This is a genomic window from Glycomyces harbinensis (assembly GCF_900101745.1).
GTDB lineage: Bacteria > Actinomycetota > Actinomycetes > Mycobacteriales > Micromonosporaceae > Glycomyces > Glycomyces harbinensis.
In genome coordinates this window covers 173015-367033 of sequence record NZ_FNAD01000004.1, presented here as the reverse complement: position 1 = coordinate 367033, position 194019 = coordinate 173015, and the positions used below count along the sequence as shown (strand labels likewise).

At 70.6% G+C, this 194019-nt stretch carries 178 protein-coding genes, 2 tRNA genes, 1 other RNA gene, 4 pseudogenes and 2 riboswitches (1 of these 187 running past the window's edge); of the genes and pseudogenes, 82 read left to right on the top strand and 103 right to left on the bottom strand.

Annotation, left to right across the window (positions count from 1 at the left end):
• Positions 1-196: 196 nt before the first annotated feature.
• The 3 genes from BLQ63_RS09905 to BLQ63_RS09895 form a co-directional block, all read right to left on the bottom strand.
• Positions 197-802 (bottom strand): hypothetical protein, encoded by a 606-nt coding sequence (locus BLQ63_RS09905; protein WP_091032663.1) that lies wholly within the window; start codon positions 800-802, stop codon positions 197-199.
• A 107-nt stretch (positions 803-909) separates the two neighbouring features.
• Positions 910-2703, bottom strand: a complete 1794-nt coding sequence (locus BLQ63_RS09900) for an ABC transporter ATP-binding protein (RefSeq protein WP_091032659.1) — start codon at positions 2701-2703, stop codon at positions 910-912.
• A gap of 31 nt (positions 2704-2734) precedes the next feature.
• Positions 2735-4564 carry an ABC transporter ATP-binding protein gene (locus tag BLQ63_RS09895; RefSeq protein WP_091032654.1) on the bottom strand — a complete coding sequence of 610 codons (1830 nt, stop codon included), beginning with the start codon at positions 4562-4564 and terminating at the stop codon, positions 2735-2737.
• Between the two features lie 234 nt (positions 4565-4798).
• On the opposite strand from BLQ63_RS09895, the gene BLQ63_RS09890 reads away from it, so the two are divergent.
• From BLQ63_RS09890 to BLQ63_RS09875, 4 genes are all read left to right on the top strand, one after another.
• Positions 4799-6610: an ABC-F family ATP-binding cassette domain-containing protein gene (locus tag BLQ63_RS09890; RefSeq protein ID WP_245680923.1), complete on the top strand. Its 1812-nt coding sequence runs from the start codon at positions 4799-4801 to the stop codon at positions 6608-6610.
• 317 nt (positions 6611-6927) lie between these two features.
• Entirely contained in the window at positions 6928-8484 is a 1557-nt protein-coding gene (locus BLQ63_RS09885; RefSeq protein WP_091032647.1) for a S8 family serine peptidase, read from the top strand.
• 290 nt (positions 8485-8774) lie between these two features.
• Positions 8775-9944, top strand: coding sequence for a S8 family peptidase (locus BLQ63_RS09880; protein ID WP_091032644.1), 1170 nt, complete (start codon positions 8775-8777; stop codon positions 9942-9944).
• A gap of 476 nt (positions 9945-10420) precedes the next feature.
• Complete coding sequence (locus BLQ63_RS09875; RefSeq protein ID WP_245680922.1) at positions 10421-11638, top strand: S8 family peptidase; 1218 nt, start codon at positions 10421-10423, stop codon at positions 11636-11638.
• Between the two features lie 126 nt (positions 11639-11764).
• Here BLQ63_RS09875 and BLQ63_RS09870 read toward each other — a convergent pair whose 3' ends face one another.
• The 3 genes from BLQ63_RS09870 to BLQ63_RS09860 form a co-directional block, all read right to left on the bottom strand.
• Positions 11765-12355: a TIGR03086 family metal-binding protein gene (locus BLQ63_RS09870; protein WP_091032640.1), complete on the bottom strand. Its 591-nt coding sequence runs from the start codon at positions 12353-12355 to the stop codon at positions 11765-11767.
• Between the two features lie 155 nt (positions 12356-12510).
• On the bottom strand, positions 12511-13212 hold the full coding sequence (locus tag BLQ63_RS09865) for an NADPH-dependent F420 reductase (RefSeq protein WP_091032806.1): 702 nt from the start codon (positions 13210-13212) through the stop codon (positions 12511-12513).
• A 166-nt stretch (positions 13213-13378) separates the two neighbouring features.
• Complete coding sequence (locus BLQ63_RS09860) at positions 13379-14269, bottom strand: NmrA family NAD(P)-binding protein (protein WP_091032636.1); 891 nt, start codon at positions 14267-14269, stop codon at positions 13379-13381.
• A 121-nt stretch (positions 14270-14390) separates the two neighbouring features.
• Here BLQ63_RS09860 and BLQ63_RS09855 point away from each other — a divergent pair, with 121 nt between their 5' ends.
• A complete protein-coding gene (locus BLQ63_RS09855; protein ID WP_245680921.1) occupies positions 14391-15161 on the top strand; it encodes a TetR/AcrR family transcriptional regulator in 771 nt (256 codons plus the stop codon).
• 163 nt (positions 15162-15324) lie between these two features.
• Entirely contained in the window at positions 15325-16605 is a 1281-nt protein-coding gene (locus BLQ63_RS09850; protein ID WP_091032624.1) for a M20 metallopeptidase family protein, read from the top strand.
• Between the two features lie 92 nt (positions 16606-16697).
• On the opposite strand, the gene BLQ63_RS09845 is transcribed toward BLQ63_RS09850, so the two are convergent.
• From BLQ63_RS09845 to BLQ63_RS09790, 12 genes are all read right to left on the bottom strand, one after another.
• On the bottom strand, positions 16698-18359 hold the full coding sequence (locus BLQ63_RS09845) for an FG-GAP repeat domain-containing protein (protein ID WP_177154859.1): 1662 nt from the start codon (positions 18357-18359) through the stop codon (positions 16698-16700).
• A gap of 176 nt (positions 18360-18535) precedes the next feature.
• A complete protein-coding gene (locus BLQ63_RS09840) occupies positions 18536-19813 on the bottom strand; it encodes a thymidine phosphorylase (RefSeq protein WP_177154858.1) in 1278 nt (425 codons plus the stop codon).
• Positions 19814-19875: 62 nt separating this feature from the next.
• On the bottom strand, positions 19876-20277 hold the full coding sequence (locus tag BLQ63_RS09835) for a cytidine deaminase (protein ID WP_091032618.1): 402 nt from the start codon (positions 20275-20277) through the stop codon (positions 19876-19878).
• Between the two features lie 2 nt (positions 20278-20279).
• Positions 20280-21548, bottom strand: coding sequence for an ABC transporter permease (locus BLQ63_RS09830; RefSeq protein WP_091032615.1), 1269 nt, complete (start codon positions 21546-21548; stop codon positions 20280-20282).
• A 5-nt stretch (positions 21549-21553) separates the two neighbouring features.
• Positions 21554-22846: an ABC transporter permease gene (locus tag BLQ63_RS09825; RefSeq protein ID WP_091032612.1), complete on the bottom strand. Its 1293-nt coding sequence runs from the start codon at positions 22844-22846 to the stop codon at positions 21554-21556.
• Positions 22843-24450 carry an ABC transporter ATP-binding protein gene (locus BLQ63_RS09820; protein ID WP_091032609.1) on the bottom strand — a complete coding sequence of 536 codons (1608 nt, stop codon included), beginning with the start codon at positions 24448-24450 and terminating at the stop codon, positions 22843-22845. Before BLQ63_RS09820 ends, BLQ63_RS09825 begins: the two co-directional genes overlap by 4 nt.
• A 37-nt stretch (positions 24451-24487) precedes the next feature.
• Positions 24488-25591, bottom strand: a complete 1104-nt coding sequence (locus BLQ63_RS09815) for a BMP family lipoprotein (RefSeq protein WP_091032606.1) — start codon at positions 25589-25591, stop codon at positions 24488-24490.
• A 255-nt stretch (positions 25592-25846) separates the two neighbouring features.
• Positions 25847-26194 carry a hypothetical protein gene (locus BLQ63_RS09810; protein ID WP_091032603.1) on the bottom strand — a complete coding sequence of 116 codons (348 nt, stop codon included), beginning with the start codon at positions 26192-26194 and terminating at the stop codon, positions 25847-25849.
• A gap of 98 nt (positions 26195-26292) precedes the next feature.
• Complete coding sequence (galK, locus tag BLQ63_RS09805; RefSeq protein WP_091032602.1) at positions 26293-27474, bottom strand: galactokinase; 1182 nt, start codon at positions 27472-27474, stop codon at positions 26293-26295.
• Positions 27461-28432, bottom strand: a complete 972-nt coding sequence (gene galE / locus BLQ63_RS09800) for a UDP-glucose 4-epimerase GalE (RefSeq protein WP_091032600.1) — start codon at positions 28430-28432, stop codon at positions 27461-27463. Before galE ends, galK begins: the two co-directional genes overlap by 14 nt.
• The gene (gene galT / locus BLQ63_RS09795) at positions 28429-29523 is read right to left on the bottom strand and encodes a galactose-1-phosphate uridylyltransferase (protein ID WP_091032597.1); all 1095 of its coding nucleotides are present in this window, start codon (positions 29521-29523) and stop codon (positions 28429-28431) included. Before galT ends, galE begins: the two co-directional genes overlap by 4 nt.
• Positions 29520-30332 carry a DeoR/GlpR family DNA-binding transcription regulator gene (locus BLQ63_RS09790; protein WP_091032594.1) on the bottom strand — a complete coding sequence of 271 codons (813 nt, stop codon included), beginning with the start codon at positions 30330-30332 and terminating at the stop codon, positions 29520-29522. Before BLQ63_RS09790 ends, galT begins: the two co-directional genes overlap by 4 nt.
• A gap of 118 nt (positions 30333-30450) precedes the next feature.
• On the opposite strand from BLQ63_RS09790, the gene trpS reads away from it, so the two are divergent.
• Both trpS and BLQ63_RS09780 read left to right on the top strand, forming a co-directional pair.
• On the top strand, positions 30451-31467 hold the full coding sequence (gene trpS, locus BLQ63_RS09785) for a tryptophan--tRNA ligase (protein WP_091032591.1): 1017 nt from the start codon (positions 30451-30453) through the stop codon (positions 31465-31467).
• Positions 31467-32039, top strand: coding sequence for a 2'-5' RNA ligase family protein (locus tag BLQ63_RS09780; protein ID WP_218125177.1), 573 nt, complete (start codon positions 31467-31469; stop codon positions 32037-32039). Before trpS ends, BLQ63_RS09780 begins: the two co-directional genes overlap by 1 nt.
• 171 nt (positions 32040-32210) lie before the next feature.
• Here the strand turns inward: BLQ63_RS09780 and BLQ63_RS09775 are convergent, their stop codons facing one another.
• The 6 genes and pseudogenes from BLQ63_RS09775 to BLQ63_RS09750 form a co-directional block, all read right to left on the bottom strand.
• Positions 32211-32567 carry a TFIIB-type zinc ribbon-containing protein gene (locus tag BLQ63_RS09775; protein ID WP_177154857.1) on the bottom strand — a complete coding sequence of 119 codons (357 nt, stop codon included), beginning with the start codon at positions 32565-32567 and terminating at the stop codon, positions 32211-32213.
• Positions 32568-32706: 139 nt separating this feature from the next.
• On the bottom strand, positions 32707-33150 hold the full coding sequence (locus tag BLQ63_RS09770) for a hypothetical protein (protein ID WP_091032588.1): 444 nt from the start codon (positions 33148-33150) through the stop codon (positions 32707-32709).
• A gap of 127 nt (positions 33151-33277) precedes the next feature.
• Positions 33278-34846: a bifunctional phosphoribosylaminoimidazolecarboxamide formyltransferase/IMP cyclohydrolase gene (purH, locus tag BLQ63_RS09765; RefSeq protein ID WP_091032585.1), complete on the bottom strand. Its 1569-nt coding sequence runs from the start codon at positions 34844-34846 to the stop codon at positions 33278-33280.
• Between the two features lie 26 nt (positions 34847-34872).
• A riboswitch (ZMP/ZTP riboswitch) is annotated at positions 34873-35036 on the bottom strand.
• A gap of 84 nt (positions 35037-35120) precedes the next feature.
• Positions 35121-35609, bottom strand: a pseudogene (locus tag BLQ63_RS09760) (VanZ family protein); the annotation flags it as partial.
• Between the two features lie 10 nt (positions 35610-35619).
• A complete protein-coding gene (gene purN / locus BLQ63_RS09755; RefSeq protein ID WP_091032577.1) occupies positions 35620-36225 on the bottom strand; it encodes a phosphoribosylglycinamide formyltransferase in 606 nt (201 codons plus the stop codon).
• A 4-nt stretch (positions 36226-36229) separates the two neighbouring features.
• A complete protein-coding gene (locus BLQ63_RS09750) occupies positions 36230-37588 on the bottom strand; it encodes a cell division protein PerM (RefSeq protein ID WP_143014830.1) in 1359 nt (452 codons plus the stop codon).
• 113 nt (positions 37589-37701) lie between these two features.
• Between BLQ63_RS09750 and BLQ63_RS09745 the strand changes: the two genes are divergently transcribed.
• Positions 37702-38139: a thermonuclease family protein gene (locus BLQ63_RS09745; RefSeq protein WP_091032569.1), complete on the top strand. Its 438-nt coding sequence runs from the start codon at positions 37702-37704 to the stop codon at positions 38137-38139.
• 52 nt (positions 38140-38191) lie between these two features.
• Here the strand turns inward: BLQ63_RS09745 and BLQ63_RS09740 are convergent, their stop codons facing one another.
• The 3 genes from BLQ63_RS09740 to BLQ63_RS09730 all read right to left on the bottom strand — a co-directional run bounded on the left by BLQ63_RS09740 (position 38192) and on the right by BLQ63_RS09730 (position 40923).
• Positions 38192-38878 (bottom strand): aquaporin, encoded by a 687-nt coding sequence (locus BLQ63_RS09740; protein ID WP_091032564.1) that lies wholly within the window; start codon positions 38876-38878, stop codon positions 38192-38194.
• Between the two features lie 102 nt (positions 38879-38980).
• On the bottom strand, positions 38981-39628 hold the full coding sequence (locus BLQ63_RS09735; RefSeq protein WP_091032560.1) for a response regulator transcription factor: 648 nt from the start codon (positions 39626-39628) through the stop codon (positions 38981-38983).
• The gene (locus tag BLQ63_RS09730; protein ID WP_091032556.1) at positions 39616-40923 is read right to left on the bottom strand and encodes a sensor histidine kinase; all 1308 of its coding nucleotides are present in this window, start codon (positions 40921-40923) and stop codon (positions 39616-39618) included. Before BLQ63_RS09730 ends, BLQ63_RS09735 begins: the two co-directional genes overlap by 13 nt.
• A 191-nt stretch (positions 40924-41114) precedes the next feature.
• On the opposite strand from BLQ63_RS09730, the gene BLQ63_RS09725 reads away from it, so the two are divergent.
• Together BLQ63_RS09725 and BLQ63_RS09720 are read left to right on the top strand one after the other, a co-directional pair.
• Positions 41115-41339: a hypothetical protein gene (locus BLQ63_RS09725; protein WP_091032553.1), complete on the top strand. Its 225-nt coding sequence runs from the start codon at positions 41115-41117 to the stop codon at positions 41337-41339.
• Positions 41336-42103: an ABC transporter ATP-binding protein gene (locus tag BLQ63_RS09720; RefSeq protein ID WP_091032550.1), complete on the top strand. Its 768-nt coding sequence runs from the start codon at positions 41336-41338 to the stop codon at positions 42101-42103. The genes BLQ63_RS09725 and BLQ63_RS09720 overlap by 4 nt, the downstream gene beginning before the upstream one ends.
• 138 nt (positions 42104-42241) lie before the next feature.
• Here BLQ63_RS09720 and BLQ63_RS09715 read toward each other — a convergent pair whose 3' ends face one another.
• Positions 42242-43693 carry an MFS transporter gene (locus BLQ63_RS09715; protein ID WP_091032548.1) on the bottom strand — a complete coding sequence of 484 codons (1452 nt, stop codon included), beginning with the start codon at positions 43691-43693 and terminating at the stop codon, positions 42242-42244.
• 86 nt (positions 43694-43779) lie between these two features.
• Between BLQ63_RS09715 and BLQ63_RS09710 the strand changes: the two genes are divergently transcribed.
• The 6 genes from BLQ63_RS09710 to BLQ63_RS28325 all read left to right on the top strand — a co-directional run bounded on the left by BLQ63_RS09710 (position 43780) and on the right by BLQ63_RS28325 (position 49512).
• Entirely contained in the window at positions 43780-44166 is a 387-nt protein-coding gene (locus tag BLQ63_RS09710) for a MarR family winged helix-turn-helix transcriptional regulator (protein ID WP_091032545.1), read from the top strand.
• Between the two features lie 165 nt (positions 44167-44331).
• Entirely contained in the window at positions 44332-45342 is a 1011-nt protein-coding gene (locus BLQ63_RS09705; RefSeq protein WP_091032542.1) for a hypothetical protein, read from the top strand.
• A 114-nt stretch (positions 45343-45456) separates the two neighbouring features.
• The gene (gene icmB, locus BLQ63_RS09700) at positions 45457-45888 is read left to right on the top strand and encodes a coenzyme B12-dependent isobutyryl CoA mutase small subunit (protein ID WP_091032537.1); all 432 of its coding nucleotides are present in this window, start codon (positions 45457-45459) and stop codon (positions 45886-45888) included.
• A gap of 677 nt (positions 45889-46565) precedes the next feature.
• Positions 46566-47744, top strand: a complete 1179-nt coding sequence (gene sucC, locus BLQ63_RS09695) for an ADP-forming succinate--CoA ligase subunit beta (RefSeq protein ID WP_091032534.1) — start codon at positions 46566-46568, stop codon at positions 47742-47744.
• A gap of 4 nt (positions 47745-47748) precedes the next feature.
• On the top strand, positions 47749-48636 hold the full coding sequence (sucD, locus tag BLQ63_RS09690; protein ID WP_091032530.1) for a succinate--CoA ligase subunit alpha: 888 nt from the start codon (positions 47749-47751) through the stop codon (positions 48634-48636).
• 141 nt (positions 48637-48777) lie between these two features.
• The gene (locus tag BLQ63_RS28325; RefSeq protein WP_091032527.1) at positions 48778-49512 is read left to right on the top strand and encodes a helix-hairpin-helix domain-containing protein; all 735 of its coding nucleotides are present in this window, start codon (positions 48778-48780) and stop codon (positions 49510-49512) included.
• Positions 49513-49515: 3 nt separating this feature from the next.
• Here BLQ63_RS28325 and BLQ63_RS09680 read toward each other — a convergent pair whose 3' ends face one another.
• Complete coding sequence (locus BLQ63_RS09680) at positions 49516-50001, bottom strand: cupin domain-containing protein (RefSeq protein WP_091032523.1); 486 nt, start codon at positions 49999-50001, stop codon at positions 49516-49518.
• 199 nt (positions 50002-50200) lie between these two features.
• On the opposite strand from BLQ63_RS09680, the gene BLQ63_RS09675 reads away from it, so the two are divergent.
• Complete coding sequence (locus tag BLQ63_RS09675) at positions 50201-51436, top strand: metal-dependent hydrolase family protein (protein WP_091032520.1); 1236 nt, start codon at positions 50201-50203, stop codon at positions 51434-51436.
• Between the two features lie 22 nt (positions 51437-51458).
• Here BLQ63_RS09675 and BLQ63_RS09670 read toward each other — a convergent pair whose 3' ends face one another.
• Entirely contained in the window at positions 51459-52004 is a 546-nt protein-coding gene (locus BLQ63_RS09670) for a hypothetical protein (protein WP_091032516.1), read from the bottom strand.
• A 140-nt stretch (positions 52005-52144) separates the two neighbouring features.
• Between BLQ63_RS09670 and BLQ63_RS09665 the strand changes: the two genes are divergently transcribed.
• From BLQ63_RS09665 to BLQ63_RS09630, 8 genes are all read left to right on the top strand, one after another.
• Positions 52145-52576 carry a YbaB/EbfC family nucleoid-associated protein gene (locus BLQ63_RS09665; protein ID WP_091032512.1) on the top strand — a complete coding sequence of 144 codons (432 nt, stop codon included), beginning with the start codon at positions 52145-52147 and terminating at the stop codon, positions 52574-52576.
• Entirely contained in the window at positions 52576-52908 is a 333-nt protein-coding gene (locus tag BLQ63_RS09660) for a hypothetical protein (protein WP_091032508.1), read from the top strand. The genes BLQ63_RS09665 and BLQ63_RS09660 overlap by 1 nt, the downstream gene beginning before the upstream one ends.
• On the top strand, positions 52908-53402 hold the full coding sequence (locus tag BLQ63_RS09655; RefSeq protein ID WP_091032504.1) for a WXG100-like domain-containing protein: 495 nt from the start codon (positions 52908-52910) through the stop codon (positions 53400-53402). Before BLQ63_RS09660 ends, BLQ63_RS09655 begins: the two co-directional genes overlap by 1 nt.
• Positions 53403-53533: 131 nt before the next feature.
• On the top strand, positions 53534-53926 hold the full coding sequence (locus BLQ63_RS09650) for a hypothetical protein (RefSeq protein WP_091032499.1): 393 nt from the start codon (positions 53534-53536) through the stop codon (positions 53924-53926).
• Entirely contained in the window at positions 53923-54246 is a 324-nt protein-coding gene (locus BLQ63_RS09645; protein ID WP_091032495.1) for a hypothetical protein, read from the top strand. Before BLQ63_RS09650 ends, BLQ63_RS09645 begins: the two co-directional genes overlap by 4 nt.
• 1 nt (position 54247) lies before the next feature.
• Complete coding sequence (locus BLQ63_RS09640) at positions 54248-54742, top strand: WXG100-like domain-containing protein (protein ID WP_091032491.1); 495 nt, start codon at positions 54248-54250, stop codon at positions 54740-54742.
• Positions 54742-55272: an EndoU domain-containing protein gene (locus BLQ63_RS09635; protein ID WP_091032487.1), complete on the top strand. Its 531-nt coding sequence runs from the start codon at positions 54742-54744 to the stop codon at positions 55270-55272. Before BLQ63_RS09640 ends, BLQ63_RS09635 begins: the two co-directional genes overlap by 1 nt.
• Positions 55269-55721 (top strand): hypothetical protein, encoded by a 453-nt coding sequence (locus tag BLQ63_RS09630; protein WP_143014829.1) that lies wholly within the window; start codon positions 55269-55271, stop codon positions 55719-55721. Before BLQ63_RS09635 ends, BLQ63_RS09630 begins: the two co-directional genes overlap by 4 nt.
• A 61-nt stretch (positions 55722-55782) precedes the next feature.
• On the opposite strand, the gene BLQ63_RS09625 is transcribed toward BLQ63_RS09630, so the two are convergent.
• The 8 genes and pseudogenes from BLQ63_RS09625 to BLQ63_RS09590 all read right to left on the bottom strand — a co-directional run.
• Positions 55783-56880, bottom strand: a complete 1098-nt coding sequence (locus BLQ63_RS09625; protein ID WP_091032480.1) for an ABC transporter ATP-binding protein — start codon at positions 56878-56880, stop codon at positions 55783-55785.
• Positions 56877-57953, bottom strand: coding sequence for an ABC transporter ATP-binding protein (locus BLQ63_RS09620; RefSeq protein ID WP_091032477.1), 1077 nt, complete (start codon positions 57951-57953; stop codon positions 56877-56879). The genes BLQ63_RS09625 and BLQ63_RS09620 overlap by 4 nt, the downstream gene beginning before the upstream one ends.
• Entirely contained in the window at positions 57953-58915 is a 963-nt protein-coding gene (locus BLQ63_RS09615; protein ID WP_245680920.1) for an ABC transporter permease, read from the bottom strand. The genes BLQ63_RS09620 and BLQ63_RS09615 overlap by 1 nt, the downstream gene beginning before the upstream one ends.
• Positions 58912-59919 carry an ABC transporter permease gene (locus tag BLQ63_RS09610; RefSeq protein ID WP_091032474.1) on the bottom strand — a complete coding sequence of 336 codons (1008 nt, stop codon included), beginning with the start codon at positions 59917-59919 and terminating at the stop codon, positions 58912-58914. Before BLQ63_RS09610 ends, BLQ63_RS09615 begins: the two co-directional genes overlap by 4 nt.
• Before the next feature lie 21 nt (positions 59920-59940).
• Positions 59941-61683 (bottom strand): ABC transporter substrate-binding protein, encoded by a 1743-nt coding sequence (locus BLQ63_RS09605; protein ID WP_419774938.1) that lies wholly within the window; start codon positions 61681-61683, stop codon positions 59941-59943.
• Positions 61684-61932: 249 nt separating this feature from the next.
• Entirely contained in the window at positions 61933-62529 is a 597-nt protein-coding gene (recR, locus tag BLQ63_RS09600) for a recombination mediator RecR (protein ID WP_091032468.1), read from the bottom strand.
• A 75-nt stretch (positions 62530-62604) separates the two neighbouring features.
• On the bottom strand, positions 62605-62943 hold the full coding sequence (locus BLQ63_RS09595) for a YbaB/EbfC family nucleoid-associated protein (RefSeq protein WP_091032464.1): 339 nt from the start codon (positions 62941-62943) through the stop codon (positions 62605-62607).
• Positions 62944-63334: 391 nt separating this feature from the next.
• Positions 63335-65216, bottom strand: a pseudogene (locus BLQ63_RS09590) (DNA polymerase III subunit gamma and tau); the annotation flags it as partial.
• A gap of 267 nt (positions 65217-65483) precedes the next feature.
• Between BLQ63_RS09590 and BLQ63_RS27735 the strand changes: the two are divergent.
• Positions 65484-66974: an RICIN domain-containing protein gene (locus tag BLQ63_RS27735; protein WP_177154856.1), complete on the top strand. Its 1491-nt coding sequence runs from the start codon at positions 65484-65486 to the stop codon at positions 66972-66974.
• Between the two features lie 46 nt (positions 66975-67020).
• Here the strand turns inward: BLQ63_RS27735 and BLQ63_RS09575 are convergent, their stop codons facing one another.
• The 7 genes from BLQ63_RS09575 to BLQ63_RS09545 form a co-directional block, all read right to left on the bottom strand.
• On the bottom strand, positions 67021-67626 hold the full coding sequence (locus BLQ63_RS09575) for a DivIVA domain-containing protein (protein WP_091032457.1): 606 nt from the start codon (positions 67624-67626) through the stop codon (positions 67021-67023).
• A 16-nt stretch (positions 67627-67642) separates the two neighbouring features.
• On the bottom strand, positions 67643-68749 hold the full coding sequence (locus BLQ63_RS09570) for a globin domain-containing protein (protein WP_091032454.1): 1107 nt from the start codon (positions 68747-68749) through the stop codon (positions 67643-67645).
• Between the two features lie 4 nt (positions 68750-68753).
• The gene (locus BLQ63_RS09565; RefSeq protein ID WP_218125175.1) at positions 68754-69137 is read right to left on the bottom strand and encodes a group I truncated hemoglobin; all 384 of its coding nucleotides are present in this window, start codon (positions 69135-69137) and stop codon (positions 68754-68756) included.
• Positions 69138-69407: 270 nt separating this feature from the next.
• Complete coding sequence (locus tag BLQ63_RS09560) at positions 69408-70706, bottom strand: ABC transporter permease (protein WP_245680919.1); 1299 nt, start codon at positions 70704-70706, stop codon at positions 69408-69410.
• Positions 70703-71458: an ABC transporter ATP-binding protein gene (locus BLQ63_RS09555; protein ID WP_091032446.1), complete on the bottom strand. Its 756-nt coding sequence runs from the start codon at positions 71456-71458 to the stop codon at positions 70703-70705. The genes BLQ63_RS09560 and BLQ63_RS09555 overlap by 4 nt, the downstream gene beginning before the upstream one ends.
• Positions 71455-72549: an efflux RND transporter periplasmic adaptor subunit gene (locus BLQ63_RS09550; protein WP_091032441.1), complete on the bottom strand. Its 1095-nt coding sequence runs from the start codon at positions 72547-72549 to the stop codon at positions 71455-71457. Before BLQ63_RS09550 ends, BLQ63_RS09555 begins: the two co-directional genes overlap by 4 nt.
• Positions 72549-73112, bottom strand: a complete 564-nt coding sequence (locus BLQ63_RS09545) for a hypothetical protein (RefSeq protein WP_091032438.1) — start codon at positions 73110-73112, stop codon at positions 72549-72551. The genes BLQ63_RS09550 and BLQ63_RS09545 overlap by 1 nt, the downstream gene beginning before the upstream one ends.
• 126 nt (positions 73113-73238) lie before the next feature.
• Here BLQ63_RS09545 and BLQ63_RS09540 point away from each other — a divergent pair, with 126 nt between their 5' ends.
• Together BLQ63_RS09540 and BLQ63_RS09535 are read left to right on the top strand one after the other, a co-directional pair.
• A complete protein-coding gene (locus tag BLQ63_RS09540; protein WP_091032792.1) occupies positions 73239-73895 on the top strand; it encodes a response regulator transcription factor in 657 nt (218 codons plus the stop codon).
• The gene (locus BLQ63_RS09535) at positions 73892-75058 is read left to right on the top strand and encodes a sensor histidine kinase (RefSeq protein ID WP_091032434.1); all 1167 of its coding nucleotides are present in this window, start codon (positions 73892-73894) and stop codon (positions 75056-75058) included. Before BLQ63_RS09540 ends, BLQ63_RS09535 begins: the two co-directional genes overlap by 4 nt.
• A gap of 3 nt (positions 75059-75061) precedes the next feature.
• On the opposite strand, the gene BLQ63_RS09530 is transcribed toward BLQ63_RS09535, so the two are convergent.
• From BLQ63_RS09530 to ffs, 4 genes are all read right to left on the bottom strand, one after another.
• On the bottom strand, positions 75062-76048 hold the full coding sequence (locus BLQ63_RS09530) for a hypothetical protein (RefSeq protein ID WP_091032429.1): 987 nt from the start codon (positions 76046-76048) through the stop codon (positions 75062-75064).
• 2 nt (positions 76049-76050) lie between these two features.
• Positions 76051-76629 carry a hypothetical protein gene (locus BLQ63_RS09525; RefSeq protein ID WP_091032426.1) on the bottom strand — a complete coding sequence of 193 codons (579 nt, stop codon included), beginning with the start codon at positions 76627-76629 and terminating at the stop codon, positions 76051-76053.
• Between the two features lie 213 nt (positions 76630-76842).
• Positions 76843-76918, bottom strand: a tRNA-Thr gene (locus tag BLQ63_RS09520).
• Positions 76916-77009, bottom strand: an RNA gene (ffs, locus tag BLQ63_RS09515) — signal recognition particle sRNA small type. Before ffs ends, BLQ63_RS09520 begins: the two co-directional genes overlap by 3 nt.
• Positions 77010-77182: 173 nt before the next feature.
• On the opposite strand from ffs, the gene BLQ63_RS09510 reads away from it, so the two are divergent.
• Positions 77183-77270 (top strand) — tRNA-Ser (locus BLQ63_RS09510).
• A gap of 796 nt (positions 77271-78066) precedes the next feature.
• On the opposite strand, the gene BLQ63_RS09505 is transcribed toward BLQ63_RS09510, so the two are convergent.
• Together BLQ63_RS09505 and BLQ63_RS09500 are read right to left on the bottom strand one after the other, a co-directional pair.
• Entirely contained in the window at positions 78067-78954 is an 888-nt protein-coding gene (locus BLQ63_RS09505) for a GNAT family N-acetyltransferase (protein ID WP_091032423.1), read from the bottom strand.
• Positions 78955-78962: 8 nt separating this feature from the next.
• Positions 78963-79739 (bottom strand): GntR family transcriptional regulator, encoded by a 777-nt coding sequence (locus BLQ63_RS09500; protein ID WP_091032420.1) that lies wholly within the window; start codon positions 79737-79739, stop codon positions 78963-78965.
• 177 nt (positions 79740-79916) lie between these two features.
• Between BLQ63_RS09500 and BLQ63_RS09495 the strand changes: the two genes are divergently transcribed.
• The 12 genes from BLQ63_RS09495 (at position 79917) to BLQ63_RS09440 (ending at position 88057) form a co-directional block, all read left to right on the top strand.
• Positions 79917-80282 (top strand): hypothetical protein, encoded by a 366-nt coding sequence (locus BLQ63_RS09495; protein ID WP_091032416.1) that lies wholly within the window; start codon positions 79917-79919, stop codon positions 80280-80282.
• 322 nt (positions 80283-80604) lie between these two features.
• Entirely contained in the window at positions 80605-80967 is a 363-nt protein-coding gene (locus BLQ63_RS09490; RefSeq protein WP_091032411.1) for a hypothetical protein, read from the top strand.
• A 116-nt stretch (positions 80968-81083) separates the two neighbouring features.
• Positions 81084-81317 (top strand): hypothetical protein, encoded by a 234-nt coding sequence (locus BLQ63_RS09485; protein WP_091032407.1) that lies wholly within the window; start codon positions 81084-81086, stop codon positions 81315-81317.
• A gap of 101 nt (positions 81318-81418) precedes the next feature.
• The gene (locus tag BLQ63_RS09480) at positions 81419-81661 is read left to right on the top strand and encodes a hypothetical protein (protein ID WP_091032401.1); all 243 of its coding nucleotides are present in this window, start codon (positions 81419-81421) and stop codon (positions 81659-81661) included.
• Between the two features lie 35 nt (positions 81662-81696).
• The gene (locus BLQ63_RS09475) at positions 81697-82122 is read left to right on the top strand and encodes a hypothetical protein (RefSeq protein ID WP_091032398.1); all 426 of its coding nucleotides are present in this window, start codon (positions 81697-81699) and stop codon (positions 82120-82122) included.
• Between the two features lie 246 nt (positions 82123-82368).
• Entirely contained in the window at positions 82369-82641 is a 273-nt protein-coding gene (locus BLQ63_RS09470) for a hypothetical protein (protein WP_143014827.1), read from the top strand.
• Positions 82641-82853, top strand: coding sequence for a hypothetical protein (locus tag BLQ63_RS09465; protein ID WP_091032392.1), 213 nt, complete (start codon positions 82641-82643; stop codon positions 82851-82853). Before BLQ63_RS09470 ends, BLQ63_RS09465 begins: the two co-directional genes overlap by 1 nt.
• A 125-nt stretch (positions 82854-82978) precedes the next feature.
• Entirely contained in the window at positions 82979-84373 is a 1395-nt protein-coding gene (locus BLQ63_RS09460) for an FtsK/SpoIIIE domain-containing protein (protein ID WP_091032389.1), read from the top strand.
• A 32-nt stretch (positions 84374-84405) separates the two neighbouring features.
• Complete coding sequence (locus tag BLQ63_RS09455) at positions 84406-85320, top strand: hypothetical protein (protein ID WP_143014826.1); 915 nt, start codon at positions 84406-84408, stop codon at positions 85318-85320.
• Between the two features lie 84 nt (positions 85321-85404).
• Complete coding sequence (locus BLQ63_RS09450) at positions 85405-86760, top strand: replication initiator (RefSeq protein WP_091032380.1); 1356 nt, start codon at positions 85405-85407, stop codon at positions 86758-86760.
• An 11-nt stretch (positions 86761-86771) separates the two neighbouring features.
• A complete protein-coding gene (locus tag BLQ63_RS09445; protein WP_218125174.1) occupies positions 86772-86975 on the top strand; it encodes an excisionase family DNA-binding protein in 204 nt (67 codons plus the stop codon).
• Entirely contained in the window at positions 86975-88057 is a 1083-nt protein-coding gene (locus BLQ63_RS09440; protein ID WP_177154855.1) for a tyrosine-type recombinase/integrase, read from the top strand. The genes BLQ63_RS09445 and BLQ63_RS09440 overlap by 1 nt, the downstream gene beginning before the upstream one ends.
• Positions 88058-88230: 173 nt before the next feature.
• Here the strand turns inward: BLQ63_RS09440 and BLQ63_RS09435 are convergent, their stop codons facing one another.
• From BLQ63_RS09435 to BLQ63_RS09400, 8 genes and pseudogenes are all read right to left on the bottom strand, one after another.
• Entirely contained in the window at positions 88231-89112 is an 882-nt protein-coding gene (locus BLQ63_RS09435; RefSeq protein WP_091032368.1) for an alpha/beta fold hydrolase, read from the bottom strand.
• Between the two features lie 296 nt (positions 89113-89408).
• Positions 89409-91919, bottom strand: a pseudogene (locus BLQ63_RS09430) (ATP-dependent Clp protease ATP-binding subunit); the annotation flags it as partial.
• 307 nt (positions 91920-92226) lie between these two features.
• Positions 92227-92583 carry a histone-like nucleoid-structuring protein Lsr2 gene (locus tag BLQ63_RS09425; protein WP_091032362.1) on the bottom strand — a complete coding sequence of 119 codons (357 nt, stop codon included), beginning with the start codon at positions 92581-92583 and terminating at the stop codon, positions 92227-92229.
• Positions 92584-92833: 250 nt separating this feature from the next.
• Complete coding sequence (gene lysS, locus BLQ63_RS09420) at positions 92834-94288, bottom strand: lysine--tRNA ligase (protein WP_091032790.1); 1455 nt, start codon at positions 94286-94288, stop codon at positions 92834-92836.
• A 361-nt stretch (positions 94289-94649) separates the two neighbouring features.
• Entirely contained in the window at positions 94650-95456 is an 807-nt protein-coding gene (gene amrB, locus BLQ63_RS09415; RefSeq protein ID WP_091032355.1) for an AmmeMemoRadiSam system protein B, read from the bottom strand.
• 26 nt (positions 95457-95482) lie between these two features.
• Complete coding sequence (amrS, locus tag BLQ63_RS09410; RefSeq protein WP_091032788.1) at positions 95483-96607, bottom strand: AmmeMemoRadiSam system radical SAM enzyme; 1125 nt, start codon at positions 96605-96607, stop codon at positions 95483-95485.
• Between the two features lie 150 nt (positions 96608-96757).
• Complete coding sequence (locus tag BLQ63_RS09405) at positions 96758-97852, bottom strand: ABC transporter ATP-binding protein (protein ID WP_091032352.1); 1095 nt, start codon at positions 97850-97852, stop codon at positions 96758-96760.
• A gap of 243 nt (positions 97853-98095) precedes the next feature.
• Positions 98096-98842 (bottom strand): hypothetical protein, encoded by a 747-nt coding sequence (locus BLQ63_RS09400; RefSeq protein ID WP_091032344.1) that lies wholly within the window; start codon positions 98840-98842, stop codon positions 98096-98098.
• A 47-nt stretch (positions 98843-98889) separates the two neighbouring features.
• On the opposite strand from BLQ63_RS09400, the gene BLQ63_RS09395 reads away from it, so the two are divergent.
• Positions 98890-99945 carry a UDP-N-acetylmuramate dehydrogenase gene (locus tag BLQ63_RS09395; protein WP_091032341.1) on the top strand — a complete coding sequence of 352 codons (1056 nt, stop codon included), beginning with the start codon at positions 98890-98892 and terminating at the stop codon, positions 99943-99945.
• A 17-nt stretch (positions 99946-99962) separates the two neighbouring features.
• Here BLQ63_RS09395 and BLQ63_RS09390 read toward each other — a convergent pair whose 3' ends face one another.
• Positions 99963-102146, bottom strand: coding sequence for an MMPL family transporter (locus tag BLQ63_RS09390; protein WP_091032338.1), 2184 nt, complete (start codon positions 102144-102146; stop codon positions 99963-99965).
• Positions 102147-102241: 95 nt separating this feature from the next.
• Here BLQ63_RS09390 and BLQ63_RS09385 point away from each other — a divergent pair, with 95 nt between their 5' ends.
• Genes BLQ63_RS09385 through BLQ63_RS28320 form a run of 4 tightly spaced genes read left to right on the top strand, consistent with a single transcriptional unit; the run spans position 102242 to position 103731 of the window.
• Positions 102242-102862: a TetR/AcrR family transcriptional regulator gene (locus BLQ63_RS09385; protein WP_218125173.1), complete on the top strand. Its 621-nt coding sequence runs from the start codon at positions 102242-102244 to the stop codon at positions 102860-102862.
• A gap of 35 nt (positions 102863-102897) precedes the next feature.
• Positions 102898-103134, top strand: coding sequence for a FitA-like ribbon-helix-helix domain-containing protein (locus BLQ63_RS09380; protein WP_091032334.1), 237 nt, complete (start codon positions 102898-102900; stop codon positions 103132-103134).
• Positions 103131-103526 carry a type II toxin-antitoxin system VapC family toxin gene (locus tag BLQ63_RS09375; RefSeq protein WP_091032330.1) on the top strand — a complete coding sequence of 132 codons (396 nt, stop codon included), beginning with the start codon at positions 103131-103133 and terminating at the stop codon, positions 103524-103526. The genes BLQ63_RS09380 and BLQ63_RS09375 overlap by 4 nt, the downstream gene beginning before the upstream one ends.
• A 34-nt stretch (positions 103527-103560) precedes the next feature.
• Entirely contained in the window at positions 103561-103731 is a 171-nt protein-coding gene (locus BLQ63_RS28320; protein ID WP_177154854.1) for a type II toxin-antitoxin system VapB family antitoxin, read from the top strand.
• Here BLQ63_RS28320 and hemB read toward each other — a convergent pair.
• The 6 genes from hemB to BLQ63_RS09345 form a co-directional block, all read right to left on the bottom strand.
• Complete coding sequence (hemB, locus tag BLQ63_RS09370) at positions 103728-104714, bottom strand: porphobilinogen synthase (RefSeq protein WP_091032327.1); 987 nt, start codon at positions 104712-104714, stop codon at positions 103728-103730. The two genes, BLQ63_RS28320 and hemB, sit on opposite strands and share 4 nt — an antisense overlap.
• 22 nt (positions 104715-104736) lie before the next feature.
• Positions 104737-106317, bottom strand: a complete 1581-nt coding sequence (locus tag BLQ63_RS09365) for a uroporphyrinogen-III synthase (protein WP_091032322.1) — start codon at positions 106315-106317, stop codon at positions 104737-104739.
• Between the two features lie 35 nt (positions 106318-106352).
• On the bottom strand, positions 106353-107294 hold the full coding sequence (hemC, locus tag BLQ63_RS09360; protein WP_091032320.1) for a hydroxymethylbilane synthase: 942 nt from the start codon (positions 107292-107294) through the stop codon (positions 106353-106355).
• 39 nt (positions 107295-107333) lie between these two features.
• Entirely contained in the window at positions 107334-108758 is a 1425-nt protein-coding gene (locus tag BLQ63_RS09355; protein ID WP_091032317.1) for a glutamyl-tRNA reductase, read from the bottom strand.
• Positions 108755-109504, bottom strand: a complete 750-nt coding sequence (locus tag BLQ63_RS09350) for a redox-sensing transcriptional repressor Rex (protein ID WP_091032314.1) — start codon at positions 109502-109504, stop codon at positions 108755-108757. Before BLQ63_RS09350 ends, BLQ63_RS09355 begins: the two co-directional genes overlap by 4 nt.
• A 357-nt stretch (positions 109505-109861) precedes the next feature.
• Positions 109862-110104, bottom strand: a complete 243-nt coding sequence (locus BLQ63_RS09345; protein ID WP_091032311.1) for a glutaredoxin family protein — start codon at positions 110102-110104, stop codon at positions 109862-109864.
• A 409-nt stretch (positions 110105-110513) separates the two neighbouring features.
• Between BLQ63_RS09345 and BLQ63_RS09340 the strand changes: the two genes are divergently transcribed.
• From BLQ63_RS09340 to BLQ63_RS09310, 7 genes are all read left to right on the top strand, one after another.
• The gene (locus tag BLQ63_RS09340) at positions 110514-111308 is read left to right on the top strand and encodes an ECF subfamily RNA polymerase sigma factor, BldN family (protein ID WP_419774940.1); all 795 of its coding nucleotides are present in this window, start codon (positions 110514-110516) and stop codon (positions 111306-111308) included.
• Positions 111309-111646: 338 nt separating this feature from the next.
• Entirely contained in the window at positions 111647-112801 is a 1155-nt protein-coding gene (locus BLQ63_RS09335) for a DUF5667 domain-containing protein (protein ID WP_091032307.1), read from the top strand.
• A 241-nt stretch (positions 112802-113042) separates the two neighbouring features.
• The gene (locus BLQ63_RS09330) at positions 113043-113930 is read left to right on the top strand and encodes an HAD family hydrolase (RefSeq protein WP_218125172.1); all 888 of its coding nucleotides are present in this window, start codon (positions 113043-113045) and stop codon (positions 113928-113930) included.
• Positions 113931-113942: 12 nt separating this feature from the next.
• Positions 113943-115031: a hypothetical protein gene (locus tag BLQ63_RS09325; protein ID WP_091032303.1), complete on the top strand. Its 1089-nt coding sequence runs from the start codon at positions 113943-113945 to the stop codon at positions 115029-115031.
• A 41-nt stretch (positions 115032-115072) separates the two neighbouring features.
• On the top strand, positions 115073-115918 hold the full coding sequence (folP, locus tag BLQ63_RS09320) for a dihydropteroate synthase (RefSeq protein WP_245680916.1): 846 nt from the start codon (positions 115073-115075) through the stop codon (positions 115916-115918).
• 175 nt (positions 115919-116093) lie between these two features.
• Positions 116094-116211: riboswitch (SAM riboswitch) on the top strand.
• 14 nt (positions 116212-116225) lie between these two features.
• Entirely contained in the window at positions 116226-117482 is a 1257-nt protein-coding gene (gene thrC / locus BLQ63_RS09315; RefSeq protein ID WP_091032297.1) for a threonine synthase, read from the top strand.
• Positions 117483-117885: 403 nt separating this feature from the next.
• Positions 117886-118911, top strand: a complete 1026-nt coding sequence (locus BLQ63_RS09310; protein WP_091032293.1) for a GNAT family N-acetyltransferase — start codon at positions 117886-117888, stop codon at positions 118909-118911.
• An 83-nt stretch (positions 118912-118994) separates the two neighbouring features.
• On the opposite strand, the gene BLQ63_RS09305 is transcribed toward BLQ63_RS09310, so the two are convergent.
• From BLQ63_RS09305 to BLQ63_RS09280, 6 genes are all read right to left on the bottom strand, one after another.
• Complete coding sequence (locus BLQ63_RS09305) at positions 118995-120029, bottom strand: glycosyltransferase (RefSeq protein WP_091032290.1); 1035 nt, start codon at positions 120027-120029, stop codon at positions 118995-118997.
• A 119-nt stretch (positions 120030-120148) separates the two neighbouring features.
• Positions 120149-122413, bottom strand: a complete 2265-nt coding sequence (locus BLQ63_RS09300) for an AAA family ATPase (protein ID WP_091032772.1) — start codon at positions 122411-122413, stop codon at positions 120149-120151.
• An 85-nt stretch (positions 122414-122498) separates the two neighbouring features.
• Positions 122499-122702: a hypothetical protein gene (locus BLQ63_RS09295; RefSeq protein ID WP_091032285.1), complete on the bottom strand. Its 204-nt coding sequence runs from the start codon at positions 122700-122702 to the stop codon at positions 122499-122501.
• A 24-nt stretch (positions 122703-122726) separates the two neighbouring features.
• Complete coding sequence (locus BLQ63_RS09290; RefSeq protein WP_091032281.1) at positions 122727-124646, bottom strand: right-handed parallel beta-helix repeat-containing protein; 1920 nt, start codon at positions 124644-124646, stop codon at positions 122727-122729.
• 229 nt (positions 124647-124875) lie between these two features.
• Entirely contained in the window at positions 124876-126507 is a 1632-nt protein-coding gene (gene groL, locus BLQ63_RS09285; RefSeq protein ID WP_091032277.1) for a chaperonin GroEL, read from the bottom strand.
• 239 nt (positions 126508-126746) lie between these two features.
• A complete protein-coding gene (locus BLQ63_RS09280; RefSeq protein ID WP_091032273.1) occupies positions 126747-127733 on the bottom strand; it encodes a hypothetical protein in 987 nt (328 codons plus the stop codon).
• 167 nt (positions 127734-127900) lie between these two features.
• Between BLQ63_RS09280 and BLQ63_RS09275 the strand changes: the two genes are divergently transcribed.
• The gene (locus tag BLQ63_RS09275; RefSeq protein ID WP_091032270.1) at positions 127901-129442 is read left to right on the top strand and encodes a peptide MFS transporter; all 1542 of its coding nucleotides are present in this window, start codon (positions 127901-127903) and stop codon (positions 129440-129442) included.
• Here the strand turns inward: BLQ63_RS09275 and BLQ63_RS09270 are convergent.
• The 3 genes from BLQ63_RS09270 to BLQ63_RS09260 are packed head-to-tail and all read right to left on the bottom strand — an operon-like array spanning position 129439 to position 132078.
• Complete coding sequence (locus tag BLQ63_RS09270) at positions 129439-131118, bottom strand: metallophosphoesterase family protein (protein WP_091032267.1); 1680 nt, start codon at positions 131116-131118, stop codon at positions 129439-129441. The two genes, BLQ63_RS09275 and BLQ63_RS09270, sit on opposite strands and share 4 nt — an antisense overlap.
• Positions 131119-131170: 52 nt before the next feature.
• A complete protein-coding gene (locus BLQ63_RS09265) occupies positions 131171-131632 on the bottom strand; it encodes a low temperature requirement protein A (protein WP_091032264.1) in 462 nt (153 codons plus the stop codon).
• 50 nt (positions 131633-131682) lie between these two features.
• Positions 131683-132078, bottom strand: a complete 396-nt coding sequence (locus BLQ63_RS09260; RefSeq protein WP_091032261.1) for a VOC family protein — start codon at positions 132076-132078, stop codon at positions 131683-131685.
• Between the two features lie 238 nt (positions 132079-132316).
• Here BLQ63_RS09260 and BLQ63_RS27730 point away from each other — a divergent pair, with 238 nt between their 5' ends.
• Positions 132317-133921 (top strand): hypothetical protein, encoded by a 1605-nt coding sequence (locus BLQ63_RS27730; RefSeq protein ID WP_143014824.1) that lies wholly within the window; start codon positions 132317-132319, stop codon positions 133919-133921.
• On the opposite strand, the gene BLQ63_RS09255 is transcribed toward BLQ63_RS27730, so the two are convergent.
• From BLQ63_RS09255 to BLQ63_RS09245, 3 genes are all read right to left on the bottom strand, one after another.
• On the bottom strand, positions 133808-135772 hold the full coding sequence (locus BLQ63_RS09255; RefSeq protein ID WP_177154853.1) for a tetratricopeptide repeat protein: 1965 nt from the start codon (positions 135770-135772) through the stop codon (positions 133808-133810). The genes BLQ63_RS27730 and BLQ63_RS09255 overlap by 114 nt on opposite strands.
• Positions 135773-135910: 138 nt before the next feature.
• Positions 135911-136810: an RpnC/YadD family protein gene (locus tag BLQ63_RS09250; protein ID WP_091032253.1), complete on the bottom strand. Its 900-nt coding sequence runs from the start codon at positions 136808-136810 to the stop codon at positions 135911-135913.
• 188 nt (positions 136811-136998) lie between these two features.
• Positions 136999-140466: a putative Ig domain-containing protein gene (locus BLQ63_RS09245; protein WP_091032250.1), complete on the bottom strand. Its 3468-nt coding sequence runs from the start codon at positions 140464-140466 to the stop codon at positions 136999-137001.
• A gap of 371 nt (positions 140467-140837) precedes the next feature.
• Between BLQ63_RS09245 and BLQ63_RS09240 the strand changes: the two genes are divergently transcribed.
• From BLQ63_RS09240 to BLQ63_RS09220, 5 genes are all read left to right on the top strand, one after another.
• Positions 140838-141845, top strand: a complete 1008-nt coding sequence (locus BLQ63_RS09240) for a hydroxyacid dehydrogenase (RefSeq protein ID WP_091032245.1) — start codon at positions 140838-140840, stop codon at positions 141843-141845.
• Between the two features lie 83 nt (positions 141846-141928).
• Positions 141929-143578, top strand: coding sequence for an extracellular solute-binding protein (locus BLQ63_RS09235; RefSeq protein ID WP_091032242.1), 1650 nt, complete (start codon positions 141929-141931; stop codon positions 143576-143578).
• Positions 143575-144558 (top strand): ABC transporter permease, encoded by a 984-nt coding sequence (locus tag BLQ63_RS09230; RefSeq protein ID WP_218125171.1) that lies wholly within the window; start codon positions 143575-143577, stop codon positions 144556-144558. The genes BLQ63_RS09235 and BLQ63_RS09230 overlap by 4 nt, the downstream gene beginning before the upstream one ends.
• 44 nt (positions 144559-144602) lie before the next feature.
• On the top strand, positions 144603-145463 hold the full coding sequence (locus BLQ63_RS09225) for a carbohydrate ABC transporter permease (RefSeq protein ID WP_091032239.1): 861 nt from the start codon (positions 144603-144605) through the stop codon (positions 145461-145463).
• 178 nt (positions 145464-145641) lie between these two features.
• Positions 145642-146304 (top strand): hypothetical protein, encoded by a 663-nt coding sequence (locus BLQ63_RS09220; protein ID WP_143014823.1) that lies wholly within the window; start codon positions 145642-145644, stop codon positions 146302-146304.
• Between the two features lie 74 nt (positions 146305-146378).
• Here BLQ63_RS09220 and BLQ63_RS09215 read toward each other — a convergent pair whose 3' ends face one another.
• The 5 genes from BLQ63_RS09215 to BLQ63_RS09195 all read right to left on the bottom strand — a co-directional run bounded on the left by BLQ63_RS09215 (position 146379) and on the right by BLQ63_RS09195 (position 149917).
• On the bottom strand, positions 146379-146645 hold the full coding sequence (locus tag BLQ63_RS09215) for a DUF6510 family protein (RefSeq protein WP_091032231.1): 267 nt from the start codon (positions 146643-146645) through the stop codon (positions 146379-146381).
• 9 nt (positions 146646-146654) lie between these two features.
• A complete protein-coding gene (locus tag BLQ63_RS09210) occupies positions 146655-147404 on the bottom strand; it encodes a ferredoxin reductase (RefSeq protein WP_419774939.1) in 750 nt (249 codons plus the stop codon).
• Positions 147371-147973, bottom strand: coding sequence for a sulfite oxidase-like oxidoreductase (locus BLQ63_RS09205; protein ID WP_091032228.1), 603 nt, complete (start codon positions 147971-147973; stop codon positions 147371-147373). Before BLQ63_RS09205 ends, BLQ63_RS09210 begins: the two co-directional genes overlap by 34 nt.
• Before the next feature lie 94 nt (positions 147974-148067).
• Positions 148068-148889, bottom strand: a complete 822-nt coding sequence (locus BLQ63_RS09200) for an NADPH-dependent oxidoreductase (protein WP_091032224.1) — start codon at positions 148887-148889, stop codon at positions 148068-148070.
• A 2-nt stretch (positions 148890-148891) separates the two neighbouring features.
• Complete coding sequence (locus BLQ63_RS09195) at positions 148892-149917, bottom strand: aldo/keto reductase (protein WP_091032220.1); 1026 nt, start codon at positions 149915-149917, stop codon at positions 148892-148894.
• Between the two features lie 164 nt (positions 149918-150081).
• On the opposite strand from BLQ63_RS09195, the gene BLQ63_RS09190 reads away from it, so the two are divergent.
• Positions 150082-151158: an LLM class flavin-dependent oxidoreductase gene (locus tag BLQ63_RS09190; protein ID WP_091032216.1), complete on the top strand. Its 1077-nt coding sequence runs from the start codon at positions 150082-150084 to the stop codon at positions 151156-151158.
• 60 nt (positions 151159-151218) lie between these two features.
• Here BLQ63_RS09190 and BLQ63_RS09185 read toward each other — a convergent pair whose 3' ends face one another.
• Positions 151219-152406, bottom strand: a complete 1188-nt coding sequence (locus tag BLQ63_RS09185; protein WP_091032211.1) for an FAD-dependent oxidoreductase — start codon at positions 152404-152406, stop codon at positions 151219-151221.
• Between the two features lie 88 nt (positions 152407-152494).
• Between BLQ63_RS09185 and BLQ63_RS09180 the strand changes: the two genes are divergently transcribed.
• Both BLQ63_RS09180 and BLQ63_RS09175 read left to right on the top strand, forming a co-directional pair.
• On the top strand, positions 152495-153109 hold the full coding sequence (locus BLQ63_RS09180) for a TetR/AcrR family transcriptional regulator (RefSeq protein ID WP_091032206.1): 615 nt from the start codon (positions 152495-152497) through the stop codon (positions 153107-153109).
• Positions 153110-153229: 120 nt separating this feature from the next.
• Positions 153230-153913 (top strand): hypothetical protein, encoded by a 684-nt coding sequence (locus BLQ63_RS09175; RefSeq protein ID WP_091032204.1) that lies wholly within the window; start codon positions 153230-153232, stop codon positions 153911-153913.
• 81 nt (positions 153914-153994) lie between these two features.
• Here BLQ63_RS09175 and BLQ63_RS09170 read toward each other — a convergent pair whose 3' ends face one another.
• Positions 153995-155155 carry a sulfotransferase family protein gene (locus BLQ63_RS09170; RefSeq protein WP_091032199.1) on the bottom strand — a complete coding sequence of 387 codons (1161 nt, stop codon included), beginning with the start codon at positions 155153-155155 and terminating at the stop codon, positions 153995-153997.
• Between the two features lie 281 nt (positions 155156-155436).
• Between BLQ63_RS09170 and BLQ63_RS09165 the strand changes: the two genes are divergently transcribed.
• Entirely contained in the window at positions 155437-156171 is a 735-nt protein-coding gene (locus BLQ63_RS09165) for an SDR family oxidoreductase (RefSeq protein WP_091032193.1), read from the top strand.
• 32 nt (positions 156172-156203) lie between these two features.
• Here the strand turns inward: BLQ63_RS09165 and BLQ63_RS09160 are convergent, their stop codons facing one another.
• The gene (locus BLQ63_RS09160) at positions 156204-157088 is read right to left on the bottom strand and encodes an RNA polymerase sigma-70 factor (protein WP_091032188.1); all 885 of its coding nucleotides are present in this window, start codon (positions 157086-157088) and stop codon (positions 156204-156206) included.
• Between the two features lie 484 nt (positions 157089-157572).
• Between BLQ63_RS09160 and BLQ63_RS09155 the strand changes: the two genes are divergently transcribed.
• Positions 157573-160896 carry a discoidin domain-containing protein gene (locus tag BLQ63_RS09155; protein WP_218125169.1) on the top strand — a complete coding sequence of 1108 codons (3324 nt, stop codon included), beginning with the start codon at positions 157573-157575 and terminating at the stop codon, positions 160894-160896.
• A 60-nt stretch (positions 160897-160956) separates the two neighbouring features.
• On the opposite strand, the gene BLQ63_RS09150 is transcribed toward BLQ63_RS09155, so the two are convergent.
• A complete protein-coding gene (locus BLQ63_RS09150; protein WP_091032179.1) occupies positions 160957-161220 on the bottom strand; it encodes a hypothetical protein in 264 nt (87 codons plus the stop codon).
• A 213-nt stretch (positions 161221-161433) separates the two neighbouring features.
• Here BLQ63_RS09150 and BLQ63_RS09145 point away from each other — a divergent pair, with 213 nt between their 5' ends.
• From BLQ63_RS09145 to BLQ63_RS09115, 7 genes are all read left to right on the top strand, one after another.
• Positions 161434-161880 (top strand): hypothetical protein, encoded by a 447-nt coding sequence (locus BLQ63_RS09145; protein WP_091032176.1) that lies wholly within the window; start codon positions 161434-161436, stop codon positions 161878-161880.
• Between the two features lie 142 nt (positions 161881-162022).
• Positions 162023-162469, top strand: coding sequence for an Asp23/Gls24 family envelope stress response protein (locus BLQ63_RS09140; RefSeq protein ID WP_091032172.1), 447 nt, complete (start codon positions 162023-162025; stop codon positions 162467-162469).
• Between the two features lie 5 nt (positions 162470-162474).
• Entirely contained in the window at positions 162475-162786 is a 312-nt protein-coding gene (locus BLQ63_RS09135; protein WP_218125168.1) for a hypothetical protein, read from the top strand.
• Entirely contained in the window at positions 162783-162962 is a 180-nt protein-coding gene (locus BLQ63_RS09130) for a DUF2273 domain-containing protein (RefSeq protein WP_091032165.1), read from the top strand. The genes BLQ63_RS09135 and BLQ63_RS09130 overlap by 4 nt, the downstream gene beginning before the upstream one ends.
• Entirely contained in the window at positions 162952-163335 is a 384-nt protein-coding gene (locus tag BLQ63_RS09125; protein WP_091032162.1) for a hypothetical protein, read from the top strand. The genes BLQ63_RS09130 and BLQ63_RS09125 overlap by 11 nt, the downstream gene beginning before the upstream one ends.
• A complete protein-coding gene (locus BLQ63_RS28315; protein ID WP_091032159.1) occupies positions 163332-163853 on the top strand; it encodes a DUF6286 domain-containing protein in 522 nt (173 codons plus the stop codon). Before BLQ63_RS09125 ends, BLQ63_RS28315 begins: the two co-directional genes overlap by 4 nt.
• Positions 163850-164413 (top strand): hypothetical protein, encoded by a 564-nt coding sequence (locus BLQ63_RS09115; RefSeq protein ID WP_091032156.1) that lies wholly within the window; start codon positions 163850-163852, stop codon positions 164411-164413. The genes BLQ63_RS28315 and BLQ63_RS09115 overlap by 4 nt, the downstream gene beginning before the upstream one ends.
• Positions 164414-164417: 4 nt before the next feature.
• Here the strand turns inward: BLQ63_RS09115 and BLQ63_RS09110 are convergent, their stop codons facing one another.
• From BLQ63_RS09110 to BLQ63_RS09100, 3 genes are all read right to left on the bottom strand, one after another.
• Positions 164418-164774: a hypothetical protein gene (locus tag BLQ63_RS09110; RefSeq protein ID WP_091032152.1), complete on the bottom strand. Its 357-nt coding sequence runs from the start codon at positions 164772-164774 to the stop codon at positions 164418-164420.
• A gap of 216 nt (positions 164775-164990) precedes the next feature.
• The gene (locus BLQ63_RS09105) at positions 164991-165671 is read right to left on the bottom strand and encodes a hypothetical protein (RefSeq protein ID WP_091032149.1); all 681 of its coding nucleotides are present in this window, start codon (positions 165669-165671) and stop codon (positions 164991-164993) included.
• On the bottom strand, positions 165668-166183 hold the full coding sequence (locus BLQ63_RS09100) for an RNA polymerase sigma factor (RefSeq protein ID WP_218125167.1): 516 nt from the start codon (positions 166181-166183) through the stop codon (positions 165668-165670). Before BLQ63_RS09100 ends, BLQ63_RS09105 begins: the two co-directional genes overlap by 4 nt.
• A gap of 202 nt (positions 166184-166385) precedes the next feature.
• Here BLQ63_RS09100 and BLQ63_RS09095 point away from each other — a divergent pair, with 202 nt between their 5' ends.
• Both BLQ63_RS09095 and BLQ63_RS09085 read left to right on the top strand, forming a co-directional pair.
• Positions 166386-167366: an aldo/keto reductase gene (locus BLQ63_RS09095; RefSeq protein ID WP_091032138.1), complete on the top strand. Its 981-nt coding sequence runs from the start codon at positions 166386-166388 to the stop codon at positions 167364-167366.
• 3333 nt (positions 167367-170699) lie between these two features.
• Positions 170700-171519, top strand: a pseudogene (locus tag BLQ63_RS09085) (IS5 family transposase).
• Here BLQ63_RS09085 and BLQ63_RS09080 read toward each other — a convergent pair.
• The 7 genes from BLQ63_RS09080 to deoC form a co-directional block, all read right to left on the bottom strand.
• Positions 171516-172043, bottom strand: coding sequence for a hypothetical protein (locus tag BLQ63_RS09080; protein WP_091032132.1), 528 nt, complete (start codon positions 172041-172043; stop codon positions 171516-171518). The pseudogene BLQ63_RS09085 and the gene BLQ63_RS09080 overlap by 4 nt on opposite strands.
• A 139-nt stretch (positions 172044-172182) precedes the next feature.
• Positions 172183-172608 (bottom strand): roadblock/LC7 domain-containing protein, encoded by a 426-nt coding sequence (locus BLQ63_RS09075; RefSeq protein ID WP_091032130.1) that lies wholly within the window; start codon positions 172606-172608, stop codon positions 172183-172185.
• Entirely contained in the window at positions 172605-174176 is a 1572-nt protein-coding gene (locus tag BLQ63_RS09070) for a hypothetical protein (RefSeq protein WP_143014822.1), read from the bottom strand. Before BLQ63_RS09070 ends, BLQ63_RS09075 begins: the two co-directional genes overlap by 4 nt.
• Before the next feature lie 314 nt (positions 174177-174490).
• Positions 174491-175333 carry a hypothetical protein gene (locus BLQ63_RS09065; RefSeq protein ID WP_091032124.1) on the bottom strand — a complete coding sequence of 281 codons (843 nt, stop codon included), beginning with the start codon at positions 175331-175333 and terminating at the stop codon, positions 174491-174493.
• 155 nt (positions 175334-175488) lie between these two features.
• On the bottom strand, positions 175489-176379 hold the full coding sequence (locus BLQ63_RS09060; protein WP_091032123.1) for an aldehyde dehydrogenase family protein: 891 nt from the start codon (positions 176377-176379) through the stop codon (positions 175489-175491).
• Positions 176372-177820, bottom strand: a complete 1449-nt coding sequence (locus BLQ63_RS09055; RefSeq protein ID WP_091032119.1) for an aldehyde dehydrogenase family protein — start codon at positions 177818-177820, stop codon at positions 176372-176374. Before BLQ63_RS09055 ends, BLQ63_RS09060 begins: the two co-directional genes overlap by 8 nt.
• A gap of 3 nt (positions 177821-177823) precedes the next feature.
• Positions 177824-178738, bottom strand: a complete 915-nt coding sequence (gene deoC / locus BLQ63_RS09050) for a deoxyribose-phosphate aldolase (RefSeq protein ID WP_091032115.1) — start codon at positions 178736-178738, stop codon at positions 177824-177826.
• Positions 178739-178833: 95 nt separating this feature from the next.
• Here deoC and upp point away from each other — a divergent pair, with 95 nt between their 5' ends.
• Positions 178834-179466: a uracil phosphoribosyltransferase gene (gene upp, locus BLQ63_RS09045; RefSeq protein WP_091032111.1), complete on the top strand. Its 633-nt coding sequence runs from the start codon at positions 178834-178836 to the stop codon at positions 179464-179466.
• A gap of 180 nt (positions 179467-179646) precedes the next feature.
• Positions 179647-180609, top strand: a complete 963-nt coding sequence (locus tag BLQ63_RS09040; protein WP_091032108.1) for an RpnC/YadD family protein — start codon at positions 179647-179649, stop codon at positions 180607-180609.
• Between the two features lie 54 nt (positions 180610-180663).
• Here the strand turns inward: BLQ63_RS09040 and BLQ63_RS09035 are convergent, their stop codons facing one another.
• Together BLQ63_RS09035 and BLQ63_RS28310 are read right to left on the bottom strand one after the other, a co-directional pair.
• Positions 180664-182337, bottom strand: coding sequence for a phospho-sugar mutase (locus tag BLQ63_RS09035; RefSeq protein ID WP_091032105.1), 1674 nt, complete (start codon positions 182335-182337; stop codon positions 180664-180666).
• A 56-nt stretch (positions 182338-182393) separates the two neighbouring features.
• Positions 182394-184364, bottom strand: a complete 1971-nt coding sequence (locus tag BLQ63_RS28310; RefSeq protein ID WP_177154852.1) for a serine/threonine-protein kinase — start codon at positions 184362-184364, stop codon at positions 182394-182396.
• Positions 184365-184544: 180 nt separating this feature from the next.
• Between BLQ63_RS28310 and BLQ63_RS09025 the strand changes: the two genes are divergently transcribed.
• Both BLQ63_RS09025 and BLQ63_RS09020 read left to right on the top strand, forming a co-directional pair.
• Complete coding sequence (locus BLQ63_RS09025; RefSeq protein WP_091032101.1) at positions 184545-186131, top strand: acyl-CoA mutase large subunit family protein; 1587 nt, start codon at positions 184545-184547, stop codon at positions 186129-186131.
• A gap of 490 nt (positions 186132-186621) precedes the next feature.
• On the top strand, positions 186622-187878 hold the full coding sequence (locus BLQ63_RS09020) for an amidohydrolase (RefSeq protein ID WP_245680914.1): 1257 nt from the start codon (positions 186622-186624) through the stop codon (positions 187876-187878).
• Positions 187879-188120: 242 nt separating this feature from the next.
• On the opposite strand, the gene BLQ63_RS09015 is transcribed toward BLQ63_RS09020, so the two are convergent.
• Positions 188121-188564 carry a gamma-glutamylcyclotransferase family protein gene (locus BLQ63_RS09015; protein ID WP_091032093.1) on the bottom strand — a complete coding sequence of 148 codons (444 nt, stop codon included), beginning with the start codon at positions 188562-188564 and terminating at the stop codon, positions 188121-188123.
• Between the two features lie 61 nt (positions 188565-188625).
• Here BLQ63_RS09015 and BLQ63_RS09010 point away from each other — a divergent pair, with 61 nt between their 5' ends.
• Positions 188626-190011, top strand: a complete 1386-nt coding sequence (locus BLQ63_RS09010; RefSeq protein WP_091032088.1) for an NAD(P)H-quinone dehydrogenase — start codon at positions 188626-188628, stop codon at positions 190009-190011.
• Between the two features lie 56 nt (positions 190012-190067).
• Here BLQ63_RS09010 and BLQ63_RS09005 read toward each other — a convergent pair whose 3' ends face one another.
• The 3 genes from BLQ63_RS09005 to BLQ63_RS08995 all read right to left on the bottom strand — a co-directional run bounded on the left by BLQ63_RS09005 (position 190068) and on the right by BLQ63_RS08995 (position 192745).
• Complete coding sequence (locus BLQ63_RS09005) at positions 190068-191072, bottom strand: L-type lectin family protein (RefSeq protein ID WP_143014821.1); 1005 nt, start codon at positions 191070-191072, stop codon at positions 190068-190070.
• Between the two features lie 189 nt (positions 191073-191261).
• Positions 191262-192017, bottom strand: coding sequence for an ABC transporter permease (locus BLQ63_RS09000; RefSeq protein ID WP_091032080.1), 756 nt, complete (start codon positions 192015-192017; stop codon positions 191262-191264).
• Positions 192014-192745, bottom strand: coding sequence for an ABC transporter ATP-binding protein (locus BLQ63_RS08995; protein WP_091032077.1), 732 nt, complete (start codon positions 192743-192745; stop codon positions 192014-192016). The genes BLQ63_RS09000 and BLQ63_RS08995 overlap by 4 nt, the downstream gene beginning before the upstream one ends.
• 118 nt (positions 192746-192863) lie before the next feature.
• On the opposite strand from BLQ63_RS08995, the gene BLQ63_RS08990 reads away from it, so the two are divergent.
• Both BLQ63_RS08990 and BLQ63_RS29610 read left to right on the top strand, forming a co-directional pair.
• Positions 192864-193754 (top strand): sensor histidine kinase, encoded by an 891-nt coding sequence (locus BLQ63_RS08990; protein WP_091032074.1) that lies wholly within the window; start codon positions 192864-192866, stop codon positions 193752-193754.
• Positions 193751-194019, top strand: partial view of a response regulator gene (locus tag BLQ63_RS29610; RefSeq protein WP_091032070.1) — the start only. It continues 373 nt past the right edge of the window; 269 of the gene's 642 nt are visible here — the first part of the coding sequence; the start codon lies at positions 193751-193753; its stop codon lies beyond the right edge, outside the window. Before BLQ63_RS08990 ends, BLQ63_RS29610 begins: the two co-directional genes overlap by 4 nt.

Here is a 194019-nt window from a genome sequence, read left to right as displayed (position 1 = left end):
CCCCACCTCCTCGTCGCCGCCCGCCCGAACACCCACCAAGACGGCGCCCGAATCAGCAATGCACCCCGACCCACCCACCACCACTCCGTCGCCGCCCGCCCGAACACCGACTACGACGGCGCTCCAGGCCGGCAACACTCCCCCGCCCGCTCGGACGTCACCCTTCTCGCAGCGCCTTGGCCGAAGGGCGTCTTCCCTAGTCCGGAAGCGGTTTGAGGAACCTCTCCGCCTGGGGTGGTAGGTCGGGTTCTGCCTCGCAGTCGTTCCGGTCGTCCAGGAGGGTGCGCAGGTACCACAGGAGCGCCGCGATCAGGGCCGACGGAATCGTGAAGGCCGGCGCCCAGTGCCAGTCCATCCACCGTCCCAGCGCCGACGTGCCGAACAGGGTCAAAAGCACGCCTGCGGTACTGAGCCACAGCATCACCGGGTCGGGCCGGTGGGGCCGCTTCCAGGTCAGGTTGACCGCGAAGACGCCGACGGTGGTGAGCATCGCGCCCAGGAGCAGGGCGAGGCCCGCGGTGATCGGGAAGTGCCCGGCGAAGCCCGCGCCGAGCGAGAGGAGGAATCCGCCGATGAACAGCCCGACGATCAGTACGGGCCAGGCGAGGACGAGCGCGAACATCCCGCCCGCGTAGAGCAGCCGGCCGGTGGAGTTGAGGTCGCGCACGCGCACGCGGTGCGGGCACTGCGGGACCGGTTCGGGCTCGGAGGTGGCAGGGGCGGCGTTGGGGCGGGCGTCGAGAAGGGGGTCTCCGGCTTCCACCGTGATGCGGAACTCGTCGCCCGGCACTTCGTGGTCCATTGGGGGCCTTCGGTTGTCAAAAGTGAAGGTCCCGGCCGTGTCCGGCCGGGACGTTCGGAAGTCTAAGCGCTTCGCCGACACCCCATGGACAGGGCCCGGAGAGTGTTTCAGCGGTAGGCGGAGGACTGGAGGGTGTAGAGCTCGGCGTAGGCGCCGCTGAGCGCCATGAGTTCGTCGTGGGTGCCGGTCTCGGCGACGCGGCCCTGATCGAGGACGACGATGAGGTCGGCCATGGAGACCGTCGAGAACCGGTGGGAGACCAGGACGGTGACGGTGCCCCGCTGGCGTCCGGCGTGGACCTCCTCGGCGAAGCGCTCGAAGAGGGCGTGCTCGGTCTGCGGGTCGAGGGCCGCGGTGGGCTCGTCGAAGACGACCAGGAGCGGTTCGGCCCTCATGCGGCCGCGGCCGATCGCGAGTTTCTGCCACTGGCCGCCCGAGAGGTCGGTGCCGTCGTCCCAGCGGGCGCCGAGGCGCGTCTCCAGGCCCGCGGGAAGGTCGTCGAGGACGTCGTCGGCTCCGGCGCGGACCATGGCGGCGCGGACCTTCTCGTCGTCGTAGCCGCCCGCCAGATCACCGATGCCGACGGATTCGCGGGCGGTGAACTCGAACTTCGTGAAGTCCTGGAACGTGGCGCCGATGCGCTCACGCCAGGCGTCGGTGGCGAAATCGGTCAGGACGTGCCGGTCGACGGTGATGCGACCGCTAGTCGGCTGGTAGAAACCCGACAGGAGCTTGACGAGGGTGGTCTTGCCCGCGCCGTTCTCGCCGACGAGCGCGACCACTTTGCCCGCGGGCAGGTGGAGGGTGACGTCGTCGAGGGACCGGCGCTTCGACTCGGGATAGGCGAAGGAGACGCCCTCGAGGGTGACGCCGTCGTCGAGGCGCGCGGGGACGTCGGCGGGTTCGGTTGGGCCGCTGACGGACTCGGCGTAGTCGCGGAGCCAGCCGATGCGGTCGCCGAGTTTGCCCAGGCGCAGCAGCAGCGCGGACTGCATGGCGAGCTGCCCGGCCGAGCCGGCGACCATGCCGATGAGGCCGACGAGGAGGATGACGTCGCCCGCGGTGGCCTGGCCGCGGATGGCGAGGTAGAGGACGACGCCGATGCCGGCGGCCATGCCGAGGGCCGACAGGAGGCCCTCGCCGGTGGAGACGCGGGCGGTCTTCCACTGGCCCCGGTTGCGTTCGGCGACGACGGCCGCGCCGGAGTCGTGGTGGCGGCGGGCGACTTCGGCGGCGGAGCCGAAGAGGCGCAGTTCCTTTCCGGACTCGGCGAGGGTGGCGACCTCGAAGAGGTGGCGGCGCTTGCGTTCGCCGGCGCTGGTCTCCTCGAGGACGCGGTCCTCGATGTCGGTGGCGCGCTTGGCGATGGTCATGGCGGCGAGGGCGATGAGCGGGAAGACCAGGAGCAGCGGGTGGACCTGGACGAGGAGGATGCCGCCCACGACGATGGTCACGAAGGCGCGCAGGCACTGCGCGAGCCAGTTGACGCCGCCGGAGAGGAGCCACCGGTCCTCGCGGATGCGCTGGACCTTGTCGAGGTAGTCGGACCGCTCGTGGTGGTCGAGCCCGGCGGGGTTGCCCATGAGGGCCATGACTTCGCGGTCGGCGGCGCGGTTGGTGTGGTCGAGGACGAGGAAGACGAGTTTGACGTAGGCGAAGACGACCGCCCAGATGATCGCGACGCCGAGGGCGAGGCCGGCCGCCGCGAGGTAGGCGTCGCGGGACTGTCCGTTCTGGACGGCGTCGACGATGACCTTGGTGAGATAGACCGTGAGGGGCATGAGGATCGACTGGACGACGCCGAGGACGAGCAGGCCGGTGACGGCCTTGGGGTTGGACCGGTAGCCGACGGCGAGGGCTTCCCTCATGCCGCGCAGGCGCTTCGCGATGGTGGTGAGCATGGTGCGTCCTTCGAGATGCGGTCATCGGGGGTCAGCGGGCGAGGCGGGCGGCTTGGAGGGAGAACGCTTCGGCGTAGCGCCCGCCCAGGGCCATGAGCCGGTCGTGCGAGCCGTCCTCGACGACGCGGCCGCCGTCGAGCACCACGATGCGGTCGGCGCGGCGCACCGTCGAGAACCGGTGGGAGATCACGATGGTGGTGAGTCCGGCGGTGATGTCGAGGAACTGCTCGTACAGCTCGGCTTCGGCGCGGACGTCGAGGGCGGCGGCGGGCTCGTCGAGGATGAGGATCTTCGCGCCGGCCTGGACGGCGAACAGCGCCCGGGCCAAGGCGATGCGCTGCCACTGGCCGCCGGAGAGGTCGGTGCCGCCTTCGTACTCGCTCGACAGGAGCGTCTCGAGTCCGTCGGGGAGCGATTCGATCAGCGCGCGGATGCCCATGGGCTCGCAGGCCTTCCAGATCCGGTCGGTGTCGGCGGCCAGGTGGGGCGCGCCGAGCGCGATGTTGTCGCGCACGGTGAGCTGGTAGCGCGTGAAGTCCTGGAACAGGGCCGACAGACGCGTGCGCCATGCGGCAGGGTCGACCCCGGCGATGTCGGTGCCGTCCACAGTGATCTTTCCGCCGGTGGGCTCGTAGAGGCCGGCAAGGAGTTTGACGAGGCTGGTCTTGCCGGCGCCGTTGTGGCCGACGATCGCCAGCGAGGTGCCGGCCTCGATGTCGAGGTCGAGCCCGGCGAAGACGGGCCGGTCCGCGCCCGGGTAGGCGAAGGCGACGCCCTCGAAGCGGACGGCGCGCACCGGGGCCTCGGCGGGCAGTTCGGCCGTCGCCGCCCGTTCGCCGGCGGTGAGCTGGGCGTCGAGGGCGAGGACCTTGGGCACCGGGAGGGACCCGAAGGAGACGAACGCGGCCTGGTCGTCGAACGCGGAGAAGCTGAACATGCCCTGGAGGGCCACGATGTAGACCGCCAGCGCCCCGAAGCCGACCATCCCCGCGAGACCGGCCTGGGCCAGCGCCAGGGTGGTGGCGGCGGTGAGCGCCAGGAGGGTGCCGATGACGGCGACGGCGGTGCGGACCCTGATGCGCTGGAAGCGGTCCGACTGCGCCATGCGCTCGGCCCAGGTGCGGTCGTAGCGGTCCAGGAGCCAGCCCATGAGGCCCCACACGCGGATCTCCTTGGCGGGTCCGGCGGTGATGGCGAGGTCGCGCACGTACTCGGTCTCGCGCATCTCGGTGGAGCGCAGGTAGGCGGTCTTGCCGACGCGGGTGTACTCGGCCTGCATGGCGAGGAACACGGCGGGCCAGGCGACGAGCCAGGCGAGGCCGAGCCAGATGTTGAAGAAGGACAGGACGATCGCGGCTCCGGCGGCGGCGAGGAATTCGGGGACGATGCCCGCGAGGCCCTGGACGGCGCGTTCGGGCCGGATGAAGTCGGTGCCGAGCTGGCGGGCGATGCGCAGGAGGGCGAGGACGTCGTCGTCTTCGAGGTGGGCGATGCCGGTGGGGCGGGCGACGGCGGCGACGAGGCGGTCCTGGAGGAGCAGTTCGAGGTCGCGGCCGAGGTTGCGGGCGTTGGCGCGGTGGACGTTGTCGACGAGGCGGCCGAGCAGGAGCGCGGCGACGCCGGCGGCGAGGAGGAGGTAGGCGTCGCGGGCCTGGGGTGAGCCGGGGCCGGCGTCGGCGGCGCCGGGGACGGCGCCGATGAGCAGGCCGGTGGCGATGCCGGTGGCGAGGGGGAACGCGGCGGTGAGGACGCTGGTGGCGGCGAGGAGCGCGGTGCGGGGGCGGCTGATGCGGGGCAGGAGTGCGACGACGGCGAGGACGGCGCGCGCGGCCTCGAACCGCTGGGCCTTCGGGGGTGTCATATACATCCGATCATGACGTCATGATGACTGTTCCTTGACACCATAGCGAAGTCGGCAATGGCTTGCAACCGTCGGTGCGGAGCGGGGACCGGAAGGAGGGCAGGGCGGAGGCGAGCGGGAGCCGGACCGCGGGCCCCCGATACGAGGGTGACACGGGGGTCCGACAACCCGCTCCGCCACTGCCGAGACCGGCTCCCGGCCCGCACGCTGGGGCCGCGGGTAGTGTTGTGCCTCGTGTCAGCGCCCAATCTCGTCAACCTCGAAGCCGTCTCGAAGGCCTACCCCGACCAGGTCGTTCTCGACGCGGTCTCCCTCGGCATCGCCGCAGGCCAGCGCATCGGCGTGGTCGGGCGCAACGGTGACGGGAAGTCGACGCTGCTGCGCCTCATCGCCCGCGCCGACGACCCCGACTCGGGCCGGGTGGTGCACACCGGCGGCACCCGCATCGCCGTGCTGGGCCAGACCGACTCGCTCGACGACGGCGCCACGGTGCGCGACGAGCTGTTCGGCGACGCCGACGCCCACGAGTGGGCCTCCGACCCGCGCGTCCGCGAGATCCTCACGGGCCTGTTCGGCGGCCTCGACGCCCCCAAGCTCCCCGAGGGCCTCGACTCGCGGATCGGCGTGCTCTCCGGCGGCGAGCGCCGCCGCGTCGACCTCGCCCGGGTCCTGTCGGAGGACGCGGACCTGGTGCTCATGGACGAGCCGACCAACCACCTCGACATCGAGGGCATCGCCTGGCTCGCGGCCTACCTGGGCGCCACGAGGGCCGCGCTCATGGTGATCACCCACGACCGGTGGTTCCTCGACGAGGTCTGCGACCGCATCTGGGACGTGCAGCGCGGCAACGTGTACGAGTACGACGGCGGCTACTCGGCCTACGTCCTGGCCCGCGCCGAGCGCGAGCGCCAGGAGAGCGTGGCGGAGGGCAAGCGCCAGAACCTCATGCGCAAGGAGCTGGCGTGGCTGCGGCGCGGCGCGAAGGCCCGCACCTCGAAGTCGAAGTTCCGCATCGACGCCGCCAACGAGCTCATCGCGAACGAGCCGCCGCCGCGCGACACGGCGGAGCTCGTGTCCTTCGCGACGGGGCGGCTGGGCAAGACCGTGTTCGAGGCCGAGGACGTCACCGTCACGGCCGGGGACAAGACGCTGCTGGAGCACCTGGACTGGATCCTGGGTCCGGGCAAGCGGATCGGGCTGCTGGGCGTGAACGGCGCGGGCAAGACTTCGCTGCTGCGCACGCTCGCCCAGGCGCTCGAGGACCGCCAGCCCGCCGCGGGCCGCATCAAGGTCGGGCGCACCGTGAAGCTCGCCTGGCTGACGCAGCACATGGAGGACCTCGACGGGAACTGGCGGGTGCTCGAGGCGATCGAGCTCGTCGCCCAGCGGGTCCAGTTCGGCAAGAAGGAGATCTCGGCCGGGCAGCTGGCCGAGCGCCTCGGCTTCGTCGACGGGAAGCAGCGCACGTTCGTGCGCGACCTCTCGGGCGGGCAGCGCCGCCGCCTCCAGGTGGCGCGGCTGCTCATGGCGGAGCCGAACGTGCTGTTCCTGGACGAGCCGACGAACGACCTGGACATCGAGACGCTGACGCAGCTGGAGGACCTGCTCGACGACTGGGCGGGGACGATGGTCGTGGTCAGCCACGACCGGTACTTCACCGAGCGGGTGGCCGACGAGACGTGGGCGCTGCTGGGCGACCGGCGGTTGCGGATGCTGCCCAGGGGCGTCGAGGAGTACCTGGAGCGGCGCGCGGCGGCGGTGAAGTCGGGTTCGGCGCCGGGGCAGTCGAAGAGCGCGGCGTCGTCGGGCGCCGCGTCGTCGAGCGCGCCGAGAACGCCTGCGGCGGTGGACCGGGCGACGCAGAAGGAGCTGTCCAAGCTGGAGCGGCGCCTGGCGAAGGTCGAGGAGCGGATCGCGGGGGTGCACGGCGAGATGGCCGAGTTCGCGACCGATCCGTCCAGACTGTCCGAACTCCAGGAGCGGTTGTCGGCGCTGGAGACCGAGCGGGACGAGATCGAGGAGCGCTGGATGGAGCTCGCGGACTAGTCTCCGGGTTTCGTTGCGGCCCTGCTGGTTTCGCGGCTCGTGCGGGGCGGGCCGGCGAGGCGCGCCGGGTCGCGGTTCCATAACGGAGCCGACCATTCTACCGCTTTCCTACAGGCTCGTACCGATTGGTAACCGAGTCTTCATTCACTGATTTATGTGCCTCTTGCAGGGTCTTCACAATTCGTTGTGATTTCCCTAACCTCGGTTTGAAAGCCCGAAAGGGCCCGGTTCCACCGAACCGCGCCCTCCGCGCCGGTGCGCCCCCATCTATTCGCATTGCGCACCAGAGCGGATGAACCGAGAGGGAGTACCCCCCTATGACCGTCTCGCACCGTTCCGTTCGACGATTGGCGGCCGCCTCGCTCGCAGGCGCCGCGGCCGTCGGCTCGATCACCTTCGGCGGCCTCGCCGCACACGCCGACCCGGTCGGCCAGATCCAGGGCGCCGCCTCCGCCGAGGCCATCGACGGCGAGTACATCGTCGTCCTGGACGACGCCGCCGCCTACCGCGAGGCCGACGAGATCGCCGGCGACGCAGGCGCCTCGGTCATCGACGACTACGACGAGGTCGAGGCGGTACTGGTCGCGGCGACCGAGGCCGAGGCGCTCGAACTGTCCGTCGCCGACGGCGTGTCCTTCGTGGAGCAGAACGCGGTCGTCTCCATCAGCGACGTCCAGCCCGGCGCCACCTGGGGCCTGGACCGCATCGACCAGCTCGACCTGCCGCTCGACGGGAACTACGAGTACCTCGGCGACGGGGCCGGCGTCCACGCGTACATCGTGGACACCGGCATCAACGCCTCCCACACCGAGTTCACCGGCAGGGTCGGCGCGGGCTACGACTTCATCCAGAACGACGCGACGCCCCAGGACGGCAACGGGCACGGCACGCACGTCGCCGGCACCGTCGGCGGCACCACGTACGGCGTCGCGAAAGAGGCGACCCTCCACGGCGTCAGGGTCCTCGACAACGCCGGCTCCGGCACCACCGCCGGGGTCATCAACGGCATCAACTGGGTGGCCGCCAACGCCATCGAGCCGGCCGTGGCGAACATGAGCCTCGGCGGCGGCTACTCGGCGTCGCTCAACAACGCGGTCGAGGCCGCCGTGGACGCCGGCGTGACCTTCGCCGTCGCCGCGGGCAACGAGGACCAGGACGCGTGCAACGTCTCCCCCGCCTCCGCGCCGTCCGCGATCACCGTGGCCGCCAGCGACAACACCGACACCCGCGCCTACTTCTCCAACTTCGGCTCGTGCGTCGACGTGTTCGCGCCCGGGGTGGGCATCACCTCGGCCTGGCACAGCTCCAACACCGCCACCAACACCATCTCGGGCACCTCGATGGCCTCCCCGCACGTGGCCGGGGCCGTCGCGGTCTACCTGGGCCTCAACCCGGGCGCGACCACCGACGAGGTCGCCGCGTGGGTCACCGGCAACGCCGCCGAGGCGCGCGTCTCCGACGTCCAGGGCAGCCCGAACCTGCTGCTGTACACCGGCACCGAGGACGGCGGCACCGACCCGGGCGAGCCGAGCGACTGCACCGCGGCCAAGACGACCGCCACCGCGATCGCCGACCGCGCCACCGTGAACTCCACCCTCGCGGTCTCGTGCGACGGCACGGCCCGCGCGGCCAGCACCGTGTCGGTGAACATCACCCACACCTACCGCGGGGACCTCGCGATCTACCTGATCGCCCCCGACGGGACCAGCTACACGCTCAAGACTTCGTCCAGCACCGACTCGGCCGACAACGTCAACGCGACCTACACGGTCAACCTGTCGAACGAGACCGCCACGGGCACTTGGACGCTGCGCGTCACCGACGTCTACTCGGGCGACTCCGGCACGCTGAACAACTGGTCGCTCGCGCTCTGATGCCACCCCGCACAACTGAATAGGGGTTGACCGCGGGCGGGACCCTCCTCCATCGGCCGTATCGACAGCGGCCGGTCGGAGCGACCTGGAGCCGTCGCACCAGTCCGGCAGCCGCCGCGACCGGGTCCCGCCCGCAGCAACTCGCCGCCGTCCTTCCCGCAGACCGGCGAGCGCCGGTCCACACAGGCCCGATCCCCGCAGCAGTCACGATCCCCCGCCACCCTCAAATCCCGTCCCGGCACCGTGCTCCACCAGGCAGTGCCGGGATCACCCGAAGGGATCGAAAGTCCATGTCACGCACCAGATCCAGAGCCATCGCGGCCGCCTCGTTCGGCATCGCCGCCCTCACCGCGCTCGCGTTCACGGCCACCGCGGCCGAGGCGAAGCAGGAGCTCGGCCGCATCATCGGCGAGGACGCCCCCGGCGCCATCGCCGGCGAGTACATCGTCGTCCTGGAGGACGACACCGCCGTGTCGACCGCCGTCGCGGACGTCGAGGGCGAAGTCGTCGAGACGTACGACGGCGTCGACTCCTTCCTGCTGGAGGCCACCGAGACCGAGGCGAAGGAGCTCGCCGCCGAAGACGGCGTCGCCTTCGTCGAGCAGAACGCGGTGATCACCGTCGCGGCGACCCAGACGGGCGCCACGTGGGGCATCGACCGCGTCGACCAGCGCAACCGGCCGCTGTCGGGCACCTACACGTACAACTACACGGGCGCGGGCGTCCACGCCTACATCGTCGACACCGGCATCAACTCGTCGCACTCGCAGTTCAGCGGGCGCATCGGCGCGGGTTACGACTTCATCCAGAACGACGCGACCCCGCAGGACGGCAACGGGCACGGCACCCACGTGGCCGGCACCGTCGGCGGGACCATCCACGGCGTCGCCAAGAACGTCACGCTCCACGGCGTGCGCGTCCTCGACAACGCCGGCTCCGGCACCACCGCCGGCGTCATCAACGGCATCAACTGGGTCCGCAACAACGCGATCAAGCCGGCCGTGGCGAACATGAGCCTCGGCGGCGGCTACTCGGCGTCGCTGAACAACGCGGTCGCCTCGGCGGTGTCCTCGGGCGTGAGCTTCGTGGTCGCGGCCGGCAACGAGAGCACCAACGCCTGCAACCGGTCCCCGGCCTCGACGCCTTCGGCGATCACCGTGGGCGCGACGACCTCGACCGACGCGCGGGCGAGCTACTCCAACTACGGCTCCTGCCTGGACATCTTCGCGCCGGGCTCGAGCATCACCTCCGCGTGGAGCACGGGCTCGTCCGCGACGAACACCATCTCGGGCACGTCCATGGCCTCCCCGCACGTCGCGGGCGCGGTCGCACTCTACCTGCAGGCCAACCCGAACGCCTCGACGTCCGCGGTGTCCTCCTGGATCACCTCGAACGCCACCACCGGCGTGGTGACCAACCCCGGATCCGGCAGCCCCAACCGGCTGCTGTACACCCTGTAACCCCGATACGGGGCGGCCTCGAGAGCCGACCGCCCCGCGGCTGAGGCCCCCTGCTCGGTGAGCAGGGGGCCTCAGTCCATGTCCAAGCTGTCCGATTTGGACCTATGGCAGGATTTGGCATTCAGTGATCGGTTCATCCAATACAGGGCCTTTACACGTTTTGTTCTAACGGTTAGGCTCCTGGGCAGGGTCTGACGGCCCGTCAACGGCCGCTGGGCCCGGACGGGTGATGCGGGCCGGGTCTTCGGGTCCGGTCCGCGCCGGACCGGGCCGGCAGGCCCGGCCCCCGCCCGCCGGTCCCCCTCGGCGCCCGGTCGCGAACCGGGCGGCCGAGACGGCCCGCAGCCGAACCCCCTCGGCGGCGGGCCCGGGCCCGCCCCCCGCCTAGCGCACCGGGCCCGAACCACCACCCTCCCCGGGGCGGTAGCGGCCCAAGCACCGCGAACGCCTTGGGGCACAACCAAAGGAGTTCTCCTGTGTCAACGGCAGGAACGAAACGGCGGTTGCGCACGGCGACCGCGATAGCGATCGCCGGCGCGGCGGCCGGAGGCTCGCTGATCGCGGCCTCCGCGTTCGCCTCGGCAGACGAGCCCGCGAACGCCTCGGACCTCATCATCGGATCCGACTCCCCCGACGCCATCGAGGGCTCGTACATCGTCGTCCTCGACGACGCGGCGCCCAAGGGCCTCAACGCACTCGCCGACGACCTCGGCGTGGACGTGGACGTGGAGGACACGCTCGGGCTGGTCGACGGCTACGTGGCCGAGATGACCGAGTCCGAAGCCCTCGAACTGGCCGCCGACGACGCCGTGGCGTACGTCGAGCAGGACCAGTGGGCGCACATCGCCGAAGTCCAGCCCGACCCGCCCTCGTGGGGCCTCGACCGCGTGGACCAGGACGCGCTCCCGCTGGACGCGTCCTACGAGTACACGCAGTCGGGCACGGGCGTCGACGCGTTCATCCTCGACACCGGCCTGAACACCGAGCACCAGGAGTTCACCGGCCGCGTCGGCGAAGGCTACGACTTCATCGACGACGACGCCGACCCGGCGGACTGCCACGGCCACGGCACGCACGTCGCCGGGACCGTCGGCGGCACCACGTACGGCCTCGCCAAGGACGTCACCGTCCGCGCCGTCCGCGTCCTGGACTGCCAGGGCTCGGGCTCGTACTCGGCGATCATCGGCGGCATCGACTGGGTCGCCGCGAACGCCGACGGCCCGGCCGTCGCGAACATGAGCCTCGGCGGTTCCTTCAGCCAGGCCCTCAACGACGCGATCAGTGCCGCGGTCGAGTCGGGCGTGACCTTCGCGATCGCCGCGGGCAACGAGGGCCAGGACGCGTGCAACGTGTCCCCGGGCTCGGAGCCGACCGCGATCACCGTGGGCGCCACCGATGAGGACGACGCCGCCGCCTCGTTCTCGAACTTCGGCGAGTGCGTCGACATCCTCGCCCCGGGCGTGGGCATCACCTCCGCGTGGATCGACGGCGTCGACGCCGAGAACACGATCTCCGGCACCTCGATGGCGACCCCGCACGTCGCGGGCGTGGCCGCGCTCTACCTAGAGGCCAACCCCGAGGCGACCCCGGACGAGGTCGCGACGGCCCTGACCGAGGGCGCCGTCGCCGACGCCGTCTCCGGAGTCAACGGGAGCCCGAACCTGTTGCTCAACACGGCGTTCCTCGCCGGGTAGCGGCATGTAAGACCGAAGGATGAGGAGCGGAGGGCCGGCGCCGGAGGGCGCCGGCCCTCCGCGCGTCCGCAGCCGACCGGCGGTGACGCCGTCCAGCCCGGTCCGGGCGCTCAGGGCGCCGGCCGGTCAGGCGGCCCATTCGGGGTCGCGGCCGAGGTAGCGCAGGAGTGCGGCGACCTCGTCGTCCCCCTCCTGCGGGTCGAGCGCGGCGGCATAGGCGCCGTAGGCGCGCAGCGGCTCCACGATCTGCTTCGCGGCCACCAGGATCTGGGCCGCCGCCTCGGGGGTGAGCGGCTGGTCCTGGCCGGTCGCCTTCGCGATGTCCCAGGCGTGCACGGCCGCGTCGAGGGCGCACGCGCCGACGCCGGTCACCGCGTCGAGCCGGTTCGGCGGCACCGGGACCGACACGTCGGCGGCGTCTTCGGCGACGGTGGCCCATGCGGCCGCGGCGCGCCCGATCGCGGAGGCGACGTGCTCGACCGGGTCGCCGGCGAGCGTTCCTGAAGGGGCGAAGGGGTTCTCGCTCGGACCGTCCTCACCGGTGATGGCGGACGCGAAGGCGATCTGGTCGCCGGCGACATGCTGGAGGACCTGGGTGACGGTCCACTCCGCGCACGGCGTGGGCAGGTGCCACTGGCCGGAGCCGACGCCCTCGACGGCGTTGAGGAGGGCGGTGTGGGCCTCGGTCAGCAGCGACCATTCGGTGGTGGCGTTCACGGCGTTTCCCTTCGGGGGTGCTGGGCTTCCGAGGTTCCGGCGGCCCGATGCACTCAGTTTACCAGAACGGAATGATCCATTCCCTTAGAGGTCGAGGTTTCGCCGCGAAGAGAAATCGGGGGCCACCGCTGTGCGGTGGCCCCCGTCGCGACGAGCTACATGTCGCGGTAGCGCTTGGCGAGCTGCAGCTGCTCCTTGATGTCCTCGCCGGTGGCGCGGCGGGCCCCGGGCATGCCGTCGGCGCTGCCGGACGGCTCGGGCTCGAAGTACAGCGACGCGTACGCGGGCGTGTCCCGCTGGTAGCGCCAGCCCTCGGCGAGCGGTCCGACGTCGTGGGCGTCGAAGCCGAGCGAGTCCAGGAGCGTCGTCACGGCGGCCTTGGCGGCCTCCTCGTCGCCCGCGATCGCGAGCGCCGACCGCTCGGGGTCGCCGCTGGGGCGGGCGAGCTCGGGGATGTGCAGGAAGAAGATGTTGTTGAAGGCCTTGACGACGAAGGACTCCGGCAGGTGCGCCTGGAGCAGTTCGCTGGTGGTCGTGGACTCGTCGTCCAGCTCGGGGATGTTCCCGTCGCGCTCGGGGTAGTAGTTGTTCGTGTCGATGACGACCTTGCCGCGAAGCGGCTCGACCGGGACGGTCTGGTAGGCGCCCAGCGGGACGGTGACCACGACGATGTCGCCCGCCTCGGCGGCCTCCGCAGGGGTCGCCGCGCGGGCCCTCGGGCCCAGTTCCGCGACGAGTCCGGACAGGGAGTCGGGGCCTCGCCGGTTGCTGAGGACGACGTCGTGTCCCGCCGCCACTGCCAGGCGCGCGATGGCGCTGCCGATGTTGCCGCTGCCGATCAATCCGATAGTGCTCATGTACAGCGTCAACCGGCCCTCCGGGCGGGGCATTCCCCTGATTTGCGGTGATACGCGCCATGAGGGCCGAAGGCGCGCCTGAGCCGCGCCCCGGGTGTGGCGAGGACGACCCGGTCGGACGCGGAGGCCGCCGCCGCCCTTCGAGGCGGCGGCCTCCGCCGCCGCGCTAGGGCAGCGCCGCGATCCGGTCGGCGCCGCCCTCCTTCAGCCACGTGTCGAAGGTGCGCAGGCCGGGGTGGATGACGCGCAGCGCGGCGAGGTCCGCGCTCCACGACCGGTCGCCGTTCACGACCTCCCACACGCCCAGGATCGCCGGGCCCAGGGCGCGGGCCTCCGCTCGCGGCACCTGCCCGTAGCGGACGTCGCGACCCGTGGCGGCGGTGATCGCGGCGGCCGCGGCGGTGGGTGCCAGCTCGTCCCCCGCCAGTTCCAGGATCGCGCCGTGGAAGCGGTCGGGGTCGGCGAAGGCCAGTGCCGCGAAGGCGCCGATGTCGTCGACCGCGATGAGCTGCATCCGGTGGTCGGGGCGGAAGAAGTGGCGGTTGAGGCCGCCGTGGATGCCGTCGATCGGGCCCTCGCGCAGGAGGTAGTTCTCCATGAAGCGCACCGGGCGCAGGTGGGTCCAGCGCATGCCGCTCGCCTCGGCGCGGCCCTCGATGCGGCGCTTGGCGTCGGTGCCGGGGAAGGGCTGCCCGGGGAAGGACGCGATGGAGGCGAACACGAAATGCCCGACCCCGGCCGCCGCGGCGGCGTCGACCAGGGACGCGCCCCGGGTGTACTCGAGCTCCTCGTCCCAGCCGTCCGGGCCGAAGGTGGCGGGCGGGACGCCGAAGACGCCGCGGACGCCGTCCATTGCGGCCGTGAGGCTCGCATGGTCGTCGAAGTCGCCTCGGGCGAGGTCGGCTCCGGCCTCGGCCAGAGCGAGGGCCGCGGGGGCGCCGGGGTCGCGGACCAGGGCGCGGACCTTCCATCCGCCGTGGAGCAGATGGCGGGCGGCGGCGGCGCCCTGCTTGCCGGTGGCGCCGGTGACGAGGATGGCGCCTTCGTGACCTGTCATGTCGTCCTCTCATGGTGGCCCGGTAGGGACCGGGCCGGTAGCATCGGGTCGGTCGACCCGCTTGGCCACGATAGGAACCGGGCCGCCGACCCGTCCAGCTCCGGAATCGAGGATTCGTAACGTGCAGCGCCCCAACGCCCCGGCCGAACGGACCGGCGCGGACGCGCCCCGGGCGGACGCGCGCCGCAACCGCGCGAAGGTCCTGGCCGCAGCCCAGGCGGCGTTCGCGAAGGAGGGCACCGGGGTGTCGCTGGGCGAGATCGCCCGCCGCGCCGGCGTCGGCGCGGGCACCGTGTACCGCCACTTCCCGACCAAGGAGGCCCTGCTCGAAGCCGTGCTGTCGCAGCGGCTCGAGCGGCTGACGCGCCTGGCCGCCGGGTACGCCGAGGCACCCGACCCGGGCGCGGCCTTCTTCGACTTCGTGACCGAGGTGGTCGTCTCGACGCCCGCCAACCAGGACCTGTGCGAACTGCTCGGATCCGAGGACGGCTGGCCCCGCGCGGTCCTCCTGGCCTCGGGGCGGCGGTCCGCCGAGGCGCTCGCGGCCCTGCTGGAGGCGGCGCAGCGGGCCGGAGCGGTGCGAGCGGACCTCGATGCCGAAGGCGTGCAGGCGATCTTCACGGCGTGCGTCGCGATCCAGCGCATGCGCCCGGACCGGGGCGGTCTCGCGCCGATGAGCGCGCTCGTGATCGATGCGCTCCGCTCGGACGACGGCCGAGATTCCCGTTATGAAAGCCGGGCCGCTGCCGGGAAACGTAACGACGCGCCGACCGTCTGCGCCTCGTGCGGCGCGCCGATCACCCGGACGGGCCCCGGCAGGCCCGCCCGCTTCTGCGGGCCCGCGTGCCGCCAGAAGGCCTACCGCCAGCGCCGGGTGCGCGCGGCGTCCTGAAGCCGGCGGACACCCGCCCGGATCCTCATAGGAGGCCGTGCACGCTTTTCGTTCGGAGCCGCGGCGGGGGCTGACCGCAGCCCGGATACGGGGGCTGGCATGACTGCGCCGGGGCCCTTCCCGAACCAGAATATGGAGGCACCCGCCACCATCTGGAGGACACATGCTCCGCCGCACCGCCCCCGTCACCCGCCGCGTCGTCCTCGGCGCTGTCGCCGTCGCAGCCGCCGGCTCCACCGCCCCCGCATACGCGAACTCCCCGAATGGGTTGAGCGCCAGGGACATCGACGATGTCGCGGACGAATTCGACGCCGACCTCATCGCGCTGCGCCGCGACCTGCACGCCAACCCCGACGGGCCCGGTGACGAGGCGCGCACGGCAGGGGTGGTCGCCGGACTGCTCACCGCCGCAGGGCTCGAGGTGACCACCGGAGTCGGCGGGCACGGCGTCGTGGCCGTCCTCAAGGGACGAAAGCGCGGGCGTACCGTGGCCTACCGGGCCGACATGGACGCCGTCCCCGTCCAGGACCAGATCGGCGGCGGCACCGCCCCCGCCCACCTGTGCGGGCACGACCTCCACACGGCCATCGGCGTCGGTGTGGCGCAAGTGCTCGCGCGGCTGCGGCACCGGCTGCGCGGCACCGTCGTCTTCTTCTTCCAGCCCGCCGAGGAGACGCTGACCGGCGCACAGGCCATGATCGACGACGGCGCCCTCGCGGTCGACCGCCCCGAGGAGATCCACGCGCTGCACTGCGGGCCGTTCCCGGTCGGCACGTTCGGCGTCAACCCCGGCGTCGGGCTCCCCGGCCAGGACCGCGGCTCGGTCACCGTCTCGGGCGCCGGCGCGGCCGAGCGGGCGGCGCTCCTCGCCGCCGAGATCGGCGCTCTCGCAACGGTGTCGCTCCCGGAGGGCCCCGCCGACCTGGAGCGGATCGTCGCCGACATCCAGATCCCCGACGGCCCGCTCGCGGAGTTCGTGAACATCCGGGCCCGGGCGGCCGAGCCCGACGCCGACGGCCGCGTCGAGGTCGAGGTGGTCTCGCGGTGCTGGCCCGAGGAGCGCTACACCGACGTCCGCGCCGACGTCGACCGGATCGCCGGCGCCTACGGCGATGCGGCCGTGAGCTTCCCGGACGATCCGTTCCCGGCGATGGTCGTCCCCGAATGGGAGGCCAACGCGCTCAAGCGGTACCTCAGGCGAAGCCTCGGCCGGGGCGCCGCGACCGTGCTGCACGGGTCGATCCCGTTCAGCGGCGAGGACTTCGCGCTGTTCCTCGACCACCTTCCCGGCACCTTCACCTACCTCGGCGTCGAGGCGCCCGGCGCCGGCATCTCGACCTCGTACCCGCACTTCGGAACCTTCTCCCCCGACGAGCGGGCGATCGGCCACGGCGTCCGCGCCATGGCCGGCTGGCTCGTCGAACGCGCCGACCGCGAGGGCTGAACAGGACCTCGCAGACGGCGAAGGGCGGCCCCGCGTGGGAACGGGGCCGCCCTCTTCACGTGCCGTCGCCGGACCCTTCTCGGGTCGTGGCGTCAGGCGATCTCGAGGCCGTTCCAGCCGGAGCCGATCGCCGAGTAGGAGGAGAACCCGCCGGCGCCGTTGCCCCGGTACAGGTAGAGGGCGCCGTCGGAGGCGCGGCGGGCGGCCCAGTCGACGTGCCCGTCGGCGTTGTAGTCGCCGACCGAGGCGATCGTGTTCATGACGTTCCAGCCGCAGCCGATGTTGACGCCGTTCTTCAGGCCGCCGGTGGTCTTGCCGCCGTAGAAGTAGAGGCAGTTGTCCGAGTTCCTGCGGGCGATCACGTCGGCGGCGCCGTCGTGGTCGAGGTCGCCGGCGACCGTGATGAGCGACATGGCGTTCCAGCCGGTGCCGACGACGACGCGGGCGCCGAGTTCCCCGGTCCCGGTGCCCGGGTAGAGCCAGAGCCTCCCGGTGGAGGCTTCGCGGGCGAGGAGGTCGTTCTTGCCGTCGGTGTTGAAGTCGCCGCCGGAGACGACGGCGCTCATGGCGTTCCAGCCGGTGCCGATGAGGAGGTCCTTCGTGGCGGTGCCCACGGTGTCGGCGTCGCCTTCGCTGATGTGCAGCTCACCGTCGGTCTCGCGGACGAGGAAGTCGGGGAGGCCGTCGCCGGTGAGGTCCCCGGCCGACTCGACCAGGTTCGCGTCCCAGAAGGAGCCCATGAAGATCCGGGGGTCGAAGGCGCCGTCGTACCCGCGCGGGTAGAGGTAGAGGCCGCCGTCGGGGGTGTAGGCGAACAGGTCCGAGGTGCCGTTCTGCTCGAAGTCGTAGGTGCGGTCCGTCTCGGCCTCGGGCAGGCGCATCGCGCCCCAGCCGGAGTCCTGGACGGTCGCCACGTCGTCGACGTTGGCGCCGAAGCGGCTCATCGACATGCGGTAGAGCTCCCCGGAGCGGGAGTCGACCGCGACGAGCTCGGTGTCCTCGTCGCCGTCGAGGTCGCCGAGGAACGTGACCTGGCTGAAGTGGCGGTCCTCCTCGGGCCAGAGGTAGAAGTCGGAGCCGAGCGGCGTCGACACCCCGATGTCGCTGAAGTGGACCCGGTAGCCCTGGTTCCCGGCCGACTGGGGCGTGCGCCGCACCATGAAGTCGTCTTCGCCGTCGAGGTCGAGGTCGCCGGCGCCGATGAGGGCGTCCACGCGCGAGTAGTCGCCGGTCTGGGCCGTGGGAATGGAGAAGGAGCCGTCGCCTCTTCCGAAGTTGACGTACAGGCGGTTGTCGTGCTTGCGGGTCGTGAGGATGTCGACCGCTCCGTCGCCGTCGAAGTCGGCCGTGGTGAACAGCTCCACGGCGCCCCAGCCGGTGCCGTGCGAAGCGCGCGTGCCGAAGCCGCCGTTGCCGTCGCCGGGGTAGGTGTAGAGCGTGCCGCTCTTGTTGTCGCGGGCGAGGAGGTCCGAGTGGCCGTCGCCGGTGAGGTCGCCGGCCATGACGACGTCCATCTGGTTCCAGCCGCTGGAGAAGACGACGGCGGCGGTCCCGAAGTCGTCGGAAGCCAGGTCCGAGTAGAGGACGAGCGCGCCGTCCGATTTGCGGACGGCGACGAGGTCCTGGACGCCGTCCCCGGTGAAGTCGTTGCGGGGCAGCGGGTCTTGGGCCGCGGCCGGTGCCGCGAAGGCACCTGCGGCCATGAGTCCGGCGAGGGCGGCCGCGGCGGTGCGCGCGGTGGATCGGGTGTTCATGGGTCTCCTGTTGCGGTGCGGGGTAACGGGTGTCATTCGAAAGGGGTTCTGATGGGACTATACGCATTTTCGCGCGGATCGGTTGTCACCGAATATGACGAAGGGCGGCCCCGCAGTCGCGGGGCCGCCCTCTTTTACCTGTTCGTCCTGGGGCTACAGGTCGAACGCCTGTTGCACTATGCGGTGACGCGGTCGAGGACGATCGGGCCGCGCTTGGCCGGCTCGCCGCCGATCTTCCACTGCCCTTCAAGGGTCTCCTTCGCGGCGGCGAAGCGCTCGGGGGTGTCGGTGTGGAGGCGCAGGACCGTCTCGCCCGCCTTCACCGGCTCGCCCACGGCCTTGAGGATCTCGATGCCCGCGCCCGCCTGGACCGGCTGGCCCTGGCGTTCGCGGCCCGCACCCAGGCGCCAGGCCGCGACGCCGACGGCGTAGGCGTCCATCTCGGTCACGAAGCCGTCGGCGTCCGCGGTGATCTCCTCGAACTCGCGCGCGACCGGCAGCGGCGCGTCGACCTCGCCGCCTTGGGCGGCGATCATCTTGCGCCACTTGTCCATCGCGCGGCCGTCGCGCAGCGCGGCGGCCGGGTCGGCGTCGGGCTTGCCGGCGGCGGCGAGCATCTCCTCGGCGAGGGCCACGGTCAGTTCGACGACGTCCTCGGGGCCGCCTCCGGCGAGGACCTCGACGGACTCGCGCACTTCGAGGGCGTTGCCGGCGGTGCGGCCCAGCGGAATCGACATGTCGGTGAGCAGGGCCCGGGTGTCGACGCCGTGGTCGGCGCCGAGGCGCACCATGGTCTCGGCCAGTTCGCGGGCCTGCGCGAACTCCTTCATGAACGCGCCCGAGCCGACCTTGACGTCGAGCACGATCGCGTCGGCGCCCTCGGCGATCTTCTTGCACATGATCGAGGACGCGATGAGCGGGATGGCCTCCACGGTGGAGGTGATGTCGCGCAGGGCGTACAGCTTCTTGTCGGCGGGCGCGAGGTCGCCGGTGGCGGCGCAGATGACCGCGCCGATGTCCTTGAGCTGCTCCAGGACCTGGGCCTCGGTCATGTCGACCTGGAAGCCGGGGATCGACTCGAGCTTGTCGAGCGTGCCGCCGGTGTGGCCGAGGCCGCGGCCCGACAGCTGCGGGACCGCGACGTCGAAGACGGCGACGAGCGGGGCCAGCGGCAGCGTGATCTTGTCGCCCACGCCGCCGGTGGAGTGCTTGTCCACGCAGGGCCTGCCGACCGAGGAGAGGTCGAGGGTGATGCCCGAGCGGATCATCGCGGCGGTCCAGTCGGCGATCTCGCGCGGCTTCGCTCCATTGAGGAAGATCGCCATCGCGAGGGCCGACATCTGCTCGTCGGCCACTGAGCCTTTGGTGTAGGCGTCGATGACCCAGTCGATCTGGGCGGTCGAGAGTTCGCCGCCGTCCCTTTTGGTGCGAATGACGTCGACTGCGGTGATCATTGGTGTTCCCTCACTCATCTACATGGGCCCGAACGGATCGGGAGGGCCTTCGGCCCTCCCGCTCACGCGAGATGGTCGGGGCCGAACGCGCCGGGAAGGAGTGCGCCCACGGTCGTGGGCTCGGGCGCGTCGTCCACGAGGCAGCCGGGTCCGCCGTGCTCGAAGAGCAGCTGGCGGCACCGGCCGCACGGGGTGAGGGGTTCGCCCGCGCCGTCGACGCAGGCGACGGCGATCAGCCGGCCGCCGCCGGTGGCCGCGAGCTGGGAGACCATGCCGCACTCGGCGCACAGTGTCAGCCCGTAGGAGGCGTTCTCGACGTTGCAGCCGGAGACGATCCGGCCGTCGTCGACCAGGCCGGCGACGCCGACCGGGTACTTCGAGTACGGCACGTACGCGTGGCGCATGGCCTCGCGGGCGGTCGAACGCAAGGCGTCCCAGTCGATGTCCACGGTCTCGTCCCCCATCGCTATTTGTCTCCGGGGTTGTACGGCACGCCGTCGGCCGCAGGGGCCTTGGCCCTGCCGATGAGCCCGGCGACGACCACGAGGGTGACCGCGTACGGGAGCATCTGGAGGAATTCGCCGGGCACCGAGGAGCCGGCGGCGGACAGGTCGCGGGCGATCTGCGTCGTGAAGCCGAAGATCAGGGCGCCGGCGAGCACGCCGAGCGGGTTCCAGCGGCCCACGATCATGACGGCGAGCGCGACGAAGCCGAGCCCGGCGGTCATGTTCTTGTTGAAGGCCAGGGAGTTCCCGAGCGTGAACCACGCGCCGCCGAAGCCGGCGAGGAGGCCCGCGGCCACGACGTTCCAGTAGCGGAGGCGGTTGACGTTGACGCCCATGGAGTCGGCGGCGGCCGGGTGCTCGCCGACCGCGCGGGTGCGCAGGCCCCAGCGGGTGCGGTACAGCAGGAACCAGACGACGGCGACCATGACGAGGCCGACGTACACGAACAGCTTCTGCTGGAACAGGACCGGGCCGATCACGGGGATGTCCGCGAGCGGGCCCCAGCTGATGACCGGCACCGAGAACGCGTCGTTGAGGCCGTCGGCCTTCTTCAGCTGGTCGTACATGAAGCTGGTGAAGCCGAGCGCGAGCAGGTTGAGGATGACGCCGACGACGACCTGGTTGACCTGGAACCTGGTCGCCAGGAGCGCGAGCAGCATGGTCGACAGGGACCCGGCGATCATCGCGCCGGCGAGGCCGGCGTAGATGTTCCCGGTGATGTTGGCGACCAGGACGCCGGTGAAGGCGCCCATGAGGAACTGGCCCTCGATGCCGATGTTGATGACGCCCGAGCGCTCGCAGACGACGCCCGAGAGGGCGCCGAAGATGTACGGCATCGACAGGAACAGGGCCCCGGCGAGGATCGACTCCGCGCGGAACACCGTCCCTTCCTGGGAGTAGGCCCAGAACAGGAGCGCGAGCACGACGGCGGCCACGGCGGCCGCGCCGGCGATCTTGTACCAGCGCTGCGGGAGTCCGGCGATCATCCACGCGCCGGCGGCGGTGGCGATGACGCCGAGGATGAGGACGACGGTGCGGGTGGGCGCGTCCCAGCTCGCGTCGGTGAGGGTCTTGTCGAACGCGACCGTGGTGGTGCGGTCCCCGAGCAGGGCGACGGCCGCGAGGATCACCAGGAGGCCGAGGACCGCGTAGACGATCCCGGCCCTCAGGTGGCGGGCCGGGGCGCGCTCGTCGACGAGCGCGGGCGCGGGAGCGGTGTCCACTGCCATGGGGCTCACCAGCCTTTCGCTTCGAGAGTGACCAGGCCGCCGCGCGGGGTGCGCAGGTGGAGGATCGCCTTGACCAGGGCCGGTGCGGCGATGAAGAGCACGATCGTGGCCTGGAGCAGCGTCGAGATGTCGACCGGGACGTCCGGCTGCGCGGAGAGCGCGCCCGCCTTCAGCGCGCCGAACAGGAGCGCCGAGGCGACGATGCCGCCGGGGTTGGCGCGGCCGAGCAGGGCCACCGTGATGCCGCTGAAGCCGTAGTCGAGCGCGGTGTTGGTGGTGATGCCGCCGGAGCTGACGCCGAGCGCGAGGGCCGCGCCGCCGAGGCCCGCGAGGGCGCCCGCGGCGGTCATCGTGGTCGTGTACGTCGAGCCGATGCGCATGCCCGCGGTGGCCGCGGCGTGCTCGTTGAAGCCGACGGCGCGGATGCGGAACCCGAAGGTGGACTTGGACAGCAGCCACCACACGAGCGCCGCGACCGCGAAGCCGATGATCAGCGCGAGGTTCACCCGCAGCGACGGGTTGAGCGAGGACAGGAGCGTCGGGAGCGTCGCCGAGTCGTCGACCGGTTTGGACACGAGGTCCGACTTGGTCTCGGAGTGGAGGAACGCGGTACCGAGCGCCCACACCAGGAACAGCGCGGCGATGTTGTTCAGCATGATCGAGGAGATGACCTCGTGCGCGCCGGTCGTGGCCTTGAGGACGCCGGGGACGGCGCCGAGCGCGCCGCCGGCGACCGCGCCCGCGATGATCGCGAGCGGCAGGTGGAGCCAGATCGGCAGGTCGAGGCTGAAGCCGACGATGAGCGCGCCCATCATGCCGAAGATGAGCTGGCCCTGGGCGCCGATGTTGAACAGTCCGGCGCGGAAGGCCAGGCCGACGGCCAGGCCCGTGAAGATCAGGGGGGTGGCGTACGTCAGGGTCTCGGAGAGGGGGCGCAGCAGGTTCCCGAACTCGGCGTCGCCGGCCCGGTAGGCCTCGAGGGTGTTGAAGTTGAGGATCGCGCCCTCGAACAGCGACGTGTACGACTCGACGACCAGGTCGCGGGAGGCGTACCAGGCGTCCTGGGGCCGGGAGAAGAAGTAGGAGAAGGTCGAGCGGGTGAACTCGTCGGAGACGATGAGGAGGATCGCGCCGATGAGGAACGCCAGCAGGAGCGAGTAGATCGTGACCATGACCGAGTTGGCCTCGGTCAGGTAGCCGCCGAAGAGCCGCATGAAGTTCGGTTTGGGCTCGGAGCCTTCGGTGTCCGGTGCGGGCGGTTCTGCCGGGGCTTCAGTGGTCGCGGTGCTGTCGCTCATCGGTCACCTCCATTGGCGTCCTCGTCGGTGCTGGCTTCGGTGTCGGAACTGGCTTCGACGTCGGCGGTCTCCGCCTCGGCTGCCGGGGGCGGCTCGGCCGCGGCCAGGTCGGCGCCGACCATGAGCCGGCCGATGACCTCGCGCGGGGTGTCGGGGTCGACCTCGCCGACGATGCGGCCGTTGTAGATCACGGCGATGCGGTCGGCCAGCGCGTAGATCTCGTCGAGCTCCGACGAGATGAGCAGGACCCCGGTCCCGGTGTCGCGCTCGGCGACCAGGCGGGAGTGGATGAACTGGGAGGCGCCGACGTCCACGCCCCGGGTCGGCTGCGCCGCGACGAGGAACCGGCGGGACCGGGAGAACTCGCGGGCGATGATGACCTTCTGCTGGTTGCCGCCCGACAGGGACGAGGCGGACTCGTCCGGGGACTGCGTCCGGATGTCGAACTCGGCGATCGAGTCGACCGCGCGCTTGTGGACCGCGCCGGCGTCGACCACGCCGCCCTTGGCGTACGGGGCGTCCCGGTACTGGTTGAGGACGATGTTCTCGGCGACCGAGAACTCGGCGACGAGGCCGTCGCGGCCGCGGTCCTCGGGGATGTACCCCAGGCCGTCGGCGATGCGCCGGGCGACGCCGCGACCGTGCACGTCGCGCCCGTCGATCGAGATGTGGCCCGAGTCGGGCTTGAGCAGGCCGAGGATGGAGCGGGCCAGTTCGGTCTGGCCGTTGCCCTCGACGCCCGCGAGGCCCACGATCTCACCTGAGTGGACGGTGAGTTCGAGGCCGTCGAGGACTTTGACGCCGGCGTCGGAGACGACCGTGAGGTCCTTGACCTCCAGCCGCGGCTCGCCGGGCTCCGCGTCGGTCTTGTCGACCCGCAGGGACACGGCGCGCCCGACCATCGCGGAGGCCATCTCGGACTCCGACGCGGTCGGCTCCAGCTCGGCGACCACTTTGCCGCGCCGGATCACCGTGATGGTGTCGGCGACCGCCTGGACCTCTTTGAGCTTGTGCGAGATGAACAGGATCGAGGTCCCCGCCGCGGCGAGGTTGCGCATGATCTGGAGCAGCTCGGTGATCTCGGCGGGCGTGAGCACCGCCGTGGGCTCGTCGAGGATGAGCAGTTCGGTCTTGGGGCCCGAGAGGGCCTTGACGATCTCGACGCGCTGCTGGACGCCCACGGGCAGGTCCTCGCAGACCGCGTCCGGGTCCAGGTGCAGGCCGTACTGCTCGGAGACGTCGCGCACGGCCTTGCGCGCGGCCTTGGCCGAGAGCACCCCCATGCCTTGGGTGTGCTCCCGGCCCAGCTGCACATTGTCGGCGACGCTGAAGGGACCGACGAGCTTGAAGTGCTGGTGCACCATCCCCAGGCCCGCGGCGATCGCGTCGCCCGGGCCCGAGAAGGAGACCGGCTCCCCGTCGATGAGGATCGCTCCGCTGGTGGGCTGGAGGATCCCGTACAGCATGTTCATGAGCGTCGACTTGCCCGCGCCGTTCTCGCCGAGGACGGCGTGGATCTGGCCGGGCTCGACCACGAGGTCGATGTCGTCGTCAGCGGTGAACGAGCCGAACTTCTTCGTCAGGCCCTTCAGTTCGAGTCGCAATGCACGTCCCTTTGGAGAGGAGTCCGGTGCCGGCCGGCTAGGAGGCGGCCGGGCTGGCCGGGGACTCGACGACGAGCGAACCGTCGATGATCGCCGCGGTCAGGGCCTCGAGCTCGGCCTTGGTCTCGTCGGAGACCGCCGCGTCGAAGTCGTGGAACGGGGCGATGGAGACGCCCTCGTTCTCCAGGGTGCCCACGTAGGTGCCGTTGCCGGCCTCGCCGTCGTAGGCGGCCAGGACCGCGTCGCGCACGGCGTTGGACAGGCCCTTCTCGGCGGAGGTGATGAGCTTCGAGCCGTAGTCGGTGGACTCGAAGCCGTCCGTGTCGACCCAGATCGCGTTGACCGCGTCGCCGGCCTCTTCGGCGGCGGTCAGCGCGCCGATGCCCGCGGGACCCGCGACCGGGAAGAGGATGTCCGCACCCTGCGAGATGAAGGTGTCCGAGGTGCTCTTGCCGGCGGCGGCGTCCTCGAAGCTGTTGAGGAACGTACCGGTCTGCGCGGCGGCGTCCCAGCCCAGGAGCTTGACGTCGGTGCCCTTGTCGGTGTTGTGCTGCTCGATGCCCGCGGCGAAGCCGTCCATGAAGATGGTCACCGGCGGGATCTGCATGCCGCCCCACGTGGCGACGGTGCCGGTCTGGGTCTGCGAGGCCGCGACGTAGCCGGCGAGGAAGGCCGACTGGGCGGTGTCGAACTGGATCGAGAAGACGTTCTCGGTCTCGACGGGGGCGCCCTCGGCGTCCGAGGGGGTGCCGTCGACGATCGCGAAGCCGACGCCGGTGTTCGCCTGGGCGGCGGTGGTGACGTTCGCGGCCATGAGGCCGCCGACGCCGACGATGAAGTTGCAGCCGTCGTCGACCGAGGACTGGAGGTTCGGGTCGTAGTCGTCGGTGTTGGACGACTCCTTGTAGGTGACCTCGATGTCGTCGTTCTCCGCCTTGGCGGCTTCCATGCCGGCCCAAGCGGACTCGTTGAACGACTTGTCGTCGATGCCGCCGGAGTCGGTCACCATGCACGCGGTGAACGACGCGTCGGCGTTGTCGCCGCCGTTCGAGTCGGACGGGGCGTCGCCGCACGCGGCGAGGGCGGCGAGGCCGACGGCGGAAATGCCCGCCAGGGCCAGCTTGAACGGCTTGACAGCCATCTCGGTCTCCTTTGACAATCCAAGGGGGTAAGTCGATACCCGCCTAATCATGGCCGCACTCGATGGCCTTTGACACTGTCCTTGATGATTTCGTTACCGAAACATCCTATGACTGAGACCAGCGGTGAACTGGTGTTTCGCCGGTACTACGCCGCGATTGCAGCTCCGGGCGGCCGCGCGGCGCCGCTGATGGCGCATCGGGGACCGACCGGGCGGGCTGCCCGGTCGGAGCCGTGCGTCACCGCTGGAAGCGACTTACTGCCAGAAGACGGCCACGCCCGCGGTGACGGCGATGAGGGCGCCGGTGGCCCAGAAGTGCCCGTCCGCGACCTTCTCGCGCTTCTTCCACACTGGAATGGCGATCATGACGCCGAGGAGCAGGGCGAGCAGGAACTTCACGCCGAGCTTGGCGTGGTTGGCGTCCCCGTCGGCGCTGGCGAGCCCGTAGAGGACGATGCCGGTGGCGAGCTGGACGGCGATGCCGTAGAGCATCGCGGTGTTGAAGTTGAACTTGCGCGAGAGCCAGGAGACCAGCCAGCCGCCGAAGACCGCGGCGAAGCCGAGCAGGTGCAGGTAGCGCAATGCGAGGTGCACGAGATCCATGCGGCGGAGTATTCCAGAGTGCGGGACCGGTGACGCTACTGCGCCGCCGGCCCCGAGCCTCAGTCACATCGCCCGAGCCCGGGGAGGCTCGGCCGTGCTCAGATGGCGCGGTGGGCGCCGGCGGCGGCGCGGGCGGTGAAGACGCGCGGCACGGGCAGTCCGGCCTGGGCCGCGGCGTCGACTACGGCCGCTTCGACCTTCGCGGCGGAGTCGGCCTCGACCAGGGCGATGGCGCTGCCGCCGAACCCGCCGCCGGTCATGCGCGCGCCCAGGGCTCCGGCCCCGAGCGCGGCGGCGACCGCGGAGTCGAGCTCGACCGAGGAGACCTCGTAGTCGTCGCGCAGGGACTCGTGGGAGGCCGTCAGCAGTTCGCCGATGCCGGCCACGGTGCCGCCCTTGAGGATCGCGACCGTCTCGAGGACCCGGTCGTTCTCGGTGAGGATGTGGCGCATCCGCCGGTTGAGCCGGTCGGCGTCGGGAACCGAGTCGTCGAGCTTCGCGTCCCGGGGCGCGTCGCGCAGGTGGCTGACGCCGAGGAGGCGGGCGGCCTGCTCGCAGTCGGCGCGGCGGGCGCCGTACTCGCCGTCGGCGTGGCGGTGCGGGGCCCGCGTGTCGATGACGAGCATCGTCAGGCCCTCGGGCGCCAGGTCGAAGGGGACCTGCTCGCGCGAGAGGTCGCGGCAGTCCATGAACATGACGTTGCCCTCGGTGCACAGCAGCGAGGCGGACTGGTCGAGCACGCCGGTGGGCGCGCCGACGTACTCGTTCTCGGCCTTCTGGGCGATGCGGGCGGCCTCGGCGCGGTCGATCTCGTGGCCGTACAGGTCCGCGAGGGCGATCAGTGCCGCGCATTCGAGTGCGGCCGAAGAGGACAGGCCCGCGCCGTGCGGCACGTCGGAGTGGAGCGCGATGCGCGCGGGGGCGACCGGGTAGCCGCTCTCGCCCAGCGCCCAGGCCACGCCCGCGAGGTAGGCGGCCCAGCCGTCGACGCCGTCGGCCTCCGAGGTGCCGAGATCGTCGGCCAGGACGGTCGGTTCGTCGCCGTACGTGGAGTGGAACTCCCAGGTCTCGGCCTTGGCGACGGCCGCGGCGGCGTAGAACGGCAGCGCGAAGGGCATCACGAAGCCGTCGTTGTAGTCGGTGTGCTCGCCGATGAGGTTGACGCGGCCGGGCGCGGCCCAGACCCCTTCGGGCTCGGCGCCGAAGACGGCGCGGAAGGCCTCGGCGGCGGTCCGGGCGAGCTCGGCGGCGTGCGCTTCGGTCTGGTTAGCGGCGGGCATGCTGGTAGTACTCCCAGGCGTCGGCGACCATGCGGTCGAGGGTGTCGCGGCTGGGCTTCCAGCCGAGTTCGGTCTTGGCGCGCTCGGAGGAGGCGACGAGTTCGGCCGGGTCCCCGGGGCGGCGCGGGCCGATCTCGACCGGGAAGTCCACGCCGGTGATGCGCTTGACGGTGGCCACGACCTCTTTGTTGGAGAAGCCGTTGCCGTTGCCGAGGTTGTAGATCTTGTGCTCGCCGGCCTCGGCGGCCTTGAGGGCGAGCAGGTGGGCGTCGGCGAGGTCGGCGACGTGGATGTAGTCGCGGACGCAGGTGCCGTCGGGGGTCGGGTAGTCGTCGCCGAACAGGCCGAACGACTCGCGCTTGCCGGAGGCGGCGTCGAAGGCAATCGGGATGATGTGGGTCTCGGGCTCGTGGTTCTCGCCGTGCCACAGGCCGCCCTGGTCGCGGTAGGCGCCGACGACGTTGAAGTAGCGCAGGGAGACCGCGGCCAGGCCGTAGGCGGTGACCTCGGAGGCGATCGCCATGTCGCTGGAGAGCTTGGTGGCGCCGTAGGTGGAGGTCGGGGCCTTGGCGGCCTCTTCCTTGATGGGGACCTCGGTCGGGTTGCCGTAGACGGCGGCGGTCGAGGAGAACACGAGGGTCTTCACGTTCGCTTCGCGCATCGCGTCGAGCAGCGCGAAGGTCCCGGCCGTGTTGGCCTCCCAGTAGATGTCGGGGCGGCTCATCGACTCGCCCGCGGCGATCAGGCCCGCGAAGTGCAGGACGGCGTCGAAGGTCCCGTCGAGGACGTCGCCGGCCTGCTGGACCGGCTTGCGGACCAGGGTCGCCCCGGCCGGGACGCGCTCGGCCGAGCCGGTCGAGCAGTCGTCGAGGACGACCACGTCGTGGCCCTCCTCGAGCAGCATCGTGGCGACGATCGAACCGATGTAACCGGCGCCGCCGGTGACGAGATACTTCACAGTGCTCCTTTGAGGATGTCAGCGGAAGCCTCCGGGCCCAGGTCGTGGACCCATCCGCCCATGACGGACTCCGAGGAGGCCAGGAACTTCACTTTGCCCGCCCCGCGGCGGATGGAGACGAGTTCCAGGCGCAGGCGCCCGAACTCGCGGCCCTCGCCGACGGGGGCCTGGTGCCAGCCTGCCATGTACGGCATCTGCTGCCCCGGAAACGCACCGTCGCAGCGCTTGAGGACTTCGAGGTAGAGCGGCGCGAACGCGTCGATGTACTCCTCGGGCAGCTCGGCGAGGTCGGCGAAGCGGGCCTTGGGGTGGATCTGGACCTCGAAGGGCCAGCGCGCCGCGTACGGCGTGAAGGCGATCCAGTGGTCGTTCTCGGCGATCACGCGGGGGCCCCTGCGCTCCGACGCGATGATGTCGTCGAAGAGGTCCCTGCCGGTGGTCTCCTTGTGGCGCTTGGCCGCGGCGAGGTGCTTGCGGGTCTGCGGGGTGACGTACGGGTAGCCGTAGATCTGCCCGTGCGGGTGGTGGAGGGTCACGCCGATCTCGACGCCGCGGTTCTCGAAGCAGAAGACCTGGGCGATGTCGCCGCGGGCGGAGAGTTCGGCGGTGCGCTGGGCGAGGGCCCGCACGACCAGGGCGACGCGCTCGGGGCTGAGTTCCACGAGGGAGGAGTCGTGGTCGTCGGAGAAGCAGACGACCTCGCAGCGCCCGGCGGCCGGGACGGCGGTCTCCATGCCGTCGGGGATCTCGGTCGGCGCGGGCAGGCCCGGGGCGTCGAAGCCGCCGAAGCTCGGGAACCGGTTCTCGAAGACCGCGACCTCGTAGTCGGGGGCGGGGACTTCGGTGAGCTCGTCGCCGTGTGAGGGGCACAGCGGGCAGGCCACGGGCAGGGTCGGGCGGTCGGAGCGTCCGGCGGAGACGGCGACCCACTCGTCGCGGAGCACGTCGTAGCGGATCTCGCCGGCGCTGACGCGGCCGCCGAGGTCGCGCTTGTCGGCGAAGCCGCCTCGCCCGGCGTCGGGTGCGGTGTTGAAGTAGAGGATCTGGCGGCCGTCGGCGAGGCTGCCGGATTCCATGTGGAACGCGGTCATGGTCTCTTCTCGGTGGAGTCGCGGTTCCCGGGATCGGGTACCGGGGCGAGCACGACCTGGTCGACGTGTTCGCTGAGGTTCCTGCGGGCCTCCTCGTCGAGGAGGGAATCGGTGACGATGACGTCGGCGTCGGAGAGGGACGCGATGGTGGCGATGCCGACGACGTCGAACTTGGTGTGGTCGGCGACGACCACGAGGCGGCGGCCCTTGGCGGCGAGGGTGGCGACCGTCTCGGCTTCGAGGAGGTTCGGGGTGGTGAACCCGGCGCGTTCGGACATGCCGTGGACGCCGAGGAAGACGGTGTCGACGTTCACCTTCTCGAGGGAGGCGACGGCGAAGGGGCCGACGAGGGCGTCGGAGGGGGTGCGGACGCCGCCGGTGAGGATGACGGTCTGGTCGGGGCGTCCGGCGCGGTAGAAGACGTCGGCGACGGGGACGGAGTTGGTGACGACGGTGAGGTCGGGGACGTCGGTGAGGCGGTGCGCGAGGGTCCAGGTGGTGGTCCCGGCGGAGAGGGCGATGGCCTGGCCGGGGCCGACGAGGGTCGCGGCGGCGTCGGCGATGGCCTGCTTCTCGACCTCTTGGCGGACCTGCTTGACGGCGAAGCCGGGCTCGGTGGTGGATCCGAAGTCGACGGCGGTGGCGCCGCCGTGGACTTTGGCGACGAGGCCGCGTTCGGCGAGGGTCTCGAGGTCGCGGCGGATGGTCATGTCGGAGACGCCGAACTCCTCGACCAGTTCGGCCACGCGCACGGCCCCGGTACGGTGGACGCGTTCGGCGATCCGGCTCTGTCGCTGCTGCGCCAGCATGACGCCTCCTCGAATATCACGAGCATAGCGCTCAAGATCCAACACAATTAAACATCAGGATCGGCGCCGCCGCAATACCGGGTGGTCGCCGTCTCGCCCCGGATGTCAGAATCGAGCCATGACCACTGCCGACCGCAAGCCCCGCGTCTTCTCAGGGATCCAGCCCACCTCGGACTCGTTCCACCTCGGGAACTACCTGGGCGCGCTGCGGCAGTGGGTGGCGCTCCAGGACGACTCGGACGCGCTCTACTGCGTCGTCGACCAGCACGCGATCACCGTCGATCACGATCCAAAGGTATTGCACGAGCGCTCGCGCGTCAGCGCCGCGCAGCTGCTCGCGCTGGGTGTGGACCCCGAGCGGTGCATCCTGTTCATCCAGTCGCAGGTCCCCGAGCACGCGATGCTCGCCTGGATCCTCGGCTCGGAGACCGGCATGGGCGAGGCGAGCCGGATGACCCAGTTCAAGGACAAGTCGGCCAAACAAGAACGCACAACCGTGGGGTTGTTCACCTACCCGATCCTCATGGCGGCCGACATCCTGCTCTACCAGACCGACCAGGTCCCGGTCGGCGAGGACCAGCGCCAGCACCTGGAGCTCTCCCGCGACCTCGCGGGGCGGTTCAACACCACGTACGGCAAGACCTTCATCGTGCCCGAGCCCTACATCGTCAAGGAGACCGCGACGATCAAGGACCTCTCGGATCCCGAGAAGAAGATGTCGAAGACCTCGTCGGGCCCGCGCGGCTGCCTGTACCTGCTCGACGACGCGAACGTGATGCGCAAGAAGATCAAGAGCGCGGTCACCGACTCCGAGGCGCAGGTCCGCTACGACTTGGAGCACAAGCCGGGCGTGTCGAACCTGCTGAACATCTACGCCGCGGTGGGCGACACCACGGTCGAGAAGCTCGAGGCCGACTACGCCGGGAAGGGCTACGGGGACTTCAAGGGCGACCTCGCCGAGGTCGTGGCCGAGGCGTTCGGCCCGGTCGCCGTGAAGACCAGGGAGTACCTGGCCGACAAGGCCGAACTCGACCGGATCCTGACCGCCGGCGCGGAGAAGGCCCGGCACCTCGCCACCCGGACCATCGACAAGGCGTACAAGAAGATCGGCTTCTACCCGCCGGCGGCGCTTTAGTGGCAGCGGTCGCGGCGGCGCCGGTGGTCACGGTGGGGGTGGCGATACCGGTGCCTTCGCCGTGGCGCGAAGTGCTCGACGGGGCCCGGGTCAGCTCGGGCGACCCGCTCGGCGAGATCGTCCCCGCACATCTGACCCTGCTGGGGCCCACGGAGATTCCGGCGGCGTCCCTGGAGGGGTTCCGGGAGCACCTGGGCGCGGTGGCGGCGGCGTGCCCCGTGTTCGACCTGCACCTGCGGGGGACGGGGTCGTTCCGGCCCGTGACCGAGGTGGTGTTCGTGGCCGTGGCCGACGGGATCGCGGTGTGCGAGCAGCTGGAGTCGGCGATCCGCCGGGGGCCGGCCGACCGGGAGCGGACGTTCCCCTACCACCCGCACGTGACGGTGGCGCAGAACGTGGGCACCGCGGCGCTCGACAGGGCCTTCGCGTCGCTCGCGGGCTTCGAGGCGAAGTTCCGGGTCGAGTCGTTCACCCTGTACACGCACCCGAGTCCGGGCGACTGGAGCATGGAGACCCTCACCGGGGCCCCGGTGCCGTGGACCCCGAGAGCGGTCTTCCACCTCGGAGGCTGACCGGCGGGCCGACCCGCCGCACCCGCGACCCGCCTGTCGCACCCGCCGGGCATCGTTGATTCGGGGGGTGCTGCGAATGTCCGTTTTACCCCGGAACCGCCGTTCACCTTTCCCGCCCCAGACGCAGAACGGCCGCCGAGCCAAGCCCGGCGGCTCGCGACTCTGCGTCCGCTAGAAGTCGAAGAGGTCCTCGAAGACGCTCTTTTTCTTCTTCTTCTTGTAGTAGTAGTCGTCCTTGCGACGGTGGTCGTCGTAGTGCTCCCGACGGTCGTCATGGCGGCGGTCGTCATAGCGCCGATCGTCGCGGCGGTCCTCGTAGCGCGGCTCGCGCGGCGGCGGGCCCGCCGGCGCGGCCGCGACCGGCGCACCGGCGCCGGCGTGGAAGGACGCCTCGAAGTTCATCAGGTGCTCGAGTTCACCGCGGTCGAGGAAAATGCCCTTGCACTCAGAGCACTGCTCCACGACCACGCCGTTGCGCTCGTACTGGTGCATGGGGTTCTGACATTTCGGACAGAGCATCTGCATCATGACATGAACCTATCGTGAAACCGGCATGTGTGCCCACCCGGAAACGGGCACCCCACCTGTGAGTCTTCCCAGGTTCTCCCCTTGGGGGAGGACCGGCGGCCGCGGTCGCCCGCGGCCGCCGGTCCCCGGACGTTCGCGATCAGCCGAGGTAGCCCGGGATGTACCCGTGGGTCAGGTCCTCGGGATGCTCGGGCTGCTCGAAGTCGCCGGTCACCGTGAACTCGGTGAAGTAGCCGTCCTCGACGGAGGAGAGGGTGATCGTGACGTCCTCGTAGTACTCGCCGTCGAGCCCGATCCAGACGCCGTAGAGGTCGCCGGTGCCGACGGCCTCGTCGGGCCCCCAGGACTCCCACTCGATGCCGCGGCCGGTGGTGAACTCGGACAGGATCAGGTTCGCCGGCTCGACGTCGTAGTGGACTTCGGCGCCGGGCCCGAAGGTGTTCGTGACCTTCGGCGCCTCCGACACGTGCGTGTCGGCGGGGCCGATCGGCATGGCGTTGTCGGCGAGCGCGGCGGAGGCGAAGCCGCCCAGGGAGATCGCGACGGCGGCCGCGGAGGCCGTCGCCAGGGTTCGTCTGCGCATTGGAACACCTTTCCTTTGCAGTGAGACTGTTCTCGCCTTCAATACGCGCGAGGCCGTCCACAAAGATGCACGCGCGCAACGGAATTCGTGCCCGTTGCGCGCGTGCGGTGAAAGTGGGCGACTTCGGCTAATGCGTGAAGTGCCGAGTGCCGGTGAGGTACATCGTGATCCCGGCGCGCTTGGCCGCGTCGATCACGGCCTCGTCGCGCACCGATCCGCCCGGCTGCACGACCGCCTTGACCCCGGCCTCGGCCAGGATCTCCAGGCCGTCGGGGAACGGGAAGAACGCGTCCGAAGAGGCGACCGCGCCGCGGGCGCGTTCCGCGCCGGCCCGCTCGACCGCGAGCTTCGCGGAGTCGACCCGGTTGACCTGCCCCATGCCGACGCCGACCGAGGCGCCGCCGGAGGCCAGGAGGATCGCGTTCGACTTCACCGAACGCACGGCCCGCCAAGCGAACTCGAGGTCCGCGAGGGTCGCCTCGTCGGCGGCCTCGCCCGTGGCGAGCGTCCAGTTCGCCGGGTCGTCGCCGTCGGCGTCGATCCGGTCGGGCCGCTGCACGAGCAGTCCGCCGGAGATCGGCTTGAGCTCCAGGCCCGCGGGCGTCCACTCGGGCGCGCGCAGGAGGCGCAGGTTCTTCTTCGCCGTCAGGATCGCGATCGCCTCGTCGCTGAAGGACGGGGCGACGACGACCTCGGTGAAGATCTCGGCAATCTGCGCGGCGGCCTCGGCGTCGACCTCGGCGTTCGCGGCGATCACGCCGCCGAAGGCGCTCAGCGGGTCGCACTCGTGGGCCTTGCGGTGAGCCTCGGCGATCGTGGCGCCCACGGCGATCCCGCACGGGTTGGCGTGCTTGATGATCGCGACCGTCGGCGCGTCGAAGTCGTGCGCGGCGCGCCAGGCGGCGTCCGCGTCGGTGTAGTTGTTGAAGCTCATGGCCTTGCCGTGCAGCTGCTCGGCCTGCGCGAGCCCGGGCGCGCCGGGGGCCGTGTAGATCGCGGCGCCCTGGTGCGGGTTCTCCCCGTAGCGCAGGTCGGCGAGCTTGACGGCGGGCAGGGCGAGGAAGTCGCCCAGGCGCCCGGTGGAGCCGGCGACGGGCTCAGTGTCCGCGACCTGCTCGGCGAGCCAGGTCGCGACGGCCGAGTCGTAGGTCGCGAGGTGCGCGAAGGCCTTGGCGGCCAGGCCGAGACGCTGCTGGGCGGTCGTGCCCTCCTCGGCGGCGTCGCGGATCCACGAGTAGTCGGCGGGGTCGACGACCACCGCGACGTTGGCGTGGTTCTTGGCCGCGCCGCGGACCATCGAGGGGCCGCCGACGTCGATCTTCTCGACGATGTCGTCGAAGCCCGCACCCGACGCCACCGTGGCGGCGAACGGGTAGAGGTTGCCGACCAGCAGGTCGAAGGCCTCGATGCCGAGCTCATCGAGCTGGGCGCGGTGGGATTCGCGGCGGACGTCGGCGAGCATCCCGGCGTGGACCTTCGGGTGGAGGGTCTTCACGCGGTCGTCGAGGATCTCGGGGAACCCGGTGAGCTCCTCGACCTTCGTGACGGGGATGCCGGCCTCGCTGATGCGCGCCGCGGTCGAACCGGTCGAGACGAGTTCGACGCCCGCGGCATGGAGATCCGCGGCGAGTTCGACGACGCCGGTCTTGTCGAATACGGAGATGAGGGCTCGTTTGATGAGCTTCCGCTCGGACATGAATGCACTGCTCCTGATCGAGTAATGACTGCGGCCCAGGCGTTCGACCGCAGTAACAGGTTCAGCAGTGCCGCTCCCTGGTGGTACTCCACCCGTGAACGTCTCAGAAGGTTCCCCCTCAACAACGAGCTGCCCGGTCCGTGCCACGGGAAACCTCGAAAGACGTCACTCGCCAGTCGCGACCCGCCGAGCGTAACACGGCCGCCTCGGGTTCCGGTTCGGCCGCCGCGCGTGCGCGTGTGCGCCGCCACCAGGGCCGGGACGCGAGCGCGGCCAGCACCGCCCCCGCCGCGTTCATGAGCGCGTCGTCGACGGAGACGACCCGTCCGGTCAGGAGCGCGAACTGGAGCGCCTCCAACACCACGGCCGCCGCGACGGCCCCGGCCGCGACCGCGCCGAGTCCGATCCTGAACCGGACCGGCAGGAAGAACCCCGCGGCGGCGAACACGAACAGGTTCCCGGCCAGCTGCTCGACGATGACGCGCGGCCCGGCGCCGGCCAGGTCCGCGAGATCCACCAGCGGCACGAGCTGGAGCGCGTTCGCGCCCTCACGCGAAGTGAGGCCGAGGAACAGCAGCGGCACGGACCCGACGACCGCGCCGACCTCCGCGAGCGAGTCCAGCCAAGCGTCCCGGCGCGGGCGGCCGCCGCGGATGCGGCGCGCCGCGAGCGCCCATGCCGCCCCGAGCGCCAGCGGCAGCAGGGCGAACGACACGAACAGCGTGTTCGCTTCGAGGGAGTTGACGGCTTGGGGTGTGGCCATGGGCCGAAGACTAGCCTAGGCGGACCCGGCGGTCCTCGACCTTCCAGCCGTCGCGGACCATGCGGCCGACCGAGGCGACCAGTTGGGCGCGCTCGGCCTCCTTGATGCGCTCGGTCAGGGTCTCGACCGTGTCATCGTCCTCGACCGGGACGGCGCACTGGGCGACGATCGGGCCGGTGTCGACGCCGGAGTCGCAGATGAACAGGGTCGCGCCCGCGAGCTTCACGCCCGCGGCGAGGGCCTCGCCGGGGCCGTTCATGCCCGGGAACGCCGGGAGCAGCGAGTTGTGGGTGTTGACGTACCGGCCGGGGAAGGCGGCGAGGAAGCGCGGGCCGCACAGCTTCAGGAACCCGGCGGAGACGACCAGTTCGGGGTCGTGCGAGGCGACCTCGGCGGTCAGGGCCTCGTCCCAGGCGTCGCGGGTCGGGTAGTCCTTCACGCGGTGCACGAACGTGGGGATGCCGGCCTTCTCGGCGCGCTCGATCCCGAAGGTGCCTTCGCGGTCGGCGCCGACGGCGGCGATCTCGGCCCCGTAGGCGGGATCGGCGCAGGCGTCGATGAGGGCCTGGAGGTTCGAGCCGGAGCCCGACACGAGCACGACGAGCTTAGCGGTCACCCCGCTACGGTAACCCGTCGTCACGGCTGGGCGCCGGTTCGGGGATGACCACCGTGTCCCTGCGCACGAGCTCGGCCTCGGCGGCGCGGCGGTGCACCGCGAACAGGCGCGCGATCAGGGCGGCGCCGACGAGGCCGATGAGGAACTGGACGCCGCCGATCCCGGCCACCGCGAGCGGGTCGGGCCCGAGGTCGGCGAGCAGGTCGGTCCCGGCGGCCCCGCCCGACAGGTACGCGAGGAGGCCGAGCGCCAGCGCGGCGGTCGCGGCGGCGACGGTGGCGGCCGTGGTCACGCGCGGGACGCGCAGGTCCGGGGACCGGTAGGTGAGGATGACGCCGAAGACGGCCGCGAGCATCAAGGGCAGTCCGATGAGGATGGTCGCGTACGCGGGGAGGGTCGCGTTGGGGACGGCGGCGAACACGGGGAAGGCCGGGAGCGGACCGAGTTCGACCAGTTCGGCCTGTACGGCGGTGCCGGCGCCGACGGCGAATCCGGGCCCGGTGATGTACGCGGCGGCCCACACGGCGAGGTTGGGCAGGTAGAGCAGGCTCAGGAGGGCGACGATCCAGGATTCGGAGCCGTAGACGCGCAGCGTGTCGGCGACGACGGGGCCGCGGACGGCGAACGCGACGCCGGTGGCGGCGGCGCCGCAGGCCAGGAGCGCGCCGACGGTGATCATGCCGGTGCGCAGGCCGCGCCGCAGCCACACCGAGGCGGTGTCCCACGGCAGGACGCCGGCTTCGCGGGCGGCGCCGAACGCGGTCGCGGCGATGATGAGCGGCACCGCGTGCAGGAGCGCGGGCAGGAGGTCGACGGTGAACGGCCCGGTCGTGCACAGCGCGGCGGCCCCGGCGACGAGTCCGGTGTAGAAGATGGTGACGAGTCCGGCGGCGGCGCGGACGGCGGCGGTGTCGCGGCCGCCGATCGCGCGGGTGGTTCCGGCGGCGGCTTTGGCGAGGCGCCAGGCGATGAGGGCGGTCAGGGCGAGCGGGGGGATGCTCAGGTGCATCGGTCCGATGTCGACCGGGACGCCGTGGCCCGAGAGCCAGGCGACGCCCGCGGCGGCGGCGACGTTGGCGACCGAGCCGGTCGCTCCGGCCTGCCACCAACCGAGGATGACGCACACCAGGATCGGCGTGACGACGACGGTGGCGCACCAGAGGGTGGTCGCGAGCGCGGAGGCGAGGAGGGCGCGGGGGCGCCGGGGCGCTTTGGCGCGCTTGGCGTATGCGGCGGTGTCGACGATCTCGGTGTCGCGCCGGTGCACGGGGGTCTCGGTGCTTCGGGGGGAGCCGTCGATGCGCACGGTGTCGCGCTGGGAGGACCCTGCGCGGCCAGGGCGTCGGTTCGGTCGTTGCTCCACGCGGACCAGTCTGACACAGGAGGGCACGTGGAGGACGGTTCCCATGGCGGGCGGTCGAATGCGAGGATGGGTCGAGGTGCCCAACGGGGGGCCGGGTCTGAGGAGGCTGCAGTATGGATGGTCCGGGCGACTTCTACGCGACGGTCGACGTGGTCGACGTGGTCGACGGTGACACGTTCCGAGCGGTCATCGACGGTGAGAAGGTCCGCGTTCGCATCATGGGGATCAACTCCCCCGAGTCGGGCGGATACCGCGAGGAGGAGGACTGGGGCGCCGAGGCGAAGGTGTACGCCAAGAAGAAGCTCGAGGGCCGCACCGTCCACTTGTTCACCGATCCGGGTGACCCGGTGTACGACCAGTACGACCGGCTGCTGGTGCACGTGGTCATGGAGAACGGCATGAACTACGCGGTGCTCGCGGTCGCGGAGGGCATGGCCCACACCTACATTCTGGGCCACCAGGAGCTGACGATCGGCGACACGCTGCGCAAGGCCGAGCGCCTCGCGAAGGCGGAGCGCCGCGGCATGTGGTCGTCGGCGGAGCACGACTGAGTCTCGGACGCGGACGAGCCCCGGCCGCCGGGCGGCCGGGGCTCGTCGGCGCTCACACGTTCTCTGCGACGGGTGTGCGCTCGCGGCCGTACAGCAGGGGCTGGACGACCGCGGCGAGGAGGCCGCCGACGAGCGGCGCGACGATGAAGACCCACAGGTGCTCCAGTGGTGCGCCTCCGGCGAACAGGGCCGGGCCGAGCGAGCGGGCCGGGTTGACCGAGGTGCCGGTGAGCGGGATGCCGACCAGGTGGATGACCGCCAGGACGAGGCCGATGGCCGCGCCGGCGACGGGCGTGGCGCCCTTCTTGCCGGTGACGGCGAGGACGGTGAAGACCAGCAGGAAGGTCAGCGCGGTCTCGATGACGAGTGCGCCGCCGAGGTTGACGGTGGCGCCGTAGTCGTTGGCGCCGAGGGCGCCGGTCTGGTCGGTGACGTCGCCGCCGGTGGTCATGAACTTGATGAGGGCCGCGCCGAGGATGCCGCCGATGAACTGGGCGATCCAGTACTGGACGGCGGCGCCGGCGCCGATGCGTCCGGCGAGGAGCGCGCCGAGGGTCACGGCCGGGTTGACGTGGCAGCCGGAGATCGGGCCGATGGCGTAGGCGAGGGCGAGCAGGACGAGCCCGAAGGCGAAGGCGACGCCGACGAAGCCGATGGTGTCGATGCCGTAGACGGCCGATCCGACGGCGAAGAAGACCAGGCAGAAGGTGCCCAGTAGTTCGGCCCAGAATGCGCGCATGACGTCCCCCTCGATGCCGATCTGTCACTCGATATTCGAGGATTGCACGTAAAACGGCAGTAAGTAAGAGTTTCGCCCGATAAGGACGGTCGAAGCAGGACCTCAGGCGCGTTCGAGGTAGTGGAGGACGGCCGCCACTCGGCGGTCGGTCTGGTCGCCGGGGTTGAGGTCGAGCTTGAGGAAGATGTTGCGGATGTGCTTGTGGACGGCGTTCTCGGTGATGAACAGCCGCTGCGCGATCGCCTGGTTCCCGAGGCCTTCGGCCATGACCGACAGGACCTCCTTCTCGCGCGGGGTGAGGCGTTCGACGGGGTCGTCGGCGCGGCGCTGCGCGAACAGCTGCGCGACCACTTCGGGGTCGATCGCGGTGCCGCCGGAGGCGACGCGGTGCAGGGCCTCGACGAACGCGTCGACGCGGCCGACGCGCTCCTTGAGGAGGTAGCCGACGCTGCGGGCGCCGTCGGCGAGCAGGTCGGTGGCGAAGGACTGCTCCACATAGGCGGAGAGGACGAGCACGGCGAGGCCGGGGTGGGCGCGGCGGGCCGCGACGGCGGCCTTGATGCCCTCGTCGGTGTGGGTCGGGGGCATCCGCACGTCCACGACGGCGATCTCGGGCCGGTGCTCCTCGACGGCGGCCAGGAACTCCTCGGGCCCGCCCACGGAGGCGACCACGTCGAAGCCCTCGCCTTGCAGGACCAGGTTCAGGCCCTCGCGCAGGAGGAAGTCGTCCTCGGCGATCACGATCCGCATGGCAGCTCCACTCTGATCTCGGTAGGCCCGCCCGGCGGGCTCGTCACCTGCGACGTCCCGTCGAGGGCCTCGACGCGGCGGCTGATGCCGGCGAGCCCGGAACCGGCCTCGGCGTGGGCGCCGCCGCGGCCGTCGTCGGTGACGACGACCCTGAGCGTATTCCCCCTGCGGACCACGACGACCGAGGCGTGCTCGGCCCGGGAGTGCTTGGCCACGTTGGTGAGCGACTCGGCGACCACGAAGTACGCGGTGGCCTCGACGCTGGCGGGGCACCGGCCTTCGACGTCGACTTCGAGGGTGCACGGGACGGCGCAGTCGGAGGCGAGGGCGCTGAGGGCGCCGGCGAGGCCGCGGTCCTCCAGGACCGGCGGGAGGATCGAGCGGACGACGGCGCGCAGTTCGGCGAGCGCGCCCTCGACGGTGGTCTGGGCGCGTTCGAGGATCTCGTCGGCACGTTCGGGGGCGCGCTCGACCTCGCGCCGGGCGGCGCCGATGAGGACGGCGACGGCGACGAGCCGGTTCTGTGCCCCGTCGTGCAGGGCCCGTTCGATCCGGCGCAGTTCGACCGCGTGCGCGTCGAGCGCGGCGGCGCGGGTCGCGGTGAGCCGGGCGACGCGTTCGGACAGGTCGGCTTCGGGGTCGGGGCCGAGGAACACGGCGCCGAAGCGGCACTGGAGGTCGAGGAGCTTGGGGCCGAACAGGAGCCACAGGGCGAACACGGCGATGCCGGTGGCGCAGCCGAGGATCGCGGCCGAGGGGGTCTCGGCCTCGATCATCCCGGAGAGGATCTGCTGCTCCGAGCGCGGCGCGAAGCTCCACCACAGCGGGTAGGTGGTGTCGCGCACGGACAGGAACGGCAGTTGGAGGAGCAGCACGCCGAGGGCGAACCCGAGGGTGCCGTGGACGCCGATCCACTTGAGGTCGCGGCGGGCGCTCGGGTCGGCACTGACTTCGCGCAGGCTCCGCGGCGGTTCGGCGATCGGGCCCGTGTACGGGTTCTCGACCGCGTAGCCGAGGCGGCGCAGCCGCCGGCGCTCCAGGCCCGCGATCGTCCGCACCCACTGCATCACGGGGGCCACGAGCGGGCGGCCCACGCCGAGCACGGCGAGGAGCCCGGTGAGCACCAGGATCGGGATCGAGTACAGCGCGAGGATGCCGAAGCCAGCGCCGACCGCGCCGTAGCCGGAGGCCCGCAGGGACGCGAGCAGCAGGGACCGCAGGTCGGTCTCGTCGCCCTCGACGCGCACCAGCGCGTCGAACTTCGCGCGCCAGCGCCCGAACCGGCCCTCCGCCATGTGCACCTCCCCCGTCGTCGCCGCGGTGCGGTCGCCTGAAACCTACCCGCGGCGGCGCGGATCGTCGCTACAGCTGCCTATACCCCCGGGCATGCAGCTGGCCCCACCTCGGATTCTGCAGGTGACTGCATTGGGCGCGAGCGCGATTCGCCATAGCGTTCTCCTCATCCGATCCCACCGGAGGGAACACCGTGAACGACCAGTACCGCACCACCGCCCCCGCACCGCCGCAACCGACCGGCCACTACAAGCTGACCAGCGCCGCGCTGTGGATCGGCCTGCTCGGCGGGGCCGTCATGAACACCGGCCTCCAGACGGCGGGGCTGTGGCTCCTCGCCGTCCCCTTCGGAGCGGTCGCCGTCGTCTGCGCCGTCGTGCTCATCGTCCGCGCCGTCGTCACCGGGAAGCGCCGATGACCACGCTCACCGCCCCGCTGGGGGCGCCGCGCTCCGCTTCGGCCCGGCCGCCGGCCCTGCTCATGCGGGAGGTCACGAAGACGTACGACGGCGCGCACACCGTCCTCGACCGCGTCTCGCTCGAAGTCCAGCGGGGCACGTTCCTCGCGGTCATGGGCCCCTCGGGGTCGGGGAAGTCGACGCTGCTGCACTGCGCGGCGGGCCTGGACGACCCGACCAGCGGCGAGGTGCACGTCGGCGGCCACCGGATCTCCGGCCTCGGCGAGACGAAGCGGACCCTGCTGCGCCGCAACCGGATCGGCTTCGTCTTCCAGTCGTACAACCTGCTGCCGTCGCTCACGGTGGAGGAGAACCTGACGCTGCCGCTGCGCCAGTCGGGCGCCGCCGCCGACCGGACGTGGCTGCGGCACCTGGTCGAGCGCGTCGGCCTCGCCGACCTGCTCGACCGCCGGCCCGCGGAGCTGTCGGGCGGCCAGCAGCAGCGCGCCGCGATCGCCAGGTCCCTCGCCGCCAGGCCGGACGTGGTCTTCGCGGACGAGCCGACCGGCGCCCTCGACCTCGACACCGCCGCCGGGGTCCTCGACCTGCTGCGCGAACTGGTCGACGAGTGGGAGCAGACGGTCGTCATGGTCACGCACGACCCGGCCGCGGCGGCGCGGGCGCACGCCGCGTGCGTCGTCGCCGACGGCCGCATCGACTCCTATCTGCCGAATCCCGACGCGGCCGAGCTCGCGCGGCGGCTCACCGCGCTCGGGCGGCGCTGACCTCGGGCCTCGGGGCGCGTCGGCTCGGCATGGCCCGTCGCCGCCTCGCCGGACCCGTCGCGGCCGCGGCGCTCGCCGACCGAACGCAGGTGAGCGGCCGCCGTCCGAAGACGGCGGCCGCTCGCGTGCGGGTGTCGCCTAGGCCGCTTCGACCGCGGCCTCGCGCCGGCCGATCAGCGCGGTCGCGCTGGCGGCCAGGCCGACCAGGGCCACCACGGTGACCATGTAGAGGCCGGGCCGGTACTGGGCGATGCTGGTGGCGGCGCCGCCGGAGATCAGGCCGGTGACGACCGCCAGGACGACCGCGCCGCCGATCTGGCCGGAGGTCTGGACCAGGCCGGAGGCCAGGCCCTGCTCGTCGTCCGAGATGCCCTCGGTGGCCTGGACCATGACGGCCGAGAAGCCGATCGCGAAGCCGAGGCCCAGCAGCAGGAACGCGGGCAGGTAGTCCGCGAAGTAGTTCGGCTGGGCGCTGCCGCCGCGCACGATGAACCAGAGGTAGCCCAGGACGAACGCGGCCAGCGAGGCGATGATCATCGACTTGGTGCCGTAGCGGTCGATGAACTTGCCGGCGAACGGCGACAGGACCGCGACGATGATCCCGGCGGGGGCCAGGGCCAGCGCCATCTGGATCGGCTCCCACTGGAGCGTGTTCTGCAGGTACAGGGACACGATCGTCTGGAAGCTGATGTAGGAGCCGAAGATCGCCAGCGCGGCCAGGTTGGCCCGCACGATCGACTTGACCTTGAAGATGCTCAGGCGCACCAGCGGGTGGGCGACCTTGTTCTCGATCACGAAGAACGCGCCGAGGAGGACGACCGCGGCGACCGCGGTCGAGGTGACCAGCGGCGTGAAGCCGGTCTCGGGCACCGTGACGATGGTGTAGACCGCGGCGAGCATGCCGCCGGTGAGCGTGGCGGAGCCGAGGAAGTCGATGTGCCCCTTCTCGCGGTCGGCGTTCTTGGGCACCACGAAGAAGGCGGCGACGATGACCGCGGCGACCACCGCGACCGGCGCGAAGAACGTCAGGCGCCAGTCGATGCTGGTCAGCAGGCCCGAGGCGATGAGGCCCGAGGCGTAGCCGGTCGCGCCGAAGACGGTGAAGATCGACAGCGCCTTGTTGCGGTCGTGGCCTTCCTTGAAGGTGGTGGTGATGATCGACAGCGCGGCCGGGGCGGTGAACGCGGCGGCGACGCCCTTGACGATGCGCGAGGCGATGAGCAGGGCCTCGTTGTCGACCAGGCCGCCGATGAGGGAGGCCGCGCCGAAGACCACGAGCGCGGTCAGGAAGACCTGGCGGCGCCCGAGCAGGTCGGCCATGCGTCCGCCCAGCAGCAGCAGGCCGCCGTAGCCGAGGATGTAGCCGTTGACGATCCATTGGAGCGAGGCGGTCTCGAGGCCGAGTTCGGCGCCGATGGACGGGAGCGCGACGCCGACCATGGAGACGTCGAGCGCGTCGAGGAACATCGCGAGGCCGGCGACGAACAGGACGGCCCAGAGCTTTGGTCCCCACCGGCTCGGGGCGTGTGCCGGTGTATCGATGTCCTTCGAAGCGGTGTTGGCCAGGGGTTTCGGTTCGGTGATCGTCATGGAGGGAAACTTACATGCACGTGCATTGGATGTCAACACATCAAATGCATGGACATTAAATGTCTTGACATGGTAATCTCCTGGTCATGGAGGCTGGATCGGACAACGACGTATGCGCCAAGTGGTCTGAAACACTGCGCGTGTACCACACCACATCGGTCGAGCTCGAGAACGAGCTCCAGGCCCGACACGACTTGGGGCTCAGCGAGTTCGAGGTGCTCTCGAAACTGTCGAAGAGCTGCGGCGGGGCCGGGGGCAAGGCCAGGATGAAGGAGCTCGAGGCCGAGATGTACCTGAGCCAGAGCGCCCTCTCCCGGACCGTGACCCGGCTGGAGAAGGCGGGCCTGGTGGCCCGCGCGACCTGCGACTTCGACCGGCGCGCGAACTTCCTCATGCTCACCCCCGCGGGGCAGGAGCGCTTCGTGGCGGCCCAGCCGACGCACCGGGGCGTGCTCCTCAACCACCTGGGCTGACCGCGGCGTCCGCGCGTGAACGGGAACACCGCCGCAACCGGTGCCGACCCGTTGCGTCCCTAGGACATTTGGGCGCTTCCGGACGGCTTCCCCCGGGCCCCGGCCGAGGTCGGTATGGTGAAGGCGAGACAGTCACGACCTGATCCGGCTTGGAGAGTGGATGTAATGACTCCCCCTGAGAACGACCGACCCGACGACGAAGACGGCGGCACCTTCAAGCTCAAGCCCGGTGCCGGCGCCGCAGAACCCGCTCCGGCCTCCGGCGAGGAGCCCGGACTCGACCGCACCATGAAGATCCAGCGGTCCGCGGGCGGCACGCCCTCCGCGCCCTCGCTGCCCCCGCCCCCGCCCTCACCGCTCGGCAACCCGACCGGCCCGGCCGAACCGCAGGCCGCGACCTTCGCCGAGACCACCGTCATGCCGCAGTCCGGCACCTCCCAGACCGGGTTCCAGCCGGGGTCACAGCAGACCCCGCCGCCGAACCCGCTCGGCGCCCCGCCGCAGCAGCCGCCCACGGGCCAGCAGCAGTACGGCCAGCCCGGGCAGCAGCCCCCCGGCTACCCGCCGGCCCCCGGCTACCAGCAGCAGGCCCAGCCGGGCGTGCCGCAGGGCGCGGCCCCGGTGGGCATCAAGCACATCGGGCTCATCGTCCTCATCTGCGCCGGCGTCGGCGTCCTCGGCAACATCGCGAACATCGCCATCCTCGGCCCGCTCGCGATCGGCCCCGCCATCTTCGGCATCCTCATCGCCGCCGCGTTCGGCTGGTACGGCTGGGCGCTGCCGCAGGGGAAGATCACCTCCCCCGGGCTGCGCCTGACCGGCATCATCCTCATCATGATCGGCGCGGGCGGATCGATCCTCGGCCTCCTCGGCTCGCTGATCGTCTTCAACATCGTCAGCCTGCTCATGTACCTCGTCATCGGGGCCGCACTCGGCTACGCCAGCTTCCTGTACCTCACCAAAGACGAGGTCAAGGCGTTCATCAAGGGCCCGCAGGCCCCCGGCGGCTACCCGCCGCCCGGGTACGGGCAGCCGCAGCAGCCGTACGGGCAGCAGCCGCCGCCCGGCTACGGCCAGCCCGGGCCCCAGCCGCAGCAGCCCGGCGCCTACCCGCCGCCGCCTCCCGGCTACCCGCAGCAGGGCCAGCAGCCGCCCCAGCCCCCCTACGGCGGTTAGCCCTACCGCACCCAGCAGGTCGCGACTAAGCTCACTCGTAAGCAACGGCCGCGGTACGCACGGTTCGCCACGAGCGCCGTGGGTGCCGCGGCCTCCGTACGAGGAGGTACATCTATGTCTGCAGGCAGCGCACCGATCCGGGTGGTCGTGGCGAAGGTCGGGCTCGACGGCCACGACCGCGGCGCGAAGGTCGTGGCGCGCGCGCTGCGCGACGCGGGCATGGAGGTCGTCTACACCGGTCTGCACAACTCCCCCGAGCAGGTCGTCGCGACCGCGCTCGCCGAGGACGCCGACGCCATCGGACTGAGCATTCTCTCCGGCGCCCACATGACGCTCTTCCCGCGAGTGCTGGCGCTACTCGACGAGGCCGACGCGCGCGACATCGTCGTCTTCGGCGGCGGCATCATTCCCGACGGCGACGCCGCGCAACTGCGCGAAGCCGGAGTGGCCGCGATATTCGGCCCCGGCGCCTCGACTCAGGTCATCGCCGAATGGGTCCGCGAGCATGTGGCCTCACCCGATCAGGGGCGCACCGCGACCGTCTGATCCGGCCCCACCTGGGCGTTCGCCCCGGGCCAAAAAAACTTCTGGGAGACCGTAACCGGCCGCAGCGGCCCTCGTTCTTATTAGTGTCGGACGCAGTACGAAAGCACCGCGCGAGACGCATCGGCAGCGGCCGAAAGGCCGCCGAGAGAACAAGACCGCGAGGGCCCCGGAAGTTCACTTTCGGCGGGAATCGCACATCGCAAAGCTCGCAATGTAGAGCTATGCCACAAACTGCCGATGCCCTGTCGATTGAGGGGTGGCGATAGGGCATCGTGCCTAAGGGAGTCAAGCCTTTGAGGGGTGGGCTTGATTCCCGCTAAGGGGACCGGACGCCTGAGGGGTGCGTCCGGTCCCCGCCTCTTCGCCCCCATCACCCGCGCCTCCCGAGCCCGCGCGCCGCCGCGGCCGAGGACCTCCGCATCGCGCACAACCCCGCCTCGAAGCGGTGAACCTCCTGTACCGGACCGTGTCAACGGCTTTTCAGCCTGACTCGTCACACCGGCCCACTGCCAGGCGCCTCGACCCGCTGCCGGGGGTTACCCTGCGATAACGGGCGCCTGTACCTGCTCCCCGCTCGCCGGACCCGGTTCGCCGAGCCCGCGGCCCGCGCCGGGCCGCGAGCGGGAGGGACCAGGCCGTCCGGTCACAGAAGACTAGCTAGTGGAGCGGACTCTACAGTGGATCTGTACGAATACCAGGGCCGCGCACTGTTCGCCCGGCACAGCGTGCCGGTGCTGGACGGCGGCGTCGCCACCACCCCGCAGGAGGCCGTGGCACTCGCCGAGCGCCTCGGCGAGCGGGTGGTCGTCAAGGCACAGGTGAAGGTCGGCGGCCGAGGCAAGGCGGGCGGCGTCAAACTCGCCGACGACGTCGCCGAGGTCCAGACGCACGCGACCAACATCCTCGGCATGGACATCAAGGGCCACACCGTGGAGAAGATCATGCTCACGGTGACCGCCGACATCGACAAGGAGTACTACTACTCCTACCTGCTCGACCGGGCGAACCGCACCTTCCTGTGCATCGCCTCCGTCGCCGGCGGCATGGAGATCGAAGAGGTCGCGCACACCGACCCCGAGAAGGTCGTCAAGCGCCCCATCGACGCCGGCGTCGGCGTCAACGCGGACATCGCGAACGAGATCTTCGACGAGGCCGGGTTCCCCGAGGACCTGCGCACCCAGCTCGTCGACGTGTTCGTGAAGCTCTGGGACGCCTTCGTGGCCGAGGACGCGACCCTCGTCGAGGTCAACCCGCTCGTGCGCACGCCCGAGGGCAGGGTCCTCGCGCTCGACGCGAAGGTCACCCTCGACGAGAACGCCGCCTTCCGCCACCCCGAGCACGCCGAGTTCGAGGACAAGTCCGCGGTCGACCCGCTCGAGCAGCGCGCCACGGACTCCGGCCTGAACTACGTCAAGCTCGACGGCTCGGTCGGCATCATCGGCAACGGCGCGGGACTGGTCATGTCCACGCTGGACGTCGTGTCCTACGCCGGCGAGGCCCACGGCGGCGTCAAGCCCGCGAACTTCCTCGACATCGGCGGCGGCGCCTCCGCCGCCGTGATGGCGAACGGCCTCGAAGTGGTCCTGTCGGACCCCCAGGTCAAGAGCGTGTTCGTGAACATCTTCGGCGGCATCACCGCCTGCGACGAGGTCGCCCGCGGCATCCTCGGCGCCCTCCAGACCCTCGCCGACCGCGGCGAGGACGTCACCAAGCCGCTCGTCGCCCGCATCGACGGCAACAACGCCGAGGAGGGTCGCCAGATCCTCGCCGACGCCAACCACCCGCTCATCACCGTGGTCGAGACCATGGACGCCGCAGCCGACAAGGCCGCTGAGCTCGCGAACCAGGAGGCCTAGTCCGATGGCGATCTTCCTCAACGAGAACAGCAAGGTCATCGTCCAGGGCATGACCGGCTCCGAGGGCATGAAGCACACCCGCCGCATGCTCAAGGCCGGCACCGAGATCGTCGGCGGCGTGAACCCGCGCAAGGCCGGCACCAAGGTCGACGTCGACGGCGTGAGCCTGCCGGTGTTCGCCTCCGTGGCCGAGGCCATCGGCGAGACCGGCGCGAACGCCTCCGTGGTGTTCGTGCCCCCGGCGTTCTCCAAGGCCGCCGTGGTCGAGGCGATCGACGCCGAGATCGAGCTGGTCATCGTGATCACCGAGGGCATCCCGGTGCACGACTCGGTCGCGTTCTGGAACTACGCCGAGGCCAAGGGCAACAAGACCCGCATCGTGGGTCCGAACTGCCCCGGCATCGCCAGCCCCGGCAAGTCGAACGCGGGCATCACCCCCGCCGACATCACCGGCGCCGGACCGATCGGCCTCGTCTCCAAGTCGGGCACGCTGACCTACCAGCTCATGTACGAGCTGCGGGACATCGGCTTCTCGACCTCCGTCGGCATCGGCGGCGACCCGGTCATCGGGACCACCCACATCGACTGCCTCGCGGCGTTCGAAGCGGACCCCGAGACCAAGGCGATCGTCATGATCGGCGAGATCGGCGGCGACGCCGAAGAGCGCGCGGCCGAGTACATCAAGAACCACGTGACCAAGCCCGTGGTCGGCTACATCGCCGGCTTCACCGCCCCCGAGGGCAAGACGATGGGCCACGCCGGCGCCATCATCTCCGGTTCGGCCGGCACCGCCGAGTCGAAGAAGGAGGCCCTCGAGGCCGCGGGCGTCAAGGTCGGGAAGACCCCGAGCGAGACCGCTCGGCTGATGCGCGAGGTCGTCGAGAACCTCTAGCGACGCATAGCGACACGAAGGCCGGGCGGTTCGACCGCCCGGCCTTCGCCGTCGTCCGGGGCCGGCTTCGACGAGGCGGGCCTTCGCGGTGCGGGTCGCTTCGTCCGGGCCGGTCGCGCACGGGGTCGTTACGATCGGGTCATGCCCTCGACACCGCCTGCCGACTCACGCCCGAACCCGCTGCCGGGCCCGCAGCGCGGGCCCGGGGCGGCCGCGGTCCTCTGGGCGCTGCTGCCGGTCCTGGCCCCCGGCGTGGGCGCGCCGCTGGCGTTCGGCGTCGCCGCCGGGCGGCGCCCCTCCCCGGTGACCGTGACGCCGCTGGTCGTCTACACCGCGGCCGTGCTCGGGATCTTCGCGCTCATCCTCCCGTTCGACGTCGGCGAGACGCCGGAGTGGGCGCTGTGGAGCGCGTTCCTGGCGATGGTCGCCGGCACGGTCGGCGCGGTCGTGCACGCGTTCGCGATCCTTCAGTACGTCTGGGCGCCGAGGACGGCGACGCCGCCGGTCAAAGCGCCGAAGGCCGCCCCGCGCGGGGCGGCGGCCGACTGGGTCACGCCGCAGCTCGAGCAGGCCTCGCGGCTGCGCGAGGACGCCAGGAGGCTCGCCGAGGGCGACCCGTCGCTGGCGAAGCGCAACGGGGTGGGGCGCCCGGACCTGGCCCGGCACCTCGACGACGGCGGCCTGGTCGACCTCAACCACGCGCCCGTCGAGGTCCTGCGGGACCTCCCGGGCTTCAACGAGTCGACCGCCAGGCAGGTCCGCGAGCGCGTGGAGACCTTGGGGCCGTTCCAGAACCTCGACGAGGTGATCCTCGAGGCCGACGTCGCCCCCGGCTTCGAGCGGCACCTGCGCGAGTACGCGGTGCTCATCCCCTAGGGGTCACTCCTCGATCCAGAAGTTGTCGTGGAGCGCGAAGAAGGCCTTGCGCTCCTCGTCGGACATGTCGCCGAGGGTCAGCAGGCCCTCGAAGTAGTCCTCGCGCGGCGCGCCGGGGTGGAACATGAGCAGCATCGAGGCGGGCTCGCCCGATTCGTTGCGGAAGCCGTGGACGCCGCCCTCGGGGACGTGGACGAAGTCGCCGGGCTCGTGGTCGACCCACTCGGCGCCGTTGTAGATCCTGATGGTCCCCGAGAGGATGTAGAAGGACTCCGAGATGGTGCGGTGGAAGTGCGGGGAGGGCCCGGAGGGGGTCGCGCTCATGTTCCACTGGTAGAGCCCGAACTGGCCGTTCGTGGTCGCGCCGGTGGCGAGGTACCCGGCGGTCCCGCCGTTGGGGTAGAACAGGTCGGCCGCTTGCGAGGCCGGCCGGAACTGTGCGCTCATCTCGCCGTGGTCGCCGAAGTACTTCGGTTCGGGGTAGGACATGTCGCTCACTCTCTCTCGTGCGCCGCGGGTGTCACCGGTGCAGACGATCCGGGGCGCCCGAACTCATCGCTCGGCGTCCGCCGCATCCCGGCCGCGCCGCCGCTGGCCGGCGGCGGGCCCGCGTCCGACGTTACCGGGCCGTCCGGCATATTGGTACCGGAACTAGCCGCGCGGCAAGCGCGATACGGAGGAGACGACGATGACCGAGACTGTGCTGTTCGACCGGGCCTCGCTGCTCGATCCCGTTGCGGGAACGGTGACTCCGGGCCGGCGGGTGCTGGTGCGCGGCGAGGAGGTCGCCGCCGTCGGTCCGGACGTCGAGGCGCCGGACGGCGCGCGGGTCGTCGACCTCGCCGGGCGGACCCTCATGCCGGGCCTCATCGACTGCCACGTGCACGTCAACGCCCACACCGCGGACCTGGGGGTCCTGGCCGACCAGTCGCCCGCGTACGTGGCCGTCAAGGCCGCGATCGAGCTGCGCGAGATGCTCCACCGCGGGTTCACCACCGTGCGCGATCCCGGCGGGGCCGACTTCGGCATCCACGACGCGGTCGCCGAGGGCCTCATCGACGGGCCCCGGGTCCACTACGGCGGCAAGGCGCTCTCGCAGACCGGCGGCCACGCCGACCTGCGTCCCCCGGGGCGCGGCATCCGCGACCCGCACCAGTGCTGCCCCGACATCGGGGTGGTCTGCGACGGCGTCGACGGGGTGCGCAAGGCCGCGCGCGAGCAGCTGCGCACCGGCGCGCACCACGTCAAGATCATGCTGTCGGGCGGGGTCGCCTCGCCGACCGACCGGGTCGACTCGACACAGTTCTCGATCGAGGAGATCCGCGCGATCGTAGAGGAGGCCGAGGCGGTCAACCGGTACGTCGCCGGGCACGCCTACACCGCGCGGGCGATCAACCGGGGCCTCGCGGCGGGCGTGCGCTCCATCGAGCACGGCAACCTGCTCGACGAGTCCAGTGTGGATCTGTTCCTGGAGCACGACGCGTTCCTGGTGCCCACCTTGGTGACGTACCGGCGGATGGCCGTCGAGGGCGCCGCATACGGGCTGCCCGAGGGGAGCCTGCGCAAGAACACCCTCGTGCTCGACGCGGGCCTGCGGGCCCTGGAGCTGGCGCATCGGGCCGGGGTGAACCTCTGCTACGGCTCGGACCTGCTCGGCGGGATGCGGCGCCACCAGTTGGAGGAGTTCAGGATCCGCGGCGCGGTCCTGCCCGCGGCCGACGTGATCCGCTCGGCCACGGTCACCGCCGCGAAGCTGCTGGGCGAGGAGGGCCGGATCGGCCGGATCGTCCCGGGCGCTCTGGCGGACATGCTGGTCGTCGACGGCGACCCGCTCGAGGACCTCGGCGTGCTCACCGACCCCGAGGCGCGCCTGAAGCTGGTCGTGCAGGGCGGGAAGGTGAAGGTGGACCGGCTCGAGCGGTGAGGAGGCGCCCCGCGCCGGGCCCTCAGCCGCGCTTGACGACCGCGACTCCGGTGGCCCACAGGACGAGGGCGCTGCCGAAACCGGCGACGGCGCCGCCGATCTCGATCCCGCCGAAGCCGCCGGCGACGCCCCCGAGGCCGGCGGCGATCATGGCGTACCCGGTCCACCGGTACTTGGGCTCGTCGAAGGCCGGCGCCAGCGGGAGGAAGTGCGCGCCGACGATGACCGCGATGGTGCCGGGCAGGAAGTCGACGAGGTCGAGGGTGTTGAACAGGAATACGGCGGCGGCGATGAGCACGACCTCGAAGAGGATCCAGATCCCGTAGCTGCGTCCCCAGTGCTTCGGCAGTTCGCGGGGCCGCTCGCGGGCCGACTCGACCTTGAAGGCCGCGACGACCAGGGCGATGCTCACGGCGGCGGACCCGGCGATGCCGATCCAGCGCCCCGGGCCGTCGCCGAGGATGCCGGCCCCGCCCATGAACCAGCCGAAGCCGAAGAAGGCGCAGATCATGACGCCGTTGTGCCGCATGCTGCGGCTCATCTTGTCCGGGGCGGTGATGGTCTCCATGCCGTCATTGTGCCAGGAGGCGACTACTGTTCACACTGCGCCGCCGTGGACCCTCGCCCTGTACCGCATGGCTCGCGCGCCGTTGTATCGTCGGTGAACCCTGAGCAGTACTCCAGAATCGACACACCCGCGGAGTCCACATGAGTTCACCCTCCGACCAGTCCGGCATCACCGGCGCACTCGCGCAGGCCCTCCAGATCGCGAGGGACGGCCAACGGGCGCAAGAGGAGGCGGGCGCCGCCACCGTCGAGGTCGAGGCGGCCGAAGGCATGGTGCGGGTCTCGGCGACGCTGGCGGGCAAGGTGACCGTCACGGTCGTCGACCCCCGTGCGATGCGCCTCAGCGGCGCGGAGATCGCGGAGGAGATCACCATCGGCGTCAACGCGGCCCTCGACAAGGCCCGCGAGCAGGCCGGGCTTCCCGGCGCCGTCGACCTCGACGCCCTCACCGAGAAGGTCGAGGAGATCCAGCAGCAGTCGGTGCAGCAGCTGAGCTCGTTCATGTCGCGCCTGGCCGACTCGCACGAGAAGATCGTGCGCACCGCCGCCGAGAGCAAAGGGGTGCAGGGCTGATGTCAGGGCTCCAGATCAACCCCGACGGCCTCGACCGGGCGGGACAGAGCATCGAGGGCACCGCCGAGCGGTTCTTCGCCGCCGTGGACCGGTTCGCCGGCCGCATCGAGGGCGTGACGGCGGCGTGCGGCGGCGACGAGATCGGCGGTCTCATCGAGCAGGCCCACACCGAGGTCTTCGAGTGGGCGAAGGAGTGCTTCCAGGAGGCGGCGCAGTCGATGGCCGACGCCGGCCTGGACGTGCGCGACTTCGCCGCCCAGCACCTGGACGCGGACAACGAGATCGCGCAGGCGTTCATCCAGCTGTCCTCGAACCTGGACGGGGGCTCCTGATGGCGATCATGCTCCCCTCGGAGCTCGCGAGCCTGCTCGGCATCCTCGGCTTCGACTGGCCGCAGTCCAATGAGGACAACCTGATGGACTTCGGCCAGGCGTGGATGGACTTCGGCGACGAGCTCGGCGACATCCTCGGCGAGGCGGGCGGCAACGCCGCCCAGGCGTGGACCGACCAGATCGGCCAGGACATCGAGGCGTTCAAGACCTGGTGGGAGGGCGAGGAAGGGCCCGCGAAGACCCTCGACAACGGCGCGATCGGCGCGATGATCGCCGGAGTGGGCCTGATCATCTGCGCGGTCATCGTCCTGGTCCTCAAGATCATGGTGATCGTCCAGCTGATCATCCTGGCCGTGCAGATCGCCATCGCGATAGCGCAGGCCGCGGTCACCTTCGGCGCCTCACTGCTGCAGGTCCCGATCTTCCAGCAGCTCGCCCGGACGGTGGTGAGCAACCTCATCCAAGAGGCGATCTTCAAACTCATCGAGGCGTAGGGGCAGCGGACCCTCCGCTCTCAGTGCTCTCTCGGGACGAATGCAGAGCGGATCCAGAGCGCGCTGGGTCACTGTGGCTCCCATCGAGATCGCCCCCTCCAGACGGGCGGCACCGACCCAGGGAGACGCCCATGACCGATCCGCAACGGTCCCTTGAGAATCTCGCCGCCGTCGTCGACCGGGCGGCCGAGATGGCGGAGCGCCTTGACCAGGGCGCGAAGGTCCCGCCGGTCGCGGTGGAGGCCTGCGACGGGGGCCTGCGCGTCATCGCGGCCCCGCCGGGCTTCATCAAGGTCGAGATCCGCGAACCCCGCGTCCTCCAGCGCGGCGCCGCCGAGATCGAAAAGGAGATCGGCCGCGCCGCGAACGAGGCGCTGCACCGCTTGCGCCAGTCGATGTCCGCGGCGGTACCGGTCGACCCGGCCGAGGTGGCCCGGGAGTTCGCCACGATCAGCGCTCAGGGCCGCAGGTCCTTCGCCGAACTCCTCGACGCGGCGCGCCGGCTCCCCGGGGACGCGCGATGACCGTGCGGCACAACCCCGACGAGGTCGAAGCGCAGGGCCGGAAGCTCACCGAGACGGCCGAGGCGATCAATGTCGCCGTCGACCTGCTCAGGGACACCGCGGCCGCACTGGAGGGCTGCTTCGGCGACGGCGAGATCGGGCGGATCATGCAGGAGCAGCACGCCGAGGTGCTCGACACGGCGCTCAACGTGTTCTACGAATCGGCGCTCGGCGTCAAGGAGGCCGGCGGCGACCTCGAGGAGTTCGCCCAGACCTGGCGCAAGGCGGACGGCAGCGCCGCCCGCGACTTCGGGCGGCTGCGGGACGAGACGGGCGGCTGACATGGCGATCACCCTCCCCGACTGGCTGACCGGCCTCATGAGCGAACTGGGTCTCGAATTCCCCAAGGCCGACGAGGACGAGATCGCGGCGCTCGGCGCGGCGTGGACGGCGCTCGGCACCGACATCGCCGCCCGCCGCACCGAGGCGGACGCCACCGCGGCCGCGGTCTGGGACGACAGCACCGGCGCGGACATCGACGCGTTCAAGACCTGGTGGCAGAAGGAGGACAGCCCGCCGAAATCGCTGGAGGACGGCGCGACCGGCGCCGGCGTCACCGGCACCGCGCTCCAGGCGTGCGCGCTCATCGTCATCGGCCTGAAGATCTACATCATCGGCGAGCTCATCGCCACCGCGTTCGCCATCGTCGCGGCGATAGCGGCGGCGATCGCGTCCGGCGGCCTCGCGGGCGTCGCGGTCATCGCCGTCAAGCAGGCCGCGAAAGAGGCCATCGGGCTCGCCATCGAGCAGGCCGTCACCGCGATCCTGGAGGGCTGATGGCGGGCAAGCACAAAGGACTCATCAAGCAGGCGATCAACTACCTCAACCACCCGGCCGTACGCAATCGCGCGGGCGGGGGCACCCGCATGTCGGCCGAGCGGCTGCGCCACCAGCAGGTCGGCGGCATCACCTACAGCAAGAAGGACAACGCCCTGACCGCGACCGGGTACCACCACCGGCCCGGAGGCGTCGACCACCCCGGCCGCCGCATCGGCCCGGTCGGCGACCGCTGGGACAACGGCGTCTACTCCGCGACGATCGAGATCAAGAACCCGAAACCCCCGCCGCCATGGGTCCCGAAGCTCACCACCGACGGAAAGAGCACGTTCTTCCCCAACGACTGGAGCGCCGAGCGCATCGACGACGCGACCAGCGAGGCCTTCCGGACCAGTGTCTCCAAAGACGCCGCGAAAGGCACCTGGAAGGGCTTCGCGGACGGCGTCTGGATCGAAGGCCGGTACGATCCGGCCACCGGGAACATCGGCCACGGCTTCCCCTCGGGGAACCAGCAGACGGGAAGGCCATGAGCATGCGCTTCAACGACCACGGGGTCCTGGAGGTCCCCGAGGAGTACGACGACACCCTCGGCACGTTCCTGGTGCTCGACATCGGCGACGACCCCTACAAGTGCCTCGTGGGCCTGTACTGCGTCGCGCAGATCGAGCAGGGGCGGTCGCGGCGGGAGGTCGTCGGCGGCGAGTCGGTCGCCGTGGAACTGACCCCGGACCACGCGATCCTGGAGGACCACTTCGATCCGTCGCGGAGCAAGAGCATCCCGTTCGCGCAGTTCAAGTCCGCCCTCGAAGCGCTCTGGGCGGTCGTGTGCCGGGCGAACGGCGAGCCCCGGCCCAGCCGCGTCTACCGTCCCGACCTCGCTCCGGCCGAAGGCGACCTGCTGCTGTGGGAGGAGACCTTCGGACGGCGCCACCCCTACCGCGGCGCGATCGAGGGGATTCCCGCCCGCGGCCCCGAATAGACCCGCTTGCACGCATCGGCCCGGCGCGTTCCGCGCCGGGCCGATGCGTGCAAGCGGAGCGTCACAGGTCGAAGTGGCAGGCCACCTTGTGGCCGCTCGCCGCTTCGCGCCATTCCGGCTCGACCTCGGCGCAGATGTCCTCGGCCCACGGGCAGCGGGTCCGGAAGCGGCAGCCCGACGGCGGGTTCGCCGGGGACGGCAGGTCGCCCTTGAGGATGATCCGCTCCCGGTTCGCCTCGATCTCCGGATCCGGTTGCGGCACCGCCGAAAGCAGCGCCTTCGTGTAAGGGTGGCGCGGGTGCTCGTAGATCGACTCGGAGTCGGCCTCCTCCACGAGCTTGCCCAGGTACATGACCCCCACGCGGTCCGACAGGTGGCGCACCACCGCCAGGTCGTGGGCGATCACCAGGTACGTCAGCCCGAACTCGCCCTGCAGCTCGTCGAGCAGGTTCATCACCTGCGCCTGGATCGACACGTCCAGGGCGCTCACCGGCTCGTCGCAGACGATCAGGTCGGGCCGCAGCATCAGCGCCCGCGCGATGCCCAGGCGCTGGCGCTGGCCGCCGGAGAACTCGTGCGGATAGCGTTCCATCACCGACTTCGGCAGGCCCACCGCGTCGAGCGTCTCGACCGCGAGCTTGCGCCGCTCGGCCTTCGAGCCGACCCCGTGGACCTTCAGCGGCTCCGCCAGGAGCATGTCCACATTGTGCCTCGGGTTGAGCGAGCCCAGCGGGTCCTGGAACACCATCTGCATCTTGGAGCGGAAGCGCCGCAGGCGTTCGCCCTTCAGAGCGGTGACGTCCTCGTCGCCGAGGCGGACACGGCCCGCGGTGGGCTCCTCGAGGCGCAGCACGGCCCGGCCGAACGTGGTCTTGCCGCAACCGGACTCGCCGACGAGGCCGTAGGTGCCCCCGGCGTCGACCTTCAGGCCGACGCCGTCGACCGCGCGGACGTGGCCGACCGTGCGCTCGACGACGATGCCGCGCCGGATCGGGAAGTGGACCTCGAGCCCCTCCACCTCCAGCAGCGGCGCGCCGCGCTCCTGCGGCGCGGCGGATGCGCCCTCGGGCGAGTCGGTCTCCTGCACGCTCAAGTCGGGCTCCTCCGTGCGCTGGGCGGGGACGTGCGGCGCGGCGTTCTCGACGGGCTCGGTGCTCATGCGATCTCCTCGGCCATGACGCAGCGGTGGGCGTGCACGGCCCCGACGAGGGCGGGCTCGCCCGCGACGCACGGCTCCGCGACGCGGTCGCACCGCGGCGCGAACGCGCAGCCGTCCTTCCAGCGGATCACGTCCGCGATCGACCCGCGGATCGGCGTCAGCGGCTCGTGGATCCCCAAGTCCAGCCGGGGAATCGAACCGAGCAGCCCCACCGTGTAGGGGTGCGTGGGCCGGGCGAACAGCTCGCGGACCGGCGCCGACTCGACCACGCGCCCCGAGTAGAGCACGTTCACCTCGTCGCACAGGCCGGCCACGACGCCCAGGTCGTGGGTGATCATGAGCAGCGCCGTGCCCTCGGAGTCGACCAGGTCCTTGAGCAGTTCGAGGATCTGGGCCTGGATGGTGACGTCGAGCGCCGTCGTCGGCTCGTCGGCGATCAGGAGCCTCGGCTTGCAGGCCACCGCGATCGCGATGAGCACGCGCTGGCGCATGCCGCCCGAGAGCTGGTGCGGGTACTCCTTCAAGCGCCGCGCCGGGTCGGGGATGCCGACCCGGTCGAGCAGGTTCGCGGCCTCCTTGGAGGCCTTGTCGCCCTTGAGACCGCGATGGCGCTCGAGGACCTCGGTGATCTGCCGCCCGATCGGCACGACCGGGTTGAGGCTCGAGAGCGGGTCCTGGAAGATCATCGCGAGGTCGCGCCCGCGCTTGCGGCGCATGGCCGACGGTGCGAGCGTGAGCAGGTCGACGCCGTCGAACGCGGCCCGGCCGTTCACCTCGGCGCCGCCGTCCTTGCGGCCGCGCCCGGCCACGGGCACCGACTGCGGCACCGCGGCCTTGAGGGCGCCGCCGACCGGTTCGGCCGCGGCGACCTGCAGCGGCTCGGCCTTGCGGCGCTTGCCGGGACGGCCCTTCGGCAGCAGGCCCATGATCGCCAGGCTCGTCACCGACTTGCCGCAGCCGGACTCGCCGACCAGGCCGACGACCTTGCCCTCGTCCACGGTGAAGGAGACGCCGTCGACGGCGGTGGCCGCGCCGAAGGCGACCCGCAGGTCCTCTACTTCGAGCAGTGCCACTACTCCTGCCTCCTCAGCCTGGGGTCGAGCGATTCGCGCATGGCCTCGCCCAGAAGGGTGAAGCCCAGCGCCGTGACGATGATGGCGACCGCCGGATAGATCGCCAGCTGCGGTGCGCCCGAGAGGAACCGCTGGGCGTCCGCGAGCATGGTGCCCCATTCGGCGCTGCCCGGGTCGGGGTTGCCCAGGCCCAGGTACGACAGCGCGGCGGCCTCGATGATGGCCGTCGCCAGCACCAGCGTCGCCTGCACGATCACCGGCCCCAGCGAGTTCGGCAGGATGTGCGAGACCACGATCCGCCCCTTGGGGACGCCGAGGGCGATCGCCGACAGCACGTAGTCCGAATGCGCCTGCGCCAGCATCGATCCCCGCAGCAGCCGCGCGAAGATCGGGATCTGCGCGACGCCCACGGCGATCATCACCGTGCTCAGCGACGGGCCCAGCAGAGCCGCGACGCTCAACGCCAGCAGCAGCATCGGGATCGCCAGCGCGACGTCGACGGTCCGCATGATGACCGCCTCCACGCGTTCGCCCCAGCGGCCCCCGAAGGTGCCCGCCGCGGCGGCCACGCCGCCGATGACGGCCCCGGCCAAGAGGCCGATCAGGGTCGCGACGACGCCCACGAGCAGCGTCTGGCGCGCACCGATGATCATGCGCGAGAACATGTCCCGGCCCAGGTGGTCCAGGCCGAACCAGTTCTCGGCGCGCGGGCCCGGGAAGATCGCCCGGTTGAGGAAGACCTCCCGGCCCCAGGTCTGCGCCGTCGGGTCGTAGGGCGCGAGCAGCGGTCCGAGGACCGCGACGATGACGAACAGGCCCACGATGACCGCGCCGGTCACGGCCATCGGCGAGCGGCGCAGGCGCCGCAGCGACTGACGCACCAGCGAACCGGACTGGGCGTCGCGCGCGGTCGCGGTGGCCTCGACGAGGCGGTCGAGCTTCTCGATCTTCGCGATGGTCACTTCCGCACCCGCACTCTCGGGTCGAGGAATCCGTAGGACAGGTCCACGATCAGGTTGATGACGACGTAGAACACGGCGATCACGAGGATGAAGCCCATGAGCGCCGGGTAGTCGCGCTCGGTCGTCGCCTGGTACACGAACGATCCGATGCCGCCGAAGGCGAACACGCTCTCGGTCAAGACCGCCCCCGCGAACAGGCTTCCCAGGAGCAGGCCGATGATCGTCGCGATCGGCAGCATGGCGTTGCGCATGACGTGGCGCCCGCGGATCGTCGCGGGCTTGAGGCCCTTGGCGTCGGCGGTGCGCACGTAGTCCTCGCCGACCACGTCGAGCACGCTCGCCCGCGTGATGCGGACGATGACGGCGAGGGGGATCGACGCGAGCGCGATCGCCGGCAGCACCAGGTGCAGCAGTGCGTCCCAGGCGACGTCGAACTCGCCGGTTATGAGCCCGTCGAGGACGCGCAGGCCGGTCACGTCGGTGTACTGGGCTCCGGCCGAGAGGCGGAACGCGGTGGGCAGCAGGCCCAGCTCCTGGGCGAACACCACCTTCAGCATGGCCGCGAGGAAGAAGATCGGGATGCACGTGCCCAGCAGGGAGCCGGACACCGCGGTGAAGTCCAGCCAGGTCCCGCGGCGCTTGGCCGCGAGGTACCCGAGCGGGATGCCCACGCCCACGGCGATGAGCATGGCCGCCAGCGACAGTTCGATCGTCGCGGGCAGGCGGTCGGCGAGTTCGGTGGCGACGGGTCGCCCGCTCGACAACGAGGATCCGAAGTCGAGGCGGACGATCCGTCCCAGGAATTCGCCGTACTGGACCCACACGGGGTCGTCGAGCCCCAGGGAGGCCCGCAGCGCCTCCCGCTGTTGGTCCGTGGCGTTCTCGGGGAGCAGCCGGTTCTCGGGTCCGCCCGGGAGGGCTTTGAACCACGCGAACAGCAGCAGCGAGAGTCCCAAGAGCGCCACGGACAACTGCAGGAGGCGCTTAACGGTGTAGCGCAGCATGTTTCGCTGTAAATCGTTTCGTCAGGATCCGGCGGTGAAGTAGACCTGCGAGAAGTCCTCCTGCGTGAGCGGGGAGACGTCCGGCGGGTATACGTTCGCCGCGAAGGCGATCGAGGGCGGGGAGGACGAGAGCGGCAGGCCCGGGAGCTCTTCCATCACGGCCTCGTTCGCGGTCTTCCAGAGGTCCACGCGGGTGGCCTCGTCCGGCTCGGTGTTGGCGGCGGCGATCGAGTCGAAGACCTCCGCGTTGTCGAAGCCCCACTCGGTGGAGGGGGCGGCGAACCAGGTGCCGAGGAAGTTGTACGGGTCGGAGAAGTCGCCCGTCCAGCCCAGCAGGTACAGCGGGCACTCGCCCGAGCGCGTGGTCGGGATGTACTCGACCCAGGTGATGGGCTTGGCCTCGACGGTGACGCCGGCGGCCTCGAGGTCGGCGGCGATCATGTCGAAGATGTCCTTCGGCGCCGGCATGTACGGCCGGGTCACGTCGGTCGGGTAGCAGAACGTGAGGCTCAGGTCCTCCTGGCCCGCTTCGGCGAGCATGTCCTTGGCCTTCTCGGTGTCGTACTCGTACTCGACGACGTCCTCCGACCAGCCTTCGAGGCTCGGCGGCTGGAACTGGTTGGCGACCAGGCCGCCCGGCGGCAGCACGTTGTCGACGATGCGCTGGCGGTCGACGGCGTAGGAGAGGGCCTCGCGGACGGCGTGGTCCTCGAGCGGCGCCTGGCCCTGCGTGTAGGCGAGGTAGAGGAGGTTGAAGACGCCGCGGACGGGGACCTGGAAGCCGGCGTCGAGCAGCGGCTGCACGTCGGCGGGGGCGGCGAGGTCGTAGCCGTGGATGTCGCCGGCCTCGAGGGCCTGGCGGCGGGCGGTCTCGTCGGAGATGGTGCGGAAGATCAGGGTCTTGACCCCGGCCTTCTCACCCCAGTAGTCGTCGTTGCGGGTGAGGGTCACCTGCTGCTCGGAGTGGTTCCAGTCGGTCAGCGTGAACGCGCCGGTGCCGGCGAGGGTGCCGGCGGTCTGGGAGTACTCGGGCAGGGGCGAGTCGGCCGCTTCGAGCGGGACGTCGGCGATGGCCGCGATCGAGGTCGGGCTGAGGATCGAGAAGGAGCTCAGGGAGAACGCGCCCGGGAAGCTGGACGTGTACTTGCTCAGGCTGATCGTGGCGTCGAGGCCGTCTGCGGTGCAGCCCTCGTAGAGCGACTCGGTCTCGATGCCCATCTCGGGGTCGTTCTCGGCGAAGCCGCCGAAGATCGCCGAGTAGTAGTAGGAGAAGTTCGGGGACTGGTAGCCGCCCTTGAAGTTCGCCCACCGGTCGAAGTTCGCGCACACGGCGGCGCCGTCGAGGGCGTCGCCGTCGTGGAAGGTCACGCCCTCGCGGAGGTGGAAGGTCCACTCGGTGCCTTCGGGGTTCTGGTCCCAGGATTCGGCCAGGCCGGGCGCGTTGTCGGTGCAGTCGGTGCTGATGAGGGTCTCGAAGATCTGGCGGGTGACGCGGAAGGTCTCGCCGTCCGAGGCGAGCACCGGGTCGATGCTCGTCGGGTCTCCGGGCGAGCCGAAGACGAAGGGCTGGGACTCGTTCGCGGCCTCGTCGGGGGCGGGGTCCCCGTCGGTGCGCTCGGGACAGGAGAAGTCGAAGTCCTCGGCGGTGTCGGCGTCCCCTTCGGAGCCGCCGTCACTTCCGCAGGCTGTGAACAGGCCCAATGCCATGGCGGCGCCTGCCGCTGCGGCGAGGGCGCGCCTGACTGGGAATGGTGACGTGCGCATAGGTTGTCTCACCCGTCGATCGTTGGGTATTCGGAGGTAGACACAGCCTAGGTCAAGGTGAGTTACGGCACTGTTAAGCGTTATGTGATCGTGACCGTACCGGCGATTATTGTTACCCAAATCGTACGGATCGCACGCGAGTGAAACCTGTTGCGGCGCAATGGAACATGGAAAAGGGCACGCCTGAGGGCCGGCGAGGGAGCGCTTTCTCGGGGCTCCCCGCCGAACACCCGGTGAACGTCCGGTGGTTCAGTCCACGTCGCGGCGGCCGGAGAAGGCGCGCCCGAGGGTGACCTCGTCGGCGTATTCGAGGTCGCCGCCGACGGGCAGGCCGCTGGCGAGCCGGGTGACCTTGAACCCCATGGGCTTGACGAGCATCGCCAGATAGGTGGCGGTGGCCTCGCCCTCGGTGTTGGGGTCGGTGGCGAGGATGAGCTCCTTGGTCTCGCCGGACTGGAGGCGCACCATGAGCTGACGGATGCGCAGGTCGTCGGGGCCGATGCCTTCGAGCGGGTTGATGGCGCCGCCGAGCACGTGGTAGCGCCCGCGGAACTCGCCGGTGCGCTCGACGGCGAGGACGTCCTTGGGTTCCTCGACCACGCAGATGAGCGTCTCGGAGCGGCGGGGGTCGCGGCAGATGTTGCACTGCTCGGCCTCGGTGACGTTGCCGCAGGTCTCGCAGAACCGCACCTGGGCCTTGACCCGGTCGAGCGCGGAGGTGAGCCGTTCGACGTCGGCGCTCTCGGAGGCGAGCAGGTGGAAGGCGAGCCGCTGGGCGCTCTTGGGACCGATGCCCGGCAACTGGCCCAGCTCTTCGATCAGGTCGCCCAATGCGCCGTCGTACAAGGATCTCTCTTTTCTCGCCGCTCGATCGTGGTCAAGGTGCGCTGTCGGTGTGCGCTGTCGGTGTGCGGGGGCCGGCTACATGCCGGGGAGGCCGAGGCCGCCGGTCATGCCGCCGAGGGCGTCGCCGAGCGGGCCCATCTTCTCGGCGGCGAGGCGCTTGGCGTCCTCGCCCGCGGCCTGGACGGCGGCGAGCACGAGGTCTTCGAGGGTCTCGACGTCATCGGGGTCGACCGCCTCGGGGGCGATCTTGACGCGGACGAGTTCGCCGTCGCCGGTGACGGTGGCGGTCACGAGGCCGCCGCCCGCCGAGGCGCTCACTTCGGACTTGGCCAGCTCGGCCTGCGCGGCCATCATGTCGGTCTGCATCTGCTGGGCCTGCTGCAACAGCTTCTGCATGTCTCCGCCAGGGAACATTGCGATCACTCCTCGCCGGTGGGCTTCGGATTTCCTCGGTTCCCCGCCAGCCTAGCCGCCCGGGCGGGCGGGCACCCGCCGAGCGGACCGCTCGGCGGCCGTCCGACTGCCCGCCTGCCTGCCTGCCTGCCTAGCGCAAGGTTCTACCTACCATCCCTAACCCCCACCCACCCGGGGACCGTGCCGCAACCTTTCCGCGCGGGTACGACAAGAACCGGGCGCCGCGGCGCTCCTGTCACCCGAACGGGTCGGGAACGCGAAGCCCCTTGCACCCGTTTCGATGCGCAGGACGGGCGCTAGACGATCTGCTTGGCGCCGAACGCGGTCGTCAGGAGCTTGACGGCCTGCTCCTCGCTGGTGCCGAAGCCGCCCGGGGCGACCGGGTCGTCAGGGCTGGGTTCGTCGTAGTCCTGCGGCGGCGGCTCCTCGAAGGACTCCCGGGCCGGGGCCGAGGCCTGGCGGGCCGGGGCGTTCGCGTTACGGGCCGATGCGGGCGCGGGGCTCCTAGGCGCCGGGGCCGGCGCCGCTCCCGGACCCGCTTTTGGGAGGTTCGCGACCTCCCCCACCTCGCACCGGAGTTTCCAGTTCCCGCCGAGCACCTCGCCGAGCACCCCCACCACGACCCCGTAGGCGGGTTCCTTCTGCAACTGCTCGGCGTGGAAGGAGTGCTTGAACGCGAGCACCACTTCAGTGTCAGTGGCGTCGGCGACCGTGGCCTCGGACAGGAGCGCGGCGGTGGTGCGCTTCTTGTCCTTGACCGCCATCATGATCCGGTCCCACTGGCGCCGGATCGACGCGGCGGTCATGCCGCCGCCGGCGCCGACGCTCTCGGGGGCGGCGTAGGCCGTCGCCCCGGGGGCGGGCTCGGGTTCGGCACCGGCCCAGTCGTCGGTGCCCGCCGGTTCGGGACTGCTCGCCGGGGCGGCCGGAGCCGGGGGCGCTTCGTCCTCCCACGGCGGCGCGGCGGCGCTCGGGCCCGGGACCGCCTCTGCGGCGGGTTCCGGTGCGGGCGTCGCCGGTACGGGCTTCGCGGCCGCGACGGTGGCCTCGGCGAGGACGCTGCGCGCGGCGGCCGGACCGGTCGCGGCAGCACTCGGCGCCGCGAAGGCCGCGCCCGCGGCGCGCTGCTCGAGGGTCTCCAGGCGCTGCATCAGCCCCGCCATGGACTCGTCGGAACCGGGCAGAATCGCACGCACGCAAGCGAGTTCGAGCAGGAGCCGCGGCGCGGTCGCGCCGCGCATCCCGGCCAGGCCCGCCGCGACGACCTCGGCCATGCGCGCCAGGGTCGACGTGCCCATGCGCGTCGCCTGGCTGGTCATCTTCGCGAGCTGGTCGGACGGCGCGTCGACGAGGCCGTTCGCACCCGCGTCGGGCACCTGGGTGAGCACGATGAGGTCCCGCAGGCGCTCCAGGAGGTCCCCGGCGTAGCGCCGCGGGTCGTGGCCGCCCTCGACCACGCGCTCGACCACTTCCATGACCGAAGCGCCGTCGGCGGCCGCGAAGGCCTCGCACATCTCGTCGAGGAGCCCGGCGTCGGTGACGCCCAGGAGCCCCGCGGCCCGCTCGTAGGTGACGCCCTCGGGGCCCGCCCCGGCGATGAGCTGGTCGAGCACCGAGAGGGTGTCGCGCGCGGAACCGCCCCCGGCGCGGACCACGAGCGGGAGCACGTCGTCGGCGACGGCCGCGTTCTCCTCGTCGCACAGCCGGCGGCACAGTTCGCGCATCGCGGGCGGCGGGATGAGCCGGAACGGGTAGTGGTGGGTGCGCGAGCGGATGGTCGGCAGGACCTTGTCCGGCTCGGTGGTCGCGAAGATGAACAGGACGTAGTCCGGCGGCTCCTCGACCAGCTTGAGCAGCGCGTTGAAGCCCGCGGCGGTGACCATGTGGGCTTCGTCGATGATGTAGATCTTGAACCGGGAGTCCACGGGCGCGAAGACGGCTCGTTCGCGCAGCTCGCGGGCGTCGTCGACGCCGCCGTGGCTGGCCGCGTCGATCTCGATCACGTCGACCGAGCCGTGGCCGTCGGCCGCCAGCGCGCGGCAGGAGTTGCACTCGCCGCACGGTTCGGCGGTGGGGCCCTGGGCGCAGTTGAGGGAGCGGGCGAGGATGCGGGCCGAGGAGGTCTTGCCGCAGCCGCGCGGCCCGGAGAACAGGTAGGCGTGGTTGAGCCGCCCGGCTCGGATGGCGTTGATGAGGGGCTCGGTGACGTGTTCCTGGCCGACGACTTCGGCGAAGGTCTGCGGCCGGTATTTGCGGTACAGCGCGAGTGCCACGTCTTCCTCCTGCTAGCCGGTGCGCCCTCTGCGGAGCCGGTTCTCTGCTCAGCCCAGGGTACGGCCTGGGTCCGACGTTCGGCCTGCGACCGGTCGTCTAGGGGGAGTCCGGGCACCCGCGGCGGGCCGATATCCGGGCGCGCCGCGTTTCGGGGCGTTCCGCGGGGCGGCCCCCGTCTGTCCCTTGGAGTGGCCTTCGCCACCGGAAAGCGATATCATCCTCTTCGTAGTTACGAATTGATACGTTTCAATAGATTGGATTCCCCCTTGCGCACCCTCACTCCACCCCGCCTCCCGCGGCTCGCCCGGTGGCTGGCCGCCGCCGCGGTGGCCGTGTGCACCGCGGCCGGACTGACCGTCCTCGGCGCGGCCCCGGCCGGCGCCGTCGAGACCGGCACCTGGTACCGGATCGTCAACGACCACTCCGGCCTCGCCGTCAGCATCCAGAACGGCTCCACCGCGGCAGGGGGCGTCGCCGTCCTCGCGACCGCGTCGAACGCGACCAGCCAGCAGTTCCGATTCGTCGACTCCGGCAGCGGCTACTACCGGATCCAAGCCCGGCACTCGAATCAGGTACTCGACGTCTACGCCAAGTCCACCGCCAACGGCGCCGACATCGTCCAGTGGGCCGACAACAACGGCACCAACCAGCAGTGGCAGGTCAACACCCAGTCCGACGGCTCCGTCGAACTCGTGAACCGCAACTCCGGCAAGGCCCTCGACAACTGGGAGTGGGCGACCACCGCGGGCAGCCGCGTCTCCCAGTACGACCGCAACGACCTCGAGTCGCAGCACTGGAAGCTCGTCCCGGTCGAAGGCGGGACCGCCGGCAACGGCGCCGTCGCCGACCCGAACCTCCAGTACTACGGGCGCTGGAACACCAACGACGCCGCCTTCTACACGATGGGCTGGGCCGGCGGCTACGTCGAGTCGGCCTTCACCGGGTCCTCGATCGGCGTGAAGCTGCGGGGCGCGATCGACATGTACTACTCGGTCGACGGCGGCGCCGAGACCTGGATGCGCAACGTCTCGGGGAACGTCACGGTGAAGACCGGCCTCGGCTCGGGGACGCACACGATCCGGATCGGCTTCCGCGAGAAGGCCGGGTCCTACACCGGCGACCCGGCGTTCGGCGGGTTCCTCCTCGCCTCGGGCGGCGCCACGACCGGCATCGCGCGCCCGGCGAACTTCATCGAGTTCATCGGCGACTCGATCACCGTCGGCCAGCCGAACGGGAACCGGCCCTTCACCGCCTACGGATACCTGGTGGGCGACAACCTGAACGCGGGCCACACGCAGGTCGCCCAGGGCGGCGCGTGCCTGGTCAGCACCGCGGACGGCTGCTGGGGGATGATGGACTGGTTCCGCCGCACCTCGATGGCCTCCACGGGCGACGACTGGAACTTCTCCCGCTACCGGGCCACGGCCGTGGTGATCAACCTGGGCACCAACGACGTCGGGCACGGCGTCTCGACCGTGCAGTTCCAGGAGAACTACATCGTGATGCTCGAACGGGTCCGCCAGGCCTACCCGAACGCCCACATCTTCGCGATGGAGACCTTCCGAGGCCGCTACAGCCCCGAGACGCAGGCGACCGTGAACGCGCGCGTCGGCGCGGGCGACGCGAACGTCCACTTCGTCGACACGACCGGCTGGCTGCCCGACGCCTCCGACCTCGTCGACAGCGTGCACCCCAGCGACTCGGGGCACCTCAAGATCGCGAACCGGCTCACACCGATCATCGACCAGTACCTCTAGAAGCGCACAACGGTGCCCGCTCCGGCCGGAGCGGGCACCGTCGCGTTCACGCCTCGTTCTGGAGCTTCGCGACCTCGTGCTCGAGCCCCTCGCGGGTCAGGCGCAGCTGCTCCTCGGCGACCTCCACGGCCTCGAGGAAGCTGCGGGCCCGCACCAGCTGCCTGATGCGGTCCTCCGCCGCGCGGTCGTGGCGCCCGTCGTTGTCCCTGCGGTACTCGGCGACCGCCCGGTCCGCCTCGTCCTTCGCGCGCTCCTGGGTGTGGCGCATGAGTTCGGAGGCCTGGGCCCTCGCCTGGGCGATGATCTGGCGCGAGTAGTGCTGCGCCTGGTTGACGTAGCTCTCGGCCTGCTGCTGCGCCTGCGAGACGAGGTTGACGGCCGTCGAGGTCGGCGTCGCGGGGATCGGCGCCTGAAGCCGTTGCGAGTTCTGCTGCGACTGCCAGGACCGCAGCGCCTGCTTCAGCTTCTCCGCGTCGGTCCGCAGTGCGGCCTCGCGCTGGTCGCGGGTGGCCAGCTCGTCGGCCACGCGCTCCAGGAAGCGGTGGACCTCGTCGGGCTGGTAGCCGCGCCGAGTCAGGCTCGTCATGGAGAACCTGGCGTTGTTGACCTGTCCGACGGTGACTTTCACACCGGACGACCGGTAGCTGTACATGATGGAACGTCCTCTCTCACTCGCCCGTGGGCTCGAAGTGGATGGCCTCCGCCCGGATGCCGGAGCCGGCCAGGTGCTTCCTGCCCGTCTCCACCATTCCCGGCGGCCCGCACAGGTAGACGTCGGCGCCGGAGCAGCGGCCGTGCGCCACGGCCAGCTCCACCGGGGAGCCCAGGCGGGACTCCGAGCCGAACAGGTCCTCGTCGACGCACGGCACGAACTCGAGCCAGTCGTGCGCGGACGCGAGGGCGCGCAGCTGGTCGAGGCAGTACAGGCCCGCGGGGCTGCGCGCGCCCCAGTACAGGCTCGTCGGCCGGGGTGCGGCGGCCAGCTGCTCGACGAGCGCCTTCATCGGGGCGACGCCGGTGCCGCCCGCGATCATGGTGACCGGGCCGCGGCCCGGGCGGAGGGTGAGCCCGGTGCCGAAGGCGGGGCCGACCCGGAGGTGGTCGCCGGGCCGGACGAGGGAGACCAGCGCGGTCGAGACCTGGCCGCCGTCGACGGCGCGGACGTGCAGTTCGATGGTGCCGTCCGCTCTCGGCGCGTTCGCCGGCGAGTACTGGCGCCAGACCCGCGGTCGCAGGCTCGTGCACAGTGAGAGCGACTGGCCGGGAAGGTAGTCGATGCGGTTCCCGGGGTCGAGGGTGATCACGGCGGTCTCGAGGTCGCGACGCTCGTGGGCGACGATCTCGGCGTCCCACCAGGCCGGGGTGTAGTGGGCGGCCGCGTCGGCGGCGTCGGCCATGGTCGCGGAGACGAGCCCGTAGGCCGCCGTCCAGTCGGCGGCGATGGCGGGCGTCCAGTGCGGTCCGCTGAAGTGCTCGAGGGTGGCGACCAGCGCCTCGCCGACGGCCGGGTAGTGGCCGCGCAGCGCCCCGAACTTGCGGTGGTCGCGGCCGAGCGCCTGGAGGGTGGGGACGACCGCGTCGATGGTGTCGACGTTGCTGACCACGGCCCCGAGCGCGTTCACGAGCTTGTCGCGCTGCGCTGCCATGTTCATGGGGAACAGGTCGCGCGTCTCGGGGTGGGTCAAGAACAATGTCGAGTAGAAGTACAGCGGGACCTGGTCGCCGTGGGAGGCGACCAGACTCCAGTTCTTCTTCAACCGTTCGGCGTCGATCATGTGCCTAGTCGTCCGCCCCGATGACGTCGGGGGCGACCGATTCGAGGACCTGGCCGACGGTGTCGATGATGTCGCGCGGGACGTCGAGCTCCTCGAGGACCGCGGTGAGGTGGGCGCCGACGGCCTTGTACTGGCCGACGGAGATGTCCATGCTCTTGTGGGCTTCGGCGAGTTCGCGCCCGGCGTAGGACTTGGGGCCGTCGAGGACCTGGGAGATCAGGGCGACCTGGTGGCGCTTGAGCTGGACGAGGTCGGTGCCCGTGAAGAACGGGGCCAGTTCGTCGTCGGCGAGCAGGCGCCGGTAGAGGCGCTCGACCGCTTCGGTGACGGCGGGGGCGCCGCCGATGCGCTCATAGGGGGACATCGGCTGCTCTTCGGCTGCATTCATGGTCAGTCATCCTTAAAGGTGATATGCGATACGCGACCAGAGCCTACCGACGATGACCCCCGAGATCCATAGTGTTCCTCATGTTTTGGCGCTTTCCCTTGTTACGATGGTAAATCGCAATCAAACGGTCACCGTTCGCATTCGACAGGGGTCGATCACAGAGCGATGCGCACCGGGTTCCGGCGCAGTTCGCGAGCGGTGCATCGGCCAAAGGCGAAAGCGGGCGGTGCCCGCACTGACCAAGTGCGGGCACCGCGGTCCGATGGCGCCCTACTGCGCCGACAGGGCCTCGGTCGGCGAGAGCCGGGACGCCCGGATCGCCGGGTAGAGCCCGGCGACCGCGCCGATGAACAGCGTCGCGGCCACGCCGCCGGCGCTCGCCCAGTACGGCACCACCGCGGGCCAGGACCGCGACGACGCGTAGACCGCCGTCACCGCCGTCCCGATGAGGACCCCGCCGACCCCGCCGAGGGCGCTCAGCAGGAGCGACTCGGCGAGGAACTGGAGCCGGATCTGCCCCCGCGTCGCGCCCAGCGACCGGCGCAGGCCGATCTCGCTGCGCCGCTCCAGGACCGAGATCACCATCGTGTTGGCGACCCCGACCCCGCCGACGAGCAGCGCCACCGCCCCGAGCCCCAGGAGCATCCCGGTGAACGCCGTGTCGACCGCCTGCTGCGCCTCGAGCGCGTCCGAGGGCCGCGACACCGACACCTCGTCGGGCGCCGACGGGTCGGCCGTCGCCGCCAGCACCGAGGCGACCGCCTCCACGTGCGCCTCGTCGGCGCGCGTGTAGACCGTGGTCGCGTGGCCGTCGAACCCGAGGTGGGTCGCGGCGGCCTCCCAGCCGACCAGCGCCGTCAGATCGAGCTCCGGAGCGAGCACGACCGGTTCGAGGACGCCGACGACGGTGAACCACCGGCCGCCGATGTACACGTCGACGCCGGCGCCGGTGATCCCCATCTGCTCGGCGGCGCCCGCCCCGAGGACCACCGACGGGTACCGCGCGGTCGCCTCGTTGAGCCAGACGCCGTCGGCGAGTTCGGCGCCCACGCTCTCGAGGAGGCCCAGTTCGGCCGCGGCGACGCTCATGCCGCCGGACTGCCCCTCGGGGATCCGGTCGGACCGGTACACGTTCGCGTCCGGCACCTGCCCGATCGCGGCGACGTCGTAGACCGGTTCGATCCGGCCGATCATGTCGACCGCCTCGTACGGCAGGATCCCCACCTCGCCGCTCATCATCGACGTGCCCGGTTCGACGCGGAGCAGGTTGGTGCCCAAGGCTTCCAGGGTCCGGTCGAGTTCGGCCCGGCTCGAGGAGGAGATCCCCACGACCGCGATCATCGCCGCGATGCCGATGGCGATCCCCAGCGCGGACAGCCACGCCCGCAGCGGCCGGGTCCGCAGCCCCGTCGCCCCCACCCGGACGACGTCGCCCGCGTGCATGCGGGCGGCCCGCAGCGACCTGGGGTCCGGCGCCCGCTTCGGCGGGGCGGGCGGCACGGGGAACGGCGGCGGCGGGTAGCCGCCCGGAGGCGGGTCGTCCGTGCCCGAAGCGGTCGGCGCGCTCATGCGACCACCTCCCCGTCGTGCATCGCGACCTGCCGCGGCAGCGACCGGGCGATGTCCTGGTCGTGCGTGATGACCACGATCGTGGTCCCGGCGTCGTGCAGTTCGTGCAGCAGCGCCATGACCCCCGTCCCCGACACGGAGTCGAGGTTCCCGGTCGGCTCGTCCGCCAGGAGCACCGACGGCTCGCCGACGATCGCGCGGGCGACGGCGACTCTCTGGCGCTCGCCGCCCGACAGCTCGTTGGGCAGGTGGTCGAGGCGGTGCGAGAGCCCCACCCGGTCCAGCGCCCGGGCCGCGCGGGTCCGGCGCTCGGGCCCGCGCATCCCCGAGTAGAGGAGACCGTCGGCGACGTTGTCGAGGACCGGCTGGCCCACCGCGAGGTGGAACGACTGGAACACGAAGCCGATCCTGCCGGCGCGCAGTGCCGACAGCTGCTTGTCCTTGAGTTTCGCGACGTCGAACCCGTCGATGCGGACCGTGCCCTCGCTGGGCCGGTCGAGCGTCCCGATCAGGTTGAGCATCGTGGACTTCCCCGAACCGGACGGGCCGACGATCGCGCACAGCTCGCCGGTCTCGATCCGCAGGCTGACCTCCCGGAGGGCGCGGACGTCCCCCGGGTAGGTCTTGGAGACCCGTTCGAGCTCGACCACCGGGTACGGCTCCGGTTCGGCCGCCGCCGCCCGCACCTCGGCGGTGCGGTCCCACGAGTCCGCCCGCCCGGAGTCGGCCGGGGCCCCGCCGATGCGGCTCATGAGGGCACCACGACGGACTGGCCGGCCTCCAGGCCCTCGCCGCTGACTTCGACCGAGCCGTCCGCGAACATGCCGGTCTCGACGCCGACGACCTCGGTCGCGTCGCCGGAGACGATCTCCAGGCCGTACCCGCCCTCGGCGAGCCCCAGGAGCGCTTCGACGGGGACGGTCAGGACGTCCTCGGCCGTGTCGCCGGCGAAGCCGACGTCGATCGCGGCCTGGTCGAGGCCGTCGAAGACCGCGGGGTCGTCGGCGGCCACCGTGACTTCGAGGTAGGTGACCTCCTCGGTGTCGCCGCTCTGGCCGGTCTCCTCGCCGACGAGCGACTCGGAGTCGGTGACCGTGCCCGTCGCCTCGGTGCCGTCCGGGAGCGTCACGGTCACGGCGTCGCCGACCGTGACCAGCTCCTGGTCGTCGAGTTCGACCTCGACGGTGACGACCTTGTCGAGGCCGGTGTAGTCGAGGAGCGCCCCGCCGGGCCCGGCGGCGTCGCCGAGCTCGACCGCGACGGCGTCCACGCGGATCTTCCCGGGCGCGTAGACGACCTGGCCCAGGTCGACGCTGCCGGTCTGTTCGAGGCCGAGGTCGTCCTGCCACTCCTCGACCGCGCCGGCGGTCGCGTCGGTGTACTCGTCGTCGACGGTGAAGCCGTCGTAGCCGAGCTCGGAGAGGTTCTTCTCGAACTGCTCCACGTCGGCGCCCTCGGTTCCCGCCGTGAGCGACCGGTAGGCGGGCAGACTCCCGTAGAGGAGGACCACCGGCCGGTCGTCGACGGCGTAGATCTCGTCGCCCCGGCCGATCCGGTCCCCCGCCGCCGGCAGCGCGGTATAGGTGCCGTTGACGAGGCAGTCGAGCCCGATCACGTCGCCGTAGCCGAGGTCGCCGGTGTACTCCACGGTCTCGGTGAGGGTCTGCTGCACGACCTCGGCGGTCGCCGGGGTCTCGGTGTTCGCCTCAGCCTCGGCCTCGTCGAAGAGCGTGCGGGGGTCGAAGCCGAGCGCGGCGGCACCGGCACCGACCACGGCGACGGCGACCGCGGTGATCGCGACGGCCTTGCCCGCGCGTCCGCCCTTGCGGCGCTCGCGGCTCATCACCCGTCCTCGCCGTCGTTCTCGGGGCCTTCGCCGCGGCCCTCGGGCCGCAGGTCCGCACAGGCCTCCTCGGCGGCCTGGAACTCCTCGCTCTGCGGGTCGAAGCCCATGTCGCCGTTCATGATGATGCCGCCGCCCTCAGTGGGGTCCGGGAATTCCGCGATGCCGTTCTCGCGCATGCACTCGGAGTACTCCACGAGCGCCTGATAGACCTCGGGGTCGATGGTCGCGTTCTCGTCGGGGCCGGGCTGCATGTCCTCGCAGGCCTCCTCGGCGGCCTTGAACTCCTCGGATTCGGGGTCCATGCCCTCGGGGAGGCCCAGGCTGATGCCGCCCTCGCCCTGTTCTTCGGGGTCGGGGAAGTCGGCGATGCCGTTGTCCCGCATGCACTCGGAATAGGCGAGGGCTTCCTCGAAGCCGTCGAGGTCCTCGCCCTCCTCGGAGGCCGACTCGGTGGCGTCGCCGTCGGCGCTGGCCACACCGCCGTCACCGTCGTCGCTGCCGCAGGCCGAGGCCGTCAGGGCCATCAGGCCCAAAAGGAGCGCGATCTTGTATCGCCGCATTGCCGTGTCCTTTCATCGCGGACTGGGAGGTCCAGCCGCAGAGCCAGTACAGCGGCCCGGCGGTTTCGCGGCCGTAACCCGAAACGGCAATGTCGCGGCAACACCGCCCGCGCGATGATGGAGAACATGAGAATCCTGGTGGTCGAGGACGAGCCGCTGCTCGCCGACGCCGTGGCCGAATGGCTGCGCGGCGAATCGCACGCGGTCGACATCGCCCTCGACGGCGGCGCGGCGCTGGAGAGGATCGGCGTCAACGACTACGACGTGGTGGTCCTGGACCGGGACCTTCCGGTCGTCCACGGCGACCAGGTCTGCCGGGAGATCAACGCCGCCGGCGGCGACGTGCGCGTCCTCATGCTGACCGCCGCCTCCGACATCGACGACCGCGTCGCCGGACTCGCCATCGGCGCCGACGACTACCTGACGAAGCCGTTCGCGTTCCGCGAACTCGCCGCCCGCGTCACCGCCCTGGGCCGCCGGGCCCGCCCCGCCGCCCCGCCGGTCCTGGCCCGCGCCGGCATCACCCTCGACACGCACCTGCACCAGGTCTTCCGCGACGGCCGCTACGTGCCGCTCTCGCGCAAGGAGTTCGCCGTCCTGGCCGAGCTCCTGAGGGCCGACGGCGCGCCGGTCTCGGCCGAACAACTCCTGGAGAAGGCCTGGGACGAGCACACCGACCCGTTCACGCAGGCCGTGCGCATGACCATCCTCAAACTCAGGCGCAAACTCGGCGACCCGCCGGTGGTCCTGACCGAACCGGGAGTGGGGTACCGGCTCCGATGAGATTCCGACCAAGGCTGACGCTGCGCACCCGACTGACCCTCGTCTACGGCGGCCTGTTCCTCCTCGGCGGGATCTTCATGCTGCTGCTGACCTACAGCCTGGTCCGGCAGGCCATCCCCGAACCCGGAACGATGGTGCAGGGGACGCAGGAGTTCGTCGAAGGGGCGCCGTCCACGGACGACATCCAGGTCAAGAGCGAGGAGTTCGTCTTCAGGATCACCGGGGAGGTGTGGGACGACGCGCTCGGCGCCATCAGCAATCAGGGGGCCCTCTCGCTCGCGCTGGTCAGCATCGCGACGATCGCCATCGGGTGGCTCGTGGCCGGGCGGATGCTCCGCCCGCTCCAGCGCATCACCGACACCGCGGCGCGCATCGCCGAGTCCCCCGCCGCCGACCGCGGCCTGCACGAGCGCATCAAGGTCGCCGGGCCCCGCGACGAGCTGCGGGAGCTGTCCGAGACGTTCAACCACATGCTGGAGCGCCTCGACGGCTCCTTCGACGGCCAGCGCGCGTTCATCTCCAACGCCTCGCACGAGCTGCGCACGCCGCTGACGGTGACGCGGGCCCTGCTGGAGGTCGCGGTCAACCGGCGGGGCGCCTCGGAGGAGGTGCGGCAGCTGGGCGAGACGCTGCTGGAGGTCAACGTCCGCCACGAGCGGCTCATCGACGGGCTCCTGCTGCTGATGCGCTCGGACCGGGAGCTCGCCGAGCGGTCGTATGTGGACCTGGCGGACGTGGCCGAGCACGTGGTCGCGCAGACCCCGGCCCCGGACGTGGCGGTGGCGGCCGAGGGCGGTGAGGCGGCGACGCTCGGCGAGACGGTCCTGCTGGAGCGGCTGGTGCAGAACCTGGTGGAGAACGCGATCCGCTACAACCTGCCCGAGGACGGCTGGGTGCGGGTGGCGACGCGCACCGAGGGCGACCGGGCGGTCCTGGAGGTCGAGAACTCGGGTCCTCTGGTGCCGTCGTTCGAGGTCGCGGGGCTCTTCGAGCCGTTCAGGCGGCTGGGGACCGAGCGTTTGGCGACGGCGTCGAAGGGCGCCGGGCTCGGATTGTCGATCGTGCGGGCGATCGCGCGGGCGCACGGCGGCGAGGCGACGGCGAAGGCCCGCGGCGAAGGCGGCCTCCTGGTGACGGTGTCGCTCCCGGAGGCGCCCGCGTAGCGGTCAGAGTGCGATGCCGTCGACGCCGTTCGGGTTGGGGATCACGCGGCTGGACTGCGCGGGGTCGCCGCCGGCGACGAGCGCGGCGTACTCCTCGAAGACCAGGACCAGGTCGCCGGCGAGGGCTTCGCGGTCCTTGCGCACGACCTCCTCGACCCGGTCGAAGGCCGCGAGCACCTGGCTCCGCAGTTCGTCGGGGTCGGCGGAGTCCATCGTCGGCTGGTCGGTCTCCTCGAGGGCCAGTTCCGTGAGTCCCTTGTTGATGGCGCCCGCGACCCAGGCGGTCGCCGACATCGCGGCCGGGCCCCCGGGCGAGCTCGCGATGATGCCGATGACCGTCAGCCACCCCATGATCGGCTCGAGGCCGGTGCCCTGGCCGGAGCCGTTGTCGATGGCGGCGCCGGCGCCTCGCACCAGCCCGTCGAGGTGGTGCCGGAGCTTCATGACGACCAGGGCGTCGAGCTCGGCGGCGTTCGCCAGCGCGTTCGCCATCTCGGTGTGGCTCTGGGCGGACCTGGTGAAGTGGTCGGAGTAGTTCTCGCGGACGGCCGCGCCGGCGCCGCCGTGCCAGCTCTCGAACCGCTCCTGCACGATCCCGAGCTTGGCGTCGGTGACCGCGCCGTCGTAGGACTTGGCGAGCTGGCGGAGGTCGTGCGCGAGCGCGCTGAGGGCGTCCTCGTCCTTGTCCAGGAGGGCTTCGACGCGCACGAGCACGTCGACGATGAAGTTCGTGGCGGCCGCCCAGCACATGCTGCGCAGTTCTTCATCCTCGGCGCCGGTCATGTGCGTGTCGAAGTCGAAGGTCCAGGTGTCGTTCGGGTTCTGGATGACGCTGCCGGTGGGGTACCGCGCGTTGAAGAACTCGTCGTAGTGGAACCGGACGTACCGCATCTGGAGCGGCTCGCTGAAGCCCGCGACCATCTCCTTGATCGCGTCCCCGCTCGGGGGCGGGCTCTCGATCATGCTCTTGAAATCGGGGAATTTCGGCAAGGTCAGCGTCCGTCTCGTTCGGAGAGGGGCGGCCGGTCGCCGCCCCGGTCGGTCAGCCGGGTCCGTTCGGGGAAGGCTTCGCGGTCGATCTCGTAGTCCTGGGGGTCGGCCGGCGTCCGCGGGGCGCCCGACAGCGCGTCCTCGTATCCGGAGCCGTTCTCGGCGCGGTCGAAGTTGTTGAACCGGTAGCCGCTGTCGGACTCGTACTCGCCGGCGTCGACCTCGGTGAAGTCGGCGGCGACGGCGCCGGTGAGCTCTTCGCCGGTCATCTCGAAGCCGCCCGCGTTGGCCTCGTCGGCGCGACGGTACTCGTGCCCGGCCTCGGCCACGCTCAGGGCGACGGCACGGTGGCTGTCGGCGGTCTGCTCGGTGACGGCGTACAGGAAGCGGTGGCAGCGCACGATGGCCTCGCCGAGGGCGTTGCCCGCCGGGGAGGGGCGCAGGGTGAGCAGCCCGGAGGCGCCCTGGTCGCCGATCGCGCCGGCGCGGTTGGCCATCTCGTCGTAGAAGTCGGCCGCGTACGGCAGGGTTATCTCACCGGCGTCGATCAGGTCGTCGGGGTCGACCTCGAGTCCGCTCATCGCTTCCTCGCTCTCAAGTTGTGTTCCGGCGCGGCGGATGGGGACAGCGCTGTTCGTCCGCCAGAGGGGCGAACCCAACATAGGGCGGGGCGGGTCCGATGAAAAGGCGGTTGAGCGGCGCTTCACCGGCAGGATCGGAAGCGGGGGCGGCGAATCGGCCGCGGCCGCGGTGCGGCGGCAAGCAAAAAGGCCCCGGTGCAACCGAGGCCTTGCTGGAGCCGCCTGACGGAATCGAACCGTCGACCTTGTTATTACGAGTAACACGCTCTGCCGACTGAGCTAAGGCGGCTGGGTCCCTCACACACCCGACAGAGCTCGCTTATCCTTGCTGCCTTCCGGCCCTGGGGAGGTTCACAAGATGACGCCGCATGAGGGACGGGCAATAGCCTATCGCACTCGACCCGCCCCGGCGAACCGGGCGCGCCCGGAAGGTCGCCGACGTCACCGTGCCCGCGCGCCCGCTCGCCGGGCCTCTCCGCCCTTCCGGTGCAACACAGGTCACCCCTCGCAACCCAGTTGGAGGCCTTTCCGGACGTCGGGTAAGGTACTCCGCGGAGGATTCGCATAGTGGCCTAGTGCGCACGCTTGGAAAGCGTGTTGAGTGAAAGCTCTCAGGGGTTCGAATCCCCTATCCTCCGCCATTAGCGGCAGGGTCTACCTGCAAAAACATCAGCCGACCGGTTCTCACAAGCCGGTCGGCTTCTTGCTGTTCGTGCCCGGAGATTGCCGCTGTTGTCCCCCGCTAGAGATGCACTAGGGATGCAGGCCGCATCGGATCACCGGGGCTCAGGACGCTGGTAGCCGGGCCCACGACGGCGCCGCCACCTTGCCGCAGCCGACGCTTGCGGCGGCAAGATCCCCTACTGAACCCTGCGGCGGTGCCGCCGACCGCCACGGCATCGATTCCAGGGGGCCCGGACGCCGTTCATTTCGGCCTCTTCAAGAACGGAGCCGGAGTCTCGCGCAAGATAGTCGTACGTATGTTCGAGATACGCGACGCTTCCCACCATCCTCTTGTCGCTGCCTGGCGCCCCTGCGCCCACCCGGCCCGGAGTCCTGCGTCATGCCGGCCGTTCTGCGTCTAGTCCGTCTCGCTGGCGCCGCCGCCGCCGACGACTGGGGTGCCGGAGGCGGGCCCCCGGGCGGCGGCGAGTGGCGAGCGCCAGGGCGCGCTTGCGCGCCCCTTGATGATGTATAGAAAGTTTGAACCAGCACGCCGAGGCCACAACCAAGCACGACACCAAGGGAAGCGAGGGCAGGCGTAGGAGAGCACGGGCAAGCGGGGGAAGGTGGGTCGGTGCGGATGCTGGAGGCGGGATAGAACGACGGAAGGCCACTCGCGCGCCGGACTTCGGCGATGTTCGAATGGCCTTCATCTATTCTCATGCTGAAGCAATTGCGTCCGAGGAGCCTGAATCGATGCCACCTCTAGAACAGCTAGTAGAGATTAGCTCCAACTAGGTGGACTCCGCAAGATCGAGCACCATCGGTGAAGTGCTCCAGAAAGTAGGGAACGCCTTCCTTAAGCTCCGGCAGATTGCTCCATCCAGAAATCGAGTACTCGTAGAAATCTTGCACGTGCCAGTCGGACCCAGAGAAATAAACACGTTGCGCTACAGCATCGATATTGGGAACGGTCATAGGCAAGTCCTCGCCATCCGATGAGAGGCGAATACCCTCAACTTGATGATAGTGGGAAACGCCGTCCCGGAACCCAATGCCGGTTTCGTCTTCAGCCAGGAATGGAATTCGCTTGACGGTCGGCACTTCGATGCGTTCGCGAGGGTCAAGAATATCGATGCCATCGGGAAGCGCCGGGACCGATCGAAACGCAATTTCGAATAGTGCCCCTGAGCCACGATGTGTTGCCTCGACGGTCCGAAGATGCTTGCCGCCCTGCCCTTGATAGAAGTCATATAGCCCCTGGTTGCCACGCCAGACGTCCCAGCGGACACGTGGTAGCTGGTTCTGGGCCGCGTAGGCTCGCGCAAGCTGTAGCAGAAGAGCGCCAAGGCCCTTGCCGCGCGCTTCGATGTGTGTCGCCATCCTGCCGAAATAGAGGGCCGGTTGGCGCTGCTCCTGATCTGTCCAGAAATCAGAATCAGCAATGGTTGTCATGTTGATTACTCCGAGAGAGGTCGTCTCATCTCGAAGAATCCAGGTTGCTCCGGCGGCGATGGATTCGTGAGTGTCATCTGAGAAGTCTCGGCTATTCCACTGACGGCTTCCCGAGTCTCCAAGCCACTTAACGCGACTGGTGATGATCTCCATCGCATCCGAAAAATCTGCTTCCGATGCGCGGGCGAAAGTAAGCTTCTGCGACATGTCAGCCGTTACTTTCCCTCAGGGTCCCATTCATGCGTGAACATGATGTGGTGCCGATCGCCCGGAAGTACGTTGATTGAACACCGAACCGGGTTGTCCTGGGTGCTAAACGTGGTCACAATATGAACCGCTACAGGTGTGCCCGCGCCGATGTCGAGCTTCTGCTTCTCTTCCGGAGTAGGCATGCGAACGTCAATTTCGTGCACAGACCTGCATTGGATAATCCCCCGCTGAGCAAGAGGATAGCTGGTCCCGCGCTCAATGTCGGCAGGCGACTCTAGCTCGGTCCCTCCGGCGATCGACATAGGGAAGTACGAGTTGTTGATATTGATTGGCTCATCGTTGATGAATCGAATCCGCTTTCGCGCCAAGACGTTCTCACCTTCGGCTAGCGCAAGCCGAGTGGCAATCAACTCGGGTGCACGCTCGATCGCCACTTCGATCGTCTGCTGAGGCTTCCGGCCATCACTCTTGATCTGCTGAACCCAAGATTCAGTCTCGGACAGGGCTTTGACCGATCGGCCCTCGTCCTGAGGGCGGTAGATCTGCTGTTGCCGTGAGCGCACGAACCAGCCTAGAGGAGGCCTTGACTCGATGAGGCCTTCGTCCTTGAGCACCGTGAGGGCACGGCGTGCAGTCGTGACCGTAACTTCCTGCTCCTCAGCAATCCGAGGTTCAGTCGGAAGCTTTCCGGTCTCGGCGAAGTCTCCGCGCTCGATGCGCTGCCGGTAGCTGTCAGCGATCTGCTGGTAGACCGACCTGCCAGGGACTCGTCTGATCGTCATGCCTGCATAGTACCGCACGTCAGAGACATCATGTAGATGATGCACAACACAGGCGCCCGATTTTTGTAGAGTTACGATCTACTTGACAGACATCATGTACATGATATGTTTGATGTGTTCCAAGCGGAACAGCTCTGCCGGGAAGGCCTCGGCAGGCAACCCGGAAGAGGTATTCAGATGCTTCAGAAGCTCCCGATCAACCTGACTGGTTACTCGCTGATGGTGACCGAGGCTCCCGAGCTGAAGACGTTCGTCAAGGACGGTCAGTCGCAGGTCGCGATGACGTACGACACGCAGGAGTCGATCTACGTCGTGAGCGTGTTCGCGAAGTCGCTCCAGAAGTTTGAGAACGGCAAGCGTCCCAAGGGCGAGGAGATCAAGGTCGAGTTCACCCGCGACCCCGGCGAGGAGTTCGACGAGGGCATGTACGTCCAGCTCGACCGTCCCTCGGTCTCGGTCTCGGAGTTCACCAACGACAAGGGCCGGACCTTCGTGACGCAGAAGTTCGCGGCTGAGGGCCTGGTGCCGGTCTCCCAGGGCTAGCGGCTGGCGCTGCTTGGTGGCCCTTCCCTCGGGTTTTGACGGGGCGGCCGGTTTGAGTCCGGCTAGGGCACTGGACTAGTGGTTCCGTTCGGGCGGATGGAGAAGTCTGCGCGTTCGTTCTGCTGGTGCGTTGTTTCTGAATTCAACAGGGTGTTTGAGCTTGCCTTTTTCCGGGCTGACCTGCCGTCCGCAATAGACACATGGTGTCGCGGTCGCTGGGTTCATTCCTCCACGGGCACAGGGAAGGAGCTGCTTCTCCGTGGGGGTTTGTGCACGTCGAACGTCGATGTGCGGGTTTACCCGAAAGGCAAGGTGAATTGCATTGAGCAATCCGAGAACTGCTGACGAGATCGAAGCCCTTGGCGCGAACGTCGACACCTCGATAGAGGAGCTGGAGACGGCTCTCCTGGAGTACTTCGCGCCGAAGATGCCCGCTGGTATCGCCCTTGATGGGGTCGAGATGGAGTTGGCTCACTCCTTCGGCACCTGGACGACCGGGCTGACCACGGTTGGGGATCTGGAGGCCCTCGCCGACGCGCTCGGGACCGACATCGGCAGGCACGCGGACCCCGAGGGCAAGACGATCCTCGCTACCTGGGGCCGGGTCGGCCTGCTGGTAGTCCGGTTCGAAATCTACTTCGAGACCGAGGAGGAGCGGGCGGCGGCGCTGGAGCGTTTCCGCTGACCAGACCTTCCCCCCTCGATGAGTTCATTCCCTCATGGACAAGACGGTACCTGTTGCCGCCGTGAGGGTTTGTGCGCATCGAACGCCGATGTGCGGATCAGAGAAGGAAGATCACGATGACCGAAGAGATGCCCGAAAACTGGTATGACGCTTCGCGCCCCACGGCCCTGAAGTTCCGTTCGTTCCCCGGCTTCATCGATCACCTGAACCGCCTGGAGTCCCAGGCCAAGCAGCTCGCAGGCGAGATCCAGGTCGTTCGGAACTACGCGAAGGACTTCGCCTGGGGCCTGACCGAGGTCGTGGAGGATGCCGCTGCCATCGAAGAGAACCGGGCCAAGGGCAGCGAGTGATAGCGGCGACAACAGTCAAATACGCTGCGGCTGAACGCGATCCGAGCAAAGTTGACGCGCTGTTCCGGCAGGCCCTTACCGAGGTGCTTCCTGCCGGCACGGTGCAACCCCGGTGGATCGCCGGTCGCGAGCTGACGGGCCGGTTCGAGGGCTACGGCGCCGTCCGCGACTTCGCCGACTGGTGCGACGCCACCGGCGCCGACCCGGGCTTCGAATTCGGCCCGCCTCCTGAAGTGGTCCTCTACGCCCGGCACCTGCTGGGCGGTCATGTCGTCCACGTCGAATGCGTCGCCGAGCAACACGACGCCGAGACCTGGTTCCGACTCAACCCCTCGTGGCTGTAGCCAACGGCTGCAACCGAAACGAAAGGAGCTGAAGCGTGGGAGACACGCTGTACCAGAAGGAAAGGCGCGAAGTCGCCAAGTGGGCCAACGCCGAATCGCGGATGTCGAGCCTCATCAAGAAAGAGACCAACCGGCCCGGCCGGAACGCGGAAGACGAGTTCGCGACGCACCAGCTGAACGACTTCTTCGCCCGCGAATGCCCGGGCCTCCCGCTCCCCTGGGAGTGGCGATGGACCTACGGATGCCCTCGGGGCCACCTGACCACGTTCGTTCGCTTCGCGATCGCCGAGTGGTCCGAGGTCTGCGGTGACGGGACGGTCGAGGCCGATCCTGCGGGGCCGGGTGAAGTGCGGCTCCAGGCGGACTGCCTGAAGTTCGGGCAGCGGTTCACCGTCTGGGGCTACGTCAATGAGCACGAGGTCCAGGGCATGTCCAAGCTCGTACAGGGCTGGTCAATGTGACTGGGCCGCAGAGAGAAAGAGGGAGGTGAATGTGGATGGAGCTGTTCATCGCGATGGGCGCCCTGGCGCTGCTGGGGTCGCTGTCGCTGAACCTGTGGTTCCTCCGCCGGGCGTGGGCGCGGTTCACGTTCCGGGCCTAAACGCTGCACGGTGGCGTCATTCCCCCATCGACCCGAGACCGGGTGGTGGGGGTTTGTGGTCACCGCCCGGTGGCCTATCCGGCACGACGCCTGGAGGTCAATGCCGATGGAAAAGATCGACTGGTTCGGGGTCAACGCCCGATCCGCCAAGAAGTACGAGGCCCTGATGGGCAACCTCGATGGCGTCCGCTTCGCCTTCGAGGACGCCGAGAAAGCCATCACCGACTACGCCCCGGAGGGCTCCTCGGGGGCCTGGCAGGCCGTAGAGAAAGAGGTCCTGAAGAAAGCCCTCGCCGACGCCTACGCCGATCTCGCGTCGCTGCGGGTCTCCATCGTCCGGCACGAATCGAAGCTCAAGAGCTGGGAATGGAGCCTCTAATGCTGACCAGGCACAAGGCCGACGAGATCAACATGTCCGTCCACATCGCCATGTCGAACCTGCGCGACTCGATGAAGAAGGTCCCCGACAAGGGGCTGGGCCTCAACACGGCCCACACCCGGTTCGCGTCCTCGGTCGCGGTGCTGTCGGTGCTGCTCGATGAAGCGGCCCGCTTCACCCCCGAAGGGGATGACCTGTTCGACCTGCTCTAGACCTGCGCTTCGGCCGGTCTGATCCTCCCTCGGCTCACGGGGACCGAGGGGGCGGTCACATCCGCCGAAACTGTCAATCACTAAGCCGCTCAACGAATCACGCCGAAAGGCGGGAGGTATCTGTCATGTCCGAGAACCGTACGAACTCCAAACGCAAGACCGGTCGCGAATGGCGCGTTGCCGCCTGGGCCATGCGCCACCCGGTGATCTCGTCGGGAATGCCGGCACTGGGCTACGCCGCCGCGACGGCACCCGAGATCACTGCCGCCGCTGCCGGTACCGGCCTGGCCGCTGCGATCGCCTGGGGCCGGGCTCACCCCGACTCCTTCGATCACGTGGTCCTGCCGCATCTGCGGAACCTGCGCCGCCGGTGGCTGTCGACCACCTACACCGGCCCGGCCTGGCGACGGAACATGCGCGAGGCGAACCTGGTCCGCGAACACCCGTCCACGGGCGAGCTGCTGGTGCCCCGGATTCTGCGGCTGCGCTCCTACTCGGCGGCGGTGGAGACGGTGTGGGTCCGGATGCTCAAGGGACAGACCCTCAAGCACTGGATGGACGCCTCCGAGGTGCTGGCGGCCTGCTTCAATGCCGAGCGGGTCACCGTCGAGAAGATCGCTCCGCGCAAGCTCGCTCTCGTCGTCCAGCGGCGCGAGCCGTTCACGTACACGATCCCCGCCCCGGACATCCCCGCCTCGGTCGAAGAGGTCGACCTCTCGGCGGTCCACTTCGGCTTTGACGAGTTCGGGCGCGAGTGGACCGAGGGCGTGACCGACAAGCACATCCTCATCGCGGGCGCGACCGGATCGGGCAAGAACTCGGTGCTGTGGGCCCCGCTGTTCACCCTCGCGCCGATGATCGCCGAGGGCTCGGTCCGGCTGTGGCTGTGCGACCCCAAGCAGGTCGAGCTGAACGCCGCCGCCCCGATCGCCCACCGCTACGCCTCCGGCGAAGCGGCCTGCGCCGAGGTCGTCTCCGAGTTCCTCGAAGACCAGCAAGCCACGCAAGCCAAGCTCAAGGAACAGGGCCTGCGGAAGTTCACGCCCTCGCCGGAGACGCCGCTGAACATCCTCATCATCGATGAGATCGGCGCGATCCTGGCCTACGCCTCCGACCGGGTTCGCATGGTGAACAACAAGCAAGGGCTCGCCCTCGTCGGCTCCCAGGGACGCGCGACCGGTCACGTCATGTGGGCGGCAGTCCAGGAGCCCACCAAGGACACGGTGCCGGTCCGCGACCTGTTCACGCTCCGAATCTGCCTGCGGGTCACCGCCGCCGTTCACCCCGAGATGGTGCTCGGCGAAGGCGCCCGGATGCGTGGAGCCCTGGCCGATGAGATCCCGAACGTTCCCGAGACGGCGGGCATCGGCTTCAAGGTCGCCGAGCGCACCCGCACCCCGGTCCGAGTCCGGGCGGCTTACGCCGCCGACGCCGATCTGGAAGCGCTCGTCAAGTACGTCCTCGCCGAACGCGCCGAGCACGAAGAGCAGGGCGGATCGCACCTGCGCCTCGTTGCCTAAGCCGCCACGACCACGAAAGGAGGGAAACCCTCATGGCTGCAACGAAACAGAACGTGAGTCTGTCCGAAGAGGATGAAGCGAAGAAGATCGTCAAGCTCCGTAAGAAGGTCGGGGAGGCGCGGCAGGTCCACGCGATCGCTGACGACCCGTATCTGAAGATCGTGGAGCTTGACCGGTTCCGGTCCTCGATCACGGGGTCACTGTGGTTCTTCTTGTCGGTCGGCCTGGGCTACACCACGGTCGGCGTGCACGACTTCATCGCCGAGGGCCTGACGATCAGTGACCCGATGTGGTGGGGCGCGTGGGCGGTCGAACCGGCTCTTGCCGGGATGCTCATCACGGTGCTCCGCTGGGAAGCGGCGATGCTGATGCGCGGCATCCCCATCGAGTCCAAGTGGGTCTCGTCCACCAAGTGGGCGCTGCTGGGCTCCACGCTCGCGATGAACGTGCTCTCTTCCCTCGACGGAACGACCGTTGAGAAGGTCTTGCATGTCGCCTTCCCGGCCCTGGTGTTCTGCCTCGCCGAGATCATGCCCGTTGTCCAGGACCGGTTCACGCAGGCGCGCGTCAAGGTCCTTGCCCAGATCGCCGCGCTCAACGCCGAAGCCGAGCAGCGGGCCGCACGGCAGATGCCGGCCAAACCGGCTCCGGTCTCTTCGCCGGTCACCGTCGCGGACTTCGAAGCCGACTTCGACCGGGCTCCGGCGCCGCCCTCCCCGGGATTGCCGCCGGTCGCGGCCTCGACCTCGGAGCCGACCCCGCCCGCGCACCTGCCGCGCCCGAAACTGCCCGCCTCCATGGCGCACACCATCGAGACCCGGGCCGCCGAACTCGCTGCCGCCGGTCGCACCATCACCGCCGCCGACGTCCAGGCCCTCATCAAGGTCCCCGCCGCCATGGCGGAACAGACCGCCAAGTACTACGCCGCCGCGCACGCACCGACGTAGGAGTCCTGAATAGACGAACGCCCGGACCAGCTAGACCCTGGTCCGGGCTTCGTGCTCTCCACGAACAGAAAGCAGATATCGCACATGAAGCCTACCGATCCTGACATCGATCTCCGTGCCCTCGTCACCCGTCCGGGCTTTCGCGTCTGGAAGACCAAAGTCAAATCCGTCCACGGCTGCGCGGCCCCGGTCAAGCTCCGCGGAACCTCCTCGATCACTCACCGGCACACCGGCGCCGTCCTGAAAGAGACCGCAGGCTCGGTGTGGGTGCCCTGCGGAACCAGGCGCGAAAAGCTGTGCCCGGCCTGCTCGCAGTGGTACGCCGAGGATGCGTTCCACCTCGTCCGCGCCGGTCTTGACGGCGACGCGTCCAAGGGCATCACGGCCGATGTCGCCGACCGGCCCCGCTACTTCGCGACGCTGACGCCGCCGAGCTTCGGTCCGGTCCACTCCCGCGTCACCGGCCCTGGCGGTCGCCTGCGTCGCCCGTGCTCGTGCGGGGAATGGCACCACGAGGCCGACACGCGACTCGGGACCGCCGTCGACGCCGAGGTCTACGACTACGAGGCGGCCGTGCTCTGGCAGGCCCATGCCGGCGCTTTGTGGCACCGGTTCACCATCGCGCTACGCCGCGCCCTCGCGCGCATTGCCGGCATGACGGTCACCGAGTTCAAGGACGCGGCGCGGCTCTCTTACGCCAAGGTCGCCGAGTACCAACGGCGCGGCCTGGTCCACTTCCATGCTGCGATCCGTCTCGACGGTCCCGAGGGCGCCGGTACTCGTGCCCCGGTGTGGGCCACGAAGGAACGCCTCGCCGACGCGATCCGCGCCGCCGCCGCCTCGGTGGTGCTCGAAGTCGCTCGTCCCGGCGGTGACGTTCTGGAACTGCGGTTCGGCGCGCAACTGGATCTGCGCGACATCACCACTGAAGCCACGGGCTCTGGTGAGATCGGCGACGAGAAAGACATCCGCTCGTCCCGCCTGGCCTCCTACATCGCCAAGTACGCCACCAAATCGACCGGCGCCCACGACGGTCCCGACCGGAAGATCCGCTCCATCGAGGACATCGACCGACTCTCGATCTCCTTGCACCACAAGCAAATGATGCGCACCGCCTGGGATCTCGGCGGACTGGATGAGTACGCCGAACTGAACCTACGGCGGTGGGCGCACATGCTCGGCTTCCGGGGCCACTTCCTCACGAAGTCCCGGGCCTGGTCGACCACGCTCGGGGAGCTGCGCAACATCCGCGCCCGGTTCCGCCTCGCCGAAACGCTCGCCGCGCTCGAGGTCGCCGAGGATGACGTGCTCGTCGTCAACGACTGGGAAGCGGTCGCCTTTGGCCACGACACCGACGCCGAACGCGAATACGCCGCCTCGATCGCCGAGACGCTTCTTGATCGAAAACTCAACAGCGACAACAGAAGGGACCGCACCTGATGAGCCCGCGAGTGATCGGCGTCGATGACGCCGCAACCTACCTGTCCGTCCCGGTGCGGTTCATCCGCCGCCTGGTGTTCGAGAGGCGTATCCGCTTCTACAAGGTCGGCAAGTACGTCCGCTTCGAGCAAGCCGACCTCGACGCCTTCTTGGAAGCCGAGGCTGTGGAGCCGGTCAAGGTCGCATGGCGCGGCGGACGGGCGGAGGTCGCTTGATGCCCGCCAAGAAACGCCGCAGCTTCGGCAAGATCTTCAAGCTACGTTCCGGCCGCTTCCAGGCCTCCTACATCAATCCGCAGGGGCAACGCGAGTACGCGCCTGACACCTTCGTCAAGCGCCGCGATGCCGAGGTGTGGCTCTCCCGGGTGGAAGCCGACATCTCGCGCGGCGTCTGGATCGGTCAAGAGGGCGCGAACATCGTCTTCGCCGATTACGCCAAGGAGTACCTGCAACGGTCCTCGATCGGCGATCGGTGGCGGGAAATGTGCACCATCAACCTGAAACTGCACATGACCGATCTCACATCGTTGACGCTCGCCGAGATCAGTTCGCTTCGGGTGCGCCAGTGGCACGTCAAGGTATCCGCCAGCAAGGATCACGGCAAAACCGTTGTGGCGCAGTCATACCGACTACTGCGGGCAGTCATGAATCAGGCAGTTCGGGATGAGCTGATCGTCAAGAACCCATGCAACATCCCCGGCGCGGGATCGGACAAAGCGCCCGAGCGGCAGATTGCTACGCCGCAGCAAGTTGACAAGCTGCTGGAGACCATCTTGCCGCGCTACCGCGCTCCGCTGCTGATCGCCGCGTGGTGCTCACTTCGGCGCGGTGAGATCGTCAACCTTCGGGTGGCGGACGTGGATCTCGAGGGCTCCGAGCTGCACGTGACTGACGCCAAGTCCGAGGCTGGCGTCCGGACAGTCGCGGTTCCGTCGAACATCATGCCGTACCTGGTGGCAGCCCAAGAGTGGAGCGATGGAACGTGGTTCTTCACCAGCCCGCACGGTGGTCGGATGAAGGCCAACACCTTCTATGCCGCGTTCGTCCGGACGCGATCGGAGTTGGGACTGGATCATCTGACGATCCACGATCTTCGCCACACCGGCAACACGCTGGCGGCGTCGGTCGGTGCCACCACCAAGGATCTGATGCGGCGGCTTGGTCATGCCTCGGATGCTGCTGCTCGCCGCTACCTCCACACCGTCGAGGGCAGGGATGCCGAGATCGCTAAGGCGCTCGCTGAGCTGGCGACGCACGGGGATGCAACGAAGCTCCCCAAGCGGCTTAAGGGTGCATGAGGGATGCGGAGGCGGGGTTTGGGGGTTCTGACCTGCTGAAATGCTGGCGCTTGGAAAGCGTGTTGAGTGAAAGCTCTCAGGGGTTCGAATCCCCTATCCTCCGCCACTGGCTGAATGGAACAACGCCGGAGCTGCACTTTCGTGCCAGCCCCGGCGTTTTTTCGTCGGCCTTCTCAGGCGCGCGAGGCGACGTCCTGGACGGCTTCCAAGGCGACGTCGGGCGCCTCGTTGTAGATGTAGTGGCCGCTCGCCTCGGCGGTGTCCAGCCGGCTGTCGGCGGAGAGGTTCAGCCAGTCGTTCTGGCCCGCGGTCCAGTCCTCTTCCAGGCCCAGCCCGTACTCGGGGTCGGCCGCCGCGAGGTACTGGACGCCGTGCTGGATGACGCGGACCGGGATGTCGCCCGCCGACTGGACCTCGCCGTCGGCGAAGACCAGCTGCTCGGGGTTCGCGCCCTCGAAGATCGCGAGCGTCTGGGCCCGCAGCTCGCCCGCGGCGCCGGCGGTGTCCTCGGGGATCCGCTCCGCGATGTCCCCCGCGGCGGTCGGCGAGGTCGCGTCCAGGAGCACGAGGCCGGCGACGTCGTCCTGGTGGTCGGGGGCGTACCTGCCGGCGATCAGACCGCCCATCGAGTGGCCGACGAGGACGACCGGGTCGCCGCCGGCGACCGCGTCGATGACCCCGCCCAGCGTCTCGCCGACGGACACGTAGTCCTGCGGGCCGTCCGGCTGGTCGCTCGCGCCCGCGCCGAGCCGGTCGTAGGAGCACACGCGGCTGTCGGCGCTGATCGCCTCCTGGAAGCCGGCCATCGCGGTCACGTCGTCCCCGCCGCCGTGCAGGAGGAGGACGATCGGACCGTCGGACGCGATGCTGCCCGAGCAGGAGATGTTCACCTGGTGGCCCGCGATGGTGAACGTGTCGGTGCCGGTGAACAGCTCGGACTTGACCTCCTCCTCGACCGCGTTCAACTCCGAGTCGCCGCAGCCGACGAGCGCGGCTCCGGCCAGCACGCAGCCCACCACGGCGGCCACGGACGTCCCGATCCTGTTGCGGTTCATGCTTTTCCTCCAATATGCGAAGTTGCCTGAACCGACGTTACGGAGACCGCGGGCCGGATTCATCCCCGTGAGGTGGACACTCGCCCGTAGCTCGCACGGGGGACGAATCATGCCGGGGCAGGACACGCCGCGCCCTCCGGACACGCGAAACGGGGCGGGACCGCATGGTCCCGCCCCGTTCACTCGCTAACGGCTTACGCGCCGCCCTGGCCCACCTGGCCGCCCCTGGGGCCCGCTCCGGGGCTCTTGGGGGGCATGGTGCCCGTGCCGGCTCCCGGGCTCTTGGGAGCCCGCTCGCCGGCCAGTTCGGCCGGGGGCGTGTCCGGGATGCCCGCGGGTTTGTCCGCGGCCCGGAACGTCAGGTTCGTCTTCTCGATGTCCTTCGGATCCCCGTCGACGTCGACGATGACGATCTGGCCGGGCACGAACTCGTTGAAGAGGATCTTCTCCGAGAGCGTGTCCTCGATCTCGCGCTGGATCGTGCGGCGCAGCGGCCGCGCGCCCATCACCGGGTCGTAGCCCTTGTGGCCGAGGTACAGCTTCGCGTTGTCGGTCAACTCGAGCGCCATGTCGCGGTTGGTGAGCTGGTCCTCGATGCGCTTGACCATCAGGTCGACGATCGCGACGATCGCCTCCTGCGTGTGCTTCGGGAACACGATGGTGTCGTCGATGCGGTTGAGGAACTCGGGGCGGAAGTGGTTCTTCAGCTCCTCGTTCACCTTCTCCTTCATCCGGTCGTAGTCGCCGCCCTCGGACGCGTCGGACTGGAAGCCCAGCGACACGGCCTTGCCGACGTCCTTCGTGCCCAGGTTCGTGGTCAGGATCAGCACCGTGTTCTTGAAGTCGACGATGCGGCCCTGGCCGTCGGTCAGGCGACCGTCCTCCAGGATCTGCAGAAGCGTGTTGAACACGTCCGGGTGGGCCTTCTCGATCTCGTCGAACAGGACCACGGAGAACGGCTTGCGGCGCACCTTCTCGGTGAGCTGCCCGCCCTCGTCGTAGCCGACGTAGCCGGGAGGCGCACCGACCAGGCGCGAGACCGTGTACCGGTCGTGGAACTCGGACATGTCCAGCTGGATCAGCGAGTCCTCGGAGCCGAACAGGAACTCCGCGAGCGCCTTGGCCAGCTCGGTCTTGCCCACACCGGACGGGCCGGCGAAGATGAACGAGCCGGACGGGCGCTTGGGGTCCTTGAGCCCGGCGCGGGTGCGGCGGATGGCCTTGGAGACCGCCTTGACGGCGTCCTCCTGCCCGATGATCCGCTTGTGGATCTCCTCTTCCATCTTCAGCAGACGGGAGGTCTCCTCCTCGGTCAGCTTGTAGACCGGGATGCCGGTCCAGTTCGCGAGGACCTCGGAGATCATCTCCTCGTCGACCTCGGTGACCTGGTCGAGGTCGCCGGCCTTCCACTCCTGCTCGCGCTTGGCGCGCTTCTCGTGGAGGCGCTTCTCGGTGTCGCGCAGGCGCGCGGCGGCCTCGAAGTCCTGGGCGTCGATCGCCGACTCCTTCTGGCGTCGGGTCTCGGCGACCTCCTCGTCGATCTCGCGCAGGTCCGGCGGTGCGGTCATGCGGCGGATGCGCATTCTCGCGCCCGCCTCGTCGATGAGGTCGATGGCCTTGTCCGGCAGGAACCGGTCGGAGATGTAGCGGTCGGCGAGCGTCGCGGCCTGCACCAGGGCGCCGTCGGTGATCGACACGCGGTGGTGGGCCTCGTAGCGGTCCCGCAGGCCCTTGAGGATCTCGATGGTGTGCGCCAGCGACGGCTCGGCCACCTGGATCGGCTGGAAGCGGCGCTCCAGGGCGGCGTCCTTCTCGAGGTACTTGCGGTACTCGTCGAGCGTGGTCGCGCCGATGGTCTGGAGCTCGCCGCGGGCGAGCATCGGCTTGAGGATCGAGGCCGCGTCGATCGCGCCCTCGGCGGCCCCCGCGCCGACGAGCGTGTGGATCTCGTCGATGAAGAGGATGATGTCGCCGCGGGTCTTGATCTCCTTGAGGACCTTCTTCAGCCGCTCCTCGAAGTCGCCGCGGTAGCGCGAACCGGCCACCAGGGCGCCCAGGTCCAGCGTGTACAGCTGCTTGTCCTTGAGCGTCTCGGGGACCTCGCCCTTGGTGATCGCCTGCGCGAGGCCCTCGACGGCGGCGGTCTTGCCGACGCCGGGCTCGCCGATGAGCACCGGGTTGTTCTTGGTGCGGCGGCTCAGGACCTGCATGACGCGTTCGATCTCGCGCTGGCGCCCGATCACGGGGTCGAGCTTGCCGTCGCGCGCGGCCTGCGTGAGGTTGCGGCCGAACTGGTCGAGCACGAGCGAACCGGACTGCTGCGCCTCGGTCGAGGTGCCGCCGGAGGTCGCGCCCGCGGGCTCCTTGCCCTGGTAGCCCGACAGGAGCTGCAGCACCTGCTGGCGCACGCGGTTGAGGTCGGCGCCGAGCTTGATGAGGACCTGGGCGGCGACGCCCTCGCCCTCGCGGATGAGGCCGAGCAGGATGTGCTCGGTGCCGATGTAGTTGTGGCCGAGCTGAAGCGCCTCGCGGAGGCTCAGCTCCAGGACCTTCTTCGCCCGGGGGGTGAAGGGGATGTGGCCGGAGGGGGCCTGCTGGCCCTGGCCGATGATCTCCTCGACCTGCTGACGGACGCCTTCGAGCGAGATGCCCAGGCTCTCCAGGGCTTTCGCCGCCACGCCCTCGCCCTCGTGAATGAGGCCGAGCAGGATGTGTTCCGTGCCGATGTAGTTGTGGTTGAGCATCCTGGCTTCTTCTTGAGCCAAGACGACCACGCGTCGGGCACGGTCCGTAAACCGTTCAAACATGCGCTTCTGCTCCTCGCGTCCGCCGCTACTTGTCGTCGATACTGGTCGTGGCTTGCAAAACCCTGTGGGTACACCTTAACTCCCGGGTCCGCGGACGGCGGGTGCCACATGGGTGACAACAAGCGTGCCCCGAAGACCATTCCCGGTGATAAAACGTTCGCTGTGAGCGCAATACCCTCCGCCCGCCTCCCCAATCCAATGGTGCCCGCCGGGTACGACAGTTCACGCGGCCACTCCGCGGGATCGGCGATCGGTCGCGAAAACGCCCGCCCCCGGGAGGGAGCGGGCGCCGAGTCGGTTCGCCGGTCTAGTTGTGCGCGGCGTTGTATTCCTCGACGATCGCCTGCGGGATGCGCCCGCGGGGCGAGACGCGCTTGCCGTTGCGCTCGGCCCACTCGCGGATGGCCTTGTTCTGCTCACGGTCCACAGTCTGCCGGCGCGGGGCGGCGGCGCCGCGGACCGGACCGCGGGGCGCGCCCAGGCTGTATCGGCCGAGACGGGTGCCGGCCTCCTGGAATTTCTCCAGTGCGTCGCGCAGTTCCTTGGCGTGCGAAGCCGAGAGGTCGATCTCGTAGGCCTGGCCGTCGATAGCGAATTTGACGGTCTCCTCAGCTTTGCTGCCGTCGATATCGTCGATCAGGATGACCTGTGTCTTCTTCGCCATGGCAAATTCCTCTCGAACCGTAAAGACTGCAACTTCCCCGGACAACCGTCCTGCTAGTGCCAGAGCATATACGAGTCCCTTAGAGAAGCGAAAGAGGGTTGGCCGATCGAATTGTGAATACACGGCTACACGCCAGCTCACCGCCGACTCGAATTCGAGCTCGACTGCGTGCTCCGGGCAAAAGGGGACCGCGCCGGACGTGAGAGCCGAGAATAGGCTCAGCGCGTCCGGCGCGGTCGCATTGCTTTCCCTATTCGGGTTTCACCAGCGGGAAGAGGATCGTCTCTCGGATACCGAGTCCGGTGAGCGCCATAAGGAGACGGTCGATGCCCATGCCCATGCCGCACAGGGGGGGCATGCCGTACTCCATCGCCCGCAGGAAGTCCTCGTCCACGCCCATGGCCTCGTCATCGCCCTTGGCGGCCTGCCTGGCCTGCGCTTCCATGCGCTCGCGCTGGACGACCGGGTCGATGAGCTCCGAATAGCCGGTGCCGAGTTCGAAGCCGCGCACGTACAGGTCCCATTTCTCGGTGAGGCCGGGCGTGTCGCGGTGACCGCGCACGAGCGGCGAGGTCTCCTCCGGGTAGTCGAGCACGAACGTCGGCTCGTGGAGATGGTCCGAGACCAGGTGCTCGAACAATTCCTCGGCGAGTTTCCCCGGACCCCACACCGGGTCGACGCCGAGTTCGACTTTGTCCGCGTAGGCGCGAAGCACCTCCATCGGAGTGTCGACGGTCACGGTTTCTCCGAGTGCTTCGGAAAGGGACCCGAAGACGGTGATCTCGGCCCACTCGCCGCCGAGGTCGTAGGTCGAGCCGTCCGCGAGAGTCACCGTCTCCGATCCGAAGACCGATCGCGCCGCGCCTTGAATGAGCGATTTGGTGAGGGCGGCGATGGTGCGGTAGTCGCCGTAGGCCTGATAGGCCTCCAGCATCGCGAACTCCGGCGAATGCGACGAGTCGGCGCCCTCGTTCCTGAAGTTCCTGTTGATCTCGAATACGCGATCGATGCCCCCGACTACGCACCGTTTCAAATAGAGCTCCGGCGCGATGCGGAGGTACAGGTCGATGTCGTAGGCGTTCATGTGCGTCGTGAACGGCCGCGCGGTCGCCCCGCCCGGCTGGACCTGCATCATCGGGGTCTCGACCTCGATGAAGTCCCGGGCGTCGAGCTGGTCGCGCAGGGAGCGGACGACCTTCGCGCGGTTGCGCGCGGTCTCGCGGGCCTCGGGCCGCACGATGAGGTCGACGTAGCGCTGGCGGACCCGGGTCTCCTCGGCGAGCGCCTTGTGGGCCACCGGCAGCGGGCGCAGGGCCTTGCCGGTGATCTGGAAGGAGTCGGCCATGACCGACAGCTCGCCGCGCTTGGAGGTGACGACCTCGCCGGTGACGCCGATGTGGTCGCCGATGTCGGCCAGGCGCTTCCAGTCGGCGAGGGCCTCCTCGCCGACCTTGCCCAGGGAGAGCATCACCTGGAACTCGGTGCCGTCGCCGTCGCGCAGGCGGGCGAAGCAGAGCTTCCCGGCGGTGCGCACGAAGATCACCCGTCCGGTGGTGGACACGGTGACGCCTGAGGACTCGCCCTCGGCGAGCTCGGCGAACTGCTCGCGCAGCTGGGCGAGGGTGTGGGTACGCGGATAGCCGAGCGCGTACGGCTCCTTGCCTTCCGCGAGGAGGGCGGCGCGCTTCTCGCGGCGGATCTGCATCTGCTCGGGAAGGTCGTCGCCGGTCTCGGTGTCTTGCTCGTGCTCGGTCACGTCTTACAGGGTAAATGCCGCCGCTGGAGGACGGCATGCGAGTTTCGTCGCAGCGAGCCCGCATCACACGTCCCCCGCGCCCGGGCGCGTCGCGAACGAGGGCCCCCGTTCACAACGATGCGCCGAAGGGGCGACATTCGGGCGGTGTCCGGCCCCCGAGGTCGGGTGCGTCGGCGGCGAGCGCCCCTACGACGAGGGTGCCCCGGGGGTCCGACAGTCCTGGGCGCTGCGGCGCCCCCGCGCTCGGGCGCGTCGTGCGCCGGCACCCCCGATCACAAGGGTGCCCCGGGGGTCCGACAGTCGGGCGGCGCTATTCGGCGACTCCCGGGAAGTCGATCGCGAACGCCGGGTAGCCGACCACCCGTTCGGGGGAGCCGACCGTGTCCGCCGAGGTCGCCAGGGCGAGTTGGCGCGGCCTGCGGCCCGTCGCGTCGGCCCAGGCCACGGTGCCACGCAGCGCGAACACGCCGCAGGCGTGCTGCGCGGCGATCTCGCGCGGGCGCAGGCTCTTGATCGCCTGCGCGGTCGCGGCGTCGATGCGTTCGGCGGTCGCCTGGTCGTGGAAGTGCGACAGGTCCGTCGAGCACACCAGGACGGTCTCCTCGCCGGCCTCGTCCAGGAGCGCGGCGATCATCCGGGCGGTGTCCGGCGCCTGGCTCATGCCGCACGCCACCGGCGTCACCTCGATGTCCTCGCCCAGGGCGACCTGGAGGAACGGCAGCTGCACTTCGAGCGAGTGCTCGGCCTCGTGCGGCAGCCGCGAGGAGCCGACCACGTTGGTCGGCGCGGCCCGCACCTGCCCGAGCGGGGTCTGCCAGGCGGTGTACGGCGCGGCGGCGTGCCCGCGCAGCGGGTAGTGGTGGGAGGGTCCCACGAGCACCACGCGCTTGATCTTTCCCCGGTGCGCGGCGAGGCGGGCGTAGACCTCGGCGGCGACGGGGCCGGAGTAGCGGTATCCGGCGTGCGGCACGATGTAGGCCGCCGCGAGCGGTTCGCTCACGGGGCCGACATTGTCGATGAGCTGCGCGATGTCGTCGCGCAGCCGGTTCGGGTCGGCCGGGTAGAACCGGCCGGCGACCGCTGGGGGCCGCACTGTCTCTGAAGTGATCGATGGCATCGCAGGTCTTCCGGTGGTGGTTCCTATTATCTGAGTGACGGTGCGGCGATGCGGATCGGTTGCCGCTTGGGACCCCAGTCTCCCGCCGGTCCCTCGAAAACGCCGGGAACGCGCGCGCCGCAACTACCGCACTGTCCGCTATCCGACACTGCATAACGGTCAATTCGGTACCAATCGCGCACTATGAGGGCTTCGCCACAAGTGCAGGTGGTCGTCTGCCCCACCCGATCGTGGACGTTCCCGGTATAGACGTACTTGAGCCCGGCCTCCAGCGCTATGCTCCGCGCCCGGCGCAGCGTCGCCGGGGGCGTCGGCGGCACGTCGCGCATCTTGAAGTCGGGATGGAACGCCGTGAAATGCAGCGGCACCCCGTCCCCCAGGTGCTCGGCGATCCACGCGCACTCGTCCGCGATCTCCGCGTCCGAGTCGTTGTGCCCCGGGATGAGGAGCGTCGTGATCTCGGTCCAGACGCCAGTCTCGTGCACGAGGTACTCGAGGGTGTCGAGGACCGTCCTCAATGAAGCGAAGGCCACCTTCTCGTAGAACGCCTCGGTGAAGCCCTTGAGGTCGATGTTCGCCGCGTCCATGTTGGCGTAGAGCTCCTGGCGCGCAGCGGGGTTGATGTACCCGGCCGAGACCGCCACGGCCTTGAGCCCGGCCTCGCGGGCCGCCGCGGCGCAGTCCGACGCGTACTCCAGGAACACCGTCGGATCGTTGTAGGTGAACGCGATGGACTTGCAGCCCAAGCGCTTGGCCGTCGCGGCGAGCTGGTCGGGACCCGCCTGCGCTGCGAGCGTGTCGATCTCGCGGGACTTGGAGATGTCCCAGTTCTGGCAGAACCGGCACGCGAGATTGCACCCGGCCGTGCCGAAGGAGAGCACCGGCGTGCCCGGAAGGAAGTGGTTGAGCGGTTTCTTCTCGATGGGGTCGATGCAGAATCCGGAGGATCTGCCGTAGGAGGTCAGGACGATCTGGTCGCCTTCGCGGGCCCGCACGAAGCACAGGCCGCGCTGGCCCTCCCGCAGGCGGCACGCCCGCGGGCACACCGTGCACTCGATGCGCCCGTCGTCCAGGGCGCGGCCGTAGGCGGTGCCGACGGTGAATGCGTCGGCGCCTTCGACTCGAGGCCTACTGGGGGTGAGGGCGGCCATACGCACAACGGTAGCGCTAAGCGGATTGCCGCTGCGTTTCGGTAAGCGCCCCAGTACGGAAAAGCACGAAAAAGCGAGGAGGGCCGCGCCGAAGCGCGGCCCTCCGAGGTGAAGCCGAGGCTGCCGGGCCGCGGGGGCCCGGTCGCCGTACTAGTTCAGACGCTCGCCGGTGGCGGCGTGGAAGACGTGCTCGTGGCCCGGCTCCGGCACCACGTAGACGGTCTCGGCCAGGCGCGGCACGTGGGCCGACTCGGTGCGCACGACGAAGCGCTCCGAAGAGCCGTTGTACGCGGCGTGGCCGTAGACGTAGGCCTCCGAGCCGAGCTCCTCGACGAGGTCGACCTCGATCGGGATGCCGCCGGAGGTCTCCGTGCCGAGCTTGCAGTGCTCGGGGCGGATGCCGATGGTGACCTGCTGGTCACCGCCGTCCTGGGTCGCGGCGTCGCGGACCTCGCGCGAGAGCGGGAGGGTCACCTCGCCGAACAGGCCGCCGGACTCGGTCAGGCTCACGGTCTTGAGGTTCATGGCCGGGGAGCCGATGAAGCCCGCGACGAAGGTGTTCTTCGGCTTGTCGTACAGGGTGCGCGGCGTGTCGCACTGCTGCAGCAGGCCGTCCTTCATGACCGCGATGCGGTGGCCCATCGTCAGCGCCTCGACCTGGTCGTGGGTGACGTAGACGGTGGTGATGCCCAGGCGCTTCTGGAGCGAGGCGATCTGCGAACGGGTCTGGACGCGGAGCTTGGCGTCGAGGTTCGACAGCGGCTCGTCCATGAGGAACACCTGCGGCTCGCGCACGATCGCGCGGCCCATGGCGACACGCTGGCGCTGGCCGCCGGAGAGGGCCTTGGGCTTGCGGCCCAGGTACTCCGAGAGGTCCAGGAGCTTCGCGGCGTCTTCCACGCGCTGCTTGATCTCGGCCTTCGGCATGCGGCGCAGCTTGAGGGCGAACGCCATGTTGTCGAAGACGGACATGTGCGGGTAGAGCGCGTAGTTCTGGAAGACCATCGCGATGTCGCGGGACTTGGGGGGGAGGTTCGACACGTCGGTGTCGTTGATGAAGATCGAGCCTTCGTCGACTTCCTCGAGACCTGCGAGCATGCGCAGGGAGGTCGACTTGCCGCAGCCGGAGGGACCGACGAGGACGAGGAATTCGCCGTCGTTGATCTCGATGTCGAGCTTGTCGACGGCCGGCTTCTCGGTCCCCGGGTAGATCCGGGTGGCACCCGAATAGGTCACTGTCGCCATGATGTGTTCCCTTTCACTGGCAGGCACGTGCCAGACGATCCGTGGTAAAAGGCGGGTTGTCACCACAGGTCGGACCACATCGATGTCGGCGCGGCCCTGCGCTGCGATGCGAGTCGCGATGTGAGCATCGCGACTCGTGAGGCGAGCCTAGCGTCGCCGGAGAACCTTTGCCAAGTAGGGGCCGAACGTTTGTCCGATTTCCCTGCAAGGTTTACCGAAACGTTATCCGGTCCCGGAAGGGCCCTAGACGACCCTCACGGCCTGCAGCAGGGACTCGTCGCCGACGACGTCGCAGATGCCGAACGGCAGCCGCCCCCACAGGGCCAGCGCGATGTCGGAGGCCGAGCCGGCGGCGCGGGCCTGGAGCTCGGCGCGCGCGTCGGGCTGGTCGAGCAGGGCGACGCGGCCCTCCCGCAGCCGCACGAACCAGGACGCGTCGGCGTCCTGGGCGAACAGCTGCACGAGCCCGGTCGCCTCGGGGTAGGCGCCGCGGCGGGCGCCGGAGGGGATGAACGCCTCGAAGACCTCGGCGATCGTCTCGGCGGCGAGGGCGACGGGGACGGGCGCGGTCGCGCCGACGGCCATCTGGGCGTCCCAGCGGGCCAGTCCGGTGGCGACGGCGGTGCGGCGGTGCCAGAACTCGGCGCGCCATTCCACGGGGGCCCAGGTCCAGGCGGGGGCGTCGGGGCCGCGGGTCTCGACGGCGTCGAGCACGGCGGCGAGCGACTGGTCGAAGGCGTCGAGGACGGCCGGGCCCTCGGCGGTGAGCGGAGCCGGTTCGGGCAGGTCGCGGTCGTCGGTGGGCGGGGTGAACATCGCGTCGACGGCCCACCGGTAGAGGTGGGCGAGTTCGAGGAGGAGGCCGGCGACGGTGGTGTCGGGCCGGGAGGGGGCGACGCGGTCGAGCACGTCGGGCCCGCAGATGGAGCGCAGCCCGGCGGCCTCGGTCTTCAGTTCCGTGAGGTAGTCGGTGATGCGCAGCTTAGCCATGGTGACCGCCGTTCCTCGTAGCCTGCGTAAAGCTTAGGCTTTTCGGCGTGACAGACGCCAGCCCACGCCCGAGCGAGAACGGCGACGACGGTCGGATTCCCGGCAAACCGCTCAGCGGCCACACGACGCTGCGGCTCGGCGGCCCGGCCCGCGAGCTGGTCGAGACGCGCGACTGGTCCGAGGCGGTGGCGGCGCTGCGCGAGGCCCAGGGCCCGACGCTGGTGCTCGCCGGGGGCAGCAACGTCGTGATCGGCGATGCGGGCTTCGACGGGACGGTGGTGCTGCTGCGCGGCGGCGGCATCGAGCACGTGGGCGGCGGGGTCGTCCGGGTCCAGGCCGGGCAGGTCTGGGACGAGTTCGTCGCGTGGACGGTCGCCGAGGGGTTCTCCGGCGTCGAATGCCTCAGCGGCATCCCCGGTTCGGCCGGTGCGACGCCGATCCAGAACGTGGGCGCGTACGGCCAGGAGGTGTCCCAGACGATCGCGGCCGTGAAGGTCTTCGACCGCGAGGCCGGGGACATTCGCGACTGGGCTCCCGATGAGTGCGGTTTCGCGTACCGCCACAGCGTGTTCAAGCATTCGAGCCGGTATCTGGTGTTGAGTGTGGACTTCCGCCTGGCCGAGAGCGGGCTGTCGCAGCCGGTGGCGTACGCGGAGCTGGCCAGGCGCCTCGGCACGGAAGTCGGCGAGCGGGTGCCGCTCGCGGCGGCCCGTGAGGCGGTCGTGGAGCTGCGCCGCGGCAAGGGCATGGTCCTCGATGCGGCCGACCACGACACGTGGAGCGCCGGTTCGTTCTTCACCAACCCGATCGTCGGCGAGGCGGTGCTGCACGGCATCGCGGAGCGGGCGGGCGGCGAGCCGCCGCACTGGCCGGCGGGCGAGGGCCTCGTGAAGGTCTCGGCGGCCTGGCTCATCGGCGCGGCCGGGTTCGCCAAGGGCTACAGGCGGGGCAACGTGGGACTGTCCACGAAGCACACGCTGGCGCTGACGAACCGGGGCGGGGCGACGACCGCCGAACTGCTCGACCTCGCCGACGAAGTGGCCGGCAAGGTCGAGCGCGAGTTCGGCGTCGAGCTGCATCCCGAACCGGTGATGGTGCTCTAGCCCGGGTCTCGCGGGCTTCAGTGCTCGCGCAGGCCGATCCGCTCGTGGAGGCGCCGCAGGGGCGCCGGGGCCCACCAGTTGACGCGGCCGGTCAGGCGCATCAGCGACGGGAGCAGGATCCCGCGGATCACGGTGGCGTCCACGACGACCGCGAGCGCCATGCCGAGGCCGAGCATCTGGAGCAGCACGACGTCGCCGGTGGCGTAGACCGCGAACGTCAGCGCCAGGACCAGGGCCGCGGCGGTCACGAGCGGGGCCGAGCGCTGGAGCCCGACCGCGATCGAGCCGAGCCGGTCGCCGGTGCGGTCGTACTCCTCCTTGATGCGCGCGAGCATGAAGATCTCGTAGTCCATGGACAGGCCGTAGGCGACGCAGAACATGAGGATGGGGACGCTCAGTTCGAACGAGCCCTGCGGGGTGAAGCCGATCAGGCCCGAGAGGTTCCCGTCCTGGAAGACCCAGACGAGGGCGCCGAACATGGCCGACATCGACAGTCCGTTGAGGATGGTGGCCTTGACCGGCGCGATGACGCTGCCGGTCATGAGGAACAGGATCACGAAGGTGATCAGGACGATGAGGCCGATCACCAGGGGGAGCCGGTCGAGCAGTGCGTCGCGGAAGTCGGCGAGGTCGGCGGGGTAGCCGGTGACGGCGACGTCGAAGGGCGCCTCGACGGCGCGGACGTCCTCGACGAGCCCGTAGGGGTCGCCGCGCATCGCGTCGACCGTGGGGACCGCGGACAGCCACGTGCCCTCGCCGTCGCGGGCGAAGCGCTCGGGGTCGCCGGGGGCGACGGACTGGCCGTCGGCGAATCGGCCCGCGGCGGAGTCGACCTGCGCGATGCCGTCCACCATGGACAGTTCGGCGGCGTAGGCGGCGAGGCCCGCGTCGTCGGCGCCGTCGACCAGCACCTGCATGGCATCGGTCTCCTCGGCGGCGAATCCGGTGGTGATCTGGTCGGTGACGATCCGGCTCGCGGCGTCCTCGGGGAGCGAGCGCTCGTCGGGCACGCCGAAGCGGACCCCGGTGAGCGGCGAGGCGAGCGTCAGGACGAGGAGCAGCGCGGCGGTGCCCCACAGGACCGGGCGGCGCATGACCGCGGTCGCGAGCCGGAACCAGCCGCCCTGCTCGACTGGCCGCACCGGGCGGCGGCGCTCCACCCGGTGACCCCAGACCGCCAGGGCCGCAGGGAGGACCACGACCGCGCCGAGCACGGCCGCGGCGGGCACGATGATCCCCGCGTAGCCGAAGGAGCGCAGGAACGGGAACGGCATGAGCAGCAGCACCGACAGGCTCGCGGCCGCGGTGACGGCGCTGAAGACGACGGTGCGGCCGGCGCTGGCGACGGTGCGAGCGACGGCCTCGGCCCGCTCGTGCAGGGCGGACTCCTCGCGGTAGCGGTTGACGATGAACAGGCAGTAGTCCACCGCCAGGCCCATGCTCATCACGAGGACGAGGTTGGCGGCGAACGTGGAGACCTCGGTCGCGGCGGCCACGAACCGCAAGGCGGCCAAGGAGACCGCGAGCGCGAACAGGCCCGTGCCGACGGTGAGGAGCGCGGCGACCGGCCTGCGGTAGAGGACGATGAGCAGGATCAGGAGCCCGGGGATGACGATGGCCTCGGCGAGGAGGAAGTCCTCGCGGGCGATCTGGGCGACCTCGCGGAACAGCTCGTCGGAACCGCCGACGGCGACGCTGAGCGCGCCGTCGTCGCGGGTGAAGGTGTCCTTCAGGCCCGGCAGGACGTCCTCGCGGACGGTGGTGACGTCGCCGGGGACGTGGGCGGTGATGAGCGCCTGCGAGCCGTCCTCGCTGCGGAGGGCCGGCGAGGCGGTGTCCCAGTAGGCGTCGACGCGGCCGACGTCGTCGAGCGCGGCCAGCTCGGCGGCGAGCGCGGCACCGGCCTCGGCGCTGGCGGCGGAGTCCACGTTCCCGTCGGCGGCGGTGACCAGGAGGAGGAAGTTGGCCGAGCCGACGTCGAAGCGTTCCTCGAGTTCGTCGCCGGCGACGATCGACTCCGAGCCGGGGGCCTCGTAGCGGGAGAGGACGAGGGCGTTCATGGTCCCGGAGCCGACGAGGCCGGCGGCGATGAGGAGCAGCAGGGCCGTGACGAGGACGGACCGCCTGCGGCGGTAGGTGAAGCGGCCGAGGCGGAGCATGGCGGCATCGGGTGGCGCGAGCGGCGGTGCGGTGGTGGTCATGGGGTCTCCCGACCGACGTAGACTGAAATACGAGTGAGCACTCGTAAATAAAAATACGAGCTATTACTCGCATTAACAAGACCGAGGAGTGCCCAGTGACCGACGACACGGCGAAGCCGGTCCGCAAACGCCAGGCCCGAGGCGAGAAGCGCATGGCGGAGCTGCTGGACGCGGCATCGGAGGTCTTCGCGGCGCAGGGGTACGCGAAGACGAGTACGAACGCGATAGCGGCGGCGGCCGGGGCGTCGCCGGGGACGCTGTACCAGTTCTTCAAGAACAAGGAAGCGATCGCCGACGCGCTCATGGAGCGGTACGTGAAGCGGCTGCGCGAGGCCCACGGGGAGGCCTTCGACCTGTCGGTGGCCGGGCTGCCGCTGGAGGAGATGCTGGACCGCATCATCGACCCGATTGTGGCCTTCGACCGGGCGAACCCGGGCTACTACGCGCTGCTGTCCGATCCGCACCTGTCGGCGGAGCTGGCCAGCGCGAAGCGCCCGGCCCAGAAGCTCATGTTCGAAAGGCTCGACCAGATCCTGGAGAAGAGGACCCCGGGCCTCGACGCGGAAAGACGCACCCGCACCGCAGCGGTAGCAGTCCACCTCTTCAGAGGCCTGCTCCCGATGATCATGGCCGCAAGCGAGCAGGAGCTGCCCGCAGTGGTCAACGAGACGAAGGCGGCGCTACGCGCCTACCTCGCCTCAAGCATCGGAAATTGAAAGCATTTCGCATTCATGAGAGATATAAAGCATTCATGACTGATCTCAGTGTCCGCGAAGTCTCCGAGGAGACGCTCTCCGCACTGAAGGTCCGCGCTGCAGCCAAGCGGCAGTCGCTCCAGGCGTACATCCGCGATCTCCTCGACCGCGAGGCATACGCGCTCAGCATCGAGCAAGCCGCACGCGAAGCGGACCGACTCGCCAGCCGAGCCAATGTCACCACCGATGACGTCCTCACCGCCATCGAGGACATGCGGCAGGCGCGCCAGTGATCGTTCTCGACACCTCGGCGATGATCGAGTTCCTGCTCGTTCGAGACGACGTCGGTCTCCGTGTTCGGGAAGCCGTGTCCGACACTGCGGTTGCCGCGCCTTACGCAATCGACCTCGAGTGCGCTTCAGTGCTGCGCGGGCTCGTGCTCGGAGGCAGGGTCCCCGGAGATGTAGCCGAGAGCGCCATCGAACTGCTCGACCGCACGAACCTGCGAAGGTTCGACCATGCACCGTTGATGCGCCGAGTCTGGGAACTGCGACACGACATGTGGCCCTACGATGCCGTGTTCGCCGCACTCGCGGAATACCTCGACATGCCGCTCGCGACTCTTGACAAGAAGTTCGCGGGCGTACCCGGGATTCGCTGCGAGATACGGGACCTCCGTGACTGAGCAAGCCAGGGCGGCATGGGAGAACCTGCGGAGGATGGCCGACGAAGGCCTCTTCGACTTCGACCGCATGGCCGACCTCAACAAGTCGGTCGATGAAGCGCTGCTTCAAGAAGCGATGCGAGAGCTCGGCGTGGACACGCGAACGGAAGCGACCAACCGATCGCTTCGGATCGCCATCGCGGCTTCCCGGGCTTCCGAGGGCTAGCGGAGCATTGCCGCCGCTTCGAGGGCCGTGTAGGTAGCGATGATGCCCGCACCCGCCCGCTTGATGCTGGTGAGGGACTCCAGGATCGCCGCTTCCTTGTCGATCCAGCCCTTCTCCGCCGCCGCCACGAGCTGGGAGTATTCGCCGCTGATGTGGTAGGCCGCAACGGGAACGGGGCTCCGCTCGGCCGCCGCCCGCACGATGTCCAGGTACGGCAGCGCCGGCTTCACCATCACGATGTCGGCGCCCTGCTCGATGTCCAGGTCGATCTCGTGCAGCGCTTCCGTCGCGTTCGCCCCGTCCTGCTGGTACGTGCGCCGGTCGCCCTGGAGCTGGCTCTCGACCGCCTCGCGGAACGGGCCGTAGAACGCGCTCGCGTACTTCGCCGCGTACGCCAGCAGGCCCGTGTCGGTGTGGCCCGCTTCGTCCAGGGCCGCACGGACATAGCCGATCTGGCCGTCCATCATCCCCGAGGCGCCGAGCAGGTCCGCTCCCGATTCGGCCAGGGCGAGGCCCATCTCGGCGTACCGCACGAGCGAGGCGTCGTTGTCCACGGTGCCGTCCTCGCGCAGGACGCCGCAGTGGCCGTGGTCGGTGAACTCGTCCAGGCACAGGTCCGGGACGACCACGAGGTCGTCGCCGACCTCCTCGCGGATCGCCCGCATGGCGACGTTGAGGATGCCGTCCGGATCGGTTGCGGCCGAACCGGTCGCGTCGCGCACCGCCGGGACCCCGAAGGGCATGAGCCCGCCGATGCCCGCCCGCGCCGCCTCGACGGCGAGCTTGCGGACCGAGTCCACAGTGTGCTGGTAGACCCCCGGCATCGAGGTGATCTCGACCGGTTCGCGCAGACCCTCCTTGACGAAGATCGGCAGCACCAGGTCGGCCGGGTGGACGCGCGTCTCGGCGACGAGACGGCGAAGGGCCGCAGTGCGTCGCAGCCTCCGCGGTCGGATCACCGGGAATTCGGAGCTGTTCGGCACTGCGGCCACTTCCTCTCAGTCTCTAGCGGAACCTGAGGGCCGTGGGGCCCTGGACCTTCTGTCCGCGGCGGGTCTTGATCGGGCCTTCGGCCAGGCGCTGCTTGAGCTCCGTGGCGTACTCGGCGAGGGCCTCGATGAGGTCGGGCACCGAGGCGTTGTCGGGCTTGGCGTCGACGCGCAGCCCGAACTCGGTGGCGGTGTCGGCGGTCGCCGGGCCGATGCAGGCCACGACGGTCCGCTGGTGCGGCTTGCCGGCGATGCCGACGAGGTTGCGCACCGTCGAGGACGAGGTGAACAGGACGGCGTCGAACCCGCCGGACTTGATCGCGTCGCGGATGTCGGCGGCCGGCGGCGAGGCGCGCACGGTGCGGTAGGCGGTGACGTCGTCGACCTCCCAGCCGCGCTCGGACAGGCCCTGCACGAGCGTCTCGGTCGCGATGTCGGCGCGCGGCAAGAGCACCCGGCCGACCATGTCGAGGATCGGGTCGTGCGGCGGGAAGACCTCGAGGAGGCCCTCGGAGGACTGCTGGCCGGTGGGGATGAGCTCGGGCTCGATCCCGAACTCGCGCACGGCGTCCGCGGTCGCCTCGCCGATGCAGGCGATGCGCAGGCCGCCGAAGGCGCGGGCGTCGAGGCCGTGCTCCTTGAACTTCTCCCAGATGGCCTTCACGGAGTTCTGGCTGGTGAAGACGATCCACGCGTAGCGGCCGTCGACCAGGCCCTTGATCGCCCGCTCCATCTGGGCGGGCGTGCGCGGCGGCTCGACGGCGATCGTCGGGACCTCGCACGGGATCGCGCCGTAGGCGCGCAGGCGCTCGGACATGATGCCGGCCTGCTCCTTGGTGCGCGGGATGAGGACCTTCCAGCCGTACAGCGGGCGCCCCTCCCACCAGGCGAGCTCGTGGCGGTCGTCGACGCCGGGGCCGATGGTGAGCACGACCTGCCCGGCGTAGCCGAGGGCCGCCTCCACGAAGGTGTCCACAGAGGACGTGGTGGTGTACTCGGTCTCGCCGGTCGCGTCGCCGGTGACGGCCACGGCGGTCTCGCCGGAGACGCCGCCCGCGAGCAGGATGTCGCGCAGCGAAGAGAGGTCGGAGACGTCGGCGGTGACGGTGAGCGAGCCGCGCTTGATCGCGTCGGCGATCATGAGCGGCTCGACCGCGGCGATGTCGTCGATGTCGATGACGGTGCGGATCTCCCCGGGGGGCATGCCGGCGTAGACCGCGACGGCCTGCGCGTGGCTCATGCCCGGGATGACCTCGAAGCGCGCCCGCTCGGCCGAGGCGGCCTTGATCTCGGCCTTCGCGAGGCGGTTCGGGTAGGCGTCGCCGACGATGAGGCGCGTGATGTGCTCGCCCTCGCGCGCGGCGGCGGCCATGAGCTTGCCCTGGTCGCTCGGGGAGGACTCGATCAGCTTGAGCTTGGTCTCGTCTCCGGTGAGTTCCTTGGCGGCCTCGATGAGCGACTGGGGCAGCGACCGGTCGTAGTAGATCCGGTCGGCCTCGACGATCGCGTCGAGAGCGCGCTTGGTCAGCAGTCCCGGGTCGCCTGGGCCGGTCCCGACGAAACGTACGCGGCCCACCGGCTTACGGGCACTGGTCATGTTCTCTCCATCAACAGTCGTCTGAGGCTTGCGGGTTATTTCAATAGTTGCTCGGCGCCGACTTCGAGCAGGTCCTCGGCGAGGGCCCGCCCCACGGCGGCGGCGCGTTCGACCAGGTCGGCGGTGCCCGCCTCGCCCGTGTCGGGAAGAGCGGCAGTGGTCGAGAGCCGTTCGACGACGGAACCGTCCAAGGCACCGACGGCGCCGCGCAGATACAGGTCGACCTCTCCGGGTTCGGCGCTTTCGGCGACATCGGCGAGTGCGGCGACAGGAGCGCTGCATCCGGCTTCGAGTCGTTGCAGAAGTGCGCGTTCGGCGGCGACGGCGGCCTGTGAGTACCGGTCGTTGAGCTTACTTGAGATCAGCGCAGTTGTCATGTCGGCTTTGCGGCATTCGACCGCCAATGCCCCTTGTGCGGGAGCGGGAAGCATCACCAGGGGGTCCAGGTACTCGGTGACTTCCCCCTGACGGGCGACCCGCTTGAGGCCGGCGGCCGCGAGGATCACCCCGTCGAGGTCGTCGCCGACGCGGCCGATGCGGGTGTCGATGTTGCCGCGGATCGGCACGCACTCGAAGCCGCGGCCCAGGGCCTCCAGCTGGCTGATGCGCCGGGGCGAACCCGTCCCGATCTTCGCGCCCGGCCCCAGGTCGGAGAGGGTGCGCCCGCCCGAGGCGATGAGCACGTCGCGCGGGTCCTCGCGCGGGGGCACGAACACCACGAGGTGCTCGGGCTGCGCGGTCGGCAGGTCTTTGTAGGAGTGCACGGCGATGTCGATCGCCTCGCTCTCGAGCGCCTCGCGCAGCTGGTTGACGAAGACGCCGACCCCGAGCTGGGCCACGGGCACCGTGGTCCCGTCCCCTGTGGTCTTGATCTCCACGAGCTCGACCTCCTCGCCCGTGGCGCGGCGGATCGCGTCCGCGACCATCCCGCTCTGCGCGAGTGCGAGCTTCGATCCCCTGGTCCCGACACGGATCACAGGTGACTCCCTTTCTTCATGCTGCGAGGGCGCTCGCCCTCACGGCTGCGTTGGGGCGGCGGGCGAGGAGTCGGCGCCCAGCGGGCACGCCTTCAGCGACTCGACGGCCGCGCGCTCGTAGGCGGCCGCCAGGTCGGCGACCGGCTCGGGGCTGACCTTCAGCGCCTCGGCGAGATCGGCGCCCTCGGCGACCGAGGGGGTGTCGAGGGCGAACAGGTCGCGCAGGGCGCGGGCGTAGTCGGGCGCGCCGGGCTGGCCGGCGAGCTCGCGGACGCGGACCGTCGGCTCGTGGAGGAGCCGCTGGACCACGCGGTGGACGGTGCGGGCGACCTCGGCGCGCTGGTCGTCGGTGAAGTCGCCGCGGCGGGCGACGCGCGAGAGCTCGGCGTCGACGATGTCGGCGGCGGCGGACCGCAGGGCGGCGACGGTGGGGGTGACGGCGTCGGCGCGCAGGCTCTCGTTGTAGGCCTCGATCTCCTCGGCGAGGAGGGCCTCGACGGCGGCGAGGGTCTCGGTGGCGGCGCCGACGGTCTCGGCGCGCTGCATCTGGGCGATGCCGATGACGCTGACGCCCGGGAGGTCGGCGACGTCGTCGGCGACGTCCTTGGGCAGCGCGAGGTCGCACACGACGAGCGGCTCGGTGCGGCCTTCGAGGTGGACGGCGCGCAGGACCGGCTCGGTCGAGGCGGTCGCGCACACCAGCAGGTCGACGTCGGCCGCGAGCCCGGCGAGGTCGTGGTAGTCGGCGGCCTCGGCGCCCCATTCGGCGGCGAGGCGCTCGGCCTTGTCGCGGTCGCGGTTGGCGACGGCGAGGGTCTTGACGCCCGCGCGGGCGAGGGTCGCGGTGGCCAGGGAGCCCATCGCGCCGGCGCCGACGACGGCGGCGCGCGCGGCGGCCAGGCCGGCGAGTCCGGCGCGGCCGAGCTCGGCCTCGGCGAGGTCGAGGGCGGCGGTGACGACCGAGGGCGCGGCGGCGTCGACGTCGGTCTCGGCGTGGACGCGCTTGCCCACGCGCAGGGCCTGCTGGAACAGCTCGTGGAGGTGGCGTCCGACCTGGTCGGCCTCGCGCGCGCCCTCGTAGGCGTCGCGCAGCTGGCCGAGGATCTGGGGCTCGCCGGCGACCATGGAGTCGAGGCCGGCGGCGACGCGGAAGGCGTGGGCGACGGCGTCGGCGCCGTGGCGCACGTAGCCGAAGGAGGCGAAGTCGAGCGCGGCCTCATGCTCGGTGAGGCCCCATGCCTGGTGGAGTTCGTCGACGACGGCGGCCAGGCCGCCGTGGAACGTGGCGGCAGTCGCGTAGACCTCGACGCGGTTGCAGGTCGAGAGGACCACTGCTTCACGGACCTCGCCGCCGCGCAGCAGGGCGCGGGAGAGGCGGGCGGCGGCTTCGGGGCCGATCGCGAGCCGTTCCAGGGTCTCGACCGCGGCACTGCGATGCGAGATGCCGACTACCAGGAGGTTCACTTCACCGTTCCCGTCTCTGAACGTTTCTTGACGTTGACCGCCGCTTGCTGCGGGTCGTCCCGGCCGAGCGTCTTGTGGTGTTCGTGGAAAGAGAGGATCTGCAGCTCGACGGCCAGGTCGACCTTGCGGACCGCCACGCCCTGCGGCACGGCGAGTACGCACGGCGCGAAGTTGAGAATGCTTGTGACACCAGCATCTACGAGAAGGTCGGCCACGTGTTGGGCGGCCGCGCCGGGTGTGGCGATGACCCCTATGTTGATGCCTTCGTCACGTACGGCCCGCGCCAGGAGCGCCACGTCGCGCACCCGGATGCCGTCGAGATCCTTCCCTATGATGCCCGCGTCCGCGTCGAAGAGGCCAACGATGTCGAAGCCGCGTTCGGAGAATCCGGGGTATCGGGCCAGGGCTTGTCCCAAGTGGCCCAGGCCGATGATGGCCACGCGGGAGTCCTTCGTGAGTCCCAGCACACCGGCGATGAAGGCGGCGAGGGCGGCCACGTTGTAGCCGACGCCGCGCATCCCCGAGGCCCCCAGCTGCGAGAGGTCCTTGCGGAGCATCGCGGAGTTGACGCCGGTCGCGGCCGCGAGGGTCTCGGAGGAGACGGTCTCGACCCCGGCCTCGGAGAGCGTGCCGAGCGCGCGCAGGTACTCGGGCAGGCGCCGGACGGTCGCGGCGGGGAGGTCGGCCGCCGTCGCGGGCGCGCCGGGAGGGGCCTCGCGGTCAGTGCCTTCGCCGGTGGTCGTCAATGGTGGAACTCCAGGTCCGCAGGTGTCGCGCCATGTTCACCGGCGCGTCACTCAGCTTAGGAGGTGGCCGAAGGATGGGCTCGCACAGGCAGCGCTAACAGGGCGGCGACCGGGGGAAAGGACTCGGCGGCTCGCGAGGCTGGTGCGGTACACCCCCGTAACACTGGGCGAAGCCCAGCTGTACCGATACTCCAGTGATCCCCGGCGAGCCGCCGTCCGGATTGATTTTGCACCAAAAATCCGCCGATGCCCGTTAATCACGGATTTTTCTGCGTGTCGTGTCGAACGCGTGCTCTCGCGGCGAACGCGAGGTTGCCGCCGGACCCCTCGGACGCGGCCGTTCACCCGTTCGGGGGTTCACGCGCCGGCGGCGAGGTCCTTCTTCAGACGCGGCACGTCCACGTCCCAGTAGCCGTGTTCGCGGCCGTCCAGGAGCACGACCGGAAGCCGGTCGCCGTATTCGCGCGCCAACGCTGCGTCGTCGGCGACGTCGACTTCCGCCCAGGCGACGCCCGTTTCACGGGCCACCCGGTCGAGGTCGGCGCGCGCCGCCTCGCACAGGTGGCACTCCCTTGTAGTCAGCAACGTCAACCTGTTCACCCTGCTCCCTCCGGGTCCGGGAAGATCGCACAGCTTGTGCGACACCCTCCGTCATTCCTCGATCACTATTGAGCCAGAACGAGTCCGCGAACGCGGACCTCCGAACATATGGGGAGGTAATGGTGGGATTCCGCCCCCGGAACGAAGGGTACGCCGGCGCACCGAGCGAGCGCCGACATCGATCCGGCCGAAGCCGTCACCGAGCGCGACACGCCGATCGCAAATCCGCCGGTGAAGCCCTCCTGATTTCTAGACTCAGGCGGGTCAGTCCCTGCGGGACCCGATCGCATGACTCGGCCCGACCCCTCAGACGAGGAGGCCACTAGTGCCCGGTATTGCACCGAACTCGGCTGGCCGGATTTTTGGCTCGCAAGCGTCGCCAAGCCTGCTCGCCGGCCAGCATTCGGTACTGCTCACAACAGATTTCGCCCCCTTCCCGACCGGCAGCGCCTTCGCCGAGGCCCTGTCCCGACTCCCGGCTCCGACCTTCGAGCGCCTCAAGCAGGCCGTGTGGACGGTACTGAGCCTCGACACCGGCACCGCCGAACAGCACCAGGTACGCCCGGGCCCCGAGGCCGCGGGCGCCGGAGGCGCGGCCGGGATGCACGCCGCCCCCGAGTCCTCCGGGCCCGACCAGGCCGACGGCGACGAGGTCGCCGACCTGGTGGCGCGCGCTCAAGACGGCGACCCGAGCGCGTTCGGGGAGATCTACGACCGCTATTCCGACACGGTGTACCGCTACATCTACTTCCGGGTGAACAACGCCCAGCTGGCGGAGGACCTCGCGTCCGAGACGTTCCTGCGCGCCCTGCGTCGCATCTCCAGCTTCACGTGGCAGGGCAGGGCCTTCGGGGCCTGGCTGGTGACGATCGCCCGCAACCTCGTGGTGGACCACTTCAAATCGGGCCGCTACCGGCTGGAGATCGTCAAGCCGGACGTGCTCGGCGCGGACGAGAAGGACTCCGACCCCTCGACCTCCCCCGAGACCGCCGCGCTGGAGAAGCTGACCAACGCCACGCTCCTCACCGCGGTGAAGAAGCTCAACCCCGACCAGCAGGAGTGCATCGTCCTGCGGTTCCTCCAGGGGTTCACCGTCGCCGAGACCGCGCGCACCATGGGCAAGAACGAGGGGGCGGTGAAGGCGCTCCAGTACCGCGCCGTGCGCACCCTCGCCCGGCTGCTCCCGGACGGCTTCCGAGGCTGAGGCTTGCCTCCAGTCATCCCTACGACCCCTTCCCGGCGGCCCAGGCCGCTGCCGGGAACCCGACAAGAACCCGTCCAGGATCGGCCTCGCGGGGCGCCCGCCCCGCGAGTTCGCGATCACCGGTCAGCCGGGGCCTCCCCCGCGCGGATCGGCACTGCCAGGTCAGGGCCGCTCATAGGCCCGATACCGCCGCGACACCCCACCGCGACGCGGACGAAGTGGTCTGCATCGCAAGGTTCGCGGCGAACCGTAACCTCAGGGGCTACTCGTGCGTTGTTCTCAGTACAGGAGCAGGATCCATGCAGTGAGAGGGGGTGTGCCAGGTGACATTGAACCCTATGGAGCGCCGTCGCGCGGAGGAATTCGCGCGGCTGCTTGACTCCGACGGACCCACCCTCCCTCACAGGCGCCGCGGCGTCGACGCATCGGGCGACTCAGCGGAGGCGTTCGCCGAACTCGTCGGAGTCACCGATCGGCTCGGCGGCCTCGGCGAGCAGCTCGTCAACGCCAGCCGGCCGTCGCGCGAATGGCACGACGCCACAAGAAGACGGCTCATGGCCGTCGCCTCCGAAGAGGGCATCGGCGTGACCGCCCGGCACCGGGCCAGCGCCGCGGTGCCCGAAACCAGGCGCGCGCCGGTGCTCGACGACATGTTCCCGCGCCGCCCCCGCGGCGGCAGGCGCCTCGCGATCGTCGCGGCGCTGCTGACGGGCACCGTCGCGATCTCCGGGGTCTCCGCGGCCTCGGGCGACGCGCTGCCGGGCGAGACGCTGTACGAGTTCAAGCGCTCCACCGAGCGCGCGCAGCTCGCGTTGGCGGGCAACGACCTCGGCAAGGCGCAGCTGTACCTGGAGTTCGCGCGCACCCGCATCGAAGAGGCCGCCGCCGTCAGCGGCGGCGGTGACGACCAGGCGGTCGCCAGCGCCCTGAACGACGCCGCTGCGGAGCTGCGCAGCGGCACGAAGCTGCTGGGCGAGCTCGCGGTCGCGGGCGAGGACCCGTCGCCGCTGGACTATGTGGACCTGTTCACCAACGAGCACCGGTGGGTCCTGGAGGACCTGGTGTCCGGCCTCGACGGCGACGCGCTGGAGTCCGGCGAGACGCTGGTCTCGGTGCTGGAGGCGGCCGCGACGCGCTCGGTCGAGCTGCGCGGGGCGCTGGACTGCACCGACCCGGGCGGCGCGAGCGACGAGCTCGGTCCGGTCCCGGGCGCGTGCGCCCAGGGCGCGGTCGACTCGTCGACTCCGGCGGAGCCGGGCGGCACCGAGGGCGCCGAGTCCGGCGGTACGCAGGGCGGCGGCGAGGCGGAGGGTTCGCAGGAGCCGGACGCCACGAGCGGCGCGAGCGAGTCGGAGGAGACGAGCGCTCCGGCCTCGGAGCCGAGCACCGGCGGCGCGAGCGACCCGGCGACCGGCGGCGAGACCGCCGGAGCCGAAGAAGACGACGACGCGCTCGGCGATCTGACGGGCATCATCTCGGACCTGTTCGACTAGCCGGGGTCGGTGAACACCGCCTGGCGCCGGCCGTTCACGTGGGGCGGGCGCGCGGGGTACGAGTGCGGAGTACGGGCCGGGGAGCTGAAGAGCGACCCGGCCCATCGCCGTCGCGGGGGCCGGAAACCTCGCATCGCCTCCCAGGGAAGCGGATCGGACGTAACTGGTCCCACACTGGAAATTCACCGGGCTCGCGTCCTGGCGTTACAGGCCGTCTGCCTGAGGCTTGTAGGCTTTTAGGGTGTCAGAGATCGAGGCTTCCTCCAGCGCCTCCGCCACATCCCGTTCAACTGCTGTGCGGGTCGGCGGCAGTGCCCGCGCCCACTCCGTCGTCGTGGACCACCGGTTCGACGACGATTCCGCCCACGTCCCCTCGGCCGCGTTCTTCGATGTCGACAACACCCTCATGCACGGCGCCGCCACGTACTGGCTGGCCCGCGCGCTCGCCAAGCACGGAGTGCTCTCCGCCAAGCACATCTTCAACTTCGCCTGGAAGCAGGCCCGGTTCAAGTTCCAGGGCAAGGAGCTCCACGGGGAGATCTCCTCGGTGAAGACCTCCGCGCTCGAACTCGTGGCCGGGTTCCCGGTCGACGAGATGCGGGCCCTGTGCGAGGAGGTCGTCGACCGCGACATCTCGCCGCGCATCCTCGCGCCCGTCCGCCGCCTGGCCGAACGCCACATGGAGACCGACCAGGAGGTCTGGCTCGTCACCGCCAGCCCCGTCGAGCTCGCCGGGGTCATCGCCTCGCGCCTGGGCCTGACCGGGGCGCTCGGCACGATCGCCGAGATCGAGGACGGCTGCTACACCGGCCGGCTCGTCGGCGACCTCATGCACGGTCCCGCCAAGGCCGACGGCATCGCCCAGCTCGCGGCCGAGCGCGGCCTGGACCTGGAGCAGTGCACGGCCTACTCGGACTCGGCGAACGACCTGCCGATGCTGCGCAAGGTCGGGCGCGCGATCGCGGTCAACCCGGACTCGCGCCTCGCCCGCCAGGCCCGCCACCACGGGTGGCCGGTCCTGGACTACCGGCGCGGTCGCCGCGCCGCGAAGCTGGCGCTGCCGACGGCGGCCGCCGCAGGCGTCGGCGCCGGACTGCTGTACCTGTACAAGTCCCGCGACCGGGACTGACGAACCGGGCGCATGGATACCGCGCAGCGGCTCACCCTCGCCGGCACGGCGGCGCTCGCCGTGGCCTGGCTCGTCTGGCCCTCCCCCGAGCGGCCCGAGACCGCGGCGGTCCCCGAGGCCCCGCCGACGGTGTGGGAGACGTGGGACGCCGCGCCGGTCGACTGGCCCGGCCTGATCGACGGGCGGGCGTGGACGCCGCTGCTCGACCTCGACCAGGAGCCTCCGGCGATGCTCGGCACCGACGAGGCCGGGAGCCTGCTCTACGTCGCCCAGGACGGGGACGGGAACGCCGCGGCCACGCCGGTGGCCGAGCCCGACGCCGTCCCGGGGGTCATCGCGGCGGCCGCCACCGATGACCGTTTCGCTTGGATCGCTTCGGTTCCCGACGATCAGGGCCGGGTGGTCTCGCAGCTGTGGACGGCCGAGCGCGGCCCCGGCGGCGCCCCCGGGGAGGCGGCGCTCCTGACCGCCGACACCGGCGACGTGATCGCCTCCGGCGGCGCCTTCGACCTCCAGTTCGCGGCCGAGGGCCTGCACTGGCTGTCGACCGCCCGCACCGCATCGCTCGTCACCGAGCACCGCTCGATCAGCGTGGACGGCGGCGAGGTCGAGGTCGTCGGGCACGCCGGCGCGTGGCAGGCCGCCGCGTGGCCGTGGCTGGCGAGCGCCGGCTCGGACTCGCTGGGCGGGGCGCAGCTGGTGCGCACCGACACGGGCGCGGGCGTCAAGGTGTTCGCCGGGTCCGAGGAGCTGACGCTGTGCTCGGCGACGTGGTGCCGCCTGATCGTGAACGCCGAGGACGGGGCGCGCATCGACCTCGTCCGTCCGGACGGGACGGACCGGGTGACGGTCGCGGAGGGCTTCACGTCGGCCGTGTCCCCCGATGTGGGACTCGTCGACCGCTTCGAGCCGCTCGCCGCTCGCTCGGCCTCGGCCGGGGACGGTCTGGTCGTGACGCTGTTCGACCTCGAAGCGGGAGCGGACTACCTGGTGGCCTCGGCCGCGGGGCAGGCCGGTGCGGATTCGCGGCGGCTGTGGTGGTCCACCGGGACCGGCGACCTGTTGGTGTGGCACGTGCTTGACCTCACGGACCTGGCTTAATGCGAGGCGTTCGCGCGCCGGGCGCGGGTAACGTCGATGCCGTGACTACGCCGCACGCAAGCGCTCCGGGGCCGGCCCGCCCGCAGATCATCGGGATTCTGAACATCACCCCCGACTCGTTCTCCGACGGCGGACGGTACCTCGACTTCGGCGACGCGGTCGCGCACGGCGAGCAGATGGCCGCCGACGGCGCCGACTTCATCGACGTCGGCGGCGAGTCGACGCGGCCCGGGGCCGAGCGGGTCGACGCCGCGACCGAGACCGCGCGCGTGGTCGACGTGATCGCGGCGCTCGCCGAACGGGGCCTGGCGGTCTCGATCGACACGACCCGGGCGGCCGTGGCCGCCGCGGCGATCGAGGCGGGCGCGACGGTCGTCAACGACGTCTCGGGCGGCCTGGCCGACCCGGACATGGCGCGGGTCGTGGCCGACACGGGCGTGCGCTGGGTGCTCATGCACTGGCGGGGCCATTCGGCGGACATGCAGCGGCTGGCGCACTACGAGAACGTGGTCGCCGACGTGAAGGCGGAGCTGGAGGACCGGGTCGAGGCGGCGCTGGACTCCGGTGTGGACCGCGAGCGGCTGATCCTGGACCCGGGCATCGGGTTCGCGAAGTCGGCCGAGCACAACTGGCGGCTGTCGGCGCACCTGGACGAGTTCGTGGCGCTGGGCTTCCCGGTGCTGTTCGCGTCCTCGCGCAAGTCGTACCTCGGGAGGCTCCTGGAGGACGAGAGCGGCAAGCCGCGCCCGGTGGGGCAGCGGGAGGCGGCGACGCTGGCGACCTCGATGCTGGCGTTCGCGTCGGGCGCGTGGGGCGTGCGGGTGCACGACGTGGCCGGCACGGCGGACGCGCGCGCGGTGTGGCTCGCGACCCGGTCCGCGCTCTGATCGCCGCTCACCGTTCTGACAGATCAACGACAGATGGCGGCGGCGCGGGCCTGCGGTGCGACCGTGACCTGCCTGATCGGAGCTTCCCGATCGGAGCGGTGGGACTGTGAGCTCGTCTCGAAACCTGGAACGCGTGTTGCGGTTTCACACGGCACACCCGTAGCATTCGGCTCGTACTTCATCCAGAGCAGCTGAGGGGTCCGGCCCTGCGACGCTGCGGCAACCACCGATCCGCCTTCCGAGGCGCAGCGGCAGGTGCCAATTCCGGCCCGCATTCGCGGGGAAGATGAGGGAGGAGCCTTCTCGTATGTCCAATGCTCTCTTTGCCGACAGTCCCGCCAAAGGCCTGGTCTGCCGCAGCTGCGACGCCACCTACGACCTGATCGCCCAGCACGCCTGTTGGCAGTGTTGGGGCCCGCTCGAGGTCGACTACGACCTCGGTGAGCTGGCGAAGGTCACGCGCGAGCAGATCGAGGCCGGTCCGCAGAACATCTGGCGGTACGCGCCGCTCCTGCCGGTCGGCGTCAATCCCGAGGACCGCGTCAGCCTCAACCCGGGACTGACCCCGCTCATCGACGCGAAGCACCTGGCCAAGGCCCTCGGCATGAGGAAGCTCTGGGTCAAGGACGACAGCGCGAACCCGACCCACTCGTTCAAGGACCGCGTGGTCTCCACGGCGCTCTCGGCCGCCGTCAAGCTCGGTTTCGACCGGTTCGCGTGCGCCTCGACGGGCAACCTGGCGAACTCGGTGGCCGCGCACGCCGCCCGCGCCGGAGTGCCCTCGATCGTGTTCATCCCCCACGACCTGGAGCCGGGCAAGATCGTGCAGTCGGCGATCTACGGCGGCCAGCTGGTCGCGGTGCAGGGCTCCTACGACGACGTGAACCGCCTGTGCTCGGAGCTGACCGAGACCGACGAGTTCGAGTCGACGGCGTTCGTGAACGTCAACCTCCGCCCCTACTACGCCGAGGGCTCCAAGACCCTCGGGTACGAGGTCGCCGAGCAGCTCGGCTGGCGGCTGCCCGAGCAGGTCGTGGTGCCGATGGCGTCCGGCGAGCTGCTCACCAAGATCCACAAGGCCTTCGAGGAGTCGGCGGAGATCGGCCTGACCGAGCCGGGGAAGGTGCGGGTCTTCGGCGCGCAGTCGGCCGGGTGCAGCCCGATCGCCGACGCCTTCAGCGCCGGGACCGACGTGATCACGCCCGTGAAGCCCACGGGGATCGCCAAGAGCCTCAACATCGGGGACCCGGCGGCCGGGCCCTACGCGATCGAGGCGTGCCGTTCGACCGGCGGCGGGATGGCGAAGGTTTCCGACGACGAGATCCGCGAAGGCGTGAAGCTTCTCGCTGCGACCACCGGCGTGTTCGCCGAAACGGCCGGCGGCGTGGTCGTGGCTACGCTCCGTAAACTGCTGGAGTCGGGCCAGCTCGACCCGGAGGCGGAGACCGTCATTTACAACACCGGTGAAGGCTTGAAGACTTTGGACGCGGTGTCGTCGCTGGTGGGGCCGACGCACACGGTGAAGCCGTCGCTCAAAGCGGCGAAGGAAGCCGGACTGCTGTAATCCTGAGTGGAGGAACGGGAGTTCGTCAAACGCTTGCCGAACTCCCGAAATTATCACTCACCGTGACCGTTGTGAATGGTTGTGTCGGGTACCCGACAAAAAGAAGCGAAGTTCGGGTCTTGACCGTATTCACTGAATGAGCAAGAATTCTTCTTGCGGGAGGCCGCAGCCGTCCTGTCGCCACTCACCCGGTTGACTGCGAGTCCTGGGGCTAGAACGTGTCGAGCAGCGCCAGCCGGTGTCAGGAGCTGCGGTCTCCCGACCACTGTGCTCTCATTCGGCGTATTCCCTGAATGCCGCAGCCCAAACACTCCCGAAATGTCGCGTGTGCGCCGCGCCGTGCCCGCACCGCCGCAACGCAATCGGCTTGTCAGTGTCGGACCGTTCCGCCAGACTCGGGTCCATGACGCATTTCGACCTCGTCCCGGTGGACCCCTCCGACCATGCGCTGGTCCAGTCCTGGCTGGCGGCCAAGGAAGCGGCGCGCAACCGCGACTCGGGCGGCCTGCGCCCGTGGAACCCGATGCGGCCCTTGACGTCCCTCGTGCTCAGCACCGAGGACTCGCGCCACGAGCGGTGGGCCGCCGTCTGCGACGGCCGGGTCCTCGGCGACCTGGACCTCCAGTTCACCGACCTCGACAACACGCACCTGGCCGGCTTCAACATCGTCGTCCACCCCGACGAGCGCCGTCGCGGCGTCGGCTCGGCCCTGCTGCGACGCGCCGAAGAGCTCGCCGCCGCCGAAGGGCGCACCACGCTGTCGACGTGGGTGTCCCTCCCCGAGTCGCCCGAGTCCCCGATCAGCCGCGTCGGCGCGGACTTCGCGGTCGCCAAGGGCTTCAAGCTGTCCCTCGAATGCGCCGTGCGCGCCTGCGACCTCGACCGGGTGGACGAGGCCGTGCTCGACCGGCTCCTCGCAGACGCCTGGACCAGGGCCGAGGGCTTCGAACTCGTCCTCTTCGAGGGCGCGCCGCCCGAAGAGCTCCTCGACGGGATGGCCTACCTGCACGCGCGCATGTACACCGACATGCCGCTGGGCGAGTGGGACCTCCAGGAGGCGAGCATCGACCGCCACCGCATCCTCGACTGGGCGCGCCAGCGCCGCCAGAGGGGCGAGCTGCACCTCCAGGCCGCGACGCGGCACCGGGAGAGCGGCGAGATCGCCGGGTTCACCGAGCTCGTCGTCGAAGGCGGCCAGGAGCACCACGCCTACCAGGGCGACACCATCGTCGACCCTCGGTTCCGCGGCCACCGGCTCGGCACGATCCTCAAGATCGCCAACCAGCGACGCCTGCGGGAGTGGCGGCCGAAGATGCGGCGCGTGTGGACCGGGAACGCCGTCTCCAACGAGCACATGATCAGCATCAACGAAGCGGTCGGCTACCGCCTGGCGGGCCTGGAGCACGTGTTCCAGAAGAAGATCGCCTGAGCGCCCGAATCGACGAGGCCGTACGGGACGTCGTGCGCGTCCTGTAAGTCCCTGACCGTCGCCGTCGCGCGGAACGGCGCGCCTCAGCGGACCAGGCGCTCGTGCATGCGGCGGCGCTCCGCGTGGAGCGCCGCGATGCGCTCGCGGACCTCCTCGCCGGCGTCCGCCTCCCCGATCCGCTCGCGCAGCGCCACGATCTCGCCTTCGAGTTCGTGGCCGCGGTTGTTGAGCTGGTGGAGCGATTCGCGGCGTTCGGGCTCGGGGGTCTCGCGCAGCAGCCGCGCGCCCTCGGGCGTGACGCCGAAGCGGGCCAGCGCCTCCGCGTCGAGCGCGAACCCGTTCCGGTGCCCGGCGACCTTGTCCATGCGGTCGCTGCCTTCGCTCTGCATGTGCGACAGCCCGGTGTGGGCGTACAGCCACCACATGGTCTGGCCGTCGAGGTGGCGGACGTTGACGCCCCACTGGGCGAGCCCCTGGGCGAGCGTGCGGTGGTTGCCGCGGTAGACCGTCGTCGCGCCCGAGGCCTTCTCGAGCAGGCTCAGGCCGATCGACGGGCTGTGGTGGTAGGCCCGGTGGCCCGCGGCCTTCGACGGGACCCAGTTGCAGCCCAAGGTGGGCGAGAGGACCGCGGCCGCCTTCGGGCCCTCGGCGAGGTAGGCGGCGGACTCCTGGTGCAGGCGCGCGACCAGGCCGCGGTCGACCGCGTCGTCGTCGTCCAGCCGCGTGGTCAGGACCCAGCGCTTCCCGCGGGCCCTCGCCTCTTCGCGGACCCACTGGACGAGGTCGGGGACGAAGTCGCGTTTGAGCTCGGTCTCGGTGATGCGGATGTAGGGGCGGGGCGCGGCCAGCTCGTCGAGCCGGCGGCGCGCGACCGGGGGCATGTCGCGGTCGACGGTGATGACCCACGTGAAGTCGCGGCAGGTCTGGGCGTCGAGCGAGGCGAGCGGCAGGTGCTCGAGCATGAGCTGGCGGTAGGCGAACCACTGCTCGTCGAAGACGCCGATCCCGTGGCGGGTGGCGATGACGTGCAGCGGCGCCGGCGGTGTGCGGGGCTTCGCGGGGAGGACGGCGCGAAGGCGCCGTCGCAGCGGCGCGGGAACGAGTCGTGTCAGTCGCATCGTGGACCCTCTGGGTGGCGTGCGGCCTCGGCACCCGCGGATCCGCGTCGGCCCGCCGGCGCCGGGTGGACGTCATGAGCTTAATGGACCGACGCCCGTCCCCGCAGTGCTCGAAACCGTCAGGCCTCGCGATTTCCCGCGTAGTTCTCCAAGTATTCAAGCTGCTCGGGGTCCAGGCTCGGCCGCACGCGCTCGATCGCCTGGGCCATATGGGAGGCGGTGACGATGCTCGCGTCCAGGGACTCGCGCATCGCCGTCAGCGCGGCCTCGCGCACCAGGGCGGCGCAGTCCGCGGCCGAGTACAGCCACAGTTCGTCGGCGACCGCGTCGAGGTCGACGTCGTCGGCGAAGGGCACGTTCTTCGCGTTGGCGCGCAGGATGTCCGCGCGGCCGTGCGCGTCCGGCGGCGGCACGTAGACGAGCCGTTCGAGCCGGCCCGGGCGCAGCAGCGCGGGGTCGATCATGTCCGGCCGGTTCGTCGCGCCCACGACCACGACGTCGCGCAGCGTCTCCGCCCCGTCGAGTTCGGTCAGCAGCGCCGCGACCACCCGGTCGGCGGTGCCGCCGTCGGTGCCGGCCCCGCGCACCGGGGCGAGGGCGTCGAGCTCGTCGAAGAACATGAGCGTCGGGCTGGCCTGGCGGGCGCGGCGGAACAGCTCGCGGACGTTCTTCTCGGACTCGCCGACCCACTTGTTCATCAGCTCGGAGCCCTTGACGCTCAGCACGTTCGCGTGGCCCTCGCCCGCGACGGCGCGCACGATGTAGGTCTTGCCGCACCCGGGCGGGCCGTACAGGAGGATGCCGCGCGGCGCCTCGATGCCCAGCCGCGTGAACGCGTCCGGGTAGGTCAGGGGCCACAGCACGGTCTCGGTGAGGGTCTGTTTGAGGTCCTCCATGCCGCCGACGTCGTCGAGGGTGAGCCCGCCGAGTTCGACCGAGTCGCCCGACATGCTGGTGGGCCGCACCGATTCGAGGGCGCCGTCGAAGTCCGACTGCTGGAGGGCGGTCGCGCCGCCGCTCTTGGCGCGCATTGCGGCCCGCACCCCGGACTCGCGGACCATGACGGCCAGGTCGGAGGCGACGTAGCCGGGCGCGCGGTGCGCGACGGCCTCGAGCTTCACGTCCTCGGCCACGCGCATCCCGCGCGTGAAGTAGACGAGGAGGTCGCGGCGGGCCTCAGCGTCGGGCATCGGGACGACCACCTCGTGTTCGAGGCGCGAGCGCAAGCCCGTGTCGACGTCCTCGACGCGGGCGGTCGTGCACACGACCGCGTGCTCCCCCGCCTCGGCGAGCACGTCGTCGACCAGCCGGGTGAACATGGTGCCCAGCGGGGTCCGCTTCCCGGCCGGGGCCAGGTGCTCGACGCCGCGGACGAGGAGCACGCCGGGGACGGTGAGGGCCGCGACGGCGGCGCGGAGCCGGTCGGCGGCCGCGTTCGCCTCCAGCGAGGCCAGGTCGGAGCCGGAGACCTCGCTCACGGCGGCGCCGACGGCGGCGGACACCGAGCGGGCGATCGTGGCCTTGCCGGCGCCGGAGGGGCCGGAGAGGAGGACGCCGAGCGCCATGTCGGTGCCGACGACCTTGAGGACCTCGCGGTGGTTGAACCCGAGATCGAGGAGTTCGCGCAGTTCCTCGGCAGGAATGCGGGCGCCGGCCAGCTCCTCGTAGGGGATCGCGGCGACGCCGGGGGCGGCCTCGGCGGGACGGGACGGCGCGAGCGGTTCGCGGGCGTCGACGCGCGGGCGGGCCGCGGCGGCCGCACCGCCGCGGGACTGCGGCTCCCGGTCGGCGCGCACGGTCGCGATCGGCAGGTCGCCGGGCAGGTCGGCCGCGGTGCGGGCCTCCTGCTCCCACTCCACGCGCGTGTCGGAGGTGATCATCGCCCCGCTCGAGGGGACGGCCCCGACCACGTTGAGCACCATGGTGGTCCAGCCCATGCCGAGCGTGTTGTTGAGGGTCCGGCGGGTCGCCGAGACCATCTCGCGCTGCGCGTCGCCCAGCTCGATGGGCAGGAGCGACACGTCGTCGCCCTCGCCGACGACCTTGGAGAGCAGGGCCAGGCGCAGCGTGTCCGGGTCGACCACGGCCACCGCCGAGGCCGGGCCCGACAGGACCACGCGCTCGGCCGCGACCAGGGCCGCAGGGTGCAGGCGCACGGGGTCGCCGTCCCTGGCGCCGATGTTCCCGAGCGTCAGGTCGTCCGCGTAGAGGGCCCGGCGCGAGGCGTACCGGTCGGCCGCCAGGGCGATCGCGGTGGTGGTCCGGCGCCCGGTGATCGACACGGGGTCGCCCGGGCGCATGCCGAGCGCGGTGAGGGCTTCGGAGTGGAGGCGGACGATGCCGCGCCTGGCGTCGAGTCCGGCGCGGGCGCGGGTCGCCGTCATCGTGAGGGAGCCTGAGTCGGTCACGCCGCCCAGCCTATTACGGCCGGACGCCGGTCGGCGACCGTCGCGATCGGGGCCCGGTGGCTCAGGACTCCTCGGACGGGGCGAGGTCCATCCGGTAGACCGTGCGGCCGTCCTCCAGGAGGGTGGCGACCGAGGCGCCCTGGTCCGCGAAGTCGCGCCAGCGCTCGCCCAGCCACGACTCGGCGTCGCCCTGGCTGCCCAGGTCGCTGTCCGGGGTTTCGAGGGCGTTGCCGTCGGCGTCTTCGAGCTTCCAGGTCCAAGTCATGGGGCAACAGTACGCGATCGGGCACTACCAGTCGAAGCGGTCGTGCGGCGGCGCGGTGACCGGAGTGCGCTCGACCTGGGGCGGTTCCGGTTCGCGCGGACGGGAGGCGGAGACGGCCGCGAGCGCGAGGAGCGTCCACAGGGGAAGGGCCGCCAGCCAGAGCCAGGCGGGGGCGAGGGGCACCACGGGGACGGTCCAGACGCCGCGGTCGACCGCGTCGAGCACGGCGAGGAGACCGACGAGGGCGGTGAAGGTCCCGAAGACGGGTCGGCCGCTGCGGCGCCAGGATTGCCCGGCGAGGAACCAGCCGAAGCCCCACAGGCCGATCGCGAGCGCCTCGTAGTCGGCGCGGCCGGACCAGACGGCGACCACGAACAGGAGCCCTCCGGCGCCGGTGGACAAGGCGGAGAACGTCATCTGTCCCGCGCGGGGCGGGTCGAGCGAGCGGGCGGCGGCGAGCCATCCGGTGGCGGTGAGGAACAGGAGCACGGCGGCGAAGGCGACGGCGACGCGGAATTCGAGGCGGTCGGTGAACTGGGCGCCGAACCAGTCGCAGTCGCCGGGCACGTCCGAGGCCGCCCCGAGGCCGCAGTGCCAGGCCTTGGCGGTGCGCAGGGGGTCGCCGAGGATGCGGGTCGCGGCGGCGTCGCAGCCGGGGAGCACCGCGGGCGCGGTGCGGTAGGCGCCGGGTTCGTCGAAGCAGTTCTCGGCGCCGGTGCCGTCCCACCAGACGTCGAGCCGGTTGCGCTGGCGCTGGCCGTCTTCGCGGACGCCGAAGTCGTTGTCGGCGACGGTGTTGCGGTTGCCGCCTCCGGCGGGGCCGGGTGCGCCCCAGGCGGCGACGGCGGCGGTGTGCTGGTTCCAGATCCGGTTGCCGGTGGCCTCGACGCCGTCGGCGTCGGCGAGGAGGAGGCCGACGCCGCTGGGGTAGGCGTGGTCGGGGCACAGGGCGCCGTCGGTCCAGTCGCGGACGTCGGGTCCGTTCGCGCAGGCGCCGCGGCCCGAGAAGTGGTCGGTGTTGTTGTCGTAGAGGAGGTTGGCGCCGGCGGTGATGGCGGACCGGTCGCCGGTGTCGTGGACGGCGAGGCCGGTGCTGTTGCCGTGCAGGCGGTTCCCGGAGACGTCGGCGACGGTGCCGGGGCCGTGGAGGGCGATGCCGGCGGTGCTGCCGGTGACCTCGCAGTCCTGTACCGCGACTTCGGAGCTGAGCACGTCGATGCCGGCGGTGTCGACGGCGTCGGCGCGGCATCCGGTCAGGAGCACCCCGGTCGCGTCGCTGACGTGGAGTCCGAGGTTGCCGCTCTGGAAGGCCGCGACCTGGTCGACGGTGGCGCCGGCGGCGGTGAGGCGCAGGGCGGTGTCCCCGGCCTGGGCGAGGGTGAAGCCCTTGAGGTAGAGGTTCGCTCCGGCGGCGTCCATGACGGTGTCGAGGGCGAAGCGGCCCGAGAGGGTGACGTCCTCGGGCCCGTCGCCGAGGCCTTCGATCTGGAGGTCGGTGAGGTCGGCGCCGATCTGGGCGGTCCGCTCCAGCGGGTAGTGGCCGGGGAGGATGTCGATGCGGTCGCCGGGGCTCGCGGCGTCGAGGGCGCTGAGGAGGTCGTGGTGGCCGGTGGCGGTGCAGTCCTCGTAGAGGCGCTCGTTCTCGATGCGCCGCAGGTAGTCGACCTCCTGGTTGCGTTCGGCGAAGGCGTCGGCGTCGGCGGGGCAGACCAGGATGCGGGGGCCGGTCTCGCGGTAGGCGGGGGGCTGGGCGTCGGAGGCGCCGGGCGGGAGCGGTTCGGCCAGGCGCGGTTCGGAGGCGAGGCCGCCGAGGTAGCAGGTGGCGACGAGGGCGGCGAGGACGGCGGTCGTGAACGCGAGGACGGGGAGGCGGCGCTCGGGCCGCGGCCGGAGGGGGAGGGCACGGCGCCGCTCGGGGCCGCGGGGCGAGGCGTGTGGGGGCACGGCATCAGGGTAACGCGGGGCGCACACCCAGGGAAGGGGCTGAATGCCGTTGGGGTGCAGCAGATGCGGCATACCGCCCTTGGAAGGGGCGGTATGCCGCTCGCGCAGCGGACTACGCCGTCTGCACTGGAGGCCAGTACAGAGAAAGGGAGAACCACTCACTTTACAGTGAGCGGTCCTCCCTCGCAGTACTCAGTCGGCCTGAGTTCGCGGTCCCGGAGGGGACTGCTTACATCATGCCGCCCATGTCGCCCATGCCGCCGCCGGCGCCGGCTCCGGCGCCTTCCTTCTCCGGGGCGTCGGCGACGACGGCCTCGGTGGTCAGGAACAGGGCGGCGATCGACGCGGCGTTCTGCAGCGCCGAGCGGGTGACCTTGGCCGGGTCGGGGATGCCGGCGGCCAGCATGTCCACGTACTCGCCGGTCGCGGCGTTCAGGCCGTGACCGGTGGGCAGGCCGCGCACCTTCTCGACCACGACGCCGCCTTCGAGGCCGGCGTTCTCGGCGATGGCGCGGAGCGGGGCGCCCAGCGAGCGGCGCACGATCTCCACACCGGTGGCCTCGTCGCCGTCGGCCTCGATCTTGTCGAACGCGATCGCGCCGGCCTGGGCCAGCGCGGTGCCGCCGCCGGCGAGGATGCCCTCTTCGACCGCGGCCTTGGCGTTGCGCACGGCGTCTTCGACGCGGTGCTTGCGCTCCTTGAGCTCGACCTCGGTGGCCGCGCCGACCTTGATGACGGCCACGCCGCCGGCCAGGCGCGCCAGGCGCTCCTGGAGCTTCTCGCGGTCGTAGTCGGAGTCGGAGTTCTCGATCTCGGCGCGGATCTGGTTGATCCGGCCCTGGATCGCGTCTTCCTCGCCGCCGCCGTCGACGATGATGGTGTCGTCCTTGGTGATGACGACCTTGCGGGCCTGGCCCAGCAGCGACAGGTCGGTGTTCTCCAGCTTGAGGCCGATCTCCTCGGAGATGACCTGGCCGCCGGTGAGGATCGCGATGTCGCCGAGCATGGCCTTGCGGCGGTCGCCGAAGCCGGGGGCCTTGACGGCGGCCGACTTGAAGATGCCGCGGATCTTGTTGACCACGAGGGTCGGGAGGGCTTCGCCGTCGACGTCCTCGGCGATGATGAGGAGCGGCTTGCCGGTCTGGGTGACCTTCTCCAGCGTCGGCAGGAGGTCCTTGACCGCGGAGATCTTCTGGTTCGCGACGAGGATGTAGGGCTCCTCGAGCACGGCCTCCATGCGGTCCTGGTCGGTCACGAAGTAACCGGACAGGTAGCCCTTGTCGAAGCGCATGCCCTCGGTGAGCTCGAGGTCGAGCCCGAAGGTGTTCGACTCCTCGACGGTGATGACGCCTTCCTTGCCGACCTTCTCCATCGCCTCGGCGATGATGGCGCCGACGGTGGCGTCGCCGGCGGAGATGGACGCGGTGTTGGCGATCTGCTCCTCGGTGTCGACCTCGGTGGAGGTGTTCTGGAGGTGCTCGACGACGGCGGCGACGGCCTTCTCGATGCCCTTCTTGATGGCGATCGGGTTGGCGCCGGCGGCTACCGCGCGCAGGCCCTCCTTGACGAGGGCCTGGGCGAGCACGGTCGCGGTGGTCGTACCGTCACCGGCGACGTCGTCGGTCTTCTTGGCGACCTCCTTGACCAGCTCGGCGCCGATGCGCTCGTACGGGTCCTCGAGCTCGATCTCCTTGGCGACGGAGACACCGTCGTTGGTGATCGTGGGGGCGCCCCACTTCTTGTCGAGCACCACGTTGCGGCCCTTCGGGCCGAGGGTCACCTTGACGGCTTCGGCGAGGGTGTTCATGCCTCGCTCGAGCCCGCGGCGAGCCTCCTCGTCGAATGCGATCATCTTCGCCATGGTCGATGGCTTCCTTTCGAAGAACGTTCGTTGTCGACGGTGAGGCGGCATCCCCGCGACGGTCGGGCTCTTGCGGAGCCCCGCCACCTCAACGCGTTTGTTAGCACTCCCCAGAGGCGAGTGCCAGAATCAGGTATAGCACTCTGGCCTTGAGAGTGCCAATCCGGGGCACGAAACCAGTGGTGGAAAGCGCGGAGGCCGGGGCGTTGGCCCCGGCCTCCGGTTCGGTGTGCGGTGCCTTACGGTGTCGGCGGGGGGCTGCCGGGGTGGCCGGGCTCGCCCGGGCCGGTGTAGCCGCCCGGGGCGGGGCTCGGCGAAGCCTGCGAGCCGTGAACCGGCACGGCGCCCGAGGCCTCGGCCGAGAGCGAGGTCGCCGAGACCGATTCGCCGCGGCCGCGCAGCCACGCGTACGTGCACAGCGAGGCGGCGAGGACCCAGATCATCGGCACCAGCAGCAGCAGCGCCATGATCGCCTCGGTCAGGACGGTGAGGACCGCGGCGAGCCAGGGCGCGAAGATGCCGTGCCAGACCCCGGCGAGCAGCAGCCCGACGAGCCCGATGACGAGGTTCGCGGCGATCGCGACGAGCACCACGATGACGATGCGCCCGAGCGCGGGCCAGAACGCGGCGTGCGTCAGCTGGATCGAGCGGGCGTACGGGCTGCGGCGGGCCTCGAAGACCGCCGCCGGGGCCATGAGGCTGAGCGCGAAGATCGCCCACAGGCCGGGCAGGACGCACAGGACGAGGCCGGCGCCGATGGTGACCCAGGCGAGCAGGAGCCACAGGAAGAACCTGCCGCCGCGGCGGAACCCGAAGGAGAAGGCCTCGCCGAGGCTGAGGAACCCGCCGGCCGCCTCGGCCGCGGCGGTGCGCACGGCGGCGAGCGCGGCCGAGCCGGCGACGTACAGCGCCGCGAGGCTCAGGACCGCGCCGATGACGCCGACGGCCACGCCCGGGGAGTACTCGCGGACCCAGGCGCCCCAGTCGTCGACTTCGACGTCGACCTGGGGGGCGCGCACGTTGTTGTCGAACGCGCCGATGATCCAGCGGGGCAGGACGACGCCGATGAGGAGGATGAGGCCGACGGTCCGCCAGGAGCGCTGGACGACGTCGAGCGAAGCGTGCCACCAGGTCTCGAACGAGTCGGTCACGAGCGGGTCGCCGCCCGAGAAGCGGCCGGAGGGTTCGCTGGACTGGCCGGAGTTCCAGTACGGATCGTCGCTCATGATCCGGATCGTAAACCAATCAATCGTGCATATCAGACATATGACCACGCCGCGTCCGTTCGGGGACGACGCGTTGCGCCGTTCGCGTCCCCTTTCGCGCCGGAGGCGTTAGCGTCGGCAGTTACCGGCGCGCGCCGCGCCGGCCCGCACGCACACCGGGAGCGCCGATGTCCCACCGCGAGTACCCCGCCGTCGGCCGCGAGAAGACCTTCTTCGGGCACCCCCGCGGCCTCGCCGTCCTCTTCGGCACCGAGATGTGGGAGCGGTTCAGCTTCTACGGCCTCCAGGGCATCCTGCTGACGTTCCTCACCGCGAGCGTCCTGGAGAACGGCCTCGGCCTCGACGACACCGTCGCCGTCCCGATCGCGTCCCTCTACTCCGGCGCGGTGTACCTGACGTCGCTGCCGGGCGGGTGGCTCGCCGACCGGGTCCTGGGCGCGCGGCGCGCGGTCCTCATCGGCGGCATCATCATCATGTGCGGCCACATCTCGATGGCGATCCCCGTCAGCGGCGCGGGACTGGTCTTCTTCGGCCTGTTCCTGGTCGTGCTCGGCTCGGGCCTGCTGAAGCCCAACATCTCCGTCATGGTCGGGCGCCTCTACGAAGGCGACTCCGACGCCCGCCGCGACGCCGGGTTCTCCGTGTTCTACATGGGCATCAACCTCGGCGGGTTCCTCGGCATCCTCGTCACCCCGTACCTCGCCGGCTCGGACCGGTGGCACCTGGGCTTCGGGGCGGCCGCGGTCGGGATGGCCATCGGCCTGCTCTGGTACGTGCGCGGCTGGTCGCGGCTGACGAACACCGGCGTCGGGCCCTCGCGCCCGCTCGCGGACACCGAGCGCGGCAAGGTGGTCCGGATCATCGTGATCGCGCTGGTCGGCGCCGGCGTCGCGATCGCGATCTGGGCCGCGACCGGGACGCTCACGCTCTCCACCGTGCCGACGGTGGTGACGATCCTGTCGATCGTCGCCGCGATCTGGTACTTCGTCTACATCTTCGGCCAGGCCAAGGACGTCACGGCCGCCGAGAAGGCGGGCCTGCGCGCGTACGTGGGCCTGTTCTGCGCCTCGGTCGTGTTCTGGATGCTGTACCTCCAGATGGGCTCGATCCTGACCGCGTTCGCGAGCAACTCGGTGGACCTCGACTCGTGGGGCTTCCACCTGCCGGCGGGCGGCGTCCAGAACCTCAACTCGATCTTCATCCTGATCTTCTCGCCGATCTTCGGCGCGATCTGGCTCAAGACGGGGCAGGGCTTCGGGACGGCGTACAAGTTCGCGGTCGGCGTGGGCCTGACAGGCCTGTCGTGGGTGTTCCTCGGCTGGCTCCAGGGCCGCGCCGACTCGGGCGTGCTCGTCGCGCTCGGCTGGATGGTCGTGGTGTACCTGCTGCTGACCTGGGGCGAGCTGTGCGTCTCGCCGGTGGGGTTGTCGGTGACGACGCAGCTGGCGCCCTCGGCGCTCAAGGGCCAGTTGATGGGCGTGTGGTTCCTCGGCCCGGCCGTGGGCACGCCGCTCGGCGGCCAGGCGTTCGCGTTCCTGGTCCCGCGGGTCGGCGAGCAGGCGTTCTTCTACATCCTCGCGGGGCTCGCCATCGCGACGGCCGTGGTGCTGGCGCTGTTCAGCCCGGCGCTGCACCGGCTCATGGCGCAGGGCGGGCACGGCCCGAACGCGACGCTGGAGACCCCGCCCGAGCCGGAGTACCGGCCCTAACGGCGGTTCAGCCACTCGCCGGCCTGCGCGACCATGCGGCGCACCGGGCCCTGGCGCGGCAGCTCCGTGCTGGCCGGACCCGGATGGCAGGCGGCGAAGCCGGGCTCGATGAGGCGGGCCTTGAGCGGATCGACCGGCTTGATCCACGAATCGGTCTCGCCCCCTTCGGGATCGGCGACCCATTGGCGACCGGCCCGGTCGAGCCCGATCGGGTACACCGTCGCGCCGTCCTTGTCGATCCGGATGCGCAGGAAGCACTTCTGGTCGATCACGGACATCCCGGCGAACAGCTCGTTCGCGTTGACGCCCAAGCGGTTCGCGACCACGAGGTAGAGGCCGACGAGCCAGGTGCCGACGAGTCCCGCCAGCGGCAGGTAGGCGACGTAGGTCCAGAAGGTCACGTCGTCCATCGCGTTGATCAGTTTCGCGCCCGCCCACGCCAGGCCGACCTGCGCGGCGCCGTGCAGGCCGCCGAGCAGGTAGTGCCTGGTGGTGCGCCGGCCCTGGCCGGGATGGGCGAACCCGACGCCGGCGCCGAGCAGCACCGCGGCGACCGCCACGAACGTGCCCGTGCCCTCCATGATGGACACCGTCGCGATGAGGGCGACGACGCTCATCAGTGCCACGAAGCCCTTGTTCAGCCACGGCAGGCGCGCGAAGATCCCGAACGCGTAGGACAGCGACTTCGCCTTCGACGGGTAGGTCTGCTCCAGCCGGTACTCCCGTTCGCGCGCATCCGGTTCGGGGATCGAGCGCTTCGGGGCGGTCAGCTGGTCGGGGAGCGTGTGGGTGGGCGAGAGATACGCGCCGCCGCCGCCCGCGCCGACCAGGTGGCGCACGCCGTCCACTTCGGAGTAGTGGGCGTAGTGGTGGCGGTCGCCGGTGAGGATGAGCGGGACGCGCGCGCCGCGCGCGGCCACCACGTCCCTGATGAAGTGGTCGATCCGGTCGAACGAGCGCGGGTCCTCCGTCGTCCACAGCCACGAGGGCTGCGCGACGCACAGGATCACCTGGTCGCCCGGCTTCAAGTCCCTGGCGGCGTTGCGGAAGTAGTCGAGCTGGGCCTGGTCGAGGTGCGTGTCGAACTGGGCGTCGAGCGCGAAGAGCCACCAGTTGTGCGGCAGCGAGAGCGCGAAGTACGAGCGCTTCTGGAACGTGCGGTAGCCGCCGATGGTGCGGCCCTCGGTGAACTGGCGGGAGAAGGCGGTGAGGCCGTCGAACCAGTCGTGGTTGCCCGGGATCGCGTACAGCGACACCGGGCTTCCGGGGTTCGCGGCCTGGTAGGGGCCCTTGAGGCGCTGCTCGTACTCGAGCCAGTCCCCCGCCGGGTAGACCTGGTCGCCGCCCATGATGAGGACCGAGCCGCGCGGCAGGCGCTCGGGGCCGGCCTCGACGTGGTCCTGCGCCATGAGGTACGCGATGGAGTAGGTCGCGTTGAAGCCGTCGCCGACGTCGGCGACGTAGTCGAGCCACAGCTCCTCGGTGCCCGAGTGGTCGTAGACCGGCTGCGAGCGGCCGCCGATGATCTCTCGCTTGTCGACGTAGCCGCCGAAGACGCGGGCGAGCCCGAACCGCATGCTCGTGTCGAGGAGGGTGCGCGGCGAGAGCCAGCGCACCGGCTTCTGCGGCGTGAAGCGGAGCTCGGCGGGACTGAGGTCCTTGGGGCGAGGGGACATAGAGCCCATGATGGCACGGTTTGGGCGCCAAAGGAACCCGCGACTCGGCGGGTCAGTCCTGGACGTTCAGCGACGGGAGGCGGAACCAGCCCGCGGCGGACAGTGACAACAGGAGCAGCACCGCGAACGCGAGTGCCGCGAGCACCAGGACCGGCAGGACGAACCCGATCAGCGCGATGACGGCCAGGGCCGCGAGGGCGGCCACGCGGGAGGCGGGGACCCGTCCGGTGACGGCCCGGTTGAAGACGAGGTCGCCGACAAGGAAGAGCGCGGGGCCGCCGAGGACGGTGGCGATCGCCGCGGCGCCGGCGGCGTCCCAGGGGCGGGCCGCGGCGAGCACGGCCCCGATGGCGGCGGCGACCGCGCCGGCGACCATGAGCGCGTACGGGCCGCCCGAGGCGCGGGTGTCGTGCTCCCGGGCGGTCGCGCGCGCGGCGGAGTAAAGGCGCCACAGGGCGACGACGGTCGCAAGGCCGATGAAGGCGGCGGCGACGGTACCGACGGTTACGCTCACGGACCGATGCTATCCGAACACCGGTCGTGGCGACCCGGGCTCGGCGCGGGTCAGAGGAACAGGCAGAAGGGGTGGCCGACCGGGTCGAAGAGGACTCGGACGTCGTCCTGGGGCTGGTGGTCGGCGAGCCGCGCGCCCTGGGCGAGGGCGTGCTCGACGGCGGCGCCGAGATCGTCGACGTGGATGTCGAGGTGCTGGGTCGCGTGCGGCGCATCGGGTTCGGCGGGCCAGACCGGCGCGTGCCAGTGGCGCTCGTACTCGAAGTTGAGGGTGGGGCCGCCGCCGGTGCGGACCTGGGCCCAGCCGGCTTCCGGGGGCTCGCCCGGTGCGGGGCCCGCGCTTTCGGTCACGGGGAAGCCGAGCAGGCGCGAGTAGAACCCGGCGAGCGCGCGGGGGTCGGGAGCGGTGACGGTGATCGAGGTCAGTGCGAGTCGCGGCATGCCCATGGATCCAGGCTAACGCCGCCGCTCGATTCGCCGGCCCGTTCGGCGAACGGCTGCGGGGCCGAGCCCGAAGGGACGGTTACGATTGCGCGCAGCGACACGCGTCGCATGAGGCTGATCGGGGGCTGACCTGCGGTAATATGATGGACAGCGACTCAGCGACTCAGCGACTCAGCGACTCAGCGACTCAGCGACTCAGCGACTCAGCGACTCAGCGACTCAGCGACTCAGCGAGTCCGCCATGCGTGACCGCCTTCTGCTCTTCGCCGGTCGCACCGCGCAGGCGCTCGGGCGCCTCCGCTACGACGTCGAGCCCCTCTTCGCGGCCGACTCGCGCCTGCGCATCGTCTACGCGCTCATTCCGGGCTCCCGATTCGGTTCCGGTGCAGCGGGATTCGCCGATCGCAACGGAATCGACCTGCTTCCTTGGGACGACGCCGCCGCCCTCGGTCCCGACCTGATCGTCACCTCCAGTCCCGACCCGTGCCTGTACGAGGCCGGCGCTCCCGTCGTCTCGCTCCCGCACGGCGCGGGCCACAACCGGCTCCGGCCCGAGCTCAGCGGCGTCTCCGGACTCTCCCCCGAACAGATCCGCGGCCCGCGCGGCGAGGTCCCCGATTTCCTGGCGCTCCCCGGGCCCGCCGCCGCACGCCGCCTCGCCGTCGACTGCCCGGAGGCCCTCCCGCACGCCGAAGTGTGCGGGGACCTCTGCTTCGAACGCCTCCGCGCCGGTGTCGCCCACCGCAGCGCCTACCGCGAAGCACTCGGCGTCGCGCCCGGACGACGGCTCGTCGTCCTTTCATCCACATGGGATAGAAGTGCGCTGAGCAGTCGTTCGCGGACGCTTCCCGAACGACTGCTCGACGAGCTGCCGATGGACGAGTTCGCCCTCGCGTACCTGCCCCACCCCAACGACGAACTCGCCGACGCGCCCCGCCCGACCGGTTTCCTGCACCCCCACCTCGCCAACGGCCTCATCATGGTCCCGCCCGACGAGGGCTGGCGCGCGGCGCTCGTCGCCGCCGACTGCCTCATCGGCGACCACGGGTCGGTGACGTTCTTCGGCGCGGCGATCGGGGTGCCGACCCTGCTGGCGGCCTTCGGCTTCGCGCACATGCCGCCCGAGCTTCCACTGGCGCGCTTCGGGAGGTCCGCACCTCGGTTCGACCACGCCGCGCCGGCCGCGCCGCAGCTGCGACGGTCCATTGCGGATGGAGCGCTCGCGTTCGACTTCTCGGAGGCGCTGGCGGAGCCCGAACCCGGTCCCTCGGCGCGCCTGTCGGCGGTCGTTCACGGCCTGCTCGGTTCAACGCCGCTGAAGCTCGTCGCGCCGCAGCCGATCCCCGTTCCGGCGATGGTGCCCGAGCACGGACGGGCCACGTCGTGGCGTTTCTCGCCGCGTCCGGACGGGAGCTGGGACCGGTATCCGGTCTCGGTTCCGGCCGGTTCCTCGGACCGCCGCGAGGGCCACCTCGTCGCCGATCTCGCGACCCGGGACGGCCGCCTCAAGGCCGCTGCGAACGTGCTGTTGCACCACCGCGACGCCGTCGGGGACGCGGCGGTGGTCGCGCGCCGCATCCTCGCCGAATTCCCGGTCTGCCGGGTCGCGAGCGTCGCCGAGCGGTCCGCGAGCACCGCAGCGGCGGTGATCGCGACCCGCGACGGCCGCCTCCTGCGCGTGAGGGCCGAACGCGGCCAGCTCGATCTGATCCCGTCGGTGCTGCTTTCGCTGCTAGACGAGCAGTCCACGGACCCGGTCGGCGTCGGGACCGCCGAAGCGATCGAACATCTCCAGGGCCGCTTCGAGCCAGCGCCGACCGTCCGCGCCGTCGAGGAGGAGGCCTAGGCGCTCCATCGCCTCGGCGGCGGCACGGTCGAGGCCGCGGCGGCGCATGGTCGCGATCGCGGCCTCCGCGGCGGTGGCGGCGTTCAGGTCGCCGGCGCGGATCGCGAGCGCGGCGAGTTCGAAGCGGACGACGGCGAGGTTCCGCTGGTCGTCCTCGCGCTCGAATCTCGGCAGCGACGCCGCGAAGTCCCTTCGGGCTTCCTCGAATCGTTCGGTGTCGCGGTGGACGAATCCGATGAGCTTGTGCAGCAGGGCCTGCGATCGGTTGCGGCCGAGCCGCTCGGCGAGTCGGAGGCTGGAGCGGTAGGCGTCTTCCGCGGCGTCCCAGCGTTCTCGGCGGTAGTGCAGCCAGCCGAGCTGCTCCAGGGCCGAGCAGACGAGGGTGTCGCCGAGATCGCCACCCGCCTCCCGGGCTGCGGCGAGGGCCGCTTCGAGTGCGGCTTCCGCCTCGGTGTGGCCCTGGACGTCGATGAGCCTGCGTCCGAGGCAGATCAGCATGCGGGCCTTGGGGATCGGTTCGGTCGCGGCCTCGGCGGCGGCCCGGTAGCAGTCGACGGCCTCTTCGGGGAGGGGCGTGTTGGTGTACAGCGCCCAGAGTGCTTCGGCGAGTGCCCACGACTCGTCGCCCCAGCCGGCGACGGCGGCGAGGCGCACGAGCCCGGCGAGCGTCTTGTGGTTGGCGCGCAGCCAGGGCAGGCCTTCGTGCTCGCCGAAGGGCCGGGCGGCGTCGGGTCGGAGCGTCGCGAATTCGGGCCTGCCGTCGACGCCGGCCAGGCGGAGGCGTCCGCCCATCACCTCCCAGTCGGCGCGCTGGGCCCGTGCGCGGTACCAGGAGACGACGGCGCGCATGGCGTGCGCGAGCTCGATCGGCAGTCCAGTCGCGGAGGTTCGGCCTTCGAGCCGGTAGCGGCCAGGGCTGACGGGGCTAGCGAGCTGGGCGTCGACGAGTTCGCCGAACGCCTCGGCGGCGTCGACGGCGGGCAGCAGCGCCGCGTCGAAGTCGTCGCCGGGCAGATGCGAGAGGAGCCGGTGGAGCCAGGCCGCGGAAGGGCTCAGCATCTGGCCGGTGGCGGTGATGAGTTCGTCGGTCGAGTACTCGGTGACGGCCCGGCGGCCGGACGGCAGTGCGGCCTCGGCGCGGCCGAGGGCGCGGATGAATCCCGCGAGTGCGCGGACCTTCGCAGGGCTCCAGGCGAGTTCGGCGACGTACTGGGCCGCTTCGGCCTCGGTGAGTTCGGGGCAGATCCCGGCGAGGAGCGCCGCGCTGTGGGGTGCGGCCAGGTCGCGCATCTCGTGGCGGACGACGTCGACGTCCTCGGGCCAGACGTGTCCGGTCAGGAGGAACCCGGCGGTCGGGGAGGCGGGTGCGAACAGCGTCCCGGCTTCGCGGCTCGGGGCCTCGTCGACGATGACGAGGAGTGCTTTGTCCCTTGTGGCGGTTCGATACTGACTCACCATGCCGCCGAGGCTCTCGGAGATATAGGGAGTGGGAACGCCCAGACGGAACAGGACCGAGCGCATGGCGGTGAGCGGGTCGTCGGCGCCGAGGTCGACGTAGAGCTGGCCGTCGGGGAAGCGTTCGCTCAGGAGCGCCGCGAGCATGGCGGCGAGCGAGGACTTCCCGACCCCGGCGGGGCCGGTCACGACGACCGGGACGCCGTTCTCGGCGGTCAGGTGAGAGCCGATGAGCCCGAGGTCGTCGTCGCGGTCGACCCAGTGCCGGGGCAGCGGCGGACCCTCCTGGGGCCGGTCGGGGCGGGGCGCCGCCATGTTGAGGGTGTTGGCCTGGATGAGGTTGTGGATCTGCGAGCGGTCGAAGTGGTTCGCGAACGCATTCGGCTCAACAGGCATCGCAGCTCCCAGGGTCGGCGTCACGACCATGTTCGCACAATGGAGCCCGCCTGAAGGGAGCCGCGGCGTGCCCATGGTTGCAGGCCGACGCCGCGACTCGGTCTAGTCGTCTGTCGGTCGTACTTCCGGCAACGACGGCTAACCGTCGAGTACGACCGATGCAGAACGGTCGGTGGCGAACTTGGCGAGCCAGTTCTGGAGCTGTACCAGATCGGTGCAGGCCTCGATCTTCCCGCGCTGTTCGGGGGTGAGGCCCGTCTGCGTGTTCTCGAGCAGAACGACGAGGGCACGGCGAAGCCCCTCCACCTGGCCTTGCTCGCGCCCTTGCTCGAGGCCCTGCTCGAGGCCTTCTGAACGGAGGCGGTCGCTGTACTCGGAGTGGTAGGTCCTGGTCTTCGTCTGCATGAGCTCCTCCAGCCGTGCGGCGGGCCCGGTCGCCAGTGCCGCGAGCAGATACGCGACGTAATCGGCGGCTTGGCCTGGGTTAATGGTACCGAGATAACGGTCGAGTGTCGAGGCGAACTGATCGGCTTCGTCCGGCTCGGGAGGCTTCCCGAACAGGGCGGCGACCACCGCGGCGGCCACCGTCGGCAGCTTTGACTCCTCGGTCACCGACGGGATTCCCGAGGGGCCGACGGCATGGACGGCTATCCGGTTGCCGCGGCCGAGATGGATTCCTTCGGCGTACCGCTGTGCCAGTCGGTCGCTGCCGCAGATGAGCAGCAGTTCGACTGGGAGCTTGGAATCCTCGAAGGCCCTGGTCATGTATCCGGGCAATCGGAAGTACTTCTCATCCGACCATTTGTTCTGCACTTCGCAGATCAGAATGCGATCGGACTCGTCGGGGAACGTCAGCTGCAGCACGAGATCGGCGCGGCGTTCGGTGAGGCCCGCGGAGCCGACCGAGTTCGCGCGGGTCTCGGCGTCTGTGCAGGTCTCGACATGGGCGTCGGCATCGGCGAGGCCGAGCAGCCAGACGGCGGCCATCGGGTCGTCCTGAAGGACCTTGATGACCCCTTCGTGGGGATCTCCCGGCATAGGGGGTGCTCCTTTCATCCGGAGGTACGCATGAGGAACGAGTGGGCGACAGCGAAGACGTGGACTCGTCAAAAATGTGACTCATGTCTACATGGCCTTGATGTCCCGCACATGGCCGATCGCGAACCGCCGAGCGATTGGACAAGGGCCCCAGTCGCTTTCGCGACTGGGGCCCTCTTTGCCGGAAACTATCCCCCGTTGCCGTAGAGGCGCAGTTCTGCCACGTCTATCAAGGCGCCGTTGGTCAGTCGCAGGTAGCGGTAGCTTCCGTCGTCGGTCGCCGGGAGTTCCTGCCATGCGAGGGTTTTCGTCGTCGGGTCGGTAAACCTGGTCCAGTGCTCCAGGTCGTTCGAGCCCTCCAGTACCAGGTCGGCCATTCTTGTCATGCCGTTGTTGTCCTGGCGTGCCAGGAAGTCGGCTCTGTTCACGGTGATCGCCGCGTCTTCGCCGAAGTCCCAGATCAGGTAGAACTCGCCGTCCACGGCCGGGACGTCGCTGAAGGTCGCGGCGTTGCCGTCGAGCATTGCCGCCGCGTGGGTCGCCTTGGTGGGGTCTTCCGTTCCGTCGAGCTTGATCACTTGGGCGCCGGATAGGTCGATGAGGTCGCTCTCGTCTGCGCCGTATAGGTAGGTCCCGTCGGTCGAGCCGTGGATCGTCGCCGCCTCCTCGCCGTCCTCGGTGGTGTGGTCGATCGCCACGTCGAGCAGGCCGGAGCCGGTGAGGTCGGCGAGTTCGCCGGTGGCCGTCCAGGTCAGGTCGTCTTCGCTTACGGCCTCGATGCTCTGGCCCCCGATGGAGACCGCGACTTCGCTGATCGGGGTGGCGCTGGCGAAGTTCACCGTGACGTTGTCGCCTTCGGTCACCCTGCCTGCCAAGGCGTCCGGGGAAGTCACCGATACCGAGGTGATCGCGCCCGCGACCTCGCTGCGTTCGCCGAAGATCCGGATCTCGCCGATCGACCAGATGCCCGGGTAGGCCGGGTCGGTCGGGATGCCCGGCTCGTCGAGCTGGACCTTCAGGTAGCGGTACTCGTCGTCGTCGTGCTCGCGCACCACGTCGATCGTCTCCATGTCCGGGTCGTTCGCGGTGGCCCGCTCGGTCAGCAGGTCCCAGGTGATGCCGTCGTTCGAGCCGTACGCGTTCGTCCCTTCGGAGCGGTTCCCGAACAGGGACCGGGCCTGGAAGCCGAACGCCTCGGCCGTGATCCGGTACTGGGGGCCGAAGTCGAGGATGAACGAGCCGGTGCGGAGGTCGCCGGTGTGCGAGGTGTTGTCGCCGTCCGCGAGTGCGCTCAAGGCGCCCGTGGTGATGCCGACCGGGGCGACCGCGCCCGTGTAGTCGAACGAGTCGTCGCCGAGTTCGGGGTTGAGCAGTTCGAGGGCGTCGATCGCCGCGATGAGAAGGTCGAGGGCGGCCGCGAACTCGTCGTCGGAGCCGTGCCTCGCGGCGTCCTTCGCCTCGTCGAGTGCCGCCTCGTACGGTTCCTCGGTGACGGCGGTGTACTCCGCGCGCCGGTCCACGCCGTCCTTGACGGCGGCGTCGACGGTGCCCTTCCTGTTGGGGGACACCACGAGTTCGACGGTGTGGGCGGCGACCGCGGTGCCGTCGTCGGCGACGATCTGGATCTCGTGGCGGCCCTTGTCCTTGGCGCCCGGCTTCCAGGTGAGCTCGCCGGTGGCGGTGTCGAAGGACGCGCCCCTCGGCAGGTCGTCGGCCGTGTAGGTCACGGTGCCGTCGGTGTCGGTCGCGGACAGGTCGATCGAGGCGCCGACGCCCTTGGTCAGGTAATACCGGTCCTCAGTGGAGTTGAACTGCGGGGCAGTGAGGTCCGTGGCGCCCGAGAGGATCACGCTGTCGAGGTCGACGGTGGTGCCGTCCTCGCCGGTGAGGCGGTAGAAGTTGACGTTCTGGCCGGCGGCCGGGTAGGTGATGTAGCGCCATTCACCGCCGGTATCCGGGAGTTCCAGCGCCGCAAGGGTTCTGGTCTCGGCTTCGTCGGGATTGAGGCCGCTCGCCTCCTCCTTGTAGAGCACTTCGAGGTCCGCGGGGCCGTCGCTGCGGAACTTGAGGCCGATCCGGGCGTTCGCGGCGTACATCATGCGGCTGACGACGCTGGTCGTGCCGTCTTCGGAGAGCGTCGCCCGCGCGAAGGTCGCGCCGTCCTCGGTCACCAGCTCGGTGTCCTCGTCGAGGGCCAGCCCCGCGTTCGCGAAGCTGAGCGAGGCGTCCTCGGGCTGCGGGTTCGGGGCGGTGCCGGCCAGTTCGGCCGGGAACGCGACCCAGTACTCGGGGTTCTTGTCCCCTGGGGCCCAGAAGTTCGCGGTGCCGGTCCCGTACCAGTAGTAGGGGCCGTCCATGCGCGAGGCGAGCTCGGCGACATGGGGCGCTTCGGCATCGACGTCCACGCCGCGCTCGAGCGCGTACTCGTAGTACAGCTCGTTGACCGGGTTGAAGATCCGGCCCCGGTAGGCCTGGGCGATGGTGTTGCTCTGGCCCTCTTCGTCGATCCACGGCGTGGGGGCGCCCATCATGAAGCCCCAGAACGCGTTCGCTCCGTCGAGGAGCCGCTGGTCGAGGAAGTCGTAGGAGCTGACGGCGTCGTCGTCGGTCGAGACGGTGCCGTCGACGGGGTCCACTTCGGTGCCCTGGACTTCGAGCATCCGGGCGAGGCCGGTGTAGTTGTCGATGTTGCATTCGCCGTGCGCCTGGTCGCGGCCCATCTCGCGGACCTGCACGAACGACTCGCCGTAGGGGTTGAGCGGGTCGTCCGCGTCGATGAGCGGCATCTGCGGGGCCATCGCGCCGTTGTCGTAGGCGGTGTCGCCCGAGTTCACGGTGAACCACTCGACGCCCGTGGCGTAGCCCTCGGCGTCGTCGGCGTAGATCGCGGTCGCGATGCGCCCGAACAGGCCGAAGTTGTGCTGGTTCATCCAGCGCTCGTTGGAGAACAGGAACGTCTCCACCACGGGGTTCGCGAAGTTGGCGAGCAGCTTCTCGTCGTCCTCGGCGCTCCAGGCGACGTCGTAGCCGTCGTACTCGCCGGGCGAGTCGTCCTCGATCGGTTCGGTGGCGCGGATGATCTCGGCGGCCATGAGGAACTGGTAGAGCGGGTGCCCGGTGTGGATGTGCGCGTCCGCGAAGTACACGTAGCGCGTCGGGTCCATGTTGGACCAGGTTCGCAGCGCTTGGATCGCGTTGCGGCGGTACACCTCGTCGCCGGTGGTGACCCACATGAGCGACTGCGTGAGGGCGCCGAAGGAGTCGTTGGTCTCGCGGTTGCGCATCCCGGCCTGGGTGAAGGTGGGGTCGAGCGGCACGTCGGGCTGCGAGGCGGACTTCGAGTTCGAGGCGCGGTAGGTCTCGGACGCGAAGCTCGTGGCGGTCATGGCCTCGAAGTAGGAGGCCCACGGCTCCTGGCCGCTGCGGACCATCTCCTGGGCGCTGCGCAGGTCGCCGGCGGAGAGGCCCACGCCGGGGTGGACGAAACCGGCGTCCGAGACCGTCTCGTTGATCGCCACCAGGTTGTCGGTGAGGAGGTCGTCGTATTCGGCGGCCTGGGCGGCCTGCGGGGGCAGCGCGACCGCCCCGAGTCCGGTGGCGAGCGCGGCGGCCAGGGCCGCCAGGCGCGACCGCTTCCGTTGTCCGACTTGCGTCATCGCACGTCCTTTCAAGTGAGCGTGAGGGGCCTTGCGGGTCTCGTCGCGGGGCGCGGACGTGGACCGTCTCGGGCCGCGAAGCAGCGGGATATCGCAATCCATCTATGCGGACGATAGCGGCTGCCGGGGCCTGAATCAAGGCTCAGACAGATAACGTTCTCTGTTCTCTCGGGAGACGATCCTACGGTTGCTCATGCAGTTGCCGAATCGTTATCTGATGCGAATCGCGTTGTCTAGCTGCACAGTTACAAGCTAACTATGGTGCCGTGGTGACCGTGGGTGGATATTGGTCGATGTTGAGGTCTCGACAATCGGCGCGGGAGATCTTAACGTAGAAACCGATATCTATCCGGCCGATCGAAGGACCCCGTGTGGCAGACCGACCGAGGGCACTGCTCGCCATGAGCCCCGAGTTCCTCCCCCAGCTCTTCCCCGAGCCCTTGATGAAGCGGCTCCTCGCCGTGCTCGACCTCGACCCGGAGCTGGTGGCCGAGGACTTCGCCGACGCGGCCGCGCAGCCGGTGCTGGCCGAGGCCGAGGTGCTCGTCTCCAGTTGGGGCGCACCGCGGCTCACCGACGAGGTGATCACCAAGGCGCCGAGGCTGCGGGCGGTCCTGCACGCGGCGGGCTCGGTGAAGTCGGTCGTCGGCGATGCGGCCTGGGACCGGCCGGTCGCCGTCTCCTCGTCCTCGGGCGCGAACGCGCTGCCGGTGGCCGAGTACACGCTGGCCGCGATCCTCATGGCGGGCAAGAACCTCTTCGCACTGCGCGAGGACTTCCGCAGGGAGCGGTCGTTCCGGCTCGGGTACATCTACCCCGAGGTCGGGAACTTCGGCCGGACCGTCGGGATCGTGGGCGCCTCGAAGATCGGGCGCCGGGTGCTGGAACTGCTGCGGCCCTTCGACTTCGAAGTCCTGCTGGCGGACCCGTACCTGGAGCCGGCCGAGGCCGCCGCGCTCGGGGCGGAGCTGGTCGACCTCGACTCGCTCGCGGCCCGCAGCGACGTCGTCTCCGTCCACGCCCCGGACCTGCCGGAGACCGCGGGCCTCATCAGCGCCGAACGCCTGGCCGCCATGAAGAACGGCACCGTCGTCATCAACACCGCGCGCGGGCGCCTGGTCGACACCGACGCGTTGATCGCCGAAGCGGCGGCCGGCCGGCTGTCGGCGGTCGTCGACGTGACCCACCCCGAGCCCCTCCCCCGCGATTCACCGCTGTTCGACCTCCCGAACGTCTTCCTCACCCCGCACGTGGCCGGCTCGCACGGCAACGAGCTGTCCCGCATGGGGCTGTTCATGGTCGAGGAGGCCGAGCGCCTCTCCCGGGGCGAACCCCTCGCCCACCTCGTCGATCCCGCGACGCTGTGGAAGCAGGCCTAGGGAACGCCACCCGTTCTCCCGCCGAAGCAGCGCACTCCGCATTCCCTCACCGCAATCAACGTCGATTCAAGGAGACACCTCTCATGGTCGAATTCTCACGTCGCAAGCTCCTCGGCGCGGCCGGCGCCGCCGCCGCGGCCGCCACCGTCGGCACGACCGCCGCCTGCTCGGGCGGCGGCGGGGCCGCCGCGGGCGGCGACTACGACCCGCCCGCCTTCCAGCCCGCGCCCGAGCTGGACGCCCAGCCGTACTACACGAGCGAGACGCCCGGCATGGAAAGCGTCTACACCGAGTACCCGAAGTCCTACTTCAAGTCGGTCGACCGGGACCCGGGCTCGGGCGGCAAGGTCACCAGCTTCCAGCTCACCTGGGGCGACCCGGCGACGCCGCTGGAGGACAACCCGTACTGGCAGGAGCTCAACGAGCGCCTCGGCGTCAGCTTCGAGCCGCAGTTCGTGCCGCAGCCGGTCTTCTACCAGAAGTTCGCGACGATGCTCGCCTCCGGCGACGTCCCCGACCTCGTGTTCGTCGACGATCAGAACGCGTCCTGCCTCCAGGGCATCCGCGACGGCGCGTTCGCCGACCTCTCCGAGACGTTCTCCGGCGACGGCATCCTGAAGTGGCCGAACCTGGCCGCCCGCAAGGAGGAGATCTGGAACGCCAGCCTCAAGGACGGCCGCATCTACCAGGTCCCCTCGATCGTGTGGAACCTGACGAACCTGCCGATCATGCGCACCGACCTGGTCGACCAGACCTCGATCGGCCGCGCGCCCAAGGACGCCGACGAGCTGTTCACCATGCTCAAAGAGGTCTCGGCGCTCGGCTCGGGCCCCGGGGGCCAGAAGGTCTACGGCTTCAGCAAGTACGAGCCGATCCCGTTCTACCGCCTGTTCAAGACCGGCCCCGAATGGCAGCTGAACGGCGACGGCGACCTGGTGCACATGATCCAGACCGAGAACTACAAGACGATGCTCGAACGGCTCGCCGCCGCCTGGTCCGAGGGCGTCTTCGACCCGGTCGCCATGACCGCCAATCCGGCCGACATCGTCTCCGGCAGCGCTCTGGCATGGGACGCGGTCGGCGGGGTCGTCTCCATCACGGGCCTCTCGCAGAAGGAGGCCGACCTGCCGGGCGCGACCTTCGACTTCTTCGACATGCCCGGGTTCGACGGCTCGGGCCAGCTCGTGGTCCGCAACGTCCCTTATGGCAGGTCGACCTGCGTCTCGGCCGCCGCGGCCGAGGACGAGGACCGCCTCACCGAGATCCTCAACGTGCTCGACTACCTCTCGGCGCCGTTCGGCTCGGAGGAGCAGATGTTCATCGCGAACGGCATCGAGGGCGAGCACCACACCGTCGACGAGCACGGCATCCCGATCGTCGACACCGAGCGCCTCGTCGAGATGGGCGTCCAGTACGTCGGCGTCACCTCCGGCGACAACTCGTACCGGGTGCACCCCAACCAGGCGCAGTGGACCGATTCGTTCGTCGCCGTCATGGAGTCCATGGCCCAGCACTCGATCGTGCGCCCCCTCGAAGGCCTCGAAGCCGCCTCGCAGACCTTCATCGCCAAAGGCGCGCAGCTCAAGCAGCAGTGGGACGACTTCGAGCGCGGCGTGATCACCGGCCGCGAGAGCGTCGACGACCTCCAGTCCTTCGTGGACGGCTACATGTCGCAGGGAGGCACCCAGGTCCGCGACGAATACGCCCAGGCGCTCGAGGACGCGGGCAAGTGAGCGTGAACATCGCCGAGACCGGCCCCGGGACCCGCGTCGAGCGGGCCTCGGGGCCGCCCGCTCCCGGCAAGAAGCGCACGCTTTCACTGCGCCAGAGGATCTGGCGTGAACGCTGGTCGTACACGTTCATCATCCCCGGCGCCGCGTTCTTCCTGGTCTTCATGTACGCGCCCATGGCCGGCAACGTCGTCGCGTTCCAGGACTACTCGCCGTTCCGCGGCGTCGAGGGCTCGCCCTGGGTCGGCTTCGCGAACTTCACCGCGATCTTCAACGACCCCGAGATCGTCACCGCGCTGCGGAACACGCTCATCATCGCGTTCCTCCAGCTGGCCTTCGCGTTCCCGGCGCCGATCGCCCTCGCCCTCCTGCTGCACTCGCTGCTGTCCGAAAAGGTCAAACGCCTCGTCCAGACCATCGTCTACCTGCCGAACTTCCTGTCCTGGGTCATCGTCATCTCGGTGTGGCAGCAGGTCGTCGGCGGCGGCGGGCTCGTCGCGGGCATCCTCGACGGGTTCGGCATGCCGGGCTTCGACCTGATGACCGACGCCGAGAACTTCAAGTTCCTCGTCGTCGCCCAGAACATCTGGAAGGACGCCGGCTGGGGCACCATCATCTTCTTCGCCGCCATCGCCGGGATTCCCTCCGAGCGTTACGAAGCCGCGGCCATCGACGGCGCCTCGGGCTGGCAGCGGACCTGGCACGTGACCCTGCCGGCCCTCGTCCCGGTCGCGACGCTCCTGTTGATCTTGAACATCGGCTCGATCCTCACCGTCGGTTTCGAGCAGCTCCTGCTCCAGCAGCCCATGGTCGGCGCCGACGCCGCCCAGGTGCTCGACACCTTCGTGTACTTCAGGGGCGTGCTCGGCGGGCAGTGGGGCATCGCCACCGCCGCAGGCCTGCTCAAGGGCGTCATCGGCACCGTCCTGGTGCTGGCGGCCAACAAGTTCGCCAAGAAGATGGGCGGGGAGGGGATCTTCTGATGGTCACCGCGACAACGACCAAGACCAATGATCGTCCGCCATGGATGAATCCGCCTTCGCCCTTGATCCGCGCCGTCAAGGCCGTGGTGATCGTCCTGATCGTGATCACCATGCTCTACCCGCTGGTGTACGTGATCGCGATGAGCTTCGCGTCCCCCGAGCAGGCCCGCGCGGGCGTGGTCTTCCCGACCGAGTACTCCCTCGACGCCTACCGGGCGATCTTCAACGGCGGCACCGTCCTCCAAGGACTGCGCAACTCCCTGTTCATCACCGTGGTCGGCACCGTCCTGTCCCTGGCGGCGACCTCCATGCTCGCCTGGGGCCTGGTGAGAACGCGGCAGGTGCCCGGCGCCAAGTTCGTGCTGATCCTGGTACTGGCGACCATGTTCTTCAGCGCCGGCATCATCCCGAACTTCATGCTCATCAAGTACCTCGGGCTCTTGGACTCGACCTGGTCGCTGATCATCCCAGGCCTGATCTCGGCCTTCAACATGATCGTGATCCGGAACTTCTTCCAAGGCCTCCCAGGGGAACTCATCGAGGCGGCCCGCATCGACGGCGCCGGCGAATGGCGGATCTTCCTGCGGATCGTGCTGCCCCTGTCGAAACCCGTGCTCGCCGTGATGGGCCTGTTCTACGCCGTGGGCTACTGGAACACCTACTTCAACGCACTGCTCTACATCAACGACTCGGAGAAGTGGCCGATCCAGGTGGTGCTCCAGCAGTACGTCCTGGCGGGCGTCGCCATCCCGGGAGCCGTGGTCTCCCCCGACCAGCCCCCGCCGCCGGGTGTGACCCTCCAGATGGCCGTCATCGTCCTGGCGACCGTCCCGATCCTGCTGGTCTACCCGTTCCTCCAGCGCTACTTCACCTCAGGAGTCCTGACGGGGGCGATCAAGGGCTGAACGGCTGCCGGACAACCGAACAGCGCAGGGGCCGGTCATGGCGCGACCGGCCCCGTCGCCGTTGCGGACGACGAGCTCTATGCGAACATCGAAGCGGTCCGGGCGGAATGGAGCATGCGCGGGATCGCGATCCCCGCGCCTTCCGAAGCCGATGAGGTCGACACCGAGAGTTTCCACCATGAATCCAGCCTCTAACGCCGTGCCGCAGTCGGGGAAACGGGGGCCCTGGTCGAACCGGCGGGTGCTCCTCATCGTGGGCGTCGTCGTCGGCCTCATCGGCGTCCTGGCGGCGGTGCCGCTCGTGAAGCGCCTCAGTCTGGACTACGAGTTCGCTTTCCCCGCAACATGGTCGGAGGAATGCCTGGGCGGCGGAGACGCGGTGGGCGGCCTCCTCGACTGGGACGATCCCGGCACGCCCCGGCCCGACATCCGCGACAGCGGCGCCACATGGGCCGAGTACAAGTGCGAGTGGGAGTGGAGGCCCGCTGACGGTACCGGTGACGGGCAACTGCTCACCCTGACCGTCGAGGTTCGCGAAAGCCGCGCTTACGAGCCCGTCGACACCTCCGTCGAGAACAGCCTGGAGCCGATCGAGTGGGGCGTCGACTACGAATCGCTCGACGGGTGGGAGCACGGCATCTGCCGGGAGAGCATCGCCGACACGGCGAGCGCGTCATATGAGTGCATCGCGTCGGAGAGCAACCTGCGGCTGACGATCTCGAACCGGGACCTCCCCGGCGGGGAGGGCCACGAGGACAAGTACTTCGGTCCGGGAGAGGTGTCCGTCGAGGACCTCACCGTCGAGATCGGCGCGCTGGTGAGGGAGGCGTTCCGCGCCTGATCGACCGGGCGAGATCGTCGCGCTGACTCGCCGCTTCCTCGAGCGGATCGGGTATCGCCGGGCCCTCGGTCCGGTCAGCGGAGCTGGTTCGGGAAGCGCAGGTACGACAGGCCCGCGGTGCTGAGCCACATCGAGTTCGCGCTCTGGACCAGTTGCAGGGTCACCTGCTGGCAGCCCGCGCAGCGGGCCACCGTTCCCGGTGCCGCCGTGTAGACGTGCAGGCTCGCCACCGGGCCGGTCATGCCGCAGGTCGCGCAGCGGCCTTCGGCCGTGGTGATGTCCGGCCGGAAGACCTGCCACAGGGCACCTGCCAGCATGTTGCCGTCGACGTGGTCGTTCATTGGGCCTCCTCAGCCGAAGCGTTCGGTCTTGATCCGATGGGAGTCATGGCCGAGGGCGATGAGGAGCTTGGCGGCGGCTTCCACGAAGCCGTTGGGGCCGCAGATGAAGCAGTCGGGTTCGAAGTCGGCGGGCCAGCCGTGGGCGGTGAGGTCGGCGAGGCCGATCCGCTCGGGCGGTCGGCGCGAGCCCGCCAGCGTCTCGCGGGTGAAGAGCAAGACCGTCTCTACGCCGTCGTCGCCGCGCGGCGGCCGGATCAGTTCGTCGGCGTAGATGACGTCCTCGGGCGTCCGCACCGAGTACAGGAGCCGGAACGGCACCCGGGAGCCGAGCGCGCGGCGCTGGCGGACCATCGCCTGGAGCGGCACGATCCCCGAGCCGCCCGCGAGGAGCAGGACCGGACGGGTCTCGTTGCCGCGCCACACGAACCAGCCGCCGACAGGCCCGCGAACCTCCGCATACGCGCCGACGGGAAGGTCGTCGCACAGGTATGTCGAGGATTCGCCGCCGTGCACGCGCTGGATCGTGAACGCGATCCGGCCGCCTTCGAGCGGCGCGGCCAGGGAGTACGAGCGCACGGCCTGGTAGCCGTCGTCGGCGGTGAGGCGGATGTCGGCGTGCTGGCCGGCGACGTGGCCGTCCCAGGTCTCGGGCTCGAAGACCAGGGTCGTGGCCGACTCGGTCTCCACGAGCCGTTCGACCAGGCGCGCCTTCTGCCACATGCCGGTCACCACCCCGACTGGTAGCGCTGCTCGAGCCAGGGGTCGCCGTAGTCGTGGTATCCGGCGCGCTCCCAGAATCCCGGCTCGTCCTCGTCGTGGAGGGTGATCCCCGAGACCCACTTGGCGGACTTCCAGAAGTACAAGTGCGGCACCAGGAATCGCGCGGGGCCGCCGTGCTCGGCGGTCAGGGGCGAGCCGTCGTAGCCGGTCGCGACCCAGGCCTGGCCGTCGAGGATGTCCTGGAGCGGGACGTTGGTGGTGTAGCCGTCGAACGAGTGGATCACCGCGAAGTCCGCGGCGGTCTCGACGTCGGCGAGCAGGGTGTCGACCGAGACGCCCCGCCAGGAGGTGTCGAGTTTGGACCACCTGGTGACGCAGTGGATGTCCACGGTAGGCGACTCGTGCGGGAGCCGGTTGAACTCGGTCCAGTCCCAGACGGTCCGCTCGCCGGTCTCGTTGACGACGGTGAACGTCCACCCGTCGGTGGCGACCGAAGGGGTCGGCCCGGCGCTGAGCACCGGGAAGTCCTCCACCAGGTACTGACCGGGCGGCACCCGGTCGCTCTCGGTGCGCCGGTGGCCGCGGAACCCCGGTGTCAATGCGCTCATGCACGCCTCCCTGACTCATGGTAATTCGCGCAGCGGCCTCAGGCACCTGGAGCGACGAAACGCACCATTCCGGGGTACACGCGGCGACCGGTGCTCAGCGGGACGGGAGGCCGAAGCGTTCCAGGACTTCTCGCAGGACGTGCCTGCCGCCCATCGACTCCGGGCCTTTCAGGCGGGTCAGTACGCGGTCGGTCCAGGTGCCTTTGAGGCCGAAGCGCCGGTTGTAGGCCTCCAGGCGCTCGTCGTAGACGGGGATGAGGTCGTCGGACGCCCTGTCGTACTGCTCCCGGTGGAGGACCGCTTCCTGGGGAAGCCTGGGTTTCACGTCGGCTCGCTCGGCCGGATCGGGTTCGCCGACGGCGAGGCCGAACGCCGCCACCGTGTGCGGCGGCAGGCCCAGCTCGGCCGCGACCGCTTCGGGACGGTTGCGGATGGCGCCCACGAAGACTGAGCCCAGGCCAAGGGACTCCGCCGCGACCACGGCGTTCTGGGCTGCCAGCGCGGTGTCGATGAAGCCGATGAGGGTCGTCTCGAGGTAGTCGGCCGCGTGCACGTCGGTGCCTGCGCGTTCGGCGAGGCGGCGGGCGCGGCCGAGGTCGGCGATCCAGACCAGGAACAGCGGCGCCTGCGCGACGAAGTCCTGACTCGCGGACAGGCGGGCGAGGCGCGCCTTGCGTTCGGGGTCGCGGACCGCGATGACGCTCCAGGGCTGGAGGTTCGAGGAGGTCGGCGCGGACTGGGCGGCCGCCACCAGGGCGGCCAGCTCCTCGTCGGTGACGTCCCGGCCCGTGAAGCGTCGCACCGAGCGGTGGGCGAGCTGGAGCCGGACGACGTCGTTGGCCACGTCGAGGGTCGCGTCGGCGTCGCCGTAGCGGGCGGCGGCGCCGGAGAGGCGTTCGGTCGCGGTGTCGGCCATGGTCAGAGCCCGGTGCCGTGCACGCCGTGCTCGTCGACGATCTTCAGCTCGTCGTCGGTGAGCGCGGGGAAGTCGAGGGCCTTGACGTTGTGGTCGAGCTGCCAGGTGGAGCTGGCGCCGATGAGCGCGGAGGTGACCTCGGGGCGGCGCAGGACCCACTGGATGGCGAGCTGGGCGAGCGACTGGCCGCGTTCGGCGGCGAGGGCGTTGAGGGCGGCGGCCCGCTCGCGGTAGGTCGCGTCGATCTGCTCGGGCTTGAGGAACGCGCTGTTCTCGGCGCGGGCGCCCGCGGGGATCTCGCTGAGGTACTTGTCGGTGAGCAGGCCCTGGGCGAGCGGGGAGTAGACGACGAGGCCGAAGCCGTCCCGGGCGGCGAGGTCGATGAGTCCGCTGGTCTCGGGGGTGCGGTCGAAGATCGAGTAGCGCGGCTGGTGGACCAGGAGCGGGACGCCGGCGGCGCGGAGCAGGACGACGGCCTCGTGGGCCTGCTCGGGGGCGTAGTTGGAGACGCCGACGTAGAGGGCCTTGCCCTGCTGGACGGCGCCGGCGAGGGCCCCGACGGTCTCCTCGATGGGCGTGGTCGGGTCGGGCCGGTGGTGGTAGAAGACGTCGACGTAGTCGGTGCCGAGGTCGCGCAGGCTGTGGTCGAGGGAGTTGAGCAGGGACTTGCGCGACCCTCCCTTGTGGTACGGGCTGGGGCTGATGGGGTTGCCGGCCTTGGTGGAGAGCACGAGTTCGTCGCGGTAGGGCGCGAGGTCCTTGGCGAGGACGGTGCCGAAGACCTGCTGGGCGGCGCGGTGCGGGGGCCCGTAGCGGTCGGCGTTGTCGAAGTGGGTGATGCCCAGGTCGAAGGCGTGGAGGAGGATGTCGCGCTGGGTCTGCGGGGAGTAGTCGGTGCCGAATTTCTGCCAGAGGCCGAGGGAGAGCGGGGGCAGGTCGAGACCGGAGGCGCCGGCGCGCCGGTAGGCCAGGTGCTCGTACCGGTCCTCGGCGGCCGCGTAGGTCTGCTCGAATGCGCCGTATGCCATGGGAGGGAAGCCTTTCGGTGGTGGGGTCGCGGCGGGCGCGAGCCGCCGCGCCCGTCGGGTGATCGGTCCGGTGCCAAGGGTAGATGAACGGCCCTCGCACAATCTACACTACATCGATAGGATAAATCGAGAATTGATGTCGCGCCGACCCGCAAGGAGACCCGATGAGCGCCGAACACCTCTGGTACATCCCCAACCAGGCCCGGCCCGGGCACCGCGGCGACGACGCCGTGGAGAACCACAACAGCCTGGACACGCTCACGGCCCACGCCGAGGCGCTGGAGCGGCACGGCTGGGGCGGCGCGCTCCTGGGCACCAGCTGGGGCCGGCCCGACACGTTCACCGTCGCCACCGCGCTCGCCGCCCGGACCACCACGTTCAAGCCCCTCATCGCGATCCGCCCCGGCTACTGGCGCCCGGCGAACTTCGCGTCCGCCGCCGCGACCCTCGACCACCTCACCGGCGGCCGGGTCCTGGTCAACATCGTCTCGGGCCAGGACAACCTGGCCGCCTACGGCGACAGCGAGGGCGACCAGGCGCACCGGTACGGCCGCACCAAGGAGTTCATCCAGGTCGTGCGCAAGCTCTGGACCGAGGAGAACGTGAACTACAAGGGCGAGCACTTCCAGGTCGCCGACGCGACGCTGGGCGTCAAGCCGGTCGCGGACGGGGAGCGGAGGCACCCGCGCCTGTACTTCGGGGGCGCCTCCGAGGCGGCCGAGCGGGTCGCGGCCGCCGAGGCCGACGTGCAGCTGTTCTGGGGCGAACCGCTCGACGGCGTGCGCGAGCGCATCGAGCGGCTCAAGGACCTCAGCGGGAAACTCGGCCGCGAGCACGCGCCGCTGGAGTTCGGGCTGCGCATCACGACGCTCGTGCGCGACACCTCCGAGGAGGCCTGGGCCGACGCGGAGGCGAAGGTCGCGCAGATGGCGGAGGGCCGGGGCGGCTTCACGATCGACCCCGACCACCGGGCGCAGCGGCGCAACGCGGTGGGCCAGCAGCGCCTGCTCGACCTCGCGGCGAAGGGCGAGGTCCTGGACGACAACCTCTACACGACGCCCGGGAAGTTCGGCGGCGGCGGCGCGGGCACCACGTGGCTGGTCGGCTCGGCCGAGGAGGTCGCGAAGTCCCTGCGCAAGTACGAGGCCCTGGGCGTCACGCACTTCGTCCTCTCCGACACCCCGTACCTCCGGGAGATCGAACGGCAGGGCGATCAGCTGCTCCCGCTGCTGCGCGGCTGATCGGCCGGCGGGTCGCCCGGGTGCAGCGGGGGTCCGAGCGGCCGTCGGCGCGTTCGCATGTCAGAGCCCCGACGGCCGGGTGTCGAGGAGCTTGCGGATCGGGCGCAGCGCGACGCCGAGCGGCACGAACCGGGCGGCCGCGTCGCGCACCGCCGCGGCCGCCGGCGAGCGGTTGAACATCATCGGCGCGAGCCGGCGCGAGTTCCGCTGCGCCGCTTCCACTCGGGGACGCTGGGTCCGCTCGTACGCGCGCAGCGCCGGGAGCACCGGTGCATCCCCGGCGAGGTGGTGCGCGAGGACCCAGGCCGACTCGACGGCCATGCCCGCGCCGATCCCGGCCGTCGGGAGGAACCCGGCGGCCGCGTCGCCGACCAGGGCGATCCGGCCCGAAGTCCAAGTGGCGCTGCGCTTGTCGTACAGCGGCCAGTAGTAGGACCCGCGGCCGTCGGCGGCGTCGGCCAGCACGCGGTCGAGGCGCCCGCCCGCTGCGGGCGCTTCGGTCCGGATGCGCGCGACGAGCGCCGCGAGCCCGTCGTCGGCCGCTTCCGCAGGGCCGCAGACGATGACGCCGAGCCGGCCCTTGACCGGATAGGTGCCGACGAACCAGCCGGCGCCCCACAGCTCCTCGCCGAGATCGGCGTCCGCGTCGGCATCGGTCCACACCACCCAGCCGCCCCAACCGGTCTCGTAGCCGCTCACCTGCTCGGGCTCCAGCACGAGCCCGCGGGTCGCCGAATGCAGGCCGTCGGCGGCGATCACCGCGTCGAACTCGGCCTCGGCGACGTCCGCTCCGGCGAACACGGCCGTCACCGCGTCGACCCGCTGGTCCAGCTCGATGACGTTGGCGCCGTAAGAGACCGCGCCGCCGCCGAGAACCGCCATGAGGTCGCCGCGGCTGATGCCGCGGTAGTCGCCGTAGGCGTCGAGGAGCCTGCCCATCGTGTACTCGCGCACGACCGAGCCGCGGCGCGAGCGGATGCGGTAGCGGTTCATCGGCACGCTCGCGGCGCGATAGGCCTCCGTCAGACCCAGCTCGGCCAGCACGGGGTCGACCAGGGGCATGAGCGCGAGCATGTACCCGCTCGGCGCGTCCGGCCCGGCCCGCTCGACCAGGACCGGGTGCAGCCCGCGCCCGCGCAGCAGCCGCGCCAGCGTCACACCCGCGATGCCCGCACCGATCACGAGGACGCGCCGCCGATCGGTGCGTGCGGCTTCCAGTTGCGCCCGAAGCGATGTCGACTCCAGCACGTCCCCTCCTCCACTACTGGACCGGTCGGTCCACTCCAGCGTAGCACCGTTCTTGGACCACCCGGTCCAACGGTGTTAGCCTGGCCGCATGGAAACGCGCGGAAAAGGAGTCCTCCCGGCCGGGCGGCGCCGGGCCCTGCTGGAGGCGGCGGCGGCCGAGTTCATCCGGGCCGGCTACGAGCGGGCCTCCCTCAACCGCGTCCTCCAGGCCCAGGGCATGAGCAAGAGCTCCTTCTACCACTACTTCGCCTCGAAGGAGGCGCTGTTCGGCGCCGTCATCACCGACCTCGGGCGCGAGGTCGCCGAGGCCTTGGAGGTCCCCTCCGACGCCGCGCTCGCCGAGGACTTCTGGGCGGCGGTCGGCGCGCTGGCCGAACGCCTCGGCGACCGGGACGCGCCCGCGTTCATGTGCTTCGCGGCGCTGTTCTACCTGCCCGACGCCCCCGCGGGCCCGGGCAGTCCGCTCGCCGCCGCCCGCGACGCGATCGACGGGTGGATCGACACGGCGCTCGCCACCGGGCGCGAGGCGGGCGCGATCGGCGACCGGCTGCCGGTGGGACTCCAGCGGCACCTGTGCAAGGCGGTCCTGTGGGCCATGGACGAGTGGACCGTCGCGCACCTGGACGCCTTGAGCCCCGGCGAACTCGGCGCACTGCCCGGTGCGGAGCTCGACGCTCTGCGGCGGCTCCTCGCGAAGGACTAGGCGGACCGCGGACGCGGACTGCTCGCCGTTCCCCCGACCTCCGGTTCATCACGCAGGGGCATCGCACGATCTCGCTACAATCAGTGCTCCCCCGTTCCCCGAACCCCTCCGGAGCCGAACATGGCGAAAGCGGCGAAGACCCGCTACTTCAGCCTGCGCACCGACGTGGAGCCGCTGCTCAAGGAGCGCCTGCTGTGGCCCGGCGAGCGCCTGCTGAACTTCCGCCCGATCAACGGAGACGACACCAGCCCCGGGCTGCAAGGCTTCTCGCCGCCGCTCACCGGCGGGCAGCGGCTCCTGAAGGTCCTGGGGTACGTCGGGATCGGGCTGCTGTTCGTGCTGATCTTCCCGATCCTGATCTACGCGCTCGAAGGCGTCGGCAGCAGTTCCAAGGACGACGGCAGGGACTCCCGCAGACGTCGGCCGATATACGCCTGGGGCGACGGCGCGGCGTCGGCCGCGGCGAAGGCGGTGCTCCCGACGATGCAGCGCACCGGCGTCTGGGTCGTCACCGACAAGCGCCTGGTCTTCGTGGCGCTGAACGGCAGGTTCACCGCCCTGGCCCCGCACCAGACCGGCGAGGCCGGCCGCGAGCCCGGCCCGATCGAGGTCGAGACGGTCGTCGAAATGGTCGCCGGTCGGTTCGCGTACCAGGGACAGGTCGAGCGCACCCGCACGACCTGGCTGCGGCGCGAGAAGCCCATCGGCCCCTACCACCGGATCGCGTTCCCGGACGGCTCCGGCATCGATGTGCGCCACCGCTACTCGCCCGCGAACGACCCGATGGCGCGCTTCGGCCGCTGACGCCGGGCAGAGCGGCCCGAGACGCCGGGCGCCTCGGGCCGTGTCGATGGGAGAGCGCCGATCCGGTTCGGCGCCTTGCGGTCAGCGCATGGAGTTGACCATGCGGGCGTAGTCGCCGAACGCCGCGTCGACCTTGTCGGGGTCCAGCCCGTAGTGGCCGAGGCTGTACTCGTGGCCGCGCTTCATGCCCGGGCGGGCGAGCACGGTCTCCAGGTTGCCCTCGTCGCGGGCGGTCCAGTCCATCTCCAGGCGCTTGAAGATGCCCGGCAGCTCCTCGTGCGGGTTCGCGGTGAGCTGGTGGTACGAGACGTCCACGACGCGGTCGCGCGGGAGCTTCGTGCGCATGTCGCGCCCGGCGTTCACCATCTGCGCCAGCATCTCCAGCCAGTCCTTGCCGATGACGTGCGGGTCGTACGTCCGGTTGCACAGGGCCACACCGGTCTCCATGAGCGAGCACCAGGAGCCGATCACGGTGTTCGGGTCGCGGTGCGTCCACATGATCTTGGCGTCGGGGAAGACCTTCAGGAGCACGTCAAGGTGCTCGAGGTGGTAGGGGGACTTCAGGACCCAGCGGCGGCGCTGCGTCCCGTACTGGAGCACCTGGAGGACCTGCTTGTAGTACTCGTAGTCGGGCTGGAAGTCGTGGGTGCTCAGCCAGTCGCGGTAGCCGGGCATCCGGAAGCACACGAGCCAGTTGCGGCCGTGGGGCAGCGCGAACACGCACTCCTCGGGCGAGAGCGGCTCCATCGCGTGGATCTGCGGCAGCACCGGCGAGAAGACGTGGCCGAAGTTCGCCGAGCGGGTCGCGACCTTGATGCGCCCGCGCCGGACCTTCTCGTCGACGTCGGCGCGGTCGGTGGCCTGGAGCTCCCACATGAGCGGGGCCCGGTTCTCCTCGGGCCAGGCGAGGATCTTGTGCGCCAGCGTGGTCGCCGTGCGCGGCATCCCGGTGACGACGATGGGCCGCTCGATCGGCTCGTCGAGGATCGCGGGGTTCTCGGCGATGAGGCGGCGCACGCGGAAGCGGTTGGTCATGCGGCCGCGGATGTCGCCGACGATGCCCATCCAGCCGAGGGCCGAGGCCGAGTCGACCCGCGCCACCTGGCGCACCAGGAACCGGTACTCCTCCAGGAAGGCCTCGTCGCCGGCAGCGGTCCCTCCGGAGGCGGCCTCGGCCTGGCGGATCATCTTGTCGAACAGGGCGTCGGCGTCGCCTCGCTGGCGGTCGGACGCCGGCCGCATCAGCGAATTGATGGGGCCGACGATTCGGGATACGCGTCGCACGGGGATCGCTGTCCTTTCGGAGGGTTCGGAGCGGGGGCCTCCTCAGCGAATCCTGGCACATACGGGCACCGGACTCAACAGTGGTTCCCTTGTGGCCCAGCCGTGCGGTCCGGTGCCGTTCGGGCACGAAACGGTCGCCGCGCCCTCGATCGCCGGCGCGTTGTCACAAACGGGGCCGCCGCCCTGTCTCTACTCGTATCGGGGCGGCACCGGCCGCTCCGGGGAACAGGAGGATTGCCATGAAGATCGCTGTCATCGGCGGTACCGGGCTCATCGGCTCGCAGGTCGTGCGGATGCTGGACGACGCCGGGCACGAGGCGGTGTCGCACTCGCCGTCCACGGGCCTCGACCTCATCAGCGGGGACGGCCTGGCCGAGGCGCTGACGGGCGCCGACGCGGTCGTGAACCTGTCGAACTCGCCGACGTTCGACGCGGCCTCGCCCGCGTTCTTCCAGACGAGCATGGACAACCTGCTCGCGGCCGCCGAGAAGGCCGGGGTCGGGCACGCCGTGATCCTGTCGATCGTCGGCGTCGACGAAGTGGACCTGGACTACTACCGGGCCAAGACGCTCCAGGAGGACGTGCTCAAGGCCGGGCCGGTGCCCTACTCGATCGTGCGCTCGACGCAGTTCTTCGAGTTCATGGACGCGGTGATGTCGTGGACCTCGGACGAGCACTCGGTGCGGCTGCCCGCCACCAAGGTGCAGCCGATCGCCTCGGCCGAGATCGCGCGGGCGGTGGCGGACGTCGCGGGCGGCGCGCCGCTCCAGGGCACGCGGAACGTCGCCGGGCCCGAGGTGTTCACGCTCGACGAGCTGGGACGGATCACCCTCGCCGCCAAGGGCGATGAGCGCACGGTGGTCGTGGACGACACCGCGGGCATGTTCGCGGCGGTCAAGGGCGACGCCCTGATCGCGGGGGACGACGCGGTGATCGCCGCGACGACGTACCGGCAGTGGCTGGCGTCGCGTTAGGGGATGCGGGCCCGCGCGGTGCGCGGGCCCGTTCAGTCCTGAGAGGACACTCCAGTGGTCTTGTCGGGGTTGACGATCCACAAGACCTGGTCGATGCCGTCGTCGCCCGCGCTGACGGCGACGACGGCGTAGACCGCGCCGTCGCGGCGCAGCACGGCGGCGGCCTGGCCGTTCACCATGGCCCATTCGACGTCGACGCCGACCCAGAACCAGTCGGCGATCGCGCCGAGGAACTTCGCGATGCGGCCGGCGCCGACCAGCGGGCGGCGGGACACGCGCGCCGCGCCGTTGCCGTCGGAGACGCTGGTCGCGTCGGCGGCGAGGAGCCGTTCGAGCGCGTTCATGTCGCCCGAGCGGGCGGCCGACATGAACGCGGTCAGGAGCCGGCGCTGCTCGCCCGCGTCCGCGCGCGAGCGCCGCCCGCCGGCCATGTGCTTGCGGGCCCGGCTCACCAGCTGGCGCGCGGCGGCCTCGCTCGCGTCCAGGATGTCGGCGATCTGCGCATACGGGTAGTCGAAGGCCTCGCGCAGCACGTAGGCGGCGCGCTCGTCGGGGGTGAGCCGCTCCATGAGCAGCAGCGCCGCGAGCTCGAGGGCCTCGCCGCGCTCGGCGCCGAGGTAGGGGTCGGCGCTGGTGTCGACGGGTTCGGGCAGCCACGGCCCGATGTACGTCTCGCGCCTGGCCCGGGCGGACTGGAGCGCGTTGATGGCAAGGCGGGTGATGGTGGTCGCCAGGAACGCGCCGGGGTTGGCGACCTTCGCGCGGTCGTAGGCCTGCCAGCGAACCCAGGTCTCCTGCACGAGGTCCTCGGCCTCGGCGGCGCTGCCGAGCATCCGGTAGGCGATGCCGAACAGGCGCGGCCGGACGCCGGTGAACGCGGCGGCGGCCGCTTCGAGCTCTTGCGCTGCGGCGTCCATCGGTCCCCCCGGGTTCCCGTCGCGGCCATTGTCGACCGCGCGGCCACATTACCGCGCGTCGGCGCCGCACGACGATGCCGAGGTGGCGGGATCGGCATCCGCTTTCGTGGGCCGGAGCGCATTCGCCGTTCGGTCGCGCGACCCGACTTTGCCATTCGCTCCCACCGGATGCGGCGCGCTTCCGGCGGACTCCGCAGGGCGACAAAGTATTGACAAGCGTAATTGTCGCGGACTAAAATCGTGACAAAGGTATAGCGCTAAACCTAATCTACCCTGCGTTTTCACTACACCTCAACCTCACAGCGATCGACACTTGTCGATTGAAATGATCTTGCGCGGCATACGGCGGCCACGAGGCCCGCCGGTCCACGCGGGACGGTCCACGCCCCCAGTCGCAATCGGCCGAAGATCCGGCCGCATTGGTACTGAGTCGTGCCCGGAAGACGAGTCGGCCGCTGCGGAGTACCCGAACAAGGAGTCGATGATGAAACTCTCGCGCATGGCCTTCGCGCTGACGACGGCAGTCGTCGCCGCGGCGGCGGCGCTCGTGTCGGTCGTACCGGCACACGCGATCGAAGGACCGAACCTGGCGGCCGGGAAGACCATGACCGCCAGCAGCTCCGTCCAGGGCTACACGCCGGACAAGGCCAATGACGGCAACCAGGGCACCTACTGGGAGAGCGCGAACGGCGCGCTCCCGCAGTGGCTGCAGGTCGACCTGGGCTCCCCGCTCGAAGTGAGCGAGGTCGTCCTCGAACTGCCCGCGCTTCCGGCGTGGCAGACCCGCACCCAGACCCTGGAGCTGCGCGGCAGCTCGGACGGGACCTCGTTCTCCACCATCAGCGCAGCCCAGGGCCGCACGTTCGACCCGGCCGCCGGCAACACCGTCACCATCGCCTTCGACCCGGTCGCCGTCCGCCACCTGCGGGTGGTCGTCACGGCGAACACCGGCTGGCCCGCGGGCCAGATCTCGGAGTTCGAGGTCTACGGCGAGAACGGGGCGCCCTCGGAGACCGGCGAGCTGGCGACGGGCAGGCCCGCCACCGCGTCGTCCTATGTGCACACGTATGTGGCGTCGAACGCCACCGACGGCGATCCGACGACGTACTGGGAGGGCGGTTCGGGGGCCTACCCGAGCACGCTCACGGTGAACCTCGGCCAGAATGCGGAGCTCGAGCGCGTCGTCGTCAAGCTGAACCCCGATCCCGCGTGGTCGTCTCGCACGCAGACGTTCTCGGTGCTGGGCAGGGAGGCCGGGGCCAGTGCGTTCACCCAGATCAAGGCGTCGGCGACCTACGCCTTCGATCCCTCCGGCGGGAACTCGGTGACCGTCCCGGTCTCCGGCACGGTGTCGGACCTCAGGCTCCAGTTCACCGCGAACACCGGCGCGCCGAACGGCCAGGTGGCCGAGCTCCAGGTCTTCGGGACCCCCGCGCCCGCACCCGACCTGGTCGTGTCGGACCTGTCGTGGAGTCCTTCCGCGCCTTCGGAGACCGACGAGGTCACACTGTCGGCCACGGTCGAGAACGACGGCGAGGTGGCCTCCGGTCCCTCCACCGTGGACCTCTTCCTGGACGGTGAGCTGATCGGCGCCGCGCAGGTCGGCGGCCTGGCCGCCGGCGCCTCGGCGACCGTCTCCGGTTCGATCGGCTCGCTCACGGCGGGCGACCACGAAGTGGGCGCCGAGGTCGACCCGGGCGGCACGGTCCCCGAGAGCGACGAGACCAACAACGACTACACGCACCCGGACGCGTTGGCCGTCAGCGCGATCGCCACCTCGGACCTGGTGCCCGCGGCGATCACCTGGTCGCCGAGCAACCCGTCGGCGGGCGACGGCGTCGGCTTCTCGGTCGCGATCGAGAACCAGGGCAGCGTCGCCTCCGCGGCAGGCGCCCACGGCGTCACCGCCACGTTGACCGACAACGACACCGGGCAGGCGGTGCGCACCTTCACCGGCGGCCACTCCGGTGCCATCGCCGCGGGCGCCGCCACCGGCGCGATCGACCTGGGCTCGTGGACCGCCGCGGACGGCGAGTACACGCTCACCGTCGTCGTCGCACCCGATGCGAACGAGCACGAGGTCAAGCGGGGCAACAACACCAGCACGCGGACGCTCTCCATCGGACGGGGCGCGGCGATGCCCTACACGATCGACGAGGCCGAGCACGGCTCCGCCGGCGGCGGGGCCGAAGTCCTGGAGCCGAACCGGGAGATCGGCGACCTCGCGGGCGAGGCCTCCGGCCGCCAGGCCGTGGTCCTCGACGCGACCGGCGAATGGGTCGAGTTCGACACCACGGCGCCCACGAACACGCTGGTCACCCGGTTCGCCATCCCCGACGCCGCGGGAGGCGGGGGCATCGACGCGACTTTGAACGTGTACGTCGACGGCGAACTGCTGCAACCGATCGAGCTCACGTCGAAGTTCGCGTGGCTCTACGGCGCCGAAGCGGGGCCGGGCAACTCGCCGAGCGCCGGCCCGGCGCGCCACATCTACGACGAGGCCAACGTGCTGCTCGACGAGACGATCCCCGCCGGCAGCACCATCCGGCTCCAGAAGGACGCGTCGAACACCGCGGCCTACTACTCGATCGACTTCATCAGCCTCGAGGAGGCGGCGCCGGCCGCGAACCCCGACCCGGACCGGTACATCGAGCCGGACGGCTTCACCCACCAGGACGTCCAGGACGCCCTGGACCGGTTCAGGATGGACGCCTCGGGCGACCTGCTCGGCGTGTACCTGCCGGCCGGCGACTACGCGACCGCGCAGAAGTTCCAGGTGTACGGCAAGGCGACCGAGGTCATCGGCGCCGGGCCGTGGTTCACCCGCTTCTACGCGCCGCAGAACCAGGAGAACACCGACGTCGGATTCAGGTCGGAGGCCACCGCGAACGGCTCCACGTTCGCCGGGTTCGCCTACTTCGGCAACTACACCACCCGCATCGACGGGCCGGGCAAGGTCTTCGACTGGCAGAACGTCTCGGACATGACCATCGACGACACGTGGGTCGAGCACCAGGTCTGCATGTTCTGGGGCTCGAACATCGCGAACACGCAGATCACGGACTCGCGCGCCAGGAACCTGTTCGCCGACGCGATCAACATGACCAACGGCAGCAACGACAACCTGCTGCGGAACATCGAGTCGCGGGCCTCGGGCGACGACAGCTTCGCGCTGTTCGCCGCCACGGACGCGGGCGGCGGCGACCAGACCGGGAACGTGTACGAGCACCTGACCTCGACCCTGACCTGGCGCGCCGCCGGGCTCGCGGTCTACGGCGGGTTCGGGAACACGTTCCGGGACATCCACATCGCCGACACGCTCGTCTACTCGGGGATCACGATCAGCTCGCTGGACTTCGGCATCCCGATGGACGGGTTCGAGTCCGATCCGCCGACGCGGTTCGAGAACATCTCGATCGTGCGGGCCGGCGGGCACTTCTGGGGGCAGCAGACGTTCCCGGGGATCTGGATCTTCTCCGCCAGCAAGACCTACGAGGGGATCAGGGTGAGCGATGTGGACATCGTCGACCCGACGTACTCGGGGATCATGTTCCAGACCAACTATGTCGGCGGCCAGCCCCAGAACCCGGTCACGGACACGGTGTTCACCGATGTGACGATCACCGGGGCCCGGTTGAGCGGCGACGCGTTCGAGTCCAAGTCCGGCTTCGGCATCTGGGTCAACGAGATGCCCGAGCCCGGCCAGGGCCCGGCCGTCGGCTCGGCGACCTTCCACAACCTGGAGATGAGCGGCAACCACCAGGACGTCAAGAACACGACGACGACGTTCGAACTCGTCTTCGACTGAAGATGACCCGCTGAGACGTCGAGGCCGGGGGGATTCCCCCGGCCTCGACGCGTTCGGCTCCTAGAAGCCGTGGTCGTTCTTGAAGTCCTCGACCGACTGCGCGGCCTGGTCTCCGGCGTTCTGCGCCGCGTCGCCCGCGCCCTGAGCGGCGTCCTGCGCGCTGTCGGTCGCCCCCTGCGCGGCGTCCTCGGCGCCCTGGGCGGCCTGGTCGCCGATCGATGAGTCCTGGGCCTGGCCGAGCATCTCCCCGGCCTGCCCCTTCACCTCATCCACTGCCCCGGTGATCATGTCCTTGAACTCGTTGAACTTGTCCGCCAAGCCCATATGGCCTCCTCGCCTCGTTGTCTCCATGATAGGCGGTGCGGCCGAAAAGCGAAATTCTCAACGGAGCGTTCGCGTTTCGACCGTTTCGGCATAGACTGCGATGAGCCCGCCGGCGGCACCGATCCGCCGCCCGGACCGAGGTTTCCCGTTTCGCCTCCGGGGAATCCTGCGATCCGGCGCCGAACCGGCGGCCGACCGAGGGAGGATGCGACCATGAAATCGCAGAAGGATTCGCCGGGCACGAACGCGGAGCCGGCATTCGAGTCGGACGCGCTGCGCCTCTCCGACATCGCCGGGCGCGACGCCGCAGAGATCGCCCGCAAGCGCGGCAACGAACCCGACCATCTGATCGAGGACGAGCAGGAGATCGCCGCGAAGGACGACGCCCGCCAGATCGTCCTGGCCGTGGTGGCCGTCGGCGTGGCCGCGGCCGTCGTGATCGGGCTCAAGATCGCCTACGACCGCCGCAAGTCCCAGCGCGGCTACCGGAAGGTCGTCGGCCAGCTCGAGGACGCGCGCGAGGCGCTCCTGTCGGCGGCGTCCGAACTGCCCGAGCGCGGCCGCGAGGCACTGCACCAGCTCGACGACCGGGGCCGGGTCGTCCTCCACCAGCTGGACGACCGCGGCCGCGACGTCCTGCACCGGCTCAAGCACCGCTGAACGCGACCGCCGCCCGGAACCGGCACGATCCGCCGGTCCGAGGCGGCGCCTCCTTGCCCCATTCGGTCACTTTCGGTGATATCAGCCTCACATTTGTGTGAACCTTGAGGCCGAAACCGGAGGACTCTGAGGGAGGCGTGCGATGACCGAGAAGGCGACAGCGGCCGCGACCAAGGCGAGCGGCGACGGCGCACTGGCGAGCGACCAGGGCAAGACCACCATCGCCGACCAGGTGGTCGCCAAGATCGCGGGCATAGCGACCCGCGACGTCGACGGCGTCCACAGCCTCGGCGGCGGCGTCAGCCGCACCGTCGGCGCCATCAAGGAGCGCATACCCGGCTCCCGCACCAACTACGGCCAGGGCGTCTCCGTCAAGGTCGGCGAACGCCAGGCCGCGGTCGACCTCGACCTCATCGCCGAATACGGGATCGCCATCGCCGACCTCGCCGCCGGCGTGCGCCGCAACGTCGTCTCCGCCGTCGAGCGCATGACCGGCCTCGAAGTCACCGAGGTCAACATCGTCGTCCACGACGTCCACCTCGAAGGCGAGTCGGGCGACGAGCCCGAGGGCGAATCGCGGGTGGAATGACGCCCGTGGCCACCGAGAACGGCGACTTCGCCGCCCTTGCCGACGCGATCGCCGACGCGGCGCTCGCGGTCCCCGGCGTGCAGGGCCTGCACGGCGGCGCGTTCGACGAGATCGCCACCGCCCTGCCCGGACGCCGCATCAAGGGCCTGCGCCTCGACCGGGACGGCTGCGCCGTCCACGTCGTGGCCGAGTGGGACGCCGACATTCCGCAGGCCGCCGCCGCGATCCGAGCGGCCCTGGCCCCGCTGACCGGCGGCCGGACCGTGTCCGTGACCGTCGAGGACGTCGGCGAACCCGAGAATGGGGACCGAACATGAAAGCGACCTTCGCCGGCCTGGTGGCCGGACTCCTGCTGGCCCTGGCCGTGACCACCGGCGGCTTCACCGGATTCCTGCTCGCCGTGGTCCTCGGCGCGATCGGCCTCGCGGTCGCCGGCAGGCTCAGCGGCGAGGTCGACGTCTTCGACTGGTTCCGAGGCCGCCGTGACCGATAGCGGATTCGCACTCGCCGACCTGCCCGGCGGCACCGACCTGCCGCCCGCCGAACGCGGCACGCTCCGCGTCGAGGACACCGCCGTCACGCACGTCCTCGAAGGCGCCGCCCGCCGCGCGCCCGGGGCCGCCGTCCGCGAGGCCAGGCTCGGGCGCGGCTACCCGCGCGCCCGCGCCACCGTCAGGCACGGCCGGATCTGGGCCCACCTCGACGTGGGCGTGCGCTGGCCCGGGCCCACCGCCGACACCGCCCGCACCATCGCCCGCCACGTCCGCGACGAGGCCGCCCGCATCACCGGGCTCGACGTGGCGTCCCTCGACCTCACCGTGCACCTGGTCGACGGCGCGGACGCGCCGGAGCGGAGGGTCCGATGAGCAGGCAGATCCCCCGCCGCCTCCCCGCCGCGACCTGGTTCGGCGTGGTCGGCGCCCTGCTGCTCGCCGGGTTCGCCGTGTTCGCGGGCCAGCACGCCGCCGCCGCGCGCGGCTGGATCGACGGACCGTCATGGCTCCTTGAAACCGTTGCGGCCCTGGAGGACCGGGAGCCGTCGATCTGGGTCTCGGTCGGCGGCATCGCCGCCGCGCTGCTCGGCGTCTGGTTCCTCATCGCCGCCTTCACGCCCGGCCGCCGCACCCACCTGCCGGTCGAGGGCCGCTGCGACCTGTGGGTCTCGCCGCGCGCCGTCGAGGCGCTGGCGGCCGACGCCGCCGAGCGCTCCCCCGGTGTGCTGCACGGGCGCGGCGACGTGCAGCGCCGCCGCCTGCGGGTCTCGGCGCTCCTCGCGCCGGGGGCCGACGCGGGCGTCGTCGCGATCTCGGAGGCGGTGGGCGAGCGGATCACCGGCCTCGCGGACCTGGAGTTGTCGGTGCAGGCGAAGGAGGGCGGCCGATGAGGACGCTCGCGATCGACCGCGTCGGCGCGGCGCTGCTGGGGCTGGTGCTCCTGGCGGCGGGCGCGGCCGTCGTCGACTGGCGCTTCGACCTGGTCGGAGCCTGGGACCGCCTCGACACGGGGCTGATCCGCGAGACCGTGGAGGCCGACTGGTTCGCCTGGGCCGCAGGCGGTGCCGCCGTCGTCCTCGCGGTGGTCGCGCTGTGGTGGCTGTTCGCCCGCGTGCCGCGCCCGGTCGAGAGCGGTGTGCGGCTGGGCTTCTCGGGGGCCGACCGGGTCGACGTGGACGTCCGCTCGATCGCGCCGCGACTGCGCGAGAGCCTGGAGCAGAGCGCCCCGGTCGACCACGTCACGAGCAGCCGGTCGCGCACCGGCACCGGGCAGCTGGTGCTGCTGCGGGCCAACGTCGACCCGCGCGCGGACGGCGAGTCCCTGCGGCGCGCCGCCGACGACGTGGCCGCGTCGGTCGAGGCGGCCTTCCCGGACCGCGAGGTCACCGTGAGGATCCTCATCGACGCCCCGCGGCGCCGGGGCAAGCGCCGCACGCCGCGAGTCCACTGACGCGCTATTCGAACATCCCGGCGAGGACCCAGACGAAGAAGGCCACGAAGAGGCCGCCGCAGAACCAGGAGGCGAACGCCTCCCAGCGCGAGTTCGCGACGTCGAAGCGCCCCACCCAGACCTCGGTGCGCTCGCCGACCTCGAAGGAGCCCTCGACCTCGGCGGTCCGCTCGCTCCCGTTCTCGCGGTACGACACCGAAGCCCGGTACGAGGTGGTGCAGCTGTAGGTCTGGTGCTCGGGCGGACCGCTCCAGCCGCAGGTCTCCTCGGACCAGGTGTCGAGCACGACCGCCTCGACGTATTCGCCCTCGTCGGCGTTGAGCGCGCCCATGACCGTCCCGCCGATCACGATCGCCGCCATGAGCGCTCCGACGACTAACGGGAATGCCTCGTACCGCCGGTATCGCCGCGGGCGGTCGGCTTCGCCTCGACGCCTCCGCATGACTCCTCCTGCCGCCTTTCTTCACAAGGTAGCGCCGCCGTGCCGGGACCGGTCCCCTCGTTCGCGCGAGGCGGAACCGGAGGAGCCCCCGCGGGCCCGGCCGGCGGGGGCTTCTCCATGTCGCGGAAGCGGTCCTCAGGAGGTGGGCGTCTCGGAGCCCTCCTCGGTCGGCGATTGGCTGTTCTCATAGGAGGGTTCGTAGCTGGGCGTTTCGTCATCCTCGTGCGTGGGCTCGTGACCTGGTGACTCGCTGTCTTCGTGCGTCGGCTCTTCGCCGTCGTGACCACCGCTCGTCGGCGACTCCTCGTCGTGGCCGCCACCGGTGGGCGACTCGCTGTCGTGGCCGCCGCCGGTCGGGTCCCCGGTCGGCGATGCGGTCTCGCACCCGGTGGGCCCCTCGGTCGGCGACTCCTCGTCGGTCGTGGGCTCATAGCTGGGCATGCCACTTGCGCCGGTGGTCCGCTCGTCGCTCGACGTTCCGCCCGTCTGAGTGGGCTCGTCGCTCTGCTCGATCGGCGCGGTGGGCGAAGGCGGAGTCGTGGTCGACTCCTCGCAGGCCTCGGGCCCGCTGACCGACTCCTCCCCATCGGGTCCGCCGTCGGCCGGGCCGGGGGCCTCGCCCGCCGCGGCCATCTGCAGGGCCCAGCCCGCCGGGATCACCAGGACCGCCGCGGCGACCGCGACGGCGGCGCGCGCGCTCCGGCGCCGCCGCAGCCGCAACCGCAGCTGCCCGGAGGTCGGCGGGGCGGTCTCGGCCGCGGTCCGCTCGGCGTACTGGTCGAACATCGCGTTCAAGGGGTCTCGCTGCGAGTTCATCCCCGCTCCTCGGTGGTGTCGATGCGCAGCAGCTCGGCGAGCGCCGCCCTGCCTCGGGTGAGCCAGGAGCGGACCGTCGCCTCGGCCACGCCCTCCTGCTCGGCGATCTCCGCCGTCGTCATGTCGGCCAGGTAGTACAGGATGACCGCCTTGCGGTGGCGCTCCTTCAGTTCTGACAGCGCCAACTCCAGATCGATCCGATCCGGTTGCGGCCCTTCGATGTGGATGGGGCGCTGGCGGAGCAGTAGCCGCCGCAGGACCGCACCGCGCCGCAGCTTCGAGGTCGCGAGGTTCCAGGCGACGCGCCGCACCCAGGTGGCGGGGTTGTCGTAGGCGCTGATGGTCTTCCAGCGCCCGAGCGCACGGCAGAAGGCCTCCGCGACCAGGTCCTCGGCTTCTTGGAGGTCGCCGACGTACGCGCGGATCTGCGCGGTGATCGGGCCGACGTTGGCGGCGTAGAAGCCGTCGAAGTCGGCGTAGGACGCGGGGGCGGCGGGCGGCGTTCGGTACATATTGGACGATGGTGCTAGCGAACTCGCAGCCATCCGATTCCTCGATTCCAGGGGTTTGACGTGCGGTCTGGTCGATCGCACCCATCACACGAACGATCGGAGCGCAATGGTGCAGCGGAACGGACGTTTTCTTCACGGACCAGGATCCGACGGCCCCGCCACCCTTGACCTGGAGTGCACTCCAGGTCCTAGCGTCGATGCCATGAGACGAACACTGGGAAGAAGCGGCATCGAAGTCAGCGCGATCGGCATGGGCTGCTGGGCGATCGGCGGACCGTTCTACCGCGACGGGCAGGCGTGCGGCTGGGGCGAGGTCGACGACGACGAGTCCGTCCGCACCGTCCACCGCGCCCTCGAACTCGGCGTCGACTTCTTCGACACCGCCGACGTCTACGGCGCCGGCCGCAGCGAGCGGGTGCTGGCCCGGGCGCTGGCGGGCCGGCGCGAGCAGGTCGTCATCGCCACCAAGTGGGGCAGCGTCTTCGACGAGGAGACCAAGGAGATCAGCGGCCACGGCGAGGACGCCGCCCACCTGCGCGAGGCCCTGACCGCCTCGCTGCGGCGCCTGAACACCGACTACATCGACCTCTACCAGCTCCACATCAACGACCTCGCGATCGACAAGGCCGCCGATCTGCTCGGGACGCTCGAGGACCTCGTCGCGGAGGGCAAGATCCGCTCGTACGGCTGGAGCACCGACTTCCCCGACCGGGCCGACGCCTGGGGCACGGCGGGCGCGCACTGCACGGCGATCCAGCACGACTTCTCGCTGATGCACGGCGGTCGGCCCGAGGTCCTGAAGACGGCCGAGCGGCACGGGTTGGCGAGCATCAACCGCGGCCCGCTCGCGATGGGACTGCTCACCGGGAAGTACCACGCGGGCAGCGAGATCGGGCCGAACGACGTCCGAGGCAGCGGCGTGTCCTGGATGGTGCTGTTCAAGGACGGCAGGCCGGCTCCGGAGTACCTCGCGAGGCTCGAAGCGGTGCGGGAGGTCCTCACGAGCGACGGCCGGAGCCTGGCGCAGGGCGCGCTGGGCTGGCTGTGGGCGGTCAGCGATGCGACCGTGCCGATTCCCGGGTGCCGGACGGTGGCGCAGGTCGAGGACAACGCCGGAGCGCTGGAGCACGGGCCGCTCACCGCGGCGCAGGTCGAGGAGATCGAGAAGCTGCTCGGCGTTTGAGGCGGGGTCTCGGGGGCCGTCGAGACGGTACCCGAGTCCATCGCTTCACCCGCCTCAGCCAATTGCGGCTAGCAAGCATTTATGAAGCGGCGGAAGGGACTTCGCGCACCGGTGTGGTGCGAGAAGACCCGGAGAACGCGTGGTCAAGCCCGGGGATGCTCGCCTCGGGTGTCGGGTGTCGGGTGTCGGGTGTCGGGTGTCGGGTGTCGGGTGTCGGGTGTCGGGTGTCGGGTGTCGCAGGGCTTGGGGCGCGCTGGCGGAAGTGGTGCAGTGATGGGCCCGGCTTTTAAAGGGCGGCAGCGACAACGAGGTGAGCGGCGGGCTGCCGTCTGTTTGTGTGGCGGCGTCTGTGGGGCCGGTCTTCGTTAGCGGGTAGGGCTCGCGGAGGCATCCAGTGCCCGAGGTCAGCGACGCACCCGAGGGTGGTCGACCCTTGTCGGTCCTGTCGGTCTTGTCGCGGTGCAATGGGTTTCTGGCGACCGGCACCGATGAGGGACGTGCGGCGAGCCCGGGGGTGCATGACCGACTCTGGGCGCCGTCTCGGTTGTGGCTCAAACGGGCGGCGACGAGGCGGTGGGTGGTGGGGCGGGGTGTGTTTCCCGGGTGTTGTTCGGTGGTCGTGGTTTGAAGCGGTGCAGGGCGAATGCGGGGGCTGGGCGCGTTGTTCGTGGCCTTTGGTGTCGGTGGTGGTGCGGGCGTCGCTTCTGGCGGCGGGTGTGGGCGTCGTGGTGGTGGCCGGTCGGGGCTGGTGGGGGCGGGATCGTGCTGTCGCCCCGTGATGTCGCGGGCCGAGCCGAGTCGTGGTGTCTGTGGTGAGTGGCGGGGTCGGTGGCGGCTTTAATCGTCGTCTCAGTTGTGGTTCGAGTGGCACCGATGCGGGGGTGCGTGGCGGGGCGGGGTACTTCGGTGATTCCGAAGCGTCGTTTCGGGTTGCGGTGCGTGTGGGCAGGGGTGAAGTGGTGGGTGGCGGGCCGGGGGTGTGTCGCTGGTCCGGGCGGGGTTGTGCTGGGGCTTCGAGCGGGCAGCGACGAAGCGGTCGGTGGTGGGTCGGGGTGTGTTGCCGGGTGTTGCTCGGTGGTCGTGGTTCGAAGCGGTGCGAGGCGAATGCGGGGCCGGGCGCGTTGTTCGTGGCCTCCGGTGTCGGTGGTGGTGCGGGGTACTTCACCGGTCCCGAAGCGTTGCTTCGGGTTGCGGTTCGGGCGGCGCCGACGGAGCGTTGTGCGGTGGGCCGGGGGTGGGTTGCCGACCTGGGGAGCCGTCTCGGTTGTGGCTCAAACGGGCGGCGATGATGAGGTGGGTGGTGGGCCGGGGTCGGTGGCGGCCTTGAATGCCGTCTCGGTTTTGGTTCGAGCGCGCCAATGCGGGGGTGTGCAGCGGGGCGGGGTACTTCGCCGATTCCGAAGCCTCGCTTTGGGTTGCGGTTCTGGCGGTGCCGACGGAGTGGTGGGCCGGGCGTGCATCGCTGGGTCCGAGCTGCATCTTGTTTGCGGTTCGAGCAGGCAGCGACGAAGGGGTACGGGGCGGGGCAGTTTGCCGATCCCGAGCAACGCTTCGGATTGCGGTTCGGGCGGGCACGGACGGAGCGGTGGGCCGGGGGTGGGTTGTCGGCTCTGGGCGCCGTCTCGGTTGTAGTTCGGGCGGGCGGCGATGATGAGGCGGGTGGTGGAGCCGGGCGGGTGGCGGCCTTGAGTGCCGTCTCGGGTGCGGTTCGAGCGCGCCAATGGAGGTGAGTGGCGGGGTACTTCGCTGATCTCGAAGCGACGCTGCGGGTTACGGTTCGAGCGGGCACCGACGGACCGGCGGGCCGGGCCTGCCTTGCCGACTCTGGGCATCGTCTCGGTCACGGTTCGACCGTGCAGCGACGAAGCGGTGAGTGTGGTGGGACGAGGGTGCGTCGCTGATTCGGGCGCCGTCTCAGTCGCGGTTCGAGCGGGCAGCGACTGAGGATTGGGTGGTGGGGCGGGCGTGTGTTGCCGACCCGGGACGCCGTCTCGGCTGCGGTTCGAACAGGCGGCGACAATGAGGTGGGTGGTGGGGTGGGCGTGTGTTGCCGGGGCCTGCCCGGTGATGGCGCGGCGGTGGCGTGGTGGTGGGTGTGGTTGCGGTGCACGGTCGCGCCCGCGAGGCGCACCGTGGTGTCGGCGTTGGTGGGTGTGTTGGTGGTGGTCATGTCGGGTCTCCTCCTTCCTGCTCCGGTAATGGCCGTCCTGCGGTAGGCCCCCTTGCGGCGGGTCTCTTGCGGTGAGCACCACCGCACCGGCCTCGGCCTCGGCCTCGGCTTCGACTCCTCTGCGCCCGTCCCCCGCTCCCGCCCCTGCTCCCGCTTCTGTTCCTGCTCCTGTGCTGGTTCCCCGATCCTGCCTTGGTGGTGCTGGCAGGCTGGGCGGGTACCGGGGTGCAGGGCATCGGCGTGGGTGCTGGTCCCTTGGGGTTCGTGCTGGCAGTGTGCGCGGTGGCGCCAGGCCGCCAGCCCCCAGGGCGCGGGCGTAGTTCCGGGGCAGTGATGCCCGGCGCCCGTGCTCGAGCGTGCGGGTACCGCACCGGTGTGCGGGTAGCGCTGAGTGTTGGTGGTGCTGAGTGGTGCTGCTGGGTATTGGTGGTGGTGCTTGCGGTGTTGGTCGGGACTGGTCGGGGTGCGCGTGGATCGGGCGCAGATGCCAACCGGTCGTGATCATCGCAGGTGGCGCTTCAGAGGGCCTTTGCCTACGGTATGTGCCTCGTTAAAAACACCAGCCTCCCGGCGCTCGAGGTGATCCCGGCCGAAGAGGACACCCCCACCCGATCCGATGCTCTGCACCGTACTGCTGCGGGGTCCCGATAGCACTCCCAGAGCGACCACACACCAACCCTGCTCAACCGAGCAAAGTGGCAGTGTCGGGGTTCCATTCAGAGGAACGGCTCTCGGCCAGAGGCTTGGCGTAGTCTGCATTCACCGGCCGCCGCCTGTATGAATCCCTTACCCTTGTGCGTACCCCAATTCTCCCTCGCACAGACACCACCCGCAACACCCACACGGGGGCAACATTCTCACATTTCTCGGCCACTTCCCTTGCACCGCAACCGGACCCGGATCCCGATCCCGCCCCGCGCACCAGGCCGACACCACGATCCACGCCCGCAAGGCCGCCACCGACCCCAACCCACCTCCCACCCCTACATCGCCGCCCGTTCGAACACCCACCGAGACGGCGCCCGGACTAGCGACGCACCCCGCACCCCACCCCTTCATCGCCGCCCGATCGAACATCGAACGAATCGGCCCCGCAGGATCAGAGAACGCTCCTGCCCTAGGAGGCGTCCTGTGAATGGTTTCGTTTCAGGCACCATCGTGTTGTGTCTGGTCGTGGTGAGTTGACCGAAGCCGCGTGGCGGCAGATCGAGCCGCTGCTGCCCGCCAATGGAGGCCGTGGCGGGCAGTGGAGTGATCACCGGACGGTGGTCAACGCGTTCTTGTGGAAGCTGCGGACCGGTGCGCCCTGGCGGGACCTGCCCGAGCGGTACGGGTCGTGGAAGACCTCGCACGAGTGGCCGCGCCGGTGGACTGCGGACGGCATCTGGGACAAGATCTTCGCCGCCGCGCAGGTCACAGATGACGGCATCCCGGTGGAGTGGACGGTCAGCATCGACTCCTCGGTCGTGCGGGCGGCCGGGGCGCGGGAAAAAGGGGCGCCGCTGCTGCAAACGGCCGAGGCGCTGGGGCGTTCAAGGGGCGGCTGGTCGACCAAGATCCACCTCGCCGTCGACGGGCGCGCTCGGCCGCTGTCGATTCTGCTCACGCCCGGTCAGGCCGGAGACAATCCGATGTTGTTCCCGGTCCTGGACGCGATCGGGGTCCATGCCGCGCAAACACCCCGACCTGCTCCCGGCGGACAAGGGCTACGCGCACGATTCGACCCGGGCCCGGCTGCGCCGACGGGGCATCGCTCACGCGATTCCCGAGCGGATCGACCAAGTTGAACGGCGCCGCCGCAAAGGGCGGTTCGGCGGCCGTCCGCCGCATTTCGACCGCGAGGCCTACCGGCAGCGCAACGTCGTCGAGCGGTGCTTCAACCGGTTCAAACAACGGCGGGATCTGGCCACCCGCCATGCGAAGCGGGCGCCCATCTACCGCGCGGGCCTGGTCTGGCTCAACGATCCACGCGAAAGGCCCTAGCCGCCCGCGATGCCGGGTCCGGAGACCGTCCCCGGGGCGTGGAGCAGGGCCAGCGCGTCGGGTTCCTTGAGGACCTCAAGGGTCGAGACGTCCAGGCCCGCCTCGGCCCGGAGGCCCTCGATCCTGCGGTACGTCAGGCTGGGCGTGAACATCACGCCCGCGACCCCGGCCACCAGGACCGGGATCGCGGCGATGCGCAGGATCTGCGTCCAGCCGCCGTCGACGCCGATCGCGGGGAGGACGACCCAGCCGACGATCATCGCGGCCAGCCCGATCACACCCGTGAGGACCGCCGCCGAGGACACGCTGCCGTCGCGCGCCACGGTCTTGTCGACGGCCTCCTCGAAGGCGTACAGGTCCGCCAGCGCCACGCGCCGCGTGGTCGCGTAGCGCTGGTACTTCAGCCCCTTCGGCGCCTCCTGCTTCGGATCGAAGTGGTCGAGGGCCTTCGGGTACGCCTTGATCGCCGAGCCGTCCGCGGCGAGGTGCCACTGGACCGCCCGGGCCTGCTGCGGCTGCTTCATGCTTTCTGCCTTCCCGCCGGAGGCCTGACCTCCGCGCCTGCGTCGGTACCGAGTATGACCGCCCGCCGCCAGCGCCTGAACGCGCAGAGCGGGACCCGGACCGTCGCGCTCCCGGCCGGCCTGATTCACAGGACAGGCCTTAGACGACCTTCGGGATCGAGCCCGTGTTCGTCAGGGCCTCGTTCAGCAGCGGCCCCACCTGCATCGTGAATTGCCCCAGCTCATAACCGAGCTGCTCGCGGTCGCACTGCGACACCGCGAGCAGCGTCAGGCAGATCTGCGGGCCCACCGGGGCGGCCAGGAGCACGCCCTCGGCCATCTCCACGATCACCTGCTGGGTCGGACCATGGTCCATCGCCCGACCGGCGCCCTCGCCCATCGAGAGCAGTCCCGAACCGATGCCCGCCAACTGATCGGCGCGCTCCTTCGGCAGCCCCGCCGAGACCGCCAGCGGCAGCCCGTCGACGCTCACCAGGACCGCGTGCGACAGACCCGGAGTACGGGCCACGAGCGAGCCCAGCAGCATGCTCAGCGAGCGCTCGTAGACACCGAGGTTGGCGCTCATCGGGCGGCCATCCTCTCCGTCCGCGATCCCATGCCGGGCCTGGCGCCGCGCGCGCGGCCCCAGCCCTTGAAGTAACCGGCGGTGTTCTGCGCCAGCAGCTCCGGGTCGCGCTCGATCGGCTCGTCGAAGCGGGCGTGCTCGTCCGCGACCACCGCGCCGGGCACCAGGTTCGCCTGGGGCTTCCTGCGCGGCAGGCCGGTCGACGTGGTCGCCTCCTCCGTCGCGGGGGTCTCGTTGACGGTGCGGGCGGTGCGCCAGCCGTCGTCGCCGGGAAGGTTCCACGACTCCGCTTCGGGCTCTTCGGTCTCGGGCCGCTTGAACCAGGCGCTGCGGGCCTGTCCGAGGATCAGGAGCCCGTCGTCGTCGTTCATCAGGCTCGCGACGTCGACCATGCTGACGTCGTTCTTCGGCTGCCACGGGTGGCGGCGCGGCTCGGGGTCCGGTTCGCGCATCCGCTCGGACTGGAACGCGTCCGGCTGCTGGAGTTCCGGCGGCTGCGCGCGGCGGCGGCGCCGGATCGACTGCGTGCTGCCGCTCTCGGCGTCGACCGGTCGGCGCTCGTGCGTCTCCGGCGGGATCACCTGGGTCGCTTCGAGATCCGGCGGGATCAGCGAGTGCAGCTGCGAGGCCGGGTCCAGGGCCCGCAGGCTCTGGCGGTCCGGCAGGTCGCCCGGGAGCCGGACGGTGGTGTGCGTGTCCTGGCCGCGGCGGCGGCGCGAGGAGGTGCGCTCCTCGGACGGCTGCTCCTGCGGCGTGCCGGGGGACGCGAGGGAGGCGGCGGCCGTCTCGAGGCGCGGGCGCTTGGCCTGGAGGAGGCCGATGAGGCCTTCGAGCGAGCGGTCCCAGGCCGAGACCGCGTCGGCGGTGGCGGAGACGGACGGGGCGACGGACGGGTCGTCCCCGCCGCCGATCTCGCGGATCGCCTCGGTGAGCGCGCCGGCCATCGCGGCGACCTGGCCGGGGTCGGCCACGGTCGCCAGGTCGGCGGCCAGCTCCTCGGTCGAGATCGACTGGAGCGCACCGGGCTGGGGGAGCCGGGTCAGGATCGCGACGGCGTTCGCCTCGCTCGGGTCGTCCCAGGCGGCCAGCGCCGCCGGGAATACCGCCCGCAGGAGGCACGTGAGCGCCTCTGCCGCGTCGTGGCGGGCTCTGGCGGCCGAGGCCACCGTGTCCAGGATCGGGCGCAGAGCGGCGATCTCAGGGCGCGGGGCGAACGGCTGTCCGGCGACCTCGCCGGTGGCGAGTCCGCGGGCGATCGCGATGGCGTCGTCGAGGGCGTCCTTGGAGCGGGAGCCGGGGCTGGCGGCGCGGACGACGAGCAGTCCGGCGGCGGCGGCGTACTCGGCCAGCTGGACGACCTCGCCGTCGACGGCCACCGAGACGGACTGGCCGGGCGCCGATCTGGCGAGGAGGCTGTTGAGGCGGACCCAGCCGCGGGGGTCGTCGCCGAAGGTGTCGGTGGCGATGAGTCCGCCGCCGGCCGCGACGAGGGCGACCGCGCAGGCGGTGTCGCCGTGCCCGGCTCCTGCTACCTGCTGGTCGGTCGTGATGCCGCAGAACACTTGCACCCGCGGAGCTCCTCTCGTAGGGCGCGCCCGTGCGGGCGTCGTTCCCTGTCGGCGAGGCTTGCGCCCGGCCCGTTTTTACCAGTCCGTTATCAGTTTTCCGCAGAATACTCGGTTCTGCAACCGGACAGCCAGTGCGGGTTCATCATGGGCGGGAAGGTCATACCACGCATTTGCGTCAATTCCCAACGGGTCCTGACCTGGGGATTCCACTTTGGAATAACGCAGTGGTGCCGCCGCGGTCACACTGCGGCGGCACCGGGAATCGAACTGGGCGTACGAGTCGGAATGGGCTGTTCGGCCGATGGACTTTCGCGCTATCCGCGCCAGTCAACGTGGTCGTTGACCTTCGCGATGACGCCGCGCCATGCGATGGCGGCCTGCTGCGAGTCGTTCTTGCGCAGCCGCCGCTTCGCGAGCTTGCCGCGCAGGCCGCCTTCGACCACGACGCGGAAGGTCTCGTCGAGGTCGTCGAGCGGTGAGCCGGGGGAGAGGGCGCCGACGATGGAGTCGTTCTTGAGCGCGTAGCCGAGGTCGCGGCCGACTTCGGCGGCCTTGATGAGCAGCTCGGGCTCCCAGGCGTCGTGCCCGCCGCGGAGGTTGGCGACGACCAGGTCCAGCTCGTAGGTGTCGTCTTCGTCACAGGAGACGTCGTCGGCGGTGAGCCGCTCCTGGAGCTCGGCGTACTCGTCGATCACCGCGAGGTCGTGGTCGTCGTTCTCCCTGACGTACGCGACGAGCGCCTCGGGCTCGCGGAAGACCAGCAGCTTTCCCTTGCGGGTCAAGAAGACCGGGACCTCTTCGGGCGCGGCGTCGAGGGCGTCCTCCTCGACTTCGGCCTCGGGTTCCTCGTCGTCCTCGAACGCCGAGGCGTCGGGCTCGGGGGCGTCCTCGTCTTCGGGGACCGCGGCCTCGTCGGCCTCGGGGCGGCCCTCGGCGTCCTCGACGGGGGCGTCCTCCTCCTTCGCCGCGGCCTCGTCGGCGTCGGTCTCGGGCTCCTCGGCCGCCTTGGCGCCCGGCAGGGTGTCCGACATCCGGTAGGCGCGCAGGGTGAAGCCCGAGTCCTTGCCCAGGTGGAGTTCCACCGGGTCGACCCCGGTCTCGTTCCAGAGCTTGTCGGTCTCGGCGCTGCGCGCCGAGGCATTGGATTCGGCCGCCATGTCGCGTCCCTCCCGCAGTCGTCAACATAGAGTCGTCTAGCTGGGGAACAGCCTACGACCACGGCGCACGGCGCGTCGCATCCGGTATGCGCTTTTCTCAATGGAATACGCGAAAGGCCCGCATCGCCATTGCGACGCGGGCCCTTTCGCCGGTGCTAGTAGCCGCCTCCGGCGGCCGCCGCCATGCCTGCCGGGTGCCACACGGTCTTGTACTCGGTCCACTGCCGCAGCAGGTCGAGCGAGGTGCCGGCCCTGCCGGGGCGGCGCACGACCTTGAGCGTCCCGGCCGCGTCGGCCTCCAGCTCCGCGGCCAGACCGGCGTCGTCGACGCCGCCCAGGTCGATCCCGTTCACGTCCGCGTGGGACGCCAGGTGCGGGGCGACCTCGGCGACGTTGCCGCTCAACAGGTTCACCACGCCGCCGGGGAGGTCGGAGGTGGCGAGCACTTCGCCGAAGCTCAACGCGGGCAGGGGCTTCGACTCGCTCGCGAGGACCACGACGGTGTTCCCGGCCGCGATCGCGGGCGCGACGGCCTCGATCAGGCCCAGGAACGGGTCGTCCTGCGGGGCGAGGACGGCGACGACGCCGAGCGGTTCGGGCTTGGTGTGGTTGAAGTACGGGCCGGCGACGGGGTTGGCCCCGCCGAGCACGGACGTGTACTTGTCGGTCCAGCCCGCGTAGTGCACGAGCCGGTCGATGGCCTGCTCCACGCTCGCCAGGGCCGCATGGGGATCGGCGCCGGTGGCGTCACCGACCTCCTCGGCGAACTGGCCGGCGCGGCCCTCCAGCATCTCGGCGGCGCGGTAGAGGATCTGGCCCCGCAGGTAGGCGGTCTGCCCGGCCCACGGCCGCTGCGCCTTGCGGGCGGCGGCGACGGCGTCGCGGGCGTCCTTGCGGCTGGCCTGGGCGGCGTTCGCCAGCTCGGTCCCGTCGGGGCTGCTCACCGGGTAGCTCCTTCCGGACTCCGAACGGGGGAACTTCCCGCCCACGTACAGCTTGTAGGTCTTGTTGACGCGCAAGCGATCTGGCAGCGTGTTGTCAGACATCGAGGTAGGCCTCCAGTCCCTGGCGGCCGCCTTCGCGGCCGTAACCGGACTCCTTCAGGCCGCCGAACGGGCTGGCGGCGTCGAACTGGTTGAACGTGTTGGCCCAGACCACGCCCGCGCGCAGCCGCTCGGCCGCCCACAGGATCTTGGAGCCCTTCTCGGTCCACACCCCGGCCGAGAGGCCGTAGGGGGTGTTGTTGGCCTTGCTGATCGCCTCGTCGGGGGTGCGGAAGGTCAGCACGGACAGGACGGGGCCGAAGATCTCCTCCTGGGCGATCCGCATGGACTGCTGGACGCCGGTGAAGACGGTGGGGCGGAACCAGAACCCGCGCTCGGGCAGATCGCAGGCGGGCTGCCACACGTCGGCGCCCTCCTCCTCGCCGACCTTCGCGAGGCCGGTGATGCGGGCGAGCTGCTCGGCGGAGTTGATCGCGCCGATGTCGGTGTTCTTGTCGAGCGGGTCGCCCACGCGCAGCGTCGAGACGCGTTCCTTCAAGCGGGCGAGCACTTCCTCGGCGACGGACTCCTGGACCAGCAGCCTCGAACCGGCGCAGCACACGTGGCCCTGGTTGAAGAAGATCCCGTTGACGATGCCCTCGACGGCCTGGTCGATCGCGGCGTCGTCGAAGACGATGTTGGCGGCCTTGCCGCCGAGTTCGAGGGTGACCTTCTTCTTGGAGCCCGCGACGGCCTTCGCGATCGCGCGGCCGACGGCGGTCGAACCGGTGAAGGCGACCTTGTCCACAGGGCTGTTGACGAGCGCCGAACCGGTGGCGCCGGCGCCGGGGAGGATGTTGACCACGCCCGGGGGCAGGTCGGCCTCCTGGCACAGCTCGGCGAACATGAGCGCGGTCAGCGGCGTGGTCTCGGCGGGCTTGAGGACCACCGTGTTCCCGCACGCGAGCGCGGGAGCGATCTTCCACGCCAGCATGAGGATCGGGAAGTTCCACGGGATGACCTGGCCGACCACGCCGAGCGGCTTCGGGTCCGCGCCACCGGGCCCCTGGCCGGCGAAGCCGGGCACCGCGAAGGCGAGCTTGTCGGCCCAGCCCGCGTGGTAGAAGAAGTGCTGCGCGGCGGTCGGGACGTCGAAGTCGCGGGTCTCCTTGATGGGCTTGCCGTTGTCGAGGGACTCGGCGACGGCGAACTCGCGGGCCCTCTCCTGGAGGAGCCGGGCGATGCGGAAGAGGTACTTGCCGCGCTCGGTGCCGCTCATGGGGCCCCACACGGCCTCCTGGGCGCGGCGGGCGGCGGCGACGGCGGCCCGGACGTCGGCCTCCCCGGCCTCGGCCACGGTGAAGAGGATCTCTTCGGTGGACGGGTTGAGCGACTTGAAGACCGCGCCGTCGGCGGCGTCGGTGAACCGCCCGTCGATGAACAGGCCGTAGTGCTCTTTGATCTGGGGCCGCACCGACTCGGGCGCGGGCGCGTACTCGAACATCGCTTAGTCCACCGTCACGTAGTCGGGGCCGGAGTAGTGGCCGGTCTTGAGCTTCTGGCGCTGCATGAGCAGGTCGTTGAGGAGGCTCGAGGCGCCGAAGCGGAACCATTCGTTCGACAGCCAGTCGTCGCCGAGGGTCTCGTTGATGCACACCAGGTACTTGATCGCGTCCTTGGTGTTGCGGATGCCGCCGGCGGGCTTGACGCCGACCTGGATCCCGGTGAGGGCGCGGTAGTCGCGCACGGCCTGCATCATGAGCAGGGTGACCGGGAGGGTCGCGTTGACGCCCACCTTCCCGGTGGAGGTCTTGATGAAGTCGGCCCCGGCGTACATGGCGAGCCAGGAGGCGCGGCGCACGTCGTCGTAGGTGACCAGTTCGCCGGTCTCGAGGATGACCTTGAGGCGGGCGCCTTCGGCGGCGGCCTTGACGGCCTTGATCTCGTGGTAGACCCGTTCGAGGTCGCCCGACAGGAACGCGCCGCGGTTGACGACCATGTCGATCTCGTCGGCCCCGGCCCGCACGGCGGACTCGGTGTCGGCGAGGCGGATCTCGAGCGGCACCTGCCCGGCGGGGAACCCGGTCGCGACCGAGGCGACCTTGACGCCGGTGCCCGCCAGGGCCGCGGCGGCGGTGGGGACCAGCGAGGGGTAGACGCAGACGGCGGCCGTCGAGGGGGCGTCGCCGTCGGGCCGGACGGCCTTGGCCGCGAGCGACTTCACCTTGCCGGGGGTGTCGGCCCCTTCGAGGGTGGTGAGGTCGATCATGCTGATGGCGAGGTCGATGGCCTTGGCCTTCGACTCCTTCTTGACGGAGCGGGTGGCGAGCCCCGCGGCGCGCGCTTCGAGGCCGACCGCGTCGACGCCGGGGAGGGCGCGGACGAGGGAGGCGGCCTCGGTGCCGCTCAAAATTGATCCCATGACCCGATGGTATCCGTATCTCTTGCGACGCTCGACTCAGAGTGTGGTGACCAGCTCACATTAGCGCGGCGAGCTGGCCGTTAAGGTTGGGAACCGTGGATGTGAAGATCGTCGAACACCCGCTCGCCGCCGAACGGCTTACCGCCATGCGGGACGAGCGCTCGGACTCACCGAGGTTCCGGGCTGCCCTGCACGAGCTCACCATGATGCTCGTCTACGAGGCCACGCGCGACGTGGCCGTGACCGAATACGGGATCAGGACTCCCGTCGCCCCTGCGAAGGGGTACCGGCTGGGGAACCCGCCGGTGCTGGTCCCGGTGCTGCGCGCCGGGCTCGGCATGGCCGACGCGGCCCAGTCGATGATCCCGGACGCCTCCATGGGATTCGTGGGCCTGGCCCGCGACGAGGAGACGCACGAGCCGTACGCGTACATGGAGTCGCTGCCCGACGACCTGACGGGACGCCACGTCATCGTGCTCGACCCGATGGTCGCCACGGGCGGCTCGCTCCTGCGGTGCTGCGAGATGATCGCCGCGCGGGGGTGCACCGACATCGACCTGATCAGCGTCCTGTGCGCGCCCGACGGCATCGAGAGGCTGTCGAACTCGGGGATCGAGCTGCGCATGACCACCGCGGCGGTGGACCCGAGGCTGGACGACAACGCCTACATAGTCCCGGGCCTGGGAGACGCCGGAGACCGCCAATTCGGCGCCTACCGGCGGTTCTGACAAGAAGTGCGCGAAGGGCCCGACCGCGAAGCGGTCGGGCCCTTCGCTTTACGCCAGAACGCCCGATCGCTTACGTGAATGTGACTTCCTACATCTTTCGGGAGTTTGCCATCACCTTTCCTCACTCGGACGGGTTAGTCGCGCTGATGGCACCTCACGTCGAATGCCGAAGGAGGCGCATTGGCTCGCGACGGACTGACGCCGCAGCATGAGGCGATCCTCGAAGTGGCGCGCATGAATCCGGCCGACACGCTGGAACTGCTCAGGATCGCCGGAATCCACTACGACCCGAAGGAGCTCACCGACGCCCGAACCGATTCCGAGAACGCGAACCGGCGTTTCCCCCGTGAACGCCGGATCGACCTCGTCGCCAGGCTCGTCATGGACGGCGGGCCGATCCTGGTGCCGATCGAGGCACACCGACGCAACAACCAGAACCCGGCCAAGCTGGTCGCGAAGGCCCGCCGGAAGTGGGCCGCCGATGTCGCGGTGCTCTTCGAGGACTACCACTGCCCGGTGATCATGCTCGTCATCAGCGACTGCGACGAGGTGGCCGCCGAGGCCCGGCAGCCGATCGAGCTGGGCCCGGGCTCGAGAGTCGTGCCCGTCTCGATCGGCCCGGCGCAGGTCCGCGTGATCACCGACCCAGTTGCCCCGGATGCCAATCCCGGGACCGCGATGCTGTCGGCGATCTTCCATGGCAACGGGCCGGACCGCGTAGCGGTCCTCAACGCACTCGACCAGGTATTGGCTACCATCGACAAGGAGGAAGCGGGCCGTCGTGTCGGCGTGGTCTTCACCGCGCTGAACGAGGAGTCCGCGAAAGTCTTGGAGGCGATCATGACAACCACCAAGTTCGAATATCACTCGGAGTGGACCGACGGCCTTCGCAAGGAGGGCCGTGAGCAAGGCCGTGAGCAAGGCCGCGAGGAGGGCCAGCTCAAGCAGGCGCGCAAGTCACTGCTCGCGGTCCTGAAACGGCGCTCGATGCCCGTCACCTCTGAGACGCAGAAGTTCGTCGAATCGTCCGGCGACCTCGATCAGCTCCAGGCCTGGCTCGTCGCGGCGGCGACCGCCGACAGCCTCGACGAGGTCTTCGGGGTCGATCCCGATGTCCAGCAGATGCTCTACGGCGACAACTGAGCATGAATGAAGCGGGGCCGGGCGCTGCGCGCCCGGCCCCGCTTCATTCGGTTGCTAGTGCGGCACGCCCAGGAGGGCGGCCACTTCCGCCCGGAGGGCTTCGATGCTCGCGCGGGCGCGTTCTCTCGCCCCTTGGAGGTCCCCGCCGACGTCCTCTCGGACTTCCAGGTACGCCTTCAGCTTCGGCTCGGTCCCGCTCGGGCGGCACACGACCCTCGCGTTCGCGGTCGTGATCGTCACGACGTCGGCGTCCGGCAGCCGGTCCAGGTAGTCCGACACCGGCTCGTCGAGCAGGCTCGTCGGCCGGTGCGCCCGCAGGCGCTTCATGCACGCGTCGATCTCCGACAGGTCGTCCACGCGGATCGAGAGCTGCCCGGTCTCGTACACGCCGAACTCCTCGGCGAGCTCGTCCAGGCGGTCCTGCAGCGTGGCCATCCGCGCGGCCTGGCCCGCCGCGATCTCCGCGACCACGAGCGAGGCCGAGACGCCGTCCTTGTCGCGCAGGAACTCCGGGGCCACGCAGTAGCCCAGGGCCTCCTCGAACGCGAACGCCAGGTCGGCCCCGGCCCGGGCCAGCCACTTGAAGCCGGTCAGCGTCTCGTCGTACTTGAAGCCGCGCTTGGCGCACATGGCCTTGAGCTGCGTGGTCGAGACGATCGTGGTCGCATAGGTCCCCTTGCGGCCCTTGCGCATCCAGTGGTCGGCCAGGAGCACGCCCACTTCGTTGCCGGTGAGCTGGCGCCACGTGCCGTCGCCGACCGGGACGGCCACCGAGCAGCGGTCGGCGTCCGGGTCCAGCGCGAGCGCCACGTCCGCCCCCTCCTCGGCCGCGAGGGCCTTGAGGAGGTCGATCGCGCCGGGCTCCTCCGGGTTCGGGAAGGCCACGGTCGGGAAGTCCGCGTCCGGGTCGGCCTGCTCGGGCACCAGGATCGGGGCGGGGAATCCGGCCCGCTCCATCGCCTTGACGAGGGTGCGGCCGCCGACGCCGTGCATCGGGGTCGCGACCGAGGCGAGCCGCTTGGGGTCGTCGGGGTCGACCACCGAGGCCACCGCCGTCAGGTACTCCTCCAGGACGGACTCGTCGAGGGTCTCGCCCTCGTCGCCCAGGGGGATCTCCGAGAGCGGCCCGAGCGCCTCGATCGCGGCCTCGATCTCGGTGTCGGCGGGCGGCACGATCTGCGCGCCCGCGCCGAGGTCGCCGCCGAGTTCGCGGCCCAGGTACACCTTGTAGCCGTTGTCCTGCGGCGGGTTGTGGCTGGCGGTCACCTGGACCGCCGCCGCGCCGTCGAGCTTCGTCACCGCGTACGCGGTGACCGGGGTCGGCAGCGGCCCCGGCATGACCAGGGCCCGGCGGCCCGAGCCGGTGACGACGCGCGCGGTCTCGGCCGCGAAGTCGCGGCTGCCGTGGCGGGCGTCGTAGCCGATGACGACCGGCCCCTCGGCGCCCTTGGCGTCCAGCCAGTTCGCGAGCCCGGCGGCGGCGGCGCGCACGACGGCGAGGTTCATGCCGTTCGGGCCCGCCCGCAGCGGCCCGCGCAGGCCCGCGGTGCCGAACTTGAGCCGCCCGGCGAAGCGCTCGCCCAGCTCCTCGGCGGAGTCGGGGAGGGCGTCGAGGAGGCGGTACAGCTCGTCCCGGGAGGACTTGTCAGGGTCGTCGGTGATCCACTGCAGCACTTCGGCGCGCAGGGCATCGAGGTTCACGTCGTTGGCAGGCGCAGACTCCTTCATGGGGAAATGGTCGCACATCCACCACTGGGGAGGCCGCTGTTGCGGGCGGTGTGGCCTCAGCCGACGGCGAACGAGGCGAGGGCCTCGTCGTAGACCTCCTGTGATAGTTCCCATGCGTCGGCGTCGCCGGAGATGAAGACGCCGAACGTGGTCCCGTCGCCGGCGTCCACGATGGCCCAGATCGAGTGCCGGTCGGCGCCGGCCTCGTCGAGGTTCGTGCCGGTGTACTCCAGGACGGTGCCGCTCAGCCCGGCGAACTCGACGGGTTCGAGGCGGACCTGTTCGAGGTCCTCCATGTCGGCCGGCAGCCCGTCCCAGTACTCGCTCAGGTAGTCCTCGGTGCCCGAGGCGGCCCGGTCGGAGCCGGCGTAGAACCGCACCCACTGGGTGTCGTCGTCGGGGTTGAAGTACGAGACGAAGTCGTCGCCGCCGTCGCCCGCGCTCCAGGCGGCCGGGTAGTTCACGGTGTAGCCCTCGCCCTCGTGGACCGCGGTCTCGAAGCTCGCGCCGCCGCCCTCCTCGGAGTCCCCTTCGCCGCCGGACTCGCCGCCGCTCGCGTCCTCGGAGGCGCCCGGGTCCTGACCGGCCCCGCCGGTGTCGTCGTCGGCGAACAGGAACCGGTAGACGCCCCAGCCGAGCACGACCACCAGCAGCACGCAGATGACGATGACGGCCCCGGACTTCCACGGGTTGCCGCCTTCGGGCTCGGGTTCGGGCTCGCGCACGCGGGGGCGGCCGCCGGTTCGCGGCGGCGAGACCTCCTGGTACCCGGAGGTCTGCCCGCCCTGCTGGTACGGCGGCGAGGGCGTCCCCGCGGCGCCGGGGGCGGCGAACTGCCCGGCGAGGAGGGACGCGAGCTCCTGGCGCACCTGCGCGAGCGGCGCGCGCTGCTGCGGGTCCTTGGCGAGCATCCCGCCCAGCAGCGGGGTGAGCGGCCCGGCGTTGCGCGGACTCTCCGGCGGCTCCTGCACGACCGCGCGCATGGTCGACACGGCGTCGCCGCGGTCGAACGGCGGGCGCCCCTCGACGGCCGCGTACAGGGTCACGCCGAGGCTGAACACGTCGCTGGCCGGCTCGGCCGGGTGGCCGACGGCCCGCTCGGGCGCGATGTAGTGCGCCGAGCCGAGGACCTTGCCGGGGGTGGTGCCGCCCGAGACCTGGTGCATCTGGGCCGCACCGAAGTCCGACAGGACGCAGCGCCCGTCGGTGGAGATGAGGACGTTGCCGGGCTTGACGTCGCGGTGGATGATCCCCGCGTCGTGCGCCGCCTGGAGCGCCCCCACCAGGGCCAGGCCTATCTTCGCGGCCACGCGCGGGGGCAGCGGCCCGTCCTGGGTCAGGATCTCGGCCAGGCTCCGCGCCTGGAGCAGCTCCATGACGATCCACGGCAGCCCGAGGTGCTCGACCACGTCGAAGACGCGGATGACCGACGGGTGCGAGAGCCCCGCGGCGATCTGCGCCTCCCTTCTGGACCGGTCGATGAGCTGCGCGCGCTCCTGCGGCGGCAGGTCCGGCGGCAGGAACACCTCTTTGAGGGCCACCTCGCGGCGCAGCACCATGTCGGTCGCGCGCCACACCGAGCCGTTGCCGCCCTTGCCGACCAGGTCCACCAGCTGGTACCGGTCGGCGACCAGGTCGCCGGGCCCGGCCCGGTTGCCGCTGACGGGGCCCGGGCCGAAGGACCGCGGCCCCGGCTCGCCGCCGACCGCGAAGCTCTGGCCGAGGTTCCCGTAGTTGCCGTAGGACGCGCTGTTGCGGGGGGCGGAGGAGTCGCCGTACGAGTCGCCGCCGTAGGGGTCGCGGTTGTAGCCGGACTGCTGGCCGCTCGCGTACGAGTCGGAGCCGGTGAACCTGCCCCCGAGGGAGGGGTGCGGGTCGCGCCCGCGCGGCTCAGAGTCGTACGGGGTGCCTGAGAACCCATGCGACCCTTGGGACTGGGGGGGATGGCGCGGAGGGGGCGCCGCACCGGGTCGGGGGTCCTCATATGCGCCGGGACCACCGCGACCGTAGTCAGATGAGTACGTCATTCGGCCACTCCTCGCGAGGGATCCCCACTAGTCTGCCGCGTCCCGGCCACCGAGTCGGTACCGGGTTTGCGTAACGATCCGGGAGCGGTGGCGTAAGAAGACGCGCCGCCCGTCCCGGCCGCGTCGCTGGGAGTGGGTCGATGCTTCCCGAAGACGCAGTTCAACACTAGGATGGCAGCCATGCAGCCGCCACCGCAAGGCCGAGACGGGATCGGGATCCGGCCCGTCTACGGCCCCGACGACACCGCGAAAGACCTCCCGGAGCGACTCGGCGAACCCGGGTCCTTCCCCTACACGCGCGGCGTCCACCCGACGATGTACACCTCCCGGCCCTGGACGATGCGCCAGTACGCCGGGTTCGCCAGCGCCGCCGAGTCCAACCGCCGCTACCGGGACCTCCTGGCGGCCGGGACGACCGGACTGTCGGTCGCGTTCGACCTGCCCACGCAGATGGGCTACGACTCCGACGCCCCCGAGGCCCTCGGCGAGGTCGGCAAGGTCGGCGTCGCGATCGACTCGCTCGCGGACATGCGCGTCCTCTTCGCGGACATCCCGCTCGAGGAGGTCTCCACCTCGATGACCATCAACGCCCCCGCGGCCGTCCTCCTCCTGCTCTACCAGCTCGTCGCCGAGGAGCAGGGCGCCGACCCGGCCGCGCTGCGCGGGACGATCCAGAACGACATCCTCAAGGAGTACATCGCGCGCGGGACGTACATCTTCCCGCCCGCGCCGAGCCTGCGCCTGGTCAGCGACACCTTCGCCTACTGCGCCGCCGAACTGCCGCAGTGGAACACGATCTCCATCTCCGGCTACCACATGGCCGAGGCCGGGGCGACCCCCGCGCAGGAGCTCGCCTTCACGCTCGCCGACGGCATCGAGTACGTCGAATGCGCCCTGGCCGCCGGGCTCGAAGTGGACGCCTTCGCGCCGCGCCTGTCGTTCTTCTTCGTGGCCCGCTCGACCCTGCTCGCCGAGGTCGCCAAGTTCCGCGCCGCCCGGCGCCTGTGGGCCCACATCATGCGCGACCGCTTCGGCGCGAAGGACCCGCGCTCGCTCAAGCTCCGCTTCCACACCCAGACCGCCGGCGTGGAGCTCACCGCCCAGCAGCCCGAGGTCAACCTCGCCCGCGTCACCATCCAGGCCCTCGCCGCCGTCTTCGGCGGCACCCAGTCGCTGCACACCAACGCCTACGACGAGGCCATCGCGCTGCCCACGGACGCCTCGGCGCGCTTGGCCCTGCGCACCCAGCAGGTCATCGCCGCCGAGACCGACCTGACCGACACGGTCGACCCGTTCGCCGGCTCCTACGCCGTCGAGGCCCTCACCGACGCCATCGAGGCCGAGGCCCTGCAGCTCATCGACGCGGTCTTCGCGCACGGCTCGGCGGTCGCCGCGATCGAGGAGGGGTTCCAGAAGGGCGAGATCGAGCGCAGCGCCTACGAGACGGCCAAGCGCATCGACTCGGGCGAGCAGACCGTCGTCGGCGTCAACGCGTACACCCTCAATGGAGCCGAAGCGCCGTATCAACCGCTCAAAGTGGACGCGGCAATCGAGGCGGCGCAGGTCGCCAGGCTCGCCTCCCATCGCGAAGGGCGCGACGCCGGTACGCTCGAAAGCGCACTGGCCGGTTTGAAGTCGGCCGCCGCGGGAACGGACAATGTGTTGTATCCGCTCAAAGCGGCACTGGCCGCCGGCGCGACCGTGGGCGAAGTATGCGCCGCACTCGCCGCCGAATGGGGCCGATACGTCCCCACTGACAACTGGTGACCCACCGGTGACCGGGATCAGAAGCGCACAACGGGTCTGTCGCCGGAATCGGTGACCGGGGAAACACTGGTCAGCGGACGCGTCATCGAGTCGGGACGCGTCCGTGTCCTGTATGAAAAACCGGAAGTCGGCCGTAACTTATCGGCCCGGCAAGCGTTATGCCTCATGACGGCGGGTTCGGCCACGGGGCCGTAACCGCCGGTCGTGCGACCGTGACCCCTGAGTGAGCGATCCCTCGGTGACGCTCGCGAGTCGGATGTCGGAAGGGCCCGAAATCCGACGGGCGGGCGTCGCAAATCACGGCGCTAGCCGCAACGGAGTGCGATCGGATTAAGCTTGTCCAATCGCCCTCCAATGGCTTTGATCCTCGAACGGAATTGCGAGGCGCGAAGAAATGTACACGCTCACTGCGGAGAAAGTCGTCGAGATGGGTACCGCCACAAAATCCAATGAGCCCCTGCCGAGCGCATCGTCGCCGCAGGAGCGTCTCGTGGTACCGGGTGCGCTGCCCACCCTCGACACCACACCCGGCAAGACCGCTACGGAGCCGCAGGCCATGTTCACACCGCTGCCCGAATTCCTCGACGGATGGCTCGGCGCGCACGCCGGCGAGATCATCGCCGCCCGCCGCCACATCCACGCCAATCCGCGCCTGTCGCGCCAGGAGCACGACACGGCCGAGTTCGTGGCCGCGCGCCTGGCCGAGGCGGGCCTGTCGCCGCAGATCATCCCCGACGGCACGGGGCTCACCTGCGACATCGGCACCGGCGACCGCGTCATCGCGATCCGCGCGGACATGGACGCCCTGCCGATCCACGACCCGAAGCAGGTCCCGTACCGCTCGACCGTCGACGGCGTGTGCCACGCGTGCGGGCACGACGCCCACACCGCGATCGTCCTCGGCGTCGGCCGCGTCCTGGCCGAGCTCGAGCGCCGCGAGGGCCTGCCGGGCCGCTTCCGCCTGGTCTTCCAGCCCTCCGAGGAGCAGTTCCCCTCGGGCGCGCCCACGATGATCAAGTACGGGGCCCTCACCGACGTGGCCGCGATCTTCGCGTTCCACTGCGACCCGCAGTTCCCGGCCGGGAAGGTCGCCGTGCGCAACGGCCCCCTGACGGCCGCGTGCGACGTCATGGAGATCCGCATGCACGGCCGCGGCGGCCACACCTCGCGCCCGCACCTGACCTCCGACCTGGTCAACGCGATCGGGCGCGTCGTGGTCGACGTGCCCGCGCTGGTCAACCGCCGCCTCGACCCGCGGCAGTCGGTCGCGATCGTCTTCGGGGCCGTGCAGGCCGGCGAGGCCGCCAACGCGATCCCGCAGGAGGCCCTCGCCCGCGCCACCGTGCGCGTGCACGGGCGCGAGACCTGGGACATGATCCCCGACCTGGTGCAGGAGGTGACGCGGTCGGTAGCCCGCGCCTCCGGCGTCGAATGCGAGATCGACTACCGCCGCGGCGTGCCGCCGGTGGTCAACGACCGCGCGGCCTCGGCGATGTTCGCCGGCGCGACCGCGGCCGCCCTGGGCGACGAGGCGGTGGCCGAGGCGCCGATGTCGATGGGCGGCGAGGACTTCGCGTACTACCTGGAGCAGATCCCCGGGGCCATGGCGCGGCTGGGCGTCGGCCGCCCCGGCGAGCGCCTGGACATCCACCAGGGCAACTTCGACATCGACGAGGCGGCGCTGGCGCACGGCGTCCGCGTCATGACCCACACGGTCCTGGCCGCGGCGCAGAGCCCGGCTTTTTGACACGGCGCACGCGTTGAGGGGCGAGGCGCGCGCGGCGCTTCGCCCCTCGCGCTCGGCGCTGCGAAAAGATGAACGGAGCGTCCCGGCAAATCGGACACCGGGGGACCCCCGATTGCAACGCTAGCCGCCGGGTGCGACAGTGCCGGGCTGCGGCGAATGTGAACGGAGGGTCCGGGGCAAATCGGACATCGCGGCCGCCCCCGGCTTCGAAGGTACGCGCGGGGTGCGACGGGCGGTGTCGGCTATTCGGCGGTCGGGCGCTTGCGCAGGGCCTCGATGTAGTCCTGCGGGGCCCCCGCGGCCTCGGCGGCGCGCGTGAGCTCGTCGAGGTACCACTGGCTCGGCAGGCCGCCCTCGAAGCCCTCGAAGACGTACAGCCACACCTGGCGGTTGGCCTCCAGCGTCGCCGCCTGGGTGTGCATCTTCCGGTACAGGCCGGAGTTGAGCCCCTCCAGTTCGTCGAGCACCTGGCGGTCGGCCGCGTCGAGGTCGTACAGCGACACGAAGACCCGGTCGCCGGGCGCTTCGACGACCGTGGCGACCGCGGACTCCCAGCCCAGGTCGGCGCCGCCGAAGGTCAGGCGCCAGCCTTCGAGCCAGCCCGTCCCCACCAGCGGTGAGCGCGGACAGGTCGCCCGCATGCGGGCAGGGTCGAGATTCGAGCCATAGGCGGCATAGAGATGCACGCCTCGAAGATACCCTTAAACGAGCTCGCACTGAAGCATCCGAACCTCGAAAGGCGCGTCCGTGGCACGAGTAGCGATCATCGGCGGAGGCCCGGCCGGGTACGAGGCCGCCCTAGTGGCGGCCCAACTCGGGGCCGACGTCACCCTCATCGAGGCCACCGGGGCGGGCGGGGCGTGCGTCCTCTCCGACTGCGTCCCCTCCAAGACCTTCATCGCCGCCTCCGCGGTCCTCACCGAGATCCACGAGTCCAGCGAGCTGGGCGTCGGCACCAAGGAGGCCACCGCCGACCCCGTCGCGGTCAACGGCCGCGTCCGCCGCCTCGCCACCCAGCAGTCGGCCGACATCGCCCAGAAGCTCGTCAACGCCGGCGTCGACATCGTCTACGGGCGCGGCGCCCTGCGCGTCGACAAGGGCTACAACTACGTCCACGAACTCCACGTGGTCCCCCTCGAAGGCGAGCCCTACGACGCCGACGCCGACGTGGTCCTCATCGCGACCGGCGCCACCCCCCGCACCCTCACCTCCGCGCCCGTCGACGGCGAGCGCATCCTCACCTGGCGCCAGCTCTACGACCTCAAGGAGCTCCCCGAGCACCTCATCGTCGTCGGCTCCGGCGTCACCGGCGCCGAGTTCGCCTCCGCGTACCTCGCGATGGGCTCGGCCGTCACCCTCATCTCCTCCCGCGACCGCGTCATGCCCCACGAGGACGCCGAGGCCGCCGAGACCGTCGGGCGCGTCTTCGTGCGCCGCGGCATGGACGTGCGCAACCACTCCCGCGCCGCGGCCGCCCGCCGCACCGACGCCGGCGTCGAGGTCGAACTCGACGACGGCACCGTCATCGAGGGCAGCCACGCGCTCATCTGCGTCGGCTCGATCCCCAACTCCGACAACCTGGGCCTGCACGCCTACGGCATCACCGTGGACGAGCGGGGCTTCATCCCCGTCGACAAGGTCTCGCGCACCAACGTCCCCGGCGTCTACGCCGCGGGCGACGTCACCGGCGTGCACGCCCTCGCCTCGGTCGCGGCCATGCAGGGCCGCATCGCGGTCTGGCACGCCCTCGGCGAGGCCGTGCGCCCGATCAAGCTCGCCCACGTCGCCGCCAACGTGTTCACCGACCCCGAGCTGGCCTCGGTCGGCGTCACCCAGGCCGACGTCGACTCCGGCAAAGTGGACTGCCGCGGCGTGCTCCTGCCGTTCGCGTCCAACCCGCGCGCGAAGATGGTCGACCGCACCGAGGGCTTCGTGAAGCTCTTCGCGTGGAACTCCTCGGGGATCGTCGCCGGCGGCATCGTGGTCGGCTCCCGCGCCTCCGAGCTCATCACCCCGATCGCGCTCGCCGTGGAGCAGCGCCTCACCGTCGAGCAGGTCGCCCGGACCTTCACGATCTACCCGTCGCTGTCGGGCTCGATCGCCGAGGCCGCCCGCCAGCTCATGGAGTACTAGCAGGACATGGGGAAGGGCCCGCGGCGGACGCCGCGGGCCCTTCACTGCATCCGTCCTCAGTCGACGAACGTCTCGACCCGCAGGTGGCGGATCAGGTGCACGTCGGTCGCCCCGCCGGTCGAGGAGGCGAAGCCGATCTTGAACGTGTCGGGCGCCGCGAACGGCATCGCGGTCTCCAGGACCCGCGTCCAGCCCTCGCCGTCCAGGAAGTCGATGTCGACGGTGACGGTCGGGTGCTCGCCGTCGGTGACCTTGAGCTTGACCAGGCGCTTCGCGTCGGCGAGGGTCTCGGACCGCAGGCTCTCGGGGAAGTCGGTCCCGTAGATGTCGCCGCTGGCGTACTCGCCGATCTTCTCGTCGGTGGCGGTCGTCGCGAGCAGGCAGTAGCCGTCGAAGCCCTGGCCGGGCCCGCGCAGCGCCACGTTGTCGGGCGCGCGGTTCGTCGCGATCTGCAGGTGCGCCGGCGCCCGGTAGTCCTCGGGGCAGCCCTCGCCGCGTCCCTCGGTGTCCGCCGAGTAGTTCCCCCACGCGTCCAGGCCGAGGCCGAGGTAGCCGCCGTCGATGCCCGGGTTGTCGGTGTGCGGCGCGTAGCCGAGGCTGCCGCCGAAGCCGCCGGCCTCGGTCAGGTCGGTCTCGCCGTCCACGAGGAAGAACGAGATGCCGTCGGCGCCGGTGCCCCCGTACTGGAACTGGGCGAACGTGACCTCGATGCCGCCCTTGTTCGGCAGGGCCTTGTTGTAGACCGCCGCGCCCGCGTCGTACTCCCCGGCGTCGGTGAGCTGGAGGAAACCGGGGCTCTTGCCCGACTCGGGCACCGGCCCGACGTTCTGGTCGGCGCACGAGTCGAACTCGTCGACGCCGCCGAGCTCGGTCGCCGCGGTCAGGCAGGCGTCGAGCGAGATCGCCTCGGGCGGCATGCCCTCCCCGTCGCCGGTGAACGGCGCGTTCACCAGCACGACCTTCTTCTCGTCGACCGCCTGGGCTCCGGCGGTCGCGGGCACCGCGGCGAGCGCGGCCGCGAGGACCATCGAACCCGCCCCGACCATGGCAATACGTTTCACAGGTGCTCCTTCGATCCTGTCGCGCGAAGCGCCGGCCTGCCCGGCCGGCGGTCCCCCGGAAGTGGGACGGCTACAGGGCGAAGCTATATGAGAACACCGTGCGCAGGTGGCGGTTCGGTCAATTGAGGACGGTCCGATGAGGGACGGGGGCGGCGGCCGGAGCCGCGCTCCGGCCGCCGCCCCCTCCGCTCAGGCGTCCCTGCGGCGCATCGCGAACCAGCCACCGGCCAGCGCCGCGGCCGTCCACGCCACGAGGATGGCGATCCCGGTCCAGGCCCCGTAGTCGCGGCCGAACTGGGGGTCGCCGGGGATCGTCATGTGCATGACGACCATGCCGACCTGATCGGGGAAGTACTGGACCACCGGCCTGATCGGGTCGAGGTTCCCCAGGCCCTGCCCGGACAGGAACAGGATCGGCAGCAGGATCGCGAGCGTCCACACCGTACTGCGGGTCATCACCGCGATCGCGGCCGCGAACACGCACAGCAGCGTCATGCTGATCCAGCCGCCCAGCAGCGACTCGACCGTCTCCCACGCCGTCCACGGGACCGCCCCGGCGCCCGCGCGCGACTGCACGATCGCGAACGCCGCCAGCTCGACCGGGAGCACCGCGGCGGCTACCGCCGCCCCGACCGCCGCCATCTTCGCCGCGAACAGCCGGCCGCGCGAGGGCACCGCGGCCAGCGCGGCCTTGATCGTGCCCGTCGAGTACTCGGAGCCGACCGACGAGACCGCGAAGGTGACGAGGACGAGCTGCGCGACGAGCAGCCCCATGAACGTGGCCGACAGCGTGTCGCCGTTGTAGAAGGCGTCCTCGACGGAGCCGCCGATCAGCCACCCGAACCCGAGCGCCAGGGCCGCGAAGACCGAGAGCGTCACCGCGGTGGAGCGCACCGACCGGAGCTTGACCCACTCGGCCGAGGCCGCGTTCGCGAAGGCGCTCATCGGGCGCCCCCCGCCCGGAACTCGACCGATTCGCTCGTCAACCGCATGAACGCCTCCTCCAGGCTCGCGCCGCTGTGCGAGGCGACGAACGCCTCCGTCGGCACGTCCGCCAGCAGGCGGCCCCGGCCGATCACGATCAGATGCTCGGCCGTCAGCGCCATCTCGGCCATGAGGTGGCTGGAGACGAGCACCGTGCGGCCCTCCGCGGCCATGCGCTTCATGAGCGTCCGGATCCACACCACCCCTTCGGGGTCGAGGCCGTTCACCGGCTCGTCCAGCACGAGCACCCCCGGGTCCCCGAGCAGGGCCGCGGCCACCCCGAGGCGCTGCTTCATGCCGAGCGAGAGGGTCTTGGCCCGCTTGCGGGCGGCCCCGGACATCCCGGTCGCCTCCAGGACCTCGCCGATGCGCCGCTCGCCGATGCCGTTGCTGCGCGCCAGCCACCGCAGGTGCTCGCGCACGGTGCGGGTCGGGTGCAGGTCGCCGGCCTCCAGCAGCGCGCCGACCGCGGTCAGGGGCCGCTCGATCGACCCGTAGGGGCGCCCGCCGATCATGGCGCTCCCGCTCGTGGGACGGTCCAGGCCCAGGATCAGCCGGATCGTGGTGGACTTGCCCGCGCCGTTGGGGCCGAGGAAGCCGGTGACGCGTCCCGGCTCCACGGTGAAGGTCAGATCGTCGACGGCCGTGCCGCCGCGATACCGCTTGGTCAGATTGCTCACTTCGATCACGTTGCAACCGTAGAAATCCCGCCGCCCCCGCGATAGTCGCCGAAGGTCGCCGAAAGCGGCGACGAAAGTGAACGCGGCGGTCGGCCCCGCCGGGCGGTCCGATGCGTACCCTGACCGTATGAGAGGTCTCCTCGCGACGATCGCGGTGGTCCTGGTCGAATTCGCCCTCCTCGCCACCGTCCCCGCCGGGCCCGTGCCCGCCGGGATCCTGGCCCTGCTCGCGGCCACCGTCGTGGTCGCCCTGTGGCAGCGCTACCGCAGGTCCGAACGCGAACGCGAGGCCGCCGTGCACCGCGAACGGGTGCGGCTCGCCCGCGACATGCACGACCGGATCGGCCGCCGCCTCGGCCTCGCGGCCCTCCAGGCCGCCGCCCTCGAAGTCCGCGAGACCGACGCCCGGCGCCGCGGCGAGGCCAGGCAGGTCGGCGACTCCGTGCGCGCCGCCGTCGAGGACCTGCACGGCCTGGTCGCGGTCCTTCGCGGCGACGAGACGGCGGACGAGCGGCCCCTGTTCGACCCGGCGGCGGCCGCGGCCCTGGCGTCGCAGTTCGTGGAGTCGGGCGTCGCGGTCGAGCTGCGCCAGAGCGGCGCGCCCGGCCCCGTCCCGGCGGCCGGGGCGAGCGCGGCCTACGCGGTGCTGGAGGAGGGCATGGCGAACGCGGTCAAGCACGCGTCCGGCCGCCCGATCACCGCGACCGTGACCTGGGAGGACGACGCGCTGCTGGTCGCCGTCGAGAACCCCCTGGCCGAAGCGGCGCGCGGCGCGGCCCCGGGCGGGCACGGGCTGACCGGACTGCGCGAACGCGTGGACGCGGCCGGAGGCCTGCTGGACTGCCGGGTCGAGGACGGCCGGTTCCGCTTGAGCGCCATGCTGCCCCGGGCCTCCGGGGCGCGGGCGGCGCTGGCGGCCGCGCGGGTGCCGCGGCCGGTCCGGGTGGCGGCCTTCGTCACGGTGATCGTGCTGCTGGCGATGCTGCCGCTGAGCGTGTTCTCCGGGGTGCAGACGTGACCGCGGTCGTGATCGTCGACGACGAGCCGCTGGTCGTGGCGGGGGTGCGGACGGTGCTGGAGGCCGCGGGCATCGCGGTCGCCGCGACCGCGCACGACGGGGCCGACGCGGTGGCACTGGCCCTCGCGCACCGGCCGGACGTGGCCCTGGTGGACCTGCACATGCCGGGCATGGGGGGACTGGAGGTGGTGGAGCGGCTGGCCGCGGTGTCGCCGGGGACGCGGGCGCTGGTGCTGACCTCGTTCGGGGACCAGGAGAACGTGCT

What these genes read in the sequence shown, in the direction of transcription:
- BLQ63_RS09365 (WP_091032322.1), bottom strand. Translation starts at nt 106,317, where the DNA reads ATGACCAGTGCCCGTAAGCCGGTGGGCCGCGTACGTTTCGTCGGGACC.
- BLQ63_RS09605 (WP_419774938.1), bottom strand. Translation starts at nt 61,683, where the DNA reads ATGCGCACGTCACCATTCCCAGTCAGGCGCGCCCTCGCCGCAGCGGCA.
- BLQ63_RS09655 (WP_091032504.1), top strand. Translation starts at nt 52,908, where the DNA reads ATGGCGATCATGCTCCCCTCGGAGCTCGCGAGCCTGCTCGGCATCCTC.
- lysS (WP_091032790.1), bottom strand. Translation starts at nt 94,288, where the DNA reads ATGCAGATCCGCCGCGAGAAGCGCGCCGCCCTCCTCGCGGAAGGCAAG.
- BLQ63_RS08990 (WP_091032074.1), top strand. Translation starts at nt 192,864, where the DNA reads ATGAGAGGTCTCCTCGCGACGATCGCGGTGGTCCTGGTCGAATTCGCC.
- BLQ63_RS09570 (WP_091032454.1), bottom strand. Translation starts at nt 68,749, where the DNA reads ATGATCGACGCCGAACGGTTGAAGAAGAACTGGAGTCTGGTCGCCTCC.
- BLQ63_RS09500 (WP_091032420.1), bottom strand. Translation starts at nt 79,739, where the DNA reads ATGACGATCAGACGAGTCCCTGGCAGGTCGGTCTACCAGCAGATCGCT.
- galK (WP_091032602.1), bottom strand. Translation starts at nt 27,474, where the DNA reads ATGCCCGCCGCTAACCAGACCGAAGCGCACGCCGCCGAGCTCGCCCGG.
- BLQ63_RS09545 (WP_091032438.1), bottom strand. Translation starts at nt 73,112, where the DNA reads ATGCGGCGATACAAGATCGCGCTCCTTTTGGGCCTGATGGCCCTGACG.
- BLQ63_RS09100 (WP_218125167.1), bottom strand. Translation starts at nt 166,183, where the DNA reads ATGTACCGAACGCCGCCCGCCGCCCCCGCGTCCTACGCCGACTTCGAC.
- BLQ63_RS09645 (WP_091032495.1), top strand. Translation starts at nt 53,923, where the DNA reads ATGACCGTGCGGCACAACCCCGACGAGGTCGAAGCGCAGGGCCGGAAG.
- BLQ63_RS09470 (WP_143014827.1), top strand. Translation starts at nt 82,369, where the DNA reads ATGGAAAAGATCGACTGGTTCGGGGTCAACGCCCGATCCGCCAAGAAG.
- BLQ63_RS09250 (WP_091032253.1), bottom strand. Translation starts at nt 136,810, where the DNA reads ATGCCGGGAGATCCCCACGAAGGGGTCATCAAGGTCCTTCAGGACGAC.
- BLQ63_RS09310 (WP_091032293.1), top strand. Translation starts at nt 117,886, where the DNA reads ATGACGCATTTCGACCTCGTCCCGGTGGACCCCTCCGACCATGCGCTG.
- BLQ63_RS09400 (WP_091032344.1), bottom strand. Translation starts at nt 98,842, where the DNA reads ATGGCTAAGCTGCGCATCACCGACTACCTCACGGAACTGAAGACCGAG.
- BLQ63_RS09845 (WP_177154859.1), bottom strand. Translation starts at nt 18,359, where the DNA reads ATGAACACCCGATCCACCGCGCGCACCGCCGCGGCCGCCCTCGCCGGA.
- BLQ63_RS09665 (WP_091032512.1), top strand. Translation starts at nt 52,145, where the DNA reads ATGAGTTCACCCTCCGACCAGTCCGGCATCACCGGCGCACTCGCGCAG.
- BLQ63_RS09095 (WP_091032138.1), top strand. Translation starts at nt 166,386, where the DNA reads ATGAGACGAACACTGGGAAGAAGCGGCATCGAAGTCAGCGCGATCGGC.
- BLQ63_RS09835 (WP_091032618.1), bottom strand. Translation starts at nt 20,277, where the DNA reads ATGGGGGACGAGACCGTGGACATCGACTGGGACGCCTTGCGTTCGACC.
- BLQ63_RS09245 (WP_091032250.1), bottom strand. Translation starts at nt 140,466, where the DNA reads ATGACGCAAGTCGGACAACGGAAGCGGTCGCGCCTGGCGGCCCTGGCC.
- BLQ63_RS09170 (WP_091032199.1), bottom strand. Translation starts at nt 155,155, where the DNA reads ATGCGGCCGGCGTCCGACCGCCAGCGAGGCGACGCCGACGCCCTGTTC.
- amrB (WP_091032355.1), bottom strand. Translation starts at nt 95,456, where the DNA reads ATGCCATCGATCACTTCAGAGACAGTGCGGCCCCCAGCGGTCGCCGGC.
- BLQ63_RS09180 (WP_091032206.1), top strand. Translation starts at nt 152,495, where the DNA reads ATGGAAACGCGCGGAAAAGGAGTCCTCCCGGCCGGGCGGCGCCGGGCC.
- BLQ63_RS09055 (WP_091032119.1), bottom strand. Translation starts at nt 177,820, where the DNA reads ATGTTCGAGTACGCGCCCGCGCCCGAGTCGGTGCGGCCCCAGATCAAA.
- BLQ63_RS09450 (WP_091032380.1), top strand. Translation starts at nt 85,405, where the DNA reads ATGAAGCCTACCGATCCTGACATCGATCTCCGTGCCCTCGTCACCCGT.
- BLQ63_RS09200 (WP_091032224.1), bottom strand. Translation starts at nt 148,889, where the DNA reads ATGGCCGACACCGCGACCGAACGCCTCTCCGGCGCCGCCGCCCGCTAC.
- BLQ63_RS09115 (WP_091032156.1), top strand. Translation starts at nt 163,850, where the DNA reads ATGAGGACGCTCGCGATCGACCGCGTCGGCGCGGCGCTGCTGGGGCTG.
- sucD (WP_091032530.1), top strand. Translation starts at nt 47,749, where the DNA reads ATGGCGATCTTCCTCAACGAGAACAGCAAGGTCATCGTCCAGGGCATG.
- BLQ63_RS09810 (WP_091032603.1), bottom strand. Translation starts at nt 26,194, where the DNA reads ATGGATCTCGTGCACCTCGCATTGCGCTACCTGCACCTGCTCGGCTTC.
- BLQ63_RS09165 (WP_091032193.1), top strand. Translation starts at nt 155,437, where the DNA reads ATGAAGATCGCTGTCATCGGCGGTACCGGGCTCATCGGCTCGCAGGTC.
- BLQ63_RS09440 (WP_177154855.1), top strand. Translation starts at nt 86,975, where the DNA reads ATGCCCGCCAAGAAACGCCGCAGCTTCGGCAAGATCTTCAAGCTACGT.
- BLQ63_RS09905 (WP_091032663.1), bottom strand. Translation starts at nt 802, where the DNA reads ATGGACCACGAAGTGCCGGGCGACGAGTTCCGCATCACGGTGGAAGCC.
- BLQ63_RS09525 (WP_091032426.1), bottom strand. Translation starts at nt 76,629, where the DNA reads ATGAGCGGACTCGAGGTCGACCCCGACGACCTGATCGACGCCGGTGAG.
- BLQ63_RS09830 (WP_091032615.1), bottom strand. Translation starts at nt 21,548, where the DNA reads ATGGCAGTGGACACCGCTCCCGCGCCCGCGCTCGTCGACGAGCGCGCC.
- BLQ63_RS09775 (WP_177154857.1), bottom strand. Translation starts at nt 32,567, where the DNA reads ATGATGCAGATGCTCTGTCCGAAATGTCAGAACCCCATGCACCAGTAC.
- BLQ63_RS09075 (WP_091032130.1), bottom strand. Translation starts at nt 172,608, where the DNA reads ATGAGCGCCAACCTCGGTGTCTACGAGCGCTCGCTGAGCATGCTGCTG.
- BLQ63_RS09150 (WP_091032179.1), bottom strand. Translation starts at nt 161,220, where the DNA reads ATGGGCTTGGCGGACAAGTTCAACGAGTTCAAGGACATGATCACCGGG.
- BLQ63_RS28310 (WP_177154852.1), bottom strand. Translation starts at nt 184,364, where the DNA reads ATGACGTACTCATCTGACTACGGTCGCGGTGGTCCCGGCGCATATGAG.
- BLQ63_RS09220 (WP_143014823.1), top strand. Translation starts at nt 145,642, where the DNA reads ATGAATCCAGCCTCTAACGCCGTGCCGCAGTCGGGGAAACGGGGGCCC.
- BLQ63_RS09575 (WP_091032457.1), bottom strand. Translation starts at nt 67,626, where the DNA reads ATGTACAGCTACCGGTCGTCCGGTGTGAAAGTCACCGTCGGACAGGTC.
- galT (WP_091032597.1), bottom strand. Translation starts at nt 29,523, where the DNA reads ATGACCGCGTTCCACATGGAATCCGGCAGCCTCGCCGACGGCCGCCAG.
- BLQ63_RS09300 (WP_091032772.1), bottom strand. Translation starts at nt 122,413, where the DNA reads ATGACGGCGACCCGCGCCCGCGCCGGACTCGACGCCAGGCGCGGCATC.
- BLQ63_RS09405 (WP_091032352.1), bottom strand. Translation starts at nt 97,852, where the DNA reads ATGGCGACAGTGACCTATTCGGGTGCCACCCGGATCTACCCGGGGACC.
- BLQ63_RS09110 (WP_091032152.1), bottom strand. Translation starts at nt 164,774, where the DNA reads ATGGCGGCGATCGTGATCGGCGGGACGGTCATGGGCGCGCTCAACGCC.
- BLQ63_RS09825 (WP_091032612.1), bottom strand. Translation starts at nt 22,846, where the DNA reads ATGAGCGACAGCACCGCGACCACTGAAGCCCCGGCAGAACCGCCCGCA.
- BLQ63_RS09325 (WP_091032303.1), top strand. Translation starts at nt 113,943, where the DNA reads ATGGATACCGCGCAGCGGCTCACCCTCGCCGGCACGGCGGCGCTCGCC.
- BLQ63_RS09840 (WP_177154858.1), bottom strand. Translation starts at nt 19,813, where the DNA reads ATGATCACCGCAGTCGACGTCATTCGCACCAAAAGGGACGGCGGCGAA.
- BLQ63_RS09215 (WP_091032231.1), bottom strand. Translation starts at nt 146,645, where the DNA reads ATGAACGACCACGTCGACGGCAACATGCTGGCAGGTGCCCTGTGGCAG.
- BLQ63_RS28325 (WP_091032527.1), top strand. Translation starts at nt 48,778, where the DNA reads ATGCCCTCGACACCGCCTGCCGACTCACGCCCGAACCCGCTGCCGGGC.
- BLQ63_RS09255 (WP_177154853.1), bottom strand. Translation starts at nt 135,772, where the DNA reads ATGCCTGTTGAGCCGAATGCGTTCGCGAACCACTTCGACCGCTCGCAG.
- BLQ63_RS09705 (WP_091032542.1), top strand. Translation starts at nt 44,332, where the DNA reads ATGACTCCCCCTGAGAACGACCGACCCGACGACGAAGACGGCGGCACC.
- BLQ63_RS09485 (WP_091032407.1), top strand. Translation starts at nt 81,084, where the DNA reads ATGACCGAAGAGATGCCCGAAAACTGGTATGACGCTTCGCGCCCCACG.
- BLQ63_RS09610 (WP_091032474.1), bottom strand. Translation starts at nt 59,919, where the DNA reads ATGCTGCGCTACACCGTTAAGCGCCTCCTGCAGTTGTCCGTGGCGCTC.
- BLQ63_RS09555 (WP_091032446.1), bottom strand. Translation starts at nt 71,458, where the DNA reads ATGAGCCGCATCGGCGGGGCCCCGGCCGACTCCGGGCGGGCGGACTCG.
- BLQ63_RS09735 (WP_091032560.1), bottom strand. Translation starts at nt 39,628, where the DNA reads ATGCGGATCGTGATCGCCGAGGACGACTTCCTCCTGCGCGAGGGCCTG.
- BLQ63_RS09145 (WP_091032176.1), top strand. Translation starts at nt 161,434, where the DNA reads ATGAAATCGCAGAAGGATTCGCCGGGCACGAACGCGGAGCCGGCATTC.
- BLQ63_RS09305 (WP_091032290.1), bottom strand. Translation starts at nt 120,029, where the DNA reads ATGCGACTGACACGACTCGTTCCCGCGCCGCTGCGACGGCGCCTTCGC.
- BLQ63_RS09425 (WP_091032362.1), bottom strand. Translation starts at nt 92,583, where the DNA reads ATGGCGAAGAAGACACAGGTCATCCTGATCGACGATATCGACGGCAGC.
- BLQ63_RS09865 (WP_091032806.1), bottom strand. Translation starts at nt 13,212, where the DNA reads ATGAGCACTATCGGATTGATCGGCAGCGGCAACATCGGCAGCGCCATC.
- BLQ63_RS09160 (WP_091032188.1), bottom strand. Translation starts at nt 157,088, where the DNA reads ATGGACGCCGCAGCGCAAGAGCTCGAAGCGGCCGCCGCCGCGTTCACC.
- BLQ63_RS09175 (WP_091032204.1), top strand. Translation starts at nt 153,230, where the DNA reads ATGGCGAAAGCGGCGAAGACCCGCTACTTCAGCCTGCGCACCGACGTG.
- BLQ63_RS09280 (WP_091032273.1), bottom strand. Translation starts at nt 127,733, where the DNA reads ATGAGCGACGATCCGTACTGGAACTCCGGCCAGTCCAGCGAACCCTCC.
- BLQ63_RS09495 (WP_091032416.1), top strand. Translation starts at nt 79,917, where the DNA reads ATGCTTCAGAAGCTCCCGATCAACCTGACTGGTTACTCGCTGATGGTG.
- BLQ63_RS09455 (WP_143014826.1), top strand. Translation starts at nt 84,406, where the DNA reads ATGGCTGCAACGAAACAGAACGTGAGTCTGTCCGAAGAGGATGAAGCG.
- BLQ63_RS09465 (WP_091032392.1), top strand. Translation starts at nt 82,641, where the DNA reads ATGCTGACCAGGCACAAGGCCGACGAGATCAACATGTCCGTCCACATC.
- BLQ63_RS09540 (WP_091032792.1), top strand. Translation starts at nt 73,239, where the DNA reads ATGAGAATCCTGGTGGTCGAGGACGAGCCGCTGCTCGCCGACGCCGTG.
- BLQ63_RS09900 (WP_091032659.1), bottom strand. Translation starts at nt 2,703, where the DNA reads ATGCTCACCACCATCGCGAAGCGCCTGCGCGGCATGAGGGAAGCCCTC.
- BLQ63_RS09195 (WP_091032220.1), bottom strand. Translation starts at nt 149,917, where the DNA reads ATGGCATACGGCGCATTCGAGCAGACCTACGCGGCCGCCGAGGACCGG.
- BLQ63_RS09130 (WP_091032165.1), top strand. Translation starts at nt 162,783, where the DNA reads ATGAAAGCGACCTTCGCCGGCCTGGTGGCCGGACTCCTGCTGGCCCTG.
- BLQ63_RS09670 (WP_091032516.1), bottom strand. Translation starts at nt 52,004, where the DNA reads ATGGAGACCATCACCGCCCCGGACAAGATGAGCCGCAGCATGCGGCAC.
- BLQ63_RS09560 (WP_245680919.1), bottom strand. Translation starts at nt 70,706, where the DNA reads ATGAGCGCGCCGACCGCTTCGGGCACGGACGACCCGCCTCCGGGCGGC.
- BLQ63_RS09770 (WP_091032588.1), bottom strand. Translation starts at nt 33,150, where the DNA reads ATGCGCAGACGAACCCTGGCGACGGCCTCCGCGGCCGCCGTCGCGATC.
- BLQ63_RS09860 (WP_091032636.1), bottom strand. Translation starts at nt 14,269, where the DNA reads ATGACAGGTCACGAAGGCGCCATCCTCGTCACCGGCGCCACCGGCAAG.
- BLQ63_RS09235 (WP_091032242.1), top strand. Translation starts at nt 141,929, where the DNA reads ATGGTCGAATTCTCACGTCGCAAGCTCCTCGGCGCGGCCGGCGCCGCC.
- BLQ63_RS09635 (WP_091032487.1), top strand. Translation starts at nt 54,742, where the DNA reads ATGGCGGGCAAGCACAAAGGACTCATCAAGCAGGCGATCAACTACCTC.
- BLQ63_RS09660 (WP_091032508.1), top strand. Translation starts at nt 52,576, where the DNA reads ATGTCAGGGCTCCAGATCAACCCCGACGGCCTCGACCGGGCGGGACAG.
- BLQ63_RS09550 (WP_091032441.1), bottom strand. Translation starts at nt 72,549, where the DNA reads ATGAGCCGCGAGCGCCGCAAGGGCGGACGCGCGGGCAAGGCCGTCGCG.
- BLQ63_RS09850 (WP_091032624.1), top strand. Translation starts at nt 15,325, where the DNA reads ATGCTCCGCCGCACCGCCCCCGTCACCCGCCGCGTCGTCCTCGGCGCT.
- BLQ63_RS09675 (WP_091032520.1), top strand. Translation starts at nt 50,201, where the DNA reads ATGACCGAGACTGTGCTGTTCGACCGGGCCTCGCTGCTCGATCCCGTT.
- BLQ63_RS09625 (WP_091032480.1), bottom strand. Translation starts at nt 56,880, where the DNA reads ATGAGCACCGAGCCCGTCGAGAACGCCGCGCCGCACGTCCCCGCCCAG.
- BLQ63_RS09205 (WP_091032228.1), bottom strand. Translation starts at nt 147,973, where the DNA reads ATGAGCGCATTGACACCGGGGTTCCGCGGCCACCGGCGCACCGAGAGC.
- BLQ63_RS09710 (WP_091032545.1), top strand. Translation starts at nt 43,780, where the DNA reads ATGGAGGCTGGATCGGACAACGACGTATGCGCCAAGTGGTCTGAAACA.
- BLQ63_RS09275 (WP_091032270.1), top strand. Translation starts at nt 127,901, where the DNA reads ATGTCCCACCGCGAGTACCCCGCCGTCGGCCGCGAGAAGACCTTCTTC.
- BLQ63_RS09080 (WP_091032132.1), bottom strand. Translation starts at nt 172,043, where the DNA reads ATGAAGCAGCCGCAGCAGGCCCGGGCGGTCCAGTGGCACCTCGCCGCG.
- BLQ63_RS09335 (WP_091032307.1), top strand. Translation starts at nt 111,647, where the DNA reads ATGGAGCGCCGTCGCGCGGAGGAATTCGCGCGGCTGCTTGACTCCGAC.
- groL (WP_091032277.1), bottom strand. Translation starts at nt 126,507, where the DNA reads ATGGCGAAGATGATCGCATTCGACGAGGAGGCTCGCCGCGGGCTCGAG.
- BLQ63_RS09065 (WP_091032124.1), bottom strand. Translation starts at nt 175,333, where the DNA reads ATGGCGGCCGAATCCAATGCCTCGGCGCGCAGCGCCGAGACCGACAAG.
- BLQ63_RS09505 (WP_091032423.1), bottom strand. Translation starts at nt 78,954, where the DNA reads ATGTCGCAGAAGCTTACTTTCGCCCGCGCATCGGAAGCAGATTTTTCG.
- BLQ63_RS09680 (WP_091032523.1), bottom strand. Translation starts at nt 50,001, where the DNA reads ATGTCCTACCCCGAACCGAAGTACTTCGGCGACCACGGCGAGATGAGC.
- BLQ63_RS09140 (WP_091032172.1), top strand. Translation starts at nt 162,023, where the DNA reads ATGACCGAGAAGGCGACAGCGGCCGCGACCAAGGCGAGCGGCGACGGC.
- BLQ63_RS09260 (WP_091032261.1), bottom strand. Translation starts at nt 132,078, where the DNA reads ATGGGCATGCCGCGACTCGCACTGACCTCGATCACCGTCACCGCTCCC.
- BLQ63_RS09565 (WP_218125175.1), bottom strand. Translation starts at nt 69,137, where the DNA reads ATGAATGCAGCCGAAGAGCAGCCGATGTCCCCCTATGAGCGCATCGGC.
- BLQ63_RS09880 (WP_091032644.1), top strand. Translation starts at nt 8,775, where the DNA reads ATGTCACGCACCAGATCCAGAGCCATCGCGGCCGCCTCGTTCGGCATC.
- BLQ63_RS09730 (WP_091032556.1), bottom strand. Translation starts at nt 40,923, where the DNA reads ATGGCGGAGGGCCGGTTCGGGCGCTGGCGCGCGAAGTTCGACGCGCTG.
- BLQ63_RS27730 (WP_143014824.1), top strand. Translation starts at nt 132,317, where the DNA reads ATGCGTGACCGCCTTCTGCTCTTCGCCGGTCGCACCGCGCAGGCGCTC.
- BLQ63_RS09435 (WP_091032368.1), bottom strand. Translation starts at nt 89,112, where the DNA reads ATGAACCGCAACAGGATCGGGACGTCCGTGGCCGCCGTGGTGGGCTGC.
- BLQ63_RS09025 (WP_091032101.1), top strand. Translation starts at nt 184,545, where the DNA reads ATGCAGCCGCCACCGCAAGGCCGAGACGGGATCGGGATCCGGCCCGTC.
- BLQ63_RS09460 (WP_091032389.1), top strand. Translation starts at nt 82,979, where the DNA reads ATGTCCGAGAACCGTACGAACTCCAAACGCAAGACCGGTCGCGAATGG.
- BLQ63_RS09740 (WP_091032564.1), bottom strand. Translation starts at nt 38,878, where the DNA reads ATGCGCGCATTCTGGGCCGAACTACTGGGCACCTTCTGCCTGGTCTTC.
- BLQ63_RS09595 (WP_091032464.1), bottom strand. Translation starts at nt 62,943, where the DNA reads ATGTTCCCTGGCGGAGACATGCAGAAGCTGTTGCAGCAGGCCCAGCAG.
- amrS (WP_091032788.1), bottom strand. Translation starts at nt 96,607, where the DNA reads ATGGCCGCCCTCACCCCCAGTAGGCCTCGAGTCGAAGGCGCCGACGCA.
- BLQ63_RS09885 (WP_091032647.1), top strand. Translation starts at nt 6,928, where the DNA reads ATGACCGTCTCGCACCGTTCCGTTCGACGATTGGCGGCCGCCTCGCTC.
- icmB (WP_091032537.1), top strand. Translation starts at nt 45,457, where the DNA reads ATGTCTGCAGGCAGCGCACCGATCCGGGTGGTCGTGGCGAAGGTCGGG.
- purH (WP_091032585.1), bottom strand. Translation starts at nt 34,846, where the DNA reads ATGTCCGAGCGGAAGCTCATCAAACGAGCCCTCATCTCCGTATTCGAC.
- BLQ63_RS09815 (WP_091032606.1), bottom strand. Translation starts at nt 25,591, where the DNA reads ATGGCTGTCAAGCCGTTCAAGCTGGCCCTGGCGGGCATTTCCGCCGTC.
- BLQ63_RS09715 (WP_091032548.1), bottom strand. Translation starts at nt 43,693, where the DNA reads ATGACGATCACCGAACCGAAACCCCTGGCCAACACCGCTTCGAAGGAC.
- BLQ63_RS09000 (WP_091032080.1), bottom strand. Translation starts at nt 192,017, where the DNA reads ATGAGCGCCTTCGCGAACGCGGCCTCGGCCGAGTGGGTCAAGCTCCGG.
- BLQ63_RS09225 (WP_091032239.1), top strand. Translation starts at nt 144,603, where the DNA reads ATGAATCCGCCTTCGCCCTTGATCCGCGCCGTCAAGGCCGTGGTGATC.
- BLQ63_RS09190 (WP_091032216.1), top strand. Translation starts at nt 150,082, where the DNA reads ATGAGCGCCGAACACCTCTGGTACATCCCCAACCAGGCCCGGCCCGGG.
- BLQ63_RS09380 (WP_091032334.1), top strand. Translation starts at nt 102,898, where the DNA reads ATGACTGATCTCAGTGTCCGCGAAGTCTCCGAGGAGACGCTCTCCGCA.
- BLQ63_RS09035 (WP_091032105.1), bottom strand. Translation starts at nt 182,337, where the DNA reads ATGAAGGAGTCTGCGCCTGCCAACGACGTGAACCTCGATGCCCTGCGC.
- BLQ63_RS09720 (WP_091032550.1), top strand. Translation starts at nt 41,336, where the DNA reads ATGACCACGCTCACCGCCCCGCTGGGGGCGCCGCGCTCCGCTTCGGCC.
- BLQ63_RS09390 (WP_091032338.1), bottom strand. Translation starts at nt 102,146, where the DNA reads ATGACCACCACCGCACCGCCGCTCGCGCCACCCGATGCCGCCATGCTC.
- BLQ63_RS09895 (WP_091032654.1), bottom strand. Translation starts at nt 4,564, where the DNA reads ATGACACCCCCGAAGGCCCAGCGGTTCGAGGCCGCGCGCGCCGTCCTC.
- deoC (WP_091032115.1), bottom strand. Translation starts at nt 178,738, where the DNA reads ATGGGATCAATTTTGAGCGGCACCGAGGCCGCCTCCCTCGTCCGCGCC.
- BLQ63_RS09650 (WP_091032499.1), top strand. Translation starts at nt 53,534, where the DNA reads ATGACCGATCCGCAACGGTCCCTTGAGAATCTCGCCGCCGTCGTCGAC.
- BLQ63_RS09270 (WP_091032267.1), bottom strand. Translation starts at nt 131,118, where the DNA reads ATGTCCCCTCGCCCCAAGGACCTCAGTCCCGCCGAGCTCCGCTTCACG.
- BLQ63_RS09790 (WP_091032594.1), bottom strand. Translation starts at nt 30,332, where the DNA reads ATGCTGGCGCAGCAGCGACAGAGCCGGATCGCCGAACGCGTCCACCGT.
- BLQ63_RS09630 (WP_143014829.1), top strand. Translation starts at nt 55,269, where the DNA reads ATGAGCATGCGCTTCAACGACCACGGGGTCCTGGAGGTCCCCGAGGAG.
- BLQ63_RS09640 (WP_091032491.1), top strand. Translation starts at nt 54,248, where the DNA reads ATGGCGATCACCCTCCCCGACTGGCTGACCGGCCTCATGAGCGAACTG.
- BLQ63_RS09535 (WP_091032434.1), top strand. Translation starts at nt 73,892, where the DNA reads ATGAGATTCCGACCAAGGCTGACGCTGCGCACCCGACTGACCCTCGTC.
- trpS (WP_091032591.1), top strand. Translation starts at nt 30,451, where the DNA reads ATGACCACTGCCGACCGCAAGCCCCGCGTCTTCTCAGGGATCCAGCCC.
- thrC (WP_091032297.1), top strand. Translation starts at nt 116,226, where the DNA reads ATGTCCAATGCTCTCTTTGCCGACAGTCCCGCCAAAGGCCTGGTCTGC.
- BLQ63_RS28320 (WP_177154854.1), top strand. Translation starts at nt 103,561, where the DNA reads ATGGCCGACGAAGGCCTCTTCGACTTCGACCGCATGGCCGACCTCAAC.
- BLQ63_RS09745 (WP_091032569.1), top strand. Translation starts at nt 37,702, where the DNA reads ATGGATGGTCCGGGCGACTTCTACGCGACGGTCGACGTGGTCGACGTG.
- BLQ63_RS09295 (WP_091032285.1), bottom strand. Translation starts at nt 122,702, where the DNA reads ATGACTTGGACCTGGAAGCTCGAAGACGCCGACGGCAACGCCCTCGAA.
- BLQ63_RS28315 (WP_091032159.1), top strand. Translation starts at nt 163,332, where the DNA reads ATGAGCAGGCAGATCCCCCGCCGCCTCCCCGCCGCGACCTGGTTCGGC.
- BLQ63_RS09105 (WP_091032149.1), bottom strand. Translation starts at nt 165,671, where the DNA reads ATGAACTCGCAGCGAGACCCCTTGAACGCGATGTTCGACCAGTACGCC.
- BLQ63_RS09155 (WP_218125169.1), top strand. Translation starts at nt 157,573, where the DNA reads ATGAAACTCTCGCGCATGGCCTTCGCGCTGACGACGGCAGTCGTCGCC.
- BLQ63_RS09060 (WP_091032123.1), bottom strand. Translation starts at nt 176,379, where the DNA reads ATGTCTGACAACACGCTGCCAGATCGCTTGCGCGTCAACAAGACCTAC.